Source organism: Granulosicoccus antarcticus IMCC3135 (genome assembly GCF_002215215.1).
GTDB classification, from domain to species: Bacteria; Pseudomonadota; Gammaproteobacteria; order Granulosicoccales; family Granulosicoccaceae; genus Granulosicoccus; species Granulosicoccus antarcticus.
Genome location: NZ_CP018632.1, coordinates 6,552,488 through 6,783,173 on the forward strand (window position 1 = coordinate 6,552,488; position 230,686 = coordinate 6,783,173).

At 53.6% G+C, this 230,686-nt stretch carries 209 protein-coding genes, 1 tRNA gene, 2 other RNA genes and 2 pseudogenes (2 of these 214 cut by a window edge); 94 read left to right on the forward strand and 120 right to left on the reverse strand.

Annotation, left to right across the window (positions count from 1 at the left end):
* From IMCC3135_RS28310 to IMCC3135_RS28320, 3 genes and pseudogenes are all read right to left on the reverse strand, one after another.
* On the reverse strand, positions 1-303 hold the 5' portion of the coding sequence (locus IMCC3135_RS28310; RefSeq protein WP_088915919.1) for a hypothetical protein. The gene continues 138 nt to the left of window position 1, outside the view; only the first 303 of its 441 coding nucleotides appear in the window; its start codon is at positions 301-303; the stop codon falls past the left edge of the window.
* 64 nt (positions 304-367) lie between these two features.
* Positions 368-1,027: a type I restriction-modification system subunit M gene (locus IMCC3135_RS28315; protein ID WP_088920640.1), complete on the reverse strand. Its 660-nt coding sequence runs from the start codon at positions 1,025-1,027 to the stop codon at positions 368-370.
* A 229-nt stretch (positions 1,028-1,256) separates the two neighbouring features.
* Positions 1,257-2,408: pseudogene (locus IMCC3135_RS28320) on the reverse strand (type I restriction-modification system subunit M); the annotation flags it as partial.
* A gap of 370 nt (positions 2,409-2,778) precedes the next feature.
* Here IMCC3135_RS28320 and IMCC3135_RS28325 point away from each other — a divergent pair.
* Positions 2,779-3,720 carry a TRAP transporter substrate-binding protein gene (locus tag IMCC3135_RS28325; protein ID WP_205737762.1) on the forward strand — a complete coding sequence of 314 codons (942 nt, stop codon included), beginning with the start codon at positions 2,779-2,781 and terminating at the stop codon, positions 3,718-3,720.
* Here IMCC3135_RS28325 and IMCC3135_RS28330 read toward each other — a convergent pair.
* Positions 3,717-4,946, reverse strand: coding sequence for a winged helix-turn-helix domain-containing protein (locus IMCC3135_RS28330; RefSeq protein ID WP_205737763.1), 1,230 nt, complete (start codon positions 4,944-4,946; stop codon positions 3,717-3,719). The genes IMCC3135_RS28325 and IMCC3135_RS28330 overlap by 4 nt on opposite strands.
* A 124-nt stretch (positions 4,947-5,070) precedes the next feature.
* Here IMCC3135_RS28330 and IMCC3135_RS28335 point away from each other — a divergent pair, with 124 nt between their 5' ends.
* On the forward strand, positions 5,071-5,574 hold the full coding sequence (locus IMCC3135_RS28335; RefSeq protein ID WP_088920642.1) for a DUF6647 family protein: 504 nt from the start codon (positions 5,071-5,073) through the stop codon (positions 5,572-5,574).
* A gap of 239 nt (positions 5,575-5,813) precedes the next feature.
* On the opposite strand, the gene IMCC3135_RS28340 is transcribed toward IMCC3135_RS28335, so the two are convergent.
* Complete coding sequence (locus tag IMCC3135_RS28340; RefSeq protein WP_205737764.1) at positions 5,814-6,707, reverse strand: LysR substrate-binding domain-containing protein; 894 nt, start codon at positions 6,705-6,707, stop codon at positions 5,814-5,816.
* Between the two features lie 104 nt (positions 6,708-6,811).
* On the opposite strand from IMCC3135_RS28340, the gene IMCC3135_RS28345 reads away from it, so the two are divergent.
* On the forward strand, positions 6,812-7,849 hold the full coding sequence (locus IMCC3135_RS28345) for a DMT family transporter (RefSeq protein ID WP_205737765.1): 1,038 nt from the start codon (positions 6,812-6,814) through the stop codon (positions 7,847-7,849).
* Here IMCC3135_RS28345 and IMCC3135_RS28350 read toward each other — a convergent pair.
* Positions 7,846-8,088 carry a hypothetical protein gene (locus IMCC3135_RS28350; protein ID WP_157736328.1) on the reverse strand — a complete coding sequence of 81 codons (243 nt, stop codon included), beginning with the start codon at positions 8,086-8,088 and terminating at the stop codon, positions 7,846-7,848. The two genes, IMCC3135_RS28345 and IMCC3135_RS28350, sit on opposite strands and share 4 nt — an antisense overlap.
* 323 nt (positions 8,089-8,411) lie before the next feature.
* Here IMCC3135_RS28350 and yjjJ point away from each other — a divergent pair, with 323 nt between their 5' ends.
* The 8 genes from yjjJ (at position 8,412) to IMCC3135_RS28395 (ending at position 16,417) form a co-directional block, all read left to right on the forward strand.
* On the forward strand, positions 8,412-9,737 hold the full coding sequence (yjjJ, locus tag IMCC3135_RS28355; protein WP_088920645.1) for a type II toxin-antitoxin system HipA family toxin YjjJ: 1,326 nt from the start codon (positions 8,412-8,414) through the stop codon (positions 9,735-9,737).
* A 652-nt stretch (positions 9,738-10,389) separates the two neighbouring features.
* Positions 10,390-11,826 (forward strand): Fe-S cluster assembly protein SufB, encoded by a 1,437-nt coding sequence (gene sufB, locus IMCC3135_RS28365; protein ID WP_088920647.1) that lies wholly within the window; start codon positions 10,390-10,392, stop codon positions 11,824-11,826.
* A gap of 2 nt (positions 11,827-11,828) precedes the next feature.
* On the forward strand, positions 11,829-12,590 hold the full coding sequence (sufC, locus tag IMCC3135_RS28370) for a Fe-S cluster assembly ATPase SufC (RefSeq protein WP_088920648.1): 762 nt from the start codon (positions 11,829-11,831) through the stop codon (positions 12,588-12,590).
* Positions 12,587-13,870: a Fe-S cluster assembly protein SufD gene (gene sufD / locus IMCC3135_RS28375; RefSeq protein ID WP_088920649.1), complete on the forward strand. Its 1,284-nt coding sequence runs from the start codon at positions 12,587-12,589 to the stop codon at positions 13,868-13,870. The genes sufC and sufD overlap by 4 nt, the downstream gene beginning before the upstream one ends.
* Complete coding sequence (locus IMCC3135_RS28380) at positions 13,867-15,087, forward strand: aminotransferase class V-fold PLP-dependent enzyme (protein WP_088920650.1); 1,221 nt, start codon at positions 13,867-13,869, stop codon at positions 15,085-15,087. Before sufD ends, IMCC3135_RS28380 begins: the two co-directional genes overlap by 4 nt.
* A gap of 12 nt (positions 15,088-15,099) precedes the next feature.
* Positions 15,100-15,456, forward strand: coding sequence for a HesB/IscA family protein (locus IMCC3135_RS28385; protein ID WP_088920651.1), 357 nt, complete (start codon positions 15,100-15,102; stop codon positions 15,454-15,456).
* Between the two features lie 3 nt (positions 15,457-15,459).
* Positions 15,460-15,999, forward strand: coding sequence for a putative Fe-S cluster assembly protein SufT (sufT, locus tag IMCC3135_RS28390; protein WP_088920652.1), 540 nt, complete (start codon positions 15,460-15,462; stop codon positions 15,997-15,999).
* A gap of 1 nt (position 16,000) precedes the next feature.
* Positions 16,001-16,417: a SufE family protein gene (locus tag IMCC3135_RS28395; protein ID WP_088920653.1), complete on the forward strand. Its 417-nt coding sequence runs from the start codon at positions 16,001-16,003 to the stop codon at positions 16,415-16,417.
* A gap of 24 nt (positions 16,418-16,441) precedes the next feature.
* Here IMCC3135_RS28395 and iscR read toward each other — a convergent pair whose 3' ends face one another.
* A complete protein-coding gene (gene iscR / locus IMCC3135_RS28400; RefSeq protein WP_088922131.1) occupies positions 16,442-16,900 on the reverse strand; it encodes a Fe-S cluster assembly transcriptional regulator IscR in 459 nt (152 codons plus the stop codon).
* Positions 16,901-17,315: 415 nt separating this feature from the next.
* On the opposite strand from iscR, the gene IMCC3135_RS28405 reads away from it, so the two are divergent.
* A complete protein-coding gene (locus IMCC3135_RS28405; RefSeq protein ID WP_088920654.1) occupies positions 17,316-17,768 on the forward strand; it encodes a DUF3291 domain-containing protein in 453 nt (150 codons plus the stop codon).
* Positions 17,769-17,801: 33 nt separating this feature from the next.
* Complete coding sequence (locus IMCC3135_RS28410) at positions 17,802-19,211, forward strand: vWA domain-containing protein (protein WP_088920655.1); 1,410 nt, start codon at positions 17,802-17,804, stop codon at positions 19,209-19,211.
* Between the two features lie 53 nt (positions 19,212-19,264).
* Here IMCC3135_RS28410 and IMCC3135_RS28415 read toward each other — a convergent pair whose 3' ends face one another.
* The 3 genes from IMCC3135_RS28415 to IMCC3135_RS28420 form a co-directional block, all read right to left on the reverse strand.
* The gene (locus IMCC3135_RS28415; protein WP_088920656.1) at positions 19,265-19,660 is read right to left on the reverse strand and encodes a YccF domain-containing protein; all 396 of its coding nucleotides are present in this window, start codon (positions 19,658-19,660) and stop codon (positions 19,265-19,267) included.
* Between the two features lie 65 nt (positions 19,661-19,725).
* Positions 19,726-19,884, reverse strand: a complete 159-nt coding sequence (locus IMCC3135_RS34355; protein ID WP_157736329.1) for a hypothetical protein — start codon at positions 19,882-19,884, stop codon at positions 19,726-19,728.
* A 178-nt stretch (positions 19,885-20,062) separates the two neighbouring features.
* Complete coding sequence (locus IMCC3135_RS28420; protein ID WP_088920657.1) at positions 20,063-20,305, reverse strand: FCD domain-containing protein; 243 nt, start codon at positions 20,303-20,305, stop codon at positions 20,063-20,065.
* Positions 20,306-20,393: 88 nt separating this feature from the next.
* On the opposite strand from IMCC3135_RS28420, the gene IMCC3135_RS28425 reads away from it, so the two are divergent.
* On the forward strand, positions 20,394-20,609 hold the full coding sequence (locus IMCC3135_RS28425; RefSeq protein ID WP_157736330.1) for a hypothetical protein: 216 nt from the start codon (positions 20,394-20,396) through the stop codon (positions 20,607-20,609).
* 178 nt (positions 20,610-20,787) lie between these two features.
* Here the strand turns inward: IMCC3135_RS28425 and nhaA are convergent, their stop codons facing one another.
* From nhaA to IMCC3135_RS28475, 10 genes are all read right to left on the reverse strand, one after another.
* Positions 20,788-22,017, reverse strand: a complete 1,230-nt coding sequence (gene nhaA, locus IMCC3135_RS28430; RefSeq protein ID WP_088920659.1) for a Na+/H+ antiporter NhaA — start codon at positions 22,015-22,017, stop codon at positions 20,788-20,790.
* 192 nt (positions 22,018-22,209) lie between these two features.
* Positions 22,210-22,815, reverse strand: coding sequence for a 2-dehydro-3-deoxy-6-phosphogalactonate aldolase (locus tag IMCC3135_RS28435; RefSeq protein ID WP_088920660.1), 606 nt, complete (start codon positions 22,813-22,815; stop codon positions 22,210-22,212).
* Positions 22,816-22,817: 2 nt separating this feature from the next.
* Positions 22,818-23,768, reverse strand: coding sequence for a 2-dehydro-3-deoxygalactonokinase (locus tag IMCC3135_RS28440; RefSeq protein WP_205737766.1), 951 nt, complete (start codon positions 23,766-23,768; stop codon positions 22,818-22,820).
* Positions 23,765-24,931 (reverse strand): mandelate racemase/muconate lactonizing enzyme family protein, encoded by a 1,167-nt coding sequence (locus tag IMCC3135_RS28445; protein WP_088920661.1) that lies wholly within the window; start codon positions 24,929-24,931, stop codon positions 23,765-23,767. The genes IMCC3135_RS28440 and IMCC3135_RS28445 overlap by 4 nt, the downstream gene beginning before the upstream one ends.
* Positions 24,928-26,379, reverse strand: a complete 1,452-nt coding sequence (locus IMCC3135_RS28450; protein ID WP_088920662.1) for an aldehyde dehydrogenase family protein — start codon at positions 26,377-26,379, stop codon at positions 24,928-24,930. Before IMCC3135_RS28450 ends, IMCC3135_RS28445 begins: the two co-directional genes overlap by 4 nt.
* A gap of 7 nt (positions 26,380-26,386) precedes the next feature.
* Entirely contained in the window at positions 26,387-28,006 is a 1,620-nt protein-coding gene (locus IMCC3135_RS28455) for a GMC family oxidoreductase (RefSeq protein ID WP_088920663.1), read from the reverse strand.
* Positions 28,007-28,027: 21 nt separating this feature from the next.
* Positions 28,028-28,465, reverse strand: coding sequence for a gluconate 2-dehydrogenase subunit 3 family protein (locus IMCC3135_RS28460; RefSeq protein ID WP_088920664.1), 438 nt, complete (start codon positions 28,463-28,465; stop codon positions 28,028-28,030).
* Between the two features lie 11 nt (positions 28,466-28,476).
* Positions 28,477-29,697, reverse strand: coding sequence for a sugar ABC transporter permease (locus IMCC3135_RS28465; protein WP_088920665.1), 1,221 nt, complete (start codon positions 29,695-29,697; stop codon positions 28,477-28,479).
* Entirely contained in the window at positions 29,687-30,502 is an 816-nt protein-coding gene (locus tag IMCC3135_RS28470) for an ATP-binding cassette domain-containing protein (protein ID WP_088920666.1), read from the reverse strand. Before IMCC3135_RS28470 ends, IMCC3135_RS28465 begins: the two co-directional genes overlap by 11 nt.
* Positions 30,503-30,509: 7 nt before the next feature.
* Positions 30,510-31,571: an ABC transporter substrate-binding protein gene (locus tag IMCC3135_RS28475; protein WP_088922133.1), complete on the reverse strand. Its 1,062-nt coding sequence runs from the start codon at positions 31,569-31,571 to the stop codon at positions 30,510-30,512.
* 595 nt (positions 31,572-32,166) lie between these two features.
* Between IMCC3135_RS28475 and IMCC3135_RS28480 the strand changes: the two genes are divergently transcribed.
* The 4 genes from IMCC3135_RS28480 (at position 32,167) to IMCC3135_RS28495 (ending at position 36,839) form a co-directional block, all read left to right on the forward strand.
* Positions 32,167-33,231 carry a sugar ABC transporter substrate-binding protein gene (locus tag IMCC3135_RS28480; RefSeq protein ID WP_088920667.1) on the forward strand — a complete coding sequence of 355 codons (1,065 nt, stop codon included), beginning with the start codon at positions 32,167-32,169 and terminating at the stop codon, positions 33,229-33,231.
* A gap of 82 nt (positions 33,232-33,313) precedes the next feature.
* The gene (locus tag IMCC3135_RS28485; RefSeq protein WP_088920668.1) at positions 33,314-34,336 is read left to right on the forward strand and encodes an ABC transporter permease; all 1,023 of its coding nucleotides are present in this window, start codon (positions 33,314-33,316) and stop codon (positions 34,334-34,336) included.
* Entirely contained in the window at positions 34,333-35,871 is a 1,539-nt protein-coding gene (locus tag IMCC3135_RS28490) for a sugar ABC transporter ATP-binding protein (RefSeq protein ID WP_088920669.1), read from the forward strand. The genes IMCC3135_RS28485 and IMCC3135_RS28490 overlap by 4 nt, the downstream gene beginning before the upstream one ends.
* On the forward strand, positions 35,868-36,839 hold the full coding sequence (locus tag IMCC3135_RS28495; RefSeq protein ID WP_088920670.1) for an ABC transporter permease: 972 nt from the start codon (positions 35,868-35,870) through the stop codon (positions 36,837-36,839). The genes IMCC3135_RS28490 and IMCC3135_RS28495 overlap by 4 nt, the downstream gene beginning before the upstream one ends.
* Before the next feature lie 46 nt (positions 36,840-36,885).
* Here IMCC3135_RS28495 and IMCC3135_RS28500 read toward each other — a convergent pair whose 3' ends face one another.
* Both IMCC3135_RS28500 and IMCC3135_RS28505 read right to left on the reverse strand, forming a co-directional pair.
* Positions 36,886-38,514, reverse strand: a complete 1,629-nt coding sequence (locus tag IMCC3135_RS28500; protein WP_157736331.1) for a hypothetical protein — start codon at positions 38,512-38,514, stop codon at positions 36,886-36,888.
* A gap of 114 nt (positions 38,515-38,628) precedes the next feature.
* Entirely contained in the window at positions 38,629-39,585 is a 957-nt protein-coding gene (locus tag IMCC3135_RS28505; RefSeq protein ID WP_088920672.1) for a DMT family transporter, read from the reverse strand.
* Positions 39,586-39,725: 140 nt separating this feature from the next.
* On the opposite strand from IMCC3135_RS28505, the gene IMCC3135_RS28510 reads away from it, so the two are divergent.
* Entirely contained in the window at positions 39,726-40,655 is a 930-nt protein-coding gene (locus IMCC3135_RS28510; protein ID WP_169727540.1) for a LysR family transcriptional regulator, read from the forward strand.
* A gap of 6 nt (positions 40,656-40,661) precedes the next feature.
* Here the strand turns inward: IMCC3135_RS28510 and IMCC3135_RS28515 are convergent, their stop codons facing one another.
* Positions 40,662-43,841, reverse strand: a complete 3,180-nt coding sequence (locus IMCC3135_RS28515) for a transporter substrate-binding domain-containing protein (protein WP_088920674.1) — start codon at positions 43,839-43,841, stop codon at positions 40,662-40,664.
* A gap of 431 nt (positions 43,842-44,272) precedes the next feature.
* Between IMCC3135_RS28515 and IMCC3135_RS28520 the strand changes: the two genes are divergently transcribed.
* Positions 44,273-44,923 (forward strand): cytochrome b/b6 domain-containing protein, encoded by a 651-nt coding sequence (locus tag IMCC3135_RS28520; protein WP_088920675.1) that lies wholly within the window; start codon positions 44,273-44,275, stop codon positions 44,921-44,923.
* A 255-nt stretch (positions 44,924-45,178) separates the two neighbouring features.
* Entirely contained in the window at positions 45,179-45,868 is a 690-nt protein-coding gene (locus IMCC3135_RS28525) for a DUF2270 domain-containing protein (protein WP_205737767.1), read from the forward strand.
* A gap of 2 nt (positions 45,869-45,870) precedes the next feature.
* Here IMCC3135_RS28525 and IMCC3135_RS28530 read toward each other — a convergent pair whose 3' ends face one another.
* From IMCC3135_RS28530 to IMCC3135_RS28540, 3 genes are all read right to left on the reverse strand, one after another.
* Positions 45,871-46,377 carry a hypothetical protein gene (locus IMCC3135_RS28530; protein WP_157736332.1) on the reverse strand — a complete coding sequence of 169 codons (507 nt, stop codon included), beginning with the start codon at positions 46,375-46,377 and terminating at the stop codon, positions 45,871-45,873.
* Positions 46,374-47,507, reverse strand: coding sequence for a hypothetical protein (locus IMCC3135_RS28535; protein WP_157736333.1), 1,134 nt, complete (start codon positions 47,505-47,507; stop codon positions 46,374-46,376). The genes IMCC3135_RS28530 and IMCC3135_RS28535 overlap by 4 nt, the downstream gene beginning before the upstream one ends.
* A 215-nt stretch (positions 47,508-47,722) precedes the next feature.
* On the reverse strand, positions 47,723-48,583 hold the full coding sequence (locus tag IMCC3135_RS28540; protein WP_088920678.1) for a transglutaminase family protein: 861 nt from the start codon (positions 48,581-48,583) through the stop codon (positions 47,723-47,725).
* Between the two features lie 163 nt (positions 48,584-48,746).
* Here IMCC3135_RS28540 and IMCC3135_RS28545 point away from each other — a divergent pair, with 163 nt between their 5' ends.
* Together IMCC3135_RS28545 and IMCC3135_RS28550 are read left to right on the forward strand one after the other, a co-directional pair.
* The gene (locus tag IMCC3135_RS28545) at positions 48,747-50,549 is read left to right on the forward strand and encodes a hybrid sensor histidine kinase/response regulator (RefSeq protein WP_088920679.1); all 1,803 of its coding nucleotides are present in this window, start codon (positions 48,747-48,749) and stop codon (positions 50,547-50,549) included.
* Between the two features lie 55 nt (positions 50,550-50,604).
* Complete coding sequence (locus tag IMCC3135_RS28550; RefSeq protein ID WP_088920680.1) at positions 50,605-51,138, forward strand: NADPH-dependent FMN reductase; 534 nt, start codon at positions 50,605-50,607, stop codon at positions 51,136-51,138.
* A 29-nt stretch (positions 51,139-51,167) separates the two neighbouring features.
* Here the strand turns inward: IMCC3135_RS28550 and IMCC3135_RS28555 are convergent, their stop codons facing one another.
* Positions 51,168-52,082 carry an EamA family transporter gene (locus IMCC3135_RS28555; protein WP_088920681.1) on the reverse strand — a complete coding sequence of 305 codons (915 nt, stop codon included), beginning with the start codon at positions 52,080-52,082 and terminating at the stop codon, positions 51,168-51,170.
* Positions 52,083-52,164: 82 nt separating this feature from the next.
* Between IMCC3135_RS28555 and IMCC3135_RS28560 the strand changes: the two genes are divergently transcribed.
* Both IMCC3135_RS28560 and IMCC3135_RS28565 read left to right on the forward strand, forming a co-directional pair.
* Positions 52,165-53,085, forward strand: a complete 921-nt coding sequence (locus IMCC3135_RS28560) for a LysR family transcriptional regulator (RefSeq protein ID WP_088920682.1) — start codon at positions 52,165-52,167, stop codon at positions 53,083-53,085.
* Between the two features lie 145 nt (positions 53,086-53,230).
* On the forward strand, positions 53,231-54,889 hold the full coding sequence (locus IMCC3135_RS28565; RefSeq protein WP_157736334.1) for a flagellin hook IN motif-containing protein: 1,659 nt from the start codon (positions 53,231-53,233) through the stop codon (positions 54,887-54,889).
* 11 nt (positions 54,890-54,900) lie between these two features.
* On the opposite strand, the gene IMCC3135_RS28570 is transcribed toward IMCC3135_RS28565, so the two are convergent.
* Positions 54,901-56,097 (reverse strand): hypothetical protein, encoded by a 1,197-nt coding sequence (locus tag IMCC3135_RS28570; RefSeq protein ID WP_157736335.1) that lies wholly within the window; start codon positions 56,095-56,097, stop codon positions 54,901-54,903.
* 276 nt (positions 56,098-56,373) lie between these two features.
* Between IMCC3135_RS28570 and IMCC3135_RS28575 the strand changes: the two genes are divergently transcribed.
* Complete coding sequence (locus tag IMCC3135_RS28575; protein WP_088922135.1) at positions 56,374-56,988, forward strand: LysE family translocator; 615 nt, start codon at positions 56,374-56,376, stop codon at positions 56,986-56,988.
* Positions 56,989-57,199: 211 nt separating this feature from the next.
* Here the strand turns inward: IMCC3135_RS28575 and IMCC3135_RS28580 are convergent, their stop codons facing one another.
* From IMCC3135_RS28580 to IMCC3135_RS28600, 5 genes are all read right to left on the reverse strand, one after another.
* Positions 57,200-59,014: an assimilatory sulfite reductase (NADPH) flavoprotein subunit gene (locus tag IMCC3135_RS28580; RefSeq protein ID WP_088920685.1), complete on the reverse strand. Its 1,815-nt coding sequence runs from the start codon at positions 59,012-59,014 to the stop codon at positions 57,200-57,202.
* Between the two features lie 61 nt (positions 59,015-59,075).
* Positions 59,076-60,791 carry an assimilatory sulfite reductase (NADPH) hemoprotein subunit gene (cysI, locus tag IMCC3135_RS28585; RefSeq protein WP_088920686.1) on the reverse strand — a complete coding sequence of 572 codons (1,716 nt, stop codon included), beginning with the start codon at positions 60,789-60,791 and terminating at the stop codon, positions 59,076-59,078.
* A 75-nt stretch (positions 60,792-60,866) separates the two neighbouring features.
* Positions 60,867-61,517 carry a peroxiredoxin gene (locus IMCC3135_RS28590; RefSeq protein WP_088920687.1) on the reverse strand — a complete coding sequence of 217 codons (651 nt, stop codon included), beginning with the start codon at positions 61,515-61,517 and terminating at the stop codon, positions 60,867-60,869.
* A 485-nt stretch (positions 61,518-62,002) separates the two neighbouring features.
* Entirely contained in the window at positions 62,003-62,353 is a 351-nt protein-coding gene (locus tag IMCC3135_RS28595) for a cupin domain-containing protein (protein ID WP_236994679.1), read from the reverse strand.
* 430 nt (positions 62,354-62,783) lie between these two features.
* A tRNA-Ala gene (locus IMCC3135_RS28600) sits at positions 62,784-62,859 on the reverse strand.
* 166 nt (positions 62,860-63,025) lie between these two features.
* Between IMCC3135_RS28600 and IMCC3135_RS28605 the strand changes: the two genes are divergently transcribed.
* Positions 63,026-65,788: a sialate O-acetylesterase gene (locus IMCC3135_RS28605; protein WP_088920689.1), complete on the forward strand. Its 2,763-nt coding sequence runs from the start codon at positions 63,026-63,028 to the stop codon at positions 65,786-65,788.
* Positions 65,788-66,144, forward strand: coding sequence for a hypothetical protein (locus IMCC3135_RS28610; protein WP_088920690.1), 357 nt, complete (start codon positions 65,788-65,790; stop codon positions 66,142-66,144). The genes IMCC3135_RS28605 and IMCC3135_RS28610 overlap by 1 nt, the downstream gene beginning before the upstream one ends.
* Before the next feature lie 18 nt (positions 66,145-66,162).
* Here the strand turns inward: IMCC3135_RS28610 and IMCC3135_RS28615 are convergent, their stop codons facing one another.
* From IMCC3135_RS28615 to IMCC3135_RS28630, 4 genes are all read right to left on the reverse strand, one after another.
* Positions 66,163-66,591 carry a CBS domain-containing protein gene (locus IMCC3135_RS28615; RefSeq protein ID WP_088920691.1) on the reverse strand — a complete coding sequence of 143 codons (429 nt, stop codon included), beginning with the start codon at positions 66,589-66,591 and terminating at the stop codon, positions 66,163-66,165.
* A gap of 146 nt (positions 66,592-66,737) precedes the next feature.
* Positions 66,738-67,508: a hydroxyacylglutathione hydrolase gene (gene gloB, locus IMCC3135_RS28620; protein ID WP_088920692.1), complete on the reverse strand. Its 771-nt coding sequence runs from the start codon at positions 67,506-67,508 to the stop codon at positions 66,738-66,740.
* Positions 67,509-67,512: 4 nt separating this feature from the next.
* A complete protein-coding gene (locus IMCC3135_RS28625) occupies positions 67,513-68,319 on the reverse strand; it encodes an inositol monophosphatase family protein (RefSeq protein WP_088920693.1) in 807 nt (268 codons plus the stop codon).
* Positions 68,316-68,801 carry a YtoQ family protein gene (locus IMCC3135_RS28630; RefSeq protein WP_088920694.1) on the reverse strand — a complete coding sequence of 162 codons (486 nt, stop codon included), beginning with the start codon at positions 68,799-68,801 and terminating at the stop codon, positions 68,316-68,318. Before IMCC3135_RS28630 ends, IMCC3135_RS28625 begins: the two co-directional genes overlap by 4 nt.
* Positions 68,802-68,874: 73 nt before the next feature.
* Here IMCC3135_RS28630 and IMCC3135_RS28635 point away from each other — a divergent pair, with 73 nt between their 5' ends.
* Entirely contained in the window at positions 68,875-69,639 is a 765-nt protein-coding gene (locus tag IMCC3135_RS28635; protein ID WP_088920695.1) for a sulfite exporter TauE/SafE family protein, read from the forward strand.
* A gap of 33 nt (positions 69,640-69,672) precedes the next feature.
* On the opposite strand, the gene IMCC3135_RS28640 is transcribed toward IMCC3135_RS28635, so the two are convergent.
* A complete protein-coding gene (locus tag IMCC3135_RS28640; RefSeq protein ID WP_088920696.1) occupies positions 69,673-70,446 on the reverse strand; it encodes a sulfite exporter TauE/SafE family protein in 774 nt (257 codons plus the stop codon).
* A gap of 135 nt (positions 70,447-70,581) precedes the next feature.
* On the opposite strand from IMCC3135_RS28640, the gene IMCC3135_RS28645 reads away from it, so the two are divergent.
* From IMCC3135_RS28645 to IMCC3135_RS28655, 3 genes are all read left to right on the forward strand, one after another.
* Positions 70,582-71,202: an FMN-dependent NADH-azoreductase gene (locus tag IMCC3135_RS28645; RefSeq protein ID WP_088920697.1), complete on the forward strand. Its 621-nt coding sequence runs from the start codon at positions 70,582-70,584 to the stop codon at positions 71,200-71,202.
* Positions 71,203-71,267: 65 nt separating this feature from the next.
* Entirely contained in the window at positions 71,268-72,248 is a 981-nt protein-coding gene (locus tag IMCC3135_RS28650; protein WP_088920698.1) for a glutathione S-transferase family protein, read from the forward strand.
* Positions 72,248-73,009, forward strand: coding sequence for an SDR family oxidoreductase (locus IMCC3135_RS28655; RefSeq protein WP_088920699.1), 762 nt, complete (start codon positions 72,248-72,250; stop codon positions 73,007-73,009). Before IMCC3135_RS28650 ends, IMCC3135_RS28655 begins: the two co-directional genes overlap by 1 nt.
* A 17-nt stretch (positions 73,010-73,026) precedes the next feature.
* On the opposite strand, the gene gltX is transcribed toward IMCC3135_RS28655, so the two are convergent.
* Positions 73,027-74,436, reverse strand: a complete 1,410-nt coding sequence (gene gltX / locus IMCC3135_RS28660) for a glutamate--tRNA ligase (RefSeq protein WP_088920700.1) — start codon at positions 74,434-74,436, stop codon at positions 73,027-73,029.
* 148 nt (positions 74,437-74,584) lie between these two features.
* Between gltX and IMCC3135_RS28665 the strand changes: the two genes are divergently transcribed.
* Positions 74,585-75,427: a PP2C family protein-serine/threonine phosphatase gene (locus tag IMCC3135_RS28665; RefSeq protein WP_088920701.1), complete on the forward strand. Its 843-nt coding sequence runs from the start codon at positions 74,585-74,587 to the stop codon at positions 75,425-75,427.
* An 18-nt stretch (positions 75,428-75,445) separates the two neighbouring features.
* Here the strand turns inward: IMCC3135_RS28665 and IMCC3135_RS28670 are convergent, their stop codons facing one another.
* Both IMCC3135_RS28670 and IMCC3135_RS28675 read right to left on the reverse strand, forming a co-directional pair.
* Entirely contained in the window at positions 75,446-76,348 is a 903-nt protein-coding gene (locus tag IMCC3135_RS28670; RefSeq protein ID WP_088920702.1) for a hypothetical protein, read from the reverse strand.
* A gap of 102 nt (positions 76,349-76,450) precedes the next feature.
* A complete protein-coding gene (locus IMCC3135_RS28675) occupies positions 76,451-78,028 on the reverse strand; it encodes a DUF4331 domain-containing protein (RefSeq protein ID WP_088920703.1) in 1,578 nt (525 codons plus the stop codon).
* 442 nt (positions 78,029-78,470) lie between these two features.
* Here IMCC3135_RS28675 and IMCC3135_RS28680 point away from each other — a divergent pair, with 442 nt between their 5' ends.
* Genes IMCC3135_RS28680 through IMCC3135_RS28695 form a run of 4 tightly spaced genes read left to right on the forward strand, consistent with a single transcriptional unit; the run spans position 78,471 to position 81,926 of the window.
* A complete protein-coding gene (locus tag IMCC3135_RS28680; protein ID WP_157736336.1) occupies positions 78,471-79,082 on the forward strand; it encodes a sigma-70 family RNA polymerase sigma factor in 612 nt (203 codons plus the stop codon).
* Entirely contained in the window at positions 79,069-79,875 is an 807-nt protein-coding gene (locus IMCC3135_RS28685; RefSeq protein WP_088920705.1) for an anti-sigma factor, read from the forward strand. Before IMCC3135_RS28680 ends, IMCC3135_RS28685 begins: the two co-directional genes overlap by 14 nt.
* Before the next feature lie 10 nt (positions 79,876-79,885).
* Positions 79,886-80,743 (forward strand): DUF4198 domain-containing protein, encoded by an 858-nt coding sequence (locus IMCC3135_RS28690; RefSeq protein ID WP_157736337.1) that lies wholly within the window; start codon positions 79,886-79,888, stop codon positions 80,741-80,743.
* A gap of 13 nt (positions 80,744-80,756) precedes the next feature.
* Positions 80,757-81,926 carry a HupE/UreJ family protein gene (locus IMCC3135_RS28695; RefSeq protein ID WP_157736338.1) on the forward strand — a complete coding sequence of 390 codons (1,170 nt, stop codon included), beginning with the start codon at positions 80,757-80,759 and terminating at the stop codon, positions 81,924-81,926.
* A gap of 68 nt (positions 81,927-81,994) precedes the next feature.
* Here IMCC3135_RS28695 and clpB read toward each other — a convergent pair whose 3' ends face one another.
* The 3 genes from clpB to IMCC3135_RS28710 all read right to left on the reverse strand — a co-directional run bounded on the left by clpB (position 81,995) and on the right by IMCC3135_RS28710 (position 86,797).
* A complete protein-coding gene (gene clpB / locus IMCC3135_RS28700) occupies positions 81,995-84,598 on the reverse strand; it encodes an ATP-dependent chaperone ClpB (RefSeq protein WP_205738189.1) in 2,604 nt (867 codons plus the stop codon).
* Between the two features lie 242 nt (positions 84,599-84,840).
* Positions 84,841-85,701 carry a peptidoglycan editing factor PgeF gene (gene pgeF, locus IMCC3135_RS28705; RefSeq protein WP_236994680.1) on the reverse strand — a complete coding sequence of 287 codons (861 nt, stop codon included), beginning with the start codon at positions 85,699-85,701 and terminating at the stop codon, positions 84,841-84,843.
* A complete protein-coding gene (locus IMCC3135_RS28710; RefSeq protein ID WP_236994681.1) occupies positions 85,694-86,797 on the reverse strand; it encodes an RluA family pseudouridine synthase in 1,104 nt (367 codons plus the stop codon). Before IMCC3135_RS28710 ends, pgeF begins: the two co-directional genes overlap by 8 nt.
* 102 nt (positions 86,798-86,899) lie before the next feature.
* Here IMCC3135_RS28710 and IMCC3135_RS28715 point away from each other — a divergent pair, with 102 nt between their 5' ends.
* The 14 genes from IMCC3135_RS28715 (at position 86,900) to coaE (ending at position 102,686) form a co-directional block, all read left to right on the forward strand.
* Positions 86,900-87,685 carry an outer membrane protein assembly factor BamD gene (locus IMCC3135_RS28715; protein ID WP_088920710.1) on the forward strand — a complete coding sequence of 262 codons (786 nt, stop codon included), beginning with the start codon at positions 86,900-86,902 and terminating at the stop codon, positions 87,683-87,685.
* A gap of 107 nt (positions 87,686-87,792) precedes the next feature.
* Positions 87,793-89,406, forward strand: a complete 1,614-nt coding sequence (locus IMCC3135_RS28720) for a sensor histidine kinase (RefSeq protein ID WP_088920711.1) — start codon at positions 87,793-87,795, stop codon at positions 89,404-89,406.
* A 2-nt stretch (positions 89,407-89,408) separates the two neighbouring features.
* Positions 89,409-90,938, forward strand: coding sequence for a sigma-54-dependent transcriptional regulator (locus tag IMCC3135_RS34560; protein ID WP_088920712.1), 1,530 nt, complete (start codon positions 89,409-89,411; stop codon positions 90,936-90,938).
* A 72-nt stretch (positions 90,939-91,010) separates the two neighbouring features.
* Positions 91,011-92,942 (forward strand): hypothetical protein, encoded by a 1,932-nt coding sequence (locus IMCC3135_RS28730; protein WP_088920713.1) that lies wholly within the window; start codon positions 91,011-91,013, stop codon positions 92,940-92,942.
* A 9-nt stretch (positions 92,943-92,951) separates the two neighbouring features.
* Positions 92,952-93,824 carry a glycosyltransferase family 2 protein gene (locus IMCC3135_RS28735; protein WP_088920714.1) on the forward strand — a complete coding sequence of 291 codons (873 nt, stop codon included), beginning with the start codon at positions 92,952-92,954 and terminating at the stop codon, positions 93,822-93,824.
* 36 nt (positions 93,825-93,860) lie between these two features.
* Positions 93,861-94,775, forward strand: a complete 915-nt coding sequence (locus IMCC3135_RS28740) for a hypothetical protein (RefSeq protein WP_088920715.1) — start codon at positions 93,861-93,863, stop codon at positions 94,773-94,775.
* Positions 94,772-95,533 carry a methyltransferase domain-containing protein gene (locus tag IMCC3135_RS28745; RefSeq protein WP_088920716.1) on the forward strand — a complete coding sequence of 254 codons (762 nt, stop codon included), beginning with the start codon at positions 94,772-94,774 and terminating at the stop codon, positions 95,531-95,533. The genes IMCC3135_RS28740 and IMCC3135_RS28745 overlap by 4 nt, the downstream gene beginning before the upstream one ends.
* On the forward strand, positions 95,518-96,705 hold the full coding sequence (locus tag IMCC3135_RS28750; protein WP_088920717.1) for a glycosyltransferase family protein: 1,188 nt from the start codon (positions 95,518-95,520) through the stop codon (positions 96,703-96,705). Before IMCC3135_RS28745 ends, IMCC3135_RS28750 begins: the two co-directional genes overlap by 16 nt.
* A gap of 272 nt (positions 96,706-96,977) precedes the next feature.
* On the forward strand, positions 96,978-97,394 hold the full coding sequence (locus IMCC3135_RS35320) for a pilin (RefSeq protein WP_088920718.1): 417 nt from the start codon (positions 96,978-96,980) through the stop codon (positions 97,392-97,394).
* A 76-nt stretch (positions 97,395-97,470) separates the two neighbouring features.
* Positions 97,471-97,893 carry a pilin gene (locus tag IMCC3135_RS35325; RefSeq protein ID WP_088920719.1) on the forward strand — a complete coding sequence of 141 codons (423 nt, stop codon included), beginning with the start codon at positions 97,471-97,473 and terminating at the stop codon, positions 97,891-97,893.
* A gap of 225 nt (positions 97,894-98,118) precedes the next feature.
* Entirely contained in the window at positions 98,119-99,816 is a 1,698-nt protein-coding gene (gene pilB / locus IMCC3135_RS28765; RefSeq protein WP_088920720.1) for a type IV-A pilus assembly ATPase PilB, read from the forward strand.
* A gap of 3 nt (positions 99,817-99,819) precedes the next feature.
* The gene (locus tag IMCC3135_RS28770) at positions 99,820-101,037 is read left to right on the forward strand and encodes a type II secretion system F family protein (protein ID WP_088920721.1); all 1,218 of its coding nucleotides are present in this window, start codon (positions 99,820-99,822) and stop codon (positions 101,035-101,037) included.
* A 70-nt stretch (positions 101,038-101,107) separates the two neighbouring features.
* Positions 101,108-102,031 carry a prepilin peptidase gene (locus IMCC3135_RS28775; protein WP_088920722.1) on the forward strand — a complete coding sequence of 308 codons (924 nt, stop codon included), beginning with the start codon at positions 101,108-101,110 and terminating at the stop codon, positions 102,029-102,031.
* A gap of 46 nt (positions 102,032-102,077) precedes the next feature.
* Positions 102,078-102,686 (forward strand): dephospho-CoA kinase, encoded by a 609-nt coding sequence (coaE, locus tag IMCC3135_RS28780; RefSeq protein ID WP_157736339.1) that lies wholly within the window; start codon positions 102,078-102,080, stop codon positions 102,684-102,686.
* Here coaE and mutT read toward each other — a convergent pair.
* From mutT to IMCC3135_RS28800, 4 genes are all read right to left on the reverse strand, one after another.
* Positions 102,679-103,080, reverse strand: coding sequence for an 8-oxo-dGTP diphosphatase MutT (gene mutT, locus IMCC3135_RS28785; protein WP_088920724.1), 402 nt, complete (start codon positions 103,078-103,080; stop codon positions 102,679-102,681). The genes coaE and mutT overlap by 8 nt on opposite strands.
* 3 nt (positions 103,081-103,083) lie before the next feature.
* On the reverse strand, positions 103,084-104,316 hold the full coding sequence (gene argJ / locus IMCC3135_RS28790) for a bifunctional glutamate N-acetyltransferase/amino-acid acetyltransferase ArgJ (protein ID WP_088922137.1): 1,233 nt from the start codon (positions 104,314-104,316) through the stop codon (positions 103,084-103,086).
* A gap of 153 nt (positions 104,317-104,469) precedes the next feature.
* Complete coding sequence (gene secA, locus IMCC3135_RS28795; RefSeq protein ID WP_088920725.1) at positions 104,470-107,268, reverse strand: preprotein translocase subunit SecA; 2,799 nt, start codon at positions 107,266-107,268, stop codon at positions 104,470-104,472.
* Positions 107,269-107,441: 173 nt separating this feature from the next.
* Positions 107,442-108,431, reverse strand: coding sequence for a M23 family metallopeptidase (locus tag IMCC3135_RS28800; RefSeq protein ID WP_088920726.1), 990 nt, complete (start codon positions 108,429-108,431; stop codon positions 107,442-107,444).
* Here IMCC3135_RS28800 and IMCC3135_RS28805 point away from each other — a divergent pair.
* Complete coding sequence (locus IMCC3135_RS28805) at positions 108,430-108,924, forward strand: DciA family protein (RefSeq protein ID WP_088920727.1); 495 nt, start codon at positions 108,430-108,432, stop codon at positions 108,922-108,924. The two genes, IMCC3135_RS28800 and IMCC3135_RS28805, sit on opposite strands and share 2 nt — an antisense overlap.
* 78 nt (positions 108,925-109,002) lie before the next feature.
* Here the strand turns inward: IMCC3135_RS28805 and lpxC are convergent, their stop codons facing one another.
* The 16 genes from lpxC to mraZ all read right to left on the reverse strand — a co-directional run bounded on the left by lpxC (position 109,003) and on the right by mraZ (position 127,198).
* A complete protein-coding gene (lpxC, locus tag IMCC3135_RS28810; protein ID WP_088922138.1) occupies positions 109,003-109,926 on the reverse strand; it encodes a UDP-3-O-acyl-N-acetylglucosamine deacetylase in 924 nt (307 codons plus the stop codon).
* Between the two features lie 283 nt (positions 109,927-110,209).
* A complete protein-coding gene (gene ftsZ / locus IMCC3135_RS28815) occupies positions 110,210-111,421 on the reverse strand; it encodes a cell division protein FtsZ (protein WP_088920728.1) in 1,212 nt (403 codons plus the stop codon).
* 150 nt (positions 111,422-111,571) lie between these two features.
* Complete coding sequence (gene ftsA / locus IMCC3135_RS28820) at positions 111,572-112,810, reverse strand: cell division protein FtsA (RefSeq protein WP_205738190.1); 1,239 nt, start codon at positions 112,808-112,810, stop codon at positions 111,572-111,574.
* Between the two features lie 13 nt (positions 112,811-112,823).
* A complete protein-coding gene (locus tag IMCC3135_RS28825) occupies positions 112,824-113,687 on the reverse strand; it encodes a cell division protein FtsQ/DivIB (RefSeq protein ID WP_088920729.1) in 864 nt (287 codons plus the stop codon).
* Entirely contained in the window at positions 113,684-114,643 is a 960-nt protein-coding gene (locus IMCC3135_RS28830) for a D-alanine--D-alanine ligase (RefSeq protein ID WP_236994682.1), read from the reverse strand. Before IMCC3135_RS28830 ends, IMCC3135_RS28825 begins: the two co-directional genes overlap by 4 nt.
* Positions 114,636-116,108 (reverse strand): UDP-N-acetylmuramate--L-alanine ligase, encoded by a 1,473-nt coding sequence (murC, locus tag IMCC3135_RS28835; RefSeq protein WP_236994683.1) that lies wholly within the window; start codon positions 116,106-116,108, stop codon positions 114,636-114,638. Before murC ends, IMCC3135_RS28830 begins: the two co-directional genes overlap by 8 nt.
* Positions 116,108-117,196: an undecaprenyldiphospho-muramoylpentapeptide beta-N-acetylglucosaminyltransferase gene (murG, locus tag IMCC3135_RS28840; RefSeq protein WP_088920730.1), complete on the reverse strand. Its 1,089-nt coding sequence runs from the start codon at positions 117,194-117,196 to the stop codon at positions 116,108-116,110. Before murG ends, murC begins: the two co-directional genes overlap by 1 nt.
* The gene (gene ftsW / locus IMCC3135_RS28845; protein WP_205737768.1) at positions 117,193-118,434 is read right to left on the reverse strand and encodes a putative lipid II flippase FtsW; all 1,242 of its coding nucleotides are present in this window, start codon (positions 118,432-118,434) and stop codon (positions 117,193-117,195) included. Before ftsW ends, murG begins: the two co-directional genes overlap by 4 nt.
* Positions 118,431-119,768 (reverse strand): UDP-N-acetylmuramoyl-L-alanine--D-glutamate ligase, encoded by a 1,338-nt coding sequence (gene murD, locus IMCC3135_RS28850; protein WP_088920731.1) that lies wholly within the window; start codon positions 119,766-119,768, stop codon positions 118,431-118,433. Before murD ends, ftsW begins: the two co-directional genes overlap by 4 nt.
* Positions 119,768-120,850, reverse strand: a complete 1,083-nt coding sequence (mraY, locus tag IMCC3135_RS28855; RefSeq protein ID WP_088920732.1) for a phospho-N-acetylmuramoyl-pentapeptide-transferase — start codon at positions 120,848-120,850, stop codon at positions 119,768-119,770. The genes murD and mraY overlap by 1 nt, the downstream gene beginning before the upstream one ends.
* Positions 120,847-122,256, reverse strand: a complete 1,410-nt coding sequence (locus IMCC3135_RS28860; protein ID WP_205737769.1) for a UDP-N-acetylmuramoyl-tripeptide--D-alanyl-D-alanine ligase — start codon at positions 122,254-122,256, stop codon at positions 120,847-120,849. Before IMCC3135_RS28860 ends, mraY begins: the two co-directional genes overlap by 4 nt.
* Complete coding sequence (locus tag IMCC3135_RS28865; RefSeq protein ID WP_088920733.1) at positions 122,253-123,773, reverse strand: UDP-N-acetylmuramoyl-L-alanyl-D-glutamate--2,6-diaminopimelate ligase; 1,521 nt, start codon at positions 123,771-123,773, stop codon at positions 122,253-122,255. Before IMCC3135_RS28865 ends, IMCC3135_RS28860 begins: the two co-directional genes overlap by 4 nt.
* Positions 123,773-125,521, reverse strand: a complete 1,749-nt coding sequence (locus tag IMCC3135_RS28870; RefSeq protein WP_088920734.1) for a peptidoglycan D,D-transpeptidase FtsI family protein — start codon at positions 125,519-125,521, stop codon at positions 123,773-123,775. The genes IMCC3135_RS28865 and IMCC3135_RS28870 overlap by 1 nt, the downstream gene beginning before the upstream one ends.
* Positions 125,518-125,778: a cell division protein FtsL gene (ftsL, locus tag IMCC3135_RS28875; protein ID WP_236994845.1), complete on the reverse strand. Its 261-nt coding sequence runs from the start codon at positions 125,776-125,778 to the stop codon at positions 125,518-125,520. Before ftsL ends, IMCC3135_RS28870 begins: the two co-directional genes overlap by 4 nt.
* 5 nt (positions 125,779-125,783) lie before the next feature.
* Positions 125,784-126,731 (reverse strand): 16S rRNA (cytosine(1402)-N(4))-methyltransferase RsmH, encoded by a 948-nt coding sequence (rsmH, locus tag IMCC3135_RS28880; protein ID WP_088920736.1) that lies wholly within the window; start codon positions 126,729-126,731, stop codon positions 125,784-125,786.
* Positions 126,731-127,198, reverse strand: coding sequence for a division/cell wall cluster transcriptional repressor MraZ (gene mraZ, locus IMCC3135_RS28885; RefSeq protein ID WP_088920737.1), 468 nt, complete (start codon positions 127,196-127,198; stop codon positions 126,731-126,733). The genes rsmH and mraZ overlap by 1 nt, the downstream gene beginning before the upstream one ends.
* A 637-nt stretch (positions 127,199-127,835) precedes the next feature.
* Here mraZ and IMCC3135_RS28895 point away from each other — a divergent pair.
* Positions 127,836-128,516, forward strand: coding sequence for a hypothetical protein (locus IMCC3135_RS28895; RefSeq protein ID WP_157736340.1), 681 nt, complete (start codon positions 127,836-127,838; stop codon positions 128,514-128,516).
* Between the two features lie 43 nt (positions 128,517-128,559).
* Here IMCC3135_RS28895 and rnpB read toward each other — a convergent pair.
* Together rnpB and rsmI are read right to left on the reverse strand one after the other, a co-directional pair.
* Positions 128,560-128,942, reverse strand: an RNA gene (gene rnpB, locus IMCC3135_RS28900) — RNase P RNA component class A.
* A 13-nt stretch (positions 128,943-128,955) separates the two neighbouring features.
* Positions 128,956-129,813: a 16S rRNA (cytidine(1402)-2'-O)-methyltransferase gene (gene rsmI / locus IMCC3135_RS28905; protein ID WP_088920740.1), complete on the reverse strand. Its 858-nt coding sequence runs from the start codon at positions 129,811-129,813 to the stop codon at positions 128,956-128,958.
* Here rsmI and IMCC3135_RS28910 point away from each other — a divergent pair.
* Both IMCC3135_RS28910 and IMCC3135_RS28915 read left to right on the forward strand, forming a co-directional pair.
* Positions 129,812-131,785, forward strand: coding sequence for a penicillin-binding protein activator (locus tag IMCC3135_RS28910; RefSeq protein ID WP_088920741.1), 1,974 nt, complete (start codon positions 129,812-129,814; stop codon positions 131,783-131,785). The genes rsmI and IMCC3135_RS28910 overlap by 2 nt on opposite strands.
* Before the next feature lie 119 nt (positions 131,786-131,904).
* Positions 131,905-132,303 carry a YraN family protein gene (locus IMCC3135_RS28915; protein WP_088920742.1) on the forward strand — a complete coding sequence of 133 codons (399 nt, stop codon included), beginning with the start codon at positions 131,905-131,907 and terminating at the stop codon, positions 132,301-132,303.
* Between the two features lie 66 nt (positions 132,304-132,369).
* On the opposite strand, the gene IMCC3135_RS28920 is transcribed toward IMCC3135_RS28915, so the two are convergent.
* From IMCC3135_RS28920 to petA, 5 genes are read right to left on the reverse strand one after another with little or no spacing between them, the layout of a single operon-like run.
* Positions 132,370-132,798 (reverse strand): ClpXP protease specificity-enhancing factor, encoded by a 429-nt coding sequence (locus IMCC3135_RS28920; protein WP_088920743.1) that lies wholly within the window; start codon positions 132,796-132,798, stop codon positions 132,370-132,372.
* Positions 132,795-133,469, reverse strand: coding sequence for a glutathione S-transferase N-terminal domain-containing protein (locus IMCC3135_RS28925; protein WP_236994684.1), 675 nt, complete (start codon positions 133,467-133,469; stop codon positions 132,795-132,797). Before IMCC3135_RS28925 ends, IMCC3135_RS28920 begins: the two co-directional genes overlap by 4 nt.
* A 60-nt stretch (positions 133,470-133,529) precedes the next feature.
* Positions 133,530-134,411: a cytochrome c1 gene (locus IMCC3135_RS28930; protein WP_236994685.1), complete on the reverse strand. Its 882-nt coding sequence runs from the start codon at positions 134,409-134,411 to the stop codon at positions 133,530-133,532.
* The gene (locus IMCC3135_RS28935) at positions 134,408-135,649 is read right to left on the reverse strand and encodes a cytochrome b (protein ID WP_088920744.1); all 1,242 of its coding nucleotides are present in this window, start codon (positions 135,647-135,649) and stop codon (positions 134,408-134,410) included. The genes IMCC3135_RS28930 and IMCC3135_RS28935 overlap by 4 nt, the downstream gene beginning before the upstream one ends.
* Entirely contained in the window at positions 135,646-136,209 is a 564-nt protein-coding gene (petA, locus tag IMCC3135_RS28940) for a ubiquinol-cytochrome c reductase iron-sulfur subunit (protein WP_236994846.1), read from the reverse strand. The genes IMCC3135_RS28935 and petA overlap by 4 nt, the downstream gene beginning before the upstream one ends.
* Before the next feature lie 450 nt (positions 136,210-136,659).
* On the opposite strand from petA, the gene IMCC3135_RS28945 reads away from it, so the two are divergent.
* On the forward strand, positions 136,660-137,931 hold the full coding sequence (locus IMCC3135_RS28945; RefSeq protein WP_157736341.1) for a S1C family serine protease: 1,272 nt from the start codon (positions 136,660-136,662) through the stop codon (positions 137,929-137,931).
* Positions 137,932-138,440: 509 nt separating this feature from the next.
* Here the strand turns inward: IMCC3135_RS28945 and IMCC3135_RS35355 are convergent.
* The 10 genes and pseudogenes from IMCC3135_RS35355 to IMCC3135_RS28995 all read right to left on the reverse strand — a co-directional run.
* Positions 138,441-140,171 (reverse strand): annotated as a pseudogene (locus IMCC3135_RS35355) (M12 family metallo-peptidase); the annotation flags it as partial.
* Between the two features lie 9 nt (positions 140,172-140,180).
* The gene (locus tag IMCC3135_RS28955; RefSeq protein ID WP_088920748.1) at positions 140,181-140,828 is read right to left on the reverse strand and encodes a methyl-accepting chemotaxis protein; all 648 of its coding nucleotides are present in this window, start codon (positions 140,826-140,828) and stop codon (positions 140,181-140,183) included.
* Between the two features lie 138 nt (positions 140,829-140,966).
* Entirely contained in the window at positions 140,967-142,025 is a 1,059-nt protein-coding gene (locus IMCC3135_RS28960) for a 3-deoxy-7-phosphoheptulonate synthase (protein WP_088920749.1), read from the reverse strand.
* 59 nt (positions 142,026-142,084) lie between these two features.
* Complete coding sequence (hisG, locus tag IMCC3135_RS28965) at positions 142,085-142,741, reverse strand: ATP phosphoribosyltransferase (protein ID WP_088920750.1); 657 nt, start codon at positions 142,739-142,741, stop codon at positions 142,085-142,087.
* Positions 142,738-144,000, reverse strand: coding sequence for a UDP-N-acetylglucosamine 1-carboxyvinyltransferase (gene murA / locus IMCC3135_RS28970; protein ID WP_088920751.1), 1,263 nt, complete (start codon positions 143,998-144,000; stop codon positions 142,738-142,740). Before murA ends, hisG begins: the two co-directional genes overlap by 4 nt.
* Before the next feature lie 203 nt (positions 144,001-144,203).
* Positions 144,204-144,500, reverse strand: a complete 297-nt coding sequence (locus IMCC3135_RS28975; RefSeq protein ID WP_088920752.1) for an STAS domain-containing protein — start codon at positions 144,498-144,500, stop codon at positions 144,204-144,206.
* Positions 144,497-145,099, reverse strand: coding sequence for an MlaC/ttg2D family ABC transporter substrate-binding protein (locus IMCC3135_RS28980; protein WP_088920753.1), 603 nt, complete (start codon positions 145,097-145,099; stop codon positions 144,497-144,499). The genes IMCC3135_RS28975 and IMCC3135_RS28980 overlap by 4 nt, the downstream gene beginning before the upstream one ends.
* A 47-nt stretch (positions 145,100-145,146) precedes the next feature.
* A complete protein-coding gene (mlaD, locus tag IMCC3135_RS28985; protein WP_088920754.1) occupies positions 145,147-145,611 on the reverse strand; it encodes an outer membrane lipid asymmetry maintenance protein MlaD in 465 nt (154 codons plus the stop codon).
* 20 nt (positions 145,612-145,631) lie between these two features.
* Positions 145,632-146,405 carry a lipid asymmetry maintenance ABC transporter permease subunit MlaE gene (mlaE, locus tag IMCC3135_RS28990; RefSeq protein WP_088920755.1) on the reverse strand — a complete coding sequence of 258 codons (774 nt, stop codon included), beginning with the start codon at positions 146,403-146,405 and terminating at the stop codon, positions 145,632-145,634.
* A complete protein-coding gene (locus IMCC3135_RS28995) occupies positions 146,402-147,250 on the reverse strand; it encodes an ATP-binding cassette domain-containing protein (RefSeq protein ID WP_088920756.1) in 849 nt (282 codons plus the stop codon). The genes mlaE and IMCC3135_RS28995 overlap by 4 nt, the downstream gene beginning before the upstream one ends.
* 219 nt (positions 147,251-147,469) lie before the next feature.
* Here IMCC3135_RS28995 and IMCC3135_RS29000 point away from each other — a divergent pair, with 219 nt between their 5' ends.
* The 13 genes from IMCC3135_RS29000 to mgtE all read left to right on the forward strand — a co-directional run bounded on the left by IMCC3135_RS29000 (position 147,470) and on the right by mgtE (position 159,732).
* Positions 147,470-148,474 (forward strand): MlaA family lipoprotein, encoded by a 1,005-nt coding sequence (locus tag IMCC3135_RS29000; protein ID WP_088920757.1) that lies wholly within the window; start codon positions 147,470-147,472, stop codon positions 148,472-148,474.
* Positions 148,475-148,512: 38 nt separating this feature from the next.
* Positions 148,513-149,487 (forward strand): KpsF/GutQ family sugar-phosphate isomerase, encoded by a 975-nt coding sequence (locus IMCC3135_RS29005; RefSeq protein ID WP_088920758.1) that lies wholly within the window; start codon positions 148,513-148,515, stop codon positions 149,485-149,487.
* 7 nt (positions 149,488-149,494) lie between these two features.
* A complete protein-coding gene (gene lptC / locus IMCC3135_RS29010; RefSeq protein ID WP_088920759.1) occupies positions 149,495-150,073 on the forward strand; it encodes an LPS export ABC transporter periplasmic protein LptC in 579 nt (192 codons plus the stop codon).
* 53 nt (positions 150,074-150,126) lie between these two features.
* Complete coding sequence (gene lptA / locus IMCC3135_RS29015) at positions 150,127-150,627, forward strand: lipopolysaccharide transport periplasmic protein LptA (protein WP_088920760.1); 501 nt, start codon at positions 150,127-150,129, stop codon at positions 150,625-150,627.
* 14 nt (positions 150,628-150,641) lie between these two features.
* Entirely contained in the window at positions 150,642-151,385 is a 744-nt protein-coding gene (gene lptB / locus IMCC3135_RS29020) for an LPS export ABC transporter ATP-binding protein (RefSeq protein WP_088922146.1), read from the forward strand.
* Positions 151,386-151,629: 244 nt separating this feature from the next.
* Positions 151,630-153,168 carry an RNA polymerase factor sigma-54 gene (locus IMCC3135_RS29025; RefSeq protein WP_088920761.1) on the forward strand — a complete coding sequence of 513 codons (1,539 nt, stop codon included), beginning with the start codon at positions 151,630-151,632 and terminating at the stop codon, positions 153,166-153,168.
* Between the two features lie 210 nt (positions 153,169-153,378).
* Entirely contained in the window at positions 153,379-153,696 is a 318-nt protein-coding gene (gene hpf, locus IMCC3135_RS29030; RefSeq protein WP_088922147.1) for a ribosome hibernation-promoting factor, HPF/YfiA family, read from the forward strand.
* Positions 153,697-153,822: 126 nt separating this feature from the next.
* Entirely contained in the window at positions 153,823-154,407 is a 585-nt protein-coding gene (locus tag IMCC3135_RS29035; protein ID WP_088920762.1) for a PTS sugar transporter subunit IIA, read from the forward strand.
* Positions 154,407-155,450 carry an HPr(Ser) kinase/phosphatase gene (hprK, locus tag IMCC3135_RS29040; protein WP_088920763.1) on the forward strand — a complete coding sequence of 348 codons (1,044 nt, stop codon included), beginning with the start codon at positions 154,407-154,409 and terminating at the stop codon, positions 155,448-155,450. Before IMCC3135_RS29035 ends, hprK begins: the two co-directional genes overlap by 1 nt.
* Positions 155,447-156,307 carry an RNase adapter RapZ gene (rapZ, locus tag IMCC3135_RS29045; RefSeq protein WP_088920764.1) on the forward strand — a complete coding sequence of 287 codons (861 nt, stop codon included), beginning with the start codon at positions 155,447-155,449 and terminating at the stop codon, positions 156,305-156,307. The genes hprK and rapZ overlap by 4 nt, the downstream gene beginning before the upstream one ends.
* Entirely contained in the window at positions 156,304-156,573 is a 270-nt protein-coding gene (locus tag IMCC3135_RS29050; protein WP_088920765.1) for an HPr family phosphocarrier protein, read from the forward strand. Before rapZ ends, IMCC3135_RS29050 begins: the two co-directional genes overlap by 4 nt.
* 3 nt (positions 156,574-156,576) lie before the next feature.
* On the forward strand, positions 156,577-158,328 hold the full coding sequence (gene ptsP / locus IMCC3135_RS29055) for a phosphoenolpyruvate--protein phosphotransferase (RefSeq protein WP_088920766.1): 1,752 nt from the start codon (positions 156,577-156,579) through the stop codon (positions 158,326-158,328).
* A 60-nt stretch (positions 158,329-158,388) separates the two neighbouring features.
* Positions 158,389-159,732, forward strand: a complete 1,344-nt coding sequence (mgtE, locus tag IMCC3135_RS29060) for a magnesium transporter (RefSeq protein WP_088920767.1) — start codon at positions 158,389-158,391, stop codon at positions 159,730-159,732.
* Between the two features lie 17 nt (positions 159,733-159,749).
* Here the strand turns inward: mgtE and IMCC3135_RS29065 are convergent, their stop codons facing one another.
* Positions 159,750-160,043: a DUF3391 domain-containing protein gene (locus tag IMCC3135_RS29065; RefSeq protein ID WP_088920768.1), complete on the reverse strand. Its 294-nt coding sequence runs from the start codon at positions 160,041-160,043 to the stop codon at positions 159,750-159,752.
* A gap of 697 nt (positions 160,044-160,740) precedes the next feature.
* Between IMCC3135_RS29065 and IMCC3135_RS29070 the strand changes: the two genes are divergently transcribed.
* A complete protein-coding gene (locus tag IMCC3135_RS29070; protein WP_088920769.1) occupies positions 160,741-164,040 on the forward strand; it encodes an LAGLIDADG family homing endonuclease in 3,300 nt (1,099 codons plus the stop codon).
* 11 nt (positions 164,041-164,051) lie between these two features.
* Positions 164,052-164,795, forward strand: coding sequence for a TSCPD domain-containing protein (locus IMCC3135_RS29075; RefSeq protein WP_088920770.1), 744 nt, complete (start codon positions 164,052-164,054; stop codon positions 164,793-164,795).
* A 136-nt stretch (positions 164,796-164,931) separates the two neighbouring features.
* Here IMCC3135_RS29075 and IMCC3135_RS29080 read toward each other — a convergent pair whose 3' ends face one another.
* Entirely contained in the window at positions 164,932-167,895 is a 2,964-nt protein-coding gene (locus tag IMCC3135_RS29080; RefSeq protein ID WP_169727541.1) for an SPOR domain-containing protein, read from the reverse strand.
* A gap of 275 nt (positions 167,896-168,170) precedes the next feature.
* Here IMCC3135_RS29080 and IMCC3135_RS34365 point away from each other — a divergent pair, with 275 nt between their 5' ends.
* The 5 genes from IMCC3135_RS34365 to IMCC3135_RS29100 all read left to right on the forward strand — a co-directional run bounded on the left by IMCC3135_RS34365 (position 168,171) and on the right by IMCC3135_RS29100 (position 172,758).
* Entirely contained in the window at positions 168,171-168,332 is a 162-nt protein-coding gene (locus IMCC3135_RS34365; RefSeq protein WP_157736342.1) for a hypothetical protein, read from the forward strand.
* A 290-nt stretch (positions 168,333-168,622) separates the two neighbouring features.
* Positions 168,623-169,312, forward strand: coding sequence for a hypothetical protein (locus tag IMCC3135_RS29085; RefSeq protein WP_169727542.1), 690 nt, complete (start codon positions 168,623-168,625; stop codon positions 169,310-169,312).
* A gap of 768 nt (positions 169,313-170,080) precedes the next feature.
* Positions 170,081-171,046 carry a DUF4402 domain-containing protein gene (locus IMCC3135_RS29090; RefSeq protein WP_088920773.1) on the forward strand — a complete coding sequence of 322 codons (966 nt, stop codon included), beginning with the start codon at positions 170,081-170,083 and terminating at the stop codon, positions 171,044-171,046.
* Positions 171,047-171,106: 60 nt separating this feature from the next.
* The gene (locus tag IMCC3135_RS29095; protein WP_088920774.1) at positions 171,107-171,940 is read left to right on the forward strand and encodes a fimbrial biogenesis chaperone; all 834 of its coding nucleotides are present in this window, start codon (positions 171,107-171,109) and stop codon (positions 171,938-171,940) included.
* Positions 171,941-172,038: 98 nt separating this feature from the next.
* Entirely contained in the window at positions 172,039-172,758 is a 720-nt protein-coding gene (locus IMCC3135_RS29100) for a hypothetical protein (protein WP_088920775.1), read from the forward strand.
* Between the two features lie 56 nt (positions 172,759-172,814).
* Here IMCC3135_RS29100 and IMCC3135_RS29105 read toward each other — a convergent pair whose 3' ends face one another.
* Positions 172,815-173,786 (reverse strand): flagella assembly protein FlgT middle domain-containing protein, encoded by a 972-nt coding sequence (locus IMCC3135_RS29105; protein ID WP_088920776.1) that lies wholly within the window; start codon positions 173,784-173,786, stop codon positions 172,815-172,817.
* 667 nt (positions 173,787-174,453) lie between these two features.
* Between IMCC3135_RS29105 and IMCC3135_RS29110 the strand changes: the two genes are divergently transcribed.
* The 4 genes from IMCC3135_RS29110 (at position 174,454) to IMCC3135_RS29125 (ending at position 177,542) form a co-directional block, all read left to right on the forward strand.
* Entirely contained in the window at positions 174,454-174,702 is a 249-nt protein-coding gene (locus tag IMCC3135_RS29110) for a hypothetical protein (protein ID WP_157736343.1), read from the forward strand.
* The gene (locus IMCC3135_RS29115; protein WP_088920778.1) at positions 174,699-174,995 is read left to right on the forward strand and encodes a hypothetical protein; all 297 of its coding nucleotides are present in this window, start codon (positions 174,699-174,701) and stop codon (positions 174,993-174,995) included. Before IMCC3135_RS29110 ends, IMCC3135_RS29115 begins: the two co-directional genes overlap by 4 nt.
* Positions 174,992-175,270 (forward strand): peptidylprolyl isomerase, encoded by a 279-nt coding sequence (locus IMCC3135_RS29120; protein WP_088920779.1) that lies wholly within the window; start codon positions 174,992-174,994, stop codon positions 175,268-175,270. The genes IMCC3135_RS29115 and IMCC3135_RS29120 overlap by 4 nt, the downstream gene beginning before the upstream one ends.
* A gap of 409 nt (positions 175,271-175,679) precedes the next feature.
* Positions 175,680-177,542 carry a putative bifunctional diguanylate cyclase/phosphodiesterase gene (locus IMCC3135_RS29125; protein WP_088920780.1) on the forward strand — a complete coding sequence of 621 codons (1,863 nt, stop codon included), beginning with the start codon at positions 175,680-175,682 and terminating at the stop codon, positions 177,540-177,542.
* A 12-nt stretch (positions 177,543-177,554) separates the two neighbouring features.
* Here the strand turns inward: IMCC3135_RS29125 and dinB are convergent, their stop codons facing one another.
* A complete protein-coding gene (gene dinB / locus IMCC3135_RS29130; RefSeq protein ID WP_169727543.1) occupies positions 177,555-178,721 on the reverse strand; it encodes a DNA polymerase IV in 1,167 nt (388 codons plus the stop codon).
* 157 nt (positions 178,722-178,878) lie between these two features.
* On the opposite strand from dinB, the gene minC reads away from it, so the two are divergent.
* From minC to IMCC3135_RS29150, 4 genes are all read left to right on the forward strand, one after another.
* On the forward strand, positions 178,879-179,649 hold the full coding sequence (gene minC / locus IMCC3135_RS29135) for a septum site-determining protein MinC (RefSeq protein ID WP_157736344.1): 771 nt from the start codon (positions 178,879-178,881) through the stop codon (positions 179,647-179,649).
* A 26-nt stretch (positions 179,650-179,675) separates the two neighbouring features.
* Positions 179,676-180,485 (forward strand): septum site-determining protein MinD, encoded by an 810-nt coding sequence (gene minD / locus IMCC3135_RS29140; RefSeq protein WP_088920782.1) that lies wholly within the window; start codon positions 179,676-179,678, stop codon positions 180,483-180,485.
* A gap of 6 nt (positions 180,486-180,491) precedes the next feature.
* The gene (gene minE, locus IMCC3135_RS29145) at positions 180,492-180,833 is read left to right on the forward strand and encodes a cell division topological specificity factor MinE (protein WP_088920783.1); all 342 of its coding nucleotides are present in this window, start codon (positions 180,492-180,494) and stop codon (positions 180,831-180,833) included.
* Positions 180,834-181,636: 803 nt separating this feature from the next.
* A complete protein-coding gene (locus IMCC3135_RS29150) occupies positions 181,637-182,581 on the forward strand; it encodes a porin (RefSeq protein WP_088920784.1) in 945 nt (314 codons plus the stop codon).
* A gap of 108 nt (positions 182,582-182,689) precedes the next feature.
* Here IMCC3135_RS29150 and IMCC3135_RS29155 read toward each other — a convergent pair whose 3' ends face one another.
* The 12 genes from IMCC3135_RS29155 to IMCC3135_RS29210 all read right to left on the reverse strand — a co-directional run bounded on the left by IMCC3135_RS29155 (position 182,690) and on the right by IMCC3135_RS29210 (position 197,841).
* On the reverse strand, positions 182,690-183,022 hold the full coding sequence (locus IMCC3135_RS29155) for a BON domain-containing protein (RefSeq protein WP_157736345.1): 333 nt from the start codon (positions 183,020-183,022) through the stop codon (positions 182,690-182,692).
* A gap of 272 nt (positions 183,023-183,294) precedes the next feature.
* Positions 183,295-184,170: a GNAT family N-acetyltransferase gene (locus tag IMCC3135_RS29160; RefSeq protein WP_088920786.1), complete on the reverse strand. Its 876-nt coding sequence runs from the start codon at positions 184,168-184,170 to the stop codon at positions 183,295-183,297.
* Positions 184,167-184,952: a polysaccharide deacetylase family protein gene (locus tag IMCC3135_RS29165; RefSeq protein ID WP_088920787.1), complete on the reverse strand. Its 786-nt coding sequence runs from the start codon at positions 184,950-184,952 to the stop codon at positions 184,167-184,169. Before IMCC3135_RS29165 ends, IMCC3135_RS29160 begins: the two co-directional genes overlap by 4 nt.
* Positions 184,953-184,982: 30 nt before the next feature.
* Entirely contained in the window at positions 184,983-185,402 is a 420-nt protein-coding gene (locus tag IMCC3135_RS29170; RefSeq protein ID WP_088920788.1) for a cyclic nucleotide-binding domain-containing protein, read from the reverse strand.
* Between the two features lie 13 nt (positions 185,403-185,415).
* Positions 185,416-188,136 carry an ABC transporter transmembrane domain-containing protein gene (locus IMCC3135_RS29175; RefSeq protein WP_088920789.1) on the reverse strand — a complete coding sequence of 907 codons (2,721 nt, stop codon included), beginning with the start codon at positions 188,134-188,136 and terminating at the stop codon, positions 185,416-185,418.
* A 5-nt stretch (positions 188,137-188,141) separates the two neighbouring features.
* Complete coding sequence (locus tag IMCC3135_RS29180) at positions 188,142-189,320, reverse strand: glycosyltransferase family protein (RefSeq protein ID WP_205737770.1); 1,179 nt, start codon at positions 189,318-189,320, stop codon at positions 188,142-188,144.
* Complete coding sequence (locus IMCC3135_RS29185) at positions 189,302-190,555, reverse strand: glycosyltransferase family 4 protein (RefSeq protein ID WP_088920790.1); 1,254 nt, start codon at positions 190,553-190,555, stop codon at positions 189,302-189,304. The genes IMCC3135_RS29180 and IMCC3135_RS29185 overlap by 19 nt, the downstream gene beginning before the upstream one ends.
* Complete coding sequence (locus IMCC3135_RS29190) at positions 190,552-191,763, reverse strand: glycosyltransferase family protein (RefSeq protein ID WP_088920791.1); 1,212 nt, start codon at positions 191,761-191,763, stop codon at positions 190,552-190,554. Before IMCC3135_RS29190 ends, IMCC3135_RS29185 begins: the two co-directional genes overlap by 4 nt.
* Before the next feature lie 75 nt (positions 191,764-191,838).
* On the reverse strand, positions 191,839-193,014 hold the full coding sequence (locus IMCC3135_RS29195) for an ABC transporter permease (protein ID WP_088920792.1): 1,176 nt from the start codon (positions 193,012-193,014) through the stop codon (positions 191,839-191,841).
* Complete coding sequence (locus IMCC3135_RS29200; protein WP_088920793.1) at positions 193,011-194,009, reverse strand: ABC transporter permease; 999 nt, start codon at positions 194,007-194,009, stop codon at positions 193,011-193,013. The genes IMCC3135_RS29195 and IMCC3135_RS29200 overlap by 4 nt, the downstream gene beginning before the upstream one ends.
* 2 nt (positions 194,010-194,011) lie before the next feature.
* Positions 194,012-195,913, reverse strand: a complete 1,902-nt coding sequence (locus tag IMCC3135_RS29205; protein ID WP_088920794.1) for an ABC transporter substrate-binding protein — start codon at positions 195,911-195,913, stop codon at positions 194,012-194,014.
* Complete coding sequence (locus tag IMCC3135_RS29210) at positions 195,910-197,841, reverse strand: dipeptide ABC transporter ATP-binding protein (protein ID WP_205737771.1); 1,932 nt, start codon at positions 197,839-197,841, stop codon at positions 195,910-195,912. Before IMCC3135_RS29210 ends, IMCC3135_RS29205 begins: the two co-directional genes overlap by 4 nt.
* Before the next feature lie 467 nt (positions 197,842-198,308).
* Here IMCC3135_RS29210 and IMCC3135_RS29215 point away from each other — a divergent pair, with 467 nt between their 5' ends.
* The gene (locus IMCC3135_RS29215) at positions 198,309-199,277 is read left to right on the forward strand and encodes a glycosyltransferase family 32 protein (protein WP_088920795.1); all 969 of its coding nucleotides are present in this window, start codon (positions 198,309-198,311) and stop codon (positions 199,275-199,277) included.
* Positions 199,278-199,331: 54 nt separating this feature from the next.
* Here the strand turns inward: IMCC3135_RS29215 and IMCC3135_RS29220 are convergent, their stop codons facing one another.
* A complete protein-coding gene (locus IMCC3135_RS29220; RefSeq protein ID WP_088920796.1) occupies positions 199,332-200,075 on the reverse strand; it encodes a polysaccharide deacetylase family protein in 744 nt (247 codons plus the stop codon).
* Positions 200,072-201,172 (reverse strand): glycosyltransferase family 4 protein, encoded by a 1,101-nt coding sequence (locus IMCC3135_RS29225; RefSeq protein WP_205737772.1) that lies wholly within the window; start codon positions 201,170-201,172, stop codon positions 200,072-200,074. The genes IMCC3135_RS29220 and IMCC3135_RS29225 overlap by 4 nt, the downstream gene beginning before the upstream one ends.
* Positions 201,173-201,470: 298 nt before the next feature.
* Here IMCC3135_RS29225 and IMCC3135_RS29230 point away from each other — a divergent pair, with 298 nt between their 5' ends.
* Positions 201,471-203,246 (forward strand): metallophosphoesterase family protein, encoded by a 1,776-nt coding sequence (locus tag IMCC3135_RS29230; RefSeq protein WP_157736346.1) that lies wholly within the window; start codon positions 201,471-201,473, stop codon positions 203,244-203,246.
* A gap of 116 nt (positions 203,247-203,362) precedes the next feature.
* Here the strand turns inward: IMCC3135_RS29230 and IMCC3135_RS29235 are convergent, their stop codons facing one another.
* The 4 genes from IMCC3135_RS29235 to IMCC3135_RS29250 form a co-directional block, all read right to left on the reverse strand.
* The gene (locus IMCC3135_RS29235; RefSeq protein WP_088920799.1) at positions 203,363-203,692 is read right to left on the reverse strand and encodes a BolA family protein; all 330 of its coding nucleotides are present in this window, start codon (positions 203,690-203,692) and stop codon (positions 203,363-203,365) included.
* Between the two features lie 154 nt (positions 203,693-203,846).
* Positions 203,847-205,523, reverse strand: a complete 1,677-nt coding sequence (locus tag IMCC3135_RS29240; protein ID WP_157736347.1) for a mechanosensitive ion channel domain-containing protein — start codon at positions 205,521-205,523, stop codon at positions 203,847-203,849.
* A gap of 186 nt (positions 205,524-205,709) precedes the next feature.
* On the reverse strand, positions 205,710-206,501 hold the full coding sequence (locus IMCC3135_RS29245; RefSeq protein ID WP_088920801.1) for a M90 family metallopeptidase: 792 nt from the start codon (positions 206,499-206,501) through the stop codon (positions 205,710-205,712).
* A gap of 18 nt (positions 206,502-206,519) precedes the next feature.
* A complete protein-coding gene (locus tag IMCC3135_RS29250; protein ID WP_088920802.1) occupies positions 206,520-208,577 on the reverse strand; it encodes a transglycosylase SLT domain-containing protein in 2,058 nt (685 codons plus the stop codon).
* Between the two features lie 64 nt (positions 208,578-208,641).
* On the opposite strand from IMCC3135_RS29250, the gene trhO reads away from it, so the two are divergent.
* The gene (gene trhO / locus IMCC3135_RS29255) at positions 208,642-209,517 is read left to right on the forward strand and encodes an oxygen-dependent tRNA uridine(34) hydroxylase TrhO (protein WP_088920803.1); all 876 of its coding nucleotides are present in this window, start codon (positions 208,642-208,644) and stop codon (positions 209,515-209,517) included.
* On the opposite strand, the gene IMCC3135_RS29260 is transcribed toward trhO, so the two are convergent.
* Entirely contained in the window at positions 209,484-210,065 is a 582-nt protein-coding gene (locus tag IMCC3135_RS29260; protein ID WP_088920804.1) for a class I SAM-dependent methyltransferase, read from the reverse strand. The two genes, trhO and IMCC3135_RS29260, sit on opposite strands and share 34 nt — an antisense overlap.
* Before the next feature lie 93 nt (positions 210,066-210,158).
* Here IMCC3135_RS29260 and adk point away from each other — a divergent pair, with 93 nt between their 5' ends.
* On the forward strand, positions 210,159-210,833 hold the full coding sequence (gene adk, locus IMCC3135_RS29265; RefSeq protein WP_088920805.1) for an adenylate kinase: 675 nt from the start codon (positions 210,159-210,161) through the stop codon (positions 210,831-210,833).
* A 278-nt stretch (positions 210,834-211,111) separates the two neighbouring features.
* On the opposite strand, the gene IMCC3135_RS29270 is transcribed toward adk, so the two are convergent.
* The 6 genes from IMCC3135_RS29270 to IMCC3135_RS29295 all read right to left on the reverse strand — a co-directional run bounded on the left by IMCC3135_RS29270 (position 211,112) and on the right by IMCC3135_RS29295 (position 218,271).
* The gene (locus IMCC3135_RS29270; RefSeq protein ID WP_088920806.1) at positions 211,112-211,924 is read right to left on the reverse strand and encodes an alpha/beta fold hydrolase; all 813 of its coding nucleotides are present in this window, start codon (positions 211,922-211,924) and stop codon (positions 211,112-211,114) included.
* A complete protein-coding gene (locus IMCC3135_RS29275) occupies positions 211,921-213,267 on the reverse strand; it encodes an O-acetylhomoserine aminocarboxypropyltransferase (protein ID WP_088920807.1) in 1,347 nt (448 codons plus the stop codon). The genes IMCC3135_RS29270 and IMCC3135_RS29275 overlap by 4 nt, the downstream gene beginning before the upstream one ends.
* A 102-nt stretch (positions 213,268-213,369) precedes the next feature.
* A complete protein-coding gene (locus IMCC3135_RS29280) occupies positions 213,370-215,112 on the reverse strand; it encodes a chloride channel protein (RefSeq protein ID WP_088920808.1) in 1,743 nt (580 codons plus the stop codon).
* A 5-nt stretch (positions 215,113-215,117) separates the two neighbouring features.
* A complete protein-coding gene (locus IMCC3135_RS29285) occupies positions 215,118-216,365 on the reverse strand; it encodes an FAD-dependent monooxygenase (protein ID WP_088920809.1) in 1,248 nt (415 codons plus the stop codon).
* Positions 216,365-217,711, reverse strand: a complete 1,347-nt coding sequence (locus IMCC3135_RS29290; RefSeq protein WP_088920810.1) for an aminopeptidase P N-terminal domain-containing protein — start codon at positions 217,709-217,711, stop codon at positions 216,365-216,367. The genes IMCC3135_RS29285 and IMCC3135_RS29290 overlap by 1 nt, the downstream gene beginning before the upstream one ends.
* Positions 217,708-218,271 carry a UPF0149 family protein gene (locus IMCC3135_RS29295; RefSeq protein WP_335589286.1) on the reverse strand — a complete coding sequence of 188 codons (564 nt, stop codon included), beginning with the start codon at positions 218,269-218,271 and terminating at the stop codon, positions 217,708-217,710. The genes IMCC3135_RS29290 and IMCC3135_RS29295 overlap by 4 nt, the downstream gene beginning before the upstream one ends.
* A 42-nt stretch (positions 218,272-218,313) precedes the next feature.
* On the opposite strand from IMCC3135_RS29295, the gene IMCC3135_RS29300 reads away from it, so the two are divergent.
* The 4 genes from IMCC3135_RS29300 to IMCC3135_RS29315 all read left to right on the forward strand — a co-directional run bounded on the left by IMCC3135_RS29300 (position 218,314) and on the right by IMCC3135_RS29315 (position 219,879).
* Entirely contained in the window at positions 218,314-218,568 is a 255-nt protein-coding gene (locus IMCC3135_RS29300; protein WP_418251412.1) for a TIGR02449 family protein, read from the forward strand.
* The gene (locus tag IMCC3135_RS29305; RefSeq protein ID WP_088920812.1) at positions 218,565-218,981 is read left to right on the forward strand and encodes a cell division protein ZapA; all 417 of its coding nucleotides are present in this window, start codon (positions 218,565-218,567) and stop codon (positions 218,979-218,981) included. Before IMCC3135_RS29300 ends, IMCC3135_RS29305 begins: the two co-directional genes overlap by 4 nt.
* A gap of 49 nt (positions 218,982-219,030) precedes the next feature.
* Positions 219,031-219,216: non-coding RNA, 6S RNA (gene ssrS / locus IMCC3135_RS29310), on the forward strand.
* 9 nt (positions 219,217-219,225) lie between these two features.
* On the forward strand, positions 219,226-219,879 hold the full coding sequence (locus IMCC3135_RS29315; protein ID WP_088920813.1) for a 5-formyltetrahydrofolate cyclo-ligase: 654 nt from the start codon (positions 219,226-219,228) through the stop codon (positions 219,877-219,879).
* 10 nt (positions 219,880-219,889) lie between these two features.
* Here IMCC3135_RS29315 and ilvA read toward each other — a convergent pair whose 3' ends face one another.
* Positions 219,890-221,410: a threonine ammonia-lyase, biosynthetic gene (gene ilvA, locus IMCC3135_RS29320; protein WP_088920814.1), complete on the reverse strand. Its 1,521-nt coding sequence runs from the start codon at positions 221,408-221,410 to the stop codon at positions 219,890-219,892.
* Between the two features lie 114 nt (positions 221,411-221,524).
* Here ilvA and rpiA point away from each other — a divergent pair, with 114 nt between their 5' ends.
* A complete protein-coding gene (rpiA, locus tag IMCC3135_RS29325; protein ID WP_088920815.1) occupies positions 221,525-222,187 on the forward strand; it encodes a ribose-5-phosphate isomerase RpiA in 663 nt (220 codons plus the stop codon).
* 100 nt (positions 222,188-222,287) lie between these two features.
* Here rpiA and IMCC3135_RS29330 read toward each other — a convergent pair whose 3' ends face one another.
* From IMCC3135_RS29330 to IMCC3135_RS29355, 6 genes are all read right to left on the reverse strand, one after another.
* Complete coding sequence (locus IMCC3135_RS29330) at positions 222,288-224,861, reverse strand: CHASE2 domain-containing protein (protein WP_088920816.1); 2,574 nt, start codon at positions 224,859-224,861, stop codon at positions 222,288-222,290.
* 30 nt (positions 224,862-224,891) lie between these two features.
* Positions 224,892-225,599: a response regulator transcription factor gene (locus IMCC3135_RS29335; protein ID WP_169727544.1), complete on the reverse strand. Its 708-nt coding sequence runs from the start codon at positions 225,597-225,599 to the stop codon at positions 224,892-224,894.
* Positions 225,600-225,815: 216 nt separating this feature from the next.
* Positions 225,816-226,451 carry a deoxynucleoside kinase gene (locus IMCC3135_RS29340; protein WP_088920818.1) on the reverse strand — a complete coding sequence of 212 codons (636 nt, stop codon included), beginning with the start codon at positions 226,449-226,451 and terminating at the stop codon, positions 225,816-225,818.
* Between the two features lie 60 nt (positions 226,452-226,511).
* Positions 226,512-226,997 carry a 2-amino-4-hydroxy-6-hydroxymethyldihydropteridine diphosphokinase gene (gene folK / locus IMCC3135_RS29345; RefSeq protein ID WP_205737773.1) on the reverse strand — a complete coding sequence of 162 codons (486 nt, stop codon included), beginning with the start codon at positions 226,995-226,997 and terminating at the stop codon, positions 226,512-226,514.
* A 24-nt stretch (positions 226,998-227,021) separates the two neighbouring features.
* The gene (gene pcnB, locus IMCC3135_RS29350) at positions 227,022-228,647 is read right to left on the reverse strand and encodes a polynucleotide adenylyltransferase PcnB (protein ID WP_157736348.1); all 1,626 of its coding nucleotides are present in this window, start codon (positions 228,645-228,647) and stop codon (positions 227,022-227,024) included.
* Positions 228,640-229,068 (reverse strand): RNA-binding S4 domain-containing protein, encoded by a 429-nt coding sequence (locus IMCC3135_RS29355; RefSeq protein WP_236994686.1) that lies wholly within the window; start codon positions 229,066-229,068, stop codon positions 228,640-228,642. The genes pcnB and IMCC3135_RS29355 overlap by 8 nt, the downstream gene beginning before the upstream one ends.
* 30 nt (positions 229,069-229,098) lie before the next feature.
* Between IMCC3135_RS29355 and IMCC3135_RS29360 the strand changes: the two genes are divergently transcribed.
* Positions 229,099-229,398 carry a YcgL domain-containing protein gene (locus IMCC3135_RS29360; RefSeq protein ID WP_088920822.1) on the forward strand — a complete coding sequence of 100 codons (300 nt, stop codon included), beginning with the start codon at positions 229,099-229,101 and terminating at the stop codon, positions 229,396-229,398.
* 126 nt (positions 229,399-229,524) lie between these two features.
* Here the strand turns inward: IMCC3135_RS29360 and IMCC3135_RS29365 are convergent, their stop codons facing one another.
* From IMCC3135_RS29365 to htpG, 3 genes are all read right to left on the reverse strand, one after another.
* The gene (locus IMCC3135_RS29365) at positions 229,525-229,881 is read right to left on the reverse strand and encodes a c-type cytochrome (RefSeq protein ID WP_335589287.1); all 357 of its coding nucleotides are present in this window, start codon (positions 229,879-229,881) and stop codon (positions 229,525-229,527) included.
* On the reverse strand, positions 229,882-230,322 hold the full coding sequence (locus IMCC3135_RS29370) for a c-type cytochrome (protein WP_236994687.1): 441 nt from the start codon (positions 230,320-230,322) through the stop codon (positions 229,882-229,884).
* 238 nt (positions 230,323-230,560) lie between these two features.
* Positions 230,561-230,686 carry the 3' end of a molecular chaperone HtpG gene (gene htpG, locus IMCC3135_RS29375; RefSeq protein ID WP_088922154.1) on the reverse strand. Its footprint extends 1,797 nt past the window's final position, so only the last 126 of its 1,923 coding nucleotides appear in the window; its start codon lies off the right edge, out of view; the stop codon is at positions 230,561-230,563.

A 230,686-nucleotide genomic window follows, 5' to 3' on the forward strand; every position in this document is an offset into this window, starting at 1 on the left:
AACCAAAGCCTTTTCAACGTGGGGTAACCGAACGAAGCCAGCTGGATGCTCGGCATCAACAGGACACTCCGGGGAAGTACTATGGGGTGCAGGCTGCGTACCAGACCATTGTTTGAGTGCATTGGCGTTAATGCGCAATGCCCGACAAACATGGAAGGCACAGTGTTGCTCAAGCAACGCCACCGCACAGTGGCGCAATGCCATCGGTGTCGGTCCACGTCGTGTCCGGCTGCTGCGCCATTGTTCGAAAGCGTGCTGAGCGCTTCTCAGTGAAGGTTTGAAATCAACTACGGCTGCGTTCATCGACTGTCTCCAAAGAATCGGTTGCTGGTGGAGACACAGTGAACCAGACAATCAGGGTGAAATTTTACTGGGCTGCCGGAAGCTCACGATGTTCGTGTATGTATTCGCTGGCACCGACTAAAAAACCTGCGGTGCCACTTGATGGATCGCATATGGTGTCTTCAGCAGTAGGCTGTGTCATTTCTACCATCATTTTAATGATATGACGCGGTGTACGAAACTGACCGTTAGTACCTGCGGTGGCAATTTTTGACAGCAGGTACTCATACAAATCACCTTTAGTGTCCCGATCATCCATTGCAATTTTGTCGATCATTTGAACAACTTGATCGAGCAATCTTGCCGTGGGTATCATGAAGGTCGCGCCCTTCATATATTGCGCAAATGCACCAGCTTTAGAACCAAGCTGCTTCATCAGCTCAAACGCAGTCAGATTATCCATGTCTTTTTGCGGCTGAGTAAATAGCGCATATAACGCCTCAGGATCTTCATCGACAAAACTGTGCCAACGCAGCTTTGTATATTCAGCGCTATAGATCGGATTTTTGAGTTCGCTGCCAATCAAGTTGGCTTTCTTTTCTTCAAGCTGTTGCTTTTCGTCAAGACGACGTAGAAACAGCAGGTAGGTAAATTGCTCGATAACCGTGAGAGGGTTAGAGATACCGCCAGTCCAGAAAGCTGTCCAGATTTTATCGACCTGGCTCTTTATTTCACCGGTAATCATTTTTTATTATTATTGCCTATCTTTTATTGGAGATTGAGCGGAATTTTGCACCAAAATATGGGAATTCGACACCACGTTTTCCCAATATCGTTTTCACTGGCTGACAAAATACTGACATCTAAGCGCTAGCTCGTTCAGTCATCATAGCGCTATGATCAGAATGCTCGCGAATATGCACGTATAGTAGCTTTTCTGCGGAAAAGGCGTTCGCTATGCCGGAAAACGCCTGCAGAGCCACGATGCTTTCAAGAAGATCGGCTTCCAGAATATAGCGGCGTATCTCGGACTCGCCAGAACCGGCACCGCCAGTAAACAATGGTGAGCCATTCAGGATGATGCCGATACGGCCACCGCCCTCCTTGGCATCGCGCAGTTTGCTGATCAGGTGCATCAGGAACAACAGGGAGCCATCGGACTTGCGCGGCAAGCCGGGGCCGAAGCGGCCATCAAAGCCCTTCTCCCGTTGCTCGGTTTCCACATCCTTCTCGATCTTCTTCCAGTCCACGCCAAATGGCGGGTTGGATAGCATGTAGTCGAACTGCATGGCATAGAGCTGATCGTTGGACAGGGTATTGCCCAGCTTGATGTTGTTCACTTCCTGCCCCTTGATGAGCATGTCCGCCTTGCAGATGGCGTAGCTTTCGGGGTTCAGCTCCTGGCCAAAGGCGCGCATCACGGCATTGGGGTTCAGCTCGTGTACGTATTCCATACCCGAGGACAGGAAACCACCGGTACCCGCTGTGGGGTCATAGATGGTGCGGATGATGCCGGGCTTGGTCAGGGCATCATCGTCTTCCATGAACACCAGTGCAGTAGTCAGGCGCACGATATCGCGTGGGGTGAAATGCTCACCGGCCGTCTCGTTGGAGCCTTCTGCAAAACGGCGGATCAGTTCTTCGAAGACCAGCCCCATGTCATGGTTGGAGACCACCTTGGGGTCCAGGTTGATCTGGCGTACCCGCTGCACCACCTGATACAACAGATTGGCATCCCCTAACTGACCAATGAATTCTGCGAAGTTGAAATACTCGAAGATCTCACGGGCATCTCTGGAGAACGCCTGCATGTAGGAGATCAGGTTGGCCTGTATGCCAGACTCCCCCAGCTTCGACAGATCCATCTTCGAGGTATTGACGAAGTTCAGCCCATTGGTGGCCCGAATCAGCAACTGTTCGGCAGCCTCTTCCGGCAGGCCCATAGCCTCCACTTTATCGACCTGAGCCAGCACCGCCTCCTTGCTCTCCTCCAGTACGCATTCCAGCCGACGCAGCAGAGCAAACGGCAGGATGATCCGCCCATACTGACTTTGCTTGAAATCGCCGCGCAACAGATCAGCTATTGCCCAGGAGTCCGAGGCAAGATTGGTGGAGGTTGACGACATTCTTCAGGGCATCCGTATATGAAAATTATCACTCTGGTTTTAGCACAATCGGCAGCTTATTGCCCCTTTTTGGGGCCAGGCCGGTATTCATACCGTCGAGGATTGCCGTAAACCTTAAATTCCACTCTACACGTGTAGAGTCAGTCCCCTGTCCCGATCCATGCATGCGTTTATCAACCCATCCTGACTATATCTTTGGTTAACCCTGGTAGAACGCACAAATACAGTGGTTTTTCCCACATGTGAGCAGGATCTTCGCAGCTCAACGGCGTAGGCTGTTTGCATGTATTACTGGATACGTTTGTCTTTGATATGCCTGTTCGTCGCTTGCTCCTCGCCAGCACTGTTGGCTGAAGGAGTCCAATGGCGCATGAACAGTTTGCTACACCCTCAACTCTTTGGTGAGTCCGCACGAATCTTTGCCGACGAAGTCGACGCGTCGACAAACGGGGTGTTCAACGTTAATGTACATGACCAGCTTGTTATGGATGTTGATGCTTTTGAAGCGCTCCGTTCAGGCTTGGTGGACGCGATCTGGGGGTCACCCGGACATCATCACCGCGAAGATCCGGCACTGACCATTTTCGGCGGTTTTCCGTTCGGGCCGAATCCGGATGAATTTTCCGAATGGATGTTGCAGGGCGGAGGCTCCAAGGCACTCAATAAGATATACGCGCGCCACGGACTGCACAGCTTGTACTGCGGTGTTTTGCCTGAAGAAGGCGGAGGATGGTTCCGGTCTCCTATCGAGACTGTCGAGGACTTGGATGGGCTTGCCATGCGAAGCTTTGGATACGGCGCCCAGACCTTGAGAAATCTTGGGGTCACGACCTACGAGCTCCCAGCGAGCGATATTCGCCCGGCGTTTGAAAGTGGCGTAATCGATGCGGCTGAATTCGCAATGCCATCAATCGACATCCTGCTCGGGTTTCCGGAGTTCGCGCCATATCTCTACTTTCCGGGCTGGCAGCAACCTTCCACCGCGCTTGAACTACTTATCCTTGAAAAGACATGGCTTGCGCTATCCGAAAGCCAGCGTGCTGCCATCATGCACGCATGCGACGAATCTCTTCGCTGGACCCGCGATGTTGCAGCTGCCCGCCAGGATGTTGTGATCGCAGATTTTCGCGCTCAAGGGGTTCAAATTCTTGAGTGGCCCGATCAGCTCCTTGGCAGGCTGAAGCAATCATGGGCACAAGTGATCGAGACTGAAATTACCGCCGACCCTGGCATTGCCGCGACTTGGTTGAGCTACCTGGACTTTAAAGCTGGAAAAGTCGAACCCACGGCCGATGTGGTCGAGCGAGACTAACCCGGCATTCCCGCCAGCCTCAGACCCTCCAGCACCAATTCCAGAATTTTCTGACCGTCCAAGCTGTCAAGCGATACCGCAACACCGTCCAAAGTGCGTTCGGGCCGTGAAATCTGTGCTTGCCGAATCACCGCTGACGCCTCTTCGATCCGGCCCGCATGCGCCAGGCTCGCTGCCAGAAACCATCCTTTGTAGTCGCGCATTCCCGAGAACGTACCGGCGCCGTGAAGGCGTCCAAACTCTTCGACGGCCTTGGCCGGCTCGCCCTCCACGAGATAGATCAGCCCGGCTATTTCCCGGTAGCGGTCCGGAGGCGCTGCGACCGCTGCGATCGCCTGTTCGATAAGTGGAACCGCCTCTTCTGCATAGCCGTTGGCCAGGAGAGCATCGGCAAGGATAGCCAGGCCGTCAGGATCTGTGGGGGCTAACAGGACCGCCGCCTGCGCAGCCGCAAGCGCATCCACCAGTGAGCGCGCATCTTTGAACGGTGCATCGAGCCGCACTTCAGCAAGCACTCGATACGCAACGGCTCCTCCGCCGAGGATAAGTGAACGCTCAAGCGCTCCAAGAGATTGGCCAAGCTCTCGGCGACCACCTCCCCAGGCGCTGTACTTGACTTCCAGCCAGTATGTCTGGCCCAGCTCCGCCCATGCATCAGCATCTTGGGGATCAGACGCAAGGATCTCATTCAGCTTTGCACGCAACTCATCATTGGCATCCCTCTCGCGCCAATCCTGACTCCCTGATGTCGGCAGCCGGACGCCTACACTGGCAACAGAGTCCTCGATTGCCGCACCTGTCGCCTCGTGCTCCGGACTTCCGGAGAGAAACAAGATCGCAAGTGCGGCTGCAGCCATACTCAATACCACCGTCCCCACCCGAATGCCCCATGCTGATGACTCGGGACTGTCGGCGTGAGTTTCCTGCGCTTTGAGAACGTAGCCGCGCCGTGGCACTGTGCGCAGCAGTTTTGCATCCTCTTTGCCAAGAACCCGGCGGATATCACTGATGCATTGCGACAGCGATTCGTCTGTTACCGTCAGATCGTTCCACGCCCCTGCGGCGAGGTCGTCTTTTGACACCAGCGTGCCCCTGCGCTCGATGAGTAATTCAAGCACGCGGTAGGATTTGGGCCGAAGGTGCTGCGCATTGCCCCGGCCATCCTCCAGACACCCGAGACGCCGGTTCAACGTGTACTGACCGATGCTGGTTGTGGACGCGTTCATCTCCGATTACCCCGACATTCAGAAGAAATTCAGCAAAATCTCCAACTTTTTTCAGGCTTCTCTCAAGACTCCACTCTAGCAGTATCCGATTCTTGTGACGACTATTCGTTCTCATGAGGTTCGCATGAAAATTGTAAGGGTTCTCATCTTCTCAACCGTCTGCGTTCTTGGAATCACCTCCTCCATCGCAGCCGCGGAACAGCGCGCCAAGCCGACGTTTCTTGATTTTGTAGTCCTTTGGCTGAACTCGCAGTATCAGCTTGAAGTCCCGGCATCTCATCCCGACATAATCGCAATGCCGCTGGCTGAGCTGGTCGCACGGCGATATGGCCCAGGCGCATCCGCAACGCCCGGCGACGTGGTAGCCCTCTACGACAAAGAGGCGCACGCTATTCTGGTTTCCGACGACTGGACAGGAGGCTCACTCGCCCAGCTTTCCGTTCTCGTTCACGAAATGGTCCATCATTCACAAGACGTGTCTGGCACTATATTCGCTTGCCCGGCAGAGAGGGAAAAGCTAGCCTATCGTGCACAAAACGAATGGCTGAAGCTCTTTGACGAAGACCTTGAAGGTGCTTTTGGTATCGATCCAGCTCTGATCCTTGTTGCCACCGCCTGTGTTCACTGACACCAGATGCCGAGCTTATACGCCATCTGAATGAGGACAATTCAGCTATACCTATCAAGATAGGCTGATACCTCGACGGCCAGACTCTGACTTATGACCTGTTAAGGATATCGGTAAACATTTGGAGCACTGCAGATGCAGCAGACCTGGATCAGTAAACCCTGCAACGACTGCAGGTAATGAACAGTCACTCTACACGTGTAGAGTGAACTGCCCCTCCCTCTCTCCGCTCCAACCGCTCACAATTGCGGATCACTCTGCGACAACAGCCATTGCCGCACGATGTCAACCGCTGGCTGTCGCTCTCCTGCATGGCGTGCGAGCAGGTAGAAGTCGTTGTGCCCCTTTAACATGCCGTCAACGACCTGAACCAGCCGGCCTAATTCAAGATCGCGAGCTACCAGAAATCGACTGACCAGTGCCACACCCTGACCGGCCAGCGCCGCCTCTATGCTCAGGCTGGTCTGGCTGAAGTGAAGATTTCGCTGTTTGTGCGCGTCGGTACCGGCACACCTTAGTCGTAGAAACTCGGGCCAGAGGTTGTGCGTGTCGTGAAGCAACGGAAGCTGGGTGAGGTCGCAATTCGCCAGCGGTAGGGTCTTTCGTCCCACCAGTTCCGGGGCTGCCACGGCAATATTCGATCGTCTGAACAACAGGTCGACATCGAACTGCGCGCCGAACGGTGGCTTGCCTTGCCGAATGGCAAGATCGATGCCGTCACTGTGGAAGCTGAGTACACGTTCGGTAGAGAGTATCCGGAAATCGATGTCCGGATTCTTGCTTGTGAATGCAGGCAGGTTCGGGATCAACCAACGCGAGGTAAACGTCGGCGTAGCGCTGACAGTCACCTTGGAGCTTTCCGGCCTCAACGATCCGGTGGCCTCTCGCAGGCGATCGAACGCATCGCTGACCGCTTGATGATAGCCGCGCCCGGCGGATGTGAACGACACACCTCTGGCACCGCGCTCGAACAGCCGGACTCCCAGCGCAGACTCAAGTCCTCGCACCTGCTGCGCAATCGCCGCCTGCGTGACGCCCAGCTCGTCTGCCGCTACGCGGAAGTTCAAGTGTCTCCCGGCCACCTCAAAGGCACGCAGACCGTTCATGGGTGGGAGTTCGAGTCGATTAGCCAATAGAAATTCTTTCTTCAGGTGATAGCGTATCAGCGTTGTAGGGGGCGCCCAATCGCTTTATATTCTCGGAACTCTACAGCACTTCACTTCTTTGAGAATACATCATGGCTATGGCAAAAGTAGCGCTTGCCACCGCCAGTGGATCGGGAATGGGCGCCGTTGACGTTCATCGTAAACCGCAGATCCTCGATACTGGCAATTTTTTCAGTACGATCGCGCGGCAGCAGGCTGTGTGTTCACTACAGCAATTTTTTCTAATCCAGAGATTTTCAATGAATTGGTTTTTTTACGCACTTTTAGCTGCTTTGTGTTTCGGGTTGCGCGGTATCTTCTATCAATGGACATCGCAAAAAACAACGAATCGCAATTTGATGTTGTGCGGTGTATTTTTCACTGGCTTTCTGGTGAGTATTATTTTTATCCTCTTTCAAAAATCATCATTGAAAATATCGACAAATCATATTTTGGTCGGTAGCAGTATGGGCGTTTTATCATTCTTGGCTAACGCCTCCTTATTCAAGGGTTATGCGGTTGGCAAAGCCTCGCTCGTCACCGTCCTGGCTAGTTTGCCACCATTGATTGTCGTTATCCTGGCTTTTCTAGTGTGGAATGAAACACTCACTGCCATTCAATTGTGGTCTTTCCTGATCATTTTTATCGGCATCTACCTCATTCGCTATTCCAACGACCTCAGTTTCACTGATTTGAAAGGTGCGCAATGGGGTCTGCTTGCGGCGTTGTTTTTCGGTTTAAACGATATCATGGGCAAGCAATCCACCCGTGTTGAATCGGATATGTTCATCACATTGGTGTTGATGTTTGGCGTCGGCAGTTTGCTTTTCATGATTGGGTGGTTGGTGAGCAAAGGTAGCCGCATCCAAAGTACGACAGAACCAACATGGTCTGCCTCTCGAACGTTCACAACTGGAATGCTCGTCGGATTAACCAATATCGGTGGCATGGTGGCTATCTTGACTGCCTTTACGACAGGCCCAACAGGCATGGTCTCTGCGATTTCAGCACTGAACCTGGTAGTCATATTGCTTTATACGCGCTTTTTCTTGCGGGTACCGTTCCGCCGTATTGAGTTATTGGGGATCGGATTTGCCTTGGCTGGCCTGATTCTATTAAGATTATTTTAATCGTCAAGAAGTGGTAGTCCGTAGTCGAATATGCCAATGACAGTTGCCGCCTGTTTGAATCTGAACTCAGTAATGCCTACGATGCGGGTCATTAACTGGACCCGCCCCTGCTCTTGAGCGGCGACTGCCCAGACAAGCGCACTGATTGCGCATCTGGACGGGAAAGCGCTGGAATTCACCAGCATCGATGCCACCACATCGGCAGAGCGACGTGTGAGCTGCCAGGGTTGAGCTTGCAACACAGATCACCTTGAAGAAATATCGGTCATTTTTTGAACAATATTTTACGAGCGTTACCTAACCCCCGTTACATCAATCTATACGCATTCTGCCCACAGGGTTATCCACAGGATTTGTGGATAACCCGGGCCAGCCTCCGGTTTGTGGGTAGCAATGCTGGCGTACTTATTGCCGCAAGTCATGCAGAACAAGTATGATTATCTATGCATTAAACTATGAAATAACTCACCATTAAACAATCTATATTGTTGTTTAAAATACATAATTAGTAAAATATAAGTATTACCAATACTATGCACTTTTCAGATTCAGGAGCAGGTACATGGCCAAAAACGCGCTCGGCGTGGCTCAATGCCTCGAATCTGACATCCTCACCTCCAAACAGCTTCAGCTCGCAACCGGATTAGGCCAGCCTGCGGTCTCTCGCCAGATCGGATCGCTGGGCGATCGGGTCGTCAAACTGCCTAACGGCAGAAGCCCGAAATACGCACTGACCCGCAATGCCTTCGGATCGGGCGACAAGATTCCACTATTTGTCGTCGATGCTGATGGCAACAATACGATAGCGGCTTACATTCGGCCATTGTTGATACGCGGCTTCTTTGTCGAGCTTTGCCCTGGAGGCTCCCCATTGCTGCTGGGTGTCAATGGTTCTGGCGTGTTTGACGATCTGCCCTACTACATACAAGGCTTGAGGCCCCAAGGTTTTCTAGGCCGACAAATAGTGAGCGAACTAGCGGCACGCTCCACAACGTTTCCGAACGACCCTATTCGCTGGCAAACAAGCCATTTAGGCAGATATCTAATAGCCAACGGTGAAGACTTGCCGGGTAACTTTCAATTCGGTGAAGCAGGCTTGGTGCGGACTCGGCGAGCTCCGACAACCTACTGGCGAGATGACTATCCCGCCATTGCCGATGCCGTCCTGTCAGGCGAACTGGCAGGCTCATCCGCAGGCGGCGAACAACCCAAGTTCACGGTCTACTCAGAAGAAAAATCAAGCTATGTGATCGTGAAATTTTCACCTGCAGGACACGAAGCTGATGCAAGTCGCTGGCGTGACATTCTTATCACTGAATACCATGCTACTGAAACCTTGCATGCGGGTTCGGTAGCAGCTGCAAACGTGAAGCTTGTGGAGAAAGATGACAGACTATTTCTGGAGTCTGAACGATTTGATCGCACCGGGCATTACGGGCGATCCTCCATGATATCCCTGCAAATGATCGACGCAGAATTCGTCGGTGATGGTGCTGATTGGCCAACGGTCATGACCCGACTTGCAGACAAGAACCTGATCAGCTCTGAGCATCTCCAGCATGCGCGCCTGCTCTGGGAGTTCGGCTATCTGATCAACAATACAGACATGCATCTGGGAAATATGAGCCTTGGCATGCTCGATGACAAATTCAACCTTCTCCCCTCGTATGACATGTGCTCCATGGGCTTTGCTCCCATGCGTGGTTTGATCAAGCCGTTATCCTTCTCTCCCAAGGGCCATAGCAGGCTTGACTGCTTGAGTGGGAACGTGCCGATGTACGAAAAGGTTCGACTCCTTGCTATGGATTTCTGGGAGCGAGTCGCAAATGACGACAGAATATCGGGTGAGTTTCGGAAGTTTCTCACCCAAGGCAATCCGATCCTTTAGGCTATTTACCTGGGCCGGAAAAAGTCAGCTTGCAGTGTGCTTCTGGACTCTGCCAGTTTTTCGGTAGGCTTTGCCACGACAGGATTCTCTCCAGGTTTTTTGGCCATACTGCTTTTAGGTTAATGTGTCTCGCAGTAATTAGGTTATTGTGTCAATCTCGACTCTCCGGGAGCTTCCCCATCAAGGCTGACACCCTGGACCATTGGATTGCGCTCTCAATATCGACAGTCTTGTGCCACGGACGACCAAATAAGCGGGATTGGACTGGCCACCGGACATTCACCCAAGCTGAACCAGCGCCGCCACACCCAGATGCGCGTTCAAAACGGGTTTCAAGGCATCAGGATCAAGATCCAATGATCGTGTGACTACGTACCGCCCACATATGCCGCGGAATTGACATCGGAAGCCAAAAGGCTGCACAATGGCCTGTTCATCGTCACGGTGCTCCGATCGGCCGGTAATCTTGTCCCGGTAAGGGCAGAAGCCTGGCTCCGGCGACATCCTTTGCTTGGTGAGTGGCAGCCTTCGGTTGAAATGAGTGGCCGCTATCACTACTAAATGCAGAGCGATATCAGATGTACAAGAACTCCAATATTCAGACACCGAGAGATACTCTCAATGAATATTCATTTGTGTAAAGGATCCCGATATGATTGACGAACTTGATCTGGCGCTTGACAGAAAATACGAAGCAGGCTTTGTAACGGATATCCAATCTGAGACGTTTGAACCTGGTTTGGATGAATCTGTCATTCGTCGTTTATCCACGATGAAAGACGAGCCAGAATGGCTACTGGAATGGCGCCTGAAAGCCTACCGTAGCTGGTTGGAAATGGAAGCCCCTGATTGGGCAAATCTTGATCTTGAGCCAATCGATTACCAGTCCATCTCCTACTACTCTGCTCCCAAGAGCATGAAGGACAGGCCTCAATCCCTGGATGAGGTTGATCCGGAGCTGATCCGCACCTACGAGAAACTCGGCATTCCCTTACACGAGCAGCAAATGCTGGCCGGAGTCGCTGTCGATCTTGTCTTTGACTCTGTCTCCGTCGTGACGACTTTTCGTGAAAAGCTCTCTGAAGCGGGCGTGATCTTCTGTCCCATCTCCGAAGCGGTACGAAATCATCCCGAGCTGGTCAAGAAGTACCTGGGCTCGGTGGTCGCAAGGAACGATAACTACTTCTCTGCCTTGAACAGCGCCGTGTTCACCGATGGCTCTTTTGTGTATATCCCAAAAGGCGTCACCTGCCCGATGGAACTATCTACCTATTTCAGGATCAATGAACTCAATACAGGGCAGTTTGAACGCACCTTGATTGTTGCCGATGAAGGCAGTCAACTAAGCTACCTGGAAGGCTGTACCGCACCACAGCGAGATGAGAACCAGTTACACGCAGCCGTCGTAGAACTAGTAGCTCTGGACGATGCCAAGATAAAATACTCAACCGTACAGAACTGGTACCCGGGCGATGAAAATGGCAAGGGCGGCATCTACAACTTCGTCACAAAACGAGGCATAGCTCACACCAATGCGAGAATATCCTGGACGCAAGTAGAGACAGGGTCTGCAATCACGTGGAAGTACCCAAGCTGCATACTCAAAGGTGACAACTCTGTCGGTGAATTCTATTCCGTTGCTCTGACTCGTGGTCGTCAACAGGCAGACACCGGTACCAAGATGATTCACATAGGCAAGAATACCCGCTCCACCATCATCACCAAAGGCATCTCGGCAGGCAGAAGTAGCAACGCTTATCGCGGCTTGGTGAAAATGGGTCCCAGAGCAGACAATGCCCGTAATTTTACCGAATGTGATTCTCTATTGATTGGCGACAAATGTGGAGCACATACGTTTCCCTACATAGAAAGCCGTAACCCGACTGCCATTGTCGAGCACGAAGCGACAACGTCAAAGGTCAGTGATGAACAAATGTTCTTGTGCCAGCAGCGTGGCCTGGATCCGGAAAAAGCGGTTTCCATGATCGTTAACGGCTTCTGCAAGGAAGTATTCAAACAATTACCGATGGAGTTCGCTGTCGAAGCTGGCAAACTTCTCGAAATAAGCCTTGAGGGGTCAGTAGGTTAAGTATGTTATCCATTCAAAATTTACATGCCGGCATAGAAGACAAAAGTATCATCAAGGGGATAGATCTAACGATCAACCCTGGTGAAGTCCACGCCATCATGGGGCCCAATGGCTCAGGAAAAAGCACCTTAGGCTATGTACTGTCTGGTCGCGATGGCTACGAAGTCACCGAAGGGTCAGCCACTCTCAATGGCGAAGATCTACTGGACATGGACATTGAGGAACGTGCTGTAGCAGGCTTTTTCCTCGCCTTTCAGTACCCTGTTGAAATCCCGGGCGTGAGCAACATGGTCTTCATGAAAGAGGCGGTCAACGCTGCACGTGACGCCAAAAAACAAGCGCCTTACACCGCGGGTGAATTTCTCAAATTGGCGAAAGAGGCCTGCAAGCAAGTGCAGCTGCCACTGGATTTTCTCAAACGAGGTGTTAACGAAGGCTTTTCGGGCGGCGAGAAAAAGCGTAATGAGATCATGCAGATGATCCTGTTACAACCAACCATCTGTTTTCTGGATGAGACCGACTCAGGTCTGGACATCGACGCCTTGCAAACTGTTGCCAACGGCGTAAATAGCCAACGTGATGCAAACCGATCGTTTGTGGTCGTGACTCATTACCAGCGTTTGCTGGATTTCATTGAACCCGATTTCGTGCACATACTGGCCGATGGAAAAATCGTGCAAAGTGGTGATGCCTCCCTGGCTCTGAAAGTCGAGAAGGAAGGCTATGGATTTTTGGGCATCAACTATAAAGAGGAAGATGTATGAACCAATGGCTTGAAGGTGTCATTGCTCATGCAGATACCCAGGCGGCTGCTCATGCAGGGGCCACATGGTTTTCCGAACAGCGAGCTTCATCACTGGGCAAGCTGAAGAAGGACAACGCCTGGCCAACACGCAGAACAGAAGCATGGCGAAATACGCCACTCAAGCCAATTGAGTCGCGCCCTGCCCTGCTCTCGCCAATGGCTATATCCACCTGGCAAGAGCCTGCTATTCCTGAGTTTGAAAGCATCGACATATACATGGTTGGTGGTGAGCTGAAAACAGATCTCAGCACACTGAGCTTGCCAACAGGCATCAGCATCTATTCATTGCATGATGAGAAAGCTGCAGCGCTAGCTAGTCAGTTCATGGGCAAGATCAAGCCTGAGAGGCATGTTTTCGGTCTGGTCAATGATGTGATTGCTGATGCCGGTATCATCATTGATGTAGCAGAAGATGCCCTCATCGATACACCGGTGCGAATCATTCATGCAGCCACTGAGGGTGTTGAAAACCACTCCAGATTATTGGTGAATGTTGCGAAGAATGCCAAAGTAACGATTCTGGAACACGGTATTGGCGAGCAGGAAAGCATGAACACCAGTGTCAGTGAGTTCAACATTGCTGACAACGCCACCTTGTATCACTATCGCTTTGCCTTCTTCACGCAAAAAGCATTGCACGTGGGCGGCTGTCATTTTCAGATAGGTGAATCGTCTTATCTCAATAGCACTATTGTTGCTTTTGGCAGCGAGCTGTCCAAATTGAATGTGGATGTCAATTACCTGGGTGAGCATGCCAAAGTCGATATGAACGCCATGTATCTGCTTGCCGAAGGTGAGAATTTCGACCTGCAGAGCGTTATCGAACATGCCGTACCTAATGGTACGACTGATGAGAAAGTGCGAGGCATCATAGGTGATCGAGCTAGCGCCAACTTTGGCGGCCGAATTCATATCCATCCTGATGCACAGAAGACCCTGGCTGAACTGAACAACCGTAACTTGTTGTTATCTCGTCGTTCTCTGGTTAATACCAAGCCTGAACTGGAAATTTACGCTGATGATGTGCGCTGCGCTCATGGTGCAACCATCGCCGAAATTGACGAGACATCATTATATTATCTGCTGACTCGCGGAATTCCTCGTTCTAAAGCACTGGTGATGTTGAATTTCGGTTTTATCCAGGAGTTGATCAATGCTATCGAAGATGAATCAATTCGAAACTGGTTAAACGATATGCTAAGCAATCGCTTCCAGTCCATGGAAGTGCAAGTGTCGTGAGCTTTGATGTTCAGACATTGCGTGCGCAATTTCCAATATTAAGCACGCAGGTCAATGGCAAGCCTCTGATCTACCTGGATAATGCGGCCACCACTCAAAAGCCACAGGTGATGATTGATGCCTTGGTGGGGTTCTATACTCAATGTAACGCCAATGTACATCGAGGTGCCCACGCATTATCTGACGAGGCGACTCGCCGATTCGAGAATGCACGCAATAGCGTCTTGACGTTCATGAACGCGACCCGGCGTGAAGAAGTCATATGGACCAAAGGCACTACCGAGGCTCTTAACCTGGTGGCCAATGGTTTATCGAAAAAACTGGAAAAGAACGACGAAATCGTTGTGACCGAAATGGAGCACCATGCCAATCTGGTCACCTGGCAACAAGCCTGTGAAGCGAGTGGCGCCCTACTGAAAGTGGCAAGAATCAGCGACTCTGGCGAGCTCGACATGGAGCATTTCGAATCATTGTTGAGCGAACGCACCCGTTTTGTTGCCTTTCCACATGCCTCCAATGCACTCGGTACGCTGAACCCCATCACTGCCATGACGGCAATGGTCAAATCCCGTGGTGATGCTCTCGTACTGGTTGATGGCGCACAAGGTATTGCTCATTGCGAAGTTGATGTACAAGCGATCGGCTGTGACTTCTACGCCTTTTCGGGTCACAAGCTGTTTGGCCCTACCGGTATTGGTGTGCTCTGGGGCCGTTACGATGTGCTCGAAACCTGGCCTGTTTGGCAAACGGGTGGCGAAATGATCAGCACTGTTGATTATCAACACGCCACTTGGGGAGAACTGCCCTACAGGCTTGAGGCAGGTACGCCAAATATTGCGGGTGCCATTGGCTTGGGTGCGGCGGTGGAATGGTTCACGAAACAGGATTTTGCCGCGTTAAGACAGCATGAAAGTGAAGTGCTGAAGTACGCGATGGAACTTGGTAGTGAATTTCCAGGAATGACTCTTGTTGGTACTGCCAGGGAAAAAGTCGGAGTGATGAGCTTTCTTGTCGATGGCACACACCCCGGTGATCTGGGATTTATTCTGGACCAGCAAGGTGTTGCCATCCGTACTGGTGATCATTGTGCACAACCTTTGATGAAACGCCTGGGCGTTGGTGGTACCGCACGCGTGTCACTGTCTATCTATAATACTGTTGAAGATATTGACGCATTATTTGTTGCGCTGAAAAAAGCCCAACAAATGCTGACATAAGGAAGAATAGCCATGACTGTAGAAAAATTCGTCCCGAACACCGCGCTGATTACTCTCACGCCACGTGCAATTGCACATTTTGAAAAGCAGCTTGCCGATAAGCCAGGCTCGTTGGTACGTTTGTCTACAAAAGTGAGTGGTTGTACGGGTTTCGCCTACGTCATCGAAATCACCGATAGTGCTGTGGAGAAGGATGAGGTGCTCAAATTTTCTGACGCCTTATCTATCGCCGTGGCCGAACAAGCTCATGACCTTATCCGCAACACAGAAATCGATTACGTGATGGAGGGTGTCAACGGCTTGATCAAGTACAACAACCCTAACGTCGTAAACGCGTGTGGTTGCGGAGAAAGCTTTAGCGTGGGATAGATCATGTTACAGAAAATCGTGGTTACCAAGCGCGAATGTCGCGCGAGGCGTGTTCCCACCGGCGAACCTCAAATAATTCCTGCCAATCAATTTGTCACTATTACCCAGGATCTGGGTGGTAGCTTCACGGTCACCTGGCGTGGCAACATGCTGCGAATAGACGGAATTGATGCCGATGTTCTGGGCCGTGAAATGTTGACGGCGCCGGCTTTCGATGAAGACAATGAAGGAACGGATGTAAGCGAAAAGAACGTCTGGTTGGCGTTGGAAAGCGTATTTGATCCTGAAATCCCTATCAACCTCGTTGAATTGGGCCTTATTTATGATGTGGCGATTGAGCAAACCACCGGCATTGTCACCATTCAAATGACACTGACGGCACCGGGTTGCGGCATGGGCCCTGTTTTAGTGAGTGATGTGGAAGACCGGGTAAGCACTGTACCCAATGTCAAGAAAGTCGTTGTCGAGTTAATCTTTGACCCACCGTGGTCTCGCGAAATGATGTCTGAAGAAGCTCAACTGGAAGCTGGATTATTCTTTTAGCATGGCAAAACTACCTTCAAGTACGGAAATCATTGACGACCTGGCCTTCTTCGATGATTGGGAAGAGCGCTATCAATACATTATCGATCTGAGCAAACAGCTGCCAGTATTGAGCGATGCAGATCGCACTGACGACAGGTTGGTCAAAGGTTGCCAGAGCAGTGTCTGGTTGAAAACCAATACGAACACAAACCAGGACAAACTGCATTTCTCCGCTGACAGCGATGCCATCATTGTCAAAGGCTTGTTGGTGCTGGTATTAGCGGCCTATCAAGACAAAAGCGCTCAGGAAATCCTGGAGTTCGATATGGATGGCTACTTCAAGGAACTGGATCTGGAACGGCATATCACAGTCGCTCGGGGTAACGGATTGCGCTCTATTGTTGGCAAGATCAGACAAGAAGCAACACAAGCCTGAACCCAAGCTCTTTGGACGCTCTCCCTACACAGAGGGTCTTTGTACCAATATTCTGTCCTGACGTAGTGAGGTGCTCTGTACTCTCTGCTGGTCTATCATGTCCTGCAATGAAACACTGCTGAGAAAATCCTCGATCTGCGCACTAAGCCCCTCCCACAAATCGTGAGTAAGGCACCGTCCGTGGCTGTGACAATTCTCCTTGCCTGCGCACTGCGTGGCATCGACCGACTCATTGACTGCGCCAATGATCTCTGAGACGGAAACCAGATGTAAATCCCTGGCGATGCGATAACCACCGCCCGGCCCTCTTGTACTGTTGACCAGCCCTTTACGCCGCAGCTTGGAAAACAACTGTTCAAGATAGGACAGGGAAATCTCCTGACGAGTGGAAATATCCGCCAGAGAAACCGGCCCGGAATCACCATGCAACGACAGATCAAGCATGGCTGTAACGGCGTATCGTCCCTTGGTAGTCAGTTTCATGGTTACTGCATTCTGTAAAAATCCATGGCAGAATTTTCCCATAACCAAGTAAAGCAATCAAGTATTGTGCTTGACTGTACTTTCAGGAAAACCTGATGGACAGCCGCCGAGAACCGGGCATGAAAGCCCAGCCTATCCTGAATCTCTCAGGTGCAACCTACGCACTTATCTGCACGTTTGTACGCGTTGCGGTAATGCCCTATTGCGCCCTTACAACCTATCAACAACGACCCATCAGCTGGCCTTTAGCGGGTCAGAAATATCGGTCATTTTTTGAACAATATTTCACAAACGTTACTTAACCCCCGTCACAGCGATCTATACGCATTCCACCCACAGGGTTATCCACAGTATTTGTGGATAAAGTTCATAGTCATTACCATGCACACTCCGAACATCTGAAAGGCTTGTACAAATGAACTACCAACTGGCTCAACTCAATATCGCCAGATTTCGGGTGCAGCAAAATGATCCTGTAAACAAGGGGTTTGTCGACAATCTGGATCGCATTAATGCCATAGCAGAGAGCCAGCCCGGATTTCTCTGGCGGCTCAAGGGCGATGGCAATAACGCCCTGGATGTTGCAGCGTTTGAGGATCCCAATGTCATTGTCAACTTGTCGGTGTGGACGAATACCGAGTCACTGTTCAATTTCGTCTACAAGAACAGTGAGCACACGGGCATCATGCGCAACCGCAAACAGTGGTTCGACAGGCTGGAGTTCTTCATGGTGCTGTGGTGGGTGGAAGAAGGTCGCAGGCCTGGTGTTGAAGAGGCGAAAATGCGTCTCGATCTCCTGCAGCGAATCGGACCTACTTATTCGGCCTTCACTTTCAAGAAACCATTTGCCGCCCCGTCTGGCGAGTAGGAGGAACTGACGCTATCTCTGGAGCTCCAGTTATTGCTCTGGCCTTGTAGCGATAGTGATGGCGGTGGCAACACGCCAGCTGATGACGATGTGGTCTTTGCAGGCTCCCTCATGGCTCCGGAGATCACAACGGGTGTAGAGAAAATGCTCGATAGTCAGTTGAAAACTCAGCTTCGAATAGCTGACGATTGCCCGGCAATCCCCGCTGGTTATTCACCCTTGGCCGATGCCAGTATCACTTTTGTCGATGAGAACGGTGAGGTGTTGGGCGAGAGCTTCACGGCCGATGAGTGCGGTGCTTTCAGTGCAAGCGCTCCGGCTACCGCTACCGGGATCGTGGCGGAAGCACCGGGTTTCCGGCCGCTGCAGGCAGAGACAGAAGTCTTCATCGGTGAAGGTGCTACCGGGTTGGCATCAACAATCGCCTCCACCTCCAGCTACGAAATTGGAACCTTGCAGATTGTCGATGATGGCACTCTGGCCTTCTCCGTGACTGACAATGAATCACGCAAGGCTGTTCTGGGTATACCAGCATCTGCTTTCTCCTTGCTGCTTGACGATACGGTGCTGACACCTGATTCGGTAATCAATGCCAGCTCGGCTATCAACGACGAGTCGGCTACCGTGGTGCTGACACTGGATGCAAGTGGATCCATGTCCGAAACGGCGTACACCGACGACAACGATGTGGATTACGATCGATACCAACTGGCAGCTATTGCGGCTCATCAGTTTCTGAGTCAGAAGGCCGCAAGCGACGCCGTTGCCCTGTCTGTCTTTTCCTCGAACGTGAATTTTCTGGATCAGGAGACAATTGATCGTGAGCTTCCCATACAAAATCTCGATGGTGATGCACTGAGCTATGTTCTGAGTGACGATGGGTTTACAACCGATGCCGCACGCTTGCGATTTCTCGTTGATGCCTACAACCGCCGATCGCAGTTGTACCGTGGTGAATCAGGCGATGCCCTGCACCCTGATACGCCAACCAATATCGAACTGCAGTACGGCGCTTACCCTTTTGCTGGTTCGACGCATCTCTATGAAGCCGTTCAAGATGCACTTGAACGTCTGGCGCTCAGAGGCAACGGTCGCCCTGTCGTCGTTGCGATGACCGATGGTCAGGACAATGGCCCGGGAGACGAGGATGACGCCATCCAGCTTGCAAAGAGCTACGGCATTCCCATTTACACGGTCGGCATGGATAGTAGCTCTGCATCGGACGAATTACTTCGTGTAGCCGATGAAACAGGTGGCTCCTACTTCAATGTGACATCCACCCAGATTGGTGATGCATTTCAGAGCATTCAGACAGGTATCGTCTTTCAGTATCTTGCCAGCGTGCCTTCAGGCAGCCTGAATACAGCAGTGACGCTGGGTGTGAAGCTTGATTTCAACGGACTGGTCGCGCAGCGCACACTCGCTCCGGCAGAAGACCTGTAATGAGTGAGTAGCAGGGTTTGGGCTCTATCATGCGCCGATGATTGAATCAGAACCTATTTGGAGACTATCGTCTTGCCAATAGGGAATACCGAAATGCCTGCAAGCTTCAGATGCTGAATGCCGAACGGGATGCCAATGATCGTGACAAAACAGCAAACTGCTGCGATCAGGTGTCCAACGGCAAGCCAGACACCAGCGAACACAAACCAGATGACGTTGCCAACAAGCCCCAGGAATCCGGTCCCTACATCACCGGCATTGGATAGCTCTCTTCTGGAAACAGCCTCTTTGCCAAAGGGAAAAAACGAGAACTTGCCGATGACAAAACAGCTTCTTCCCCAGGGAATTCCCACAATGGTGATGAAGGCGAGCAGACCGAAGAAAAACCACGCCAGCCCCATGACCAATCCACCCAGAACAAACCACAGAATATTACCGATTGTACTCATGGTGCTGGCTCATTGACGATGTATCGAGGTGAATGAGTGTACTTGAAGTGTAGCGCCCTCCCACTTCAATGCTGTTTCTTCCCGATGGCTTCGGGCACACCGATATCAAGTACAGATTCTGCGGCGCAGGCTCGTAGCCCGAATACCGGCACCATCATCGAAAAAGGCGCAACCGCACTGAGCGCCGGTAAAGGCCTCTCAGTTTTGAACGGCCCAAATCTCATTTACACTTTCCACTCAATCCCTTCACGTTCCAACATCCTCAAAACAGCGTCCCAAGTGGTGACGACATAGGGCGCTGGACCATCCTCTGGCATAACAGAGAACCGACCAATCGAGGCTAGAGCGGCTGCATCGGGCATTTTCCGTTTGGCACCAGCAGCCATCACATCGACGTAAAGATTAAGTCTGTCCAACCCAAATTTCACAAATAGCCTGTAGCAAGACTGCGTGAGCCGAGATAACATCTACTTCACAAGCTTCGTTCTTGAAAAAAAGATTCCGAATCTGAAATACTTTTTCATGAATCTGAGAAAGCATTTTTATCAGCATGTCATTGCTTGATTTTTCTGCAATCCTCAGATGAAACAGCGCATCTGCCGCATTCACCTTTACCGCATCACCGCGGGCCTGTGCATCAGACATGAGTGTCACAATGTACTTGTGAACCCAGCCGCCTTGATGCGTGGCTTAGCGTCCAAATGGTGGCGTGTTTGGTGAGTACGACAAGAATTTGTTTGCCGTACTAACCAACGATGTCTCTTGCCTGACTCGTGGTGAAACCACCGGAACGTTGCTGGCAGAATATATGGAAGATCACACGAGCGAGCTGCTGTCATTGCAACTGTCGATTCCAGCAGGCCAGCGTCTGCCGCCACGTCCATTCCTTGATGTTGGCTTCTTGTATAAACAAGGCCGTATGAAACTGATCTCGGGTGGTGAATTGTAAGGCTATCTCGATCAAGGCAATGATTGCGACATAACTGAATGGTCAGTCTACACGTATGGTGATTCAGGCCCACCAACTGCTGCGTCTAACCCGAACAATCCCGCTCTTTCCGCTTTGTCAAGAGTACCACTGAGACTTTGGATTTCGTTACTTCTTATAAAAGGATACTGGCGGCTGACTAATACTTTCGCGCATCGGTGGCCTGAGCAGTTACCTTGCGAGTACTTATCCAGAGCACCAGTATGCCGAAGATCAACGACAGCATTGAACCACCCAGAACACCCAGCTTCATCGAATTTGCAAAGCTCTGATCCAGATTCTCATAGGCCAGTGAGCCGATGAAAAAACTCATGGTGAAACCGATACCGGTGACCAGCGCGGTTCCGTACAACATCAGCATGGTGGACTTGTCAGGCATGCTCAGAAGCCTGGCCTTGACGCCCAGCCAGATAGGTATGAATACCCCCACCTGCTTACCCAGAAACAGCCCCACAGCGATGCCCAGGGTCAGCGGATTCATGAGCATCTCCCAGGTGATTCCTTCCAATGAGACGCCAGCGTTGGCAAACGCGAAGAGCGGCAGGATGCCATAGCCTACCCAGGGGTGAAGCGCATGCTCCAGGGATCGCAGCGGTGAGTCCTTTCTCTCGGCGCGCACACCGGCTGTCTGACTTGAAGATTTTGATGTCAGCGGTATGGCCAGTGCGACAATCACTCCGGCAAGCGTTGCATGAATCCCGCTTTTGAGTACCGCAATCCAGATCACCACGCCGATCAGAATGTAGGCGGCTGTCCGAGTGACGTTGAAAACATTCAGTGCGACCAGACCCACGATACCCACAGCGGCAACCCCCAAAGCCACCAGGGACAGGTCACTGGTATAGAACAACGCGATGACGACGATGGCGGCCAGATCATCAATGATGGCCAGTGAGGCAAGAAAGACTTTCACTGACAAGGGAATTCGTGATCCAAACAATGACAAGACGCCCAGTGCGAAAGCAATATCAGTTGCCGAAGGGATGGCCCAGCCTTTCAAAGCGGTGGCATCGCCTAGATTGAATAGCGTAAAGATAAGCGCCGGCACCATGAAGCCTCCCAATGCTCCTACCACCGGCAAGGCCAACTGACTACGATCAGAGAGCTGACCTTCCAGCACCTCTCGCTTGAGCTCCAGGCCTACCAATAGAAAGAACACGGCCATGAGACCATCGTTGATCCATAGCAGAACCGACTTGTCGATAGACAAGGCACCAATGATGACAGCTGCACGCGCATCGAGCACGCCGGACATGAACCCTGCCAACGAGGAATTGGCAACAATCATGGAGGCTGCAGCCGCAAGAAAGAGCAGTATTCCGGCGGCGGCTTCCAGTTTGATAAAACGTTGGAGTGCGTTGATAGGCACGGTATTAAGAATGTCTCCTGTTGGTTTCCCAACAGCTTAACAAGGCCATCAACATCGGATTAGTCGAATTTTCTGATGCGAAAATACGATTTTACCGACCTTTACACGATCAGTTTCAATACGGAAATTCGTGGAACTTTTGTTTGATTATCAACCACATTTTCACAGGCGTTGCAGAACAAATTCTCCGATTCATTGACACGCCAGATCGTAAGCGGCAACACAGGCCTTCGCATGCTGACTCACCTCTGCTGCTGAATAACCAGGCTTGTATATTCCCGAACCGATGCCAAAACCATTGACGCCCGCCGCTATCCACTGGGCAAAATTATCAGGCCCCACGCCACCTACCGCGTAGGTCAATGTCTGCTTTGGCAATATGGCTCTGATGGCTGCGACCCCTTCAGGTCCAACCAGCATGGAGGGAAAGAACTTCAGGCCATCCGCACCGTATCTCAACGCCTCGAAGCACTCGGTGGGTGTCAGCACACCGGGGTAGGACATCATTTTTCGGACCTTGGTCGCCTTGATGACCTCAGGCACGGTATTGGGCGATACGATCAGTTTGCCGCCCACATCGGCTACTTGTTCTACCTGTTCGGCTGACAACACGGTCCCCGCACCAATACTGGCCTGCGTTCCCAACGCCTCTACCATGGCGGCAATACTCGTGAGCGGACTGGGTGAATTCATCGGCACCTCGATCATCGTGATACCAGCCTCAATCAGTACCTGCCCGATATCGACGGCCTCCTCGGGTTTGACGCCACGAAGAATGGCTATGATCTGTCTTGTCATTATCAGGTTTCTCTGAGTTGTGTAAAGGCGGATGTGATACCGCTCAGGGTCATGGCCTCACTGTCGAGAAGATCCACGGCGACGGACTGCGATGCCAGTGCCGTGGCGTAATGACGGCACAGACTTGCCTCACCTATCAGCGCAACCTCACAGTCCTGCCAATACGCCTGGGTGGCGGCAAGCTCGATCCCGATCAGCATGCCGGACAGGCGTGCTCGTGCGGTGGCGGGTGGCAGATCCTCAAGCAGCATCTGGGCTCGCAGGCCAAACAGGGAGTCAGCCAGACTGGCGGGTGCTGACATCATCTGCAGAATTGCTTCCACAAATGCCGCTGCATCCCAGCCCTTGCCGGCAGTTGAGTGCTTGAGAACAGACTGATGGCATAACAAGGAGAATATTTCGCCCGTCATGCAGGTGGTGAAATGTGCGATTTGCCCTTCACTCAATCTGACCCATTTGCTATGGGTACCGGGCAGGCATACAACTCCGTTGAAATCAGGCCGTGCGCTCAGCAGGCCCAGAATCTGGGTCTCCTCGCCACGCATGACATTGCAAGGCTGTGTCTGCATGAATCCTGGCAGAATATGAACTTGCCGTTCGATATCAGGCACACGTACAGCTCCAAGCCCCAACTGCGACAGTGCCATGGGTGCCTGTAGATAAGGCGCTTCGCACCAGCCTTGAGCGGCACCTGCCATACCGCAGATAAGCACCGGCACGTGCCTGTCAACCGACAGACGGTTTAGTTGATCTTCCAGCACCTGAGCAAAGTCTTGCTTTGACAGACTCGCCATGCCGTAGGGTCCATTTGCCCGAGCCAGCACCTGGCCATCAGCCGATAGCGTCCATAACCTGAAACTGGAGGTGCCCCAATCAACAGCCACACGGGCACAGGCTTCGCTATTGTCCGAATGAGCCACGACAAGCTCCGGCTCTGTACTGAGTGTGTTCAAAGCTCGATCTCGTACCGGGCAATGAACTCCGGATCGGGCGTGACTCCAATACCCGGCCCCTGCGGGATACTCACTCTACCGCTCTGCTTTACCTGTCCTTGTATATCCAGTGGCTCAAGCAGCAGCTCATCTCGAAAACGATTCTCCGTGGTATCAAATTCAAGCATCGGCTCCCAGGGATGTAGTCCGCCTGGCATGGGCGGCATGGCAGCCAGCAGCTGAAGATTGGTTGCCACCGCGATGGCCGATCCCCAGACATGATTGATCACGGGTGTAAAGTGTGCATGACACAAGGCCATCACACGCAGGTATTCGGTGACACCACCCAGGGCGCAGACCTCCGGTTGTGCAATATCCAGACCCCGATTCTCCAGAATCGAGCGCCAGCCCCAGCGTGCAAACTCTGCCTCTCCGCCCGAGATATTGACTTTGAGGCCCGCTCGCAGCTCTCGGTAGCCATCAAGATCTTCTGGGGCTACCGGTTCTTCAAACCAGTAGGCTCCCATCTCATCCAGTGCATGACCGACATAAAAGGCATCGCTGGTGGTGTAGCAATGGTTCGCATCCACCATGAACCTGGCATCATCCCCCACACCCTCTGCCACCGCTTCGCACAGCTTTACATCAGCCTTGGGGCCCAAGCCGGTTTTCATCTTCGCCGCTGTAAATCCCATACCGATAATGGCCGCCGCCTCATCCTTGAACCGTGCCACATGATCCTCGACACTTTGCCTTTTCAGCATCATGCCGTAGCCATAGGCCTCCACATCCTGGCGATGCGCTCCACCAATCAGTTTGTGCAGTGGCAGATTACATACCTTGCCGGCGATATCCCATAATGCAATATCAACCCCTGAAAGTGATTGCATGGGCATGCCTTTCTGGCCATGATCGCGCATCAGGTTGTAGACCTTGTGCCAGATGACATCACGATCCAGTGGGTCCATTCCCAGCACCATGGGCTGGATGACTCTTTCCACGATGGTCTTGTTGGCAATGGCAATATTGCCGGGCCCGAAGCATTCCCCCCAACCCGTGATTCCCTCATCGGTAATGACTTCTACGAGATGGGCGGTGCGTTTTGCATAGTACTGCTGTGAATATCCCAGCTCTTCAGGCATGTCACACTGCAGTACATGGCTTTTTATCTGAACAATTTTCATGCGGCATCCAGGGCTCTGGTTATACGCTTGATGACAAGGTAGTCGTTCAGCGCAAGCCGAGAGCAATCGTGGCCTATCCCGGATTGGCCGATTCCTCCGTGGGGCAGATCGATAGCATATTTGACGCCGTTGATCTGTACCTCGCCGTAGCGAAGTTGTGACGCCCATTGTTCTGCCCGCGCCAGGTTGCGAGTAAACACATAAGCTGTCAGGCCGCCTTCATCGCAATCATTGGCCATTGTGTTCAGATCCGTGCTGTCATCAAAGGCGACGATGCTGACGATAGGGCCGAAATTTTCCTGTTGGTAGACATCCATCGTTTCAGTGACGTTAGCCAGTACCGTGGGTGCCATGAAATGGCCCTTTGCCAGATTTTGTGCCAGAGCTTCTGGCCGATTACCGCCAGCCAGGAGTTCTGCCCCTTTGCTCACAGCATCATCAACAAGCGCCTTGAGCCGCTGCCATGCTCGACCATCGATCACCGGCCCGGTGAGGATATCGGCGTCTCTGTCCCAACCCACGCCAGCTGCCGCAGCGCGCTCTACAGCACGCCGGGTGAATTGTTCCAGCACCGTGCGATGCACGAATACCCGGTTCGGGGATACGCAAATCTGACCTGCATTACTGAACTTCACACCACAGACAATATCGGCCGCCAGATCCAGATCCGCATCCTCGAAAATCAGCACCGGTGCGTTACCACCCAGTTCCATGGAGTAGCGCTTGATAGTGGTCGCTCCGGTGCGCATGATGTGCTTGCCGGTCCGGGTCGAACCGATCAGGGTGATGAGCGAGGGAATGGCTGAGGCTGACAGATGATCTGCCACATCGTAGCCATCTGTACTCAGAATCTGCACCACCCCTGCTGGCAGGCCAATCTGCTGGCAGAGTTCCCCCACGGCATAGGCCGAGATGGGGGTTGCCTCCGAGGGTCTGATGATGATCGGGCAACCCGCCGCCATGGCCGGCCCAATCTTGAAAGCCAGATTCAACAGCGGGAAGTTCCAGGCCAGAAAAGCCAGTGCCACACCCGCAGATTCATGTACCAGCCGGTGCGTATGAGTGCCGGCTCGATCAGCAATGCTGGTGTCATGCACACGAGCGATCTCTTCGGCATAGAACTGCAGCGAGTTCTTCAGACTGTCGACATCCTCCTGAGTCCCCGCCCAGGGCTTGCCCATCTCGTAGTGAATGCATTCACGCAAGTGTTCTTCGTTGTCGATGACCGCCTGGCGTAGTTTCAACATCCAGCCCTGCCGCTCGGCAATACTGGTGCTCGACCAGGAAGCAAAGGCATCGCGCGCCGCTGCCAGCGCCCGATCAGCATCAGCCATTCCCGCGGTGGGTACGGTGGCCACCCGATCATCAGTGGCCGGATTGACCACCTCCACCGTCCCCTGACCATCCACCAGTTCGCCGGCGATGTACATCTTCTTGTCAAATTTCATGGAGTTCTCAATCAAACAGGTTTGCGATGTTTTTCTTGATGCTGTCGCCGATGTACAGGGCCAGAGCCTGAATGGTCGAGGTCGGATTGACAGCACCTGCCGTGACGAAAATCGAACCATCCACAATGAACAGATTCTTCACGTCGTGACATCTGCCCCAGCCGTTGACCACAGAGCTATTCGGATCCTCGCCCATCCGGCAGGTGCCCATCTGATGCCACCCGGCCCGCCACCACACCTCGTCAGAATTCTTTGCCAGTACACGCTTTGCGCCCGCCGCGTACAGTACTTCGCTCGCCCGTTGGGTGCCATGCTTGAGCATCGCTTTCGTATTCTCACCCAGACGGTACTCGACCTTGGGGGCTGCCATGCCATCGCTGTCGACAAGGCTTGCATCGAGCGTCACACGGTTATGGGCTTCGGGCAGATCCTCGGCCACCACGGTCAGGCCGGCAAGGTAGGGATAAACCGTGTCCATGATTTCGCGATGGGCAGCGCCCCAGGCAATCGGCTGATCAACCCCGAAACCACCCAGAGCAAAGGTCATCGGTGTCGTCGAACGCCCGGAGTGAAGTCCGTAGCCACGCACAAAATTTCGCTCAGTATCGCTTTCGTAGAATTGCTGGCTCAATATCGAACAGGCCATGGGGCCTTCATGCCCCATCATGGGCTCATCAAAAACACCCGATACACCCGTCAAGGGGTGAAACATGAGATTGCGCCCAACCTGATCCGAACGATTCGCCAGACCTTCGGGAAACAGCCTGGAGGTTGAATTCAACAGCAGTCGCGGTGTTCCTATGCCATTGCAGGCGATGATGACAAGCTCAGCTTTCTGTTCGTGCAGTTGACCATCACTACCGTGATAAAGCACACCGGTGGCAAGACCGGTGTTCTCATCGACAAGAATCTTGCGCACACGACTTTCGCATCTGAGCTCCACCCCGGCATTCTCCAGCATCGGCCAATAGGTAAAATTGGTGCCGCCCTTGGCGCCTGCTGCACAGCCCAGATCACAGGTACCCGCGTTCACACATTTCTGCCGACCGTCGCGATCCTCACTGAGAATGGCAGCATCCGAGGGCCACCAATGCCAGCCCATCGTGTTGAACCCCCGCGCCAGTGTTTGTCCCAGCTTGCCCATGGGGATGGGCGGCAAGCCGGGGGCATAATCCGGATAGGCCGGATTGCCCGCCAGTCCTGAGACACCGGTAATCTGGTCGTTCATGGCATAGAACGGCTCAAGCGTGGCGTAATCCACAGGCCAGTCACTGGCAACACCATCGAGTGTTGCAGTACGAAAGTCTGATGGCTTCATACGCGGCCAATGGCCCAGAAAGTTGATCGTCGAGCCGCCCACCGCGTTGTAGTTCACAGGCGTAATACAACTTTTCTCGACGTTGATCGGATAGTCGTATTTCAGCTTTCGTACATTCGGATCACAGGAAAACTCGGCATAGCGTGCCAGTTCGTAGTCCTCACGCCGGCTGGGAAACTGACTGTCCGGCACATGAGGGCCCTGCTCCAGACACAGGATCTGCATACGGGTTTCCAGCAAAGACCAGGCAATGGCCGCGCCTGATGCGCCAGCGCCAATGATCAGTACATCCACGGGTTCCTTGTTCATGATGGCATTCTCATTTTGCTATCAAGCCTGGCGGTAGACAGAGCCGCGAGCCCGTACAGGCAAGGTCAGCTCATCCAGCAATTCCTGGCTTTCACGGGCAACTTCATAACCTTTGGGGTGCACTGGATGCGCAGCTACCCCGACATGTGCCCGATTCTCGGGCCGACTGTAGTAGCCCATATAGGTCAGCCTCAACAGCAATTGAAAGGACTCGGGCCGGGTCAGTTCCAACTCACTCACCCGGTCGGGTGTCATCTCAGCATCCAGCAACAGTGCAAAACTCAGCACCTCATCGACAGCGGTGGCAATCGATACGTTGTCGGCTCGTTGGTTCTCGATGAAATCACCGACCCCCGCGGCACCAGCAGCAGGGATGGCACGTTCCGGGTTTGCAGGGATCAACTGATCAAGAATGGCGTCCAGCTGTGCCCTTTGGGTAGCACTCAATGGCTCTGTCATGATCAACGCTCCTAGCGCCCACTGTTCTCGGAGCGCGAAACAGCATCGATCGCGACAGCCAGCAGCAAGATAGCCCCGGAGAACATCAGCTTGTCTGCCGCACTGGCACCCGACAGATCCAGGCCATTGCCCAGTGATCCTATAACCAGAGCCCCGAGGATGGCGTTCCAGACTGACCCGCGTCCACCAAACAGAGAAGTGCCGCCGATAACCGCAGCGCCGATACTCTCCAGCAGCAAAGAGCCGCCTGCGAATGCCGTATAGGACACCGAGCCAAAGCGTGAGGCACCGAATATGCCGCCGATGGCCGCCAGCAACCCGACAATGGCAAAGGCGATGACACGGATGCGCTTGACGTCCATGCCGACGCGCCGCGCACTCTCGGCATTACCACCCACGGCAAAGATGGAACGACCAAACGGTGTCGAGGTGGTTACCCATCCGACCAGGGCCGTCAGGCTGATCAACAGCACAATCAACAGGGGCACGGAGCGATAGGCATTCATCGTTACCACCGCAGCGCTTACCAGTATGGCGAAAAAGACAAGCTGTCCCCACAAGGTAGCTGTCGAGTCCAGTTCCAGACCAAGCGCTCTACGCTGCGATTGTCGACGAAATAGTGAAAAAGCGACCAGCAGAATCAAGACTGCCGCCAGAACGAGTCCCAACGTATCGGGCAACAGAATACGGGCAATACCTTTGATGAAGGGGTCGCCGATATTCAGATTTCCCGTCGGTAGTATCTTTTGCATCAAACCCTGGAAACCCAGCAAGCCTGCCAGGGTGACAACAAAGGAGGGTATGCCTACATAGGCAATCAGCATCCCCTGCGCAGCCCCCATGATCGCACCCACCCCCATGACGATGATGCAGGCCAGCCAGCCAGGCACACCGGCCAGCATCAGCACACCCAGCAAAGCGGCACAGACACCCGCCGTTGCAGCCGCCGACAGATCGATGTCGCCCAGTAGCAGCACGACGGTGATACCCACCGCCAGAGTTGCAATAACGGCAGACTGCATGAATAGATTATAAATATTGCGTGGGCTCAGGAAGATGAACCGCACCCCTTCAGAACTCGGGTCTGACAGATGCTCCCACACAGGTACCGCCAGACCAAAGTAAAGCCAGATGGCGGCCAGTGCCAACAGGACCGGTACAAAGGCACCTAGCCGGGTTTCTCGCATCATGCGCAAGCGGCCGACGAAGGAGAGTTTCATTTCAGGCTGCATGAGGGGCCCCATCATCAAGTCCTCGTGTCATGGCAACGACAATCTCATCGGTTGTCGTCTCGCATGCATTCCACGTTGCCACATTGGCGCCATGGCGAAGCACACAGATCCGGTCTGAGACTTCGAAGATGTCGCGCATATTGTGCGAGATATAAATGACCGCATGGCCGGTATCGCGAAGACGCTTGACCACATCCAGCACCTGTCGCGTCTGTGCAACTCCCAATGCCGCCGTGGGCTCGTCAAGCATGACAACAGAGCTGTCGGCACCCACGGCGCGTGCGATGGCAATGGCTTGTCGTTGACCACCTGACAGCCCCCCGACCTTGGCTCGCACTGAACTCAAGGTGCGCACCTGCAGACGATCAATGGCTTTTTGCGCCTTCAGCTCCATCGCCAGATCATCAATAGGGCGCAGCGGGCGTGGCAAAAAGCCCCACCCCGGCTTCACCGGTTCAGCACCCAGGGACAGATTGGCTGCCACATCCAGGTTTTCACACAGAGCCAGATCCTGATAGACGATCTGGATACCCTGGGCTGTCGCATCCTGCGGACTGTTGATCGAGACCGGCAGCTCGTCAATGAAGAACTGCCCTTCATCGGCCGCATAGGCACCGGCCAGCACTTTCATCAAGGTTGACTTGCCGGCCCCATTGTCACCAACAAGCGCCATGACCTCGCCACGGGCCACCTCGAAATCGATACCGCGCAGTGCATGCACGCCTCCGAATCGCTTATGGATACCGCTGACACGCAGATGCGCAGGTGGGGCTCCGCGCCCCACGATTTGCTTTCCAGTTGACATGCTGTTTCTACTTGCAGAAATCCAGTGCCAAGACTTCGCCTGCACACACCATTTCCTGGGCAATGGATGGATCGTGTTCGATCACATAGGCAACCCCTTCAGCACCGACCGCCGAATAGCTGTCAACCGGTACAAATGCAACATCAGCTCCCACGCCGTTCTGTACCACTTCAGTGGCAAGATCGCCATACTCGTCACCGTTGAGCAATCGTACCGTTACCTCAGCGGCTGCCGCAGCCATTTCATGCAGTGGACGCCATCCACACTGGGTCTGCTTGCCAAGCAACATCAGCTGTTGAGCCTGCACGGTGCAATCCAGACCGGAGACCGGCACCTTGCCTGCCATCCCCTGCTCCTCCATTGCCGCAATGGCAGCCCCGGCATTGCCATCGTTGGAAGACACCACACCTTGAACATTGTTATCAAGCTGCGTCAGAGCCTGATCCATCGAACGGCGAGCTATGGCCGGATCCCAACCTGGCGTCCAGTTCTCGTAGCCCATCTTGCGCTCGCCTGAGGCGAACAAGGGTTCGAGCACCGACATCTGTCCATTGGCAATGACCGCAGCGTTCGGATCTGTCGGAGAACCTTTCAACAATACCAGTGTGTCCCCAGACTTGGTGTTATCAACAACGTGCTGGGCCTGTGCGGCACCGGTGGCAAACATGTCCGCCTGTACCCAGAACTTTGTGTTTTCAGAATTGATCATTCGATCGTAGGCAATCGTCGGTACACCCTCCTCGGCCGCGGTGTCCGCGATGATGGCAGAGCTCTCGCCGTCGATGGGGATGACAACCAGTACCTTGGCCCCTTGTGTCAGTGCCTGTTCCGCCTGACGTTGTTGCACCGAGGTATCGTTGTTGGCGTTGAATACTTCAACCTTCACATCCGGTGCAATGCTGGACATCCTCTCGACAAAGGCGGCAGCGTCCTGTTGCTCCCAACGGGGATTGACGTTCTCCGGCAGCAGTAGAGCCACCGTATCACCGGCCAGGGCAACGCCCATGTTCATCAGAGCTGCCGTAGCCACGGAGGTGGCGAGCAGGCTTTTTTTCAATTTCGAATGCATGTTTTTTTCCTCTTCCAGATAAGTCATGCGCACGAGTGAAGTTGCGCACATAGGTAGCAAGACTTGGTGCAAGCCTGCCTGTTTGCCAAAGCATCGCTTTCAAAGGTCCGACCGCAGTCGATCACTCATCGCTCGATAACTGACCGAACCATTCGCAAAGTGCCTCGTCCGGCTGATTCCTGATTCAGTTGTGCCAAATAGTTAAACATCGGATGTTTAGCTTGTCCAGATCTTTTGTAACTATTTTTTGATCAGACAGATTGATTAATCAGTTTTTCAGACCGCAGACAGGCTGTGAATTCGCCGGAAATGGGCGGGTGCTCTGGTTCAGATCATTCCGGGCAAGCACTCGAGGCTGTACAGCCGATCAATTTATATTATCAAATGATCTGGACAAAACAAACATCTGATGTTTAACTATCTGGCAGATTCGTGAATGAACGACGTTTCGATCCGGTATTTAGTCCGCATCGCAATGCTGGTCAACCACCCGGCTAGCAGGTACGTCTGATTCTCGATTCCGTTGTCCTTTCCTGACGAGCGCTTTTGTCAGGGAAATCTGTCAACCGCCCTGGTCTCCCGGAGGAGTCATCACATGCTTGAATCATTGTTTAAAACACCAGTCAATCTGGTCCTTGGTGCTGTGCTCGGCGCCTCGGTCCTGGGTAACGCAGCCGTTGCCGAAGATCGCATGGCTCTGTACGAGCCGTTTGGACAAATACCCGTACCCAGCAAGGAATACCGAATCGGCGTCATCCTCAAAACCTTCAACAACGACTATTTCATCGACCTGCGTAATGGTTTTCAGGATGCTGCAGATAAATACGGCGTCAAGGTTGAGTTCTTTGCCGCCCCAGGTGAGACCGATCTGCTGGTGCAGAAGCAGCTCATGGAAGACATGCTGGTTCGCCAGTTCGACCTGATTGCCGTGAATCCCAGCTCCACCTCCAACCTGCTTGAGCCAGCATCACGTGCCACCAAAATGGGCATCCCGCTGATCAACGTGAATGATGCGTATATATCCAAAGAGGATCAGGAAAAGCACAACATCGACATCATCTCCTTCATCTCTACCGATTGGGCCGAGCAGATGCGTAATCATGTGCGCTACTGCGCCGAGAAACTCGGACCGGACGGTGGCAAGATTGCCCACATCATGGGCTTCCCGGGATCCACGGCGGCCACGGCCCGACTCGCCGGGTATGAGGAGGAGTTGAAGAAGTACCCGCAACTGGAAAATGTTGCGGTGCTACCCGCTGACTGGGATCGCAAGAAGGCCATGGATGTTGGTGCCGACATGATTCAGGCCAACCCTGATCTGAACTGTCTGTCAGCTTCCAACGACAACATGGCACTGGGTGCCATCCAGGCGTTGAAGAATGCGGACAAGCTGGACGATGTGATCGTCATGGGCTGTGATGGTATTCCCGATGCAGTCAAGGCAATCGAGAGTGGCGAACTCTCTGCCACAGTCGCCTTCATGCAGTATGAGAATGGCTACAACACCATCGAGGCAGCCATTCTCTACCTGGAAGGCATGGGCGAGAAAATTCCCGAGACCATCTTTGCCAGTCAGGAAATCTGGGATGCCTCGAATATCGAGGACAAGATCGCCAACTACGGACAGTACTATTCAGGTATGGCCAAACTGAAAAACTGATCTGCAAGCGGCCAGGTCGAGAGCATGGCAAAGCTCTCGGCCTGCCGATTCCTGACTCACCCACAGATGCCATGGCCACCTCATGAATAGCCCTCCGCACAGCCCTGCAAACCAGAGCAGCCCTCAGTTGGCATCCAGCACCGGCAAGGCGCTGTTAGATCACAGTCTCTTTGCGCTAGTCCGGCAAACCGTACGACAGAGCTGGGGCTTGATCGCCGCTCTGTTGCTGTTGGTGCTGATCTTCAGCCTGGCCTCACCCTACTTCTTCAACACCCTGGTATTGGAACGCGTACTGACCAACGCCTCCTTCACCCTGATCATGGCTACCGGCATGACACTGGTTATCGCCACCGGAGGCATCGATGTATCGGTGGGTGCCATTCTGGCCTTGACCTCCATGGTAACGGCCACTCTGATGATCTCAGGCATGCCGGTCTTGCCCGCCGTGGCCATCGGCCTGATGCTGGGCGCGCTGATCGGTGCCATCAATGGCACTGTCATATCCTTTCTCAAGATCCAGCCCTTCATTGCAACTCTGGCTATGCTGAGTCTTGCCCGCGGCCTGACACTCATCATATCCGACGGCGCACCGGCCTCCAATCTTCCAGAGAGCTTTGCCAGCTTGTTCAAAGGCGAGAGCGTTGTTTATCTAGGTGTCGGCGTATTGATTCTGACCATGCTGGTCATGCATACAACCAGGCTGGGCATTCAGATTCGTGCCGTTGGCGGTAATGAGACCACCTGCTTTATCTGCGGGGTACGGGTCAATGCCCTCAGAATCGGGGCCTATGTCTTCCAAGGCCTGTTGGCCGTACTGGCAGGGTTCACCCTGACAGCCTCTTTTGATTCGGCAGAGCCGACCGCGGGTCTATCCACCGAGTGGCTGGAAGCGATCGCCGCACCGATCATTGGCGGCAACACCATGGCTGGCGGACGTGCTCGCCTGTTTGGCACCTTGATGGGCTGCCTGATTCTGGCCACGATGCGTTCGGGCTTGAATATCTCCGGAGTCCCCACTGCCTGGCAACAGGTCGCCATTGGCGGCATCATCGTCGGTGCTGTTGCGCTCGATGTTCTGTCTCAACGCAAGCGGGGTCAGCGATGAACGATGCCATTGTATCGGTTGTGAATATCACCCGGCAGTACGCTGGCACACTGGCACTTGATGCCGTGGATTTTGACATCATGCCCGGCGAAATTGTTGGTCTGATAGGCGAGAACGGCGCTGGCAAATCAACGCTCATGCGAATCGTCAGTGGCATCGAACAGCCCAGCAGTGGCCAGATTCAAGTGCGCGGACGCCCGGTTCAGTTCACCTCGCCGCAGGCGGCACAAGCCCATGGTATCGCCATGATCCCGCAGGAGGTCCTGCTGATTGATGAGCTGACTGTGGTGGAGAACATGTTTCTGGGCCACGAGCTCTCAACAGCCTTCGGGGGGCTCTCTCGCGCTCAGATGCGCAGTCAGGCACAGCGCATACTCGACGAACTCGGCTGCCACGAGGTTCAACCGGACCAAGCGGCCAGCACCCTGGCAAAAGGGGCGCAACAGATGGTGGCCATAGCCAGACGGGTGATGCAAGGCGGGTCGGTATTCATCATGGATGAACCCACCGCATCACTGACCGGCGAGCAAACCCAGGCTCTGTTCGGCATGATGCGTCGCCTCAAATCAGAAGGCAAATCCAGTGTCTTCATCTCTCACCGACTCGAGGAAATGCTGGACATCTGTGATCGCATTGTGGTCTTGCGTGATGGGCAACGGGTCGGCAACTACACCTGTGACGCTACACTGAGCAAGGATCGATTGGTGAGCGCCATGATTGGCACAACGGTTGCCAATGAATTCTCACGCACCATCTCCAACACCGGCGAACTCATTCTTGAGCTCAAGGCGCTTGAACTCAGCACCTTTCAAGGTCGCCGGACACCGCCCATAACGCTCTCCTCTCATGCCGGCGAGCTCATCGGTATAACAGGACTGGCAGGCGTGGGCAAAACCGAGCTGGCTCATGTACTGGCAGGTTTGCGTGCCCCGCTGGCCGGTGAGATGCACCTCAAAGGCAAACCTCTGACGCTCAAGTCACCGGTGAGTGCCTTGCGTCACCGCATCGGACTGGTGTCCGAGGACAGACGGGCAGAAGGCCTGGTTCTGAACCTGACATCTCTTGCAAACATGACCTTGACCAGCCTTCGCAAGCTGGCACGTCTGGGCAGAATCGATCGAGCAGCCGAACAATCGCTGGGCGAGAGCATGCAGAAGAAGCTGAACATGAAAGCTGAATACCTGCAAAGAGAAGCCAACCTGCTATCGGGTGGCAACCAGCAGAAAGTGGTGATTATCCGGCAATTGTGCGCTGATACCGAACTGCTGTTACTGGATGAGCCTACCAAGGGTATCGATATCGGTGCCAAGGCTGAAGTCTATCGGCTCATCGGTGATCTGGCAGCCGACAACAAGGCTGCCATTCTGTTTTCATCCGAGCCGCAAGAAGTGCTGGGCGTCTGCGACAAGATCTACGTACTGACACCGACTGAATTTCACGGTCCCTACCTGCGCGGGGAACTGGACTATGCCGCGCTGATGGCACTGGAATTCGGGACCACCAACACTGTGCCTGAAGAGGTAGCACTGCCATGACCCCCGCATTCAAGCTCACAAGTTTCCTACGTAACCATCATCTTCAGTTGCTGCCCATCATCGTGTTACTGGTGCTGGCCATGACGGTGCTCTCGGACAGTTTCATGAACACCCAGAACATGATCAACCTGGCCAACCGCATCTCCATCAATCTGATCATTGCCGCAGGAATGACCTTGCTGATTACCTCCGGCGGTATAGATCTTTCCGTCGGCTCCACCGTCGGCCTGTCAGCCATTGCGGCAGCCCTGTATTTTCAGAACGGCTATGATGCCATCGCCGGCCCCTATGGGGCTATTGCCCTGGGATTGGGAGTGGGCGCCATGGTTGGCTTGTTGAACGGTTTTCTGGTCGCCATACTGGGCATCCCGGCCTTTATCGCCACACTGGGATTGATGCTGGCTGTTCGCGGCGTCGTATTCATCATCTCCAGTGGCCGTACCATCATGGGCTTTGGCCAATCCTATATCGACACGTTCTCAGGCTTCACTCTGGGTATCCCGCGGGCTGCCATCGTGGCTGTTATCACAGCCCTGCTTGCAAGCTTTGTACTCAACAGGACAACCACCGGACGACTGTTGCAAGGCCTGGGAGGCAATGAGCGCTGTCTGTACACCGCCGGCATTCGTGTCAAACGCTTGAAGATGGGCGCCTACGTCATGATGGGAATACTGGCAGGTCTGGCAGGATTGACCCTGTCGGCCTCCATGTCGGCCGCCGAACCCTTTGCCGGCACCTGGTATGAACTGGATGCCATTGCCGTGGTAGTCATGGGTGGCACCGCCTTAGCCGGTGGCAAAGGCACATTGATGGGTACCACTCTGGGCGCCACTCTGCTCGGCCTGGTCGCCAACTCCATCAATCTGTTGGGTATCAGTGCCTATTACCAGACCTTCCTGGTAGGCGTCATGATCATGACCGCGATTGTCATCGGCAGTCCTGTGTTGACAGGTGCCAGAGCCAGGTAGTGGATGCAATGGGCAATTTCAGTGTCTGCTACCGCCAATGCCATCGCTAATTGACATACCTGACAAAATCTATCGCGACATCATTACCCGTTGCACCTGCATAGCGTGTGAATTCGATCTGCCTGGGGCTGGATCCGTAACGCAGATAAACATCCTTCTTGCTGCCATCCTTGTAGCTGGTAACCGTTCTTGCGTATTTATGAACTCCAGCCTTGCCAAACTTCAGAGGGGTGGCGCTGATGATCGTGCCCTGCTCTTTCATCTTCTTGATCCAGTCTTTCATCAGCTTTTCTGCATCATTCACACGATTCGTCAAGGGACGTACCCGAGCAAGGTAGGAGCCGTCCACACTGCGGTAGAGCGTATCGTTATCACGATCCTTACGCTCCCAGCCTTCAGGGGAAGAGGCAAAATAGCGTTTCCCATCCAGATCAAAAAGATAGTAGCCATCGGTCCGGAATTCATGGGTCGTTATCTCACCACTGGCATGACGTAGTTCAATCTTGTTATCTGAAATATAGTAAACACCGTATTTTTTGGGATCAAGCCCTTCACGTTTGGTTAACGCCATGGAGCGTGTACCCGGACCACCTGGGTTGGTATCGCCTGAAACACTACCCACCGATCCGTGTTTATCACCGGTAGTTATCACAGCAGTCACACCGCCAGAACCACCTGTGACCGCGAAATGACTTTTCTCGAATTGACCATCTTTCATCAACTTCAAGTGAAGCTTGCGAGTCGATGTCATACTGCTATTGGTCCAGTAGTTGGTCGTGAACATCTCCATTCGATAACCATCGGGGACTGAATTCAGCATTTTTCCTCGTCTCAATTTTACGCGAGGTCCGGGCATTTCTCGAAGCTCAGGTGCCTTGCCAGACTGCGATACCGGCGCTTTGGTTTTCGAAGGCTTCGAGACTTTCTCAGGTGCAGGAGCCTGGGCGATCTGCCTGCCTTTTTCTGGTTTGGCAGCCACCTCTCCACTATCACGGTCATCCGCCTCTGGATACATCAGAGGTTTGGTCATCACCTCGATCATGCTCTCCAACGGAAGCACAGCAGCGCTGCTATTGATTGGCAAGCGTGCGCTGTAGGCAATCTTGTCTGCCAATATCTTCTCCGCATCACTAGCCTTGTCATCTAGCAAGGCCAACAAGCTGACTTGTACCGGCTCTCCAGTACGGATGATCGTGCGTACCCGTATCCTCAGATCATCATCGTCTGGCCGACTGACCAGAACCGCGTGAGTCGACATATCCAGGCCGGGCGCGGAGGTATTCAACTTACCCGCGAACAAGCCTTCCTTCATCTCCGTCTCATCGAGAATGGAAATCTTGTGACCTGCCTCCTGATCTGGCTTCAGCATGCTGTTAATGAAAGCAACAGACCAATCCCTGGCACTTTCATTAGTCTTTGGAAACGCTATCAAAACGAGCGCCATGGAATCACTTTGTGTTCGATATTCGTCAATGTTGAAACCGTTGAGCCCTGTATCGCGAACCCATAATGAGACGGTCAGATCTTTCATTGCCGCGGTGTCGGCAACGGCAGTTGCAACCAGCAATTGTGGTTGCCAGCTCAGCGCCACAAACACAGTGGCAGCCATGAGCAGTTTTCTTGCAAGACAACGTTGGTACGGGACACGCACTCCTTGCTGAGCAGATTTATCCATGATGTTCATCCCTGTTGATTAATCGAATAGTCCTTTCGTCAATTTACCAGCATACGAGGCACTGCGCGAACTGCGCACCGGTGCACAGCGCTGCGCAGCCTCAGCACAGCTTGATCAACAGCGGTGACCAAGCGCCAGCCGCTTCGAGCCTTTGCCTGCCAGCATTGCCGCACCGCCAAGCACTACCACGCAACCGATAGCCCCCGCCAGACTCAGTGCCTCGCCGAACGCAAACCAGGCAAAGAAGGCTGTGAACACAATACCCAGATAGCGTACCGGCCCCACTACGCCCGCCTCGGCAAGCTGGAAGGCGCGAATGTTGGCTGTCTGAGCCAGCAAGGTCAATGGACCCAGTGCAACGAACGCTACCACCAGCACAGGTGAAATCGACTGCCATTGCGTGATACCGGGCACGATGAACATCAGCACACCGACCAGATTCACCCACAACAACATCGTCAGTGTTTTCTCGGAACGTCCCAGGGACTTTATCAATAGCGTCTCGATGGCCACTAGTGCGGCACCTGCCAGAGCAATCACCGCCGGCAACGCATTGGCTCCTTGTAGCCCACCGCCACCGGCTCCCCCACTGAAAGACACCAAGGCCGCGCCCCCCAGGCACAGTGCCATTGCGCCGGCTCGGACCAGCGACAATCGCTCACGGAAAATCATGGCTCCCAGCAGCACAATGAGTACCCCGTCAAGCAACCCGATAGCCGATGCACTGGCCGCGGGCAGATGAGTGGCGGCATAGATAGCCGCGAAACCACCCGCACCACTGCACATTGATCGAACCAGATGAGCACCAGGGCGTTGGGTTGCAAGCGTTGAGCGAAGCTTGCGCTGCTTCAGGCATAGCAAGAGCAGAACGAACGAGCCACCCAGATAACGTAGCAGAGCTATCTGAAATACCGAGGCCACATCGCCAGACAGCTTGCCGGCCATATAGGCGAATGCAAAAATGCCCGTGCCCAGCATCGCCCAACCAACGCCACGCAGGGCATCCGTTTCGGGCATGGAAATTGTTGTCGTTACGTCGGACTTGACGTTAGCGCGTATCGTTCCGTACATCGTTCTGTCGTGCCTCGACACCTGGCCACAGCACTCTCGTCTGGCAACCTTGTTGGTGTAGGCGGAGCATGGCGACAATGCCGCGGTGCTACCAATGCTGTTTTCACGACTGGGTATGCGAAAACGGTATAGTCTCAATCATGCGAATAGAAACACGTGCACTTGAGGCCTTTGCCTCAGTCATGAAACTGGGTACCGTGACGGCTGCGGCCGGTGTGCTGGCTCGCTCACAACCTGCTGTCACCCGCTCATTGCAGCAGCTTGAAGAGCGCACCGGCCTTGCGCTGTTCGAGCGTCGAAGTGGACGTCTGGTCCCTACCCCCGAGGCGCACGAACTCTATGAGACGGTGCGCGAGACCTTCGAGGTCGCAGGCAAAGTGGAGCGTCGCGCAGAGGAAATCCGGCGACGGCTGCGAGGTGAACTACGGGTTGCCTGTGTACCGGCATTCTCGCAGCGCTTCATCGCGCAGGCCGTCTTTGACTTCTCGCAGCTGTATCCGGATGTTGTTGTGCAAGTGTCGACACGCTTCTCCGCCGTGCTTGCCGAAGATCTTCGCGCCCGTGAGGTGGACGTCGGTATTGTCACCTATCACCTGCTTGACGAGACACTGAGCTGCTCGACATTCACCACCTGCAACGAGGTGCTGGCGATGCCGCGTGAGCATCCATTGGCTACCCGCCGGAATGTCGGATTGCGTGATCTGGCAGGTGAGCGCCTGGTGGTACTGGGCGATAAAGACCCTTACCGTCACCGGCTGGAACAAGCTCTGGCAGCCGCAGAGATTGTTCCGGGCACATTGACCGTCACAGACTCTTCCACGACCGCCTGTTCGCTTGCACTGTGCGGTCTGGGCATAGCCGTCATCAACCCGATCTCGGCACTGGAACTTGTCGGTGCCGGCCTGGTGATGCGTGCCTTGCCCGAACTGGATGCGCCCTACGTAACCACACTCGTTCATCGGCATGATGTACACCCGACAGGATTCGTCAGACGCTTTCTGGAGGTGGTGCAAAAGGTGCGTGACAGAGAACTTGCTCGCGCAAATGAGCTATGCAAGTCCATGCCCTGACAAGTTTTACTCCTGCACTTTCTCCTGAGGGAAAAACTTGTCAGAGGCTCTTCTTGAGCGCTGTGAAATGGCCTTGTTCATGGCAGCCAGAAGGTCTACCCGTTGAACCGGCTTTACCAAGTGGATGCCTTCGGCAAGTAGACTACTGCCATGTTCGATCTCCTCATCGGCATAGCCCGACATGAAGACCACGGGCAGTGTAGGCCGGAGCGCACGCAGCGCTTCAGCAAGATCTGTCCCTTGCAGCTCTCCGGGCATGACAATATCAGTCAGCAGCAGATCAAATGTCGGATCGGCTTTGAAACGCACAAAAGCCTCATCACCGCTGGCTACAGCCTCCACCCGGTAACCGGCCCATTCCAGCAGGCTTGCGAGCACCTCGCGAACCGCCTCCTCGTCTTCGGCAAGCAGAATCCGGTGATCAACCCCGGCGGCGATGGCAGGCTGCCGCTTTCGCCGTTCTGGCAGTTCGAGTTCCTCTGTTGCCGGAAAATACAGCGTGAATGTCGTACCCCTGCCCTGCTCAGATGCCACCCGAACAGTACCGCCACTTTGTTGCATGAACCCCATGACCATGGACAGTCCAAGTCCGGTTCCTTGCCCAACCGCCTTGGTGGTATAGAAGGGTACGAATATCTGTTCCAGACTGTCGCTCGGTACCCCATGGCCGGTGTCGCTGATGGACAGCATGACATACCGACCAGGAGCAAGTTGTTCATCACCGCTGTCAGAGAATGTCTCGTCTATGCGGCAGTTTGCCGTTTCAAGCCTCAGGCAGCCACGCCCGTTCATGGCATCGCGCGCATTCACGATCAGATTCAGCAAGGCACTTTCGGTCGAGTTGCGATCAGCGGACACTTTCCACAGATTGGCTTGCAAGGTGGATTCGACTGACACGGTCTCACGCAAGATTCGACCAATCCAGCTCTTCGTCTCCACTACAACCTTGTTCAAGTCAATCACCTCCGGCGAGAGCCGCGACTTGCGCGCAAAGGCCAGCATATTGCGGGTCAGATCAGCCCCGCGAAGGCTTGCCTTGATAGCCTGATCTGCCAGCCGATCAATCTCCTTCTTCTCCGTTGCGTACTTGATGAGCTCAAGATTCCCCAAGGTAACGGCAAGCAGATTGTTGAAATCATGAGCGATGCCACCGGTCAGCTGACCGATAGCCACCAGCTTGCTGGAGTGCTCGGCCTGTTCACGATGAAGTTCCTCATCGGTCACATCATCGAGCACCAGCACAACTCTGATCTGGGTAGATCTGTGCGCATCGATCACCGAACTGGACAGCCTGACATGCAACTGCTCGCCTCCCCCCACATTACTCATGCGGACAAGCTCGCCCTGCAATTCCTTACCTGGTACGAATTGCTGACCTTCCCCGCCACCCAGTATCAGCACCCTCTCACCCGACTCATCGAAAAAACGCACGGACTCGGGCCAGAAACAGGGCAGCACCATGTCTGATTTTCCCAGCATGCGACGGGCACTGGGGTTGGCAAAGGCAATCTGACCAATGGCATTGAATCCGACAATACCGCTACGTGCAGCACTCATGACCGCACTCAAGCGCTCGGAAACATCCAGCGTCTGGGCGGTCAGCGCCTCCGCTTGTCGTCGTGCGCGCAGATTCATGATCAGCACCACGCTCATGACAAGAAGTGCGACAGCCGATAACGCGCAGGCCCCCAGGGCAAACCATAGTCTGGGTCGTGTCCAGAAGACCTTCTCCCCTTCCAGCTCATGCCGCCGCTCGGCAAATTCATCCGACAGCAGGTAACCGGGGATGGCAGCGTTGAGGCGTTCCCGAACCTCACCGAGGCCAAAACGCAGCGCCACGGCGCCCTTGGCAATGTACACAGGAATATCCGCCGCTTTTATATCATCGGACAGCTTCACTGCCGCAAGCCGATACTCGAAGCTTTTTTTTCCCGTCACAATGGCATCAACCTGGCCATCAAGCAAAAGCCCGAGCAGCTCCTGTTGCGAGTCGACGAGGACAAGTTCCAGACCTTGCTGCGCTTCGGCAAAGATACGTCCCACGCTCTTCCTGATAACACCAACCTTGTGACCGACCAAATCTTCCAAACTCCCAAACTTGCCCACATTCTGATTTGTCGTAAAAATTGAATGTGATACATCGTTGATTGGCAGGGTGAAATCTGCCATTTCACGGCGATTTTCCAGATTACCCAGCAGTGGAAGCACGTCGTAACGGCTCCAGTCCAGCCCCTTTCGAAGTTGCTGAATAGAGATTTCTCGCATCTGGATTTTCAAGCCGGTGCGCTCAGCCAGATCCTGGATCACATCGACGGAGAAGCCACTGAGGCTACCATCTTCACCCACGTATTGATAAGGTGGGTAGTCGGCAATGCCGACAATCAGCACCTCCGGCGCCGGTGCATAGAGTTGCAGATGATAACGTTGCCGCAATGCACCAAGCTCACCACTTTTCTCCAACCGCTCAATGGCCTCATTGATTGGCCCTAGCAGCTCGGGACGCGACTCGTGAATACCGACAACCCGGACATCATCTGCGTATGGCGCGCCAAACGGCACGAACATATGATCAATCCCGGCTCGGTAGGCCCAGCCCAATGATCCCTCCTCTGGAGCGAACCATAAGTCGATTTCTTTCGCCAGCAGTGCAATGAGACCTTCATCAGGCGCTTCGTACGCCTTCAGGATCAGTTGAGGAGGCAGGGCTTTTCGTGCCAGCTGCTCACCGGTAGAGACATAGCCCACCGTCGGCGGTGGTACCGAATCGAGGCTGATACGCTCTTGCTGGTCGGCGCGAACAATCAGGCGCTTGCGCGATTCTCCTACCGCTCTGGACGCAATACCGGTTGTTCCACCGGCGAACGGTCGACTCGGCACTCCGGCAATGAAATCAACGTCACCGTTCCTGAATTTCTGAACGCTCTCGGAAAGCGAGGCGCTGGGATTGAATTCCAGAGGCCTATCCAGTTCTCTGGCCAGCAGTCTGGACAGGTCTGCACCAAATCCGGAAAGCTCACCGTTCGCTCCATACTCGAACAAGGGCGGTGACTCATACCAACCCGATACCAGTGGCCCTACTTCCTGTGCAACAGACGATTGCGCCCACACGCTCGGTACGGCGAGCTGTAGAAAAATAATGCCGATAACAGAGATTTGTACCTGGCGAATAATCAGTTGCAGCTCCATGCCCACACCTTATTTTCATCAACGTGACAACCGTGAGCACCTCTTACCAAAAAAAACATGCAAGTCATTTCATCATTTATGACGATCATACCGCGTGAAGTTGCCGTCGATACGGTTAGACTCCATATCCTTGCACAAACGCCGTTTTTTCCGAGAAAAAATAGGTAACAATATTGAAGCAAGACTTATTGATTGTTTTTCCATCACACAAATATATCTTACGCCAACCTTCCTCAGGGTTACTCACAGATTCGGCACTCCATCCTGAGCAACTCGTGGTTGAACGTCTGAACATGCCTCTCTCCGGGATATATCACAGCTGCCAGAAAGTATCGGGAAATAATCCCCCGCCTTCAGTGTCTTGTCAGGAAGCATGAGTATTCTGACATTGTCCGCTCATCAGCGGTATTTACTTACCTGAGTGACCTGTCATGTCTGCCAACAACCCTTCTTTAACAAGCTCCAGCACTACAAGTCTGGAAACAAACATCGAAACACATAACCGAGCGACTCGCCTGCTACATGCGATTCTGGCAATTTCAATCGTCACACAGCTAGGATCGAGTTTGCTGATGGTGGCCCCCCTCAGGAACCATACACCTGATTTGTTCTTCGAGATTCATGAGTATTCCGGACTCGCGGCCCTGGCACTGTCCATCGCTTTCTGGATAACGATTCTGATCAGACGAAGCGGAACACCTGTGGCGAAAATCCTGCCCTGGTTTTCGCCGCTTACCCGGCAATTGCTCTGGCAGGATGCCCGTCAACACTTTCAGACTCTTCGTGGCAAACGATTGCCCTCCTACCAGAGCGATGCGCCACTGGCCTGCGCCATCCATGGTCTGGGCCTGCTGCTGATTCTCGCCATGGCCATTACCGGGGGGCTGTTTTATCTGGCCCTGTTACTGGGAACACCGGATGCAGCCTGGGCGGGTCTGGATCTGGACATGCATAAACTGCTTGCCTCAATGGCCTGGACATACCTCATCGCTCATGCCGGTGTCGCGGTGCTCTACCGCTATGTGGGTCAGCTGGATCTAGGCTGCATGTGGTCGTTCAAAGGCGATACCGACTCAAAATGAAACCCGCACCCGCGACGCGAATTCTTGCTGCCTTCAACAGGCCGTGCTCGGGGATATTTCGGTGCCAAAGCTGCACTGATGAACGACACAGCAGTGATCGGGACCTTGCCCCCTGACTATGGCAATGGCTCTGGCTACTACCCTGTTTGTCGGTGCGCATGCAGCCGCAAATTGTGGTTATCGACCACGACCTCTACCATTACCACTTGCGCGTTTGATCTTCGGTATGCGACCCTGAGGCCGGAGGACAACTTGATGCCTGATGGAAAAAATGTGGAGGCCAGGAAACTTGATGCGGCCGAAATGAGTGCGATAGCGCATCTTTACCGAGGAGAGGTTTACAGGTCCACTATCTGGCGAACCCGTCTCGATACAACAACCAACTGGTCTGTCGTGACTTTGGGAGTTGCACTTTCGATTGCGTTCTCGTCTCCGGAAGCCTCGCCATTACCCTTGATTCTGGTAGGGGTTCTAATCAGTTTCTTCTTGATGCTGGAAGCTCGAAGATACCGTTACTTCAATGTCTGGCGTGCACGTTGCCGGTGGATGGAAGTACACTTTTATGCCCCTATGCTGCATGACGGGGACCTTCATTTGGAAGATGGCTGGCAACGAACACTTGCCGATGATTATCTGGCGCCAAAATATCACGTGCCCATGCCAGTGGCGATTGGCCGGCGAATGCGACGCAACTATATCTGGATCCTGCTAATCCAGAGCACAGCCTATATAGGCAAGATTGTCGTCCACCCTACTCCGCTGACGAGTCTGTCCCAATTAAATGAGCGCGCCACCATCGGTCCAATAAGTGGACACTATGTGCTGGGCTTCGGGGCCGCCTACTGCCTGCTTTGGGGCATCGTTGCGTTCTGGAGCTGGCGAGACGACTCACAACGTGCGAATCATCGACAGCCCGGTACGGATGCCAGTACTGGAATGGGTTGAAACTAACCCAATACCTGCGCCAGGATAACGTAAGAAGACAGACCTTCTGGAACCCTGATTAATGCATTCGGATGAAATCCTGGAACATTCTTGTATTCTTTTACCGGAATGAGATCACCCTCGCCTGCTGCAAGATTACCGAGCAATTCCGGATACCAGCTTGCACCGCTAACCTGTTCCGATTTGCCATCCACTGTTTTCAGCATCTGGGCGACGACCTCAGCACTTCCGTAGTCGATCACGGCTCTTAAAAAGATATCGGTAGGCCCCGGTACTCGATCATTGCCAGGAGTTCCCATTGCCTCACCCGCCCACCAGACGGCTTTCACGTCACCAGGAATGGAAGTAATGGACTGAAGTTTGGTGATGTCGGTTTTAGCTATCACTGTTGTTTCTGCTGCAGAGGCTTCAGTCGCGGTACGAGACGTATTTTCATGCTTTTCTTCGTTCTTGCATGAATGCAGCATAAGCGCTGTCAATACAAGAATAACTCGACTAAACAGTTTCAACGTGACGATCCGTTAGAAGGCGCAACGTATGCTTCGTCTGGGCTACCAATGATCCATTGTGTCTCTAATTGCGCCTGTCCGACCTGATCAAACTGTTGAGCAAGACCGGTTTGTTCCAGAACACCGCGCTCTGAGTCAGGAGCCCCAGTGGCGATGTCTTGTTGCCCTGGATTAAAATTATATCGATCTTCGAAATTGACCTCGATGGCGGCGCTTGCCAACAGAGTGCCATTTTCCAGCCGAGTCACGGTGACTTCACTGCGGGTGTAAACCTGGTGAGCACCAATCGCTTTTTGCCAGTTCTCTGATTCAGGGTAGGGAAAACGTTGAGAGTTGGGGTTATCCGGAGCGCCGCCTCCCACCGCAATAGCATCACCTGAGACGGTGAAAACAATACGTTCACCCACTGCAATATCATCCAGCTTGATAGCTCCGTCAGCAACCTCGTTTGCAAAAAGTTGATCACCGGCTGCTTGTATATCCTGAACGATACTATCGTTGGTGGTTCTTCCGTTTACATCGTCTGTCAGATAGTTGCCATAGTCAACATCGTAGGTTTCGCCGCCACCAGTCAGAAAGTGCGAGTACGCATCTATTGCTTCGTCCAGATCAGCTTTGCTGGTGAAGATGCCCGCGCCGGGAATGGCCGAGACGATATTACCGCCTTTTGCCAGTGCAACCTCTTTTAGATAGTAAGCGCGCTCGCTACCGGTCGGTGGCCTCGTTGAAATGGGCACCGGATCTGATGCATCAGCAGGATTTTGTAGAAATCCATTGTCGTGATTGATATCTGGTGGTGGCATTGCACCAATCTGATAGTCGTTTCCGTTAACAGAAACAGCCTGTGCATTTGCAGGAATAACAGGCGTTGACTCACCTTGCTCACCACGTATAGCTTTCAATACGCTTTGTAATGTCTGCGCCACGAAGCCACCCGATGCACCCAGCTCCATAGTTGTGGCGTTCAACGAGCCTGCATCACTCTGCAAGTCAGCAAGCTCATCGTTACTTGCCGAATATTCTCTGTTCGTCAGCTCATTTAAAGTTGTCGGGTGATTGTCTTCACCTAGTAGAGTTTGCGCAGTCGTAGACCCGTTTCTAAGATTGTCCAGAGCGGTGTTCGAGTTCAACAAATTCTCGGTACTGGTATTAGAGGCGCCGTCATCCCCAGCTGTACCCGCTGAACTGCTCTTAAGAGATGAGCCATTGTTGAAATTTGAACTGACACCTGTATTCATCATGCATTCTTTGTTCGGCAGCCGACATTTCGCAGCGTAGCAAAGCAGGCAACAGGCTGTCTATTAGGGCAAACCCTAGTAGTCCAATTCCGGCGAATTAATGGCTTTCAGGAAAGTAGCGACACTCTGACGTCGACGAACATCTGTGGGTTTGCGTTACCGGTGCCGACAAAGGAGCCCGCCACGGGGGGAATGGACTCGGGATGGCGATGCACGGCAACCGCAATATGATCAGAGCCTGCCAGCAATCCGCTGGTAGGGTCAAAACCGCGCCAGCCAGAACCGGGAAGAAAGACTTCTGACCAGGCATGGGTGGAGCCGATTTGTTGAGGCACAGCGTCGCCAAGAACATAACCACTGATAAAACGCATGGCCAAGCCCAGATGTCGGCAGATCTCAATGAACAGTGTGGCAAAGTCACGGCATGAACCGCTGCCCAGTCGCAGAGTTTCAGCAGGTGACTGCACACCGGGTTCCTCACGCATTTCGTAGCGCAGCTGATTGGCGATTTTCTGGTTGATGCACGTCAGCAAAAATATCGTTTCCATCTTGTTGTCATGCTGATACACATCGCTGATCCATTCACGAATCACAACTTCGTCCTGTGGATAGATCAGACTCTTGTAGGGGTGCAGATCGATAGCGTCCTTCGGGTCGTATCGGAATGGGAAGCGTTGTGCATAGTCTTCCAGTGCAAATTTCGGTAGCGCCTCGCTGTAATGCTCGATGATGATTTCGCTGTCGATAATCAGCTCGGAGGAGCGTTGCGAAATATCAGCTGTTGCAACAGAGTTACCGTAGACATCGCGTTTCCAGCGAACCTCGGCAGTGGGCGTTATATCGAGTCTCGACGAGACAACCCGGATATCAAAACCGTCCCGTGGCCTCAAGTGAAGGCTATGGGGCTGCAATGTCACGGTTTCCGCAAAGCGGTACTCAGTGAGATGATTGATTTTTATGCGTCGCACGTTATCTAGTAGTAGCCAAAGCAGAAATCCAGCATTGCAATCGTTATGATAGATTCAGTGTAGCAACAACGGCACGACAGGGTTCACACATTCTCTGCGTAATTGCCTCAGTCTCGTTCCAGACGGGTGCGAACCTCGCTCTTCTCTTAATTGGCAACGCCTGATGCACAACACCCTGAAAACAGTGATCACCCAAAGGCATATTGAGCCCAGAGTGGCCGTAGAGGCGATTGATTTCGTCTATGCAAACCTGATTGACGTCAGCCGGCTACAAGTATTGTTTCCGCTAATCATTGCCGTACTTTACTGGCCACTGGTGTCGCATAGCCTCATTGTTGTCTGGTGTATCGCCTCCATCAGCATATATTTGGCACGAATCTTTCTGGCACTGGCTTACAAACGCAAAGACCCCGATAACTATTCGCCCTATCGCTGGGGACTGTATTTCACTGCCACCTGCCTTGTCTCCGGGCTGCTCTGGGGCACTTCAGGTTGGCTGTTCTTTGTCCCTGACGCTGAAAGTCAGCAAACAATCCTGTATGTGTTGATTGTCGGTACGGCCGCAGGCGCCATCATCATTTCTTCCTACTGGATGATTGGCTACCTCGCTTATGCCATACCTGCGATCAGCCTGCTTTCCCTGAATCTGTTTTTCAGAGGTGATGTCGACGATGCAATATTGGGAGGCATATTGTTTTTGTATCTGGGCATGGTCATTGGCGTTGCTCGCAAGGTCAGAGTACAGGCCTATTCGGGTATCAATCTAAGATTCGACAATCTGGACCTTGTTGAACAGCTACGCGAACAGAAGCTGGAAGCGGAACGAAGCAACAGGGCAAAAACACAATTTCTGGCAGCGGCTAATCACGATCTCAGGCAACCCGTCCATGCACTGTCTCTGCTGTCGTATTCGATCAAGTCAGAACTTGACTCTGACAGAGGCAAGTCGCTCTACATACATCTGAGTCAGGCCATTGATAATTTGAGCAGCTTGTTATCTTCGTTACTGGACCTTTCTCAACTGGATGCGGGAGCCATGAAAGTCCAGCTGAGTGAATTCTCTGTCGCCTCAATTGCTGCTTCAGTACAGTCCGAGTATCAGTCTCTGGCCGAGGCCAGGAATATCACATTGAAAGTCATTGCCTGTCGTGGCGGCGTGAGCACCGATTTTGTTCTTCTGCGCAGGCTGATCGGCAATCTGGTCAGTAATGCAATTCGTCATACCCATGCAGGCGGGGTGCTTGTCGCATTTCGCCATCGAGGCGAAAAAGTTCTGGTACAGGTCTGGGATACCGGAATCGGAATACCGGAAAGCGAGCACAAGGAAATATTCCGGGAGTTTTATCAAGTCGCCAATCCTCAGCGCAACAGCGAAAACGGACTGGGTTTGGGATTGGCTATCTGCACACGTATAGCGAACTTGCTGCACACCACCCTGACCCTGAAGTCTCAGGTGGACAAGGGGACACTATTGTCTTTCTGCCTTCCTTCAGCATTAACAACCATCGACCGTGCAGACGAGGTTATTCACTTCGATACCGACATACTGACGCACAAAACTGTTCTTTTGATAGACGATGACTTGACGGGATTAAATGCCCTATCCAGTGTGCTGACTCAACACGGTATGCGAGTGACACAATCAGAAAGCTACGAGCGTGCAGAGGAGCTGGTATTCGATGTTGGCCTGCATCCAGACATCATCGTCAGCGATTTTCGTCTGGCCCAGCAAACCAATGGCATTGAGCTAATCAATCGCCTCCGACAACATCCTGCCTTGGTTAATACCCCGGCGATTCTGATTACCGGCGACACAGCCGTGGAAGTATTACGCCAACTCCAGAACAGTGAAATTCCGGTCATCAACAAACCGGTATCAGCCAATACCCTGCTCCCCCGGATTCATGACTTGCTGATAGATTCCAACAATCTTGCCGACGAACAATCAGGTTTGCGCATTCGGTAGCGCCACTGTGATCGCTACGCCGGTGAACCCTGACTACTTGATCCTGTAATAACTGATGAAAATACTAGCCATCTCCGGAAGCCTGAGAGAAGTATCCTCCAATAGCCTTCTGCTCAGAATCCTGGGTAATCACACACCAGAGAACTGGAGTTTTTCTCTATACGAAGACTTGGGAAGCCTACCCATATTCAACCCTGACCTTGAAGATGAACTCACACCAGAAGCCGTCCAGAGCTTCTGCCACGAGGTTGCGCAGGCAGACGCTGTCATTATTTCATGCCCCGAATATGTGCGGGCAATCCCGGGAGGCCTCAAAAACTCGATTGACTGGCTCGTCTCCAGAGACGAGATCATTTCCAAACCCATCGCACTCGTTCACGCCTCTCACCGTGGTGACGATATGCTGGCCTCACTGAGAATGGTATTGGCGACCGTATCAGAGCGGTTCGCAACAGATATTTTCCTGCGAATCCCTTTGAATTCGATGTCACTCGAGCAAGCTGAATCCGAGTTAGCGCAGCAAGAGAACATCGCCAGAATGATTGAGTTTCTGTGGCGGTTGGAAGCATTTTCTCAAGCTGGCAGTTGAACCGCTCGACGCGTGGAACCAGGCTATTTTCAGCGAGCCTGCCCCTCGGCCGCAGGAACAACCGCGACCGGTGCAAACTTGACAGCCTTGATAGAAAAAGAGGCGACTACCACGCCCAGCAGGATCATCAGACAACCGGCAAACTCAATGGCGTTGATTCTCTCACCCAGCACCACGGCTGCCGAACCCAGCCCGAAGACTGGCACCATCATCGAAAACGGGGCAACCGCACTGGCAGGGTAACGAGATAACAGCCAGGTCCAGATACCACTGCCCGCCACGGTTGCTATCACACAGGTATAGACCAGGCCCGCAATTGCCCAAGGCGCATCAAATGTTGTCAACAGGCTTTGACCAATACGATCCGTGCCTTCCCACATGGCCGCCAAAACCAGCATGGGTAGTGGCGGTACAACACTCATCCATAGTGTGAATTGCAGAGGATTGGCAGGCTTTGCCGCTCGGGACGCCAGATTGCCAAAGGCCCAGCCAAGTCCACCAAGGATGACTAGCGTGAAGGGCCAGAGCTCATCGACTCCGGCACGCTGACTGCCGACAACTGTGAGTCCGGCAACCGCAAGTGCAAGACCAACAACCCGCGTCCTGCCAAGCAACTCCCCGGTGAACAGCGCAGCCAGTATGACCGTGAACGGCGCCGAACATTGCAGCACCAGCGATGCCAGTCCCGGAGGCATGCCAGCTGCCATCCCCCAGTACAGAAAGAAGAACTGCAGCACACCAAAACCAATGCCGTAACCCAGTAGATAACGGACAGGTACTTGCGGGCGTGGAATGAACAGCAGTGTCGGTATCGCAATGAGTGTCCAGCGCAAAGCGGCCAGAAAGAATGGAGGGTACTGCTCCAGGGAGGCGTGAATAGCAAGAAAATTCACGCCCCAGATGGCAGCAACGAGAAGAGCAAGTAGGCGATGTGTATTTGGCATGGCGTGAGAATGCACCTGTCAAATCATTAGAACAACTGAATTGTTTTTCATCTATGATTAAATTTTTCTTAACATTCACGTCATGGCTATCACTCTCGATCCACGCCATCTTGTCTTGCTACGGGAATTATCCGCACGCGGCAGCATCACAGCGGTAGCTGCTGCCACCCACCGCACCCCATCAGCTATTTCGCAACAGCTGCGCGCAGCGTCACTTGATGTGGGCACCGCCCTGGTTGAGCGCAAAGGCCGAGGCATTCAGCTGACCGAAGCTGGACAACTGATGGCAGAAGCTGCCATTGAGGTTGATATCGCGCTTGAACGGGCACGCACACGGGTAGAAGCCCTGATGCACTCCCCCATGGGTGTTGTACAGATCGCGGCATTGCCCAGTGCCGCCGAGTACCTGTTAGCGCCAACCATTGTCGAGCTGAGCAATGAGTCTATAGATGTTGTGCTTCAGGATGAGGACGTTGATGAACGTTCTTTCGCCGAGCTGGCCCGTGACAACGATATTGTCATTGGCCATAGCATGGTGAGCTCGATACCGACCGGCGCAGAGAACCTTAGCTGTGCCGTGATCTGCCGGGAACCCGTTGACATTGCCATGCCAGACACACACCGACTGGCAAATTCCGCCACCATTTGTCCCCAGGACCTGATCGGCGAGTCGTGGATCAGTGTTCCCATAGGCTTCCCCTTCCACACCGTGCTGCAAACCATCGAGCAGGTGACGGATAGCTCTGCCACCATCGTGCAGCGGGTACGCGATAACCGAGTGGTGGAAAGTCTGGTTGTTGCAGGCCTCGGCATTGCGCTGCTGCCCCGGTTCACAACCCGTCAGCGAGATGGCTTGGTACTGCGTCCGCTAGTGGACATTGCAGCACAGCGCTGGGTAGTTGCCATGTCAAGACAGGATCGGGCCGAACGTGCAGTGGTTCGCCGAGTGCTGGATGTGCTGCACGACGTGGGAGCACATATAGCGTGTGACACTACTCATTGAGGACCGGAATCAGTCTCGCACATGCTGGAAATGTGCACTCTTGCAGCTCCATGTAAGAAGTTGGCCTGGCGCGCGTTCGATAACATCAGTACAACAATAACAAGTTTGCACGTAGGACAAAACGGAGCAAACGTGGTGTTACCGCATGCCTATGAGTATAAATGTCGCGACCAGTCGAATGGCCGCGTACCCCGCGTACACGTATCCACAGAATAATTCGGCCGTTCAGCAAAGTTCTAGCGGCTCGTATCTGACCAGCCGAGAGGCCTTGCTTGGACTCACGCGCCTGATAAAGACGATTGAAGAACTTGAAAACAATATCTCGTTCTCCAAGAGTAAAGAGCCAGGGGTCTCTGAACTCATTTCCAATCAGGACCTTGGCTTGTATACCGGTGCCACTACCGCAACAACGCTAAGCTCTACAGAAGACATCAACAACTATTTCACCAGCTACTCTCCAGAGCAGCCCGCCTGGCAAAGTTTTACTTCTTCTGATTTAACTCTCCATGGGACCTACGATGGCACCAACGGTTCGGGGACGGCTGAATTTACTGTCAGCCAAGGTGGTTTCAGGAGTGTGAGTGCTATATCAATCGATGTATCGCTGCCCAATGGAGGTGGAACAGAGACGATTACCACCAGCGCCCTGGACCCGGCATCCACCATTTATACACTGTCCAACGGACTGGGTATCTCCCTTTCTGCCGGGTATCTTGCCGATGACGACGTCGCCTCAACAACGATAAGCTTATCGACCACCGAGTCCATCAACCCTGACAATCCATTCAATGGAGTTGATAGCAACGGACCGCATTTCGAGAATGAACAGTTTGTATCCTCAGGCTCGTTCCAAGTCAATGGTGCAGTCATTACTGTCACAGACACTGACAGTGTCAACTCCATATTGTCGAAAATCAACGCATCCTCGGCGGGCGTTACCGCAACCTTCGACGCTGAAAGCGAAATCATTCACTTGACTCACAATACGTCAGGTTCCGCGAATGAGATAATTCTTTCAAACGATACTTCTGGCTTTCTCGAAGCCACCAAGTTAGCCAATGCCACCCAGGTAAGAGGATTGGATCATGAGCCAGATATGCCATTCTCATCGGTATCAGTCTTTAATCAAGTCAGCTCTGGAACACTGGCCGTTAACGGCTCGAACATAGCTCTGGACGTTAACAGTGACACCTTGAACAGTGTGCTGAGTGAACTTAACAACGCTCCCGGCAATGTCTCGGCAGAGCTCACCAACGCATCGCAACGGGTTTCAATAGCGGTGCTCATTGAACCCTATACCCTGTCGCTTTCCAGTGGCAGTACTCAGCTTTTCCCATCCTTGAAAATTGCAGATGGTGACTATCTGTTCAAGCAGACAGAGACGATTTCCTCCGCCAGCAGAAAACGCTCTTACCGAGCCGCCAATGAATTGAAAAATTTTCAAGCCGAATTTGCCGATGCAGCCGTTCTGCTCAGACAATCTGCAGTCGAGCGAACCAATGATTTCGAAGAGGAGCTCTATGCTATTCAGGAAGACTATACGAAACGCTACGGTGCAGCTGCGCTCCAGTCATTCGGGATTAAATGGCGTGATTTTGATCAAGGCTTGATTGACTATTCCGAGGCTACTCGTAAGAAATTCACCAAAGCGCTGCAACGCAATGACAAACTCGAACACATACTGGTAGGCAAAAATGATGCAGATGCTGGTTTGCTAGAGCAGATAAGCACGACTATCGAAGCCTTTGTCATAAAACAAGCCCGTGCTGGTGGTCACGGGCAAATAGTCAGTCTCTACGCTTAAGAGTCAATCATTCAGGGCAACTCGACAACTCCGCAGTCGCTCAAGATGCCGCTCAAAAAACACCCTCTTTTAAAGCTGCCTGCAATAATGTCAATCAGCGGAATCGCATCACCCGTGACAGACTCACCATCGGGCCGCAGAGCAACAAAGTCCACCAGCAAGTCACCAGCTTCGATGCTTATCTGCGATGTTGGATTCGCACTGAGAATCAGCTCGCCGCCATCACTGGCAACCATTCTGATCTGACCGTTGAACGCTTCGGCGTTGCCCTGCGCATCCACTCGACTACCCGAGAGTATTGGATCGGTATTGATCGTTACCGTCTCGCCTTGTGTTGCCAGAGTCACAACCGCACCATCCGCATCAAGTTGGTAGCTCGAATCGTCACTACCATTGGGAATTGTCCTGACCAGCGACAGATGCACATCTTCCAACGACTCAGCCGTTTGCGCATTCTCTGACTTGCTATAAGTCGCCAGTTCAACGGTACGTGTATCCCCGCTACCGAAATTGGCAGCCGAGTAGGCACTGACTTCGACGCTACCTGATAGCTCGTAAGCCAGATCTCCGGGAACACTCATCGCAAAGCCGCCCCAGCTGTTCAAGTGACCTGAACGGCCGCCTCGGCTGGCGCTGTAATCAGAGGCATCCATAACAAGAGTGCCGTCCAGTTGATAGTCACCGGCAGCGAATACACCACTTGCTTCCGAGTGCCGGCACGCATCGAATGTGTAGGAGTCATGATCGGCAGCCAGGCTGCGCTCACTACCCAGACCGTCGCGTAACTGACCCGATGCATGGATCATTTGTCCACCCGCATTACAGCTATAAGCTGTGACTTGCGTTGGCGTGACAACGACTTCAGGTCCAAAACCATCCAGCGTCTCGAAGGTGGAATCTGGTTGTGGCATTGCCTCTGCGGCTGTAGCGATTTCTACCGCCAACTCGCGCACGTACAGGGATAGCCGATCAGCCTGAAAACCTGCCAGAGAAACAAGCAGATTCTGACCGACGAGTTCGAGTGCGACAGGTTCGTTATCCACGCTTCCACCATCAGTACCGGGGATGTCGCCTGTGCCGTTCGAATCGGGGTTCGGGTTATTGTCACTGCCTGCAGGCACATTGACCACAGGATCAGAACTGTTGTCGGAACTGCTGCAAGCTGCCATTACAAGGGCAATTGCAATAACAAGAATTCGGGGTTTCATCGGTATCAGAGTAGCTCGTCAATCACCGCCTCAGTGGGGTGAGTCGCGCGAATATACGCTATTCCTTCAGGGACGCAAGGGCCTTATGACATTTTCTCAATGTTGTTGAAAAAGTCGCTGGTAGCAGCCTGTTTACAGTGCGAACACCAATGATACGGGACTCTAAATCAAGGCTACACAAGTCGACACAAGCGCATCGTTCAGCATACTATGCTCTGTTTTCGGCTGGATAAATCTACCAAGGTCGAAGCCCGCAAACGAAAGAGTCAATTTTCCATGACATTAACCGTCTGGTTGTCACTGTTCACCATCTGCCTTCTGGGCGCAATGTCACCTGGCCCCAGCTTGGCCATTGTTGCCAGACACGCCCTTGCAGGCGGCCGCAAGAATGGTTTGGCAACCGCATGGGCGCATGCCTTCGGCATCGGTATCTATGCTTTTATCACCCTGATAGGACTTGCGGTTCTGCTGCAGCAAAGCCCGCTACTGTTCAAGTACATCAGCCTGGCAGGTGCAGCCTACCTGGCCTATCTGGGATTCAACGCCTTGCGCTCGAAAGGCGGGATTGCCGCAAAACTGGAAGCCGGAGAAGACACAACGATTTTACAGTCAGCTCGCGAAGGTTTTCTGATCTCCATATTCAGCCCCAAAATCGCCCTGTTCTTCATCGCCCTGTTCAGTCAGTTCGTGGCCCTGGGCAACGAGCTGAGCAATCAGGTGATCATCGTGGCAACGCCCTTCGTGATCGACGGCCTGTGGTACACCTTCATCACTCTGGTTCTGTCCCACTCGCTGGTGGTTGATCGCATTCGTTCAAAGGCCGTGCTGATCGATCGCTTGTCGGGCGTTGTACTGATTCTGCTGGCTATTCGTGTGGCGATGATGGCCTAAGGGATCGTGAAACAATTAACTATCATTTTCAGTCGTCCCTGCATCCTGCCCTGCGGCGTTGTTCGGCGGTTGAATAGCAAGCTATTCGCCCTTCTCACGCCTTGCCGGGCAGGCGCTGGAACACCTGAAAATTGATACTTAATTATTTCACGATCCCTAAGAGGCCGTGAACTCGCTTCAACTGCCGGCCCTGAGGCCGGCGTCAGCAAGATCAATAAACATCCTTCTGATAACGCTTATCGTCACGTAGTGCTTCCACATACGCTTCGGCCTCTTCTGCCGAGCGTCCACCGTGTGTTTCAACGACGGAAAGCAGTGCTTGATGTACATCCTTGGCCATATGGTTGCCATCACCGCAGATATACAGATGAGCGCCCTTTTCCAGCCACTCGAACAGTTCGGCACCGTTCTCGACGATACGATCCTGCACATAGATCTTCTGTGCCTGGTCACGACTGAAGGCAACACTCAGCTTGCTCAGAACACCTGACTTCAGATAGGACTGCAATTCGACCTGATACAGGAAATCCTGTGTGAAATGCGGATTGCCAAAGAACAGCCAGCTGTTGCCCTCGACGCCATCGGCCTCACGATCTTGCAGGAATGAGCGAAACGGTGCGATACCGGTGCCCGGACCGATCATGATAACCGGAGCCTCAGGGTTCTCTGGCAGTCGGAAGCTATCGTTGTGTTCAACGTAGACGCGAACCTTGTCACCGTCCTCGACACGACGCCCGAGAAAGCCGGAGCATCCACCCAGGTGATTGTTCTCGTGCGTGTCGTATTCGACCACGGCGATCGTCAAGTGAACTTCCTCTTCCACTTCCTTCTGGCTGGAGGCAATCGAGTACAGGCGCGGCTGCTGCTTGCGCAGGCTCTCGATGAGCGCCTGAGCTGTCAGCTCACCCGGGTTCTGACGAATCACATCATAGATCTGTCGATCGCTCAAATAGTCGCGCAATCCAGCCTTGTCGCTAGCGATTTCCGCCAGCTCTGTGTTGCCAGTGGCGGCTGCATACTTCTCAACGAATCCCGGATAGGATTGCGTCAGCTCGAAGTCTTCGATCAGTGCATCACGAACGCTCTTGCTGTCATCCCCGATACGCACAGCCTCGTCTGCATCAATCTTCAACAGCGCCAGCACTTCATCCACAACCAGACTGTCATTGAGGAAATAAACACCGAGGGAATCGCCCGACTGGTATTGCAAGCCTGAACCTTCCAGGGATATTTCAACGTGTCGAACATCCTTGAGTGAATCACGACCGGTGATCTTCTGCACTTCACCGACTTCAGCGGTAAACGGGTTTTTCTTGTTGTAAATGGATTCCGCTACCTGCGGTGCTCCGGAAAAACCAGCAAGACCGTTCACTGCCGGACTGGCCGCGCCATTAAGAGCCTTCAGTTCCGGTTCGAACAGATCGACCGCACCGTCAACCCACGCAGCAGCTGCCTCATCATAGTCAACATCCAGCAGTGCACGCTCTGTAATGACAGTGGCGCCCAGCGCACTCAGGCGCTCTTCAAAATCGGATGCCGTCTTGCAGAAGAACTCGTAGCTGCTGTCGCCCAAACCAATGACCGCTACCTGCACGCCATCAAGTTTCGGTGCCTTCTTCGAACTCAGGAAGTTGTACAACTTCTCGGCTTGCTCCGGTGGCTCGCCTTCACCATAGGTGGATATGACAATAGTCAGGAATTTTTCATTCTTCAACTGGTTCGGCTTGTAATCCGCCATGTTGGCCAACTTGACATCCAGCCCACGAGCCTTGGCCTTGCTAGCCATCTCTTCAGCGATGCCTTTGGCATTACCAGTCTGGGAGCCATAAAGAATGGTCAGCGGCGATGCATCGACACTCACCGTCTCCTGCAGGGCGATCGGCGTAGCTGCATTGGCAGCCGCTGCCATATAACCACTGATCCAGGCTTGCTGTATGGGTGTCATGCTACCCAACAGATCCTTTACCTGATGGATTTGCGTGGGTGTCAGTGGGCTAAGCCCTTGGGGAATGTCGGACAGGATCATGGTCTTACCAGTTAGGTTCTGTTCGTTGAATGCTGAAGTTTGTTCTTGCTATCCAGGTGTATCAGGCGTGGAAGTCGGTTACCGAAACCTTGACTTCCTTGACCACACCCTGGCGGATGACAAAGTCACCGAATCCTTCGCCTTCATTGCGCTCTGTTGCCCAGCGAGCGATCAGAGAATCCAGCTCGCCCAGGATGACCTCTTCACCAATGTTCTCGCGGTAGAGCTTGGGAATACGAGTACCCACCCGGTTGCCGCCCAGATAGAGGTTGTACTTGCCAGGCCCCTTACCTACGAGCCCGACTTCGGCCAGCATCGCGCGGCCACAACCATTCGGACATCCGACAACACGCAGAATCAGATGATCCTGAGCAATACCATGCTTCTCAAGCAAGCCTTCTACCTTTTCGATCAATGTCGGCAGGTAGCGCTCGGCTTCGGCCATGGCCAGTGGGCAGGTCGGCAACGAGACACAGGCCATCGAGTTGAGCTTCAGAGGCGAGGTGTTATCGTCTAACAGGCCATGCTCACGAGCGATGCGCTCGATCTCATCTTTCTGCTTAGGTGGCACGCCGGCGATGACCAGGTTCTGGTTGGCCGTAATGCGAAAATCTCCCGGATGAATCTCGGCAATCTTGCGCAAGCCTGTTTTCAGAGGTCGACCCGGGTAATCCAGGATACGGCCATTCATGATGAACAGCGTCAGATGCTGATTGCCATCAATGCCATCGACCCAACCAAAACGGTCGCCGCGTGACGTGAACTCGTAAGGGCGGCTATCCTGGAACGTCACACCGGCACGAAGCTCTACCTCAGCCTTGAACACATCGATGCCAACACGATCCAGCGTGTATTTGGTCTTGGCATTCTTTCGATCTGAACGATTGCCCCAGTCACGCTGTACCGACACGACATGCTCGGCCACGGCCAGTGTGTGCTCCAGCGCGATGAAGCCGAAGTCATCAGCCTTTCGAGGGTAGGTGCCTGTTTCGCCATGCGTCATGGCCAGACCACCGCCCACCAATACGTTAAAACCGACCAGCTTGCCCTTTTCAGCGATGGCAATGAAGTTCAAGTCGTTGGCATGAATATCCACTTCATTGTTCGGCGGAACAGTGACAGTTGTCTTGAACTTGCGCGGCAGGTAGGTTGACCCGAGAATTGGCTCCTCAGTCGTCTTCTCCTTCTTGCCATCGAGCCAGATTTCCATATAGGCTTTCGTCTTTGGCAACAGGTGCTCGCTGATCTTCTTTGCCCATTCGTAGGCTTCCTGATGCAGCTCGGACTCCACCGGGTTGGTGCTGCACAGCACGTTGCGATTGACATCACCGGCTGTGGCGATCGAGTCGATACCCGCACCATTCAGCACCTGGTGCATTTCCTTGATATTCGGTTTCAGAACGCCGTGATACTGGAACGTCTGGCGGTTCGTCAAACGGATGGAACCATACAGCGTCTTATCAGCGGCAAAGCGGTCAATGGCCAACCACTGCTCGGGCTTAATGATGCCTCCGGGCAGCCTGGCACGCAGCATGACGTTGTGCAGCGGCTCGAGCTTCTGCTGGCTTCGTTCTGATCGGATGTCACGATCATCCTGCTGATACATGCCATGAAAACGGATCAGCTGGAAGTTGTCTGCCGTAAAGCCTCCCGTGATGGGATCTTTCAGATCTTCGGCAATAGTGCCACGCAGGAAATTACTTTCCCGTTTCAGGCGCTCGTTGTCCGTCAGTGGAAGTGATTCCAGTTCCGGTGAGTTTTCGACTTTGTCCAGCATGGCTTGGGTGCTACGTCTTGTAAGGTTGGTTCAAGCCGGGTGGCAGTCTTGCGACTGCCGCCCGGCGTCTGTCGATCAGACCGGTGCTTTGGTCTTGCGCAGGTAAGGGAAAACGGTTTCGAACTCACCGAATTTCGCTGTTGCGTCTTCATTACTCACCGATGGTGGAATGATCACGTCCTGACCGACTTCCCAGTTGGCTGGTGTAGCAACACCCTTGGTTGACATTTGCAGGCCATCCAGTGCGCGCAGAATCTCGGCAAAGTTGCGACCTACTGTCATTGGGTAAGTCATGGACAGTTTCAGCTGCTTGTCGGGACCAATGATGAAGACCGAACGAACAGTCGCACTGTCAGCCGGCGTACGTCCATCAGGCAGATAAGCTTCGGCAGGCAGCATGTCGAACTGCTTGGAAACTTCCAGACCCACGTCTGCGATGATCGGAAAGCTCGCCTTGGCGCCACCGTAAGATTCGATGTCGTTCTTCCACTTCTTGTGATCTTCAACACCATCAACGGATACACCGATGACCTTGGTATTACGCTTCTCCCACTCGGCAGACAGCTGCGCTACGGCGCTGAATTCGGTGGTGCAAACCGGTGTGAAGTCCTTGGGATGGCTGAAAAGGATCGCCCAGCTGTCACCGATCCAGTCGTGGAAAGTGATCGTTCCCTGGTCGGTCTCGGCTGTAAAGTTCGGAACCGTGTCGTTGATACGAAGAGACATGAATACTTCCTGTTGATTATTCTGTAGTTGGGAAACGTATTTTGCCAGACGAACAGGCAAAACGACGTTTCTTGCTGGTATCTGTAAGAGCGCCCACTATGAGCGTTCTACCGAAACCATAGACGCTCACAAGTACCCTTAGCGCCCAATCTGCGGCCATTTTAAAGGGCAAGCAAGGCGAGCATTTAGATCTATTTGTTATCAGGTTATGCCGTTTTTGACAGAGGGCTTTGCTGCCTTGCTATCCGGAGAACAGAGACTGTCTAAGTGATTGAAAATGCTCTGTTAAATCTGGAGAACGGTGGATTCGAATGAACGGAAACGTCATTGCTCTTGGAGCGGGCCCCGAATGGTGTGGATTTCTTGTCTGAATTGGGGTGTGAGACACGGATTAGGGGTGGGTAGTAAGGGTGTTTAGGTCGTATTCCGCTATACACGTGTAGAGCGCCCCGCCCCTACATCATGAAACGAAACCGACTCAGCAGCTAAATTGCCTGATGACTAGCAGCGGTTGCCGCATCACCCGTATTCGGAGTTCCCGCTGGCTCAATCAGCAACAGCTCAGCCTCCTCCTCTGCTACCGGACAATGCTCAACCCCTTTAGGGACAATGTACATTTCGCCCTGGTTGAGATGCACATCCCCATCGCGCATTTGTATGGTGATTCTGCCTTTGACGACAAAGAAAAAGTCATCGGTATCCGGGTGAGAATGCCAGTTGAACTCGCCTTTCACCTTGACGACCATCACGTCATGACCGTTGAACTTCGCAACCGTCTTGGGTGACCAATGTTCCGAGAAACTGGCCAGCTTTTCACTTAGGTTTATTGACTTCACAAATTTCCCGGTCGGTTGGCTGCGCAGCATTGTACAACGGGGGGGGCCGGGGCTAAATTAGTTGGTCGGCACGCTTTTCATTGATGGGGATGAGGATGCTATACACGTGTAGACCGCTGGACCCTATACATGTAGAGCAGCCGAACACTTGCAGCCGCTCACAGCAAAACGACGCAAGCATCTGCAATTCAGGATCTATGGGATTGTATAGTCTCGATCACTGAAAAATCATACTCGCTAACTCAGAGTAGTGACCTTCAGGAGAGAAACAGGCTGCTGGTGCCTGCTTACAGAAGATCTGGAGTGATCTTCCAAGAAATAATTGGTGGAGCTACGCGGGATCGAATGGGCTCGCCCAGCGCGCGGACTCGTCCGCGGTTCGCAGCAGGGATCTGCGACAGAGAATCGAAAATGATGCTCTGGGAAAAAATGGTGGAGCTACGCGGGATCGAACCGCGGACCTCTTGCATGCCATGCAAGCGCTCTCCCAGCTGAGCTATAGCCCCACAACGGGAGCGCAGAATACGACGGGGAGAATTCAATGTCAAGCATGAATGCCAAAATAATTTACTCATCACCTGCGAAACCTGACCAATATAGTCGTTGACTTGCGCGCAGGACTGGGCAAACTACGCGATTCTGCCGCGCCCAGCCATTATCCGGAGTTTTTCCATGCCCTCTTTCTCTCTCGCCAGATTTTCTCTGCTGCTGAGTCTGATCTCATCGCTGTGGCTGATGCCGGCACTCTCGCTACAGGCAGCCGGACTCGCACCCGCGGCACCTGGCAACCTGATTGGCGATATCGATGCTGGCGTGGCCTCCCTTTCCTGGGATGTGCCCAGCGATGATGATGTCATCGAAGGCTATAACATCTATATCAACGATCGTTATACCAATACGGTCTTCAGCAACAGCTATTCGACAGCGGTGCAGCCAGACACCCTCTACTCATTCAAGGTTGTGGCTTTTGATACAGCGCCACGCCGCTTTTCTCCGGCCTCCGCCTCCCTGACGCTCCCCGCCTCCCTGGTCCCTGATGACCTGACCATTCCGCCCTCGGTCCCCACGGATCTGACCGGCGATGTGACGGGTACAACCGTATCGATCGCCTGGCAGCCCTCAACCGACGATGAGGCGGTTCTGGGCTACAACGTCTATCGGGATAACAAATACCTGACAACCGTGCGCACACCCGCCTATAGCGGCGACAATGCGGCGGGCGAGTCGCATTCCTGGTATGTCGTGGCGTTTGATATTCGTACCAATTTCTCGGCACGCTCTGGCCGTATAACGCTGCCAGATCCTGGTCCTGTGGATACTACGATTGCTCCCAGCGTCCCGACCGATCTGACCGGCAGCATGGCAAGTGGCAATCCCAGTGACACGGTCACAGTGAACTGGCAGGCAGCCACCGATGATCAGGCTGTGGCGGGTTACAACATCTATCGCAACCGGCAATACATCGCTACCCGCTTTGGCACCGAGTATATCGGCACCGTAGACACGGGCAGCAGCAATAACTTTACCGTGGTGGCCTTCGATTTCGACGGCAATTTTTCCGCCTCCTCCAAGGCCATCACGCTACCTTTGGGAACCGCAGAGACCAACCCCGGCAAGCCGCCGTCTGTTCCCACAGATTTAGCCGGAGAAACAAGCAACAGCAACGGTCAGACACAGGTGCAGCTAAGCTGGACGGCTTCCACCAGCACGGTCAAGGTGGCTGGCTACAACATCTACCGCAATAATGATTACCGCACCACCGTTTTCACCAATGCTTATACCGATACGGTGCCAGCAGGCTCAGCCTTCTCCTACAAGGTCGTCGCCTTCGACTCGTTTGGTAATTTTTCAGCCAAGTCCGCTCCTTTGAGTCTGCTCGGTGATGCCAACCAACCACCGTTCTTCAGCGACCTGGATGACCAGAATCTGACCGTCGGCGAAGACTGGGAACTGGTGCTGCGTCCGGTGGATGTGGATGGTGGTGCGGCGGGCATTCTGATCAGCAGTCCACCTGCTGGCGTGCAGTTTATCGACAACCGTAACGGCAGCCGCTCCCTGACATGGACACCCGGCCCTGATGATGTAGGCAGCCATGACATCACCATCACAGCCTTCGACCTTCAGGAGACGGACCTGCGCACCAGCCAGACCATCACCCTGACCGTCACCGACGATGCACAACCTGTCGATGCGCCTTTCTCCGTCTCCATTGCACAAGCGGCCTACAATCTGCAGGAAGGCAATGCCAGTGGCGTCAATATTCCGGTCTCACTGACACGTGATGCAGGCTTCGAGGGCCCCGTCACTTTGACACTAAGCGCCAGCAACTCTGATGATGAACAGGGATTGACCAGCACATTCACACTGGACACTCTGCAAGCAGGGGACACTCAAAGCACGCTGAATCTGGCACTTGCCGTGGATGTCCTGCCCATCCTCTCGCAGCAGCGTCGTTACAGCATCGTGGCCAGTGATGGCACCTTTACAGCCACCTCCAGCGTCACCGTTGCCGTCACACCCGTGGCACTGGATGATGTCTACCTGATCATGGGACAAAGCAATGCGGTTGGCTTCAGTGAAGACGATGCCAAGCAAGCCGGCGCCGGTGGTCTTGACCAGATCAATCTGCGCATACGCCAGGCCAATGTCCAGAGCAATGACAGCAAGTTATATGTGTCGCCAGCCAGCTACACCGATTCCAGCTTCAACTTCCGCACACCGGCCTTTGTCAGCGCAGAAGACCCTCTGCACGAGCCGGTAGACCCCAGCACGCTGGCCAAGGAAGGCACACGGATCGGCATGGGCTTAAGCTTTGCCAAGTCTGCGCTGCCGAATACGAGCCGTAACATCATTCTCGTACCAGCCGCCTGGGCAGGCTCAGCCTTCTGCAACACAGAGCTACCCGCCGCACACTGGAATGCCTTGCAAGGCACGCAACCAGAACTGGGTAATACCCTGCTGTTTGACCGCGCCCTGGCTCGTGTCAACGAGACATTGCGTGCCAGTGGTGGCATTCTGCGCGGCATTCTCTGGCACCAGGGGGAGTCTGATTCGACGGCGGAATGTGCACCACTCTATGAAGACAATCTGGTCACGCTGGTCTCACAGTTACGCTCACGTATAGCAGTCGATGCACGGGGTGAGGATGCTCGTGGTCCGGATGCCAATATACCGTTCGTGCTGGGCACCATGTCCAAAGGGAACGATGCGCGCGGGGACTTGTCTGACTTCACCCCGGAGAAACAGATCGTCGATTCCGTGCACAGAAATATAGCAAGCCTGGTACCCCATGCCGATGTCGTTCTGACCGACGACCTGACACCGTCGAACAGCTACCCTTGCGGTGAAGCCTCCTGCATCCACTTTGGTGCCGATGCCCTGCGTGAAATGGGTGTTCGCAGCTTTGACGCACTGGTTCGTGCAGGTAGCCAATAATGTTTATTCCGATGGGTACCGTCGTTGCGGTCTGCATGCTTGTCACACTGGTGTTTGCCAACCGCTTCCCGGGCATGAGCCTGAATCGGGTTACACCACCGATCCTGTTACGCATTATCGGTGTGGTGACAGGTGCTGCGGGTCTGTGGAATGTACTCTGGTACGCGCTGCGTCACCTGACCGAACTCTGGGGGCTGATGGCATTGGGCTCAGGCATTCTGATGACCTTGTTGAGCGCGCTGCTCATTCTGGCACCCGAAAAACAACCGCCAATACTCAATACCTTGCGCCCCTTCGCCGTCGTCGCTCTGGCAGGCTTTACTTTCGTTTATGCCTTGACGCTCTACCGCTTGTAGGCATTCATCGGTGCCTTGTCAGGCACCGATATAACGAGTCAGCTCATCAATGGTTTGCTCTTGCTCGGCGATGGTGCTCTTTACCAGATCACCAATGGACACAATACCAATCAGCTGTCCATCGCCGACAACGGGCAAGTGTCGAACAAATCGATCGGTCATCAGCGCCATGCACTCATCCACCGACTGGCTCGGCTCTACCGTATAAAGCTCGGTTGACATGACATCGCGTACTGCCGTGTCAACAGAGCTGCGCCCTTCGAGGATGACTTTACGGGCGTAATGACGCTCGGTAAATATTCCCATCAGATCACGGCCCTCCACCACCAGCACCGCACCAATGTTTCGCTCCGCCATAAGTCGGAGTGCATCGAGTACGCTCGCACTCGGATCAACAGTGGCAAGACCACCGGAAGATTTCGTCAACAACTGTCCTACTGTTTGCATTTTAACCTCACCCAATCAGTTTCGAGGTGCCGCGCCAGTCACTACTGGCGCGACCTGCCTTTAAAACTACCCACTTTGAGCACTAAATGCCAACAAAATTACGGTCAGTTGCTGAGTTGGGATGGTTACCCTTCCACAGAACCAACTTAATACTGGTTACGACGCTCACGCAGTTCGGCAAAGACAGCCACTTCATCGGCATCCGGCATACCCAGCGCCTGACGCAACTCGCTATTGTCGATACGCAAGAAAGGATTGGTTTCCAGCTCCAGCTGCAACTTAGTCGGCACCGTCGCCAGCCCCTGATCGCGTAACTTTGTGACCTCTGCTGCACGGGCCTGGAGTGCGGCATTACTCGGATCAACATCCAGTGCAAAGCGGGCATTGGTCGCGGTGTACTCATGAGCGCAATAAACCAATGTCTCTGGTGGCAAGACCTTCAGCTTGGCCACACTCTCCAGCATCATGGCTGCATCACCTTCGAACAATCGGCCACAACCCATCGAGAACAAGGTATCGCCTGTGAAGACCAGTTCATCATCGGCAAAGTAGTAGTTGATCATGTCCTTCGTATGACCCGGCGTATGAATAGCCTTGACGGCTCTGCCGGCGAATTCAAACTCGGATCCCTGACTGACGAACTGGTCAAGACCTGCGATGGCCGTCGATACAGGCTCAGGCCCTGTTACCTGGCAGCCGGTGGCTGATTTGATAGCAGCCAGTCCCGCGGTATGATCACCATGATGATGGGTGATCAGCAGATGCGTCAGGCTCCAGCCCTGCTTGTCCAGAGCATCCAGTGCCGCCTGGGCATGGCCAGCATCGATACAGGCCGTCTGCCCCGTATCGGCATCGTGTACCAGCACACCGTAGTTATCCCCGCCATAAGGAAATTGAAAACACTCAAGCTTGCTCATGATTTCATTGTTCCGTTGATTTGGGGCCGTAGGCTGTCTCTACCATACTGGCCACCTCGTTATAGATACCCGGACCAGCGGTGATCACGCGACCGCCTTTTTCCAGCATATGCTGCATATTGAACGCCTCCACTTTACCGCCTGCCTCTTCGATGAATAACAGCGAGGCCAGACAATCCCAGGCGTTCATGTGCGGCTCGACATAACCGATCAATCTGCCTGCAGCGACATAAGCCAAGTCCAGTGCACCTGAACCGCCACGTCTGAACAACCCCTGGCGATTCAGCAACTGAGTCAGCAGTGTCAGGGTCGGCTCCGGGGGAATGCGAGAGTTGTGCCCCACCCCCAGAGTGCCATCACTAAGACTATTTGCCGCGTGGGCCTGCAGTCGACGTCCATTGAGAAATGCTCCCTGGCCGCGCTGGCCGGTGTAGTTCTCATTACTAACCGGATCGCAGATAACCGCGCAGACCGTCTGATCATTCTGTACACAGGCTAGTACGACGCACCAGCCCGGTGTGCCATTGACAAAATTGGTGGTGCCATCAATCGGATCAATAACCCAGGTAAAGCCCGAGCTGCCGGTGACGTTGTCATGTTCTTCACCGACGATGGAATCGTCCGGAAAAGAATCACCGATGGCAGCACGAATCTGGTCTTCCACTGATTTGTCAGCATTGGAAACCCAATCCTGCAGACCTTTGACTTCGATATCCAGGTTATCGCGATCATGGAATAGTGTCAGCGCACTCTGCGCGGCTTCTGCAACGATGCCTTTGGCAAATTCCAGCCGCGCGGCAACCGCACTCATGTACTCGTTCCTGCAGCAACACAGCCTGCCGCATCAGGAGTACCCGTGACATAGCGCAACACTTCAACAACTTGCTCAGGCGTTTGCGCCCAACCCATGGCCGATGCATCAACTTCCTTGAGCGGATGAATGATATCGGCATCGTGTAACGTGATATACGGCTTTCCCAGCGCAGCACAGAATCCTGCATCAAAAGCTGCATTCCATTGCTTGTATTGGCTACCAAAGCGGATAACCGCCACGTCGCAGCCCTGAATCTGCGTACGAGTTCGGATACAATTGACTTTCGAGGACTGGTGATCGCGCCAGAAACCGGCCTCGGCCTGTCCCAGAACGTCACCAGCCGCATCGCTTGCTTCGTGATTGGTGACGGGAGAATGAAACGTCATCGGCAAACCTGCGCTCTGGGCAGCTTGCATGATTCGTTCTCGCCAATCAGTATGAATTTCACCGGATAAATAGATCGACCAGATCTTCTGCATGTTCAAACTCCGCTTTTGTGGATGATGGCGTGATTATCAAAACACCCGCTATCTTGCCTTAAGCGCTCTACTCATGCTTGCCAATCTGCAAAATCTGCTGTCTCTCACCACCAGTGAGCTAATCATCTGCCTGGCCGTTGTGCTGCTGGCCGGCATTGTTCGCGGGTTTTCAGGGTTTGCCCTGTCGGCTCTGACGATGGCCGCACTGGCGCTGATTATCCCGCCCCTCGCCCTCATCCCTATCTGTTTCCTGCTCGAATGCGTGGCTAGTGCCTTGATGATGCGCGGCGGCTTCCGCCTGGCAGATCGCAAGATCTCCTGGGGCCTGGCCATCGGTACGATCGTCGGCACCCCCATCGGCTTGATGGCCACCATGAATGTGGAAGCCGACACCTCCCGCACCATTGCACTGTGCCTGATTCTGGTGCTGGCCCTGCTCCAGCTATTCAAGAAATCACCCGCGTTCCTGGCCACAACGAAAGGTCTGTATGTCACGGGGATCACCGCAGGTATTGCCACAGGCCTTGCCAGCGTCGGTGGCATGGTGGTCGCGCTCTACATTCTCGCCCAGCGCGCGCCCGCCGCCCGCATGCGTGCCTCATTGGTCATGTACCTGTTCCTGATCATGTTCTCCTCAGCCTTCTGGCTGTCAGTATCAGGCGTTCTGGATATGCTGGCAGTCAAACGGGCACTGGCATTTGCGCCACTGGTTGTTATCGGTGTCTTGATGGGCTCCTTGCTGTTCAGGCCCTCACTCGAACAATTCTACAAACGCTTCTGCCTGATACTGCTCATGTCACTGGCCTTGAGCGGCCTGGTCAGAATGGTTCTGGCTTAGGGGCTGAAAGAGGCTGGGAACAGAACGAAGGCCTTAGCTCAGAACGGTCTCAAGCCCGCTGACGAACAGCTTGATAGAAACCAGGAACAGGACGATCTGCACGCCCAGAAAGAACCATTTCTCGGACAGAGCATGCACCATGTGCTTGCCTGCCAGCGTTCCGACTGCCGCAATCGGCAAGAGCACTACCGAGAGCCACAGCGTAGATGCTGTGTACGGGTGCAACAAGGAGTACGGAACAACCTTCGCCAGATTCACGCAGGCAAACAGAATCGTGGTGGTACCCGCGAAGACCAGTTTTGGCATCTGCTGCGGCAAGGTGTATATCTGATACGGCGGTGCGCCGGCATGCGATACGAAGCTGGTGAACCCGGACACGGTGCCCCAGAACAAGCCGCGGCGTAGCTCGACAGGACGCTTTTCCAACGTGGCGCCCTTGCGCAACCAGCGCGACAGACAAAACGAGATGCCCAGTACGCCGATCAGAAAAGAGACCACCTCATCTGAGACATAGGCCGCCGTCCCCCATCCCAGCAAAACTCCCGCAATACCCGCTGGAATCAATATGCGCAGATTCTCGCCACTATAGTCTCGTCGGTACAGCCAGACACCCACCGCATCCGACAATATATAGATCGGCAACAGCAGCACCGCTGCCAGTACCGGTGATATCAGCAATGACAAGATAGGCACGGCCAGCATGCCGATTCCCGGCAGACCGCCCTTGGACATGCCCACCAGCAGGGAGGCCAGCAGCAACAGCCACAACAAGGGTTCGGCAAAAGACAGGGAGGCAAGAGTTGGCATCCCCCGATTCTGACAGGTAACAGGGGCTTTTGCGTAAATCAGAAGTCTGTTTTGCGCCCTCGTGTGCTAGTGCATAGGGGTGACTACCGCTATTGTCTGCCCCATCAGATAAACAACCTCGGCAGCCAGAAAATCATGAATGACAAGAAAACGAATAATGTTCTCCTTCTGAACAGCTCCGCCAAACTGACAGGTTCCATCTCCCGCAAGCTCGCCGCCCAGGTCGTCGCAAATCTTGAAAAGCATGGCAAGGCTGACAGCGTTGTAGAAAGGGACCTGGCCGCTGGACTGCCCTTTGTTGATGAAAACTGGGTCAATGCCAATTTCACCCCGGCAGATCAACGCAGCGATGTACAAAAACAGACCCTGAGCCTGTCCGACTCTCTGGTGGATGAACTGATGCAAGCCGATACCCTGGTACTGGGCGTGCCTATCTACAACTTTGGCGTACCGGCAACGTTCAAGGCCTGGGTCGACATGATTGCACGCGCTGGCAAGACCTTCCAGTACACAGCCACCGGCCCTGAAGGCCTGATCGCTGACAAGAAAGTGTATCTGGTGATTGCCTCCGGCGGCACTCCGATTGGCAGTGGCTACGACTTTGCTAGTGGCTACGTCAAGCATGCATTGAGCTTTGTCGGAATTACCGACGTGACTATCATCGATGCCGCTGAAGTAGCCTCCAAAGGTATCGAGGCTGTTCTGCAATCAGCCGAACAACAGATCAGCGAAATTGACTACGCACTAAGCGCCTGATTCAACTTGCGTTAAAGGCCTGCCGATGATCGGCAGGCAATCACACTAAAGTAAAAGGAACTGACATGGGTTTACTGGTCAACGGTCAATGGCAAGACCAGTGGTATGACACCGATGCTACCGGCGGACGATTTGAACGCTCGGAGGCGGTGTTTCGTCACTGGATAACCGCTGATGGTAATGGTGACGGTGAATTCAAAGCCGAAGCAGGCCGCTACCACCTGTATGCCAGTTATGCCTGCCCCTGGGTGCATCGTGTCTTGATCTATCGTGCCCTGAAAGGCCTGGAATCGATGATTGAGGTCTCATTCGTGCACTGGTTGATGGGAGAGAACGGCTGGAGCTTCCAGAGCGACGAGGACAACATTGTCGGCGACAAGCTCTTCGACAGTCGCTTCATGTATGAGATCTATCAGAAGGCTGATCCGCAATTCACGGGTCGTGTGACGGTTCCCGTGCTCTGGGATAAACAGCAAAAGACCATTGTCTCGAATGAATCTGCTGAAATCATTCGTATGCTCAATTCAGCCTTTGATGACCTGGGCGCAACGGCCGGTGACTATTACCCAGAAGCCCAGCGACAGGCGATCGACAGCATCAACGATCGTGTTTACAACACGCTGAACAACGGTGTCTACAAATGTGGCTTTGCCACCACTCAAAAAGCCTACGATGAGGCGGTGGTGCCGTTGTTCGACACCCTTGAATGGCTGGAATCTCAACTGGATAATCAGCGATTCCTGTGTGGCGACCAGCCTCTGGAAGCCGACTGGCGTCTGCTGCCCACCTTGCTTCGATTTGACCTGGTCTATCACGGTCATTTCAAATGCAATCTGAAACGACTGGTGGACTATCCCAATCTGTGGGCCTATACCCGCGATCTGTACCAGTGGCCCGGTATCAGCACTACCTGTAATTTCGAGCACGCCAAGCTTCATTATCTGAAAAGCCACGAGACAGTCAATCCGCACCGTATCGTCCCGATCGGACCTGCGATAGACTTTGATGAGCCGCATGGCCGAGAGCAACTGACAAACGGGGCGTAATGAAAGAACTCAACGGAAAAACAGCACTGATCACAGGAGCCAGTCGCGGCATAGGCGCGGCAACTGCTCGCCTGATGGCAAGCAAAGGCATGAAAGTGGTTCTGGCCGCCAGGTCACTCAGTGATTGCGAGCAGGTAGTCGCACAGATCAAGCAGGCCGGTGGCGAGGCCATCGCAGTCGAATGCGATGTGGCCAAATACGCCTCGGTCGAGGCGGCCGTCAAACTGGCCGTGGACAATTTTGGCCAGCTGGATATTCTGGTCAACAATGCCGGCATCATTGATCCCATTGCACGTATTGCCGACTCCGATCCGGATAGCTGGGATGCGGTGGTGGATATCAATCTGAAGGGCGTTTATCACGGCCTCAAAGCGGTGCTTCCCGCGATGGAAAAACGCGGTTCAGGCACCATCATCAATATCAGCTCAGGCGCTGCCACCAATGCCCTGGAAGGCTGGAGTCATTACTGTGCCACCAAGGCGGCGGTGCTGTCCCTGACTCAATGTGTCCACAAGGAATACGCCGAACACGGTATCCGCTGCATTGGCATGAGCCCGGGCACTGTTGCCACTGACATGCAGGTCGCCATCAAGAATTCAGGCATCAATCCGGTCAGTCAGATGGATTTCAGTGCCCATATTCCGCCCGAGTGGCCGGCACAGGCCATCACATGGCTCTGTACCGAAGCGGCGGCCGAATGGTCGGGCACCGATTTTTCACTCAAGACGGAAAAGGGCCGCAGACTCTGCGGCATTATCTAGATTGAGCTGACAGGCTCTTACGCTACCGCTTGACGGCAGATTTCGATCGCCTTGAGCAATCGGGCTTCGATCTCTGCCCGGTCGATCAGTGCGACCGTGTCGTTCATTGCCGGTGACTGGGTACCCCCGGTCACCGCCAGTCGCAGTGGTTGCCCCAATTTGCCAAAGCCAATTTCCAAGGCCTCGACACAGGCTTCCATGGCGCTCTGAATACTGGCAGCATCCCACGACTCCAACGCCTTGAAGCGTGTGCTCATATCGAGCAATACATCAGCGCTTGCCTGCTTGAACTGCTTGGCTTCAGCCTTGCTGTCATAGCTTTGTGGTGCTTCATAAAAATAGCGGGCTGATTCTGCCATCTCCACCAATGTTTTCGCACGATCGCGCAGGATGTTTGCAACCTCTGACAAGGGTGCTCCCTTGCTGGTATCAATGCTCAGCTTCTCCATATAGGGCTGTAACGCGGCCCCCAGATGGCTTGCTTCAGCCTTGTGGAAATACTGCTGATTGACCCACTCAAGCTTCTTGTCATCAAACACGGAACCTGAACGATTGCACGCCTCCAGAGTGAACAGATCACGCATCTCTTCACTGGTGAAGATCTCCTGGTCCTGGTGTGACCAGCCCAGACGCACCAGATAATTGAGCAAGGCTTCCGGCAGAAAACCATCGTCCTTGTACTGCATGACACTCACGGCACCGTGGCGCTTGGACATGCGCTTGCCATCTTCACCCAGGATCATGGGCAAATGGGCATAGACCGGACGCTCACCGCCCAGAGCTTCAAGGATATTGATCTGTCTGGGCGTATTGTTGATGTGATCATCACCGCGAATGACATGGGTTATTTCCATATCCATGTCGTCCACCACAACCGTCAAATTGTAGGTGGGTGTGCCATCAGAACGCATGATGACCAGGTCATCCAGCTCTTTGTTGTCGATAACGATCGGTCCCTTGACGCCATCTTCGATGGTGACCTTGCCTTCCAGCGGGTTGGCAAAACGCACAACAGGCTTGATACCTGCAGGCGGGGTATCCGTGCGACCACGCCAGTAACCGTTGTAACGAGGCTTCTCCTTCTTGGCCATCGCCTCCTCGCGCATGGCATTCAGCTCTTCTGGCGTGCAATAGCAATAATAGGCATGACCGGCGTCCATCAGCTGTTTGACAGCCTCACGATAACGATCAAAGCGCTTGGTCTGATAGAACGGACCTTCGTCATATTCCAGCCCCAGCCATTCCATTGAATCCAGAATGGCCTGAACCGACTCATCCGAGGAGCGCTCCAGGTCGGTGTCCTCGATGCGCAACACAAACTCGCCACCGTGTTTACGCGCGAACAAATAGCTGAACAACGCCGTCCTGGCTCCGCCAATATGCAGATAACCTGTTGGACTTGGTGCAAATCTTGTACGGACCTTCATTCGGTATTTCACTGGGGCTAGATGGCAGGTGTGGAGTTTAACAAACCGAAAGCACAAAAAATTCCCGATCAATAGCGGTATTGCTGCCACTTCATCATGACTCGGGGGAGCTGTATACTGCCATTCAGACCAAGGTTGTAAGATTCCAATGCCCAATCCACCGCTACCCATCCCTCCTGCACCGATCAGCTCTGATCGAGTAGCCAGGCGACGCCATCCCGAGAACGGCTCAGTCGACAATAGTGTGAACAATTCTGCTTCTGGATCACGCCCAACGAATGCACCCAAATGGTTCTCCTGTGCCGCCTCGGAACTGGGTCACGTTCGCAAAGTCAATGAAGACTCTTTTCTGGATGCTCGCGAAGAGGCACTGTGGGTGGTTGCCGATGGCATGGGAGGCCACAGCCGCGGAGACCGAGCCAGCCAGGTCATCATCGAGACCATGAGCTCGTTCAAATCGCAGGAAAACGCACTGCAGAGTGTCGATGATCTGCTTGATCGCCTGAACAAGGCCAACGACACCTGCCGACAGGTTGCACAAGGCAAGGTCATGGGCAGTACGGTCGCAACGCTCTATCTGAACAAGGACAGTGCCTATATTCTGTGGGCTGGCGATAGCCGAATCTACCGCCATCGTCATGGTGAATTCTCACAACTGACGGATGATCACAGCCTGGTGCAGGAACTGTGCAGACTCGGGGAGCTGACGCCAGAGGAGGCCGAAAACCACCCCTCCTCCAATGTCATAACCCGTGCAATTGGTGTCTCTGATGAAATCGACATCCAGGTCAGACAGGTCGACCTGCAGCCCGGCGATCGCTTTCTGCTGTGCAGCGACGGATTGTTCAAGGATGTCAAACCGGCGGAAGTGGCGAACAATCTTGCCCTGCCCTCGCCGCGCCAGGCTCTTGATGAGCTGGTGAAACTGGCGCTGCGACGAGGCGGTACGGACAACGTCACAGCGATTGTCGTGCAGATGGCAATTGCCTGATTTGAGTCAGGGCACCATTTACATGAAGCTTTCGCGAATCACGTAAAGCAGAGTCGAATCAACCTGCACCGGGTTGACCACGATACGAGACATCAGGGGTGCGCTGCCGCTAAAGTCAGCGCCCAGTTGCGCTCGAGTGTCTGCCGGAAAGTTGAATGAGCCAGTATCAGGCGTCACACAGGTCACGGTCACACCGTCCTCCAGAAAGAAACCACCCGCGGTCGTCGCAAAAATCCGGATCAGGGCCGTAGGGTCAGACGAAGGCTCCCAGGTGAACTGGGTATTGGCAGAAATCGTGTTACCAGAGCCAAAAGCGGCACCGCTCAAGGTTGTGATAGTGGGGACTTCGGCGGCAACAAATGCCGGTATTTCAGCGCTGCCGGGAACATCAACGGTCAGCCCCTCTGGAACCGGGCCGTCCATCAACATCGACATATTGGGCAGATCATAAAACAGGAAGCCTGCCGTAGGTTGTTCTTCCAAGGTGGCGTAAGTGCCTGCAGGACTGCTCAGAACAATCGCCTCTCCGGCACTGACAGCCGTTTTGCCGACACCTGGAACCGTGGGTACAAAGCCTGCGCTGATTTCCTCGAAATCAATGACGCCATCATCCTGCACCTGGCACATGGCCGACTCACCTGAAAGCATGGAACTCAGGAAACTGGCTGAGACTCCACTATCGAGGCGGTAGAAACTGGCGACCAGATCAGATGCCACTCCGGCATCATCATCAATAGTGACCGCACCGTAGTGCGTAATGTCGCCTTCTGGCGCCACTGGCACATCGATCAAACCGGGTTGACTGACTTCACCATCATCCGGTGCATTGTTATTGTTGTCCGAATCGCCGCCGCTGGAGCAGGCAGTTTGCAAAGCGATCATGGAGAGCAACAGGGTTGTTCTGGTTCTTGTGAGTTTCATCTGTTTCCCGGCTTGATTTTTATAATGTAGAAGATCGTGCGCTGTCATGGCGAAGAGCTGCAGAGAGGACTTTTACAAGCCCCCTCGCCTCTTCAACTCAGATCAAGAACCAGTCACGGGTGTGGTGAGGTAAGGAAATGCGTTGTCAAACTGACCAGCATTCTGTGGCGCACCATCAGTGAAAGGCGCTGCACCGACTGGTGCATCTTCTGGTGTGCACAAGCCAAGGTTGTCACCACTGTCGCCAGCGGTACCGCTGCTATCCAGGTCTACACCAATGGGATGACACAAGGCACCCATCATGACTCGCAAGGCAATATCGGTAACATCATCACCCGGTCGACGACCATTTGGAAAACCGGCCAGATCGCCACCGGCAACACCCAGGTTGATTTGACTATCCATCGGCGTTGCAGCAATGCCGGTATTGAGTCGGATCATTTCTGAAGGTGTGACCGTAGACATCTGATTGACACCAGGAAAGCCTGTCAAGAACGCTGTTACAAGATCCGTTCTTGGCAGATTGGACGGCGCAATGTTGGAGGTTGCACCTACTGCATCACGAAACAGAATATCCAGAATGGCTGGCAGAGTTGGTGATGTCACATAGGTAGCAAACTGACCATCATCCATCGGCTCGCTGACATTGAATCGATCCTTGTCACGCAAACCGATAACCAGTTCGTTCACCAGAGGATTACTCAGGCGAGACAGCTGACGGTATTCACCCGTGTAATCAACGGGACGGCGATAGGTAGGATCCAGACTGATGGTCTGTGTACTGCGAGCACTAGCCGTGGTCCAACCACCGATAACACCATTGCCATCACCCGTCAGACAGTCGGCATTGATTTCCAGTGCCAGTGTCGTGATGTTCTTGTTGGCAAGATCGTTACGAGCCGGATCATCTGGCAAGGCGCTTGCCAGAGGTGCAAAGTTCACCAGGTCGAAGACTTCAGCCAGCGCAACCGAGAAGCTCTCTTGACGCTGTCCAACGAATACGCGTGCATCCTGAGCACCCGCCGGGCATTGCTCGAACTGCACATCGTAATACACTTCACCCGTGTTGCTCAGGCTGCGCACATAGTTGTCATAGCCCTGTGGGAATGTCTTGCTACCGACATTATCGTACGGCTTTGAAAACAGACGCAGGCCAGAATCGGGACGCACACCCCAGGCCGGAGACGCTGATCGGCGATCACCTTCTATCATGCCGACAAAGTAGGTCTCATTGACGTTCAAGACCGACTGGTTATCACCATTACCCAGACTGCCGATGTTCTTCAATGCGACGGGAACAGAATTTTCGCCTATCTGAAGTTCAAAACCCTGGTCGCCATTAGCAAGACCATTATCGAAATCAAACAGAAACGTGATGTCTTCCTGAGCGTCACCATCATTATCAATATGAATTTCGTAGATGGCTTCCGGGTCCATGGAAAAGTAGTTGGGGCCGCCGTAAACATCCTGCAAAGGCTGGTAGTTGGCGATCAGTGTGACGTAGCCCTCTCTTCCCGGCTCATAGCTGGAGAACATGTAAAAGTCGGTTCCATCCAGCTTGGGACGAGACTTGATGAAGGGTGCTTCGGCATGTGATGAGGCAATTGCCTGCCCACAGAGAATGGCACTGATCCCGGCAGACAGTGTCAGTACGTTGAAAATTCTGGATCTTACAGTCATGAAGAGATTCCTTGTTTGGCTACCTGATGGTGCGAAGCTGCACCGGCAATGCAGAATGCTGAATTGGTTTTTGAAGTAACTGGCGCTATCAGAGAACTGACGGGCCCGACTCATTCACTATTTCTGCCTCTCACAAAGATCTACGTAGCGGCATGGAGAAAAAGATGCAGCCCGGGAAAATAAATTTGAAAGAGCCTGAATAAAAGCTCGCATGCCCGGCAACTCACTTGGCAAACTCTTGTAAAAACACGAGGCCAGTCCATAGCTACCCCCTCCTGTATCGTGAGAGGATCAGGTATGACAGAGTGGGAAGGGTTCCTACCCAGCAATAACTACAATCACACTTCAAGTGCTGCCCATTGAAGGCGACAATACGAAGGCTTTGCAAAAAACATCAGTTCCGACTGCCTCTTTTTCCGCCACGACTGCGTACCTATCCAACATGACTCACGGAAATACGACTGAGCAAGTTCCTGAACGTCACCGAATGCAACCGCTGGATGTCAATGATCAGCGCCTGAATGGTTTGATCGGAGCCTGTGCCACAGGTACCGAGAGTGCCTTCGAGCAACTGTACAAACTGACCTCTTCACAATTGTTCGGTGTCCTCAGACGCATTCTCAAAACTGACGCACTGGCTGAAGAGGCCCTGCAGGATACCTATGTCAAGATCTGGAATAACGCAGAGCGATATCAGTCCGACAAGAGCGCACCCAGGACCTGGCTGGTCAGCATTGCCCGTAATCACGCCATTGATGTCCTGCGCAAGCGTCGTAGCAGAGAGGATGTGGAATTGAATATGGACAGCGCCAGTATCGATACCATGCCCGACCGTGAGCAGCCAATGGATCAGCAGCTAGAGTCGTCACAACTTTTGAACTTGTGTCTGCAACAACTTTCCAGACCGGCCAGAGAGTGCGTCATACGCGCCTACTGCGAAGGCTTCTCGCAAGAGGAGTTGAGCCAGCGTTTGCAACGCCCGATCGGCACGGTCAAGAGTTGGATCCGTCGAAGTCTTGTTTCACTAAAGGACTGTCTTGATGACCACGCCTGATGAACAATGGTGGGAAGCCCAAGCGGGCGAGTATGTACTGGGCACCTTGCGCGGAGCCGAACGAGATGTCTTCGAAAAGATACTCGCAGTCGATGAGGAAGTACGGGGCAGAGTTGAACGCTGGCAGCAACGCCTGAGCGATCTGGACGTACTGACGCTCCCGATACAGCCTCCCGACTACCTGCTGCCGGCTATAATGTCGCGCATAAGCGAGATCAACAATACAAGTTCTGGCAAGCAACAGAGTCTGACTTCTACCGAGCAACAGCACCGAGAAGAATCTGCTCGTCCAGAACCGTCTAAAAGTACGACTGGCCAACGTCTACGCAGTCTCTCAAACCGACGCTCCAATACGATCTGGAAGAGTGTCGCGGGGCTTGCAACAGCGGCAACGATTGCCATGGCAGCCTTTGTTTTACAGACTGTCAATCGTGACGTCGAATCTCTGAGTCCGATATTACAGACCGTCAGTGTCGTACAGAACGAACAAAAAGAAGCTATCTGGCTGCTGAGCACCCAATCGGGTACCAACCAGCTGCAAGTGGTAGCTCTGACAGCACCGCCTGTCGAGGCCGATAAATCCTATCAACTATGGATGATCAAGCCGGACAATGCAGGCGTCAGCTCCGTCGGTTTGCTATCGCAGACTGAAGGCGAATCGCAAGCACTGACACTGCCGATCGGAACTGATCAGGCCCAGCTGTTCGCGGTCAGCCTGGAACCCAAAGGCGGCTCACCAGAGGCAGGCCCTACCGGACCTGTATTATTCCAAGGCACTATCATCAACTTGTGAGCAAACTCTCTTGAGTCTTTTGCAAAACATCAAGGCAATACCAGTGCCTGCGCTGGTATTGTCCGCCCTTCTGGCCAGTCACTCAGGCATTGTGACGGCCCATGAATACTGGCTGGACCCGGTTGATGCCCAGTGGCAGGTGGGTGATGAGCTACAGGCTGATATCCGCAACGGACAGGATTTCACGGGTACCGCCTACCCCTTTGATCCACAGGGCCTCTCCAGAGCCGGCCTGATCTCCGACACTAAAAGAGTGCCACTGAGCGGCAGGCTGGGTGACTACCCGGCCATCAACATTCCACTCAGTGAAGCAGGTCTTAACCTGCTGCTGCTGGAAACCACGCAACGGGAACTCAAGTACAAGGACTTGGAAGCCTTCGAGACGTTTCTCGACTATCACGCACTGGACGACATCAAGCAGAAGCACAAAGATCGAGGCATGCCCACTAACGACATCATCGAACACTATTATCGCTACTGCAAGACACTGGTCATGGTCGACGCCAAGGATTATGTCAGTTCAGATTCAGAAACTGGCGCACAGATAAATCCTGTCGCCGCACTGCAACTACAAGATCAACGCTTTGAGCTGCTCGCTCTGGACAGTCCTTTCAATGCCGACTCTCTGAGCCTGCAACTGCTTTTTGAAGACAAACCCGTCCAACAACGCCAGATCGAACTCTTTCACCGCGACAGTAGCGATGCCGTGGTCAGGATCACCGCGCTCACTGATAGCCGGGGTATGGTTGATTTCGATGTATCCTCTGCGGGTGACTACCTGGTTAACAGTGTGCTGGTACTCGAATCTGAAACAACGCAGGCTCAATGGGTCACCCTATGGGCCTCACTATCCTTCCAACAAGAATAAGACTCGTACAACAATGATTGCCAGATCGATGCCTTTATGGGCTGCCAGAGCCTGTCTGCTCCTTGTCAGCCTGTTGATGCTGTCCTCAACTGTCACGGCCCACGAACTACGTCCGACTGTTGCAGATATTACGGCAACGCCTGACACCATAGAAGTATCAATGCGGATCAATCTGGAGGCATTGATTACTGAGATTGGTGCGGAGCACAGTGACTCTGACGATGCACCACAGGCAACTCGCTACAATCAACTGCGCGAGTTACAGCCAGAGGCTTTGCAGCTTGAGTTGCAGAGTTACCTGCCCGTGCTTCTGGGGCAGATCACCATCAAGGACAACAACGATACGACCCTGGCCTTGACATTGAAATCCCTGGTCGTATCCGATGTCGGCGATATCCGTCTGCCCCGCGATTCGACACTCATTCTGGAATCTGCGCGTGAACAAAGCACAGCCTCTATCGCCTGGCAGTGGGGTGCCAAATATGGCGCCATCATTCTCAGAGCCCAACCGCTGGAGTCCACCGACAAGCAACAACCCGACGAAGGGTTCAGCCAGTACCTGCAAGCGGGTGAAAGCAGCGACCAGATCGCTCTGGACTCAGGTGGCAAACAAGCCTCAGGCAGTAGCTTTGTGGACTACATCGTTATTGGCTACGAGCATATAACCCCCAAAGGTCTGGACCACATTCTGTTTGTCATCGGCCTGTTTCTGCTGGCGCCAAAGTTCAAACCGATTGCCTGGCAGGTCAGCATGTTCACCATCGCCCATACCGTCACACTGGCATTGGGCATTACCGGCATCATTCTCTTGCCGGCCAGCATCGTCGAACCTTTGATTGCCCTGTCCATTACCGTCATCTGCATCGAGAACCTGCTGGGCAATGCTTATGGCAAGGCCAGACTGGCTATAGTCTTCGCATTCGGCCTGCTGCATGGACTGGGATTTGCCGGCGTATTGAGCGAGATCGGACTGGTCTCCGGGCGCTTTGCCAGCTCCTTGATAGCGTTCAACATCGGTGTGGAACTAGGCCAGCTCAGTGTGGTCTTCCTGTGCTTTCTGCTGGTTGGCTGGTGGTTCGGCAAAAAATCCTGGTACAGAAATATGGTCACCATTCCCGCCTCACTGATCATTGGCGCTATTGGTCTTTTCTGGTTTTTACAACGAGTCGGTCTGATCAGTTAAAACGAAAATGGCCCCGGAAAACTCCCCGGGGCCATCGTTTCAATCGAACCTGCTACGCCTTCTGATGATCAGTGCACTAACGCCACATTGGGCTTGGACTCACGGTTGCTGAATACCAGCTCCTCACCCGCTACATCCACGAATACCGTATCACCAGGCAAGTAATCACCGCTCAGAATAGATTGAGCCAGTGGATTTTCAACCCGCTGCTGAATGACCCGACGCAGTGGTCGTGCTCCATAGACCGGGTCGAATCCCACCTTGCCGATCAGATCCAGTGCATCATCCGTGATGGAAAAATCCAGTTGGCGTTCTTGCAAGCGTTTGGCCAGCAGTTCTATCTGCAAACCGGCAATCATGCGAATGTTGCCACTGGACAAGGGCTTGAATACCACAGCTTCATCAACCCGGTTGATGAATTCAGGCCTGAAGTGCTGCCCGACAATGTCCATGACGGCACTTTTCATGGCCTCATAGTTTTCATCACCTGCCAGTTCCTGAATGACATGGCTGCCCAAGTTCGAGGTCATGACAATCACCGTGTTGCGAAAATCAACCGTTCGCCCCTGACCATCAGTCAGACGGCCATCATCCAGCACTTGCAGCAAGACATTGAAAACATCGCTGTGTGCCTTCTCGACCTCGTCCAGCAAGATGACTGAATACGGCTTGCGACGCACAGCTTCGGTCAGGTATCCACCTTCCTCATAACCCACATAGCCGGGAGGTGCACCAATCAGTCTGGCAACCGAATGCTTCTCCATGAATTCAGACATATCGATTCGCACCATGGCGTCATCGGCATCGAACATGAAACCTGCCAGAGCCTTGGTCAATTCTGTCTTGCCCACACCCGTTGGCCCAAGAAACAGGAATGATCCAATAGGACGATTGGGATCAGACAGACCCGCCCGTGATCGACGAATGGCATCAGCTACCGCGCCAACCGCTTCCAGCTGACCCACCACGCGCTTGCCCAGCTCTTCTTCCATACGCAGCAGCTTTTCCTTCTCACCTTCCATCATCTTGCTGACCGGAATACCGGTCCACTTGGCGACGACTTCGGCAATTTCATCGGCTGTCACATTGGTACGCAGCAAGGTCATCTCCTTGCCATTGGTATTCTCGATCGCCTCAGCCAATTCCTTTTCCAGCGCAGGAATCTGGCCATACTGCAGCTCTGACATCCGAGCCAGATCATTAGCACGACGAGCCGTCTCCATTTCCAGGCGCACACGCTCCAGATCCTCTTTCAGACCGGTGGCGTTCTGCACCATGGCTTTCTCGGAGTTCCAGATCTCCTCCAGATCAGCAAACTCCTTTTCCAACTCACCGCAATCCTCATCCAGTGTCGCCAGACGCTGAATGGAGGCATCGTCCGATTCCTTGACCAGAGCTTCTCTTTCGATCTTCAGCTGAATGATGCGACGTTCCAGACGATCCAGAGCTTCTGGCTTGGAATCGATCTCAAGACGAATATGAGAGGCCGCCTCATCAATCAGATCGATAGCCTTGTCTGGCAACTGTCGATCACTGATATACCGATGCGACAGAGTCGCCGCCGCCACGATGGCAGGATCGGTAATGTCCACACCGTGGTGTATCTCATAACGCTCTTTCAAGCCACGCAATATGGCGATGGTGTCTTCGACCGAAGGCTCATCGACGATGATCTTCTGGAAACGACGCTCCAATGCGGCATCCTTTTCCACATACTGGCGGTACTCATTAAGCGTTGTAGCACCAATGCAATGCAGCTCACCACGCGCCAGAGCCGGTTTGAGCATATTGCCTGCATCCATGGCTCCCTCGGCCTTGCCGGCACCGACCATGGTGTGGATCTCGTCAATAAACAGAATGACCTGACCGTCCTGCTTGGAAAGATCGCTCAGCACCGCTTTGAGTCGCTCCTCGAATTCACCGCGGAATTTTGCCCCTGCTATCAGAGCGCCCATGTCCAGAGAGAGTACGCGTTTGTTACGAATACCATCGGGTACCTGACCATCAACGATGCGCTGCGCAAGCCCTTCTACCAGAGCTGTCTTGCCCACGCCTGGCTCACCAATAAAGACCGGATTATTCTTGGTACGGCGTTGCAGCACCTGAATGGCACGACGAATTTCATCGTCACGACCAATGACAGGGTCAATCTTGCCTTGTTCTGCACGTTCGGTCAGATCGATAGTGTATTTTTCCAGTGCCTTGCGATTGTCCTCGGCATTGGGATCATTCACAGGCCCGCCCTGCACTTCCTTGACCGTCTTCTTGACAGCTTCAAGGTTGGCACCGTGGCTCAGCAGAACTTCTGCCAGGCTGTTCTTCTTGTCTTCGATGGCCGCGACCACAAACACCTCTGAAGAGATGTACTGATCTCCGCGCTTCTGGGCGGCCTTGTCAGTCAGGTTAAGCAATCGTCCCAGCTCATTGGAGACATGCAGCTGACCGCCACCGCCTTCAACCTGAGCCATTCGATCCAGTGTCTGGTCCAGGCCAACGCGAAGCCCGTTAACGTTTACGCCGGACTGCGCCAGTAACGGACTGACACCACTACCATCCTGATCCAGCATGGCCAACATCAGGTGGGCGGGTTCGATAAATTGATGATCACGGCCCAGGGCCAATGATTGCGCATCCTGCAGTGCCAGCTGAAATTTGCTGGTCAGTTTGTCCATTCTCATACGAAAATCCCTCAAGATAATCACTTAATTCAGATAACAATAATCTATAGCTAGGCTGAATCAATTCAACATCTTTTGTAGGGATATTCATTTTTATTTTCCCTCTCAGCACGACGTGACACTGACACTGGAGGAAAGAACTCAAGCTACTGCTTGCGTGGATTCCGCCGCCCATTGTCCCCACAATGCAGGAAAAAACAGGCAGACGTACTGACCTGGATCAACAGGCTCCTTCTCTACTCTGGCAATGCTCCGATCCAGGCCACGGTTGCCATTCGACCGCTACGCAGACCATCACGACGATGCGAATGAAACCACTGGGGTTGTGTGACCGTGCAATAGTCTCCACCAGTTACAGTGACTGAACGACTTTGCTGCAGCTCTGCGCGCGCCAGAGAATACAGATCGGCCCAGTATTTCTGCTTGTCAGGCGAGCCGGATCCAACAGCGGACATTCCCGCCTCGAAACAGGTTTCATGTGCTGGATTGCGTTCGATGAATGCCTGCCGTACTTCTGCTCCCACCTCGAAGGCATCCGGGCCGATGGCCGGACCCAACCAGGCATGAAGCTCAGCCTGCTCACTGAATCTTGCCAATGCGTTTTCCAGAATACCTGCCGCCAGGCCTCGCCAGCCGGCATGCACCACAGCCAGCTCGGTGCCCAGCTTGTCGCAGATCACAACGGGCAGGCAATCTGCCGTGAGTACCGCCAGCACCGTATCCGGCTTATTGGTCCATGACCCATCCGCGCAGATAGCCTCATCGATAGAACCTGACTCGATGGCATACACATCAGTACCGTGTGTCTGCTTCATCCAGTGGGGGGATTCTGGCAGCGCAAACGACTCCTGCAAGCGACGACGGTTCTCTCGAACAGCCGGCTCGTCGTCCCCGACATGCAATCCCAGGTTCAACGCATCATAAGGGGCCTGACTGATGCCCCCCAGACGAGTCGTGGAAAAAGCGGTAACGCGGGAAGCCACACCCCAGACCGGCGTCATGCAGGTCAACAGGCCGAAGTCTTCGCCGCGCCCGTCGGCCCGAGTAATACGAGATGCATCTCTGTGCTCAGAGCTTGAGGTGCTGGAACTAACCACGGGACTTGCCTTCAGCTTCCCGTACAGCGTCTGCGGCCGTTATTTTCAGTGCATCGCACAGATGCTCCATATCTTCTGGCATGTCAGCCTCGAAGCTTATGGGCTCCTCAGTGCCTGGATGAATCAGTGACAAACGGGTGGCATGCAAAGCCTGGCGCTTGAAGTCTGCGACCGCAGGCACCTCGGCGATTCGCCTTGGTAACACTGCCAGACGTCGACCATAAGCCGGATCACCGATCAGTGCATGACCGATATGCGTCATATGCACACGAATCTGATGCGTTCTGCCGGTCTCCAGTTTTACCATGACCCGCGCACACCCCAGGTAGCGCTCGACACACTCAAAATGGGTGACGGCGGGCTTGCCACTGTCCGTGACCGCCATACGCTTGCGATCACGTGCATGGCGCCCGATAGGCGCATCGATAGTGCCGTTGATGGGTACTTCACCCACCACCACTGCCGTATAGATACGTCCCATTTCACGAGCCTGCAACTGACGCACCAGATGGGTATGCGCCTCCAGGGTGCGTGCCACGACACACAGACCGGAGGTGTCCTTGTCCAGACGATGCACGATGCCCGCTCTGGGAACGCCTGCCTGCGCCGCAGAATAGTGCAGCAGACCGTTGAGCAAGGTTCCGCGCCGATTACCCGGTGCCGGATGCATGACCAGGCCCGCAGGCTTGTTGATGATCAGGATGTGCTCATCAGCATGCACGATGTTCAGATCCATGGCTTGTGGCACGAAGCTGGATTCGCCATCGCCATCGGCCTCGGTGAGCATGTCGGCCAACAAGTCAGGCGGAAGCTGCAGAGAAATCGTCTCGCCCCCTACAATCTTGTCCTTACTACGCCGAACTTCGCCGTTCACAGTCAGATAGCCTTCAGCTATCCAGCTCTGCAACCGATTACGCGAATAGGTGTCAAACAATATGGCTGCTACTGCATCCAGCCGTTTTCCGGCCCATTCGGGATCGATCCGATAGGTTAAAGGCTCGTCAGCAACATCTGCTGCGGCGGGGTTATCATTCTGACCGGTAATAGGAAGTCTCCTTAAATTGATGTGCGCCCGGAATATCATGTCTGATGCCAATCGTCGACGAGTTTGCCGACCGGCAATTCAACCTGTTTCCCCAAGCCTTGCGGGGTACACAGGCAAGATTCTCATTACCCGTACCTACGCTATACTTTGCTGATGATACTCAAGTTCACACGCTTCGCCGCCCTCGCCGTCCTCGGAATGAGCCTTTCTGGTGGAATTCTGACTGGTTGCGCCACTCAGACACCCACTGAGGTTGGTAGCGGGACCGCCGAAGAGCTCTACCGAACCGCAAAACGATCGCTCAACCAGGGCGATTTTCTCACGGCAATCAGTACTTTCGAGACATTAGGGGCACGTTACCCCTTTGGCAGCTACACCCAGCAGGCGCAACTGGATATCGCCTACGCCTATCTGAAACAGGATGAGTTCGACAATGCCATCAATGCGGCTGATCGGTTCATCAAGCTGTATCCCAGAAGCGAGAATATCGATTACGCGTTTTATATCAAGGGTGTAAGCCACTTTTCACGCGGCGGCTCGGTCATGGAGCGCATATTTCCGCGGGATATGGCCAAGGTCAACCAACAGTGGCTACGCAACGCCTTTACCGAATTTGACACCCTGGTGCGCCGCTTCCCGGATAGCAAATATGCCCAGGATTCACTGGTCCGAATGGCCTATCTCAGAGACGAGATGGCACGACATGAGCTGATTACCGCAAAATTCTATTACCAGCGGGGCGCCATGGTCGCCGTTATCAATCGCATGAGTTACTTGCTGGAGCATTTTGACGGCTCACGCCATGTACCTAACGCTCTGGCGCTGATGGCCAGTGCCTATGAGTCACTCGGCCAGACAGACAGACAGCAAGACACACTGCGAGTGCTGGCAGCGACCTCTCCGGAACACCCCGCACTGGAAAAGCTGACGAAGGGTTAGGGATCGCTCGCTGATGATGCTGTGAACCAGATCGCGCTGAATGAAGTGCGGATGGTCTGGATATTGCGTTTTGCTCTGACAATCATGAGCCAATATTCCCCACAACTGTGAGCGAGCGTCCCTCTGCCGAGGGTTACAGAGCCGCCACCGATTCGGTACATATCCCCGACTGGCATGTGCTGCGCCTGTTTAACCAGTACCGTCTGCTGGTTTTGCTGGTGCTTGGATCTGTCTATTTCCTCTCAGAAAACCAACTGACCCTTGGCACCCGCAACGGTGGGCTCTTCATAGCTGCGTTAGTGGGCTATGTCATCGCCACCCTGGTGTTCGTATTGACGATCCATTTGCGAAAGCCTACCGTCAATACACAGTTCTTTCTGCAGAACTACATCGACATTCTGCTGATCAGCGTCCTGATGTATGCCAGTGGCGGCATTCAGAGCGGCCTGGGGCCTCTGTTGCTGATCAATCTGGCCTTGTTCAGTCAGGTTTCCAGCGCTCGCCATGCCTTTCTGTTTGCGGCTATCGGCAGTCTTGTAGTCCTTGTCGAAGAACTGCTGTCGAATATCATCATCGGCACCTATGCCTCAGATTTTGAAGCCACAGCGGTGCTCGGTGCATTGCTGTTCGCCATCGCCTGGGTCATGACGGTACCCGTTCGGCGGGCAATGAACCGGCAACTGGTGAACGCCTCTCACTCCCGGGTCGGGCTCAATGTCGAACAGATTGCACAGCTGAACGAGGAAATCATTCGAGAGCTGGACTCTGGTGTGGTGGTGATCGACAAGGCCGGCAATGTTCAGCTGATCAATGACACTGCCCGCGGTCTGCTGGCGGCAGAATTCATGCCCATGCCTTTTCACCTGCGTCAGCTTTGTGAGGAGTTACTGAACAATGTCAATGCCTCCGAGCTGTCACCCAACCGGGAAATACGCCCCTTTACCGTTGAGAGCACGGGACAATCCGTGTTGCCCCAGTTCATCCCGCTCTCCCAGAGCGGCATGCTGATCAAGCTGGACGATCACACGCATATTCTGCAACAGTTCCAGCAATTGAAGCTAGCCTCACTGGGACGCATGTCGGCCAGTATGGCGCATGAGATCCGCAACCCATTAGGCGCGATATCACACGCCGTACAGCTGATAGAAGAGTCTCCGGGACTAGCGGCCAATGACGCCAACCTGTTACAGATAGCCAAACGGCACACCCAGCGTATCAACCGGATTATCGAGGACGTTCTGCAGCTTTCCAACCGTCAGCAGGTCAGAACCAGTGTGGTGAGTGTCGATACCTTGCTGAGTGACTTCGCTCAGCGCTTCTGCTCGGAGCACAACCTCTCAGCCGACAAGCTGACGGTACGCACAGAACCCTGCAGTGCCATTGTCGACCCCGGTCATCTGGATCAGATTCTATGGAACCTGTGTACCAACGCTCAGCTACACAATGACTCCGACAACGTTGTCATTGATATTCACTGCTGGCAATCCGAGCGTGCAGCCACCGTCATCGAGATCGTTGACAATGGCAAGGGCATCTCGGATATGGAGCGCGCCAACCTGTTCGAGCCGTTCTACTCGACCCATCATGCCGGTACCGGTCTGGGCCTGTTCATCATTCGCGAGCTTTGCGAACTGAACAAGGCACACATCGAGTGCCTGCCCAGTGAATCCGGTGCCCGCTTTCGCATAACGTTGGCGCACGCTCAGGATATGGCAGCCTGAGCATGACTCACACGGCTTTGATTATTGATGATGAAGCGGACATTCGCGAGCTCATCGCCCTGTCCCTGGATCGCATCGGACTTACCACCCATACTGCCGCCAATCTGGAAGAGGCCAGAAATCTGCTGCAGACCTATCAATTCGATGTCTGCCTGACCGATATGCGCCTGCCTGATGGCAACGGCGTCGAGTTCGTAAAACACATACTTGCCGTACAGCCAGACTTGCCAGTAGCCGTGATTACCGCACATGGGAATATGGACGCCGCTGTGGTGGCCATGAAGAATGGGGCTTTTGATTTTGTCTCTAAACCGGTGGATATGCATCTGCTGCGCAAGCTGGTTACACAGGCTATCAAGGCTAATGAAGGTGCGGGACACGTTGCGTCACCCTCTATACAGCCCCCACCTCCTCAGCCGCCATTCGTGAAACCCATAGCGGTGCCCGGAGCGTCAGAAAATGACGTCTCCGACAGTCAGGAGAATTCAGCGAGCGCTGCAGATAGTGCCGGAAGCTTGCAGCACCTCTCCGGCCGTCGTCCCTCACTGTCTGCCACGGCTCTGGATAGCATTGGCGCTGGCAAGCTGATTGGTCGATCCGAACCGATGCAGGCGCTGCGCAAGATGATCTCTAAAGTGGCACGGACCAATGCACCGGTCTGGATAACCGGTGAATCGGGAACCGGAAAGGAATTGATCGCACGCCTGGTACATGAACACGGACCTCGCTGCGACGCACCCTTCGTGGCCATCAACTGCGGCGCCATCCCCACAGAACTGATGGAAAGCGAGATGTTCGGCCATCGAAAAGGCAGCTTTACCGGTGCCCATTCGGATCACGACGGTCTGTTCAAAAAGGCTGAAGGCGGCACCCTGTTCCTCGATGAAGTGGCCGAGTTACCTCTGCATATGCAAGTGAAGTTGTTGCGCGCCATTCAGGAACGCAGCATACGCCCGGTTGGCAGCTCCGAAGAACTCATGACCGACGTCCGGATTCTGAGCGCCAGTCACAAGGATCTGGCCGCCGAGGTGGAAGCCGGCAGTTTCCGGCACGATCTCTACTATCGATTGAATGTCATCTGTATCGAGTCTCCCAGTCTGCGCCAGCGATCTGCCGATGTTGCTGATATTGCCCGACATATACTCAGACTCATATCAACCAAGGAAGGTCTGAGTACCTGCATTGCATTGTCCCCAGCGGCAGAAAACGTACTGACAGACTATGCGTTTCCCGGCAATGTGCGAGAACTGGAAAACATTCTCGAACGAGCGGTGGCACTTACCGATGGACATTCGATTGACGTGGATGATTTGAGTATCGATTTGACTACAACATCATCACTTTCGCAAACTTCATTATCGGATACGAGTGCATCAAACGACGAGACATCCGAGCGTCAGGTTATTCTCGGCATGCTGGCCCAGACTCGCTGGAATCGAAAGCTGGCTGCCCAGCGCTTAGGTCTGACGTATCGACAGCTCAGGTACCGAATACAGATTCTGGATATTGATCAGAAAGATACCGGCACTTGACGGCGACGGCGCTACCCGCTGATTGGCATACGCCTTGCGTTTGCTCAGCTGATAACGTCGAAAGCAAACTCTATGAACGAAAGCATCAGGACAGGCAATCGCAGTGCTGTGTTCAATGCAGTAGCAGCATGCGGTCTGTTTGTCGTGTTGCTGCTCTGCTATTACCAGGGTTTTAACGGCCCTTTCCTGCTGGATGATGTCAGCAGTGTCATACCTGCACAGATTGATGCTCTCAGTATCAGTGAGCTTACCAGGGTGGCTAACGGTGATAAAAGCAGCTTTTTCGGTCGAGCCATACCGGTCATGTCGTTCGCCTTGAACAACTACCTGGGTGATGGAAGCCCTTATGGTTTCAAGGTCAGCAATTTTCTGTTGCATGCCATTACAGGGGTCGCAATATACGCGGTACTGCTGCAGATTTTCACCAGACTGAATGAATACCAGAAGTTTTTCTCTACTTCAGAGATAAACAAGCTGGCGTTGTTTTGTACAGCAGCATGGGCCCTGCACCCTTTGCAGATCAGCACTGTGTTGTACGTTGTACAACGAATGGCCATGCTCTCTGCGCTGTTCAGCATTCTGGCGCTGTGGCTGTTCCTCATCCTTCGAACCACGGCGCTGACAAAACCAAAACGCGCCCTTGTGATAGTTCTGATGGGCACATCGATTCTGGCCGCCTGCCTGTCCAAAGAGAATGGCGTCCTCGCTTTTGTCTATATCGGCTTTGTCGAACTGGTGGTTCTGCGTTTTCGAAAATACGATGGGCAACTACTCACTTTTTACCGCCGTATATTCTTTGCGATAGTGGCTTTAACAGTACTCAGCGCCGCCTTCTTGCTTAGCACTCAATATCCACAGCTGTTGGCAGGTTACGAAGTACGCGACTACGGCATCTGGGAACGCCTGATGACGGAACCTGGTGTTCTGCTTTTTTACCTGAAGCTGATCGCATTACCGAATGTTGCTGATATGTCCCTGTATCACGATGCCTACCCTGTCGTACGCTCGTTCGGATTAGCCGTCATGATCCCCGCAGCGGTATTACTGATGTTGATCACCGCCAGTCTGCTGTTATATCGCAAACTCCCCATACTGCTATTCGGGGTCGGCTTCTTTCTGATATCCCACTCGCTGGAGTCCACTTTTCTACCTCTGGAGCTCGTCTTTGAGCATCGCAATTATCTGGCACTGATCGGCGTACTTGCCCCCATCACCTGGCTTGCTGCTCTGGCTGTCAAATCACTGGAAATACGCCTGCCGATGAAACTGCTGGCAACCGCCGCACTCGCCTTGCTCAGTTTCCAGACATTCACAAGGTCGATCGAATGGAGCGATACGGTATTGCTGCATCGCCAGGCTTTAATCGAACACCCCAATTCCTTACGGGCATTGAATGAGTGGACAATTCATCTGTCCGCACAAGGCTTGAATAATAAAACCATGGCGCATTTGGAATACAGCCATCAGATTCGACCAGATTCTCCTCATTTTCTAATACAGCTTCTCATGTATTCCGGTGCCATCAACGGACCAAACGAACAGCTTTTTACATATGTGCGCGAACAAATGGCGAGCAACCCGCTGAAGGCCGAGGAGATTGCAACCCTTCGAGACATCTACGATTACTTCCACCAAGAACGTTTTGAATGGCCTGACCTGACGGTTGTCACAGGCCTTTACCAGGTAGCCACTACACATTCGAACAAACTTTTGAAGGCGCCCGTAGAGTCACTACTGTTCCAGCAGTACTCCGTACTTTTGTCCGAGTCCGGCCTGACGGAAAAAGCGCTTGTTGCAGCCAAACGTGCAACGCAACTTGATCCAGTGGCACCTGAACCACTTTTACAGCTAGCGCAAATGCAAATTGATCTAGAGCGGGCAGCTGACGCCACCAATACTCTTAGACAACTGGATACAGTTGACCGGCATGGCAAATTCACTGCACAACGCAAAACCATCACAAATAAACTTCTGCAACTTTCAATCGCAGAATTGGAAAACTAGTTGACGCTCATGCCGGATACGCTATCTATAGTACTGCCTGCCAAGAACGAAGCCATCGGGCTTCGGCAGACACTGCCGCTTATCCGCAGCCTGTATCCGGATGCAGAGCTCATCGTTGTCGATGACGGCTCAACGGACGAGACGAGTGATGTCGTGGCCAGCGTTCAAGGTGCAATTTGTGTGAAACATCCTGTCAGCATCGGTAACGGCGGAGCGATAAAATCAGGCGCGCGTCGGGCAACCGGCGACATCATCGTTTTCATGGACGCCGATGGTCAACATGATCCACATGACATCAGCCGATTACTATCATTGTTTGACGAGGGATATGACCTGGTTGTTGGTGCCCGTTCGAGAAAAACACAGGCATCTGTGCTGCGATCAATTGCCAACAATTTCTACAACTGGTTGGCATCGATGATGACGGGCTTCCAGATACTCGATCTCACTTCGGGCTTCAGAGCTGTGAGGCGCAAGAAATTCATGAGAATCCTCTACCTGCTACCCAACAAGTTCTCCTACCCGACTACCAGCACGATGGCCTTCTTCAAATCAGGTTACTTTGTTGGCTATGTACCCATTGAAGCCAGACAACGTGAAGGAAAAAGCCACATCAGCCTGCTCCGAGATGGCTTGCGGTTTTTAATCATAATCCTGAAGATCGGTGCACTGTACTCCCCAATGCGCCTATTCCTGCCCATCAGCTGTGCTCTGTTCTACATAGCCTCTCTCTATTATTTGTATACGTTCTCATCCGCTGGACGCTTCACTAACATGGGAATGCTGTTGTACCTGTCATCGTTGCTGACGTTTCTTATTGGGATCGTATCAGAACAAGTATCAAGCCTGCATTATAAAGGCACTCATGATGCTGAGCTATAGCCCATCCGCATCTGCTCGTTGGGAATAACCGAGTACATGCCTAAATCGTACAAAAAGTATTTATGGGCTTTTTGCTTATCGCTGCTAATCACGACTCTATGCCTGATACTGATTTATCAGCTGGATAAAAACAGCACCGTTGAACACAAGTCACTGCCAGTCAATACCTATGCCCTGTTTTTTTTGTCCGTGGCACTCATTTATGGACTCTCCACGATACTCTGGAAATATTTCTATTCCCTGTTCGGCAGGCAGAGAAGCTCACAAGATGCGTTTCTTGATATGGGGCTTATCGCCATTGGAAAGTATCTACCCGGAAAAATCTGGGGAATAGCTCTGCGAGGTTCGTTCGATCAGAATCAATTGAAACTGGATAAGGGACGCATACTGGTATCAGGATTGGAACAGGCCTTTTCCCTTGTCATGGGGATACTGATTGTGAGCGCTCTTGCGCTCTCTACCCGTTGGACGTTCGGCTGGATTTTCGGTTCCATCTGTGTCATCAGTGCCTATTTTTTGGCCCTGCTGTTATTGCCCTTTTTGAAATTCATATTAAGTCGAATAAAGCGCATCCAGACCGACCTGACTATGCCCTCCGTCGGGTGCAGAATGCTGCTGGGCATTGGCTACACCCTGCTTTGGCTAATCAGCGCAGCGCCCATCGTGATCTTGATGCAGTCCTCCCTGACGCTCTCGACGACAGAACTCATCTCTATTGCTGCCGCTTTTCTGGGTAGCATGATTGCCGGCTGGCTAGCCTTGTTTGCACCCGGAGGCATTGGCGTGCGCGAATCAGTTTTTGTCATCCTTGCACCTGACTTCCTCAGCTGGGACGAGGGTTTGTACTGGATCGCCCTGCACCGCGGACTCTTCACCCTATTCGATGCATTCTTCGGACTTCTGGTACTAAGCTTGATCGCAGCGCGAGCACGTACAGTGAGCTTACGATGAAACAGCATATATCGGCCCCTGCTCCACGAATGCTGTTGCGATTGATTCAGCTTATGGCGACGCTGGAACAACAGAACCTCATGCACACCAGTCAGGCCCGGTTTTGCGAGATCGGCCCTGGACTGGGTGATGCCAGCAGCCTGGCACTGGATTGTTTCGACATTCAGGAAGCTCACCTGTATGAAGATGCGGCTGCAGCCCGATCGCTGCTCGAGAAGAGATTCACTGATCAGGAAAGAGTGCTCATTCTGGACTCATTCCGTGCAAAACCTGATTATTATAATCTTGTGATGTGCTTCGAAGTCATCGAACATATCGAGCACGACCAGACGTTTATCGATTCCATTTTCACCTCGATGCAAACTGATGGGCACTTTCTGGGCTCAGTACCCGCCTATATGAGCAAGTGGCAGGATGTGGATGAGCTCGCCGGGCACTTTCGGCGCTACGAACGGCAAGAGTTACAGGACAAGCTCGAAGCCGCCGGCTTCACCGACGTTCATCTCTACCCTTATGGGTTTCCACTAATCAACTTGCTCTATCCCTTGCGTAAACTCTATTACAGCGGCCTGCTGAGAAAGCGCCAGCAAACTGATATGGCCACGGCAACCGCAAAGAGCGGGATTTCACGTGGGTTGGCCAAATCCTTCAATACCTCATTTGTCTTGTGCATAGTCCGGTTTTTTTCCTTGTTCCAGTCAATACCCTATCTGTCGAGGCTTGGTGATGGATTTGTATTCACATGTCGAAAACCATAGAAAAGCGGCAGATACTGGTTGCAGGCACCTACACGCAATCGGATGCCTATCCAAATGTTCGGTATCGCATAAAGGCACTGAAGCAACACCCTGCTCTTGAAATCATGGAGGTACAGGCCAGTTCCAGCACCCGACTGGAATACGCATCGGGACGCTCCAGACTGTTATCTCTGCTGGCGATGGCTTTCAGTCAGATAAAGAAAAGTGTTGCGTGTATTTTCGCTATCGTCCGCAACCGGCATGTTGATGCCTTATACATACCCTACCCTGCAGTACCCATTCTCTTTTTCCTCAGCTTCATTCCACAAAAGTTACTGCCACAGAGAATCGTTGCCGATGTCTTCATTTCCCTGTACGACACTATCGTCGTTGACAGACAGCTGATAGCTATTGGAAGCATATTCGCCCGTTGCCTTCGTCAAGTTGAAAGGCGTGCACTGTCTACCGCAACCGTTGCACTGACCGACACACCCGAGAACTCCGATTACCTGGCAGTACTGCTAGGCCTTCCTGGATCGTTATTCCAGGATTTACCATTGTCCATCAATGAAGAGGTTTTCAGGCAAAACTCTATTCCAGACATTTCTCTGGCTTCGAACAATCTTCCCTTCAAAGTGCTGTTCGTGGGAACCCTTGTTCCCCTGCATCGAGTAGACCTGATTCTTGATGCGATCATGTTACTCAAACCGGAAACGAACATAGAGATAACATTCATCGGTGATGGACAACAATCGTATTTACTCGAATCGTTCCTGAATCAGGCCGCCTACGACACTTCAAAAATTACTGTGCTCTGGATAAGAGCATGGCAGAGCTCAAGTGATATTCAGCGTTATGTTCGAGAAACTCATCTCTGCCTGGGCATTATGGGTAATGAGGGAAAAAGTAGCCGCGTGTGGCCATTCAAGAACTATCTGTACATGGCTAGTGGTAAAGCCCTGATCACTGCTGAGACTCAGGTGTCAGCCCGACTGCGTGATCTGGTTGACTACCCCGTGTTTATTACGGTTGACACAACAGAGCCGGATAAACTCGCACAATGTCTTCTTGCCTGTGCCGACGATCCGGGCTTTCCAGGTGAGCTAGCGTCTAATGCCGCACAGTTTTTCAACAAAACACTGAGCCAACAGGCCACACACGACCGTCTGTTCAGAGTGGTTACAGGCACTTGATAACAATTAGCTTCGATTTGTCACTCGAATGACAAAAAGACTGTCACCTGTTGACAATAATGTCATCTAAAACTGCCAACTGATTCAAATCAGAACCAATTCACAAACAATACAACTCGTTGATATAGTTACATATAACAGAGGCCCCGGGAAATAGCTGCGGCTGGCATACACAATGCACTTAACCATTTGTCCTCAAGGACGATACATCGTTCGTAGGCTTGGCTTGACAGCGACCTACACCAAATACAATCTCTGGAGATAGACCACAAATGGTTAAGGTACAAAAAGGTTTTACACTGATCGAACTCATGATCGTTATTGCGATCATCGGCATTCTGGCAGCGGTTGCTGTGCCTCAGTATGGTCAGTACACAAAGCGCGCCAAATTCGTCGGTGAAGTTGTCAACCAGGCTGCCCCTTACAAAGCGGCTGTCAGCTTGTGTATTCAGGATCAGAACAGTACAACTGGCTGCATTGCTGGCGACCATAACATCCCACCCGCAAAGGGTGCTGAAGGTGCATTGACATCACTGGATGTCGGAGCTTTGGGCGTAATCACCGCTACAGGCAATACTGAAGTTGATGGCGACACTTATATCCTGACTCCGGGATATGTAGCTGCCAGCAACAAACTGACTTGGTCGGTAGGTGGTACTTGTCTGACTAACGGCCTTTGCCGCGAATAACGTTAGTGCCTGAATAACCTTCCACACCCTATGAAGGGCTCCCTTCTGGGAGCTCTTCATGCTTTGAGGAATTCAGATGCTGGAACGCTATACAACACACAAAGGCTTCACTCTCATCGAATTGATGATTGTAATCGCCATTATCGGCATTCTGGCAGCTGCCGCCGTTCCACAATACGCGGCATACACTAAAAAGGCGAAGTTCTCTGAAGTCGTTGTTCTGACAGCCGAATACAAGTCCTCTGTGCATCTATGCGTACAGGACCGGAACGAACTCGATCCCTGCGACAGTGGACAGAACGGGGTTCCTCCAGCGGTTTCCACGCCTCGAGGCTACCTCAAGTCACTGACCGTGGTGAATGGCACAATAACGTCTACAGCCACAGACCTGCTCGACGAGATGCAATACATCTTGACGGCGTCCTATACACCGTCCACGAACATTGTCAGATGGGCCGTCAGCGGTTCTTGTTTGTCCGCTAACCTTTGCAGCAAATAGGCTGTTTCGAACTGCTGAGGACAACACTCGGTAAATACCATTGAGAAAACTGTCGCGCTTAATCAGCTCGACGAAGTATTTGCCTTGTTCTCGCCTAGCCAGTTTATATACCAAGTAGCAACTGGCAATCCAAACTTCCCCTAAAGCGTCCCCTCATACTGCCGATTCATTATCAAGTGAACACTCCGTCTGCGCGCTTGCGCTGCAAATATTCAGGACAGCTCCATGACAACCAGCAGTACGTTGAACGGCATTGCCAGGCAACTCGTTAATCAGGGACTCGTTAACGAAGAAACTGCCATCAAGGCAATTGAGCACTGCAAGAAATCCAAAACGGCATTTCTAAGCAGCCTGGTGTTGAACGACTCGGTCAATTCGAAGGACATAGCCCACTATGTGGCCTCGGATTTTGGACTGCCGTTATTTGATTTGGCAACTCTGGCACCAGAGAGCATTCCCAAGGACTTGATCAAGGAAGAACTGATCAACTCACAGAATGCGGTGCCGATTGCGCAGCGAGGATCACGCCTCTTCATTGCCATCTCAGACCCAACAAACAACGAGCCGCTGGAAAAATACAAGTTTTCATCCGGTTTGAGTGTTGAAGCGGTGGTGGTGGACGAAACTGCCCTTGCAGAGCTTCGATCACGTGTACTGGATCAAAGCTCGGATCTGGATGAAGGTCTGGACGAGAGTTTCGACCTGGAAGTCGACAATGGTGACATGGGAGATCTGGATGCAGATGATTCCGGGATTGATGAGACACCGGTCGTACGCTTCGTCAACAAGGTGCTTCTGGATGCTATCAAGAAGGGCGCATCGGATATTCATATAGAGCCTTATGAGAAAATTTTTCGTATCCGCTTTCGCGTCGATGGTGTGCTCGAAGAAGTCGTACACCCGCCATTGGCTATGGCAGGTCGTCTGACCGCACGCATCAAGGTCATGTCACGGATGGATATCTCCGAGCGGCGTGTGCCACAAGATGGTCGCATCAAGCTGAAGATCTCCAAGACCAAGGCGATCGATTTTCGAGTCAATACCTGCCCTACTCTGTTCGGCGAAAAAACGGTATTGCGTATTCTCGATCCTAGTAGTGCGCAGCTAGGCATCGATGCACTGGGTTATGAGCCTGAACAGAAAAAGCTCTACATGGATGCGCTGGCCAATCCCTACGGCATGATTCTGGTAACCGGTCCTACCGGTAGTGGTAAAACGGTCTCTTTGTATACCGGGCTGAATATTCTTAATGAACCTGGCACCAACATCTCCACCGCGGAGGATCCAGCGGAGATCAACCTTGCTGGTATCAACCAGGTCAATGTCAATGTCAAAGCAGGCCTGACTTTCGCAGAAGCTCTGAAGTCCTTCCTGCGACAGGATCCGGACGTCATCATGGTTGGTGAGATTCGTGATCTGGAGACAGCAAGTATTGCGGTCAAAGCGGCGCAAACAGGTCATCTGGTCTTGTCCACACTACATACCAATGATGCGCCACAGACTCTGTCTCGCCTCATTAACATGGGCGTGCCGCCCTTCAATATTGCAACTGCAGTATCACTGATCATCGCCCAGCGTCTGGCACGTCGATTATGTGAGCACTGCAAGGTGCCAGATACGGATCTTCCTCGTGAGCTGCTTCTACAAGAAGGTTTCAAGGAAGAGACGGTCGACGAACTCAATATATTCAAGGCCGTTGGCTGCAAAAAATGCAATAACGGCTACAAGGGTCGAGTCGGTATTTACCAGGTCATGAAGATCAGTGAAGAGATCAGCAAGATCATCATGGCAGGCGGTAATGCAATCGATATCGCCTCACAAGCCAAGGCAGAAGAAATTCCCGACCTGCGTGAGTCAGCCCTGAAAAAGGTTGCTCAAGGCGTCATGAGTCTTGAAGAAGCCAACCGAGTGACAAAGGACTAGATCATGGCAAAGTCTGCAGCCAAAGCGGCCATCATGTTCGAATGGGAAGGTAAAAGCACCTCCGGACATAAACAGAAAGGTGTAATTTCCAGCCCGAATGCCGACTTGGTCAAGGCCAAGCTGCGCCGACAAGGCATTATTCCTTCAAAGATCAGAAAGAAACGCCGAGAGTTCGGTGGCAAACAAAAAATCGAGGCCAGTGACATTGCGCTGTTCGCTCGCCAGCTGACGACCATGATGGGCGCCGGTGTGCCCATGGTGCAGTCTTTCGAAATCGTTGCCAATGGCCTGGACAACAAGTCCATGCGCGATATGATCAACGGTATCAAGTCAGAGGTTGAATCGGGCAGTAATCTGACCAACGCCTTGCGCAAATATCCGGATCAATTCGATGAATTGTTCTGTAGCCTGACCGAAGCCGGTGAACAGTCAGGTACGCTGGAGACGCTGCTCGGCGAGATAGCCACGTACAAGGAAAAATCAGAGACTCTGAAAAAGAAGATCAAGAAAGCACTGTTCTATCCGGTTGCCGTTTTGATCATTGCCTTTATCGTAACCGCCATCCTACTGGTATTCGTTGTACCACAGTTCGAGGATCTGTTCGTCGGCATGGGGGGAGATCTTCCGGCCTTTACCAAAATGATTGTTACCGCCTCAGAATTCATGCAGAGCTGGTGGTACGTTCTGTTCGGTGGCGCAGGTGCCGCGGTCTGGTTCTTTGCTCAGGCAAAAAAGCGTTCCAAACCGTTTGCCGAAGCACTCGACAGGCTTGCACTCAAAGCCCCCGTCTTTGGCGACATTGTCGTCAAGGCCGCCACTGCACGATTCGCCAGAACCCTGGCCACCATGTCGAAAGCGGGTGTACCTCTGGTTGAAGCCATGGAATCTGTCGCAGGGGTTGCAGGTAACTCGGTATTCGAGAAAGCCATCCTCACCATGAAGGATGAGGCAGCGACCGGTCAACGCTTGACCACCTCGATCGAGAGTTCAGGTCTGTTCTCCAATATGGTGGTACAGATGGTCGCCATCGGTGAGGAGTCAGGTTCTATCGATGACATGCTGGCCAAGGTGGCAGACTACTATGAAGAAGAAGTCGACAATGCAGTCGACGCCATGACCTCTCTGATGGAACCCATGATCATGGCATTCCTGGGTGTTGTCATCGGTGGCCTGGTCGTCGGCATGTACCTGCCGATCTTCAAGATGGGTGATGCGTTCTAGATTCTCTGTATCACGCTTACGCATTGATAAGTCTTTTGCGTGATCGCTTCATTCCATCCATAATCTGACTATGACACTTCTAGATCTCCTCCAGCAAAGCCCGACGACCTTCTACGGGCTTGTTGCTTTAGTCAGCCTGTTAGTCGGCAGTTTCCTGAACGTCGTCATTCACCGGCTGCCCATCATGATGGAGCGTGCCTGGCGCGAAGGCTTGGAGGAGTTTGCCGAAACCGAAACTAGCGATGGCGATGGCGATGGCGATGGCGAGAGAGTTTCAGCTGAGCCATCAACAGCTCCGGAAAAACCTGAGAAATTCAATCTGGCTGTGCCGCGTTCGCGCTGCCCCTCCTGTAACAAGGAGATAACAGCCTGGCAGAACATACCAGTCCTCAGCTATCTGATGCTGGCCGGTACCTGCCCCAACTGCAAGACAGCCATCTCGAAACGATATCCCATCGTCGAGCTGGTTACGATGATCCTGTCTCTGATCGTGGCCTGGCAGCTAGGCCCCACCCCTCAAGCCTTTCTCGGCATTGTGGTGACCTGGTTCTTTGTCGCCATGACCATGATCGATGTCGATCATCAGCTACTGCCAGATTCGCTGACTCTGCCCTTGATGTGGATCGGGTTATTGGTCGCACTCATACCTGTCTTTACCGATCTGCAGTCTGCTGTGGTCGGGGCTGCGGCCGGCTATATGGTCCTGTGGCTGGTGTACCAGTTATTCAAACTCATTACCGGCAAAGAGGGCATGGGCTACGGCGATTTCAAATTGCTGGCAGCCATCGGTGCCTTGCTGGGCTGGCAAGCACTGCCTGTCGTTATCCTGTTGTCATCGCTTGTCGGCGCGGTCGTCGGCATCGCTCTGATCGCCGTGACAGGACGGGACAAGAACATTCCAATCCCCTTCGGTCCTTACCTGGCGGCAGCGGGCTGGATCGCCATGCTCTGGGGCGATGACCTGAGTAGCTGGTATTACGGATTTCTGAGCTGAAAGCGGTACCATAAGTACCAACCACTCCACGCGACAACAACCTACCGTGCTACTTGTTGGACTGACCGGCGGCATCGCCAGCGGCAAGACCCTGGTGACAGACTATTTCAAATCACTCGGGGCCTGGATCATCGATGCAGACGTGCTGGCGCGAGAGGTGGTTGAGCCCGGCAGCCCGGGACTGAATGCACTGGTCGCACATTTCAGCCCTGATATTCTGAATGCCGATGGCACGCTGAATCGGACAGCGCTACGTCATATCGTATTCGCCACCCCTTCAGAGCGCGAGTTTCTGGATCAGACGCTGCATCCGCTTATCAGGCAGTTGTCGGGCGAGCGTATTGCGGCAGCTCGGCAGATAGGCCATCCCTATACCATCTACGCCGTGCCTCTCTTGGTGGAAACCGGGCAACAGGAACGCTTTGATCGCATTGTGGTTATCGATGTGCCAAAGGCCTTGCAACTGCAACGTCTGCTGGTCAGAGATGACTCAACGGAGGTAGAGGCAAACGCCATCCTGGCCTCACAGGCAAGCCGTGAACAGAGACTGGCCATTGCCAACGATATTATCGACAATGCCGGATCAAAAGCTGACACCCGATTGCAAGTAACGGCACTACACGATCAATATAGTCAGTACCAGACGACTACTTGATGGCTGCTGCCAGCAGCTCATTGACAATCGCCTGATTGGCTTCCGGAAATTCCAGAGCACCCAGCTCGGCCAACGCCAGCCAGCGCAGCGTCTGCCCTTCGCACCCCGCAGGTTCACCTTCGAACGCAGTCACGTCCCAGAAATGTAGCCTGACCTGCTTGTCGGGATAACTATGCTCGATGATGGTTCTGGGCTGGCACTGGGTGACAACAATACCGATTTCCTCCTGCAGCTCCCGCACCAGGCCGTCTTGCAGCGCCTCGCCGGCTTCCAGCTTGCCGCCGGGAAACTCCCAGCGATTGCCCTGATGTTGCTCGGGCTTGCGCAAGGCAAGCAAAACCTTGTCGCCAGAGCCGTTGAAGATGACTCCGGCGACGACATCAATAGTTTTCATACTTCAGGAACGGTAGTCTGCGTTGATGCTGACGTAGTCATGCGACAGATCGCAGGTGTAGATACTGGCCGCGGCATCGCCTCGTGCCAGATCAACGATCACATCAATTTCGGCTTTCGCCAAAACCGCAGCACCACGCTCCTCGGTATAGCCTTCGGCAATACCCGCATTGCTGAATGCCACCACATCACCCAGTGATACCGTCACCTTAGAGGCATCCAGAGCGTCGACACCCGCCTTGCCAATGGCCATCAGCAAACGCCCCACATTCGCATCACTGGCAAACATGGCTGTCTTGACCAGAGGAGAGTTGGCAATGGAATAGCCGACCTGCTTGCACTCAACCGTATTCTTGCCGCCTGTCACCTTGACCGTGATGAACTTGGTCGCACCTTCGGCATCACGGATAATGGCCTGCGCCAGATCCATGCAAACCCGGCGCAGCGCGTGCATGAAGTCTGGCCATTGCGCATGTGAGACGTCCAGTGCCTCACCCACACCGGTAGCCACCAGTACGCAGGCATCGTTGGTCGATGTGTCACTGTCGACGGTGATGGCATTGAACGAGACATCAACCGCGTCATGCAAGGCGGTGTTCAGATCAGCAACATCAATAGTGGCATCGGTGAACACATAGCTCAGCATGGTCGCCATATTGGGCTGAATCATGCCAGCGCCTTTGGACATGCCGGTAATGGTCACGCTCTGGCCGTTGATCAAGACCGTTTGCGAGGTGAGCTTGGGTTGTGTGTCAGTCGTCATGATGCCTCGAGAAGCATCGGTCCACTGGGAGATTTCAGATTCAGGTGCACTGGCGATTGTCTGTGCAGCTTTTTCTATGCCATTACGCATGATGGCGTCTGGCAACAGTTGGCCGATAACACCGGTAGAGAACGGCAGTACGGATTCTTCTGGAATTTCGAGTGCCGCGGCCAGGGCCTGACAGTGGCCGCGCGCCATGTCGATACCCGGCTGTCCGGTACCGGCGTTGGCATTACCCGAATTGATCAGCAAGGCTCGCACGTGTCCCTTGTTGGCCAGCAAGTGCTCCTTGCCGATGGTCACGGGTGCTGCGCAGAAGGCGTTTTGCGTGAAGACCGCTGCGGTACGGGCAGTTTCTGCCAGTTGGGCGACCACCATATCGGCAGTACCGCTGGATTTCAGGCCAGCGACCAGAGTAGTAAGGACAGCGCCTCGTACAGGCATTGCAGACGGCAGGTTCAGATTGACAGGCATGTCTATGAAGTTCCAAGAGGTATTCTCGGGCGACATTTAAGCATGCTTTGCAGCAACAGTCTTGTCTGATGGATACTGGTAGATCAACCTCGTGATCAACGTGCCGTTATTTGGCGGATTGCGAGCCTCTACAGGCCCGCAATCCGCCCATCATCAAGCTAGCTTGCCGTGGCAGTTCTTGTATTTCTTGCCAGAACCGCACGGGCACGGCTCGTTACGTCCAACCTTCGGCTCATCTCGACGAACAGGTTGTGCCGGTACTGCCTCATCTTCTTCAGCAGCGTCGACGGCCGCATCCCGCGCTGCGGCCGCAGCAGCGATTGCCGCAGCTTCTGCCTCACCGGACAGTGCACTGGCAACTTCCCGGTGCTCATAACTGACCTGGGTTGACTGGGCAGGCGCCTGACGGGCCTCCTCGGCCTGTGCCTGAGCTTCTTCGACTTGCTCAGGGTTGCGTACCTGCACCTTGCTGAGCACGGTCACCACCTGAGCCTTGTATTCGCCCAGCATGGTGGTGAACAGCTCGAACGCTTCACGCTTGTATTCCTGCTTCGGGTTTTTCTGTGCGTAACCGCGCAAGCCGACGCTCTGACGCAGGTAATCCATACCGGCCAGATGTTCTTTCCAGCTGTCATCCAGAGCCTGCAAAGAGACATATCGTTCAAAGTTGCGCAGACCTTCAGCCCCGGCAGTCGACTCCTTGTTGTCGTAGTCTTCTACCAATCCTGCCATGATACGAACCGTGATGTCCTCATCTGGCAAATTAGGCTCTTCCACCAGCCAGGCTTTCACATCAAAGTCCTGATTGGTCATGCTCTTGAGCTCAGCTTGCAGACCGTCCAGATCCCAGACCTCTTCCAGCGAGTTGGGTGGAATATAGCGTGTGATGATGTCAGGAACAATTTCCTCACGCAGCTCATCAATCAGATCACGCATGTTCTCGGTTTCCATGAGCTCATTGCGCTGCTCATAAACCACTTTACGTTGATCGTTGGCCACATCATCGTATTCGAGCAAGTTCTTGCGCATATCGAAGTTATGCCCTTCAACCTTGCGCTGAGCATTCTCGATCGCCTTGGTGACCCAGGGATGCTCGATGGCCTCACCCTCTTCCATACCCAGTTTCTGCATCAGGTTACTGACGCGCTCACTGGCGAAGATGCGCATCAGGCTATCTTCCAGCGACAGATAGAAACGAGTGGAACCCGGATCGCCCTGACGGCCTGATCGACCACGTAACTGATTATCGATACGACGCGATTCGTGCCGCTCTGTACCAATGATATGCAGCCCGCCAGATGTCAGGACCTCATCGTGCCGTTTTTGCCATTCACCCTTGATCGATGAAGAGCTCTCTGCGGCAGTCGCTGCATCACCGGCCGCGGTAATCAGTGCCGACAATTCAGCTTCCAGACTGCCACCCAGCACGATGTCAGTACCACGACCTGCCATGTTGGTAGCGATGGTCACAGCACCGGGTCGTCCCGCATTTTCAATGATGTTGGCTTCACGTTCGTGCTGCTTGGCATTCAGCACTTCATGCTTGATGTCTTTCTGCTTGAGCAAACCGGACAGATATTCAGACGTTTCGATGGAGGTAGTACCCACCAGTACCGGCTGCTGCCGCTTGGCGCAATCTTCGATATCTTCGATAATGGCGTCGTACTTTTCACGTTGAGTCAGGAAGACAAGGTCAGCCTTGTCGTTACGCACCATGGGACGGTGAGTAGGTATGACGACAACCTCCAGACCGTAGATGGACTGGAATTCAAACGCTTCTGTATCAGCCGTACCGGTCATGCCAGCCAGCTTCTCGTACAGACGGAAATAATTCTGGAAAGTAATGGATGCCAGCGTTTGATTTTCGCGCTGTATCGTCACTTTCTCCTTGGATTCAATGGCCTGGTGCAGACCTTCCGACCAACGACGTCCGGGCATCGTACGACCGGTGAACTCGTCAACGATGACGATCTGGTCGTTACTGACAATATAGTCAATGTCCTTCCGGTAAATGGAGTGCGCTCGCAGGGCCGCATTCAGATGGTGCAGAACCGCGATATTGGTGGAGTCGTACAGACTGCTGTTCTCGGCCAGAATTTCCTGTTCTGTCAGGATCTCTTCGACTCGCTCCATGCCTGATTCGGTCAGGTGAACCTGCTTGCCTTTTTCATCGACAGAATAGTCACCCTCACTTTCCTCATCGGCTGCACGTACCAGAATGGGCACCACTGCATCCAGCTTGTCGTAGAGCGCGCTATCGCCGTCTGCAGGACCCGAGATGATCAGCGGTGTACGTGCCTCATCGATAAGAATGGAATCCACTTCATCGATGATGGCGTAGTTGAGACCGCGCTGTACACGCTGATCGGGGCTATGCGCCATGTTGTCGCGCAGGTAGTCAAAACCGAATTCGTTGTTAGTGCCGTAAGTGATGTCACAGGCATAGGCGGCTCGCCGCGCATCAGTGGCCAGACCACCAACGATGATGCCAACGCTCAGGCCCAGAAAGCCATATAGCTTGGTCATCCACTCGGCATCACGTTGCGCCAGGTAGTCGTTGACGGTGATGACATGAACGCCCTTGCCTGCCAGTGCATTCAGATAAACCGCCGAGGTGGCTACCAGCGTCTTGCCTTCACCGGTTCGCATCTCGGCGATCTTGTTGTTGTTGAGAACCATGCCACCAATAAGCTGAACATCGAAATGGCGCATGCCCAGAGCACGCTTGCCCGCTTCCCGAGCGACCGCAAAGGCCTCAGGCAGCAAGGACTCCAGAGTGGCGCCTGCGGCGATCCTCTCTCTGAATTCGACAGTCTTGGCGGCCAGATCTTCATCGGTCAGAGACTGCATACCAGCCTCATGAGCGTTGATCGCATCGACGTTCTTCGTGAGACGCTTAACGGTGCGATCGTTACTGCTGCCGACGATTTTCTTGACCAGATTAGCTAACATGAATACGGACCTTGATGGCAGCCTGTGGCTGCGGTTGTGCATCTGCGCTGGGTGCGGATGCTAAATACACGTCATGCCACCTGCGGCATGACTCCTTATTATGGCACTTAGGACTCACGAAACAATTAATTATCATTTTCAGTCGTCTCTGCATTCCGTGCAGCTCGCCATTTTCAGCGAATGTATAGCTGTGGATCAACAGTAAGACCGTTGTGCCTGACCTCCACATGTACGTGCGTTCCGGTCGATCGACCGGTTGAGCCCATGGTTGCAATGGACTGACCCTTCTTCACCAGACCTCCCAGCGGCACCAGCAACTGGCTATTGTGGGCGTACCGTGTCCGGAACCCATCAGCGTGTTCTAACTCCACCAGATTGCCATATCCACCATTCTTTCCCGAGTAGGTAACGATCCCGTCTGCCAGTGCCATGATCTTGCTGCCCGGGCGACTGGCCAGGTCCAAACCTGCATGCAATTGGCGACGTCCGGATAAAGGATCCACACGATAGCCGTAGCGCGAACTAACCCGCCCGTTGACAACAGGTAATCCCGAAACCCGGATATCAAAGGACTCACGCCTTTCACGAAAAACACTCAGCATCCTCGCTGACTGTTCCGAAATATGGACTAGCGCTTGTTTTACAAGCGGCAGGGCCTCGCTGATCACAGGTTCCTCAGCTCTGGCCAGCAAACTGGCCTGCCCCGGGAACAGCCTGTCACGCATTTCATTCGAAGACTCACGCTCCTCCTGATCATCCAATGCGGGCTTGAACATCATGTCCAGATCGAACTCACCATCATTCAACTCGGCAAGCTCTGCCAGACGCAAGAACATGACCCGCAAGCGCATCACTTCAGCCTGCAGCTTGCCCAGTTCCGCAGCCATAACTCTTTGCTGTATGGACTCCATTGCGTTGCCAGAGTCCATGGCAGACGCCAGCCTGGGTGTTGTCGCAACCGTCGCTACAGGCGAGGCTTGCCAGTTCGCCTGATTTGCTGCCATATAGCCCACGGCTGCACTGCCGCCAACCAGACAGACAAGCAAAATAGTTTGAGTCGTCGCCCTACCGTGTTTTAATCGCCATAGAGCAAACCTTGCCAACCTCAGACGCAGCTTGAATGGCATCCGACCGACACCAAATAGCGGTGAGTTTTTTTTCATGAAATCATTCAGCAACCTGATCGATAGGGCGACTCGAACTGCGATGCAGCAAGATCGTCACATTAGGGAGGTGATTTCACGGATTGTGCCAGCGACTACCCTGGCTCATATTCAGTTCTTCCGCATAGAAGGCGGCAGAATGAGGGTTACGGTGGATAATGCCGGCTGGATAACCAAATTACGCTTCAGCGAACGGCAGATACTTGACGCGATGCGTGATCAAAAGCTGGATGTGATCACGATGAGCTTCCATGTGATGCCGGCTGAAATACCGGTGGCCCGCACCACACACAGAACGGCTAATCCTACGTCCAGTAACGCAGCGCGTTGCATCGCCTTGCTGGCGGCCAGTGCGGATGATCAGATGGGGGAGCCAGCGGCACCTGCTTATAGAGCGAACTTGTCGCCCAGAAAATCAATCGTTCGACAAGGCGATGATCGACTTCGACAGGAGTTGCTGAAACTGGCAGCTCGTCTGAAAGAGGAAAAATGATTCCCTCTTCGATACAAGCCACCCAGCAGTTTATCCGCAGCAGATCAGTTTGATCCCGGGCGGACTTCAGACAGTCTGCTAGCCAGTCGCTTCGGACGGCTGCATGTAGGAAATGGGAGAGATGTTGGTGTTTTCACCTTCGAAAACCACTTCTTCCCACGACTGAGGCTGATTGAGAAGCTCACGTACCAGCAGGTTATTAAGTGCATGACCCGCTTTATAGCCTTCGAATGAACCAATCAGGCTACGACCCAACAGATACAGGTCGCCGATAGCATCCAGAATCTTGTGCCGTACGAATTCGTTCTTGTAACGCAGGCCACCTTCATTCAGTACACGGTAGTCATCGAGGACGATGGCGTTTTCCATGCTGCCACCCAGAACCAGATCACGTTTGCGCAGCTCTTCAATGTCGCGCATGAAACCAAAGGTGCGAGCACGGCTGATTTCCTTGACGAATGAGGTTGTGGAAAAATCCACTTCAGTCGTACGACTGTCGCTTCGAAATGCTGGATGATCAAAATCGATGGTGAACTTGACCTTGAAGCCGTTGAAAGGCTCAAAGCGGGCCCATTTGTCATCGACGCGAATTTCTATTGGCTTCTTGATGCGAATGAAACGCTTGGGAGCACTCTGCTCCTGAATGCCTGCAGACTGCACCAGAAAAACGAAAGGCGCGGCGCTACCATCCATGATGGGGATTTCATCGGCACTGACGTCGACATTGCAGTTGTCCACACCCAGACCCGCCAGAGCGGCCATCAGATGCTCGATGGTGGATACGCGGATGCCGTCGCTGTTGTACAGCGAAGTTGCCAGTTCAGTAGTTCTGACACCCAGAGCATCATTTTTGATAACTGCAGCGGGTGAAAGATCGGTACGACGGAACACGATGCCCGCATTGACAGGTGCCGGACTCAAGGTCAGGTAGATTTTCTTACCCGTGTGTAGACCAACGCCTGTTGCACGAATCGAATTCTTTAAGGTTCTTTGTCGTATCACGATGTAATCCTGCTGCAACCGGGAAAGCTTGCCTGCTCTTGTATATAGCACTTCCAGCCAACTTTACAGGGCTAAAAGAGACAATAACGACATTGGCAATCAAAACCGCTCGCTATCTACAATGCCTGTCGGTCACGAATGACAAACTGAGTAGGTAGCGTCCATTGTCGAGGCGAGTTTAAAACGCTCTCGGGAGTACCTGGATGGGTACCCCCTTGAACCTCGAGAATGTTACTGGATAAACCGACGTCCTGCGCGAACCTTAAGGACGTGTAATGCCTGTTTAGTCGGCTTGTCGGCGTAAAAATGCTGGAATATCGAGGTACTCCACATCATGGCCACTATTACCAGAGCCTGTTCCCTGACCAGCGCCACGTGGATTCTTGCGAATCACAGAAGGCTTGTCATAACTGGCATAAGGAGACTGTCCCGCGCCCGCAGTGTTACCACCACCAGCCTGACCGTAGTTACCGCCACTACCGACAGTTGAACGTTGCTGTACAGCTTGCTGAACAGAACGCAACTGATGATTCTGGGAGTGCTGACCAAGGCCAGTTGCCACGACAGTTACGCGCAGCTCACCTTCAAGCGACTCGTCAATGGCGGTACCGACAACAACAGTTGCATCGTCTGCGGCAAAAGAACGAACCACGTTACCTACTTCTTCGAATTCACCAATAGCCATGTCAAGACCGGCTGTAATGTTAACCAGGATACCGCGTGCACCGGCCAGGTCAATATCTTCAAGAAGAGGACTGGAGATAGCCATTTCTGCGGCTTCAGTGGCGCGATCATCACCGCGTCCAACACCAGAACCCATCATTGCCAGACCCATTTCACTCATGACAGTACGAACGTCCGCGAAATCGACGTTGATCAGGCCAGGGTTGGTGATCAGTTCGGCAATACCTTGCACTGCTCCGCGCAGAACATCGTTGGCCGCTTTGAATGCATCCAGCAGGCTGATGTTCTTGCCCAATACAGACAGCAGCTTCTCGTTCGGGATAGTGATCAGAGAATCAACGTGGCCGCGCAGCTCTTCAATACCCTGCTCAGCGGTACGCATGCGCTTGTTGCCTTCGAAAGGAAAAGGCTTGGTGACAACAGCCACTGTAAGAACACCCATTTCACGCGCAATCTGTGCAACTACAGGAATCGCACCAGTACCTGTACCGCCACCCATGCCGGCCGTGATGAACAACATGTCAGTACCTTCGATGAGGTCCTGGATGCGGTCACGATCTTCCATTGCTGCCTGACGACCGATTTCCGGATTGGCGCCAGCACCCAAACCTTTAGTGATGCTCTGGCCAATGTGCAGGACTGTCTGGGCATGCATGCCCTTCAGCGCTTGTGCATCTGTATTGGCGCAAATAAAATCAACACCTTCGATACCGGACAGCACCATGTGCTGAACTGCATTGCTACCGCCGCCGCCGACACCGATCAGCTTGATAACGGGGGAGTCATTGATAGAGTCAACAAGTTCAAACATTTCTAAATTCTCCTAATCTTAAGTTATATATAAGTTGTTACGTTCTCATTGCGATCGGAATCTTTGTTCCGTTTTCGCTCCCGAATACTACAAAACTGCCAAACATTGAAAAACTGATCGAACTGCAATTCTTTACTGAAAACCTGTCTGCTAGAAACTTCGTCGTATCCAACCGATAAATTGCTTGAGCAATCCTTCATGACTGCTTTTTTCTATCGGTTTGTTACGCGGTGTCTTGCGACTGAGCTGGCCATACAACAGTAGCCCTATCCCGGTTGCATGTATCGGGTTACGAGTTACCTCGGACAGTCCATTGACATGCTGCGGTACTCCTATCCTGACTGGCATGTGAAAAATCTCTTCAGCCAGCTCCACAACACCTTCCATTTTTGAAGTCCCTCCGGTCAATACAACACCAGCAGCACAGGCATCTTCAAAGCCGCTGCGCCTGAGTTCATTCTGAACCAGTCCCAGCAGTTCCTCGTATCGCGGCTCTACGACTTCCGCAAGTGTCTGTCTTGCCAGGCGGCGCGCATTGCGATCGCCAACACCTGGCACTTCGATCATGTCGTCCGGGCTTGCCAGTTGGCGCAGCGCACAGGCGTACTTGACCTTGATCTCTTCAGCAAATTGCGTGGGTGTACGAAAAGCCACGGCAATGTCGTTAGTCACTTGATCACCGGCGACGGGGATAACCGCCGTATGGCGAATAGCGCCTTCGGTAAAAATGGCAATGTCGGTTGTACCACCACCCATGTCTACCAGCAATACACCCAGATCACGTTCATCATCGGTCAATACCGCGTGGCTGGATGCCAATTGTTCAAGGATGACATCTTCCACTTCCAGATTACAGCGCTGAATGCACTTGGCAATATTCTGCGACGCACTGATGGAACCTGTGACCAGATGCACCTTGGCTTCCAGCCGTACACCGGACATACCGACAGGCTGGTGAATACCGTCCTGATTATCAATGATGAACTCCTGCGGCAATACATGCAGAATTCTCTGGTCTGCAGGGATGGCTACGGCTCTGGCAGCATCGACCACTCGATCCACATCGTCTTGCTCGACTTCAGAGTTCTTGATAGCAACAATGCCGTGCGAGTTGAGACTCTTTATATGGGAGCCTGCAATGCCTGCAAACACTGAGCGTATCTCGACGCCAGCCATGCGCTCGGCTTCTTCCACAGCCTTGCCAATCGCATTGACAGTGCTCTCGATATTGATGACCACGCCCTTCTTGAGGCCCTGCGACGGGTGCGAGCCGATCGCGATCAATTCGATCTCGTCGTTTTCATCGATCTCCGCAACGAGTGCGACGATCTTCGACGTGCCGATATCCAGTCCGACGATCATCTGTTTGTCTGGTGTTGTAGCAACCATCACGATTTATTTTTCATTGCAAAGGCCCTTGTGGTACACCCGATGACTGATCACTCAGTTCACCGCTTGTACCGGTTTCTACACCGCCAAGGGCAAAACCGTTGCTATACCGCATATCAAAGATTGCGGTAGAGATAGCGGCGTGCCGTTCGATCTTCGCCTGCATTCGCTTGTAGACATCCAGAAAGCGCTGCATTCGAAGTTCCTGTTCTTCATATCCGAGTCGTACTGTGACTTGGTTGGACAGTACAAGGAGTTGAGATCCTCGTTCGTCTTCATCCAGTTTCTCCAACGTAAGTCCAAACTGGGCAAGATCATGCTGATACTGACGAAAAGCATCAAACAATTCACTCTGCCGTCCTTCTGCTCCGCGTATCTCCGGAAGTTTGGCGAACACTTCACGCCACTGGTTATAACGCGGATCATCCAGCTGCAATTGCGGTGGTGCAAATACTTCCAGATGTTTACTGAGCAATTGATCATCATTCCAACGGGCACTGGGCTCGTGCTCTTCTACACGAACTTCCAACCGACTTGGCCAGATACGACTGACGCGTACTTGGGCCACCCATGGAAGAATTTCAATTGATTCTCGAACCTCATCGATATCCAAGCCGTAAAAACCTTTACCGATATGTTGGCCTACTGATTCTTTCAAACTATTTCGATCCACATAGTCTACCGTTCCAAGTATATCTACATTACTGACCGGAAAACGCTCTGGATTTTTGGCAAAGTTACTTACTGCAACGCTGACACCGACGAGTATCACAAAACCCAGTGCTCCGATTGACCAGCGAGTCATTGAAGAGGGGCGACCGGCACGCCGTGGCAGCACAGGCCCACTACCCAGAAGTTGTGCTACCGGCTCACTCATGCGATCGACTCTTCCATGTCCAGGGTGTCGCTCAGGATCTGCAAACACAGTGTCGGGAAGTCCATACCTGCCTGGCGTGCGGCAATGGGCACCAGTGAATGACTGGTCATTCCAGGTGCTGTATTGCACTCGATGAAGTGGGCAACGCCTGCTTCATCAAGCATGAAATCCACACGCCCCCAGCCACGACAGCCCAATACCCGAAAAATATCCAATGCTGTTTCCTGAATGGAAGTCGCTACTGATTCAGGCAAATCAACCGGGCATTGGTAGACCGTGTTATCGGCAATATACTTGGCTTTATAGTCGTAGAACTCGTCTGCACCTTTCATGCTTACCAGTGGCAATGCCTCCTGCCCCAGTATGCCGGCTGTCACTTCAATGCCCAGCATGCGCTTTTCAACCAGCACCGGACCATACCGGCGAGCCTCAAGAAAAGCCGGTTCGAGCTGTTGCGGCTGATTGACCATGGCCACGCCAATACTCGAACCTTCAAGTGTGGGCTTGATCACAACCGGAAAGCCGATTTGCGATGCAGCCTGTTCAGCCTCCTCCAGTGTAAAAACCTCGAAGGCCTCCGGAGTGGCAATGCCCTTGAGAGAAACCAGTCCCTTCGCGCGCCACTTATCCATGCTCAAAGCTGATGCCAGAACACCACTACCGGTGTAGGGAATGCCTGCAAGCTCCAGCGCGCCCTGCACCATGCCATCTTCACCACCGCGCCCATGCAGTATGAGAAAGGCTCGGTCAAAGCCGCCATCACTCAGTACCGCAGCGATATCACGTCCCGCATCAACCGCATGTGCATCAACGCCAGCAGATGTCAGCGAATCGAAAATCTGCTGACCGCTCATCAACGACACTTCCCGCTCGGCCGACCAGCCCCCCATGACCACAGCCACCTTGCCATAACGCTCTGGCAGGACATCGCTAGTCATATAAGTCGTTTCAACCATGTCCAGCATCCTCGCTTTCAGACTTGGGCTTGCCATCGAAGTGCTTTGGCAGACTCAGGGCCAGACCACCAACATTACCAGCCCCCAGAGTGAGAACGATATCTCCATCCTGAATGATTCGCTCCAGTGCAAGCGGGGCATCGTTGATGTTCTCGACAAAAATAGGCTCTACCGCACCGCGATTGCGAATAGCACGAGCCAGAGCCCGACCATCAGCACCCGTGATGTGCTCTTCACCGGCGGCATACACTTCGCTGAGTATCAGTACGTCAGTCAACGACAAGCTTTCCGCAAAATCTTCAAACAGATCACGTGTACGGGTATAACGATGTGGCTGGAAGATCACCACCATGCGTCGTTCCGGCCAGCCACCACGAATAGCTTTCAAGGTTGCAGCCACCTCTGTTGGATGATGCCCATAATCATCCAGCAACTCAGCAGAACCTCCTTCAAAGTGCAACAAGCCGTGCGACTGTGCACGTCTGCCCACACCTGCAAATCGTGCCAGGGCGCGCTTGCTGGACTTGACTGAGACACCCACTTCCAGGGCCACAGTAATGGCAGCCAGAGCATTCAGAACATTGTGCCTGCCCGGCATGTTGAGAACGATGTCCCGAATTTCACTACTGACATCCCCGCCATCATCGATACGCACATCGAAGTACATTCGCATGCCTTCCTGACGTACGTTGGTCGCCTGTACATTGGCCGAGTCATCAAAGCCGTAGGTTCGCACGGGCCGACCGACGCGTGGCAGTACATCGCGGATGTGTTCATCGTCAATGCAGACGATGGCCAGACCATAGAAAGGCAGGTGACGCAGGAAGTCCACAAATGTCTGCTTGAGCTTTTCGAAATCGCCATCGTAAGTCGACAGATGGTCTGCATCGATATTCGTTACGATCGAAATCACAGGTTGCAGATAGAGAAAAGAGGCGTCGCTCTCATCCGCTTCTGCCACCAGCCATTCGGACTGTCCCAGGTAGGCATTGGCCGAAGAACTGTTGAGCCTGCCACCAATGACATAGGTCGGATCCAGACCACCCTCGGTCAGCAAGCTGGCAACCAGACTGGTGGTCGTTGTCTTGCCATGAGTACCGGCAACAGCGATGCCTTGCTGGAATCGCATCAGCTCTGCCAGCATTTCTGCACGACGTACAACGGGTATGCGCATCTCGCGCGCCTTGACCAATTCAGGGTTGTCTTGCGGGACAGCCGTCGAGATGACAACGACATCCGCATCCTCGACATGCTGGGCAAGATGTCCCTGCTTGACCTCAATACCCAGGCCCTGTAATCGTTGAGTCAAGGCATTGCTGCCCAGATCAGAGCCACTCACGTGAAAACCCAGATGGTGCATGACTTCGGCAATACCGCCCATGCCCACGCCACCGATACCGATGAAATGCATGGTTCGAACTCGCCGCATCTGGCTTTTTACAACTGGTGCGATATCCACAACCATTAACGTGACACCTCTAGGAGTGCTTCAGCGACCACTTCAGCGGCCTTTGGTACGAAACAGCGCCGGGCAGCTTCGCTCATTGACTTCAGACGCTTGCGATCATCAGCCAGCTGTACCAGTTCGGCCGCCAGAGAATCTGCATTCAGCGAATTTTGCGGCATCAGTACGGCCGCACCGGATTCTGCCAGTTGTTCGGCATTGCGTGTTTGATGATCATCAACGGCAAACGGAAACGGGACCAGAATAGAAGGGACACCCAAGGCACCCAGCTCGGTCACGGTCATGGCGCCACTGCGGCAGATCACAACATCGGCATGCTGATAAGCAGCAGCCATGTCATCGATGAATTCGCATACTTCATAGTGTGACAAGTCATTTTCAGGTTGGATAGCCTGATAGCGCTGTCGCACCAGATCCCCTTCCACAGAGCCTGACTGATGGACGATCTGCACAGACATTTCCAGCTGTGCCGCCGCCGCTGGCACCACCTCATTCAAGGCGCGAGCACCGCGACTGCCGCCGACCACCAGAATGCGTAATGGCCGCGAAGGGTCGAGCTCGACAATACGTGGACTGGCTGCCAGCAAGGCAATATCTGCACGCACCGGATTACCGACCACTTTCAATCGAGTCGAGGATTTGAACGTATCAGGCCATGCCGCAAAGACACGCCGTGCCCGGGAACTGAGCCAGCGATTGGTCATGCCAGCAACCGCATTCTGTTCATGCAGCACCAGTGGCTTGCCCAGCAACAATGCGGCAATACCCACAGGACCAGAAACAAAGCCGCCCATGCCCAGCACCGCACGCGGCTTCAGGGAATGCATCAGTCGAATACATTGCAGGCAGGCCCGCAGAAGCTTCAAAGGTCCTACCAGAGTCTGCAGTAAATTCTTGCCTCGCAAGCCGGCAACATTGATCCAGCGGATCTCGATACCGGCAGCTGGCACCAGTCGAGCTTCAAGGCCAGCATGAGTACCCAACCAGATGACCGGAACATCACCCTGCCTCAACACTTCAGCAACTGCCAGCGCAGGAATCACATGACCCCCCGTGCCTCCCGCTGCAACCAATACCGGTCGTGTCACGAAACACCTCCGGAGGGAGATCGCTGGTGACCGCGTAGCGTCAGATTGGCATTCTGCCGAAGCTCCCACTCGACTCGTAGCAACAGACCAAAAGCGACGATGAAGACCACCGCACTACTGCCGCCGTAACTCATCAATGGCAAGGTAATCCCCTTGGTAGGCAAAAGCCCCAGGTTGACACCAATATTGATGAACGACTGCAATCCGATCCACGAACCGATACCCAGAGCCAGAAAGCCTGCAAAACGATTACCCTGCTCATCGGCGATCTTCGCCAGGCGAAAACAACGCCAGACAATGAAGCAGTAGAGCAGAATCAGGCCAAGTGCTCCCAACAAACCCAGCTCTTCGCTCAAAACGGCAAACAGAAAATCGGTGTGCGGCTCGGGCAGATAATCCAGCTTCTGAATACTGTTGCCAAAGCCGACGCCGGTCAAACCGCCGGTGCCGATGGCAATCAGGGATTGGCTCAACTGATAGCCAGAGCCATAAACCATTTCCGGCGAGAATGGCTCTGTAAAACTGAGGAAACGCGCCAGACGATAAGGGGAGCTCAGAATCAGCATGGAGGCCACACCAGCCAAGGCTGCAATGATGGCAAGAAACTGGCTGAACCGTACACCGGCTACCAGAATCATGATGATGGAGGTTGAAACAATGACAACCGATGCGCCAAAATCCGGCTCAAGCAATAACAGGCCACTGGCAAAACAGATCAGCAGCAAGGGTCGGAAAAAACCGCCAAAAGTTGTTTGTACCAGATAGCCACGCCTGACCAGATAGCCGGCCAGATAAACAATCACGAATAGCTTCACTGTCTCGGATACCTGCACAGTGAACACACCCAGATCAATCCAGCGACGGGCCCCGTTGACCTGCTTGCCAATGCCCGGCACCAGTACCAGCACCAGACAGCATAAGGAAAGAATAATCAGGTGCGGCCCATAGCGCTCCCATACAACCAGAGGCAGACGAAACACCAGGACACCGGCAACACAGCCGACACCCAGAAACAGCAGCTGACGGATGACAAAGTAGAACGGCGTGCCATAGTCCTCTTCTGCCAACGGCATTGAGGCAGAAGCAATCATCAGAGCGCCGAACATACCCAGGGCGAAGATGGCAATCAGCAGAGCATGATCAGCAATGCGGAAGTGATCAGCTTGCCGAGGTGGCTCAGTCATCGGCCCACCCGCCAGGACCCGGCCTGTTGCTCTGCGTGAAACCAGCGAACTCATGCGGCCAGCACCTGCTCGAGCGCCTGTGCGAACTGCACACCACGATCCTCGAAGTTACGAAACATGTCAAAACTGGAACAGGCTGGTGACAACAGAACCACATCGCCTGCCTGGGCATGCTCCCGAGCCAGCGTGACTGCCTCGAACAGAGTCTCGGCCTCTACCGTCGGCGCAGCCCCTGAGAGCTGCTCCATGATTCTGCCGCGATCACGACCAATCAGAACCAGGGCCCGTACATGTTCCTGCACAACAGCACGCAGTGGCGTGAAATCGGCATCTTTTGAAATACCACCAGCGATCAGAATCACAGGACCAGGCATGGCCTTGATGGCCGTGATACAGGCATCGACATTGGTGCCTTTGGAATCGTTGTACCAGCGCACACCGTTGTCTTCACTCAGAAACTCTGTGCGATGTGGCAAGCCTGCAAAACCTGAAAGACCTGCCTGCAATGCCGGAAACGGAATCGCCAGAGGCTCGATCAGCGCCAGCACTGCCAGTGCATTAGCCGCGTTGTGATCACCCGGCACCGACAACTCGCCTTGTAGCATCAAGGCATACTGATCATCACACAGCCAGCTAAGCTGCTGTTTGAGGGTGCGATGCCAGCGCGATGATCCGGCTGATTCCATCGACAATGTGAAGTAATCACAGGGAGCGTCCGTTGCCTCGGGCCAGGTTCGCTTATCGTCGTGATTGGCGACACAATGCGAGGCGCCATTGAAAATGGTGCGCTTCACTGATGCGTAATGCTCAATGTCATCGTAACGATCAAGATGGTCATCACTGATATTGAGTACCGTTGCCGATAGTGGTTTCAGAGAACGGGTCGATTCCAGCTGATAACTGGAGAGCTCCAGCACGATGACGTCAGGCTTGGCATCAAGGCTATCCAGTGCCGGTTTGCCGATATTGCCGCAGGCAACCGCATCAATGCCCACACTTTTCAAAACATGGGCAACCCAACTGACGACACTGCTCTTGCCGTTTGAGCCGGTGACCGCAATGACAGGAATGTCGACCACTCCGGCAAACAATTCGATATCACCGATTACATCGACACCGGCGGCCAATGCCGCCTGCACGGCCGGATGTGCGCGCGGCACTCCGGGGCTGAGAATCAGCAGTTCATATTCTGCGAACACCGATACGTCGAAATGCGTATGTACCCGGCAGCCCAGACTGATCCCCAGGGTTGTTGCCGTCGTCTCATCACATTGATCAGCGACATCGAAAGTCACTTTATAGCGTGCCAGAAAGCGGGCAACAGAGGCACCTGTCACGCCGTAACCGACTATCAGAATTCGCTTGCCCAGTAAGTTGTGCGGATGCATCAGCGTATCTTCAAGGTCGACAGACCCACCAGCACAAGAATGACGGTGATGATCCAGAAACGCACGATGATGCGCGGCTCGGGCCAGCCTTTGAGTTCAAAATGGTGATGAATGGGCGCCATGCGAAAGATGCGCTTGCCGGTCATCTTGTATGAACCCACTTGCAGGATTACAGACACCGCTTCCATGACAAAAATGCCGCCCATGATGAACAACAAGAACTCCTGACGCACCATGATGGCAACGACACCCAGTGCTGCACCAATACTCAGAGCACCGACATCGCCCATGAAAACCTGCGCAGGATAGGTGTTGAACCACAGAAAACCAAGCCCGGCACCCACCAGAGAACTGCAGAATACGGTCAGTTCACCAGCGCCCTTTATATTGGGTATGCCCAGATAATCGGCAAAGACAGCGTGCCCGGTCAGATAGGCAATCAGGCCCAGACCCGCCGCCACCATGACCGAAGGCAGAATAGCCAGTCCATCCAGACCATCCGTCAGATTGACCGCGTTGCTGCTACCGACGATGACCAGAAAACCGAAAGGTATGAACAACCATCCAAGGTAGAAAGCCACGTCCTTGAAAAACGGAAAGGTCAGTTCGAATTCAACACGTTCAACAGCACTAAAATAAAGAATCAGGATCGCCAGACCTGCCACAACGGTCTGCCACAGAAGCTTCTCGCGAGCGGTGAGGCCCTTCGAGTTGGACAACACCACCTTGCGATAATCATCTACCCAGCCAATGGCACCGAATCCGATCGTCACGAACAAGACAACCCAGACCTGTCGCACAGCCAGATCTGACCATAACAAGGTACTCAAGGTAACCGCCATGATGATCATGGCTCCACCCATGGTCGGGGTGCCCGCCTTGATCAAATGTGTCTGCGGACCATCACTGCGAACTGATTGCCCAATTTTGGCAGCAGCCAGCCAGCGTATCAAACCGGGACCGACAAGCAGGCAAATGACCAGAGCCGTCAATGCTGAAAATACGGCACGCAGGGTAATGTACTGGATGACGTCGAAACCGGGATCCAGAGCGGAGAGCCATTCTCCGATAAGCAGCATCATGCTGATACTTCCCCGACGGTTGTACTGGATGAGCGCGTCGGCAACATCAGAGCTTTAACTACTCGCTCCATGCGTGCGCTGCGTGATCCCTTGACCAGCACCGTCATATCGGCAGTCATCTGATCCTTGATGGCCGCTATCAGCTCTTCCTGATCGGTGAAGTGATGAACCTCGGCAGCGCTCTTGTCATTGAATGCCTTCTGTGCAAATGAAGAAAGAGGACCCACTGTCCACAACTCATCCACACCACACTGCCGGGCATACTCACCCAGCTTGGTGTGCAGGGCTTCCGCGTCCACGCCCAGCTCAGCCATATCACCCAACACCAGATGACGAGTGCCTTCGTAGCGCGCCAACACATCCACAGCCTGTCGAGCCGAGTCCGGGTTTGCGTTATAGCTGTCATCAATCAGCTTGGCACCGTTCAAGCCGGGCTTCTTCTCCAGCCGACCGGGAACGGCTCGAACATTCTCCAGACCAAGAATAATGCTGTCCATCTGCACATCCAGACATTGAACGGCAGCAACTGCCGCCAGCGCGTTCATCTGATTGTGCTCACCACTGAGCTGGAAATGAGGTGCGATGACCTGCCCCATGGTCTTGATTTTGAGTCCCGCTCCAGGCACCCCTTGCACATCGGCACCCGGGTTTTGCCCAAAGTCACGAACGTGGCAATGAGAGGCTGCCTTGAACATCTGATCGGCAAACTGATCATCGGCATTGATAACGGCATAGCCGTGCTCTGACAATCCTGCGTAAATCTCTGACTTTGCGTTGGCAATGCCCTCGATGCTACCAAAGCCTTCCAGATGCGCCTCACCAATCTTGGTGATAACCGCCACATCCGGTTGAGCGATATTGACCAGTCGTGCAATCTCTCCAGCATGGTTGGCACCCATTTCGATAACCGCGTAGTCGTGCTCTTCACGCATTTCGAGCAATGTCAGCGGCACGCCGATTTCATTGTTCAGATTTCCGTGCGTCGCCAATACTGGACCAATCTGACGCAAGATGGTGGCGATGATTTCCTTTACGGTCGTTTTACCATTACTGCCGGTCACGGCAACCAGAGGAATTTCGAAAGCCTGTGCCCAGTAGCGTGCCAGCTGACCCAGAGCCACCTGTGTATTGACAACCCGAAGCTGAGGCACTGAGGTTTGAACATCTTCATGCACCAGAACAGCAGCGGCGCCAGCTTTTATGGCAGCAGAAATGAACTCATGGCCATTGAAGCGCGTGCCCTGAATAGCGATATACAGATCACCGGCTTTAAGGGTTCGGGTATCAATGCTGACACCGGTAAATTCAACATCCGCTGGCGCAGCTTGCGACTCACCGGTGGTTGCTGCCAGCAACGTTGCTTGTAAAGGATGGACACACTCGCCCACTGTCAGTAAAAAACTCAAGACACTCGCTCCAGTGCAGCCTGCACTTCAACTCTGTCACTGAAGGGATACCGGGTTGTGCCGATGATCTGATAATCCTCGTGCCCTTTACCGGCGACCAGAACCAGATCGTCAGCAGCCGCCTGACTAATGGCATATTCAATTGCTTTTGCACGCTCGGCAATCACGCTCACCGCTGCCGGTTGCCTGAAACCCAGTAGCGCATCGCTGATGATGTCCGCCGAACGTTCGGTGCGAGGATTGTCATCCGTCAGCACCACATGATCGGCGGCCTCTGCTGCTGCGGCCATCGGCGCACGCTTACCCGGATCACGATCACCACCACAACCAAACACGACCCAAAGCTGTCCTTTGCAATGAACACGTGCCGCATCAATGGCAATGCTCAGCGCTTGTGGCGTATGCGAAAAATCCACAACAACCGTCGTTGCACCCGGCTTTCCGAAACGCTCCATTCGCCCGGCAACCGGCTGGACGACGCTCAGACTGTGACGGGCCTGATTAGCAGCCACCCCACAGGCTCGCAGACTGCCGTAACAAGCCAGCAGGTTATCCACGTTGAAACGACCCAGCAAAGGTGAACTGACTACACCACTCTCGTTACCTTCTCGCAAACAAAACTGCAAGCCGTTATCGTTGGCAATAACATCATCAGCCAGTATTCGGACCAGCTCTGTCGATGCATCGTCATCGCTGGTGGCCGTTGGAAAATAGGCAAACTGCTGCACACCTGACACACTCGTCAACAACTGCTGCCCCATGGCATCGCAGCCATTTACAACCATGGCAGATAGTCCCGGCCATGCAAACAGCTGTGCTTTTGCCTGGCGATAGGCATCAATCGTCTTGTGATAATCCAGATGATCACGACCCAGATTTGTCAGCACGGCAACATCCAGAGACAAACCGTCCAGTCGACCCTCTGCCAGACCATGAGAGGAGGCTTCAAGGGCAACGGTGGTTGCACCCTCGTCGCGCAGCCTGGCCAATATACGGCGCAGAGTCACGGCATCAGGTGTTGTCAATTCTGTCGAGTGCAAGCTGTCTCCCAACCCCCACCCCAGAGTCCCGATATAGCCACAAGCCTGGCCCGTACTGGTCAGTGCCTGGGCTATGAAACGGCAGACCGATGTCTTGCCATCAGTACCGGTCACGGCAATCAGAGTCAGACTCTGATCTGGTGATTCGTAGAAACGCGCGGCGATCAATGCGCAGCGATTATCCAGGTCCTGAATACCAAGCACGGGAATGTTCGCTTCACGCAGCGTATTGACGATGTCGGTATATGCCTCGATCGCCTCAGGCGAACAGGCAACGCCCATCGCACCCGCAGCGATTGCCGCTTGCGCAAACTGCATACCGTGCGTACTGGCACCACCAACGGCAAGATACAGATCGCCACTTTCAATCAATCGACTATCCAGACAGACACCAGACACCGTCTGTGTCGACAAGACGTCGTCAGTCAGGCCTTCAAGCAACGTTGCCAGCGTCCAGTTTTCGGAGGCAATTGACATCAGGAGCGTTCGCCCTGCTGTATGACCTGCACGGAAACCTGCTCTCTTTGTCCATCAAGATCATCGGGCTCGATACCACCCAGACGCATACCGTGTGACATCACATCGGCAAAAACCGGTGCCGCGACGGTACCGCCAAAATGCGTACCTGCCTTGGGATCATGCACGACCACCACCGCTGCAAAGCGAGGATCGGATACCGGTGCAAAGCCTGCAAAGACGGATACGTAGCGATCTTCTGCATAGCCGCCTTCTTGTGATTTGTGCGAGGTGCCGGTTTTTCCGGCAACGCGATAGCCTGGTATATGAGCCTGCTTGCCCGATCCGTCCTCAACGACAGCCTCAAGCATGCGAACCACATCGTTGGCAATGGTCTCATCGATGACACGCTGCCCCTGAGGCACTTCAGTCTGAGCCAGGAACGATACCGGTTGCATGACGCCACCATTAGCCAGCGTGGCATAGGCGCGCACCAGCTGCAGAGCAGTCACTGAAATGCCATACCCGAAAGAAATACTGGCCTGCTCGATGTGATGCCACAACGAAGGATGATTGAAGTATCCAGCGACTTCACCCGGAAATTCACTACCAGGTGAACGGCCAAAGCCGAATGAATCCAGAACAGACCACATTTGCTCAGGCTCCAGCTGCCTGGCAACTCTGCTGATTCCCACGTTGCTGGACTTGGTGACAATACCTGTCAGGTCCAGCCAGCCGTTGTCCTTGCCATCGTCGCTGATCACGTACTTGCCGATCTGGTAGCGACCCGGTGATGTATTGATAATATCGTCAGGTTTGAACTTGCCCGAATCCAGTGCCGCAGCAATGGTAAAAGGCTTCATGGTTGAACCTGGCTCAAACACATCCGTCAACGAACGATTACGCTGCCTGCCACCTACTCTGTCAGCCAGATCGTTCGGGTTGTATGTCGGGTAGTTGGCCATGGCCATGATTTCGCCAGTCTTCACATCCATGATCACCACAGAACCGGACTCTGCATCGTTCTTGGACACTGCTTCCTGCAGGGCGCGATTGGCAAAATATTGCAACTGCCGGTCAATGCTCAGACGTAGATCCTTGCCTGCAACGGACGGCTTGATGACATCCATGCCAGCGATCTCGCGACCATTGCGATCCTTGATGATACGGCGCTGGCCGGTTTCACCCGACAACCAGTTGTCGTAAGCCATCTCCAGACCTTCACGGCCATTCTCGTCGATACCGGTAAAACCGATAACGTGTGAGGCCGCTCCGGCACTGGGATAATAGCGCCGGTATTCAGACATGACCTCGACGCCTTTCACGTCCAGCGCCAGCACCTTGTCTACCACTTCAGGGTCTACCTGACGCTTCAGATAGGTAAACACTCGCCCACGATCGGCATCAGTAGCAATACGCTTGACCAGCTTGGCCGCGTCCACACCCAACAACTCTGCAACCTCACGAATCCGCTCGGGCTGAGTTGCCATGTCCTTCGGATTGCCAAACAGGGAAGGAATGGGCGCACTGATGGCCAGCGGGTCGCCGTTCCTGTCCACCAGGTCACCACGACTAGCCGGGATTTCGACAGTCCGAATCTGGCGTTGCTGCCCTTGATTCAGGTAGAAGTCTTCATGAATCACCTGCACATAGACAGCGCGTGAAATCAGCGCGATGGCCAGACAGGCAAAGCCTCCCAGTACAAGGCCTCTGCGTCGTGACCAATCTGATGTCTGCGCTTTTTCCATGACTCGGTATCCGGTTGTCATCGAACGATCATGACCGTGCCATCAAGGGCCGGAAATGCCATGTCCAGACGATCCCGAGCGGCTCTTTCAACTCGCCCATACTCGGAAAAGGTGCTTTCTTCAATCTGCAGCTGACTCCACTGGACATCCAGCGCATCAATGGTTTTCTGACTTTCGCTCACCTGTATATAGGCCTGGAGGCTCAGGTATTTCGAATACAGCAACGCCATGGCCGAGCAGAAACACAGAGCTGCAATCACCACGAATGTGAAAGACATCTTGTTCACAGCACTCGCTCCGCCACCCGCAATGTCGCACTGCGTGCTCTGGGGTTGACTTCAAGCTCTGCGGCACTGGCTTTGGTGGCCTTGCCAATCAGTTTCCACGAGTGTGCTTCAAGGGCAGGCTGTGGCAGATGTCGTGGAATGCGCGAATCAGGAACAGGCTGTCGCAGGGCGCGCTTGACCAGTCGATCCTCTAGTGAATGAAAACTGATGACCGCCATGCGCCCGCCAACCTTGAGCACATCGACAGCACAGCTCAACGCCTCGGTGATGGCATCGAGTTCACCATTGATCTTGATCCGGATTGCCTGAAAACTGCGAGTGGCCGGATGGTGATGACGTTCCCAGCGAGGGTGTGCCACCTTGACGATTTCTGCCAGCTGGCCCGTACGCAATATGGGTTCGACAGCACGCGCAGCGATAATCGCACCGGCAATACGCTTCGCGTATCGCTCTTCGCCGTACTCTCTCAGAACCTGCACCAGCTCGCCTTCACTCACAACAGCCAGCCATTGCGCTGCCGACACGCCACTGGTGGGATCCATACGCATGTCCAGATCACCATCGCGAGAAAAGCCGAAGCCGCGCTCGGCAACATCCAGCTGCGGAGAAGAAACCCCCAGATCCAGCAACAAGCCATCGACCTCACCCAACCAGCCGTTCGCCTGCAAGACTTCACGCATATCTGCAAAGTTCGACTGCTGAATGGAAAAACGAGGTTCTTCGGCAAATCGCTTGTTCGCATCAGCGATGGCATCCGGATCTCTGTCCAGAGCCAGCAACTGACTTGCCTCGCCCAGCCGGGACAACAGATACCCACTATGTCCACCGCGACCGTAGGTAGCATCGACATAGCGTCCATTTTGAACAAGTGCCAAATTTTCGACAGCCTCATGCATCAGCACAGGGACGTGGCTAGACTCTTGTTGCGTTTGTATAGCGTTCATCAAAATGAAATATTCAGTAGTTCGGCCGGAGCATCGCCCGCGCCGTGGTCAGGTCCTTCCTGCTTCCATTTTTCGCACTCGAGATCCCACGCATTTTCATCCCACAACTCAAATTTCTTACCCTGACCAATGAGATAGGCCTTGCGCCCTATCCCTGCATAATCTCTAAGCTCTGCCGGGAGCAACATACGCCCCGTAGCATCCAGTTCCAATTCAGTCGCATGACCGATGATCAGTCTCTGAGTTTTCCGTGCTTCCGCCGAATGGTTCGGCAATTCCATGAGCTGACGCTCCAGCTCTTCGTAAATCGGCATAGGATAGACAAGCAGGCAAGCTGCCGAACGACTATCCACGGTAACCACAAGTTCCTTGATTTGATTTTTCTCCAGGTTGTCACGATGATTTTTAGGCATGGCAAGGCGACCTTTGGCGTCGACACTCAGTTTTGTGATGCCTCTAAACCGCATGATTTTCTGTTGAAAAAACCCACTATTCACCACCAAATGGCACTAAGCCCCACTATACGACCCTCACACTGCACGGTCAATGAAAAACAGCCGCTAAGTCCATGTTTTTCCTTGCAAAGAGGTAGGTTTATGTTAGTTCAAGGGCTTGTCTACTAATCAATCACTTACAGCAGCTTCATAGAACTCATGTGAACAAAAGTGTGAATTTGAGCACTAAACACTCGTTTACACTCCCAAGTGTGTGGAAAGTTTGCATTTCAGTTTTTTTGGCTGACTGTGCACTGCAGCACAACCCGCCCCCTCACTGCCAAGCGTATCGACGCTGAACGACAAACTGACAATAAGCAACCGGATCGACAAGCAGAAAACTCCAAACGAGAGCCCAGATCAGAAGCCCTCTGCGGCAAGTTCGAACCCATATTTACGGACGCCGTAGCCAGCGCGCATCAACAACGAACCTGTTTCATTTACTTTCAGGATTCTGGTTCGTGGCCGTACTTTAAAGGACAGCACTAACAAATCAGGCAGGGCGCATGTGAAACAAATCAACCTGGAGAATGTGAAACGGTGGATCCCCGCGGGCAACACCAATATGTCGCACCCTGTGTCGATAAGCACGGTCTGCCCGAGATGTGTATTGAGTGTTGTCTTCGCCACGCGACGCCGGCACTACGATCAATTGCGCGACACACTGGCCTGCTCTGCCGAATGTCCATCCTGCGGCGTCGAGGTACATTTCTGGATGACCAACATGATGAGCCTGACAGACACCAAGGAGGACGACCAGCCGAGCTTGTATATGATGCCCTCTATCGAAGCACGTATGGATCTAGCCAAATTAGGTGACTTGCTACCAGACAGCGTACTGCAGTACTGCAAATCAACTCAGGATGTCTACGAATCGGGCAACCTGACAGCCACTCGGGTCATGGTTCAGTCAGCACTGAGCGCTGTGTTTTCAAATTTTCTGCCACACGGCAACAGCTCGTCCTCTTTGTCGAAGACAGTCCAGGACTCACTCCCCTCAATCGACATAGACCTGCCCTTGAGCAATCTGGCATCCTCCCTCAGGAAGGGTGAACATCTGGATGCTCTGCTCAACAGTCCAGAATCGGCATCCCGCGAAACAGCTGATGTCTTGATGTTGCTGGTTGAAAAGCTGGTCAGCTTCCTGTTTGTCATTCCTACCGAGTTTGAGGAATTGAATCAGCGACTGATCGAGCTGAGCCGGGAACTACCAGCCAACGAACCAAACGTGGAATCTGACGTTGACGTTGACGCAGTGCCGGATGTGGCCCCGGACTCGAAAGCGGCGTAGAGACCAGCACAAACCTGAGGAATTCGACTCAGGTTCATTAAAAAAAAGGAGTTGGCCATAAGCCGGGTTCTGTCGTGGATCATCATTCATCTAGGCGTTATGTCACCATAACGCTCAAGCGACCTACCCGGGGACAGCGTGGGCCACGCCTAATGTCCCTCTATTTGGTCTTGCTCCAGACGGGGTTTACCATGCCATCGAATGTTGCCACCGACGCGGTGCGCTCTTACCGCACCCTTTCACCCTTACCGGCAACCGATAATTATACCAATTAGCGGTCACGTAGGCGGTTTACTCTCTGCTGCACTTTCCGTAGGCTCACGCCCCCCAGGGATTACCTGGCGCCTTGCCCTATGGAGCCCGGACTTTCCTCCACTTGCCAACTCACTTGCGTGAGAGACAGGCAGCGATGACCTGGCCAACTCCAGCGCGGATAGTATCACCGTCCTTGCAACTTTAGGGCGCGATCGTAAGCTTGTTTTTTCGTAATGGAGCACAACTCTGCTGCACACTTGGCAGCAGTCTTCGGCGGCAGGTGCAACAACAGCACCGAAAGTGTTTTATCCAGGTCCACGATCACCTGCGCAGCCGCCTCATCACCATCCGCTGGCTGCAGACCGGCAACCACCAGTACAAATTCGCCTTTCTGCTGATTGGCATCCGCCTCGACGGCCGCCAACACCTCTCCCAGTGGCGCGTGAATAAGTGTTTCGAAGCGCTTCGTCAGCTCTCGAGCCAGGGTTATCAGACGCTGCTCCCCAAACTGCCCGATCATATCCTTGAGACTATCGATAATGCGGTGTGGGGACTCATAGATAACCAGCGTATGTGTCAGCTGCGCTAATGGCTGCAGCCAGGACTGGCGCGCCGAACTTTTAGCTGGCGGAAAACCGACGAACTGAAAACGGTCTGTGGGCAGGCCCGATACACAGAGTGCGGCTGTAACGGCACAGGCTCCCGGCACCGGAGATACCTTGATACCCGCCGCCTGACAGGCCCTCACCAACTTGAACCCGGGGTCGCTGATCAGCGGCGTTCCCGCATCGGTGATCAGCGCAGCAGATGCGCCAGTCTGCAAATGCGTGATAATTTCTGTGGACCGTGCCTCTTCATTGTGTTCATGCAGCGTCCAGAGACGTGTTTCGATGCCATGATGTCTCAGCAGGGGTAAACTATGCCGAGTATCTTCCGCGTAGATTCGATCAACCTGCTGTAACGTCTGAATCGCCCGGGCCGACATATCGTCACGATTCCCGATGGGCGTGGCCACAATGTAAAGAGTATTCTCCGACGACATGATTGAATTGACTCGCCTGCGACACCCCAAGCGACGCCGTGTACGACTTAGGCTGGTGCTGTTGTTAAGTAGCGTTATTGCCAGTACGCTGGCTGGCTGCGTGACACCGTCAGCAGCACCGCTGTCTGACAACCCGATGAACGCGAGAATAACAGACCCCGCAGCACGAAGGCAGCTGCAACTAGGCAATCCTGTCGCAGCAGCGGATATCTATAGTGAGCGAGCGGCTCGCAGTAACGATCCCGCGCAACAGCAGGATTACCTGATTCTGGCAGCAGAAATTCTGTTTGATCGCAATATGGGCATCGATGGACAGGCGCGCATGGCTCGAGTCCCGGAAAAACTGGCAAACACCGAGCTAACGCATCGGCGTGACATCGTACTGGCGAAGAGCCATATATTCGATCGCGATGCTGAAGCCGCACTGGCTGCCCTGCCCAACCCGAAGTATGTTGAGAATGCCTTTCACCGTGCTCGACTGTACGAAACCCGCGCTCAGGCCTACAAAATTCTCAAGGACCCGGACAACGAACTGATTGCACGGATCGAGCTGGAAAACCAGGTTAACGACAAAGGCATCATTCAACGCGGCCATGAGCAGATATGGCAGCTGTTGACGAATCAGTCACAATCCACACTGCGTGGCATGACCACCAACGTGCGTGGCGATGTCTACCAGGGCTGGATAGAATTGGCACTAGCCCATGCCAATGCTGGCGCTGACCCTGCAAAACAACGATCCAGCATTTCCTTGTGGCAGGACAGATTCCCCACTCATCCCGCCAATGCAGAGTTTATCTCGGCGCTTTATACGCCTGTTGGCTTTGAAATGAACGTTGATGGCAAACCTATCAACCAGATTGCCGTGCTTTTACCACTGTCGGCCAGCAGCACTTCCACTGTCGCAGCTGCCATTCGCGACGGCATCATGGCCGCTTACGAACAGGCCGGCGACCGGGGTCAGACACCTGTATTACGGCTCTACGATGTGGGTGACAATCCGGGCTATGTCCGCAATGCCTACGCCAACGCCATCAGCGATGGTGCCAATGCCGTTATCGGCCCATTGCGCAAGGAAGCTGTGGCCGCAATCGTTTCCCAGCGCGAGGTCCCGGTACCCACCATCACACTCAACACTGTTGAGTCAGCAGGACTGGGCGGCAACACCAGCAACATCATTCAGTTCGGCCTTGCACCTGAAGACGAAGCACGGGCAGCAGCATCACGCGCTGCAGGTCTGGGACTGAAAAACGCCATCGTTCTGCAATCCGAGGATTCACGTGGTGACCGCGAGACACAAGCCTTTCGGGATGCCATGTTCCAGTACGGCGGTGATGTGGTGCATGTTGCGATTCTGCCAAGTGATACCTACGACTACTCTGCCCAGATAAGGGAGGCGCTATCCATCGACAAGAGCGATGCACGCTTCAGAACACTGAGCAGCACCATTGGAGAAAAGTTGTTTTTCGAACCCTCCATCAGAAACGATGTGGATGTGGTCTTTCTTGCCATCACCTCTGAACAGGCTCGCTCGGTGCGCCCGCAACTGGACTTTTTTCATGCGCGTGACCTGCCCAGGCTCGGCACTTCACGGGTTGCATCACTTGATGATGATGAGAAAAACAACAAGGATCTGAACTCCATTTTCTACCCCGATGCCCCTTGGGTTCTGCGTGAATCGATGCAAGATGATCCACTAAGACAAAGCATTCTGGCCAACTTCCCGTCTGCCAACGGTGCTTACGCCAAGCTCTATGCCCTGGGTGCAGATGCCTATCAGCTAGTAACCAATCTTGATGCTCTGACGCGTGGCGAACGACTGCAGGGCTATACCGGTGAGCTGGAGCTCGGCTCGGACGGACGTATCAGACGCTATCTTGACTGGGCCCAGTATATTGAGGGTGTCAGCACGCCGGTCGAGAGTGTCGACGCACCAGCCTTGCCATCGATTCAATCCAACGGTATCAATTGATATTGTCGCAGTGAAGCTGTCGCAGTGAAACTGTCGCAGTGAAACTGTCGCAGTGATGCTCGCGCCCCGTGGCGTGAGCAATATACTTCCACAAAAAACATGGCACGGAGGCCTTGTTGATGTCGAGAATCCAGAAACGTGATCAGGGAAACCAGGCAGAGGCGCTGGCATTGTCATGGCTTGAACACCATGGCTTTGAGCTGATCGAATCAAACTACAACCGGCGCATCGGAGAAATCGATCTCATTGTCAAACAGCCTGACAATGACACCATCGTTTTCGTTGAAGTTCGCTATCGCTCCGGGCAACAACAGGGCAGCGCACTTGAGAGTGTCGATCGTCGCAAACAGCGAAAGCTTGTGCGGACAGCCAATGCCTGGCTACAGCAGCGAGCCGATAGCCTGACTCCTGCGCGCATTGATGTCATTGCATTGAGTCCCGCATCCCCGCAGACACCCGCGGACAGACTCTGGCACTCCCACGAGTTGGTTTGGGTAATCAGCGCGATAGAGGATTAGAGCTATCTGCCACCAACGTGACAGATAACCCAGACCGGATAAGAAAAACCGGCCACTCGCTACAGACTATTTGACGATTTTCAGGCTAGGCCGTTTGACTTCAGGCGGCGCCTTGGGTGCCTTCTGAATATCCATCTTGCCAGGACCGCCGGGGCCACCAGAACCTGGATCCGGTGGCGTGGTGTCATCCTGATCGCCGAACATCATGCCTTGACCATTTTCCCGTGCGTAAATTGCCAACACACTCACTACCGGCACATAGACATCCATGGCTGTGCCACTGAAACGCGCATTGAACGTAACAGCCTCATTGCCCAGCACCAGACTGTGCGTGGCTTCCGGGCTTATATTGAGAATAATGCGGCCGTTTTCAACAAACGCCCTTGGTACCTCGACCATATCCAGAGAGGTGTCAACCAGCATATACGGTGTAAATCCGTTATCCACGATCCACTCATAGAGCGCTCGAATAAGGTACGGTCTGCTGGAAGTCATGAGTGCTCCATTTCGCGTTCTACGTCGCTCAAACTGGCCTGAAACGCCGGGCGTGCAAACATGCGCCTGGCATACTGCAGCACAGGCGCGGCTGCTGATGGCAATACGATGCCATATGACGGCAAACGCCACAACAATGGCGCCAGCGTAACATCAAGTATTGAATAATCTTCACTGAAAAAATACGGCATGGCCGCAAACACATCACTGGCTGCCGTCAGCGATTCACTCAACTGCCTGGCGGCCTGCGCAGGGTCCGATTGAAATCCGGAATCGGGACGCAAGGTATACCAATCAGCCTCAATGCGATAGAGCGCCAAACGAGTTCTGGCCCGCGACACCGGATCGATAGGCATCAATGGCGGGTGCGGATATCGCTCGTCAAGATACTCGATGATGACTCTGGCATCGTACAAGGCTAGCTCACGATCCTGCAGAGTTGGCAAAGTACCCTGAGAATTGAGTTCGAGCAGCTCTGCACTAGCCTCACCCGGCACTACCGTGCAGATTTCTGACTGAATGCCCTTATCCGCTAGGACCAGGCGGACCCGATGACTGTGAATGCTCGACGCGTCCGAATACAACGCGATGGTGGAATGTCGACTACCGATCGCGGTCAAAATACTTCCCCTGAATGAGATACCAGACAGGCCATCCTTTAGATGGCCCACCAATCTCGCTCAGCCGTCTGATGCTTCAGACGGCTGTCGATCTTTTGCTGTCGTAATACTTTAGACGACGTCTTTCCAGTATTCCTTCTTCAGGAGATACGTAACACCGAGAAGACCAAACAGGAACAGCATGACCCACATTCCAACCCTGTGACGAGTCTCCTTGATCGGATCACTCACGTAAGCCATGAAGTTGGTGATGTCAGCAACCAGATCATCGTACTCATCAGGACTCATGGAACCTTCCTGAGTCAGCTCAAGACCAGTGATTGGCCGAGAGCCGTGAGCTTCCTCGCCGTACACAGGACTTTGCAGACCTTGCAGATCCCACAATACGTGTGGCATGGCCGTATCTGGATAAACCAGATTGTTCACGCCGGTGGTCGCCTTTTCGGGATCCACGTAGTACGACTTCAGGTATGTGTAAATCCAGTCAACACCACGCGAACGTGCCGTCAGCGACAGGTTGGGAGGAACAACACCAAAAGCCTGCTTACCGTAATCGGTAGTCATGTTGTTGGTCATCAGAGAACCCACCTTGGTCGGCTCACCCAACTTGTCTGTCGTGAAGATCAGGTTCTTTTCGACATCCTCTTCACTCAGACCAACATCCTGAGCCAATCGGCTGTAACGCTGATAGCCAGCAGTATGGCAAGCCATGCAGTAATTGACGAACGCTGCAGCACCGCGCTGCAGAGACTTGTCATTACTCTGATCAATACGCGGAGATTCCAGATGCACACCTGCACCTGCCGCACGAGATTCAGTCACATACAGCAATGAGCCAGCGACAAGCACTGCCGCAGCGGTCAGAACCAGCAGACGCTGAATCTTTCCGGGTTCGTCGGTTTTGCTCAACACCTTCACACGTCCTCCCTGTGCCTGCATTCGGATAGCCTGTTCATGCGCACGCTGTCGTCGCGAAATATGGTGATCATTCACGATGTAACCCTCTCAGGTAGAGGCTTTGTCTTCTCGTACTTACTGACGAAGAACAGACCAATGAAAAAACCGAAGTAGATCAATGAGCAAATACGTGAAATCAGAGTGCCGACTGGTGTCGGAGACTGCATGCCCATGTATCCCAGGATGACGAAAGCGGTGACAAAGGTGAACAGCAGTACCTTGTACGCCAGTGACCGATAACGGATAGAACGAACCGGATTACGGTCCAGCCAAGGCACGAGAAACAACACGACGATTGCGCCACCCATGGCAATAACACCACCAAGCTTGTCCGGAACTGCGCGCAAGATGGCGTAGAACGGTGTGAAATACCAGACGGGAGCAATATGCTCAGGCGTCTTGAACTGATCCGCCGGAACAAAGTTGGCATGTTCAAGAAAGTAGCCGCCCATCTCAGGTGCGAAGAAGACGATTGCAAAGAAGACGATCAGGAATACGACCGTACCCATCAGATCCTTGACAGTGTAGTAAGGATGGAACGGTATACCGTCCTTCGGAACACCCTCAGCATTCTTGTTCTTCTTGATGTCGATACCGTCTGGATTATTGGAACCGACTTCATGCAGAGCCATGATGTGAGCAATAACCAGAAACACCAGTACCAATGGCACTGCAATGACATGTAATGCAAAGAAACGGTTGAGAGTGGCATCCGAGACGATGTAGTCACCCTTCAGCCAGATTGTCAGTGCATCACCGATACCAAAAGGAATGGCACCGAACAGAGAGATGATGACCTGCGCACCCCAGTAACTCATCTGACCCCAAGGCAGCAAATAGCCCATGAACGCTTCGGCCATCAGTGCAACATAAATCAGCATTCCGAAGACCCACAGCAACTCACGTGGTTTCTTGTAGGAGCCGTACATCAGTCCCCGGAACATATGCAGATAGACCACGACAAAGAACATCGATGCGCCGGTTGAATGCATATAGCGGATCAGCCAACCGAAGTTGACATCGCGCATGATGTATTCAACAGAAGAGAACGCCAGATTGCCGTCAGGCTTGTAATTCATGGTCAGGAAGATACCCGTGACCAGCTGTATGACCAGTACCAGCATGGCCAGAGAGCCAAAGTAGTACCAAAAGTTGAAGTTCTTGGGTGCGTAGTACTTGGTGATGTGCTCTTCGAGCATCTTGGTGAGCGGGAAACGCTCATCAATCCAGCCGATCAGGGCATTGCCACCTTGCTTGTCGGTATTAGTGCTCATGCCGCCACTCCTGAATCTTCACCCACAATGATGGTGTTGTCGTCCACATAGCGGTATGGCGGAACTTCAAGGTTGGTTGGTGCTGGAACACCTTTGTAGACGCGACCTGACAGATCGAACTTCGAACCATGACAAGGACAGAAAAAACCACCATCCCAGTCTGCGCCCAGATCTGCCGGGGCGATATCAGGACGATAACTGGGCGAACAGCCCAAGTGCGTACAGATACCAATGACAACAAGAGTTTCCGGCTTGATGGAGCGAGGAGTGTTCTTGGCATACTCAGGCTGCTGCGACTCTACGTCCGAAGCTGGATCAGACAGACGTTCAGTATCCTCATCCAGATGCTTCAAGGTCTCCTCGGTTCGCTTCACGACCCAGACAGGTTTGCCGCGCCATTCGACGGTCAGCAGCTGGCCAGTAACGAGCTTGCTCAGATCAGCCTGCACGGGGGCGCCAGCGGCCTTGGCTCTCGCACTAGGCAACATGGACCCCAGCAGAGGCACAACCAATGAGACTGCACCTAAGCCACCAATAACAGAAGCCCCGCCTACCAGCATGCGCCGGCGCTTGGGATCAGCGACATGATCGGCTACAGATGACTCTACTGCAGCCGGATTGCTTTTAGAAGAGCCATCTGCCGACGCATGCTGGTCAGTGGTCTTCCGGTCATTCGCACTCATGCGATATCTCCAGGTAAATCGAATTCGTGGCAGCCTGCAATGCTGGGCGGGCGGGCATGCAGCTGTTTATCAATAATCAATGGCTAACGCAACAATAAGCCGGCAAGGAGCATTTTACGGGCCACTGACAACCCCTGATTTTATCACAAGGATGTGATTGTGCTGGCGAGTTACTCGACTTCAGGGTACGAATGGCAGTCGAAAACTGCGATTCATCGAAGCTGGCATGCCTTTGAAGGCAGTAATCAGAAGATTTTGCCGTTAACATGACGTTTGTATTTGTCCCGTTTCCGGCCAGTTGGCTGTCTGCTGCAGGAGCCCGTACCCTTGACTCGCAGAGTCCCTTTCTTTTTGTTGTGCATCTGTGCAGGCATCCTTGTAGGCGGATGGTTGTCCTCTGGAAAATCCCTGCCAGAGCTGAGACAGAGCCTTTCCGCAACAACGTCGAAGTTCTATTCGGATCATGTCAAAGCCGCCGCCTCTGTTACGCCGCCGGCAAAGACTGTTGTCGATAAGCTGAATAACACTCCACCTCCGCAAGCTGCTGGCTCGACACCGGTAAGCCCGGACGATACTGGCATTCTGCCATATTCGGGCATGCCTACGACCGGAGTCATCAGCTATCACGAAGGAATCATGAAAGTTGCACCTTCGGTAGTCAGTCTTTACGCCAGCTCGTCGACCCTGGACCAAAATTCTCAAGAAGCGGAACGCACCGCCGGCAGTCAAGGTTCGGGGGTCATCGTGGACGCCGACGGCGTGGTTCTGACCAACCTGCATCTGGTGGAAGGGCTGGACCGCATTACTGTTGTACTCAGCGATGGCCGCAGGTATCCGGCCATCCTGATCGGCAGTGACAGAGAAACCGATCTGGCGGTGGTCAGAATCGCTGCAACCAACCTGCCCTTCGTTGCTCTGGATGACGCACCACCGCTGCGAGTTGGCGATGTTGTTCTGGCCATCGGCAACCCTTTTGGTGTTGGCCAGACTGTTACACAAGGCATTGTCAGCGCAACCCGACGACGTATAGCCGGCGGTAGCGTCTGGCAGCACTTCGTCCAGATTGATGCTGCTATCAACCCCGGCAACTCCGGTGGCGCTTTGATCAATCCCTACGGACAACTGGTTGGCGTCAACACGGCCGTATTTCGCGGTGACAGCGGAGCTGTAGGTATCGGCTTCTCGATTCCGGCAGACCTGCTCGCACAAGTCGTCCCGCAGATTATCGAATATGGCTCTGTTGCACGCGGCTGGCTGGGCATTGGGGTCGAAGATCTGAGCATGTTTCCAGCCTTGGCCAGCAAGATTGAGCGAGGCGCGGTTGTCATCGGCGTGCTTGACGACAGCCCGGCCAGCCGGGTAGGTCTGCACCCTCTGGATGTGGTGACAGCCATCAATGGTGTGCCAATCAGCAGTGCAACTCAATTGCTGCTGGCCATATCACGGGAACCTCCGGGCACCCCTGTCGTATTGACCGTGCTACGCAACCCTGATGAGGACAGCATGGGCAATGCAACGGACAAGGGCGATCTTGAAAATCTAGAGATGACGCCTGAACTGGGCACACGCCCGGATCTTGGAACCAGCAAACCTCGATAGACTAACGCACACCCCAGGCTTGCCAACCACCACCAACTGGTACCACCCCCACCCTCTTTCGCCGCACTCGGGCTGCTCACTGCAGAGTCCTCAGTCGAGGTATCTGATGTCTGGCTTTCTGCCAAGGGTTCAGCGACGACAGACAGATGAGTCAACGAGCTGCCACCTGTTGGCGAAGCGGTTGCAATATTGTCCGATGACTGGAGCTCAAGCAGACCCAGTGGCACCAGCTGGGCGGTGACCGGCGCGTCACTGCTCTGAAAGGCATCACTGACTTCAAAACCCAGAGAACGACGCTCAAGAGGCAATAATTCACTGATGTAACACAAAGAGCTGGTCGGTGTCTGCGCCTGACAGCCTGCCGGCCAGATCAGTTGATCTGGCGCGCTGGTTTCAACCAGCAGCTGCGCATCCAGCGTCAGCGAACCATCCGGGTTGAACATTTCAAACACCAGACTGGAACCGGCTGATGCTGCCGACAGACTCAGGTTGACGCTATTCTCCAGACAACTTTTGGCGCGAGATTGCAGCACACTGGTTTTGCTGCATTGGGAAAATTCGATTTCTGTGCGACTCGAGATATTGGGCCACATCAGTGAGCGCGAATTATCATCGCATTCGGTATCCGTATCATGCTTGGCACCCAATGAGTGCCCCAACTCATGCGTGAGCAGCACATCGCCAAACGTGCTCGGTGTGGTAACCCCCACATCGTAACCATCCAGACGACAGGCGGTGTCTATCCATGCCAATCCAAGGGTCACATCGCTTTTAGGGTTACCAGTAAATAGATAGGTCAGAGCACTATCGGCAAACAGCGTGCTGTATTCAAGCCGATAATCGCGAAATGAGCGCAGAATACTTTCCAGTGTGACGGTTCCCAGATTCATGGGATCCGACGCTTCTGCAAAAGTCAGCGCCTCATCCAGCGTCAGAGCCAGCCCCAACTCCCGGTAAACACCATCGGCAATATTGAGACTGTTGAGGGCAGCCGCCATACCGCCACCTGCGTAATAACGGTCAAATTGACTATCCACCACAATTGACACCGCTACAGCCCGTATATCAGTGGTTACATCCCGCGCGCGCGTTTGCAGGCCTGACACAGGCGTGGCAGCCGGAGCCACCAGTGCATCCAGCCCCTGTACGGAATCGGCCAGATCGGAGTGCATACCATTCAGAGGATCAATTTTTTTCGACACTGGCTGATAATAATCGAGCGTGCCGATAAGATTGGCAGGCTGCAAACGATGCTGCTGGCCGTCTATATTGACAACACCTGTCATCGAGTCCTTTTCCAGTATCAGGCGGACCCAGCTATTGGGCATACCCTCCACCACTCCATCAAAAATACCGATTGCCGGTGGTAGCTGGCTAGCCAGGCTGCTATCCAGCCACTGTGTCTTGCCGGTCAGAGGGCTGGGCACCAACAGCAACTGCATATCAACACCATCCACATTGACCGCGAGCCGCAATTTTCCATCCGATTGTTCCTCAACAGAACCCAGCTGACTGGCGCTCGCCAATCGCTGATCGACAATCGCCAGCCGTCGATCGGCCCGATCAAACCAGTATCTGGAAAGCACGCTACCACGTGGCCAGCGAAAGTTCATAGGCAGATCCAGCGCCGTATGACGGGCTCTGAGTTCCACCAGTTTCTCTCTGGCTTGCTGGGTTTCACCCAATTGTTCCAGTGCGATGGCATCCAGGTAATAGGCTGAGTCAGAATATGCAGAATCCGGAAACCGCTGTTCCAGAATAGCCAGAACGCTGCGAGCTGACTTGAAGTCATAGCGATCCATCACCTGCAGATAGGCGGAGATATACAAGGCATCATCAGTCAAGGTGCCAGCAGGATCCGCCGAGGCAATGGTATCCAGTGCCTGCAATGCCGCTTCCATATCGCCTGCATCACGCAAGGATAACGCCCGTAGAAAAACCGGCAGTGATTGGCCAGCGTCAGAGGATTCCTGCAATACGGCAATTCGCGTCTGCACCGACGCCATCTCGGTAAATGCCGGGTAGCGCCTTTGCAATTGACGCAAACTGGCTAATGCAGCGCTGTACTCCTGTTGTTCAATCTGTTCCAGCGCAGCCTCATAGGCCAGCGCAGCCTGCCCGTCATCGTTGGCTGCCTGTACGCCAGAACCAGGCATGATCAGCATGATTCCCACTATCGAGGCAAACAGATTCCCCTTGCAGCCAACAGCGAAGTCTTTTAATGGCGCGTAACAATCCATGATCACAGCCTACCGTTGCTGTTGGCCGGACTGATCATCACGAACGGACTCTTCATTCCTTGCCACAGGCCCGTCAAAGTAACTCAATACATCACGGCACTCGACCATGGCCTGGTGGACTTGTGCAGCATCCGGCGGCGGCTGATTTTCCAGCGTGTCGATCACTCTGGTCAGTGCCCGCGCCTCTCCGATCTTGCCTTGCACCTGCTCCATGGCACGATTCAGAGCTTCACATAACTCACTGAATTCTTTTGCATCGTTACTGCGCAGGCGAACATCCAGATTACCATCACCAACCTCGTTCAAGGCTCGGCGAATGGCCAGGATCGGACTACCCAGACGCCGCAGTATGTACACAGCGATGGCTGTCGTGACCAAGCCATTGATCAGCAACATCACCAGAACCCACTTACCCAGCACATTACCCATATCGGGTACTGAATCTGCCATGGCTCGCATATCTTCCGATGCGAACAGCAGAGGCGCATTACCTGCGACCAGATTGCCGAGAAAGGTGTAATAGAACACACCGAGCACCAGAGTCGACTGCACGATGAAGAACAGGCTCAACAGGAAAACCCTGCGGATCTGACGCATCTGGAAATTCTTGTCGCGAATCAGCGACATTGGAAACCGAGCGTCAGAAGAACGTGCCATGGAACTACCCCTGTAAAACTCAGTGCATTGAGCGATACAGGGCAGAGCGGCTTTACGAGCGCTTACTTGACAGCTCGAAAGCTCTGGCAGACGCTTTCGAGCGACCTGCTCTTCGGGAGTGTGGAAGGCTTAACAGAATCAGCTTTGAGTGCGACGCTTCTGCACCGCTTCTGCCAACTGCTCCAGCAATGGCACTGTGTCATCCCAGCCCAGGCAGGCATCAGTCACGCTCTGCCCACGAACCAGCGGCTTGCTGTCCGGGTTCTGACTACCTTCGACCAGGTTGCTCTCGATCATGACGCCCATGATGCGATTATCGCCTGCGCTGACCTGAGCACAGATATCGCGACACACATAGCTTTGACGCTGAGGTAATTTGCGCGAATTGGCATGACTGCAATCAATCATGACGCGCTCTGGTAAACCTGCCTTGGCCAGCATCGCACCCGCATCATCGACACTTGCGGCGTCATAATTGGTGTGGGATTTACCGCCGCGCAGAATCAGATGGCAATCGTTATTGCCCGTCGTCTGAACAATGGCAGAGTTGCCCTCTTTGGTGACTGAAAGAAAGTTGTGGGCACCTCGAGCAGCGCCAATAGCGTCAACAGCGATCTGCATGCTGCCAGCCGTGCCGTTCTTGAAACCTACCGGGCAAGACAAACCCGAGGCCAGCTCACGATGTCCCTGGCTTTCCGTGGTCCGAGCGCCAATAGCGCCCCAACCAACAAGATCAGCAATGTATTGTGGACTGATCAGGTCGAGATACTCGACACCCGCTGGCAGACCCATCTCATTGATACCGCTCAACAGACGGCGTGCGATTTCCAGCCCTTCATTGATCTTGAAGGTGTTGTCCATGGTTGGATCGTTGATCAGCCCCTTCCAACCCACTGTGGTTCGGGGTTTTTCGAAATAGACTCGCATGACGATGCTCAGATCAGCAGCTAGCGAACGCTGAATAACGGCCAGCTTTTCAGCATATTCAAGAGCGGCTTCAGGATCGTGTATCGAGCAAGGCCCGACAACAACGACCATACGATCGTCACTACCCTTCAATATATCGCGAACATCGCTGCGGCAACGCGTGACAGTCTGCGCAGCTGTGTCACTCACGGGAAGCAGGTTGATCAGCTCCATCGGAGCACGCAGTTCACGCATTCCGGAGATGCGCAGATCGTCTGTATTAGTAGTCATGGGATATTACCTGAATAGAAATCGTTTCAAATGCCGTGGAACTGCCAAAGGGTCGTGACCTAGACCGGGACAGGCTTGATGGCACTCGCTATACGCTCGATTATCTCATTGATGCGAGCATGCCGTATTTTCATCGAAGCACGGTTGACGATCAGTCGCGAGGTGATGTCACAGATGTGTTCGAGAGGCACCAGACCATTGGCCCGCAAGGTGGAACCCGTATCCACCACATCGACAATCAATTCACTCAAGCCAACCAAAGGCGCCAGCTCCATCGAACCATATAGCTTGATGATTTCTACCTGACGTCCCTTGCCGGCGAAATGACGACGCGCGCAATCGGTGAACTTCGTGGCCACCCGGAAGCGACGATTCGAGTCCAGATCGGTGTCCGGAAAGCCTGCGACCATCAGCTTGCAACGGGCTATCTGCAGATCCAGTGGTTCAAGCACACCCTCTGCCCCGTGCTCCATGAGTACATCCTTGCCCACCACGCCCAGGTCAGCACCACCGTGCTGCACATAGGTCGGCACATCACTGGCGCGCACGATGAGAAACTCAACGTCAGGCTCGCTGCTGGGCAATATCAGCTTGCGCGATTTTTCCGGATCTTCAGAAGGCCGGATACCGGCAGCTTCGAATAGCGGCATGGTTTCATCGAAGATGCGACCCTTGGACAGAGCTATACGTAATCGGCGATTCGAATCGGTTTTCATTTGTCTGGTACTCGCCGGATTTCGGCCCCCAATTGGAGAAATTTCTCTTCGATGCGCTCGTAGCCACGATCAATATGATAGACGCGCCGTACCGTGGTTTCGCCATCGGCCACTAGTGCTGCCAGTATGAGACTGGCCGAGGCTCGTAAATCGGTTGCCATGACCGGTGCCCCACGCAGACGCTCAACACCGCGAATGGTCACTGAGCGGCCATCAACAGTCATGTCCGCTCCCATACGTTGCAGTTCGTTGATATGCATGAAACGGTTTTCAAAGACTGTTTCGGTCACCTTGGCTGTACCCTCTGCAAGCGCATTGAGCACGCAGAACTGGGCCTGCATATCAGTGGGAAAATCTGGATAAGGTGCGGTCGTTATGCTCACAGAGCGCGGTCGCTTGCCATGCATGTCAAGTTCGATCCAGTCATCACCGGTAGTAATGTCTGCTCCACATTCGGTGAGCTTATCCAGCACCGCTGTCAGAATGCCCGGGACTGTGTTCAGCACACGAATCTTGCCGCGAGTCACTGCGGCCCCCACCAGAAAGGTACCGGTCTCGATCCGGTCGGGAACCACGCTGTACTCACAACCCTGCAATTCTTCAACACCTTCAATCGTGATGGTGCTGGTGCCAGCTCCGCTGATTTTTGCGCCCATGGCAATAAGATAATTGGCCAGATCGACTACTTCGGGTTCACGTGCCGCATTTTCGAGCACTGTCGTACCTTGCGCCAGGGTCGCCGCCATCAGCAGGTTCTCAGTGCCGGTGACTGTCACGACCTCAAAGGCGATTGTCGCCCCCTTCAATCGGCTGGCTTTCGCTGTGATATAGCCCCCATCAATGGAGATCTCAGCACCCAGTGCACGCAAGCCATCTATATGCAGATTGACCGGACGAGCGCCGATAGCGCAGCCCCCGGGCAATGAGACAACAGCCTCGCCATAACGGGCCACCAGCGGCCCCAGCACCAGGATGGAGGCACGCATGGTGCTCACCAGCTCGTAGGCTGCGGTGTAATTGTTGATGGGGCGAGGATCGACATCAACCCGCATATTGTCACCCATCGTGATCTCACACCCCATCCGTGCCAGCAGGGACATGGTCGTGGTGACATCGTTCAGATGCGGCACATTACTGAGACTGGAAGTCGTGCTTCCCAACAGTGTCGCGGCCAATATGGGCAAAACTGCATTCTTGGCGCCGGAAATACGTACTTCACCCGACAACGGCGGGCTGCTTTCTATCAGTAGTTTGTCCATCAATCTTCATCAGTGCCGGAAGGAGACTTTCCTGCACGATGACAGGACTGGCTAGATGTTGATTATATCAGGACCACGCTTGCGGAAATGCCTGCTGGAAAGACAAAGCCTGTAACGATCATGATGAATCATGACCGTTTTGACCTGTTCTGGCATTTCCCAAGGCAGTGAATTCGGGCATATAGCCCAAATCACACGCCAGATCAGGCGATTATTTCTTCAACCTGACAGACCCTGGCTAACTGCTGGATTCCTTCGGGCACCTGATTGAAAGTTACCTGGTGTCCCGCGCGTCGGGCGAGCCCCTTGAGCTCGACCATCAATGCCAAAGCAGCACTATTACAACTCGCCACGTTCTCGAAACTGATTTGCAGTTGCTCGCTGGCGCCCACCATGGCTCCCAATCGATCCAGAGCTTCTTTGGCAGTAGTAAAATCCAGATCGCCCGAAACCTTGCAGAGCTCGTCGGTCTGCTCTACCGCAAAAGCAACCTTCTTCACTTTGCGTTCCGATCCTTGAGCGTCTTTATGAGCCCATCAATTCCACCTTTGCCGATCTCGCTCGTGAAAGCTGTTCGGTAGTTCGTTACCAGACTGATGTTATTGACTTCGATGTCATAGATCGTCCAACCACCCTTTTCACGCAATTTATAGACAACCGGCACATCGCTACCGCCGGATTGAGTGAAGGTTGAGCGAACCACAGCACGATCTTCTCGTTCTTCTGGTCGGAAAGGATCAAAAGTGATGGTTTCACCGCTGTATTGGGTCAAGGCACCGGTATAGGTATTCAGCAGCAAAGTTTCGAATTCTTCAACCAATTCAACTTGCTGTGACTCATCGGCCCTGCGCCAGAATTTACCGACAGCCAGTTTGGTCATGGTATCGAAATCCAGGTGAGGAACGATCAGCTCGTCTACCTTGCTTTGCAGATAGTCCGGATCGGACTCGATCTTGTCGCCATCGTTCTTCAAAACATCAAGCATGGAGGTAATGGAGGATTCCACCATTTCCTGAGCAGGATGGTCCGCCGCAAACGTGGCCATGCTGGCAACACTCAGAATGAGTGACGTCAGTACCACTTGAATCTTTTTAAACATGCCTGGGTTCTTCCTTAAATTTTGAGTAATGGCGGTGTCTTTCCAGACTAGCTTCCACCAGAACGGCTGAACAGCACCTGACCGATAAGCCTTTCCAAGACAATTGCCGATTGTGTGAGCGTAATTTCATCGGTGTTTTGCAACATGTCAATTTCTGCGCCCGGATCCAGCCCGATGTACTGCTCGCCCAGCAAACCTGCTGTATAGATGCTAGCGGTCGTATCGGTCGGAAAAGTGTCGCTGAATTTCTCGTCTATGCTCAGACTCACACTAGCTTCGAAGGTTTCAGCGTCATAAGTGATTTTCGTCACCTCTCCGACCTTCACACCACTGGCGGCAACGGAAGCCCTGGGCTTGAGCCCACCGACGTTCTCGAATTTGGCGACCAGTGTGTAGCCTTCACTACTGGAAAAACTGGTGAGGTTACTTATTTTGGTGGCCAGTACGAAAATGGCTCCAAAAAACAGGAGCATGAATACCCCTACCATTACCTCGATTGCACGTGAATTCATTGAAAATCTCTTGAATTTGACTAGAACATGACTGCTGTGAGCAGGAAGTCCAGGCCGAGAATAGCCAGGGACGAATAAACTACCGTTCGGGTAGTTGCACTACTGACGCCCTCGGAGGTCGGAATGCAATCCGCGCCTTCGAAGATGGCTATCCAGGACACTACAAAACCGAAAACCAGACCTTTTATCAGGCCGTTACCGACATCACTGGTAAAACTGGTCGCAGATTGCATCTGTGACCAGAAGGCACTGGCATCAATACCCAGTACTTCCACGCCCACCAGATGCCCACCCATGACGCCTACGGCACTGAACATGGCGGCCAGCATGGGCAATGCAATGAAGCCTGCCAGAAAGCGAGGAGCAAAAACACGCTTGTAAGGATCAACCGCCATCATTTCCAGCCCGGAGAGCTGTTCGGTTGCCTTCATCAATCCGATTTCGGCGGTCATCGCAGAGCCTGCCCTACCGGCGAACAGCAAACCTGTTACAACCGGACCGAGCTCACGTACCAGAGTCAGTGCAACCAACGTACCTACGCGGTTCTCCTGGCCAAAATCAATGAGTGTGTTGTAGGCCTGAAGTGCCAGCACCATGCCAACGAAAAGACCTGACACGAGCACGATAGACAGGGTCATCACCCCATTGGCATGCAGTTGCTTGACCAGTAGCGAGGGGCGTTTGAGAAGAGAAAACAGCGCACCCAGCATGTGCACCAGGAACACGGTTGCGCGTCCCAGCCGCTCGACTTTGTTGATCCAGCCGCGCCCGAATCGTTGCAGAAAATCGATCATCGCGCCGCCTCAGCCTGCGGTTTTGCAGCTGTTGCCGGCAATTCCCCCAGAAGTTCACTTGCATAATCGGGCGCCGGCGCCTGGAACGGGACAGGCCCGTCTGGCTTGCCGTGTAAAAACTGCTGGACCCACTCTGACTCGGAAGATTCCAGCTGAGCCGGAGAGCCGGCTTCCACCACCACACCGTCGGAGATAATGACCGCGTAGTCGGAAATGGACAAAGCCTCTTTCAAATCGTGCGAGACCATGAGACTGGTCAAGCCCAGTGCTGAATTGACTGTTTTGATGAGTTCCAGCAATACGCCCATGGATATGGGGTCCTGCCCGGTAAACGGCTCGTCATACATGATCATCATAGGGTCAAAAACCAGCGCTCTTGCCAATGCAGCGCGCCGTGCCATACCACCTGACAATTCGGCTGGCGACAGATCTTTCGCACCACGCAGACCAACCGCATGCAAACGCATGAGCACCAGATGTGAAATCAGGGATTCTGGCAGATCGGTATGTTCTCGCAACGGATAAGCCACGTTTTCAAAAACACTCAGATCAGTCAGCAAGGCGCCTGACTGGAACAGCATGCCAAGCCGCTTGCGCAACTCGTACAGCTCGGAGCGCTTGAGCTTTCCGACATTGAGCCCGTCAACCGTGATTGAGCCTTGTTCGGCTTTCAACTGGCCACCGATCATCTTCAGAAGCGTGGTCTTGCCTGTGCCGCTCGGTCCCAGAATAGTGGTTACCTTGCCGCGCGGCACATCCAGGTTCAAACCACGGAAGATATGCTTGCTACCTCGGGAGAAGTGCAAGTCACGAATCTGGACAAGCGTCGGTCCATCGTCAGACATGTTGATTGAGGTACTCAAGTGCAATCGAATCGGGGGGAGTGTACCAGCTTGCCTGTCATACCCTGTCGGACATAACCATGTACGAATAGCAACAAATGGGCAGTCTCTCGCCAGCTGACCTCGTTACCTTGTCCGTTCATTCGTTACCTCGTCCGTTCATCCAGTGTCAGCTACAATGATCATGGAATCCCCGTCACTGATGTCAAACACTACAGTCCAATGGCAAAGCCAATACCCAGAAAGTTATTCCTGCTTGTCACGTTACTCGCACTGTATTTGACAGGTTGTGCCAGTAACCCGCCCACTGGGCCCGTTTACGACCCGTTCGAGAACGCAAACCGCAAGATTTATGCGTTCAATACTGCTGTCGATAATGCAGTTCTCAAGCCAGTCGCCAAAGGCTACCGATTCATATTGCCCGACTTCGTAGAGGTGGGGGTCAATAACTTCTTTAGCAACCTTGACGATATCAATGTCATTGTTAACGGCCTCTTGCAAGGCAAATTCAAACAGGCAGGCAGCGATACCGGCCGGTTTCTCTACAATAGTACAGCAGGCATCTTGGGGCTCATCGATTTCAGCACCCGTGCCGGCATGGTCAAGCACAACGAGTCATTCGGCCAGACCCTGGGCGTCTGGGGTATTGGTGAAGGCCCCTATCTGATGCTGCCATTCCTGGGCCCTGCCAACGGCCGCTCCAGCACGGGCCTGGTTGTCGAAACGTTTACAACCAATGTCGATCCGTACCTGACGGATAACTCAGATGCCCTGATCGGGTTGACAGCACTGGAACTTATTGCTCTGCGTGCACGCCTGCTGGCGGCCGGCCAGTTTCTCGATAATGCCATTGACCCTTATCAGACGCTGCGAGATTTCTGGGTCCAGCAACATCGTTCAGCAACCTGGGAAGGCACGCGCGAAGTACGTATCGGCAGCGCATATGACAACGATGATTTCGACGATCTGGATCAATTGGACGAACTCGATGAGCTGGATGAACTGGACCGGCTCGATGCTCCGGGCGGTAGCGATGAGCTGGACGAACTTGACGAGCTGGATCGACTCGATGCACTGGACAATGCCACCAAGCCGGACGAACTGGACGAACTGGATCGACTCGATGCACTGGACAATGCCACCAAACCAGACGAGCTTGATGAGCTGGACCGACTGGATGCGCTGGATAAACAGAGCCAGCCCGATGAACTGGATGCCGTAGACTAGAAGAGTCATATTGCGCCCCCGATAACTCAGACTAGCCGATGCCCACCAACCCTGATTCCCTACTCAGCCTCGGCCGCTCCGTCATCCGTGTCGAAGCGGCGGCTATTGCACAACTAGAATCACGAATCGACCAGAATTTTGTGCGTGCCTGCGAATTACTGATCGCCTGCAAAGGACGAATCGTGGTCTGCGGCATTGGCAAGTCAGGGCATATAGGTGCCAAGCTGGCAGCCACTCTGGCCAGCACAGGCAGTCCGGCATTTTTCGTTCATGCAGCAGAAGCCAGTCATGGCGATCTGGGCATGTTTCGCAGTGATGATGTTGTCATTGCCATCTCCTATTCAGGAGGCTCATCAGAATTATTGATACTGACACCGGGTATCAGACGCATGGGTATTCCCCTGATCAGTCTCTGTGGAGAACCTGATTCACCGCTGGCACAGGCTTCAGATATTGTCCTGAATACGCACGTGGAGCGCGAAGCTTGCCCCTTGGGCCTGACACCCACCGCCAGCACCACAGCCTCACTGGCTTTCGGTGACGCTCTGGCCATCGCACTACTCGGTGCACGCGGATTTACCGAGGAAGACTTTGCACGCTCACACCCCGGCGGACGACTGGGACGTCGCTTGTTGATTCAGGTAGCCGACGTGATGACACAAGGCGCAGCCTGCCCGCGCAGTCTTGATACAGCCTCATTGCGGGATGCTGTGGCAGAAATCACATCAAAGGGGCTGGGAATGGTGGCTTTGACCAATGATAACGATGAGCTCACGGGGGTTTTTACCGATGGAGATTTGCGTCGCACTTTTGATCGGGATGTCGATATCCGCAACCTGACTGTCAGCTCCATCATGACCCACAATCCGGCCACCATCACCCGCGAAGAAATGGCTTTCAATGCGGTGACACGCATGCAGGAACTACGCATCACATCATTACCCGTGGTTACCGACAACAAGCTTGAAGGTGTCGTGACCATGCACGCCCTACTGGCTGCCGGGGTCGTCTGAATCACACATGTTCTCCACTCTGCTTTCACGTTACTGGCTGCTGATCCCAATATTGATACTGGTCGTCGTGGTTGTCGATCTTATCGAGGAAGCGCCCGAAATCTTCAATGTCGAAGAAACCATCAACATGCGCGAGACCCGCTCGGACTACTACATGGCCGACTTTCGCTCGCGCAAATATGACAAACAGGGACAGATCGAATATACGATTCGGGGTGAGACACTGGCGCACTACCCGGATAATGATCGATCCGAAATAACGGCGCCGCGAGTCGAGCTGAATCGTGAAGGTGCTCAGTGGCAGATTCAATCCGATAGCGGCACTTTTGACACCTCCCCAGACCTGTTCACCCTGCACGGCGATGTTATTGTCAAACGATCTGCAGCGGACTACGACCCGATCACCATACGTACCAGCACCTTGACGGTAGCCACCGAGTCCAATGAGGTCAGCACCGATGCCGTCATCGAAATCAGTGCGCCGGCCTGGCGTCTGCAGGCGACGGGCCTGAAATCAGCCATTGATCAAGGTAAGCTCTCCCTGCTTTCCGAAGTCACCGGACGCTACGAGGTACCTGGCCCGTGAAACCTGAACATGAAAACCAAAAACAGACTTCCTCGCAATCAAGGTCATCTTTCATGAGCAGGCTGCTCCTGAGCACGCTGCTATGCATCTACGCAGCGCTACTCAATCCGGCTCTGGCACGCGAAAATGATCTTGCCCAGCCAATCGAAGTACAGGCAGACAAGTCTGAATTCGACGAAGTGGCCGGCACCCAGACTCTCACTGGAAATGTCGAAATTACTCAGGGAAGCATGCGTATAACCGCTGACCACATTGCCATTTTATTGAAAAACAATGCCTTGAGCACGATTACCGGCAACGGCTCACCCATCCGCTTCGAACAAGAGAACGAGGCCGGCGAACTGATGAGTGGCCAGGCAGAGCGTATTTCCTACGATGCTCTGGCAGGTGTACTGACACTCGAAGGCAGTGCAACCTTGAGCCAGCCGAAACAGGAACTGGTCAGCGAACGCATCACCTTTAACGCCAGAACACAGAAGGTCAGCGCAGAGGGTGGCCCCAAATCGGGCCGCGTCAGCATTCAGATTCAGCCACCCACGAGCGCTGACGAGTGACACTTCCAACTGACATGACAGAGACGCCGGTGCGACGCACACTGGCTGCCAATGAGCTCTTCAAAGCCTACAAGAAGCGCCGCATCCTTGAAGGGGTGTCCCTGTCGGTCAACAGTGGCGACGTTGTCGGCCTGCTCGGCCCCAATGGTGCCGGCAAGACCACCTGCTTCTACATGGTTGTGGGACTGGTCAAACCGGACCAGGGAAGCATTATTCTGGATGGTGAGGACATCACCGAATTTCCGATGCACGCCAGAGCCCGCAAGGGTGTGGGTTATCTGCCACAGGAAGCTTCGGTTTTCCGCCAACTGACCGTCAGTCAGAACATCCTGGCAATACTTGAAACCCGCAAGGAGCTCAACCGGGAAGATCGGCAGGATCGCCTTGAAGCACTGCTCGAAGAACTGCAGATCTCACACATCAGGGACAGCCTGGGAATCAGCCTGTCTGGCGGCGAACGACGTCGCGTGGAAATAGCCCGGGCACTTTCAGCCGATCCCGGATTCATATTGCTGGACGAACCCTTTGCCGGTGTCGACCCCATCTCGATTCTCGACATTCAACGCATTATTACGCACCTCAAGGAGCGCAACATCGGCGTACTTATTACCGATCATAATGTCCGCGAAACTCTGGGTATCTGTGACCGCGCCTATATCCTGAGCCACGGCAAGCTGATTGCCGAAGGCAGTCCGGCGGATGTTCTCGCCAATGAAGAAGTACGTACCGTCTATCTGGGTGACAACTTCAAAATCTGATAACGCTGTTGAACCTGCTGGTGGTAATAACCAATGCAGCCCTCAAAAATCAGGCAACAGTTGCCTGATGTAACCGCCGATATCCAGCTGTAATTGTGATTGAATTTACTGTGAAAATAATTATTTCCAGTTTGTAACTAAAGTTTTTAACGCAATGGTCGAATGCGGCGGGATTATTGCGTCTATCCAAGGCTCGGTGGCAGTTTTATATCTGTCAAAGACCGCAATCAACCGGACACCCACGATGAAACAGTCACTGCAAATCAAGATGGGCCAGTCGTTGGCCATGACGCCACAACTGCAGCAGGCAATCAAGCTCCTGCAATTGTCGACACTTGAACTGCAGACTGAAATTCAGACCGCTCTCGACAGCAATCCCATGCTCGAGATGCAAGATGACGAAGGCGCTGAGCCCCGCGAGGCCGACCTGGCCAACGAATCACGCGAAACGCGCGAAGCCAATCGAGAAGCTGAAACGGCGGCGGCCGAGCAGAAGCAATCAGCCACAGAGGTTGAACTGGCAGGTGAAAGCTCACAGGGCCAGGACGACACCATCATGCCCGAAGACCTGCCCGTTGATAGTGTCTGGGATGATGTTTATGACTCAGCCTCCCCCTCCAGCACAGGCACCTCTGGCAGCGACGGTGAATCGCGCGACTTCACCGAATTCCACAATGCCGGAATTGCCAGCATTCAGGACCACCTCAACGAACAGATCCGCTTCGCCCCACTATCCGAAAGAGATCAGGAAATTGCCGAGACCATTATCGATGCTATCGATAATAACGGTTACCTGATAGACGATGTCGACATCCTGATTGACGGTTTGAACCGCGACATCATTGATGAAGACCTGATGTTCATCGCAGATGAGTTTGAAACCGTGTTGCATCTTGTGCAGCACCTGGACCCACCCGGTTGCGGTGCTCGTGATGCCAGTGAGTGCATGACCATCCAACTGATGCAACTGCCTGAATCCATTATCAGAACCAATGCTCTGGGCATTGTCAAAGACCATCTGGAGCTATTGGCAGCACACGATTTTGCACGCCTGCGCCGCCTGTTCAAGGTAAACGAGGAGCAACTGCAAGAGGCCATCGCCCTGATTCGCAGCCTCAACCCTCGCCCCGGCCGGCAGCTGGTCAATGATCACGATCAATATATCGTGCCTGATGTTTTCGTCAAGAAAGTCAAAGGCGTCTGGCGTGTTGAACTAAATCCTGACATTGCCCCCAAACTGGGTATCAACGCCCTCTATGCCGGTATGGTCAAACGTGCTGATAAAAGTGACGATAACAACTTCATGCGGAACCATCTGCAGGAAGCGCGCTGGTTCATCAAGAGCCTGCAAAGCCGCAACGAGACGCTGATTCGTGTGGCCACCGCTATCGTCGAGCGTCAGCGCAGCTTTCTGGAATACGGCGACGAGGCCATGAAACCGCTGGTCTTGCGCGATATTGCCGAACAACTGAGCCTGCACGAGTCCACCATCTCACGCGTTACCACCCACAAATACATTCATACACCACGCGGTATTTTTGAATTCAAGTATTTTTTCTCAAGTCACGTCTCCACCGCCAACGGCGGCGAATGCTCGGCAACCGCCATACGCGCCATGATCAAGAAGTTCATCGCCGCGGAGGACGCTACGAAACCGTTATCTGACAGTAAGATTGCCAGTACGTTAGTCGCAGAGGGAATACAGGTTGCGCGTCGCACCGTTGCCAAGTATCGTGAATCCATGGCAATTCCGCCATCAAATGAGCGTAAACGTTTGAACTGAAAGATTTTATGACTCTACAGCACCCTTTGCCAAAAAGCCTTTCAAACACCACTCCGAAGCAAGTCGACCCGGGGTTAAGTGGGGCATTGGGGTTGCCGACATCTGTCTATATGTTCGTATGGGGCCGGCAACGGTCCTGACATTCCGCGAGGTCCTTGCGGACTCTCGCATTCCAAAGTTGAACCCTTTGTTGAACACCAGGAGATGCCCATGAACTTAACCGTAACCGGTCACCACGTTGATGTCACCAGCTCGATGCGCAACTATGTGAATGACAAGATGGAACGCCTCCAGCGCCACTCTGACAACCTCTTCGGGGTCCACGTGATTCTTACCGTGGAGAAGAGCCGACAGAAAGCTGAGGCCACCATCAAGGTTTCTGGCACCCAGCTGTACGCAGATACCACCGAGCCGGATATGTACGCAGCTATTGATCTGTTGACGGACAAACTGGACAGACAGCTGATTCGGCACAAGGAAAAAATGAAGACTCACCGACGCACGGGTGACACCGCAATCCCTGAATAATCCATCCGACGCTTTTAATCCGATCTGCGAGAGCGCACAATAGCGCTTTCGCAATCACTCAAAGCTCCTGTAACAGTGCAAACTGCAGGATCTCTGAGACAAAAAGTGTGGCCAAACTTTTACACCATGGATTTATCCGATCTGCTCGAACCCGAGCGTATACGTTGTCAGTGCGAGATCCAGAGCAAAAAGCGCACTTTGCAGACACTGGCAGAGCTGTTGGGCGAATCACTCAGAGCAAAGAGCGCGAGTGATGCCGAAGCCCTAGCCGACAACGACACCAACGAAAGCAAATCTGGCACCCGCAAGGTCAGGTTGTCACGCAAACAAAGCAGCAAAAACGAGGGTGAACCAGAAACCCTCAGTGACATGCAGATACTCGACGCACTGATCAGCCGCGAACGGCTTGGCAGTACCGGTCTGGGCCACGGCGTTGCCCTCCCCCACAGCCGACTCAGCAATATTCAGGAACCTATAGCCGCGCTTGTGACCCTCAACCAGGGCGTTGACTATGAGTCCGCTGATGGTCAGCCTGTCGATCTGGTACTGGGCCTGCTGGTCCCTGAACACTGCAACGATGAACACTTGAAGATTCTGGCTCAACTGGCGCGCCGCTTCAGCGATGAGGCACTACGCACCTCTCTGCGCGGGTTTGTCGAGCCAAATAACCTCTACGCACACCTGGCCTCTCTGCCACCTACAACAGACTGATGTCATCACGACAACTGACCGTTGGTGAAGCGGTACAGGCACTTGGCAAGGATCTGGATCTGAGCTGGGCGGCCGGTCACGATGCAAGCTCGCGCATGCTGACACGCGACCTGGCCCCCGGAGAACGTCCGCGACTGCTCGGGCCGCTGAATTTCAACAGTCCCAACCGAATCCAGCTTCTGGGCGCGGCTGAAGTGCGGCTGTTCAACGAAACCTCGGTGCTGGATACCTCACGCTTCGAGTATTCCTTGCCCAATACCTGCGACATGATCGTGATTTCCGATTCTCTGCCTGCGCCGCCGAGCATCATTGAGCTGGCTGAGCGCGAACGCATCGCCTTGATACGCTCGACAGCGGATTACAGTCAATTACACAGCCGCATGCGGTTTTTGCTGACGCAACTGCTGGCTGAGCGCGAAATCATTCATGGCGTGATGATGGACGTTCATGGCACCGGGGTCCTTATCACCGGAAATGCCAGCGTCGGCAAAAGTGAACTGGCTCTGGAGCTCATCAGCCGTGGCCATATACTGGTCGCCGACGATGCCCCTGAATTCACCCGTATAGCACCCGGCACTCTGGAATGCCAATGTCCGCCACTGCTGCAGGATTTTCTGGAAGTGCGCGGTCTTGGCGTCCTCAACATTGCCCTGATGTACGGTGATGCACACACTCGGGCCCGGAAGATCCTGCGATGCATCGTGCATCTGCAACCGGTCAGTGGCGAGGATTTCAACAAGGATCTGGCGGCCATCGCCGGAGATCGCATTGGAGAACCGACCGGAACTCGTCTGGTACTGGGCGTCAAGGTCCCCAAACGCACTATTCCAGTGGCACCGGGACGTAACATGGCGGTCCTGGTCGAAGCTGCGATCCGAGATCAGATTCTGCGTGCAGGCGGTTATAGTGCATCCAGAGACTTGGTCAGCAAGCAGGAGCGGGCACTCGCCCTGGCCTCCCGGCAATACAGACTGCGCCCCAGCGCACCACTTCCCCCAAAATCAGGTACCGACGTTACCTCTGACAAGGAGACACCTCAATGACGCGTCTGACGATAGTCACAGGCCTGTCGGGCTCAGGAAAAAGCGTCGCACTCCATACTCTGGAGGATGAAGGTTTTTTCTGTATCGACAATCTACCGTCCTTTTTACTGACCGAATTCATCGACAAGCTGCTGGCCAGTGGCTCTGAGCTTTACTCCAAACTGGCTATTGGCGTCGACATGCGCAGTGAGCGCGCATCAGCCGACAACCTGCTGAAGCTGCTCAAGGAGCTGCGTGCCAGGCAAGATGCCGAAGTTGAAGTCCTGTTTCTGGATACCGATCGCACTCGTCTGGTCACCCGTTTTTCTGAAACTCGCCGCAAGCACCCACTGAGCAGTCAGGATTTACCACTGATCAGCGCGATTGACGAAGAGGCACGCCTGCTGGAACCGGTCAAGGACGATGCTGAGCTCGTCATCGACACCTCAGCTCTGAATTTGCATGAGCTGCGCAATCTCATCCGCACCTATATATTGGGCAAGACCCAAGTCGGCCTGGCCCTGACTTTCCAATCCTTCGGGTTCAAACATGGCACGCCAGCCAGCACCGACTTCATGTTTGATGTGCGTTGCCTGCCCAATCCTCACTGGGAACCGGACTTGCGCCGTTTCACTGGCCGTGAGAAACCCATCATCAAGTTTCTTCAGGAACAACCAGATGTAGAGGATATGTTCACTGAAATTCGCAACTATCTGCAACGCTGGTTGCCACTGTTTGAAGCAGAAAACCGTGCCTATCTGACCGTTTCGGTCGGATGTACCGGTGGTCGCCACCGCTCGGTCTATCTGGTTGATCGACTGGCCGATCATTTTGCACAGGAACGCAACAACGTCTCCAGACGGCACCGGGAATTATGATTCAGCAAGAACTCGAGATCGTCAACAAACTGGGCCTGCATGCGCGAGCGGCAGCCAAGCTGGTCAAACTATCATCATCTTTCTCTGCCAGCATAGACATCGAAAAAGAAGGCCAGCGCGTCAATAGCAAAAGCATCATGGGCGTCATGATGCTGGCCGCCAGTTTTGGCTCTAATGTAACCGTCTCCGCCGACGGCGACGATGAACAGGAGGCATTGGCGGCTGTCGTCGATTTGATCAATCGTCGCTTTGACGAAGAGGAGTAGCCCATGAGTCTGATGTTCAACGGCATTGGCGTCTCCCGTGGCACTGCCATCGGACAAGCTTATCTGCTGCGTCGAAATCAGATTGATGTAGCGTCCCGCACCCTGCAGAAAGATACCATTCCGGCGGAAGTGCGACGATTCAAACGCGCCGTCAAGATGGCACGCGCACAGTTGCTGACAGCTCGCGACAATATTCCCAAGGATGCTCCCAGCGACGTCAGCTCGTTTCTGGAGACACATATACTCATGCTGGACGACGCGGTGTTGTCGCAGCGCCCCGTCGAGATCATCAAGACGGAAATGATCAACGCCGAAGCGGCATTGCAGCAACAACGCGAAGAGCTCATCAAAGTGTTTGGCTCAATGGATGACAGCTACCTGGCGACTCGTATCGATGATGTCAACCATGTCATCGACTCTGTTCTGCGTGCCCTGGATGGCGGCACCGAACACGTTCTGGGCTCCGAGCAGTGGAAAGGCCAGATCATCGTCGCTGATGACCTGACGCCTGCCGACACTGTGACGATGCAGCATCATGGCGTTGCCGGCTTTGTCACTGAAACCGGAGGGCAACTGTCTCATACCGCCATTCTTGCCCGTAGTCTTGGCATTCCGGCGATTGTTGGCGTACCCAACATCCGCCGCTATATCAAGACCGGCGAGGTAATAACTCTGGATGGGCGCCTGGGCATGGTACTGGCCGAGCCTACCGAGGAGATGTTGACAGACTTTCGCCGTCAGCAGAAAGACAATCGTCTGCGGTTGCGCGAGCTGGCAAAATTGCTCGATACCGAGGCGATTACTACGGATGGCGTCAAGATCAGGCTCTCCGCCAATATCGAAATAGAAGAAGATCTGAAGGCTCTGAAACGCGTCAATGCTGACGGCGTCGGTCTGTACAGAACCGAGTTTCTGTACATGAATCGGGAAACCGTACCGAGTGAGCAGGATCATTTCAAGGTTTACACCAAGGTTGTTCGAGCGCTGAAAGGTGCCCCGCTGACCATCCGCACGGCTGATCTGGGTGCTGACAAACAGGCGACCGGTCAACTGGCCAGTCGCACCCGGCCACAGGCGCACAACCCCGCCATGGGTCTGCGAGGAATCCGTCTTTGCCTCAGCGACACCTCGCTGTTCATTCCGCAATTGCGCGCCATTCTCCGAGCATCGGCACGCGGTCCCATCAAGATGCTGCTACCGATGTTGACGACGGTGGCTGAAATCAAGCAATGCCTGAAGCTGGTCGAGCAGGTCAAACAGTCGCTGCGTGAAGAAAACATCGAATTTGACGAAAAGATGCCTATTGGCGGCATGATAGAAGTCCCGGCAGCGGCTATAGAGGCCGAACGATTTGCCAAGCACCTGGACTTTCTGTCCATTGGCACCAACGATCTGATTCAGTACACGCTCGCCATCGATCGTATCGATGATCAGGTCGATTATCTCTATGACCCTCTGCATCCGGCCGTACTGACGCTGATAAAAATGACCATTGATGCGGGGCTGAAAAGCGGCATTCCCGTGGCCATGTGTGGCGAGATGGCTGGAGATGCCAGATTCGTGCGTTTACTGCTGGGCCTGGGCCTGACCGAATTCAGCATGCCGCCCAATCTGATTCTGGAAACCAAGCGTAACCTCATCACCTGCCGTCGTGCCACACTGAAGAAACAGGTCTCAACTATGCTTGCGGCACATACCTGTGAAGAACGTCAGGTCCTGCTGGACAAAATCAACGCCTCGGCACCCGAAAACTGATCGGCGACCCTCTCTCGCTTTCGCTTACCTAATGCCCTTTATGGGCAAGACTGACGCCTGATGGAACCTGAAGTCGAACAGAAACAATCCAGAACACTGGCAGAGAGCATCAGCGAGGGCTCAGTGTCAGCCGCCCGCAAGATCATGCTGGCCATGCATCCAGCAGAGATAGCTGATGCGCTGGAATCATTGCCCCCCGTACAACGCCGTGTACTCTGGAATATCAGCGATCCGGAAATCGATGGCGAAATCCTCATGGAAGTGGGCGATGAGGTTCGAGAGAGCCTGGTTCGCGACATGGACCTGGAGGAACTGGTCGCAGCCACCGAGCAGCTGGACCTGGATGATCTGGCCGATTTCGTCCAGTCCCTGCCCGAGCAACTCACCGCCGAAGTGCTCGCCGGTATGGGCCGACAGGATCGCGAACGCCTCGAACAAGTACTGGCGTTTCCGGAGGACAGTGCCGGCGGCCTGATGAACATGGATGTCATCACTGTGCGTGGCGATGTGACGCTGGACGTCGTACTCAGATACCTGCGCCGTCGTGGCGAGATGCCCAAACAGACTGACCGGCTCTGGGTCGTCGACCGCTACGGCCGCTATCTGGGTGAATTGTCACTGCGCCTGTTATTGACTCACAGCACCGATACACTGGTCAGCGATATTTCCCTGCGCAGAATCGAACCCCTACTTGCCCACACCACCCAGCGAGAAGTTGCACGAACGTTCGAAGATTTTGACCTGGTGTCTGCACCCGTTGTCGATGACAACAATCGCCTGATTGGTCGTATCACCATCGATGATGTGGTCGACGTCATCCGGGAAGAGGCGGAACAGTCGGTCATGAGCATGGCCGGTCTGAACAAGGAGGACGATATATTCGCGCCTATCTTCAAAAGCAGTCGCAAACGCGCCCTGTGGCTTGGTGTAAACCTTCTGACGGCCCTGCTGGCCTCGTGGGTCATTGCCCAGTTCGAAGGCACACTGGAGCGAGTTGTCACACTCGCCGTGCTGATGAGCGTGGTTCCCAGCATGGGAGGCATCGCTGGCAGTCAGACGCTGACACTGGTCATACGTGGCCAGGCACTCAACCAGATAAACAAGAACAACCTGCGTGATCTACTGACACGTGAGGTCGCCATCGGCCTGCTCAACGGCGTGCTGTGGGCCGTGATCATGGCAGCACTGGTGTGGCTCTGGTTTGGCGACAAGCAGATTGGCATGATTATCGGTGCAGCCCTGATCGTGAATCTGGTCACAGCGGCCTACGCCGGAGCCATGCTACCCATGATCATGAAGCGGCTCGGAATTGATCCGGCACTGGCTGGCGGTGTTGCCCTGACAACGATAACGGACGTTGTCGGACTGGTGGCATTCCTGGGGCTGGCTACCTTGATTCTCTAGCCAGCCACGCAGTTTTATTAATGGTTGCGTACAACCTTCAACCCACTCAGACCACTACCACTGGCTATTTTCGCAAGCTTTTGTGTCTGTACATTGACGTACTCACTGGAGTCTTGCACCTGACGCAACAGATCGTAGGAATCGATCTTGAAACCCTGAAACATGAAGCTGGTTTCTTCCCAGGGACGATCCAGTTGATTGACATACATACCCAGCTCTAGCTGGTTGTGATGAATCCAGCGAGATTCGGTTACAACGCGAGTAGATACCGTGTCTGCATGGCGTAAAACACTTTGTCGATTCAGTTTCATCTTGCTGCTCCCGTGTCAGGCTAAGGCCTGATCTCGTGGTGGGGAAACCGGTGCTCACCGGCGCTGATTGGAAAGATAATCCGATCAGACTTGCTACGCCACTGCATTGACAGCATTCCGTGCAGCATCTCTCGTTCCATCATTCACTCTTGAACAAGATGTGACGCATCCATCGTTCCACTGAGGAGATGCGTTATTTGATTGACTCGGGAAGATGACAATACAGACTGATGACTACCGTGACCTAACCTCTCCAGGCGATCAATTGACCGACAAGTGTTAGCTGCCAATTACTTGACGAAACAACGGTCAAACAATAAATATATGCACTATATTTACTTATTTCACAAAAGTGACTGACGTTTGAAAAGTTGTCCACAGCTTGTACACCGAGTTTTCCCCAGAACTCGCTCGCAAACCACAAGATATAGTATCAAAACACTTATCCAGCCCAATATATAGTGGTTTTTGACGTTGACCGGGCACGATACCAGCGATACACTTCGCGACCGCTCTGGGTTGTCTGCGATTCATATTGCGGTAGCAATTCACGATGCATTTTCTACACTATATGTTGCGCATGGAAGCGCATCAGCACACACTATGTTGTGTTCACAAGGAATTTGAGTGCCAACTGAATTTACTTGCATGGCCTACCGATAGGGGGTCTGCAGACACTAGGAGACTCCCTACGAACATGAGCAATGTTGACGTTCTGTCGATCAAAGACACCCCTGCCAAGACAGCTTTGGCCAGATTGCCTCTGCAGGAAACCTCACTGGACATCTGGGACAAGAAATACCGTCTCAAGACCAAGGAAGGCGAGAATGTCGATCAGACCATCAATGACACCTTCGTGCGTGTTGCTCGCGCTCTGGCCGATGTAGAAACCAACGAAGAAGATCGCGAACTCTGGTACGAGGAGTTCATCTGGGCCTTGGAACAGGGCGCCATTCCTGCTGGTCGCATCACCTCCAATGCAGGTGCTCTGGCTCATAAGCCAGCCACCTCCACCATCAACTGCACCGTCAGTGGCACGATTGTCGACTCAATGGACGACATTCTGGGCAAGGTGCACGAGGCAGGCCTGACACTCAAGGCTGGCTGTGGCATCGGCTACGATTTCTCGACTCTGCGCCCACGTGGTGCCTATGTCTCAGGTGCCGGCGCGTATACATCCGGCCCGCTGTCGTTCATGGATATATTCGACAAGATGTGTTTCACGGTCTCCTCCGCGGGTGGTCGACGTGGCGCACAGATGGGCACCTTCGATGTTCGTCACCCGGACGTGCTCGAATTCATCAAAGCCAAGCGTGAAGACGGCCGTCTGCGTCAGTTCAACCTGTCCCTGTTGATTACAGAAGATTTCATCCAGGCGGTGAAGGCTGACGAGCAGTGGCAACTGGCTTTCCCGATTCGCCAGAAAGAGCTTGATGATGGTGATATCCAGCTCGACGACCCGGATCAGATCGTCTGGCGCGACTGGCCATCCCATGTGAATGTAGTGGCTAATGAGGAAGGTCTTGTGGCCTGCCGCATCTACAAGCAGATGCCAGCCCGACGCCTGTGGGATCTGATCATGGCGTCTACCTACGATTTCGCAGAGCCCGGCTTCATCCTGATCGACAAGGTCAACGAGATGAACAACAACTGGTTTGACGAATCCATCCGTGCTACAAATCCATGTGTTACCGCTTCAACCTGGGTTCAGACCAGCAATGGCGCACGCCAGGTCAGCGAACTGATCGGCCAGCCATTCACGGCAATAGTCGATGGTCAGGCGCATGCGAGCGGCGAGGAAGGCTTTTTCAAGACGGCTCACAAAGACATTGTGACGTTGGCAACCTCTGAAGGACATAGCCTGAATCTGACAGCCGATCATCGCCTCAGACGGGTCAGCTCGTTCACACGCGACACAACAAAAACCGAGTGGTGTGCAGCTGGGGATCTGATTCCCGGTGACCGTGTATTACTCAATGACCACCGCTCTAATGCACAGTGGGATGGCGCCTTGAGTGAGTCGGAAGGTTATCTTCTGGGACTACTGATTGGTGATGGCACACTCAAGAGCGACAAGGCGGTGCTCTCGGTGTGGGAACAACAGGCTCAGGTGAACGGCCCGGCGGCAGGACTTACCGCTGGTGTATGTGCAGTCATGGAACAGGCTGAAGCCGCGGCTCGCACTCTGCCGCATCGAGCCGATTTTGCCGGTTGGCAGAAGATCGCTGGCCGTGGTGAATATCGACTGGCTACGAGCGCATTGAAAACTCTGGCTCATGCGACGGGCATGCAGGTGGGCGACAAGGCTGTCAGTTCGTCAATGGAGAAATCCTCTTCCGCTGCCTATGTCGGATTCCTGCGCGGCTTTTTCGACGCCGATGGTTCGGTACAGGGCACTCAGGCGAAAGGCGTCAGTGTGCGACTGGCCCAATCAGATTTGCCACGCCTTGAAGCGGTCCAACGCATGCTACTCAGGCTGGGCATTGCTTCATCCATCTATCAGAATCGACGCACTGCCGGCAGCGCGTTACTACCTGACGGACGCGGTGGCAGCCAGCACTACACAACCAAAGCGCAACACGAACTGGTGATATCCGGTGAAAACCTGGCTCGATTCAGCTCGACCATCGGTTTCGCAGACACGGATAAACAGTCCTCGCTGGAGTCACTGCTCAGCAACTACAGTCGTTCACTCAACCGCGAGCGGTTCGTTGCTCGTGTGGCATCAGTCACTGCGGCTGGCCAAGAGGACGTCTATGATGTTCAAGTTCCGGGCATCAACACCTTCGATGCCAACGGTCTGCATGCGCATAATTGTGGCGAGCAGCCCCTGCCCCCTTATGGCGCCTGCCTGCTTGGTTCCATCAATCTGACCCGCTTTGTGCTGGACCCCTTTACTGACAAGGCTCGTTTCGACTGGGAGCGTTTTACCCGCACCGTCGAGATCTTTACCCGCATGCTCGACAACGTTGTTGAAATCAATGGCCTGCCATTGGAACAGCAACGCCGTGAAATCGTACGCAAGCGTCGCCATGGCATGGGCTATCTGGGCCTGGGTTCGTGCATGACGCTGATGGGCATGAAATACGGCAGCAAGGAATCACTGGCGTTCACCGATGAAGTTACACGTGAGTTGGCCGTTACAGGCTGGCGTGCAGCACTGGCGCTATCGAAAGAGAAAGGTCCCGCTCCGATCATGGATGAGACTTTCACCGTAACTGGTGAGATGTTACGCAAGCGACCGGAAATGAAAAAAGACGGCTATTCAATTGGCGATGAGGTGCAGGGACGTGTATTGCATGCTCGCTACAGCCGCTATATGCAACGCATTGCCGAAGTCGATCCCAAGCTGGTAAAAGAGCTGGCCGAGCATGGTGCACGCTTTACTCACCACAGCTCAATCGCCCCGACAGGCACCATCTCATTGTCTCTGGCCAACAACGCCAGTAATGGCATCGAGCCCAGCTTTGCCCATCACTACGCGCGCAACGTGATTCGTGAAGGTCGCAAGACCAAGGAAAAAGTCGATGTATTCTCCTTCGAACTGCTGGCCTATCAAGCACTGATAAATGACAAGGCCCTGCCCTACAGCGATGACCCTGCCTGCCAGCTGCCTGACTACTTCATGTCGGCCGATGACATCACACCCAAGGATCATGTCTCTGTCCAGGCAGCCTCCCAGCGTTGGATCGACTCATCGATTTCCAAGACTGCCAATGTCCCGACAAACTTTCCGTTTGCCGATTTCAAGGACATCTATATGTTCGCCTATGATCAGGGCCTGAAAGGCTGCACGACATTCCGCTTCAACCCGGAGAACTTTCAAGGCGTGCTGGTCAAAGAGGCAGATCTTGAGAATACCGAATACAACTTCACACTCGAGGATGGCTCTGTCGTCAGCGTCAAAGGTAATGAGCAGATCGAATATGACGGAGAGATGCACACCGCCGCCAACCTGTACGATGCCTTGAAAGAAGGTTACTACGGAAAGTTTTGAGGAAGCCCATCATGAAAATTGCAAAGAAAATCGTTGGCTACTCGGTAACAAAACCGACAGACGCCAACAGCGACGGCACCGCGTTGACAGATAGTAAATCTGATGACGCGTCAAAGACAGAAGGCCAGTCGGCCGATGTCATCCATATGCACGAGACTCTTGCCCGCCCGCAGAAGCTGATCGGTTCAACCTACAAGTTGAAAACACCCGACCATGTTTCATCACATGCCATGTACATCACGATCAACGACATCGTGCTGAACGAGGGCACCGAGCACGAATTGCGACGCCCGTTCGAGGTCTTCATCAACTCGAAGAACCTGGAGCATTACCAGTGGATTGTGGCACTCACGTTGATCATGTCAGCCGTATTCCGCAAAGGTGGCGATGTCACCTTCCTGGTTGAAGAACTGCGATCGGTGTTCGATCCGCGCGGTGGCTATTGGAACAAGGGCAAGTACATGCCTTCGATCATTGCAGAGATTGGTGATGTGATTGAGCACCACCTGATTGATATCGGCATGCTGAAAAGCAACGAGCCCGATGAAGTTCAGGCAAAACTGATCGCTGACAAGAAAGCCGAGCTGCGAGCCGAGCACAGTGCTGCGCAAGCAGATTCATCGCAGAGCACCGAAGCTGCTGATGAGCCGTGGATGGCTACTGCCACGCTTTGCAACAAATGCAATACCAAAGCGGTTGTACTGCGCGATGGTTGCCAGACGTGTATGAATTGTGGCGATTCGAAGTGTGGTTGATGCCACGTTTGCCGGGTTGAACCAGGTTTTATCGTTGATTTGAATGTCCTTGCCATTGCGAAGGATCGCAATGGCAATCGATGGTTATTCATTAGTCGTTTAAATCATGGATTAATATCAGTGCCAACACCCGGCACTAATCCATACTCCGAACAAGGCACTCCAGACTGTCCGCTTGCAACTGCTGACAAAGCTGATTGGCAGCATCTCTGCCTTGACCGGGACCCACGAGCAGACGAGTCATATTCTGATATTGCTCAAAGCGCGGTGTTTTCCCCTCAAACGCCTGTGCGCCCTGGCTTACTCGATTCCAGAAAGCCTGGGCCAAGTCACGAGTTCCGTACGCACCGAGTTGTACAAACCAGCTCCCCTCCTCTACCGGCGACTCCGGCACAGCTTCTACTTCGGGCTCTGCACTGGCAAGAACCGGGACAACGGGGGCGATGATGGGCTGGGGCTGTGATTCCTCTTTTTGCGCGAAGGTACCCAGCGTTACTGCTTTTTCCTCGATTGCGCGCAGGGTGAAATCCAGTCCTCTGATTACACCATTACTGCTGAGCACCGTTAAATTGTCAGGTCGATCCAGTACGCGACCATCGAGCGCATCCTCAAGAGATAACTGATAATCACCGGGCTCAATTCCGTCAAAAAGAAAAAAGCCATCGAAAGCGGAGCGTCGTTGAGCAACGACCGCACCGTCGAGTGTTTTCAGCGAAACCAATGCACGACTGACGGGCATTTCTTCATCACCATCAGCAGTGACAACATGGCCCTCGAGCTCAACAGTACGAATTATCGGAAAATCGACTACCGCGTAACTACCCGGCCGCGGAATGACTGAAACCCCGGGATTCCTCGACCTCAATTCAGTATCGGCAAGTGTTGCCTCCTCAAGCTGAATATCTACCTGTCGATGGGCTGGCATACGAGATAGATAAGCCAACCCGCGTTCATCAGTCGTTGCGCGTCGCCAAGCCTGTACTCCCTTTATATCAACTCCGGCATACGGCTGACCCACGGCTCCATTCTCATCCTCAAACACCCGTACCTCGACGGCCCCTGCGCCGACAGATGCAAGGCTATCGAACCTTGGCATCAGCGTCCCAGGCTGTGGCGCCAGGGTGGTCGATAGATTGATCAGACCTACCCAACGCTCATCACTGTCATAGCCAACACGGGCATTGATGACTACATGATCGAGCACCCAATTGATTCCCGCCGCATAGTAGGTAGTATCTATCCGCGGATCATGTCTGATATCCAGGTCCAGACTCAGATTCCTGTCGATGCTCAAACTACCAGTGGCACTCAGATCGATCAATTCGGTCTCCGGCTCGAAATCGTAACTGGTTGACAAGCGGAATGACCACGGCTTGATAACGGTGCGGAAATTAGACTGACCCCCTGTCAGCGATGTTCGTGTCGTGATGCCATTCAGACGCTCATCTGCAGATGAATACCAAAGCGAGGAGGAGAACTGTCCCATACCTGCCAAAGTGGTTGTTGTACCAATGACTGCGTTGTAGGCCGTACTGTTCTCCTGTTCCCGGGTCTCGGCCTTGAATTTTACGGGAAAGTCAAAAACAGACGATGTGATACCAATACTGGTCTGCCATTTTTGCGGGGAGCTGGCCAGCTCAGGTTCGTCAAAGTACTGCGTGTAACCCAGATTGAGACTGGTGATGCCCAGTCGGGTACTCAGGGAGGTACTCACCGAGCTCTGAGCACCGGGCGTGTTGACATAATTGACATTACCGTAGAATCGCGAGGTGCTGATACCTAAACGTGCATTGCTGGATTCCAGCCGCTCACCAGCGACCTCTCGGCTGGTAACACCCGCGCCGACAGTCAGGTTGCGCGACAGACCAAAATTGAAACCTCCTGAAAACAATCCATTGCCCGATTCTCCCTCGCCATCATTCAAACCAAACACTGTTCGTCCACTCTCTACCGCTGACATCTCATAGCTGATACCGCCGGGAGCAAGCATGCCCAAGCCCAGGAAGTAGACTTCTTCACGGGATTCAGTTTCACCGAACGGTCCAAAGAACTTGAGCTCAAAACGGTTTTCACCAAACTGCAGGGGTAAATCCTCAAACACATAACGTCCATCTTGCCCGGTCGTCTGTATCGTGATCAGCTGACCGTTCTGATAGAGCTCGACATCCCAGTCTGGCAATTGGCTGCCTTCGAGAGTGATGACCTCAAGGTCAAAGCGCCCACTCTGCTCATTGCGGCCACCTCCACCGCGTAGCAGCAAACCACGCCCCCCCCCTGCACTGACATCGCCTACTTCAACATGGTTCAGTCCCAAAGGACCGTCAAAGGCTGTTCGCTCCAGTTTCAGACGTGCTCCGGTCAATGACTCCTCAGACTGCCCAGAGAGCGAGATCGTGGATGTCATCCATCCAAGATCTCCCCTCGACAACAAGGCATAGTTGGAGCCATAGTCTGCACGGCTGTCAGGAGTTTGGCGAACAGATGAAAAACCCAGACGAAGCTTTGTAGTATGGGGTCCAAGTAATCGATAAGGCGTTTCCTGCAATGGGAATTGCGCTTCCCGATTACTGGAAGTGCCACCGATCGGATGTTTTCGACGTTGAGTGCGCTTTTGTATCGGTAGTAATTCGTCAGCCTCTATATTCAGATACAACTCGCGTATGACCGCTGACAGACGCAACGGAAACCACTTCTCCAAAGCCTTTGTCTCTACATACAGCTCTCCTTCAAACATCACCGCTTCACCTTCGGAGATCGGCCACTGTTGGCCATCACTGACTACCACGGCGTTCTGCAGGTCCAGCGAGAAAAAGCGATCCTCAGAAATATACCAACCTTCGGCCAAGCCTTGTTCCGCGTCTACCGCAATAAGGAAACCCAGACCATTGGCCAGCTCGTTGAGTGAGACTAGAAACTCTTCACCACGCTGGTAGCCCAACACATCCAAGTCAAGACGCTCACCGTCAAGGCGCAATTCAAGCAGTAATTCATTTTCCAGCTGCAGCTGAGCAGGTGCTGTAAAAGCTTGTGTTCCGAAGGTGATGCAGAGAAAAGCGAGAACGAGTCTCCAACCACGAATATATGCACCATCGGTCAACATAACTTTTCCCAGGATATATCTGCTCATCACCCCGGCGTTAGCCAAAGCGTTCGTGATAGATGAGCAAAGATAAGGCCCGATCAACTACCAAGGGGTGTCCTGAAGCCGTATCACGGCTCTAGAAAACAGAATAAAACACCGACGACGAGTCTCTGTATTCAGGCGCTCATGCACACAGCCTTTGAAGGCCCGCTTGCACACAGCCTTTTGGGTGGGCCTTGAGCAGTCGGTGTCTCTGTTCACTTACCACGCGACAATGTCGGGTGGAAAACCACGTGACTGATCATGAGCTAGCGGTTCCCATTGGTCAGGACTGGATCTACAAGATCGTTGCCACCTTGCACATTGATTACGCAAAACCAACGTCTGTCACCTCATTGAGGCCCTCATACCGATTACCCAATCAAGCTCTATATCTGTCCAAAACTCACTATTGACCCACGAGATAAATCGGTAGCAGTACGCAGAAAAATGTCCTGAACCAGCAGATTTTGAGCCTCAGTTACGGTTTTCTGGTACAGACGATGATTACTGACTCAGTTTTTTTCCATTCTACCGTTACTTATCTCAAGGTAACCTTTTCAGGTCAACGGCGGACTACTCTGAACCAGACCTTTTGGTGCTTACAAGCTAGTACGTAGACCGCTGAAGGTACACGTGCAACAAAAGAAATAACTTTTAACTTCAGGACCTTATGATGATGATGATGAATATACGTAAACAACATTTGGCAGTTGCCGTAGCCGGTACGCTCAGCCTGATGGCCTCCACTGCTCAGGCTGCCGAGTTCACAGCAAGCACTACTTTGCAAAACACGCTGGCAGTTACTGCCATATCCCCATTGGACATTGGTACGGTCTTTGCTGCAAGCACCGGCGCAGATATCGGTGACGGCGTGGGAGTCATGAATATTGCCGGGGATGGGACCGTAGACTACACGAACTCGTCGACTACAATAAAGCTGATGAGCTTGGGAACTCCCGTGCCGGCGCAAGGATCTGTTGATTCGGCATCCGACTTTAAACTGATCCTGCCGGACACGAATCTTTTCCTTGCAACTACATTTGCCGACGGTAGTGGAACCCTTGAGGCCGCTTTCAGTGACGCCAACTTAGGGAATGCCGGCTATGAAGCAGTCGAACTCAGGGTCTCAGCCGATGATACTATCCCTGCTCTCTATCTTGTACATTTCAAGGTTGGAGACGTTAGTGGTGGCGCAGCATCGGAAGACGGAACCGCAAATGATGGAATATGGGACGTAGACATGGACTTCGGTGAGACGACCTATGTTTTCAATATCGGTGCGACCGTCGTCACACAACCTGGAATCGAGTCCGCAACGGGTGCGGCGGATGGTGATCTAGCATACGAAGAAGGTACCTACTCCGGCACATTCGAGGTTACTGCATCCTACTAGAACGGACTAGGCCATGCTGAGAAAGAAAGGGGGCGTTAAAAGCGCCCCTTTTTCTTCAACTGTTGCGCTCAGAGCTATCAACCTCATCCCAAGTCAATGCTCAGAAAGACATTATATAAGCTTATCAGGCCTGCTGCTAAATCAACACGAGCAGTCAATGCTCTGGATGCCTTCTACCGGTCAGCACAGAATGGTACCTTTCAAAACTCCTAGCCAGTCTTGACTATTGGGCCTTCTCGGCAGTGGATTGTCTCTCGTAGAAATTCATATCAATACAACTCGAAGACTTAAAGTAAAAGCTCTATAGCTGCTTCTCTTCCCGCTTCTAGAGCTGTTATAAACTTGCAAAGTCATTAGTGACACCAATGCTGTCGAGAGAAATTCTCCAGCGGCTCCTGCATGAAGCACGCCAACCGTGGATGTCACCTCTCCACCATACGAACGATTACGCTGTCTACTGAACAGCGTGCAGCGCTGATTACCTATCAAGGACAGCACGTGTATTCTGGCACTCAATTTGCTCGATCCAATAGCAAAGGTCGGGCAACTTTCCCTTTCCGATTTCTGGCTTACTCGCATTTTCGTAGCCAATGCCACCACAGCACCTGAAATTGGCGAGTCTACTCGGGTTTCACCCCAGTGCAACTCTCCAAACAGGAATCAAACGTCCAGAGCATCCCTATCGAAAGAGTGTCTACTCCCGTGCATTCAGAATCAGCTTCTCTCACCCAATGTCGGCAGGCAATATCCAACAAGGGAACAAGATTCATGACTCACCTCTTTTTGGCGATTCTACTCTGGGCGACAATGACAAGTTCTGCACTAGCGCAACCACTCATTGAAGAACTGCAGAACTTGCGTTTCGGCAAGCTTGCGATTTCTGCCAATGACACTGTATCGCAATTCACCTTTTCGCGAACCGGCAACAACATCAATATAGAAGGCCAGTTCGTGTTGATTGAGAAGGGCTTGCCAGGACTCTTCCAGTTCAGCGGGTTCCCGCCCACCACAAGACTAAACGTCAGCCTAGATAGCACAACACTCACCGCTGAAACCATCGGAATCACCGAGCCGTTGAGTGTGGACAACTACGACTTCCCACAGGTCACGACGGACTCTGAGGGAAACGCTGAATTATCATTGGGCGCACGCCTTGGCACAACAGGGAATGGTGGTACCTACGAAGACTACCTCTACAGCGGCACTACATCATTACGCGTTGACTACTGGCAACCTGATGCCGATGCCTTCGTATCCAGCAGCAAGGTCATTTTTCTGGAGACAGAGCTGAGTTCGACACTGACGATTGATCAAGAGCAGCAGTTGCATTTTGGCACCCTGTTTGCCCGTACCAGCATTACAAGTCAGGCTTCCATGACACTTTCGCCCGCAGGCACTTACAAAATCAGCGAACCGGAAAATTCACGCCTGGTTTCCATTGTAAAACCTGAAGAAGGGGTTCTGAGAGTGAGTGGAGCGGCAGCTAACTACACGTTATCTGTAACCCCGCAAGTGGCCGACGTATTGCTAGAACATACGGAAAACCCCGCTAGTGCCCCGCATTTGATTCTAAGTGATCTGCTGACATCACCGGACGGGATAGGAAGAACCGATGCCAACGGTGAGATGCTGATAACAATCGGCGGTACATTGAAAACGGAAATCACTTCTTCGCCACAGATCTACCCTAGCGGACGGTATGAGGGAACGTATGAAATCACGGTGTCTTATTGATATGGTGGATGGTACTGCGATGGAATTAACCAATTTTGCACACGATTCAAGAGTAATTTGATGAAAATCAGACAGTCACTAGTGAAGTACATTCTATTCGGCCTGACGCTCTGTCTAAGCTTTGCAGTCCACGCAGATATGCTGATCAGCCCTACCCGGGTTCTCATGGATCATGAAAACAAAAGCACTACCATGGTATTGCGAAATAACAGCAATGGCTCACGTACCTACCGTCTGAGTTGGGAGGATAAACGCGCGACGGAAGACGGTGGCTACAACATGGTGTCAGAAAGTGAGGAATGGCCTTCTGCCAAAGACATGATTCGTGTTTCTCCACGTCAAATCACAGTGGGGCCCAATGAAAACCAGACAGTACGTTTCAACTGGCGCCCCCCTGCTGATTTGCCATCCGGGGAGTATCGCTCGCATTTACTGCTACAGGTCATTCCGGATATTTCTGAACCCACTTCTACCTTGGGAGCAGAGACCTCTCAGGAAGGAGTCGGCATTCAAGTCTTCATGCAGATGTCATTCTCTATCCCTGTTGTAGTGCGACATGATACCGAAGCACCACAAATCACAATGGAATCCATCAAGGCCGTACCGACCAAGAACTCACAGCGCATGGGCCTGGAGATGGTGTTCAACCGTACCGGTAATGCCAGCAGTTTTGGCAAGATATCAGTGGAAATGCAGCGCGATGCCAATAGCCCCGTTGAGGTTATCAGTCAGTCCAAGGAACTCTCCATCTATCCGGAGATTGATAAACGCACGTTCACCATCCCCTTGAGCGAAGCGAGTATTCCCGAAGGTGCCTTCGTACGCGTCGCCTACGAAGGTGCCAAGGAATATGAAGGCATACTGTGGGCTGAACAAGTTTTTCAAGCCGAGTAACTCACTCGCCGAAGCCGACTAAAGGATTCAGCATGAAAAAAAGGGAATACCGCCGCTATACAGTCATTTGCGTCGTCACCATAGCCAACACTTTACTTATGACTTCCAGCCTACACGCACAAGAACGCACCCCTTTCGCAGAAGCTCTCACTGAAACAACCAAAGAATTTCTATCGGATCGCGGCCGCACTGGCAGCTTGATAGGCAGCATCATTGCCGGTGCAGCGGTGGCGAATCCGCTCGCGCCGCTGTTGGGTAGTGTGGCTGGCTTCATGATTGGCAAAAGCTCGGCCTTCTCCGATAAAGATAACAACGCCTCTCGAAGGCAAGCCTATAACAACCGCAGTTTGATTCCTGACGGTGGTGGTGTTCAGGTGACCGGCCTGACAGGACTCACAGGCAACCAGTCGCAAGCCTCTGAACAATCGATCCTCATGGCCGTCCCTGTGGATACGGGGATGGAAGATCCATCCGAGCAACCCGTGGTTCTGGGAGCGGCCAATGAAGCCGTGTTTGGCAATCAGCCAGAACAGATTGAACAAACAACACTTCTGGACTCAACTGGGCAAAGCAGGATGGGGAGTCAGTCAGGATCGCGACAAATCGAACAAACAGTCGCTCTGGGATTCCCCGGGGAAACAGGTGCGCAGAATCAGTTCGAAGATGAGGTAGAAGAACCCATTGATCAAACAGTCGCCATGGGCTTACCTGAGAACATACAGGCCAGAATCAATCTGCAAAAACAGCTGGCTTACGCCTGCAGTAATGTTGAAGTCTCGCAGCCGCTCTCATCGAATTGTTATTACTATTCCCAATAGGAACATGATCGGGCGTTTTGCCTGATCAGTGCGATGAGCAGGCTTCAAACCAAAACCTACCAAGCCCGCACAACATCACTGATTTCCAGACGACGGCGATTCTGCGTGCCTTGAGCGACGCTAGCGATGCTGTGATTCGGGAATACGGTATGCACTGTAATCCAGCCTTCGTCGTCCCCCTGCTTCTGAATTTCATCAGGCACTAGGACATCGCTGCGTCGATAGATCCGCAGGGCCTCTCCCGTTCGGATGCCGTGAAGAAAGCCGGCATTGATATGAATGTCCTTGCCTTTTATGGCCGTCACCTCAGCAGAGAAAGGCACGCAGGCAAGCTTCTGATTGATCTGCAGGCTTATGGCTTTCAGTATTTCGTCAACCACTTCGCCCAGATCAGTGCTGAACCAGGGTGTTGCCACGGTTCGGCCATTTCCTGGAAAACCGACAACGTCGCCTTCGACCGTGCGCTGATATCGCTGCGAATAAAACAGAGAACCGTATTCAACGTCATAGATAAACAACTTGATCAGCACATTGCGCTCATCGCTTGCGCCAAGCAATTTGTCAAACCAGTTGCCACCAGGGGTCATGGTCATATCCTCGAGTTCGAGTTTCACTACGAACTGGGATGCGTTATCGCGACCTAACTGCCTGACTCGCACCGCAGTAGTCGGGGCGATGCTTTCAAAACTGGAATCATGTGTTGCGAATACATTGAAACGCCCCAAGGCATCAAGATGCGTCTGCAGACGCCGGGAGGTCAAATCAGCAAGACCGGGAAGATCCCTGGCAAGATCAGGCACGCCGATGGTGCCAGCCACAAGAATGGCTTTGCGATAAGAGAAAGGTGATCCTGGCTCCGGTGAACACAACTTTTGCGAGTCGGTTTTATCCGCTTTGGCTTGCTCTTCACTTTGCTGCTGCTGGGCCTCCCATTGCTCAGCAACCGATGGCTCACCTTTCAACGAACAACCGGCAAGCAGTACCATGACTGCTGCAACGATCGAAAGTTTGTGAAAAGTGACAGTCATGTAGCCTCTACTTAGTCTTCCAGAACACCAGATTGCATGAACCCCCTACCGCTGAGCACCGAAAGACACGAGGCAACATTTGTGCATAGCAAACCTGTTACATAACACATAGGGGGATTTTGTCTCAGCTTTGAGAACAGAAAGCATAGACCACTCACGGTCGCAACGCGATTCTATCGCAACCGGCACGTATTGGTGAGGAATACCAGACGACTGTTACTCTCGCCTGGCCTGATTGCATTCACCCTGGCAGGACCACCTCAAGGCCGTGAGGCTGCAGTCCGCTTGCGGATCGTGAAATCCATAATTGTCTATTTCACGACCTTCTGGCATCGGAGTCGATGAGTACTCGCTCACAACGCATCGATTGTGCCAGTTCCCATAAAATTCAAGGATCTGCGCAGAAACAACAATGGCTGCTGATCAGCCTGCTTCTTCGTCATCTTTCCACTGAGCCAGATTGAGCAATTGAGCGGTTGAAAACCGCCATTTCATTTATATGTCCTCGTTTACTATGGGTTACGTCTTTCTGAGCAATACCTCAATTCTACCCTCAGGTGAGGGTGTTTCTTGAGGTACAATGAGGCCGGTTTTTTTCCGAAATTCTCCTCAGTGGGTCTTAGCGGATGGAAGCTGTTTTTTCCCCCGACGTTTGCGGAAGTAATCAATGTCAACAGTGAAATGCAGAAGTTGCCACACACCGATGGTTGTAGATCGTTGTGAATCCAGTGGCTATGCCACCACTCGCTGGCATCAATGCCCGCTATGCAAGCAGGTCCGCATGACGAGTGATCCGGTGTCTGCAACCGCGGAATCTGCCAGCAAGGCATACTTGTACGACGATGGCGAGTATCCGAACTATGCGGATGCTGGCCAATCCGAGCCACTTTACAATCCTGCCGATCTGATTTCATGAGCGAATTACAACTTTCCGCCAAACTGGTTGGCGACATCCAGGCCATGCTGCAAGAACACGATTCTGCGGCTACGGACCCCGGCGTAACGTCACAGTATCTTTGCGCGGTAGTCGGCTTTCTGCTAGGCCAGCAGGACATGCCAGCATCACAGAAAGAAGATGTGCTGAATCAGCTGGCTGCTTTCATGAAGCATGTAGCTGATGATGTCGACACCCAGAAACAAGAGGCGGCTCCGCCTCCGCCTTCCCCTCCATCACAAGAAGCCTTCGGCATCTGGAAACCATCTAAATGACACAAGCAACAGCACGCCATATCCTCGTTGACAGCGAAGAGAAATGCCAGACTCTCATTGATGAGATCAAAGGCGGAGCGGATTTCGCAGCAGTAGCCAAGCAGAACTCCAGCTGCCCATCAAAGAACGACGGTGGCAATCTGGGTACCTTCGGCAAAGGCCAGATGGTTCCTGAATTCGAAACTGCCTGCTTTGAAGGCGAAGTCGGTGACGTTCAAGGCCCTATCAAGACGCAATTCGGCTATCACGCAGTAGAAGTCACTGCCCGTAGCTAGAGTTTTATCAAGGTGTGGTCGCCAGCGCCAATACAGCCTAGCGTCCCAGCCTTGAAATAGTACGTCCGTCGGGTGCCAGAGGCACCCGGCGCAGCCAGTCAGCTGGCTTGAGCTCTCTTCGCGAGACTGTCCGGAAAGCCTTGTTATCAGGCTCCGTCGACCTCCAGAAAGTCGGAAAACCTCCGAACTTCTAACTGTAACCAAACACGCTATACGACAGACATTTGGTTCGCAGGCGGAACTTTCTGATACTTTACGTGAAGCAGTTCTTTATTTCCCAGCCTGATAGGTAATATTTACTGATCCGCAATGAAAGACGGTGTGTCACGCAATGACCCCAACGTCTCTGTTGCCGGAAACGTAATGGCAAGACAGGCCGTTACCTCCTGAGAGCAGATCGTCAAATTCAATGATTTTCCGCACCTTCCCCATCGTCATCTCGGTGGACTGGCCTTCACTCTGGCAGTGGTCTGATGACAGCATCATCGGCTCCCTGTGGTTGGCTACCAACGAGATACTCAGCGACACAACAAACGGCCTGCTGGTCATCTGGCATGACTCACCGTGGTTGTCCGCCCTGGTGATTCTGGGTGGACTCAGCGCCCTGCTCACCAATGTACATACAAGGCGTCATTCCTGGAGGCAAAACAAGGCGGTGCAATCTGCTCTGGATGCCTTGCCGGAAGCCGTCGCGCTGTTCGACCCCAACGGCCGGCTGGCTGCAGTCAATGAGAAACTAGCCAGCCTCATGCCCCTGAGTATTGAGCCCACACTGTATCCCGACATGAATGCCGAGGATCTCTACTCACAGATTTCTCCCGACACAGACGCTATCGTGCAAGCTCGCAAACGAGCACGCGAGAGTGCCAGCAGCCAGGACGCAACGCTCAGCTTCGAACTACCCAGCTACGGCAAGCAGCCACTTCTGGTCAAGGAACGCAGGACTGACAATGGCGGCACAAGCATCTCCGTCTATGGAGCCGACCATCTGGCCAACTTGCGATTCAGCGACCCATTAACGGCTCTGGCAAGTCGCAAGCGCCTGGTTCATGAGCTGGCGCAGCGCTGCAGCAGAACAAGGGGCGAGCTGGCTCTGATTATCGTTGATCTGAAAAGCTTCAGACAAATCAATGACAGCTACGGCCGTGCCGTAGGGGATGAACTGCTGAAACAGACCGGACTCTGCCTGCGTCGTGCCGTTCCTGAGAACGCCTTGATCGCCCGCACAGGCGGTGATGAGTTTGCAATTCTGATGGAATCTGATCATAACCGTGAGGCTATCGAATCCATGGTAGTGAATTTACTGCAGACCTTTCGCCGCGGTCTTAACGTTGAAGCCATGAACGTGCCGGTCAGAGCCAGCATTGGAATTGCCTACGCACCGGAGCACGGCAATACAGTGTCAGCCCTGTTGAGATCAGCCGACAGTGCTTGCGCACATGCCAAACATGTCGGCGACAACTCTCTGGTTGTCTACAACTGCGATCAGCAAAAGCAGGCCAAGCACCGCCACCAGCTTGAAATCGGCCTGCAGCAAGCTATCGAAAAGAACGAACTCTCCCTGCAGTATCAACCACAGATCGATATCCGCAGCAAAATGACCTGTGGCATGGAAGCACTCATCCGCTGGCACAGCAGTGAATTCGGGCGGGTTGCACCGGCAGATTTCATTCCTGTTGCAGAAGAGACCGGCATCATCAACCGGCTGGGTGACTGGGTTCTCACACGGGCTGTGGAGGATTACCAGCGACTCGCAAAATTCGGGACCTCGCCTACGATGCTATCGGTGAACCTGTCCCGTAAACAATTCGAAGGTGGCCAGATCGTGACCGATGTCGACAGACTACTATCCCGCACAGGTTTTGATCCGAACAAGCTCTGCCTGGAAATCACGGAGACCGCACTGTCCAGCAATTCCAAAAAACTGCAACGCCAGCTACTGGAATTGACCTCACTGGGTGTTCGACTGTCCATCGACGATTTTGGTGTGGGCTACTCTTCACTGCTCGAACTTCGCGACTACCCCTTCACCGAAGTCAAGATAGACAGAGCCTTCATCACCAACGTTGCAACGGATCAGCATAGTCAGGACATCATTGGTGCCGTCGTCGACATTTCCCGCAGCATCGGCGCGGAAGTGGTCGCTGAGGGTATCGAGAATCAAGAACAGTTTGACCAGGTTGCCCTGCTCGGCTGCGATCGGGCACAGGGATACTTTCTGTGCGAGCCCATGCCGGCCACCACCTTTCCAGACGTAGTCCTGGTTAAATAATAAATACTCGGACTACCAACGCATCTCCAGCTGAATGGGAGAATCCTCCCCCAGAGGCGCCAGGCCACTGAAGGCCACCCCAAGCAGACGCACACCGGAACGCCTGCCCACGCGACCATGACGTTGCATGCCAGACTCCTGCCCCAGACTCAAGGCTCGATCCAGCAGGAATGGCAAAGCTCTGTGAGCCGAGCCCTTATCAAGCAAACCCTTGTGTTGCGTGTGTGCACGCGTAAAGGTTGAGAAATCGGCAAACCTGACCTTGACAGTGACGGTCTTGCTGCTGAGTGATTTAGCCGCCAATTGATCGATCAGATCGTCAAGCAGGGTGACTAGAATATCCAGCATCTCGGTTCGCTCATGCAAATTGTCACCAAAAGTGCGTTCAGAGCCCATCGATTTTCGAATACGACTGACTCGGACCGGTCGATCATCGATACCTCGCGCAACCTGATAGTAATAACGACTGCTTTTACCGAATTCGTGAGCCAGCTCAGCCTCACTCCATTGCCGCAGATCGCCACCCGTAAGAATGCCCAGATCATGCATGCGGGCCTCAGTGACTTTACCTACGCCATGAAAGCGGCCAATTTCCAGGCTCGCTACAAAAGTCTCACCCTCAGCTGGCAAAATACAGAACAGACCATCCGGCTTTTTGTAATCGGAGGCAATCTTCGCCAGAAACTTGTTGTAGCTCACCCCTGCCGAGGCCACCAAGCCAGTGCGCTCATGAATCAAGGTTTTTATTTCCCTGGCGAGCCGATAGGCGGAGCCTGCAAATAACGTGTTACTCGTAACGTCCAGATAGGCTTCATCCAGCGATAAAGGCTCGATTTGATCGGTAAATTCTCGAAATACCGTGTGAATCTGTTGCGACACCTGTTTGTAGACTTCAAATCTGGGCTTTACAAACATGGCATGTGGACACCGTCGTCCCGCCTCCGCACTGGGCATGGCCGAATGGATGCCAAATTTGCGCGCCTCATAGCTGCAAGCCGCAACCACTCCTCGCCCATTGGGTTGTCCGCCCACGATCACCGGCAGGCCCCGCAGAGAAATATCATCGCGCTGTTCCACGGAGGCGTAGAAGGCGTCCATGTCCACGTGGATGATCTTGCGAAGTGACTGCACATCACTTACCGGATCGGTTTTCGATGTCGAATTGGACGACATACTCATGTCATACGTGTAATTGCTTTAGAATCAAGGGGAAATTGGACTCGAACCCTTAGCAGAGCACACCTGCAGCCTATGCACGGTTGCAAATCATGCAGGGAAAAACCGAGTTTTTCAACCTGCTGTCTTGCGCAGCCTTTACACATCATGGAGCTGTATCGTGTCGAGCACTATAGGAGTCGAGCTGAAGGGAGGTATGTATACCTTCATGTCACTCAAGCTCCACACCAGTGACATGAAGATCATTGATGAAAAGCTGGCTGACAAGGTGCAACAAGCACCCGGCTTTTTCAAGGATACCCCTGTTGTCCTCGATCTCACCGTCCTTGAAGAACAGGACCTGGAGATTGACACAATCGCGCTACTCGATTGCATCAGACGCCATCATCTAGTACCTATCGTCGTCAGTATTGGTAACAAATCTTCACGGTTGGTTCAGTCAATCGCGATACCATTGATTGAAAGTGGCGCCCGTAGAAATGACTCAGCAAAAGATGGATCCCGTCAAGGTTCCGAGAGCTCAACGACCAAACTGGTAGACAGCTCCACACTTACGTTACCTGATGTAGACCTTTCGGTATCGAGAGAGGTAGAGTACGTCGTCAAGGCACCACTGCTGATAGATAAGCCAGTGCGATCTGGTCAGCAAGTCTATGCCAGAGACACTGATCTGATCGTCATGGGTCAGGTAGGTCCTGGTGCCGAGATCATTGCAGATAACAATATCCACATTTATGGCCCGCTGCGGGGTCGCGCGTTGTGTGGTGTGTCAGGAAACGTGTCTGCACGTATCTTCTGTCAATCGCTAGAAGCGGAACTGGTTTCGGTTGCGGGTAACTACCGCATGCTGGAAACCATTCCGGAAGAGTTGCGCGGCAAACCCGCACAAATTTGGCTCGATAAAGACAGGCTCACTATAGAGCCGCTCTAAGCATAGAAATTTTTGGGAGTGGGAGCTTGACCAAGACAATCGTCGTAACTTCAGGCAAGGGTGGTGTCGGTAAGACAACTACCAGTGCATCCATAGCCACAGGCCTAGCCAAACGTGGTTTCAAAACAGTCGTCATCGATTTTGATGTCGGACTGCGTAACCTTGATCTAGTGATGGGCTGCGAGCGACGCGTGGTCTATGACCTGGTGAACCTCGTTAATCAGGAATCCAGCCTTCACCAGACGCTCATAAAGGACAAGCGGATAGAGAACCTCTATATCCTGCCTGCCTCGCAAACACGTGACAAGGACGCACTGACCATCGAGGGCGTCGCCCGGGTCATACACAAGCTCAAGAAGAGCGATTTTGACTACATCATCTGCGACTCGCCGGCCGGTATCGAAAAAGGTGCCAAGATGGCTTTGTATTTCGCCGATGAAGCCATCATCACAACCAACCCGGAAGTATCGTCAGTCAGAGACTCTGATCGTATCCTCGGCATTTTGCAAAGCGAATCCAAACGCTCCAAGATGAACGAAGAACCGGTCAAGGAACACCTGCTGATTACTCGGTACAACCCTACCCGTGTCAAGGACGGGCAAATGCTCAGCGTCGATGACATCGTCGATTTGCTGGCCATTCCCTTGCTCGGCATTATCCCTGAATCTCCATCTGTACTGGATTGTTCAAACGCAGGGAAGCCCGTCATCCTCGACGAAGAAAGTGAAGCGGGACAGGCTTATTCAGATGCCATTGATCGCTTGCTCGGCGAGACCAAGCCACATCGTTTCATGGAAGCCCCCAAAAAAGGCTTTCTGGCGCGCTTATTCGGGTAGATTGACATGGGCTTCTTCAAATTTTTCAAAACAGCTAAAGAGGACCAATCAGCCAAGGTTGCCAAAGACCGTTTGCAGGTTCTGATTGCGCACGAACGAACTGGCCGTGATGGCCCAGACTACCTGCCCATGCTGAAGCAGGACATTCTGGACGTCATCAAGAAGTATGTCGCTGTTGGCGACGATGCCGTCTCGGTACAGCTTGAGTCTCAGGACAATTGCGATGTACTCGAGTTGAACATCACCCTGCCCGAGCTTGATGAGTCGGAAGATGATGTAGTGCCCTCCAGTGCCGCCAAGCGACGTGCAATGGAACGTCGTCAGGCTGCAGCTCAAGAAGAGAGTTGAGTTCACCCTGACGGAGTGAATCCAGGCCAAGACAGTTTTTAAACAGTCTTTCCAGGCCCCTGGTTAACCCAGGGGCCCGGGATCCTGTCCGAGTAGCTCTCTTCATCGCCTGATGATGCAAAGACGCGATCTCGCTACCGATAAGCCTGCCTATCGGATTGAAACACACAGCCCCTGCAATTTCGGCTCATGTGATTTCCCGGCTCTGAAGTTCGGCCCAGAACCAACCAGCACCAGTGAGCCACTCACTCGTGTGTTTCTCCCCCTCTATCAGACCTGTACTTGCCTTACTGGCAATCTTCATCTTGAGAGGGAAATACTCTTCAGCTGAGTATTTTCGAGACAACTGCCCTGCCCCACACATCCAGAGTCACAGCCGGAGTGGCAAGTACACCTCTACTGCGTAACAGTTTTAATCTGTTCGGCTTTATTTCCGTTGCGTGGATAAATCATTGCAATTCAGAAAGTCGACACGCCATTTCCAGGACCTCACTGAGGCTGAACCTCAGTTCACGGGTCCGTTATGCGCAAATAGGTGACAACTCCCTGACATTTCGACGCGAATCATTGTTGCAAAAAAACCACTAGAATTAATTTCTCGGTTATTCTTGGGTTTCTGACTAGCTTACTGTTGTTTCTGTTCTACACTAATGGTCATGCGGCGCCGCTCGTTTTGTCACTGTCATGCAAAAACGCAATATTTTGTTGCATTATTCAGACACGCTGACTAAAGTTGCATCGCTGAAACAGAAATTTTTTGTTCTACACAGCTTTTACAGCAAATATCTGATTGGAGAAAACATATGAAATTCACTAAGACAGCTGTCGCGGTAGCAATCGCAGGTATTGCTGCTGCAGCACCCATGATTGTTTCCGCTGACACAACTTTGTCCGGTGTTGTTGAACTCACACTGCAAGGCAGTGATGTAGACGCAACTGACGAAGATCCTCTTGCAGGTGACCTGCGAGTCGGTACTGGCGACGTACTGTTCGGCATCGTTGCAGAACATGAACTGAATAGCGGCCTGACTGGCTACGGTAGCTTGCGTGTTGACTTGGATCGACTCTCAAATGCTGGCGCTGTTGACATCGAGAATGGTCCGGGCGAAGACGATGACGTCACAGTCGGTAGTGTTGGTACATCTGACGCCGTTTACGCTGGTATCAAAGGCGGCTTCGGTGACATCCGAATCGGTGAAATCCCATTGTCTGTTGAGTACGGCCAGGTTGCTAACGACATCTATGACGTCGGTTCTGAAATCAACGGTGGTCTGAGCTACGTGGGCAACTTCGGTCCTGTCGGCCTGATCGCTAACTACTCTCCAGAGCCAAACTCTGATGCAGTAGGCCTTGGTGCCAAGTTTGCACTCGGTGGCTTCAGCATTGGCCTTGGCGCAGAAGATCGTGCTGAGCAACAGAACATTGCTGGTGGTATTTCTTTCGCATTCGCAGGCGCTTCAATCGCTGCTCACTTCTGGAGCAAGGAAGAAGCAGAAGGCGGCACTAATGGCGACCTGGAATCCATGTCTGTCAAGGTTGGTTATGGTTTCGGTGGCGTAACTGCTGACCTGACTGTCTCTACTCTGGAAGATGACGGAGCTACAGATGAGAATGCTATTCGTCTTGACCTGGGCTACGCTCTGGGCGGCGGAACACTGCTTAGCTCACGTATCACTCAGTTCAACAATGACAACGACGACAGCGCAGAATTCCTGGAATACCGCGTAATGCTGGCTAAATCTTTCTAAGACAGCTTTAACGATCTGAAAAAGCCCTTCTTCGGAAGGGCTTTTTTTTGCCTGAAATTCGAGAACTAATCCTGGCAGCAGTACAACGCAACGCTGCCTCTCGAAAAACTAACGACGCACGTTCAACGAATTCACAACAAATCGAACACCAGGTACCTGACCGGCGACACGCTCGGCCTCATAAAGCGTGGCATCATCCAGCACATAACCAGACAGCTTGACACTATCGTCGCTGACGGTTGTCACCATGATGTTGTTGACAGCCGTTTGAGGGGCTCTCTTCAACGCCTGCTTCACTTTTACAGACAGTTCGGTGGTGTCGTCTACGGTTGTATATAAATCTTCCTTGATCAATGGTTCACCATCAAAGGCACAACCACCCACCAAAAGTGCGCCGCTGACCATCAAAGATGCGACGGGTAACTTTCCAAAAATTTTCAAAACTCTCTCCACCAGTAAAAAAGAAGGTCGGACCCTCGTAGGTCCTTGATACTTCGGAAAAATGTCGACTAAAGATGGCATTTTTCTTCGTTAAATACAGCTTTTTCCTGGAAAATGCATCAGGAAACGCCTCAATTTGGCAGGTATGATCGAAAATGTTGACGCTCAAACACGACAGCGACAATTTTCGTGGACACGGGGTATTCTGCCAGTAATACGAAATAGACGTAACGCGCCAGCTACAAGCCCTTCTAATCCAGCTACAAGCCCTTCTAATCCAGCTTCAAGTCCAGTAATTGCAACTCGCTGTATAGAAAATCAATTTCATGCGGGCACACGGTATTACTCAAATAATGACGCGCAACCGGTAAACGCTCACGAATCGTATCCTCTGGCGGCAACTTGACCAAGCGACTATCCGTTGCCAGTACAGCAGTCGCATCCGGCAACAAGCAGTTCGCCAGCTGTTGCGCACAATCGGTGAACAGCTCGGGATCACTGGTATGCAGCAGATCGAACCAGAGCACATTCTCGCCTTTGGATTTGACTGAAAAAATCAGCAGCGCCTGCCGGCCATCGGCTTCCAGCCAAATGGGGACGACTGGCATGCTGCACATGTCATCCAGCAATTGACGCTGAATGTCCGTGGCACGCAAGCTAATGGCATCAACATCTTTCGTCAGCACAATGCCTGATGAATCTGCCCCTGACTTGTGCCAGTGATAACGCTCATCGTCGAGCACCTGATATCCCAAGGCCTTGACGATGCCGATGGGCTTGCTGGAATTGGTGAATATCGTAAAGGTTTGCGCAGAATTTTCCATGGTTGCCAGCAAAAGCCCTTTGCCAAGCCCCCTACCCCGCAGAGATTTGTCCAGATACCAGGAACTCATACTGGCAAAACGCTCCTTTCTGAAGCCATCAACTGAATTACCTATCATGCGATCGCTATAAATCAGCCCCACATAGCCCAGAATTTCGCCCTCTGACTCGACAACCTGTCCATAATCCGGCTTATCCAGCATCCACGGATAACTCATGAGCCCGCTCCAACGCTCTGCCGAGAATCTGGAGTTCATCTTTGTGTGCAACAAGTTGCAGATAGGCTCGATATCACGAGATTCTGCGGCTCGAATGAAGGTGCTCATAGGCCTCTGCCAAAGACTTCTGCGGTAGGCAACCAGCTTGCTCCCGGATGAGCACAGATCGAAGCTGCCAGTTTTTCGCTAAACGCCCAGCCTTCGGCATCCAGATCGATATGATGCGTGACAAAACCGGTCGGTTCATCGGCATCCACCTGAGCGCAGCGGCGCTGTTGAAGATGCTCGACCAGCTGTTTGATGATTTTGAGCTCGCCTGCGAATCGAGCACCGGTTTTCCAGCGAATCGGATCACAATGCCCATTGACGCAGCGTAGTCCGGGCACCAAATCCGCGCCAGCTCTCGGCCCAAAAGTAGAGACAGCGGAATAGCCGCGTGCAGCAATGGGCTCAAAAAGTGCCGGATCGATATGGTTCCAGGGAGGAACCACCACCGGTAGAAACCGCTCTCCGAATGCCTGCTCCAGACGTTCCCGCCCGACATCAAGCTCCTGCAGTACAGCCTGTTCGCCGCGGTGCAGTCCCAATTCCCAAGCCCCCAAGCCCATTCCCCGAGGGGCATGGTTCACATGAGCATATCCGTGCTGGGCCACACGTACAGCCGTAGTTCCTGCCAGAGAATCAATCAGCGAATCTTGCAGCGGCGCCGGAATAACGGCCAGCAATAACCCGGTGTCGGCACAGGTCTCAAGCAGCCGATCGAGCGAAGGTCCAGCGGCTACCGCATCGTCATCACGCCACCACAAGGTGGCGCAACGCCCAGCGGCATGCCAGGCATTGAGTTCTTCGTCCAATAACGACCAGGGATCTTGCTGACAATCAGTTTTCACAGCACTCGCACAGCGTCAGGATTTCGAAAATCAGCTGGTCTCGCTCATCTGCTTGCCCAGCCCGTTCAGTATGTTGGACATGGTACACGGACAGCCAGACATGAGCTTTTGAAAGCTGTCTTTGGTTATCAGCAGAGCTTCGATGGTTGAGCTGGCTATCACCGTCGTTTTTCTGGGTTTGTCGCATAACAGAGACACTTCACCGATCACGGTATTTACAGCGGCCTCACCGATTTTCTCCTGCCCTTCATCGATATCATGATAGATATCTGCCGAGCCGGAAAGAATGACATATGCCGTGCTGGCCTGATCACCCTGTCGAAAAAGCTCTTGCCCAGGCTGGAAAATCATGCGATCAGACGCAAATGCAAGCAACTTGAGTGGCGCTGGATCAACTCCGGAAAACAACGGAATGTCGCGTAGCACGTTCAGTTCATCATCGAGATTCATTACGATTTCACCTTCATTCAACCATTCTGCCCAAAGCAGGACCGTCAAGCTTGTCTACAACCAGACTATCAGGCACGAACTCAAATGTCTCAAGCAATCTGTCATCCACGATAGCCTTGTCATCAAATGCAATGCAACGATCAAAGTAGCGTGCATTCACCTGCGAAGCCAGCACCCAGACAATGCCGGGATTCTCCCCCTGTTTTGAAAGAAAATAAAGGGTATTACGCAATATTTGCTCTTGCTGCTTCTGATCGACGCCGGTAATCGGTCGATTGAAAATGTAATAGTCGGAACGTCGCAGCAAGGCTCTGGCGAAATTGAATTTCTGTCGCTGCGCCGCTGTCAGTCGACGCCCACCACCCCCGACGTTGAAGGTCAGGCCAACAGCAAAAATCCGGTCAAACAGCGCCGGTTGTCGATCTAGTAAATGTTCGATGATGCTGCGTACCTGGCGTTCGGCATCCTTGAAGCGATGATCCACCTTGCCAAACACGATATTGTCGATAAGATTGGCAGAAATCTGAAATTGTTCCGGATCATAGACATCAATCAACACCCTGAGCCGTTCCGGTGCATTCTCCAACAGCATTTTGCGGGTTTCGATGACTTTACTGATCACCTTGTCATCCAGTAGTCCGAACCGGTAGCGGGATTCTGTATAACGAAAGCTGAGCTCTATCCAGGCATAACGATCCTCTTCATTGATACTCTGGAAATCAAAGCTCTTGGTTCTTTGATACAAAGCCCGGTAATGAGGTATCTCACTGGGATCCATGAAATCAAGCCGGTCGAAGAAGGGGTGATCCGGCGGCAGGTTATCGAACAGATCGCGCACCGTTTCAGCAATCTTCATCCCCATGTTGTACAACAGCTCATCAAGCCCGGTCTCTGCCATGGTGCTGCGCAGATACTCAGTGCCTTCCACTGTGCGCCCGTTACCACGCGTGTTGGTCAGAATGCCGAACAGAATATTGTCCAACAGTTGCGCCTGGTCGTTATAACTCTCCATCTCGAACGGAATGATCAGATCTGTCAGGCCCCTCGACTCGAGCTCTTCACGCACACGCTTGCGTAGCGTCACGATTTGTCTGCTCAGATCACCATGCTCGTGCGCCCTGATAATGGTATGCAGTGCGAAGTCGAAGACATCATCATATAGATGCGTCACAGCGAGCACCTGCTTGAGAGATTCCAGTAAACCCCTGGAACCATCAGGGCCATTCACCGACACAAAATCGATCCAGTTGCTTTTCAGATCGAAAAAAGGATTACCGGTGCGGTTGGCTTCCTGTCGTTCCCACTTGCGACGTACCGCTTCCTGATCTGCGTAGTGAACCTCCTCCAACGGACTATGCTTCAGGCCGTACAGCAGATTGTCTTCCAGAGAGCCCGAAAAGAAATACGTGTCGGCGGAGGCATAGGTCATGCGTCGTCCGGTAATCGACTCTGGCAATGCCGCCAGATTCTGCGTGCCTGCCGTAATCCTGCCCCTGGCCGGTCTGACGATTCCGCCCAAGGCTTCAGCAAGCACATTCGCGCCACTATAGGCATCACCGACCAGTGCAATACTCTGTCCTGCCTCAACGGTGACAGAAACGTTATCCAGCGCGACCGCCCCGCCTTCATCCTCGATAGTCAGATTAATCGCGCTGAGCGGCTTGTCCAGTGTTTGCTCACCAAGAGTATCCACTGCCTGTACTGACGCTGGCAGCATCTCGTCGGCATCAAATTGTTCGATGATCTGCTCGTACTTGACCTGCACATCCTGCTTTGCAAGATCCCAGTCGATCAACTCCTTCAATGGACCAGGCAGCTCCTTGTAGGCGGCGATAACCGCCACCAGCTGACCGACATCCAGTCGCCCGGTAATGGCCAGAAAACCACCGACCAGATAGAACAGAAAGGGTGTGAGCTGGGCAAGAAAATTGTTCAGGAATTTTATCTTGAACTTTCGCAGATATATTTCATAGCGAATCTTGAACAGGACACCCAACCGGCTTGAGACATCAGCACGCTCATAATTGGAGGTATCGTAAGTGTGGATAGTATCGATACCCTCAACAATCTCGACCACTCGTCCAGCGAGCTGACGCGATTTGATCTGCCGCTCACGGCCCAGCACCAACAAACGTCGTCGCAATCGTGGAATGACGAGCATCTGGACAGAGGCCATGAACAATGCAACCAGCCCCAACCAGAAATGTTGCACAAAAATGAATGCCAAAGCCGTCAGCGCCTGCCCACCCAGCAATACCGGCTGTACAAACGCTTCGGCCGTGAAGCCGCCCAATGGCTCCACTTCGTCCTTGATCATGCTGGAGATCTCGCCCCCCTTGATGCGTTTGAATTCACCAGGCTGAAAGCGCAGGATACGATCGACTAGATCAAACCGAATGCGCCGCAGAAGGCGCTCGCCGAGTAGTCCCTTGAAGGTATTGATGTAGTACTTGAAAATGCCGTTGATAATAACCAGGGCAAGAAAGCCCAGGCTCAGAACCATCAGTGCCTGCGTTCGATTCAGCTCAAAACCTGCGAACAGATAATCCGCAAGGTAGGTCTGCGTAGACTCGGCTGTCTGGAAGCCCTCACCCTGGATAGGCCCATTGATGATCATCTTGGGCAGATCAAACGCCAGATAGTATGGAATCATGGAGAACATGACCACACTCAGTATCCATATCTGTTGGCGCGATGTGTGCGTCCAGATATAGCGCGTAAAACTAGGTTCCATTGAATTCAGGGTTGGTGCCGATCCGAGATCAGAGCTTGCACTATTTCTGCCGTTTGCACGGCGCCTTGTGTATCAAGAGTTGAGCTTGTGACGGGTGAATCCTGTAATAAAAGCTTTTCCACCTGTGTTGCCAGCGATGCTCCGGACAAACTGTTCTCACTGATGGGCTGTGCCAGCCCCATCTCTTGCAGCCGAACAGCCCTGTCTGTCTGTTCGGTTTCGCCACTGGCACTGTAGGGCACCAGTATCGAACGACATTTGGCCTGCAGTATATCGCCCACGGTGTTGTAACCTGCCTGTGAAATGGACAGTCTTGCACTACAGAGTAAAGCCGGAAAATCCGGGCGAAACCGTTGTAGCGTGATATTGCCAGTTTTCTGGCTGGCGATTGCCGCATATTCATCATCCGGCATATTAGGTCCGGCAATGATGCACCATGAATATTTCTGTGACAGCTTCAAGGCCGCATCCAGCGAAGCGTGCACCAGCCTGGCCCCCACGGCTCCGCCGCCAGCGGACACCACGACATCAAAATGTTCTTTCGAGGGCTGCGGTCGCGGTGCACAGACCAGCCCTGTATAAACAAGCTTGTCAGCAATCTGCTTAGCGCACGAAAAGCTTTCATCCAGAGTTGCAAAATTCGGATCACCATGGACCAGCACCTTGTCAAAATGCTGTCTGATCATGCGTGCCGTCTCCTCATCGCGCTCAGGTTTGAGACGCTTTTGCAGGATGTCTCGCAATGAGCTCAGCAGTATCGGTTTAGGTTCAGTGGCTTCAATGGCCTCTATCAACGGCAGTAATTCAAAGCGTACCTGACGTCTGCCAAACGGAAACGCTTCGATAATCACGCATTCCGGTTGCAGCTGTCTGAACACTTGCAGTAATTGTTCGCAACGCCGAGCCCGATACTCATCATCAACCAGCTTGCCATCAGCATCCACCAGCTCGGCGAAATTGCCATTGCTCACCGCAATCGGTGGCAAGTTGACCTGTCGTACTCCGGGCAGCTCGAACCCACTGACGGGCAAGCCACCGGTGACCAGCGTTACATCCGAACCATTTTCCTGAAGTGCCATGGCAATTCTGCCCGCTCGCATCAGATGACCGATGCCAAGCAGGTGCTGCACATAGAATAATACCGGTGATCCTTGCCCTGTCGGCCTCACAGCGTCTTGTTCCACTGCTCTTCGAACAGGCCGACCAATTGCCGGATGCTGACATGATAATCCAGTGTACTTCTGACCTTCTCTTGCGCTGCCTGCCCTAGCCGGTCACGCAAGTCGGGAGCGCTGAAAACCCGTGCCAGCGCTGCGCTCAAGGCCTGCGCATCATCGGGTTCAACCAGCAAGGCGTTCTGTTCATCGGTAAACAATTCGGGAATGGCCGACACCCGCGTAGACACACACGGCAGGCCCTGACTGGCAGCCTCTACCAGCACATTCGGCAACCCGTCACGATCGCCGTCGTCAGCGATCCTACAGGCCAGAACAAACAGATCAGCTGATTGATAATTGGCAAGCACCTCACTCTGGTTGATAGCCCCAAGCCAGCTGATACGTTGATCGATGCCCAAGCTGCGTGCCTGTGCCTGAAGATTGACCAGCTCGGTACCCGCACCGATATGCACGAAACGCCAGTGCAGCTGCGCCGGCAGTCCGGCCAATGCATCCAGCAACGTATCGAAACCTTTTTTGCCAACGGCTCGTCCCACGCTGAGGATGACCACAGGCTCATCGGCTTTGCTTGCATCACGCAGTGAGGGTTGACGGTGGTACGACGGGAACCGATCCAGATCGATACCGTGGTAGCTCAGATGAACCGTCGCAGGATTCGGTGCCAGGCTCTGCAAATGGCGATGACCGATTTCTGTACAGGTGACAACCCAGCGGGCACTGGCCAACTTGTCAGCCAATTCTCGATCCGATGAGGTCCAGATGTCTTTTGCATGCGCCGAGACACTCCAGGGGATGCCCAGTATCTGACTGGCATAGGCGCCTACCGAGGCCGGAGTATGAATGAAATGTGCATGCAACCATTGCGTATCGGCAGGCCATTCAGCCGCTAATACAACTCCCTGACCAAATCTGCGGATACGATTGCGAGTTCGGTCATGCAGTAGGTCCGAGGCAAATTTTCTCAAGCTCGGGAAGAAGCCAAATTGGGTCATCACCTTGAAAAAACTGCGCAAGACCCGTCCGGGCTCTTGATGAAGATATTCAGGCAGATAGTTTACCGGTGCGCGAATCTCATCATGAACCGCATGCCGGGCATTGTCGGTAGGGTGGCGCAACGAGACAAGCTGCAACTCGATGCCTGCCTGCTCCAGCCCCAGGAGTTCCTGGGCGATAAACGTTTCAGACAAACGCGGGTAGCCTTTGAGCACCACCACCAGTTTGCGCGGTATCTGATTGATCATGCCTTGCTGACCCGTCCAATCTGCTCGATGCGATCGGACTGAAAATACTCTTCCACGATATCCGATATGCTGGTCAGGCCATCCATTTCGATGACGTTCAGCATTCGCTCTGATGGCCGCTGTCGTTGCGGCAGTGCTTTCAGGGCACGAGCCATCTGCACAGGATCATCAGCCTCCTCAGGCAGCAACATGTCCACCATATCCAGTTCGGCGGCCCGTTGCGTACGAATCAGCTGCTCCTCTCGTGGAACGGTACGAGGCACGATCAAGGCAGGCTTGTCAAAGGACAGAATCTCGCAGAAGGTATTGTAACCGCCCATGGAAACTACAGCCGTGGCACTGGCAATGAGCTCTTCCATTCTCGAATCAAAATTGATGATCTCGACAGATGCAAGAGCATTACCACGTGCAACGAATTCATCGCGTTCCTTACCCGGCATATAGGGACCCAGCACAATCAGGGTCTTGAAGGTCAGACTGGCATCGTGCTCGTAGGCGGCCATCACACCACGAATCAGCTCAACACCATCACCACCACCACCGGTAGTCACCAGTATGTAATCACCCTGCTGCTTGTTGTCCGACAGCTCGGCATGCAGGGCTTGTCGCTCCAGAAAACCGACAAAGCGGATCCTGTCGCGCAAGGACTGAGGTATATCCATGCCGATCATCGGATCGTAGAAATTCTCGGGACCGTAGACCCAGATCTGATCATAGAGAGCATCTATTTTTGGAATCAGTTCCTTGCGTTCCCATTCAGCAGCCAACAGAGCGGGTGAGTCCATGACATCACGTAAACCCAATACCAGCTGCGTATTACAGGTCTTCAAATAGGCCAGTGTCTCTGCCACCTCACCTTGTAAACCCATGGGCTCCTTGTCCACCAGAAATATATCCGGCCTGAACGTTTCTGCCGTATGACGAATGATGGATTCACGCATCCGGACCGTCTCACTCAGATCAATATGCTGGTCAAGTGATGTGTACTCGCCATTACGCAGCTTGATAACACTGGGGATTTTCACAAAATCAACGCGGGCACGAAAATCAAACGCACCGGCAATGGCAGAGCCCGAGATGATCAGCACACTGAGTCCACTGAAATTCTCGACCAGCGAATGTGCGATGGTTCGACAACGCCGCAGATGTCCCAGCCCGAAAGTATCGTGGCTGTACATGAGAATCCGCGCATCGTTCAACTGAGTCATGTTGCCGGCCCCGCCGTCAGACCGGTTTCAGATGTTTTCCTGCTGGTTATCATCATTGACACTCTAATCAAACCACTATTTATAGGGATCAGCGGCATCACGTAATCCATCACCCAGAAAATTGAACGCAAGGATAACCAGAACCACAGGCAACACCGGGTACAACAGCCATGGATACAAGGCGATGATGTTGATGCTGCGTGCTTCGGTCAAAAGTATGCCCCAACTGGTAATGGGTGGTCGTAATCCGATTCCCAGAAAACTCAGTGCCGTCTCACCCAGAATCATCCCTGGAATGATAAGCGTTGCACTGGCTATCAGGTGTGACATGAAACCCGGGATCAAGTGCCGTCCAATAATGCGTTTACTGCTGGCTCCCAGCAATTGTGCCGCAACAACATAGTCCTCTTCACGTAGCGACAGTAATTTTGAGCGTACGGCTCGAGCCAGCCCCGTCCAGTCCAGCAAGCCGAGGATGACCGTAATGCCGACATACACCAGAATCGGACTCCAGGTCAGCGGAATGATGGTGGCCAGCGCCATCCACAAGGGAATGCTGGGGATCGACTGCAGGACTTCCGTGATGCGCTGCACCAGCATGTCGAACAGGCCGCCACGATAGCCTGCGATGCCACCAATAATGATTCCCAGAATGAAACTCATCGTGACGCCGAAAATACCGATAGTCAGTGAAATTCTTGCCCCATAGATGGTTCGCGACAAGACATCTCGCCCGAGACGATCAGTACCCAGTAAAAACAACTGCCCACCCTCTGATGGACACACCAGATGCAGGTTCGCATCAAACAGGTTCCAGAATTTGTAAGAATCGCCTTGACAGAAAAACTGCAGTGGCTGCACATCGTCCTTGATGTCCGAGTAGTTACGCCGCAGGGTATTCATGTCCAGAGTCATCTGCTGCCCGTAGACATAGGGACCGACGAAACTGCCCTCGTGAAACCAATTCACCGACACCGGCGGTGCATAGATAAACTCGGTATGACGACTGTGCAGATTGTAAGGTGCCAGAAACTCGACAATCAGTATCGACAAATAGATGAACAGCAGGAAGATGCCCGACGCCAGTGCCAGTCGGTGCTGCCGGAAATACCACCACATCAAACGCAGCTGTGATGCATGGGCAACCGGACTTGCCTCCTGGTTGGCCCGATCAATGGAATCCGGATCGTAGGGTGCCTCGGAGACGAAGTGTTCCAGTGGTGCACCTGATTCTGGCAATGGTGACTTCATCGGTGACGCCCCGCACCAAAGCGAATACGCGGATCGAGCAAGGCCAGAGCGATATCGGATACCAGCACGCCAATCACGGTCAGAAATGCCAGAAACATGAGAAAGGAGCCGGCCAGATACATGTCCTGACTCTGCAAGGCTTTGATCAGCATGGGCCCTGTGGTTTCCAGCGACAGGACGATAGCTGTCACTTCAGCCCCAGAGATAACGGCTGGCAGAATCGAACCGATATCCGAGATGAAAAAATTCAAGGCCATGCGCAGTGGGTATCTGAGTAGAACTTTCAGCGGATGCAAGCCTTTTGCTTTGGCCGTCACCACATACTGCTTCTTGAGCTCATCCAGCAGGTTGGCACGTAGCCGACGCACCATACCGGCGGTACCTGCCGTGCCGATAATCAGCACCGGAATCCACAGGTGCTCGAGAATGGATACGAACTTGTCCCAGGACATGGGTTGATTGAGATAGGCGCGGTCCATCAGATGCCCGATGGATGTTCCAAACCAGATATTGGCCAGGTACATCATGACCAGAGCCAATATGAAATTAGGCACGGCAATGCCAATCATGCCGACAAACGTCAGTCCATAGTCCCCCCAGCTGTATTGATGGGTGGCCGAATAGATGCCGATGGGGAAGGCCAGCAACCAGGTGAAAACGATGGTTACAACCGAGACCAGTATCGTCAGCCAGAGCCGATCACCAACCACCTCGTTGACCGGCAAACGGTATTCGAAGGAGTATCCGAAATCCCCCACGAGCATGCCACTGACCCAATGGAAGTATCTGACTACCAGGGGCTGATCGAATCCATAGCGTTCCTTGAGCATTTCGATCTCGGCCAGATCGGCAGCCTCGCCCATGGCTCTGAGCTCGGACACATAGCTTTCAAAATAGTCGCCGGGGGGCAGCTCGATGATGATGAACACCAGAGCTGATATCAATACAAGTGTGGGGATCATGGTGATGATCCGCCAGAAGATGTAGCGAAGCATGCTCAGCTCTCCTTGTCCAGCCAGAAGGTATCGGGCATATAGGCACCGAAGTAACTGGTTGGCGCAAAGCCGAACAGACCTTTTTCCGGAAGATTATGCAGTCTTGCTGAACGTACAACCGGCTGCAGTGAACCATTGATGGTACCGATGCTGAATACCTGATCCGCATGAATCTTCAGCATATCCTCCCAGATCTGTGTGCGCTGCTCTGTGGAAGTTGTCAGCATCCAGTCATCCAGCAATTTTCCAAGTAACTGTACGTGATGCAATCGGGATGCGTGTCCCTGTGAATGTCCGGACATATGATACAAACCCCAGGCTGGCCATTGCAGTTGATCATCCGAGGTCGGTGCCAGCTCGCTGGGCGGCATGTCAGCTGAAGGCAGGCCATTGTCAAGGCCCTGAAAAACAGACATCATCACATCACCACCCATGATGCGGCTGCGAAAGATATCGCGCTGCGATGTTCTCACGAACAGCGCAATACCGATGTCTCGAAAATGATCAGTGATCAGCTCCAGCACATCGGTCTCCAGGGTGCTTTCCCCCGATGACTCGATCGTGATGTTGGCAGGCCGTCCATCAGGCAGCAGACGGATACCATTATCGCCGCGCTCTGTCAGGCCAATATAATCGAGCAGGCGGTTGGCATGTTTCGGCTCGTAAGTCGACCAGGCGGAAGCGTACTCAGGCTTGAACAGTGGACTCTCCGGCAGAATTGTATTGGCACTCTCATGCGCCAGGCCGTAGTAGATGACCTGATTGATTTCGCGTCGATTGATGGCCAGCGATAATGCGCGACGCATTCTGACATCACGAAACAGTGATCGCCAGGCACGGTCCCTGCAATTGAGGTTCGGGAACAAGGCCACACTCGAGCCGCGTGTGCGTTTCCACAATGACACCTTGAGAGGGAACCGCTGTTCAGCTTCCTTGATCAGGGTGTAGTCCGGCAAATCGATCCCGGCAGCCTGCAAGTCGGCTTCGCCGGTCGCACTCTTGGCGGCAATGATATCCGAGGTACTGACGTTCATGACCATACGGTCAACATAGGGCAGCTGGGTACCCTGCTCATCTACTCGATGAAAAAACGGATTACGTTCAAATACGAACTGCTCGGCCGGCGGCTGAGTCGTCGGTCGCCAGGCCTCCAGTGTTGGCAGCTCAGGATTATCAGGCCGGTTCTGACGTGACATCTTGCGATGCAAGCCCACCCAATCGTCTACGCGTTTCAGCTTAACCAAGGCCTTCAGCTTTTCGGCGCTCTGAAAGTTTGCATGAAACTGCTGCATATAGGCGGAAGGCAAGGCCAGCGTCAGAGGTATGGGCGCGGCCAGCTCGTGCAGGAACTGCGGCATGGGTAGGTCCCAGCTATAACGTACTGTTTGCGGATCCAGCACTTCGAACTTGGCCACGTTGCCATTGACCTTCAGGTTGACCGGTGGCCCGCCTCTGAGCAGCTCCTTGTTGAGCACGACATGGTTCCAGTAGTAACTGAAATCCTCTGCCGTGTAGTCACTACCGTCCGACCACTTGTGACCTTTGCGCAGATGCAGGGTAAAGACACGACCATTGTCGACCGTGAAGGACTCCAGAATATCGGGCGACAGGTTCAGATGTTCATCATAGCCCACCAGTCTGGAATAGCTGTTGATGGGCAGGTAGCGTATATCTCTTTGTCCGCCAATCAGCATCCGTAAAGTTCCGCCCTGCTGACCGAGCGTTCGGCCCTTGGCTTGCAGGTCGATGACACGAGGGTTGAGCGGCAAACGCCCCATCAACTCTGGTAGTTCACCCGCATCAATGCGCTTTTGCAGAAAGGCTGAATCCCTGGACGCAGCTTGCAGCCGAGTTGGCAGTGCGGCTGCTACCAGCATGCCCAGAACAGTACGCCGAGTGATCATGGCTTCAACTCCGAACGCTCAGCCGTTGAACGTGCCAATACGAAATGTTCGTTCCCCAGATCAATCGAGGACAAAGCGTGTTGCCCACCATCTGACTGGAATATCTCCGGCCACCATTGTTGGGATTCGGTACTACTGACTCCGGCAGCTGAAAAATCCAGCGGCCTCGCAAGGTCAGGGTATGGCACTGCGCTCATCAGCGCCTTGGTGTAAGGGTGTACCGGTGAATTCATGATGACATCTCGCGGTGCCATTTCGACAATCTTGCCCGCCCACATCACCGCCACCCTGTCAGCCATATAATCGATCACGGCCAGGTTGTGGGAAATAAACAAATAGGTCAGACCCATATCCTTTTGCAAGTCCTTCAGCAGATTGAGAATCTGCGCCTGCACGGACACATCCAGAGCCGATACCGGTTCGTCACAGATGATCAGGCTCGGTGCCACTGCCAGCGCCCGTGAAATTCCTACTCTCTGTCGCTGACCACCGGAGAAGCTGTGTGGATAGCGTTGCAGGGCGTCAACTCCTAGACCTACGGCATCCAGAAGCGCCATAGTTGCAATATTGCGCTGTTCCTTGTTGCCCCGCCCATGAATCTCGAAGGGTTCGCGCAATATGTTGCCTACCGTCATGCGCGGTGAAAGTGAAGAGATGGGATCCTGAAAAATCAGCTGGACCTTGGTCCGCAATTCCTGCAACTGTTCACCAGCTGCCTGCAAGACATTCACCGGACCACTGCCATCATCGAACATGACACTGCCCGTATCAGGCGAGATTGCGTGCATGAGAATCTTGCTCAAGGTTGACTTGCCACAACCACTCTCCCCCACCAGTCCAAGACACTCACCACGTCGGATATCAAAACTGACACCATCCACCGCCGGCACTGGCTTGTCCGAACCGCCCACTTGCCAGTCCTGTTTTTTGGTGATGAACGTCTTGCTGAGATTTTTCACAGACAGGATGACGTCAGGCGCTGCCTCAATCGGATTCTTTGGAGGGGCGACAAGTTTGTCAATCAGGTGCTCGGCATGAGTTTCAATCTCACGTAGCGGCTTCAAACGAGTATCGCGCGGCATTCCAAAATGGGGAATGGCCGACATCAATCCCTTCAGGTACGGATGCCGTGGTGAATTGAACAGAGGCTCAAGGGGACCGGCTTCCATGATCTCACCGTGGTAGATCACAGAGACCTCATCCGCCATATTGGCAACCACGCCCAGATCATGCGTAATCAACAGAATAGCCATGCCCAGGCGTGACTGGAGTTCACGCAGGAGTTTGAGTATCTGCGCCTGAATGGTGACATCCAGCGCCGTTGTCGGTTCGTCCGCAATCAGCAAGGCAGGCTCACAAACCAGGGCCATGGCGATCATGGTTCGCTGCCTCATACCGCCCGACAGTTCGAATGAATACATGTCGAACACGCTGGCCGGATTGTCGAACCCCACCAGACTGAGCATCTCTTCACAGCGCTGGCGCTGCTCTTTGACGGACAGATTAGTATGAATGCGAAGTACTTCACAAATCTGATCACCCACCGTATGCAGGGGTGAGAATGAGGTCATTGGTTCCTGAAAAATCATGCCAATGCGACGCCCACGTATGGAGCGAATCATTCGGCCATCACGAGGTAATTGCACCAGATCCAGATCCTCGCCCGAGCCTTCGGGGTCATTGAACAGCACCCGCCCTGTCACATTCGCCTGTTCGGGAGCCAGTCCCATGATGACCTGGCTGATAACGGATTTTCCAGAGCCGGACTCACCAACCAGTGCCGTCACCTTGCCTGGCAGTACACGCAGGCTGGCGCCTTTGACCGCTCTTACATTACCACCGGGTATCGGAATCGACACATGCAGGTCTTCGATACGCAGCAAGTCTTTACCGGAAGTCGGCTGATGCGACATATTTTTATTGGTCATTCATCAAACTGAGTACGTGATCCGAGCCAAGTTGCAAGACACGGCTTGGAAGACATGAAATCGGCAACGCTAACTGAAAATGAAACGATCAGATCTGTTTCGGGTTCCCATCGCTGTGCCTTACCGGTAAACGTGACGGCTACGAACATCTCGATGACAAGACGGACGGAGCACTGCCGACGCTGGGCTCACGATAACCCATATGCAGTGCTTCACGATAGTGAACACATAAAGAACGTCAGGTTCAGAGCGAAGTTGGCTGACCTCGTGACAGAGTGCTGGCAAGACCCTGAAGGGTTCATGCACCTCAAAGTGGCAGAAATATATTGCACTCTCGACAGGGCTGAGAGTGGATCTTGAAGCTGTGCGTGGATCTTCAGGAAACCGACCGCACTGAGTAATGTCCCATACTGCGAACAGACAACATTCGACAATCCGTGTCGGGGTAACTATGCCAGTGTGGGCCAATGATTGATTTAACCGAATTGAAAAGCCGCCTGAAAACGGCAGCCTCGCTGCGCGGCTCCGGACAGTACGAACAAGCCCGACAAATACTGGATACGCTGGCCGCTGATCCGACAATCAAACAATTGGGTCAGCAGACATCACTGGGCATGCCCAGACAATTGCAATCCGCTCTGTTGAAGCTGGCCAAGGCTGAAAAGGATGCCGTGCACAAAGCGGCCTATCAATACCATCTCGTGCCACCACCCGAGCTGTTGAACAAATATGCACAGTTCAGCAGCAGTGAGCGTCGCCATATTGCACAACTGGCTCGCGAACCCATTCCGCGCAACATTCATCAGATCTGGATTGGCTCAATGCCTCCCCCGGAGGGCTCTCGTGCCTGGGAACGACATGCCAGCCAGCACGACTATGCCTACAAGCTGTGGCGTGAGGAGGATTTGCGCGCTATCGGGGTGGAAGATAATCCGGTCTATCAGAAGCTGATCAGGATCGGCAATCTACCCGGTGCTGTCGATATTGCGCGATACATGATTCTGGAAAAACTCGGAGGTATCTACCTGGATTGCGATTGGTACCCTGCCCGCAACGATTTGAGCTTTGATGATCTGCTACCGATGAACGGGCTAACGGCGATGCCAGAAGATATTCCAAGAAATACCGGCAAAGGTGGCTTGCTGCTAGCCAATTCCATGTTGCTGGCACCCGCAGGACACCCGGTGTTCACACGCTTGCTCAAGGCTCTGAATGATGTCTGGAACGAACTGCCCGAAGCGCCTGTCTGGTGGACTACTGGTCCACTGATATTCACCCTCATGAGCCGCGGTGGTGCTGTGACACTGGCCGATGCCGCCTTTGTGGCAGGCTCACTGCCGCAGGAAACCCCACTGAACGAGGTTGATCACTGGTGTCAACAAGCACAACAGGACGATCTGGGCCTGCTATTGCTGTGGAAATCCTGGATCTGGTAGAGGCCGATTCTTCCCCAATCTGCCACGACCCGAGTTGCAGAACTTTTGATCTTGTTATGGGGAGCTTTCAAGCAGTTCGCTGGCCGCGATCCAGCGCACTGCAGGGTCATGGCTGGTAGCGACAAACAACTGCTCCAGAAACTGCCAGGCTTGCTCGTCGTGTACCAGATGATGGGTCAGCAAGCCAATCGGATTCTGCGGGTAACGCAACTGTGCAATGATCTCTGACACCAGTTCGCCCGTCGCACGTCCCCCACGAGTCTTTTTCCAGTCGATGATGTCGACCTGGGTATTGATCATGGGTATTGAGCTGTATTCCTGTTCAGCGAAGGTCGACAGCGCCTGAAAACCGATGTCGCCCAAGGCCGGAACCAGCTCACTGGAAATTCGATTCCAGGGCGGCACCAGCACCGGCAGAAACTGCTCACCATAATCGCCCGACAGTTGCTTGAATCCACGTCTGAGCTCCGCAAGCACTTCGGACGAGGACCTGTGCGACCCCAGCTCCTGTTTCTTCTCATTGGCCGGCGCATGATTGTGATGCGACCAACCATGCACCGCAACGCTGACTTGCCTGGCAGATTCCAGCCTTAGCCGCAACTCTGCAGTTGCCATGGCCGGAATCACCGCCAGACTCAACGGTATGGCGTGCGCCTCAGCCAATGCCAGAAGACGATCCAGCGCCTCACCGGGCTCCACCGCATCGTCGTCACGTAACCAGAAACGTACCGGTTTGCTTGACTCCGGCAACTGCTGCAATGCTTCGGACAGTCGTTCCATGTTTGTATTGCTGCTCATGACAGGTTTCCAACAGTATGTTGCAGAATATCGTTCAAGCTCACACTGGCCAGCTCTTCTGTGTGCTCGCGCTGAACGTAGGCGGCGGCGGAATCAGCCATCGTGAGACGTAGCTTTTCATCCGACAGCAACTGTTCAATGGCCGCCGCATAGGCCTGATCATCGCCTGCCGGTGTCAGAAATCCACTGACACCCTCATCAATCACTTCGGGTACGCCGGCGGTCTTGAATGCCACCACCGGTAGAGCGGCGGCCTGAGCTTCCAGGTAGGCCAGTCCATAAGCTTCGCCACAGCCGGGCCAGACATACAGTGAACTACGGGCGAATAACGCCGCAATATCAGTACGCCCGAGCAAGCCATGCCAGGTGATTCGCTCATCGGGGATGGCGTTGAACAGCTCCCGCACGGCTTGCTGCAGATTGCCATCACCCACGATGGATAACGTCCAGGGCAGATGTAACAAGGACTCAAGCGCGGCGGCCAGCCTGGCGTAGCTGTCAAACTTGTCGCCGGCTCGCATCATGGCCACCGTTACCAGATGCCCCGGCTCGGCCGCCGGTGTCTGACGAGTGAAATCGCTGGCATCGATAAAGGGTCGCATGCTGGCTAGTCGAACCCTGGATGAGGCCGCCTCCAGCCCCAGCCGATCTCTTTGTGTGAAGCAGATATTCACGGCAGCACGTTCCAGCGAACTCAGCACATACGCCTGTGTATCGGCCCATATGCCCTTCGATCGGCGCGGAGAATGAGCGGCCTCAGCTGTCACGTAGGCAACATTGAAAGTCTGGCACAACTCGGGGCCTATCAGATCAGGTGACTTGAAATAGGGGTGATAGCAGAACCAGACATCCGGTGCACCTTCTTGCTTCCAGATCTCTGACAAGCGGTGTACTTCCGATTGTGCCTGCTCCTGCAATTGTATTTTGTCAGACTCATTATCAGCATCGCGCAAAAAGGCTCGCAATGTTGATGCGGTATCCACCTGATGCCCCATGCGACTCAGACAGTTCATCAGCAATCGAGCCATCAGCCGGTCGCCTGAAGGCACAGGGTGTGTCGCAGGTTTCAAGGGAGAATAGAAGGCGATCTTGTACACGTGGACTCCAGGTCTTCTGATCGATTCTTTAGGAACTGTCGAATGTCGGGGTTCGTGAATTACTCGATCAGCACTCGACTATTCATGAAACAGTCCAGGCCAACAGGCAGGTTAGGGATTGTGAAATGATAGGTAATTGTTTCACGATCCCTTAACGCTTCATGCCGATTCTACAGAACGATTGACGTTAAACTGATTCATTGCGTACTGTCCTGCAGCCTGTCGCCCATGAAGCTAACACACGCCTTTCCCCTGACCTGCCACACAGGCAGTAGTTCCGCCCATGGAGACATCCGTCATGCCCCCGTGTGAACTGCCCGGGGTTGCCGTCATCGCTGATGCGCATTTTCATGCTATTGACAGCGATTATGATCTGCCAGCGACTGTATTCAATGGCCAGTCTGCCACCTTGCGAAGCTGGATCGATACCCGTCGCTCATCCCGGGTTTTCAATGAAAGTGGTGCCGCACTGAAAGCTGCGCTGAAAGACATCGCAGATCGAGGCATTCGTCACATTGTGCTGTTAGGCGATTACACCGATGACGGACAGCTAGAAGCCACCCAGCGACTGGTGCAGCTGCTGCAGTTGTATCAAGATCGATACAGCATGCAGTTCTACGCTATCCCCGGCAACCATGATTGCTACGGACCGGTGGGCAAACACCAGTCAACCCGATTTACCAGCACACCGGGCAACACGGTTCTGGTGACCAGTGATCCGGAGGTCGCAGCGAGCGAAAGCGACACATCGGTTCTGACGCGCAAGATGTACTGTGACGGTGCCCCTGCAGGCTTGTTGCCGATGCGCGAATTCGGGTTGTGCAGACAAGATGGATACCTGCATTGGGAAAGCCCTTTCGGACTCGATGACAGCTTCGCCTCGCGACGCTACGAGGCTCATTCTGCCGACGGTGGAACAGTCCGCTCACTGATAGATGCCTCCTATCTGGTCGAACCCGAACCAGGCCTGTGGCTGTTGATGATCGATGCCAATGTTTTCGAGCCCCGTAATGGACAACGGGAAATCACTCGAAAAAAAGCCTTTTTCGACAGCAGTGATGCCGGCTGGAATGCAGTCCTGCGTTGCAAGCCACATTTGATTACCTGGATCAGCGATGTCAGCAAACGTGCGCGCCAACTCGGCAAAGCCCTGCTGAGTTTCTCCCACTATCCGGCCATGGATGCTTTTGATGATTGGAGTCTGAGCGAAAGCAGACTCTTCGGCCAGACAGAAACCTTGCGTCGACGCCCAGACAAGCAAGTCGCCGAGACTTTACTGGAGGTGGGGCTCAGATTGCACCTGGGTGGTCATCTGCATATCAATGGTAAATCGACCTGCAATATCGGCAATCAACAGTTTACCGATATTGCAGTGCCTTCCCTGGCGGCTTTCCCACCGGCCTACAAGAGCCTTCACGCCACAGCTGAGCGATGCAGAGTCGAGACCATTTCGCTCAATTCACTCGCCCTCGATCCGTGGCTGCTGGGTTGTTACCGAGCTGAAAACGATGCCTTGAAGCGTTCACAGGATCGTGCGCTGGATGCATTGAACTACGGTGATTTTCTGTACAAAAGGATGTATTCGCGTGTCGCGCAAAGCTATCTACCTAAAGAATGGCCGACAGACATTGCCGGCGAACTGGAGGGCCGGAACGTGGCTGATCTGGCGAGCTTTCTGATCGCCCAACGCCGCGGCGCCCGACGCAACGGCGCCCGACAACTCGGCGCTCAACATGACGGCATTCCAGCTATCGATACCCAGTACGCCGCCGAGCTCAAATCCTTAAGTATCGCCCACTCGCTGGACATCGACGTATTTCAGGATTGCTCGATAATGGATCTGATTGTCGACTGGTACTGCCTGCGTCACGCAGGTCATCAGGCAGCCAGCTTTTCCCCTCTGCAGCGATTGAATCTCTATCGGTTTCTGGCACAGGAATTCGGCGATCTGCAATCAGTGGAAAATAATCCCACCGCTGCTTTCTTTCATGTTTTTCTAGGCGTCCTGCAGCAGTCCCTGCAGCGGCTTGAACCTGCAGGCTCGATGACTGATTTCATCGAACTGCGCCCTTGAAGTCCTGCGTGGCTAGTAGTCCAACCATTGTGTTTCGCAAGTCTTCAGGGGATGCCAAGAGATAACCCGGACTAAGGGATCGTGAAATAATCCCTAAAGAACGACACCAGCATGTATCAGTCACTATCAGCTTCATGTGCCTTGCCGCCCATGCAGGGAGGTGACTCAGGGACATCTCCGCCCCGCTCGCTCCATTCTGCAGAGGTATAGGTATGCATGGACAGTGCATGGATATCATTCTTCAACTGCTCTGCCAACAGTTTATTGATGGTGCGATGACGACCGATCAGATTCTTGCCATCAAACTCATTACTCACAACCACCAGCTTGAAGTGACTTTCAGAGCCGGCAGGCACATTGTGCATATGGCTTTCGTTGATAACGTCCAGCACGGTAGGTGCTAGAGCCTCCACCAGAATGTCATTGATTACGGTTGCTACTTTCATTCGACAGATTCCTCATTTTATCTGCCCATGATAACGCCTGACTTCAATCAGCGGTGCATGAGCGATAGGGTATGCAAAGCCTGCTCATGATGATTGCCGAAAATTACCTGACCCTCAAACATGCAACCAGATTCCAGGCCTCAGACAGCCATTATCAGATGGCAGGTGGAGGTGGAGCAGGAGGAGCACTCGCGGGCAACTGCTGAACAGTCATATGCGGGAACGGGATACCCCAGTTTTCCTCGGTACACACCTTCACACACGCCTGCTGAATCATCCGCTCTATCTTGAACAAGCCGGTGACGGCAGAGCTCTGCATAGTCACGTAAATCCAGAAATCCAGTGACGAGGCACCCGCCGCCTTGAACTCGACCTGAACCTGTTTGAGCGACTGCTTGTAGTCACTGTGCATAATGGCGTATTCGATAGCCTCTCGTAAACGCGGGGCAACCGTGCTCAGGCTGATGTCCTGCAATTGATAGTCGATACCAAATACTGCAGGTATGGCATAAGTCTCCCCTCGGGACAGGTTTTCAAAGGTCCAGCGATAGAACTCATTCGAGGGTACGGAGGTGATGCTACCGCCGCCACTTTGCAATTCAATCACCTCGGGCGTCAAACGCACGACCTGTCGAAACAAGCCGTTATCAAGCAGGAGATAGTCGTTCTTGCTGGCAGGAAACCATGGCTCCTTGCCTGCGGGTCGTGATACCAGCTCCCCCATCTGTTTGAGCGGTAGCCTTACGACGCCGGTAAGTTCTGGGTTACGCAGCACCGAATGCACATTGAGCGATACGACCTGCCAGGGCAGACCGTTGTACATGACGCGCTCATTCTCTCTGATACTGCCCAGATCCAGCAGTAATCGCGCCTCATGATAGAAACGCGGAACAGCCTGACGCAGGCCAAGAGCCAGCCCCACCACGGCAATGATGGCAAGTCCCAACAGCAGCATGTCGCCACGCACGTAGAACACTGCCACCACCACCACTAGCACAATCATGAAGGAGACGGCACGAAACACATATTGAGCCAGGCGTTTGCGAGTCCTGAAATCCGGGTGGTCGGCAAAGGCGCGCTTGGTCAGGATCAGGTTGAACAGGCCTCTGAGTCCATGCCAGACAACGACGGCAAAACAGAATGCCAGAAACAGTGTCAGCCCGCGTCCCTTGATGAACTCAAGCAGGCCACTCTTCGCACTATTCCACCATTTCGTATCCGAATTTTGCAGCTCGTTAAGTTGTAGCTTGGCAAGCTTGGTTTTCTGATCGTTATCCGATAGTCGACGCTTCCATGATTTTCTGATCGAGCCAAGTGATGCCTGCAAATCGGGCTGCCCAATTGCCTCAAGCTCTGCATCAATATTCTCCATGGCCATCACGATTGCCTCTCGCTGCTTTGACAAGCGTTCAACCGAGGTCAGCAAACTACTGATCCGGCGAGGCTTTTCGGTCAGTGCCTTGAGATTGTCGACGATGGGCATGAGAATTTGCGACAACTCTACTTGCCAGTCAAATCCGGCTTCCTCTTCGTTGAACACAGAGGTGTCCACAGAACCGATGGCTGATTGCTCTAATGATTTGCGTAACTGCTTCAAATCAGCTGTCAGCTCATCCAGCTGTTGCTGGACACCACTCAGCGAGGAGGCATCAGCACTCTTGAACTCATTGCGAAGTTCCTGCTGGGCATCAAGGTTCGCCTGAATCAGTGCCTGGATGGTCTCAAGGCTACTAATTGCTTCCGGTGAAGCCACCAGAGGTGAATCAATACTGGGGGCCTCCTCTGCTGCGGCTAACACCGGTGGTGGCGCTTCGACAGCCTGGGAGAACACGACTGGGGACCACAGCTGGCAAAGCAGAAAAACAAGGCAGACAACCCAGGCAGGTCGAGTATTTCCTGTGTGCTGTCGACTCGATAACGGTGAACCCGCCGAAGTTACAATCGTCATCATTTTTGCCAAATACAATAAGACACAGACATTAGCATCACCTTCGGTTTTTCTTGTCGACTCATCATTTCATGAATGCAGCCGCCATGCCGGCGCACTACCGGCGGAGTGATGCCGTAGAGTACGTTGCCCGAAGAATTGCTCCAGCTGCTCGTACACTTCAGGAAATACAGCATGAAGCTGGCCAGGAGCCTCAAAGAAGTACTCACTACAGACTGCAAAGAATTCCGCAGGACTTGTCGCGGCATAGGCATCAATGGCCGCAGGCAATCCCCTGTCAAGTTGCCAGTTCAAGGTATCGAAGGCACTCTGAAGATCTAGAGACCATTGCCGTGACGACAAGTTCGGCGGCATCGGCGGAAAGCCATTGACAACGCCATTCACGCCATCAAGTTTATGTGCGAATTCGTGCAGGATGACATTACCGCCGGGCCGTGGTTGCAGCACATCTGACCACGCCAGAACCACAGGGCCGTTCAACCAGGCCTCACCGGCCAGAGTTCGCCCACCAGCATGAACGACACCAGCCTGATCAATATGCCGATGCGGCGAGAGAAAGGCATCCGGGTACACGATAATCGAATGCAACGCCCGGTAATCCAGATGCGGCAGATCAAGCGTCAGCAGACAGGCATGCAAGGCAATCTGCAAACGTATGCCATCATCCAGCACCATGCCCCGTGCCGCCTCAAATGATTTGGTCTGCAAAAAACGCTCGGCGGCCAGCTTCAGCCTTGCCAGCGCATCTCGGTCCAGATGGAGCACTGCCGGACTGCGCGCCACTATCTGTTGCCAAAGCTGCTCCGTGACCGGAGGATCAACTACCCGACGGCCCCTGAAAAGATCTTTGTACCACGGCATCTACTACACGACTCTGGATCAGACCCCGGATGCAGCTGCCGGTATGGGGCGTAGCTTTTCACTCAGGCGCTGGGCCGTCCCCCTCAGGTGGTAATCATAGATGGCAGCGTAGGCCAGCACTGCACGCACATAGCGCCTTGTTTCGGTAAACGGAATCGTGTCTATCCAGATATCCGCCTCGATACTGCTGTCCCGTAACCACTGATCAACTCGACTGGGTCCGGCGTTGTAACTGGCGGTCGCCAGCACCTGATGATCATTGAACTTGTTCATCACATGTCGCAGATAGTAGGTACCAAATCCGATATTGGTAGCGGAGTCAGTCAAATCGCCTTTCCAGTTTCTCTTGCCTTGCAGGCCGGCCACATATTTGGCCGTTGCCGGCATCAGCTGCATCAGCCCCACCGCACCAGCACCGGAACGTACATCCCGGATGTAGGCACTCTCACGACGCATTACACCGAATATCCAGGCAGGTTCGATACTGTGTTCCATTGATGCCCTGGCAACATCACTGCGATAGAGCACCGGAAAGCGCAGTGCAATGGCTCGCGGGCTGTCACTCAAGCCGGCCGCATAGATTGCCCGATCATGCATACCCCAGCTACTCGCCAGAACGGCAGCCGTCGCCAGTTCCTCGCTGGTCTTGCCACGTAGCCAGTTATTCCATTCGCGACGACTTTCATTGGTCAGATCAACATGATGAAATTCTCGTGCACGTACCAAAGCGGGCTCTGCCGACAAACGAGCCAGCAAAGAGACACCCGGAATTATCGGTTCGTCATAGATCGAGTATTCAAGCTGCATTTTGTCCGCTGACAGAAAACCGTAGTACGACTGCAGATCAGCCAGTTTGGTATAGATGGCTTGCGCCTCTGAAACACGATCCAGTTGCCCTAAAGCACGGGCTTCCCAATAGGCCCAGTGATCCTCCTGGCGCTCCTCGGGAGGTAGCAATGCAATGCTGGCAAGTACAGCTGGCCAGTCCTGCGCAAGCAAAGAGGTTCGAATGCGCCATTCCATCAACTCAAGATCGTCTTCGCGAACCTCGAAGCTGCGCAACCAGGCAGCAGCCTCTGGCATACGTCGGTAGGCCGCCCGCATGGCCAGCGCACGATGGGTTTCGTAATAACCATCCGCTGTAAACGCGTATTTGTCCCGAATCTTCAACCAGTGCGTCATGGCAGCCAGCGTATCCTCGCGCGACCAGTCGACCAGTAGATCCAGCAAGATGATCCGGTTAAGCAGTGTGTCCTGATCCAGATCGCCGCTGAGCACGAAGGCCTGCGGCTTTTTGCCCGATTTGATCCAGCGCTCTACCTGTTTTCGATCAGTGGTGGCCAGATAGCCCAACATCGGTTTGGCAAACTCGGGCTTGTTGGCCTCCATGGCCTGGTAGATCTTCTCCCAGATGGCAGCCACCGGCGGTGTGTTCGCCGCCTGCAGTTTGTCCAGTATTTCCTGGCAGTCTTTGTCGTGCTTGCGCGGTTTGACCCACAGCTCGATCACATCATCATCAAAGCCATCCAGAGCCCCTGTCGCCTGCCTGGCCTGCAGCATCTCGCAACTCATGGCAGCCGCCAGCCGTGAATGGCTGAGTGCAAGAAAAGTGCGCCATTGTTCAGTGTCTGCAAAGCGCTTTTGCAGCGTGTGCGTCAGACGACGCGTCAAGGAGGCATCCCCCGTACGCTGCTCGAAATCATTGAGCTGATCGATTTGTACCGCCCCCGGCGTCTCATCCCGCCAGTCTCTCTTCAACCGCTCGTATTCCAGATATTCCCGCAAGGGGTAGTCTGCCAGGGCCACCTCCAACGCATCGAAACGAGACCGTTGTCCGGATTTCAGGGCATCGAGCGCCTGAGTGAACTGCTCGCGCTCAGCCGCATAAACGGCATCAACAGCCTCGACCGAGCCGGCAGTCTGAGCTGTCGCCTCACCACTTGCGGCAAGACTCACGGAAGCCAGCGCCAGCAGGCAGGCTGCCAGTCGCTGGGAAGTTACCGGCCTGAAGGCCATTTGTCGCTTGAAATCAAACATCATCACCACACCCGGATACGCTCTTGCCAACCGATTCATTACAGGTACGACCAAAGAAAGTTAGAATCGTCGTTTGAACCCGATAGTTGTACAAGGCTTAACCATGCAAGCGAGCGACCAATTCACAGCAGACACCTCACCCGATACTACCGTCGGAACTGAGTACATTAACCTGTCAGGCTACCGATTCCTACCGTTGGATTACCTGCCGCTTCTGCAGGCTGATTTACACGCCTCTTTGGCTGAAACAGGTGTACTTGGCACGATTCTGTTAGCTGATGAAGGCATCAATGTCGCCCTGGCAGGCACAGCTGCGCAATGTCAGGCCGCCAGAACAGTATTCGACAATGATGAACGCTTCCGCGAGCTGTGGCTCAAGGAAAGTGTCTCAGAGCTTATTCCCTTCTCCAAACTGAAAGTACGCATTCGCCACGAAATCATCGCCTTTGATGGGCCCGAGGCCCGCACTCGACAGCTTGAGCGGCCTACAGCGCCCGCTCTGCCCCCTGAAGAGCTTGCCCAGTGGCTGGACTCAGGCAAGGATTTCACGTTGCTGGACACACGTAACACCTACGAGGTCGAATCCGGCACCTTCCAGCAGGCTGAACACCTGGATATAGCGCATTTTCGAGATTACCAGAAAGCCATAAAAACAGCGCTGGAGAGCGGCACGCTGGACCCCAAGAAGCCGATTGTCACCTTCTGTACCGGTGGTATACGCTGCGAGAAGGCGGCCCCCTGGATGATTGAACAGGGGTTCAAGGAGGTCTACCAGATTGAAGGGGGCGTTCTCAACTACTTTGAAAAAACCGGCGGCAAGCACTGGGAAGGCGACTGTTTCGTCTTCGATGACCGGGTCGAAGTCGACAAGGCATTACAACCTACCGGCGCCACCTGGTGTACCGAGTGCCAGCTGACCATCAGCCCCGGCAAGCAATGCAGTTGTCAGTCTTCACGCACAGCCATGGAAATGGTGTAGCTCTTGCCCTGCTTGATCTTCTTGTAATTACCGAAGGTCTCGTTGAACGATCGCTTGATGAAATCACGCAGGCCGTTGATGGTGACCACTACGATACGGGCGCCCGGAACCATGCGTTCACGGGCGTCGTGAAACATGATCTGGAAGAACTCGTTACCGACCTTGGCGGGAAGATTGGACACCACCAGAGTCAGCGGCAAATCGGCAGGAACATGACTGAAGCCATTGCTCAGGTAGCTTTGGGCGTTAGTCAGACCATTGCGCTGTGCATTGGCTTGTGTGTATTCGATGGCCAGAAAATCCTTGTCCACCAGATGCACCTGCCCATTGCGTGAGCGCTGAGCGATGGACAAACCCACGGGTCCGTAACCACAGCCCATGTCAAGTGTTACATCATCGTCGCGAACGTCGAGATATTCCAGTAACAGTAACGTCCCTTCATCAATCGCGCGAGGCGAAAACAGGCCCCAAGTGGTGTGAAAGCACAAGGGCTGCCCCACCAGATTGGCGTTGATGATGAGATCTTTTCTTAGATGATCGATAGACATGTGTCTAAGTATGGCACTCAGTGATCAGTTTTCGTGCATTTTCATGTCTAATTCGCTACCCTGAACTGCGCAATAGTCATGAGGGGCACTTAAATGCGGTTGATCTTGTTGGGCGGACCGGGAGCCGGTAAAGGTACTCAAGCCGGTTATCTCACTGAGCGTTACGGAATTCCACAGATTTCCACGGGCGATATGCTCCGGGCGGCCGTCAAGGCTGCTACACCTTTAGGCATTGAAGCCAAAAAAGTGATGGATGCTGGTGATCTGGTTTCCGATGACATCATCATAGGGTTGGTCAAAGAGCGTATCAAGGAGGCGGATTGTGAAAAAGGCTTTCTCTTTGATGGATTTCCGCGCACTCTGACTCAAGCCGATGCGATGAAGCAAGCCAATGTTCAGTTGGATGCTGTCGTTGAAATTGATGTTGATAATGAAGAAATCATTAAACGCATGGGTGGCAGACGCATCCATGAAGCTTCAGGACGAAGCTACCACGTCGAATATAATCCGCCAAAAGTGGCAGAAACCGATGACGTCACCGGTGAACCACTGATTCAGCGTAAAGACGACAAGGAAGAAACGGTACGCTACCGTCTGGAAGTGTATGAGGAGCAAACAGCACCACTCAAGGCCTACTACCAAACATGGGCAGACTCAGGTGCTGATACAGCTCCTGGTTATGTACATATTCAAGGTGTAGGTACGGTGGACGAGATCAGGCAACGAATTTTCGACGCACTGGACTCAGCTACGACTGCTACGGCCTGATTGATCTTTGCTGACCGGGAGCTGCTGTCTTGATGGACAAAACAGCGCAAGTACTTCCCGGTCAGCAGTTCTTAGGGATCGTGAAATAATTAAGTATCAGTTTTCAGTTGGTCCTGCGCCTGTCCGGCAAGGCGTGAGAAGGGCGAATAGCTTGCTATTCAACCGCCGAACAACGCTGCAGGGCAGGATGCAGGGACGACTGAAAATGATAATTAATTGTTTCACGATCCCTTACTCTACGATTGAGTTTGTCGAACCTGACGATTGAGCCTGCTCACTCACGCCTGTAACGCGTGCTTGATGGCCTGCAGCGTCTGTTCTGGCTGCTCACTCATGATCATATGCCCACAGGTATCCAGAACAATCAGCTCGGCACCCAGACCATCCACCAGGTTCCGGCTCATACGCATGGGCGTCATGCGATCAGCATCTCCGACTACCACCGTGGTCTTGCCTTTCGGGAAGACAGATGCCACCTGGTCCAGACCCGCATAGGCATTACACGCGAACAGATCCGCATGCAGAACACCCGGAGCACAACGTTCCAGCAAGGCTTTAGCACTGTTGAACGCACTGATTCCTGCAACCGGATTGTGGCCCAGCTGTGATTCATGGCAATGACTGTAAATGGCAATCATGTCGACCGCTGATTGCTGATTGGCATTAGCCGCATCCAGTAGTGGCTGAGCAACAGGCATTGGATAACCCGCTCCGACCAGCAGCAAATGTTCAACTTTATCGGCCCGTTGGCCGGCGGCCTCTGCAACAACCAGCGACCCCATGCTATGACCACCAAGAATCACCGGGGTGTCCGGCAAGCCGTGTTCGGCCTGCAGATGATCCAGCAGTCGCCAGATGAAACTCGCCTGTGCATCAATGGAGCTCAGCGCCTCACCACCTGATGCACCGTGCCCTGGTAAATCCGGAGTGACGACATTGAACCCGTGGCGGGCAAAATAACGAGCCAGCAGCACCCAGACGGTTCTGTCCATGCCCGCACCATGCTGTAACAGCAGGGTTCGCCGATTCTGCAGCCACTCAACACCACCCTGCCCGACAAAAACCGTTTCGCCATCCAGTTGCACTTTCATGATGCTGACCCCGCGTTAGCCTGGGAAGTCTTGGCAGCGTGATTGGCGGCGGCTTTCTCAGCTCGTCGCAGTGCCTGGGCCAGATCAGCCAGCAAGTCATCCAGATCTTCCAGGCCCACTGACAATCGCACCAGTCCTGGAGAGATGCCCGCAGCAATCAGATCAGCATCGTCCATGCGCGAATGCGTGGTACTGGCAGGATGGATCACCAGTGACTTGGCATCACCGACATTCGCCAGGTGTGAGAACAACTGCAGACTCTCGATGAATGCACTGCCCGCCGGCCGTCCGCCTGCGAGTTCAAAACTGAAGACCGCACCTGCGCCCTTGGGAAGCAGCGTCTTGGCCAGCTCATGATCGGCATGCTCCGGCCTGTCCGGATGATGGACGATGGACACCGCAGCCTGCTCGGCCAGATATTTAACGATGGCTGAGGTATTGCTCACATGCCGATCCATGCGCATGGGCAGCGTTTCCAGTCCCTGCAGCAAGTGAAAAGCATTGCCTGGTGACAGGCTGGCCCCGAAGTCTCGCAATCCTTCCTTACGAGCGCGCATGATGTAGGCTGCAGGCCCGAACTCTTCAACGAAATCCATGCCATGGAAACCGGCGTAAGGCTCACTCAGCTCGGGAAAGCGTCCGGATGCTTCCCAATCGAAGCGCCCGCCGTCCACCAGCACCCCACCCAGAGCAACACCGTGTCCACCCATGAATTTGGTCAGGGAATGCATGACGATATCAGCCCCCAGACGTAACACCTGCATCAGATAAGGTGTGGTCAGAGTAGCGTCAATCATCAGCGGCACACCGGCGGCATGCGCGATGGCCGAGACCTTGGGAATATCCAGCACCTCACAACGCGGATTAGCGACGGTCTCTGCAAAAATCACACGCGTTTCCGGGCGTATGGCAGCGGCAAAGGCTTCAGGATCCTGCGGATCAACAAAAGTTGTCTCGATACCGAACCTGGGCAGGGTATAACTCAACAGATTATGCGTACCGCCGTAGAGCGCGCGCGAAGCCACAATGTGTCCGCCGGCGCCGGTGATGGTCGTCAGTCCCAGATGAATGGCTGCCATGCCACTGGCCGTACAAACCGCGCCGACACCACCCTCCAAAGCGGCAACACGTTCTTCGAGCACAGCAACGGTCGGATTCGAGATACGTGAATAGACATGTCCGGCACGCGCGACATCGAACAGCGACGAGGCCTTGTCACTGTCATCAAACACGAAGGAGGTGGTTTGGTAGATTGGCGTTGCCCGGGCACCGGTCTCACGGTCCGGTTGCTGGCCAGCATGCAGGGCCAGGGTATCAAAGCCCAGAAACTTGGGACCGCTCATTGTTTTGCCTCAAAGACACTTGGAAGCACCAGTGTACTGGATGCCATGCGCTTGCGTGAATGCTTGAAAGCGACCCGTTCGCATGCCCTGCCCGGGCAAATGTCAGGTGATACCGAACTCCTCCTCACGAGCGCGCTTGATCACATCATAGTGTTCAGTCAGCAGATCGTTCTTGGTAACCACACCCAGCAGCATCGGAGCCTTCGGATTGTCGCGATTGACGACGGGCAGATAATCCTGATTCTGCTCTGCCATGCTCTGCACCGCGGTGACGATATTGGTCAAGGAGTTGATGGTGTAGTCGGCATCCAGAGCGCCTTCAATAGCCAGTGAATCCATCCCTTTTTCGATACCGTGAGTAATCAGCAAGGACAGGCTTGTACTACCTTTGAAGACGCCGTCTGCATCCACGAAGATGGCGATCAGCTGACGCTCCTGCCCCATCTTTGATGACAACTGACCGGTCGTCACCTCGGGGGTGATCGACAGGAAATTCTTGTGTATCAGATCTTCCACGCGATGCGTCATGAGCAGGCTGATATCCCGGTCACCGGACAGATTGATGTTGCGCCGAATTAGCTGCCAGCGGAAAAAAGATCCATGTTTCCCGGTTTGCATGACGGTACTGGCTATGGCAGCCGTGGTCATGACCCCCAGAGTGACACCGTAGTCGCGTGTCAGCTCGAATACGATCAACACAGTGGAGATAGGGGCACCTAACAAGGCTGAACCCATGGCTGCCAGGCCGATGGTGGCATAGACGCTTTGCTGGCTCAATGGCAAGCCCGTCATACTCAGCACAACCCAGAAAAGGCTGCCCAGCATGGTTCCCATGAAAACGGCGGGGCCGAATATTCCTCCGGCAAAGCCGGTACTGATTGCCAGACAGACGATCAGAAATTTGGCAGCCAGCAACGACAGAATAAGATCGCTTTCCAGCGCACCGCGCAGAGCCAGCAATGATCCTTCATAACCCAAGCCCATTACCTGTGGCAAAAACAGAGCGATGACACCCATGATCGCTCCTGCCATTGCCGGCTGGGACCAGCGAGGAATACCCGATCGTTTCCAGAGCTGTTCAAATTGTCCAATGGTGGCCAGCATTGCCTTGGCCAATAGCGCACCGAGAACGCCCAGAAGGGCGAACAGCAGCAGCTCCCAGTTGGACTCGATGGCATTAGGTAACACCGGAAAAGCAGGTTGACTGCCTAGGAAATACTCACGTACCAGCATCGCCAGCATGGCGGCAATGACGATAGGTGCGAAGACGCGCAAGGTGAAATAACCAACAATGACCTCCAGCGCAAAAATGACAGCGGCTATCGGGGTACTGAATGAGACGGCGACGGCTGCCGCTGCGCCACAACCGAGCAAGGCCAGTGACTGCTTGTGTGGCAAGCCCAGCTTTTCTGCCAACCAGGCGCTGATAGAGGCCCCGATATGGACGGCAGGTCCTTCACGCCCCAGAGGTGCTCCGACTCCCAACGAGACCGCAGCGGCAAGCCCGGCACCCACCCCTGAACGCACTGGCATGCGTGCGCTGTTCAGGGCGCAGGCTTCCATGACATCAGCGATACCGTGATATCGCCTACCAGGTAGAAACCTCATGACGATACCCAGCAACAGCCCACCAGCGGCCGGTACCAGAATGACCTGCCAGGCGGGACGTGCGGCAAGGATCTGGGTGTAGCGTATCTCGGAGGCTTCGCCGTAACCCAACCACTGGAACATCAGCACCAGCTTGAGAAATGCAAGTGTGGATAGCCCGACAACGACTCCGATCAGGGCCGCCAGAAGGTAGAACACCAGACGTTGACCCAGCGGCGAGTCCAGCTGTTTACGCAAAAAACTCAGCGGCCCAATCCCATGGTGCGACGAGCAAAGGTCTTGCGCAAGGGCGTGATCGCGTCCAGCCCCAGCAAGGCGGCAGAGCGTATATGGCCAGCCACCGCCGAATGGCCGCGAAAGCTGCGCGCCAGCGTATCGGTGAAACGCACAACCTGACGCTGGTCGGACTGACGGGCAGCAACAAACTCCGACAACAGTTGTGCATCACCCGGATCAGCATCGGACGACGCCTGCTTGTGCCCGGTAATCTTGTTGACGAGCCGTTCAGCGAGCTCTTCCACATCGCGCATGGCCAGGTTATAGCCCTGCCCCCCGACAGGATGCAACAGCCGTGCAGAATTACCCAGCAGTACCGTACGTGCAGCAACCTGGCTAGTGGCCTCGATACGCACCAGTGGCACGATCAGGCGTGGTCCGACCTCCGTGAAACGTCCGGCCCGAAAACCGAATCGGCTCTGCAGGCGTGCCAGATAAGCAGCATCATCCAGCTCACCCACCGCCGCCTGCTCCGAAGGCTCGATGCAATCAACCACATTCATGCAGGACCCCGTGCGTGGCAACAAAGCCAGCGGTCCACTGTCGGTGAATCTTTCATAGGCCACATTTTGATGGTGCTGCGCCAGACGCACCATCGTCAGCACAGCGGCCTGGTCATAGTCCACTTGCGTAGTGCCGATACCCAGCGACTCCCGAACGACCGAACCCACACCATCGGCGGCAATCAGCAAGCGTGCCCGAACAGAGCTGCCATCAGCCACAGCGACCTCGACATGATCTTGATGGTGTGCCACCGATACCACTCTTGCCCCTCGGCGATGATCTACCGTTGTCGTGGCCAATCGCGCCAGAATGCCATTGGCCAGGTGGGTATTATTCACCACATAACCAACCGCATCAGCGTTCAATTCATGCGCATGCAGTCGAGTCGCACCGAAGTATCCCTTGTGCGATACAGAGACCTGGAAAATAGGTGCCGCATCACCCGCTATCGCCGACCATAAACCGTGTCGATCGAACCAGCGCTGCGTCCCCAGACTCAATGCGGTACATCGCTGCTGCAGAGCCGAGGCATCGTCCCACTGTTCCGCCATTTCCAATTCTGCACCCGAAGGAACAGGGGCAATCTCACCGGTCTCCGCGTCGAGCAGAACGACCTGCCAACCTTGGGATGCCAGGACCAGCGCCAGAGGAGCCCCCACCAGGCTGGCACCCACAATGACAATATCTGCAACTGGAGCGGAATCGTTCATCAATCGTGGCTGCACATGAAGGCTTCGATATCGGCCACTGTCTTAGGCACCCCGCCGGTCAGTACTTCATGGCCATCCTGGGTAACAGCGATATCATCCTCAATACGGATTCCGATATTGCGATAGGCCTTGGGTATCTTGCGTGCATCGCCAAGATACAAGCCTGGCTCCACCGTGAGCACCATGCCGGGCTCCAGTTCACGCCAGTCCCCATTGATCTTGTATTCACCGACATCATGCACATCCATGCCCAGCCAATGACCGGTGCGATGCATATAGTACGGCTTGTAGGCTTCCTCCTTGATCAGCGTGGGCAGCTTGCCCTTGAGAACACCAATGTCACGCAGTCCTCGGGTCAGCACCTTGACGGCAGCCTCGTGCGGCTCGTTCCAGTGGTTGCCCGGCTTGATGGCATCGATGGCCGCCAATTGCGCTTCCAGAACGATGTTGTAAACCGTTTTCTGAGCTTCGGTAAAGACGCCATTGACAGGAAAGGTCCGGGTTATATCACCCGCATAGCCTGCCAGTTCCGCACCTGAATCAATCAGAACCAGCTCGTCATTTTCCAGCACATCCTTGTTTTCGGTGTAATGCAGAATGCAGCCGTTCTCACCGCCACCAACGATCGGCAGGAAAGAATGATCGGCATGGTGCGCCCGATACTCGGCAATCAGCTCCGCTTCCAACTGATACTCATACATGCCAGGCTTGGCAGCCCGCATGGCCCTTGCATGTGCGGATGCACTGAGTTTGGCCGCTGCTCGCAAGCTGGTCAGTTCGGTGCGACTCTTGATGACGCGCATCTCGTCCAGATGAAAGTCCAGCGAAATGAACGAATCGGGATCACCGCCTGCGCGACGACGACTGGAACGAGCCTGATTCAACCAGCCCAACAACTGCGCATCGAAGGCCAGATCTTTACCCAGGGTATGAAAGACGGACGCCTTGTTCTCCAATAGTCCGGGCAGGATGTCGTCCAGATCGGTAATCGGAAAGGCATCATCGGCACCCAGAGCTTCAGGGGCATCCTCGACACCGAGAAGACGCCCGTGCCAGGTTTCCTTTTCCGCATCCCGCTCACGACAGAACATCAGATACTGTCCGGCACGCCGACCGGGGATCAGCACCATCAGCGCATCCGGCTCGTCAAAACCACTCAGATACAGCATATTGCTGTCTGCACGATAGGGATACTCAGTATCGCGACTACGTGTGCAGCTGCGCGCAGCGGGAATCACTGCAATCGAATTTTCCCCCATGATGCGCATCAGTGCGCGACGACGACGTTTGAGTTCGGCGCCCTGTGACTTGGTAAAGCGCTGTGTTCGACTGAGGCCTTTTTTCATGATGGTTTTAGTTGAGTAACAGGCGTTATGGGACGTAGTTCTTCCAGAATCAGCAACACACCGACCCGCACATATTCGAGCAATTCGGTAAAAACCACCTCGTCGGTAGAGGAATCATCGACATCAGCGGCTTCGATCGCCTGGAAGTCTTCAATGATTTCACGGGTATCCGCTGGTAATGGCTTGTGGCCGCGCTGACTCAGGGCAATACCGATGCCGTAGGTATAACCACCACAGAAATCACCCAGTGCCCGCGTGCGCACCTGCACCGAAACATCGTCATCTGGCAAGGCGGGTGAGAAATCCATATCGGCATCATTCAGCGTGCCCAGCGTCTGGCCGAACCATTCATCCAGAGTTTTCAATTCCCCCGCTTTCGAGGCTACCGCCTCAGGAGACAGAGAAGCGGCATCCAGAAGCTCGGTAAACCAGCGTGTCTTGGCTGCGGTACTCGACATGGAGCACAACAAGCCGCAACACAAGCCGTGAACTTCAGCCAGAGGCAGTGGCATGTCTAGCCGCTCAAGAGCGTTCGATACAGTCTGATTGGTCAAAGTCACAAGTAACTAGGCATTCCCAGCAAAACAATCTTCAAGTATACAATGAGCGTCAATCAACCTGACGAGGCCGTAGGTATGAGTCGCTCCATAGTAGATGTGCAATTTGACGCGCTCGAAGCGCGCATGACCACATTAATCACACTTTGCACCCGGCTAAAGCAGGAAAATCAATCTCTCAGGGAGCAGCAGCACTCACTGGTTGAAGAGCGTGCACGTCTGATCGAAAAAAACGAGACAGCGCGCAGCAAGGTGGAACAGATGATCGTACGGTTAAAGTCACTGGAACTCAACCAATGAACAACAGACACAAAGATCGCAAAGCGGATCCCGGTGGCAATCGTCCAGCCAAACTACGCATTCTGGACAAGGAAGTACAGATTGCCTGTAAACCGGGCGAAGAAGATGACCTGCTGCAGGCGGCCGCTTACATCGACAAGTCCATGCGTGAGCTACGAAACCGTAATACGACCTCCAGCATTGAAAAAATTGCCATCGTGACGGCCATCAACACGGCAAACGCCCTACTCAAGTCACGTTCTCTGGAAAGCAGCCATGCACGTGAACAGGCAGGCACCGCAGACGAGGCGGATATCACAGAGCGTCTGTCTGTACTCAATAGCAAGCTGGATGAACTACTCGAGATCGATGTCGACACTCAGGATGCCGACACTCAAGACGATGTCGCAAATCAGACAAAGGAGCCAGAGTAACCAAGCATTGATTTCACGTCCTTACAAGTTCGTGCTAGTCTGTAAGTCGTATCTTCTGCGGTGTTTGTTATTCGGCTGGGTATATCCCTTGAGCCTAATTTCTCACCCCGGGGATGGTTCGGTCACTGTTGTTGTGCATGTCCGCTACGGCGGAAAGCCTGATACGGTTCCGGCCGTCCCCACCTGAACCGCTTGGTTCAAGGTAGCACACCAAAAACGGCACCGTGGTTGATACACTTTTCCAATGACACCCGACAACACTGCGCCACCGGCCACTGCCGACAAGAATTCTGAACGCGATGACACGCGTCAGCAGCTGCAGCAACTGCGAAAACTGATGGATCCGGCCATGATAGCCGTGCACTCCAGCACCATCGCCGCCAACATCCTCACTCTGTCGGGCAATGCCTTGAAAATCGGTGCCTATCTGGCATTCGGCCACGAGGTGAACGTCGATGAATTCATGGCGCAATGCCGAGATCAGGGCCAATCCACTTATGTGCCGCTCATCCAGAGCGATAACACACTGATATTTGCCTCACTCACCGATGACACACCCATCATTCTGAACAAATATGCCATTCGCGAACCGGTGACAGATCAGAAAACCTGCCTGCCTGCGACATCTCTGGATATCGTGATCGTGCCGTTACTCGGCTTCGACGCTCAGTGTCAACGCATGGGCATGGGCGGTGGCTACTACGACCGGACTTTCGCCTATAAACGTCAGGCATTACAAGACAACTCGATAAACCCGGCCCCCTTGCTGATTGGCGTTGCCTTCGAATCGCAATGTGTCGACAGCGTCTTTCCAGACTGGTGGGATGTGACGCTGGATCACGTCGTGACCGAGAAGAATATCTATTCTCGCAACGGACCGGTCACACCGATCCGCTGATCAGAAGCTCCTAGCGCAGAAACAGAGAGTAGGCCTCGTTATCTGATTCATCTTCGGCCTTGTAGCCCAGCTCATCAATGAACTGTTTCAGGCTTTCCTCATCCCCTTCCGGCAATGCCAGACCCACCAGCACCCGTCCGTAAGCTGCACCGTGATTGCGATAATGAAACAGCGTGATGTTCCAACGCTCGCCCATGGCAGTCAGAAAATGCAACAAAGCCCCCGGACGCTCTGGAAAGACGAACCGGAAAAGCTTTTCGGAAGCAATATCGGCATGCCCACCGATCATGTGCCGCAAATGTAGCTTGGCAGTATCGTTACGACTCATATCAAGCACATCGTAATCGCTCTGTCGCAACGTCTGCATGAGACTTTCGCGCTCCTCAGAACCACCCGGTAGCTCGACACCAGCAAAGACATGCGCTGTTCCGGCATCAGCATACCGGTAGTTGAACTCGGTAATGCCACGTTTGCCCAGCGCTTTGCAGAAGGCCAGAAAACTACCCGGCTTTTCAGGAATGGTCACCGCCAGCAGAGCTTCACGACTGTCGCCCAGCTCGACGCGCTCCGCCACGTGCCGGATACGGTCAAAGTTGATATTGGCACCACTGTTGATGGCAATCAGGGTCTGACCGCTGACATTACGCTCCTTCACGTATCGCTTCATGCCGGCGACTGCAAGCGCACCTGCAGGCTCTGTCAGGGTTCGTGTTTCGTTGAAGATATCCTTGATGGCTGCAGCCATCTCGTCGACTGTGACCAGAATGACTTCGTCCAGAAATTCGCGACAAACCTCAAAACAGTGCTCTCCGACCTGCTTGACGGCGACGCCATCGGCAAACAGGCCAACCTGAGGAAGAGTGATGCGTTCGTCGGCCGCCAGCGAATCGTGCATAGAGGCCGCATCGACAGGCTCCACACCAATGATGCGAACTTCAGGTCGCAAATATTTCATGTACACACTGATGCCTGCTGCCAGACCGCCGCCACCGATCGGGACAAACACGGCATCCAGTGATTCGGGATGTTGCCGACACAGTTCCACCGCCACGGTGCCCTGCCCTGCAATGGTGTTCGGGTCATCAAAGGGATGGATGAACGGAAAGCCTCGTTCTTCACCCAGCTTCAGGGCAAAACTCAGTGCAGTATCAAAATCATCACCGTGCAGAATGGCTTCAGCCCCCAGGGCGCGAACGGCGTCAACCTTGATGCCAGGCGTTGTCTGCGGCATGACGATGACCGCATCGATGCCCAGCTTTTGAGCTGCCAGTGCCACACCTTGAGCATGGTTGCCTGCTGAGGCCGCAATCACACCACTGGCCGGAGTTTGCTCAAGCAATTTGAAGATCCGGTTGAAAGCACCGCGGCACTTGAAGGAGAACACCGGTTGCTCGTCTTCTCGCTTCAACAAGACCTGATTGTTCAAGCGACGCGACAGCTGTGGTGCCTCATGCAAACGAGTCTGTGTCGAGACATCATAGACACGGGCGGACAGGATGCGTTTGATATACTCGTCTTGTAGCTGCGTCATCAACGGGCCGTGTTCGGCTGGGTTCGAATGAACCCACGAATGTACTCGGTTTCAACGTGATGAACCAGCACCACCGGCTTATTCCACACACTTATACCTCAGGTTTTACAATCCATGGCGCACCCCGGAAAACAGGCAGCGGCACTTGCAGCGCTCGAATACGTCGAAAACGATGCCCTGCTGGGCGTGGGAACTGGCTCGACCGTCAATGTCTTCATCGATGCACTGGCAGCCTCAGGGCGTCGCATCTCGGGTGCTGTGGCCAGCTCCGAAGCCACGGCCGAGCGCCTGAAGTCCCATGGCATCGAAGTCCTGGACCTGAACATCACGGGTCAACTGGAGCTTTATATCGATGGCGCCGACGAATCAAATCCTGCCCTGCAACTCATCAAGGGCGGCGGTGGCGCACTAACCCGCGAGAAAATCATCGCATCAGCCAGCCGTCAGTTCATCTGCATTGTTGACCAGAGCAAGCGGGTCGACATTCTGGGCGAATTCCCCCTACCGATTGAAGTCCTGCCAATGGCACGCAGCTTTGTGGCCCGTGAAATTGTCCGTATGGGTGCTGATCCGGAATTCCGTGAAGCAGCCCGCACTGACAACGGCAACATCATTCTCGATTGTTACGGCTTTTCGATTACCGATCCTATCGCGCTGGAAGCGGCCATCAATGCCATCCCTGGTGTTCTCACCAATGGTCTGTTCGCTGCCCGTGCTGCCGACCTGCTCCTGGTAGGACATGATGATGGGCAAGTCGACACCGTCAAGCCTGCCTGATGATAATCACGCCATCCTGAAGCGACTCGGACCCGCCAGCTGATAACCGTTGGCGGGGCTACCTGACAAGCCAGCCTGGCCGTCAGTGATATTGCATACGCTATTCTGCTTCAGGCGCTTCGACTTCCAGCGGTAGTTCAAGCGTAATACGAGTGCCTTCATCGGTATTGCTGGCGGCAACCTTGCCGTTGTGCAGAGACACCACACGGGTAACCAGCGCCAGACCCAGACCGATGCCTTTGAACTGAGTGGCGATCTTGGCATCTCGCCGAAATCGGGTAAACAACTGTCCCAGCATGTCAGGGTCTATCCCGACGCCCTGATCCTCGATGATCAACACCGCCTGCTCACCCTCCTGGAACAGACGTACACGCACCGTTGTGTCCTCCGGAGAGTATTTGATGGCATTGCTCAGGATGTTTGCAATGGCACGCTCGAGTGAAGCAGCATCCCCCTTCACCCACAGATCCACTTCTTCATCGGACTCTATATCGAACTGAATCCGTTTATTGAGTGCCTGCGGCAACATCTGATCCAGCGAATTATCCAGCACTCCGTTGAAGTACACCGATGTGAATTTAACCTCTGAGAGGCTATCGGCACGAGCAACATGTAGCAGATCGTCCATCATGGCCAGACTGGTCTTGATGTTCTGTTCGACTCGCGGATCACTGTTTGGCTCCAGCAAGTAGAGTGCAGAGATCAACGGCGAACGCAGATCGTGCGACAGGTAATCCACCATCTCCGAGCGTGCGCGTTCGGCCGAGCGGATATCCGTCACATCCAGCACGCTGACACAAATCAGGCGATCCGCCAGTGTGTCTCCCACCGCACTGAAATTGATGACCAGCTCCCGCTCATCGGCGCTGTAGATGATCTGCCAGGGTTCGCGCTCCAGTATCAATTTATCGAACCGTTCGCGACCTTCTCTGGAGGTCAGCGGTTCACCGATACAGGCAAGAAAATCAACAAATTGCGCGCGCTCCTGAAAAGCCGGAACACTGCTATACAGTAGCCGGCTGGAACGCAGGCATTCACCTGCGGCACTCCAGACTGCAAATCCGACAGGGCTGCCGTCCAGCACCGTATCGGCAAATATCTTGACGCTACGCAACCACTCCATCTGTTCGCTCAATTTCAGAGCATTGGACTGCAGGCGCTCAATCGAACCGCTGAGGCGGGTGACATCACCTCGAGCTCGAACACGTGCCAGGTTATTCACAAATTGCATGATGCCGTGGCGGTACTGTGAATCGTTGAACACGATTTCGATGTTCAATGAACGCTTACCGGGATACTGACGTGAATGCACGCCATCCACTGCATTCCAGCGCCCCTGCATCCCGACTATACGAGTGTCAGGCAAGCCGGTGCCGCCCATGAACATCTGCCCACCCGCGCTGATTCTCCAACCCTGTATCGGTAGATGGCGCTCCGCTGAACGAAAAAAACTGGCCAGTGGCTCGTTGTTCTCGGCATTGACCGCGGGCATGAAAGGCTCCAGCTTGCCACGCTCCCGTGCAAGAAAACGATTGACATACTCAAGCCGGTGCCAACTCCACAGCAGGTAGCTTCCCAACAATGGCAAGGCTGCCGATAGTGGTGCATACCAAAGTCGTGCATAGACATATAAAAGGAAACTGAGCAGGATCGGCAGCCCTACGCCCATCACGGCCCCTAGCAATGCCCAGCGTGGTGTTGCCCGGGAATACGAATACAGTAAAGCCGGCAGAAGGATCAGCGCCACCAGCATATTGAGGTAGCCATTGATCTGAACCACGGTGCTCTCATCACGCAAGGCGGCAAAAACGTTAGCGTGAATTTCTACACCCGGCATGGACTGATTCAGTGCCGATACCGGAGTTGGAACGACATCGCCGAGTCCCGTGGTGGTCATGCCGACAAACACCACCTTGTCCTTCAGTTGACCGTTGGGCAAGTTGCCTTCGATCAGATCGACGGCAGAAACGCGCCGAAATGTACCGTTGGGACCATAAAAGGGAATCAGAATTTCATTGTTCTCCACCCACTCCCCTTCAATGCCCTGCGCCTCCCTGAGCAGTCCGGGCAAGGGCTCCGGCGCTTCGCCAAGAGCACCCAGTGCCGCCAGCGACAAGGAGGGCCAATGCGAATGGTTGATACCGGCCTTGAGGTACTGACGACGAACAATGCCATCGTCATCAATGGGTAGAAACACATGCCCCAAGTCCGTGACATGGCGAAGGATGGAGGGCGTGGGTACCAGCTCACTCGCGGCAGAACCTCGCCCACCTTCCGTAAGCACGGGCAAAATCGATACAGGCAGGGAGGCAATTGCGCGCGCCAGTCGTGCGTCTTGCTCGGGCAGATCAGAGGGTTCTACATAGAGCAGATCCAGCACACCAGCTTTCACGCCCTGCAGCTGTAATTGCTCCACCAGGCGGGCCTGCAGTTCGCGCGACCAGGGCCAGCGGCCCAATTTTGCCAGACTACGTGAATCAATCGCCACGATGACGACATCCTCAGGCACGGCACGCTGGGAGGCACGCACCCAGTTGTCGTGCAGCAATCTGTCAACCTTGCGGGTAGCATCAGACCACTGCAGCACCCACACCATGGCCAGCATCGTGCACAGAAACATCACCAGCCCAGTCAGGGTAATCCTGCGCTGCGCTGCAATGACGACTCTCTTCATGTCTTGGCACGATGCACGCGACGCGGCATCCTACAGACTGCCGGTATGCTCTTCCAGACGGTAGCCATGCTGATAGATAGAGGTCAGCTTCCAACGCTCGGAGGCCAGCAATTTCAGCTTCTTGCGCAGACGGCTTGCATGGGTGTCAACGGTCCGTGTATTCAGTTCTGCCGAGGTTCCCCAGACGGAGGTCAGCAAATGCTGCCGGGACAGTACTCGTCCGCGGTTACGAAACATGAACAGTGCCAGCTCGTATTCCTTTTCGGTCAGCTTGATAACTTCATCGTTAAGTCTGACCTGGCGGTTGGACGTATCGAATATATAGGGTGGACATTCGAGTATTTCGACTTCCGGCTGGGCGCGACGCGCCAACGCATACAGACGAGCCAACAGCTCATGCTGACGGACCGGCTTTGCCAGGTAGTCATCGGCTCCTGCACGCAGGGCTGTGACAATGTCCTCCTCAGCCTGACGCGCAGTTGCGAATATCACCGGGATATCGCTGGTAAGCGTCTTTCTGATCCAGTGCAGCACTTCCAGCCCGGAACTGCCACTTTGCAGAGTCCAGTCAAGAACAACCACATCGTATGAGGTTTTACGGAATGCGCGCTGGAAAGCCTCAGCAGTGTTGTACACACCACAGTAGTAACCTTTGCTTTCTATCCACCCACTTACACGGGCGGCCTGCTCGCTGTTGTCCTCCAATAGGGCAATACGCAAGTTCTGCCTGTCACTCATGACATTTCTCGTCCTTTCAATAGTGAGAATTTTCACCCAATATGCAATCAACTGCAAACATTGCGGTGTGTGCCGATACCGGAGCATACTCGGGTTACGACAATTTGACCGTGTCAGTGCACGGTTAGTGTCCATTCGCTGGCCAGAATGGGGCTCGGATAACGGTTTGAACCCGTCCATCCGCCTCCTGACCTGCCCTCTTGACGCCTGAAAAACCTAGCTCAGGGCAAGTGGGTTAAAAAAGTGTCGTCCCCCTTCGAATTCGCGAATTCGACTGACAAGACGGCTCACCTCGCCTGGCTCATCGGCCAGATTGATCTCAGCTGTATTGACAATCAATAGCGGCGTTTCGGTGTAATCAAGAAAGAAACGTTCGTAAAGCGCACTCAATTGTCGCAGATAATTGCTATCGATGCGCTGCTCATGAGCACTACCCCGACGTTCAATACGCTCAATCAGCTTCTCTAGCGGTGCTTGCAGATAGATCACCAGGTCAGGTCGCGGCACTGCATTGACCTGTTGATCATAAAGGTGTGAATACATCCACCATTCAGTATGGTCCAGCGTCAACTCGGCAAACAGCCGGTCCTTGTCCAGCATGAAATCCGCAACGATGGGCTGTGCCGGATTGACCACCGCCGGGTTTCTCAGGACATCCAGTCGAGACAACAGGAAATGTACCTGGGCGTGAAACGCAACCGTTTTCGGATCTTTATAGAAATCCTTCAGATAAGGATTGATGGTATCTACATCAGACAGCAAACTGGCTTTGAAGTGCTGGGCCAATTGCCTGGCAAGCGTGGACTTGCCGACTCCGATGGGACCTTCGATGGCTATGAACTGATATTTCATATAGTAATTGTAGCCGCAGAACCCTCGACCGTGACACGACAATCCGCAATGTTCAGGTAATTACCCCTGCTCATGACGTTTGATGCCAAATTGCTGACACCCCTGCTGCAAATCCTGCACAGATCCCATACCCGGCACCACAAGTGTCGGAGCCAACTCCATCAGCGGCCATAGAACAAAGGATCGCTCAGGCAGTCCGATATGCGGAATGATCAGGTCAACATCATCAATCCGCTCTTCTCCGAAAAGCAGAATATCCAGATCCAGCGGGCGTGCCCCCCAGCGCTGACCACCATATTGCCGGCCATGCTGACGTTCAATCTCTTGCAGTTGCGCCATCAGCAAGCGCGCCTGGCCATCGTAATCAAAGCCGCAGACAGCATTCAGATAATCGGGCTGATCCTGCGGCCCCATCGGCTCTGTTTCATACAACGAAGAAGCCTGCGGAGCACTGACACCGGGCAAATCTGCGATGCCATCAAAAGCTGCCTGAATGTGCAGTTCACGCTGCCCCAGGTTACTACCCAGTGCAACGTAAACCTTCACCTGCGACGACTGACTCAGCATTGCTCAGCTAGCAGGTGGTGAAGATGACCCTGCCGAACCCTTGTCACCACCTGGCTTGCGACGACGACGACGTCGCTTGCGGGGTGGCTTCTTTGCCGCATTTCCAGCAGCATCCTTGCTTGTTGCAGCCGCCTCTATCGATTTGCCCGGCGTGCCGCCGTCAATTTCAAGATCCTCGTCAGCATCTTCGGCCGAACGCGCTCCCTGACCCCGTTTATCGGGCCAGATTCCGTCAGCCACAGGGCGATTGGCCGCCGCATCGATCCGCTGCTCTTCGCTCAGCGTCTGTACCCGGGTCCACCATTTGGCACTGGCCTTGAGACGCTCATCGACGTTCGAACGCAGACACAAGAAGTCATAGGCGGCCCGAAAGCGACGATCTTCCATCAATTTCAGGGCACGTCCACCGGTCAGTCTCTCCAACCGGGGCTGCATTTGCCAGATCTCCTTCATGGGACCTGAAAATCGCCTTGGAATGGAGATCACACGCAGTTGCGTGGACAACACAGAATCTGCAGCAGTGAACAAAGCATCATTGATACGCATACCCGCTTCGCAATCACGCCCTGCCTGTTCTTGCACATCCGGCCAGAGCATGAAGGCCAACAGATAGGCCGGTGTAATAGGCTTACCCTGCGCGACACGACGATCAGTATTGGTCAGTGCTGCATCCAGCATGCTGACCAGGTTCTCATCGCCCGCCTTGAGACGTTCATCCAGCATCGGAAACAGATAGCGCAGTAAATCGTGCTCTCGAACCGAATGAAAACTGCGCAAGGCATAGCCGCCCTGGAACAGCTTCAGAACTTCTTCGAACAGGCGCGGAGGCGGTGTTGATTTCAGCTCGGTCCGAACCTGCTTCATTGCCGCCAGAGTGGGCTCGTCAATTGAGAATTTCAGTTTGGCGGCCAGACGTACGGCACGCAGCACTCTGACAGGATCTTCCTTGCAACGCGTTACCGGCTCACCAATCAGTTTGAAGACACCCGCCTTCAGATCAGCCAGACCACCGACGTAATCCACAACAGAGCCATCTGCGATGTTGTAGTAGAGAGCATTGACAGAAAAATCACGCCGGTAGGCATCCTCTTCAATCGAGCCGAACACATTGTCACGCACGATGCGACCTGCCTTGCCTATCTCACCACCATCGCCCTTGCTGTGAGCAGCCCGGAAGGTGGCCACTTCGATGATTTCACGCCCGTACACCACATGCACCAGGCGAAAACGCCGACCGATGATCCGCGAGTTACGAAACAAGGCCCGGATGGTCTCAGGACTGGCATCGGTAGCGATATCGAAGTCTTTCGGCTTCAACCCTACCAAGGCATCACGCACACCTCCACCGACCAGATAGGCCGAGTGGCCTGCCTCGTGCAGCTTGTCCAGCACCTTCAGTGCCGAGCGTCCGATGGATTTACGGGTAACAGAATGCTCGCCAGCGGGCACGATCAAAGGGCCGCTGTGCTTGCCTGAACGCGCCTTACCCCGCTTGCGTGGTTTGCTAGCCGGTTCTGCGGCTATTGCCGAGCTAGCCTCAGCTTGCGCTGCTGGCTGTGGCTGTGCTCCGAGTAACTCGCGAGTCTTGTTCAATGCCGAGCGTGATAGCCCGGTCAGTCGTTTAAGCAATCGTTTCTCCGTCTGCGTCTGCATCCGAGTCTTGATCGGATGTATCATTCTGGTTCTGGAACCGAATTATCTGACGCCGTTGTTTTTTGGATGGCCGGCCTTCTCCAGCCAATCCCCTGTGCGCCATTCGATCACTCTTCAGGCGTTCTCCAAGGGTCTGTCTGGCCAGCAGGCTTTCTGCCGTTTCTTCGTACAGCGCCTGCGCCTCTGTGGCGGGTCGTCGCTGATCATTCAATGCCAACACCGTCACGACGAACTCGTAAGGTATCTTTTCTATCTGAATTACATCACCCACAAGTACCTGGCGAGATGCCTTGATACGCTGACCGCCAATACGCACGCGGTTACGGGAAATTGCTTCGCTTGCCAGGCTACGCGTCTTGAAGAAGCGCGCAGCCCACAACCATTTGTCTATTCGCACCCGATCTACCATTGAACCAAGGTTAACCTCATGCAGTGCTACATTTATCGCAGCTCGATCAAGGATGGCTTGTACGTCTATCTAGCCGACGAAGACGGACTCGAACGCTTGCCAGAACCTCTCAGAAAACAACTGGGAATACCAGAGCTCTCTATGACTCTGGATCTGCAGCCTGACCGTAAATTGGGCCAGGAGAATACGCAGCTCGTTCTGGAGAATCTCGAATCCCAGGGCTTTCACGTACAAATGCCTCGAGATGTCGAACAACTACTGGAACAGATCGCCCGGAATGCTCAAAACAAGCATCAGGGCAACACTGGAAAAGACTGAATTCGGACAAACCCGTGTTTGCCCGTCTCAACTACTGCCAATCTGAAAAACCGTCACACTGACAGTATGGCCTTTTATGTTGAGCAGCTGTCTTCATGAACAGCTGCTCATCATGCAAGTAGATCTTTAAGGACGATCTGCGGTGCGCAGTGGCCCTGGAAGAGATGAAAAGTATGCAGCCAGATCAGCGATATCCTGATCGGACAATGCACCTGCAAAGCCTGCCATGATGGCATTCTCACGAGTACCGTCACGATAGCTCTGCAGCGCATGTACCAGGTAGCTGGAATACTGCCCAGCCAGAATCGGATAAGTGACTATTTCGGATATTCCGTTAGCACCGTGGCAGGCTGCACACGTGGTCGCCTTTTCGGCACCCGCAGCAGCATCACCGGCCGCTTGCGCAGCCCCAGCGAACACGCCAGCAATCAGCAACGTTGCTGCAGCGATACGGAGGCTCTTGATGAATTTGAGCATGATCATTTATTTAGCACCCTGAGCGGAAAACCAGGCTGCGATATCCTCGATGTCCTGATCTGAAAGCGCACTTGCGTTTGCCTGCATGGTTGGATGGGATCTTGTCTTGCCACGATACGCTTGCAGTGCGGCGATCAGGTATTCCTGATTCTGGCCAGCAATTCTTGGCACATGGTAAGTGGGGTAAGTATTAACGTAATGCTTGACGCCATGACAACCGAGGCAGGTATAGGCTTTTTCCAGGCCCAGAGCCGGATCACCTTCTGCCAGAGCTGCAGCACCGGGGAACAAAACGCTTGCTGCGAGTGTCAACAATGCTGCTCGGCACAGACGACTGCTACCTTGAAAAGCTTTCAGAGCCATGCCCCGCATCGTTAATACTCCAGTAGGAAGCTGGGCCATAGACTGACCGATGCTCGCCCAGGCTGTGTCACACGTGGATTTCATTGATCGATTCACACCTGGTTCTTGAATAATTAGTGGCTAGCCTCCCGCTTGGGAAGACCTCAGACACCCAATTCTAGCCGTTGATGCGCTTAGCGCCAACTCCAGATTGAGATATTTTACAAGACAACGCCTTTTCGGGCATTTCCATGCCCCTTATCGAGACTGACTGTGCCCGGACAAAGCTTGCCCGGGCACAGCATACGCCATATAGCGCGGTCGACAAAGTACCGCAGTTGGCTCAAGCCTTCAAGGCAAGAAACATATCATTCATGCGTTTGACAAAACCCGCACTGTCTTCCAACTGCCCGCCATCTGCCAACAGAGCCTGATCCAGCAACAAATGGGACCAGTCCTTGAAACGCTC

Coding starts and splice junctions, on each gene's coding strand:
- IMCC3135_RS28315 (WP_088920640.1), bottom strand. CDS start 1,027: ATGATTACCGGTGAAATAAAGAGCCAGGTCGATAAAATCTGGACAGCT.
- IMCC3135_RS28325 (WP_205737762.1), top strand. CDS start 2,779: ATGAACAGTTTGCTACACCCTCAACTCTTTGGTGAGTCCGCACGAATC.
- IMCC3135_RS28330 (WP_205737763.1), bottom strand. CDS start 4,946: ATGAACGCGTCCACAACCAGCATCGGTCAGTACACGTTGAACCGGCGT.
- IMCC3135_RS28335 (WP_088920642.1), top strand. CDS start 5,071: ATGAAAATTGTAAGGGTTCTCATCTTCTCAACCGTCTGCGTTCTTGGA.
- IMCC3135_RS28345 (WP_205737765.1), top strand. CDS start 6,812: ATGGCTATGGCAAAAGTAGCGCTTGCCACCGCCAGTGGATCGGGAATG.
- yjjJ (WP_088920645.1), top strand. CDS start 8,412: ATGGCCAAAAACGCGCTCGGCGTGGCTCAATGCCTCGAATCTGACATC.
- sufB (WP_088920647.1), top strand. CDS start 10,390: ATGATTGACGAACTTGATCTGGCGCTTGACAGAAAATACGAAGCAGGC.
- sufC (WP_088920648.1), top strand. CDS start 11,829: ATGTTATCCATTCAAAATTTACATGCCGGCATAGAAGACAAAAGTATC.
- sufD (WP_088920649.1), top strand. CDS start 12,587: ATGAACCAATGGCTTGAAGGTGTCATTGCTCATGCAGATACCCAGGCG.
- IMCC3135_RS28385 (WP_088920651.1), top strand. CDS start 15,100: ATGACTGTAGAAAAATTCGTCCCGAACACCGCGCTGATTACTCTCACG.
- sufT (WP_088920652.1), top strand. CDS start 15,460: ATGTTACAGAAAATCGTGGTTACCAAGCGCGAATGTCGCGCGAGGCGT.
- IMCC3135_RS28395 (WP_088920653.1), top strand. CDS start 16,001: ATGGCAAAACTACCTTCAAGTACGGAAATCATTGACGACCTGGCCTTC.
- iscR (WP_088922131.1), bottom strand. CDS start 16,900: ATGAAACTGACTACCAAGGGACGATACGCCGTTACAGCCATGCTTGAT.
- IMCC3135_RS28405 (WP_088920654.1), top strand. CDS start 17,316: ATGAACTACCAACTGGCTCAACTCAATATCGCCAGATTTCGGGTGCAG.
- IMCC3135_RS28415 (WP_088920656.1), bottom strand. CDS start 19,660: ATGAGTACAATCGGTAATATTCTGTGGTTTGTTCTGGGTGGATTGGTC.
- IMCC3135_RS34355 (WP_157736329.1), bottom strand. CDS start 19,884: ATGAGATTTGGGCCGTTCAAAACTGAGAGGCCTTTACCGGCGCTCAGT.
- IMCC3135_RS28420 (WP_088920657.1), bottom strand. CDS start 20,305: ATGTCTGATGCACAGGCCCGCGGTGATGCGGTAAAGGTGAATGCGGCA.
- IMCC3135_RS28435 (WP_088920660.1), bottom strand. CDS start 22,815: ATGACAAGACAGATCATAGCCATTCTTCGTGGCGTCAAACCCGAGGAG.
- IMCC3135_RS28445 (WP_088920661.1), bottom strand. CDS start 24,931: ATGAAAATTGTTCAGATAAAAAGCCATGTACTGCAGTGTGACATGCCT.
- IMCC3135_RS28450 (WP_088920662.1), bottom strand. CDS start 26,379: ATGAAATTTGACAAGAAGATGTACATCGCCGGCGAACTGGTGGATGGT.
- IMCC3135_RS28455 (WP_088920663.1), bottom strand. CDS start 28,006: ATGAACAAGGAACCCGTGGATGTACTGATCATTGGCGCTGGCGCATCA.
- IMCC3135_RS28460 (WP_088920664.1), bottom strand. CDS start 28,465: ATGACAGAGCCATTGAGTGCTACCCAAAGGGCACAGCTGGACGCCATT.
- IMCC3135_RS28465 (WP_088920665.1), bottom strand. CDS start 29,697: ATGCAGCCTGAAATGAAACTCTCCTTCGTCGGCCGCTTGCGCATGATG.
- IMCC3135_RS28470 (WP_088920666.1), bottom strand. CDS start 30,502: ATGTCAACTGGAAAGCAAATCGTGGGGCGCGGAGCCCCACCTGCGCAT.
- IMCC3135_RS28475 (WP_088922133.1), bottom strand. CDS start 31,571: ATGCATTCGAAATTGAAAAAAAGCCTGCTCGCCACCTCCGTGGCTACG.
- IMCC3135_RS28480 (WP_088920667.1), top strand. CDS start 32,167: ATGCTTGAATCATTGTTTAAAACACCAGTCAATCTGGTCCTTGGTGCT.
- IMCC3135_RS28485 (WP_088920668.1), top strand. CDS start 33,314: ATGAATAGCCCTCCGCACAGCCCTGCAAACCAGAGCAGCCCTCAGTTG.
- IMCC3135_RS28490 (WP_088920669.1), top strand. CDS start 34,333: ATGAACGATGCCATTGTATCGGTTGTGAATATCACCCGGCAGTACGCT.
- IMCC3135_RS28495 (WP_088920670.1), top strand. CDS start 35,868: ATGACCCCCGCATTCAAGCTCACAAGTTTCCTACGTAACCATCATCTT.
- IMCC3135_RS28500 (WP_157736331.1), bottom strand. CDS start 38,514: ATGGATAAATCTGCTCAGCAAGGAGTGCGTGTCCCGTACCAACGTTGT.
- IMCC3135_RS28505 (WP_088920672.1), bottom strand. CDS start 39,585: ATGTACGGAACGATACGCGCTAACGTCAAGTCCGACGTAACGACAACA.
- IMCC3135_RS28510 (WP_169727540.1), top strand. CDS start 39,726: ATGCGAATAGAAACACGTGCACTTGAGGCCTTTGCCTCAGTCATGAAA.
- IMCC3135_RS28515 (WP_088920674.1), bottom strand. CDS start 43,841: ATGGAGCTGCAACTGATTATTCGCCAGGTACAAATCTCTGTTATCGGC.
- IMCC3135_RS28520 (WP_088920675.1), top strand. CDS start 44,273: ATGTCTGCCAACAACCCTTCTTTAACAAGCTCCAGCACTACAAGTCTG.
- IMCC3135_RS28525 (WP_205737767.1), top strand. CDS start 45,179: ATGCCTGATGGAAAAAATGTGGAGGCCAGGAAACTTGATGCGGCCGAA.
- IMCC3135_RS28545 (WP_088920679.1), top strand. CDS start 48,747: ATGCACAACACCCTGAAAACAGTGATCACCCAAAGGCATATTGAGCCC.
- IMCC3135_RS28550 (WP_088920680.1), top strand. CDS start 50,605: ATGAAAATACTAGCCATCTCCGGAAGCCTGAGAGAAGTATCCTCCAAT.
- IMCC3135_RS28555 (WP_088920681.1), bottom strand. CDS start 52,082: ATGCCAAATACACATCGCCTACTTGCTCTTCTCGTTGCTGCCATCTGG.
- IMCC3135_RS28560 (WP_088920682.1), top strand. CDS start 52,165: ATGGCTATCACTCTCGATCCACGCCATCTTGTCTTGCTACGGGAATTA.
- IMCC3135_RS28565 (WP_157736334.1), top strand. CDS start 53,231: ATGCCTATGAGTATAAATGTCGCGACCAGTCGAATGGCCGCGTACCCC.
- IMCC3135_RS28570 (WP_157736335.1), bottom strand. CDS start 56,097: ATGAAACCCCGAATTCTTGTTATTGCAATTGCCCTTGTAATGGCAGCT.
- IMCC3135_RS28575 (WP_088922135.1), top strand. CDS start 56,374: ATGACATTAACCGTCTGGTTGTCACTGTTCACCATCTGCCTTCTGGGC.
- IMCC3135_RS28580 (WP_088920685.1), bottom strand. CDS start 59,014: ATGATCCTGTCCGACATTCCCCAAGGGCTTAGCCCACTGACACCCACG.
- cysI (WP_088920686.1), bottom strand. CDS start 60,791: ATGCTGGACAAAGTCGAAAACTCACCGGAACTGGAATCACTTCCACTG.
- IMCC3135_RS28590 (WP_088920687.1), bottom strand. CDS start 61,517: ATGTCTCTTCGTATCAACGACACGGTTCCGAACTTTACAGCCGAGACC.
- IMCC3135_RS28605 (WP_088920689.1), top strand. CDS start 63,026: ATGCCCTCTTTCTCTCTCGCCAGATTTTCTCTGCTGCTGAGTCTGATC.
- IMCC3135_RS28610 (WP_088920690.1), top strand. CDS start 65,788: ATGTTTATTCCGATGGGTACCGTCGTTGCGGTCTGCATGCTTGTCACA.
- IMCC3135_RS28615 (WP_088920691.1), bottom strand. CDS start 66,591: ATGCAAACAGTAGGACAGTTGTTGACGAAATCTTCCGGTGGTCTTGCC.
- gloB (WP_088920692.1), bottom strand. CDS start 67,508: ATGAGCAAGCTTGAGTGTTTTCAATTTCCTTATGGCGGGGATAACTAC.
- IMCC3135_RS28625 (WP_088920693.1), bottom strand. CDS start 68,319: ATGAGTGCGGTTGCCGCGCGGCTGGAATTTGCCAAAGGCATCGTTGCA.
- IMCC3135_RS28630 (WP_088920694.1), bottom strand. CDS start 68,801: ATGCAGAAGATCTGGTCGATCTATTTATCCGGTGAAATTCATACTGAT.
- IMCC3135_RS28635 (WP_088920695.1), top strand. CDS start 68,875: ATGCTTGCCAATCTGCAAAATCTGCTGTCTCTCACCACCAGTGAGCTA.
- IMCC3135_RS28640 (WP_088920696.1), bottom strand. CDS start 70,446: ATGCCAACTCTTGCCTCCCTGTCTTTTGCCGAACCCTTGTTGTGGCTG.
- IMCC3135_RS28645 (WP_088920697.1), top strand. CDS start 70,582: ATGAATGACAAGAAAACGAATAATGTTCTCCTTCTGAACAGCTCCGCC.
- IMCC3135_RS28650 (WP_088920698.1), top strand. CDS start 71,268: ATGGGTTTACTGGTCAACGGTCAATGGCAAGACCAGTGGTATGACACC.
- IMCC3135_RS28655 (WP_088920699.1), top strand. CDS start 72,248: ATGAAAGAACTCAACGGAAAAACAGCACTGATCACAGGAGCCAGTCGC.
- gltX (WP_088920700.1), bottom strand. CDS start 74,436: ATGAAGGTCCGTACAAGATTTGCACCAAGTCCAACAGGTTATCTGCAT.
- IMCC3135_RS28665 (WP_088920701.1), top strand. CDS start 74,585: ATGCCCAATCCACCGCTACCCATCCCTCCTGCACCGATCAGCTCTGAT.
- IMCC3135_RS28670 (WP_088920702.1), bottom strand. CDS start 76,348: ATGAAACTCACAAGAACCAGAACAACCCTGTTGCTCTCCATGATCGCT.
- IMCC3135_RS28675 (WP_088920703.1), bottom strand. CDS start 78,028: ATGACTGTAAGATCCAGAATTTTCAACGTACTGACACTGTCTGCCGGG.
- IMCC3135_RS28680 (WP_157736336.1), top strand. CDS start 78,471: ATGACTCACGGAAATACGACTGAGCAAGTTCCTGAACGTCACCGAATG.
- IMCC3135_RS28685 (WP_088920705.1), top strand. CDS start 79,069: ATGACCACGCCTGATGAACAATGGTGGGAAGCCCAAGCGGGCGAGTAT.
- IMCC3135_RS28695 (WP_157736338.1), top strand. CDS start 80,757: ATGATTGCCAGATCGATGCCTTTATGGGCTGCCAGAGCCTGTCTGCTC.
- clpB (WP_205738189.1), bottom strand. CDS start 84,598: ATGGACAAACTGACCAGCAAATTTCAGCTGGCACTGCAGGATGCGCAA.
- IMCC3135_RS28715 (WP_088920710.1), top strand. CDS start 86,900: ATGATACTCAAGTTCACACGCTTCGCCGCCCTCGCCGTCCTCGGAATG.
- IMCC3135_RS34560 (WP_088920712.1), top strand. CDS start 89,409: ATGACTCACACGGCTTTGATTATTGATGATGAAGCGGACATTCGCGAG.
- IMCC3135_RS28730 (WP_088920713.1), top strand. CDS start 91,011: ATGAACGAAAGCATCAGGACAGGCAATCGCAGTGCTGTGTTCAATGCA.
- IMCC3135_RS28735 (WP_088920714.1), top strand. CDS start 92,952: ATGCCGGATACGCTATCTATAGTACTGCCTGCCAAGAACGAAGCCATC.
- IMCC3135_RS28740 (WP_088920715.1), top strand. CDS start 93,861: ATGCCTAAATCGTACAAAAAGTATTTATGGGCTTTTTGCTTATCGCTG.
- IMCC3135_RS28745 (WP_088920716.1), top strand. CDS start 94,772: ATGAAACAGCATATATCGGCCCCTGCTCCACGAATGCTGTTGCGATTG.
- IMCC3135_RS28750 (WP_088920717.1), top strand. CDS start 95,518: ATGTCGAAAACCATAGAAAAGCGGCAGATACTGGTTGCAGGCACCTAC.
- IMCC3135_RS35320 (WP_088920718.1), top strand. CDS start 96,978: ATGGTTAAGGTACAAAAAGGTTTTACACTGATCGAACTCATGATCGTT.
- IMCC3135_RS35325 (WP_088920719.1), top strand. CDS start 97,471: ATGCTGGAACGCTATACAACACACAAAGGCTTCACTCTCATCGAATTG.
- pilB (WP_088920720.1), top strand. CDS start 98,119: ATGACAACCAGCAGTACGTTGAACGGCATTGCCAGGCAACTCGTTAAT.
- IMCC3135_RS28770 (WP_088920721.1), top strand. CDS start 99,820: ATGGCAAAGTCTGCAGCCAAAGCGGCCATCATGTTCGAATGGGAAGGT.
- IMCC3135_RS28775 (WP_088920722.1), top strand. CDS start 101,108: ATGACACTTCTAGATCTCCTCCAGCAAAGCCCGACGACCTTCTACGGG.
- mutT (WP_088920724.1), bottom strand. CDS start 103,080: ATGAAAACTATTGATGTCGTCGCCGGAGTCATCTTCAACGGCTCTGGC.
- argJ (WP_088922137.1), bottom strand. CDS start 104,316: ATGCCTGTCAATCTGAACCTGCCGTCTGCAATGCCTGTACGAGGCGCT.
- secA (WP_088920725.1), bottom strand. CDS start 107,268: ATGTTAGCTAATCTGGTCAAGAAAATCGTCGGCAGCAGTAACGATCGC.
- IMCC3135_RS28805 (WP_088920727.1), top strand. CDS start 108,430: ATGAAATCATTCAGCAACCTGATCGATAGGGCGACTCGAACTGCGATG.
- IMCC3135_RS28800 (WP_088920726.1), bottom strand. CDS start 108,431: ATGAAAAAAAACTCACCGCTATTTGGTGTCGGTCGGATGCCATTCAAG.
- ftsZ (WP_088920728.1), bottom strand. CDS start 111,421: ATGTTTGAACTTGTTGACTCTATCAATGACTCCCCCGTTATCAAGCTG.
- ftsA (WP_205738190.1), bottom strand. CDS start 112,810: ATGGTTGCTACAACACCAGACAAACAGATGATCGTCGGACTGGATATC.
- IMCC3135_RS28825 (WP_088920729.1), bottom strand. CDS start 113,687: ATGAGTGAGCCGGTAGCACAACTTCTGGGTAGTGGGCCTGTGCTGCCA.
- IMCC3135_RS28830 (WP_236994682.1), bottom strand. CDS start 114,643: ATGGTTGAAACGACTTATATGACTAGCGATGTCCTGCCAGAGCGTTAT.
- murC (WP_236994683.1), bottom strand. CDS start 116,108: ATGGTTGTGGATATCGCACCAGTTGTAAAAAGCCAGATGCGGCGAGTT.
- ftsW (WP_205737768.1), bottom strand. CDS start 118,434: ATGAGTTCGCTGGTTTCACGCAGAGCAACAGGCCGGGTCCTGGCGGGT.
- murD (WP_088920731.1), bottom strand. CDS start 119,768: ATGCATCCGCACAACTTACTGGGCAAGCGAATTCTGATAGTCGGTTAC.
- mraY (WP_088920732.1), bottom strand. CDS start 120,850: ATGATGCTGCTTATCGGAGAATGGCTCTCCGCTCTGGATCCCGGTTTC.
- IMCC3135_RS28865 (WP_088920733.1), bottom strand. CDS start 123,773: ATGTCAATTGCCTCCGAAAACTGGACGCTGGCAACGTTGCTTGAAGGC.
- IMCC3135_RS28870 (WP_088920734.1), bottom strand. CDS start 125,521: ATGACAACCGGATACCGAGTCATGGAAAAAGCGCAGACATCAGATTGG.
- ftsL (WP_236994845.1), bottom strand. CDS start 125,778: ATGTCTTTCACATTCGTGGTGATTGCAGCTCTGTGTTTCTGCTCGGCC.
- rsmH (WP_088920736.1), bottom strand. CDS start 126,731: ATGAACGCTATACAAACGCAACAAGAGTCTAGCCACGTCCCTGTGCTG.
- mraZ (WP_088920737.1), bottom strand. CDS start 127,198: ATGCGGTTTAGAGGCATCACAAAACTGAGTGTCGACGCCAAAGGTCGC.
- IMCC3135_RS28910 (WP_088920741.1), top strand. CDS start 129,812: ATGATTGAATTGACTCGCCTGCGACACCCCAAGCGACGCCGTGTACGA.
- rsmI (WP_088920740.1), bottom strand. CDS start 129,813: ATGTCGTCGGAGAATACTCTTTACATTGTGGCCACGCCCATCGGGAAT.
- IMCC3135_RS28915 (WP_088920742.1), top strand. CDS start 131,905: ATGTCGAGAATCCAGAAACGTGATCAGGGAAACCAGGCAGAGGCGCTG.
- IMCC3135_RS28920 (WP_088920743.1), bottom strand. CDS start 132,798: ATGACTTCCAGCAGACCGTACCTTATTCGAGCGCTCTATGAGTGGATC.
- IMCC3135_RS28935 (WP_088920744.1), bottom strand. CDS start 135,649: ATGAGCACTAATACCGACAAGCAAGGTGGCAATGCCCTGATCGGCTGG.
- petA (WP_236994846.1), bottom strand. CDS start 136,209: ATGCTGGTAGGCGGGGCTTCTGTTATTGGTGGCTTAGGTGCAGTCTCA.
- IMCC3135_RS28955 (WP_088920748.1), bottom strand. CDS start 140,828: ATGGCACGTTCTTCTGACGCTCGGTTTCCAATGTCGCTGATTCGCGAC.
- IMCC3135_RS28960 (WP_088920749.1), bottom strand. CDS start 142,025: ATGACTACTAATACAGACGATCTGCGCATCTCCGGAATGCGTGAACTG.
- hisG (WP_088920750.1), bottom strand. CDS start 142,741: ATGAAAACCGATTCGAATCGCCGATTACGTATAGCTCTGTCCAAGGGT.
- murA (WP_088920751.1), bottom strand. CDS start 144,000: ATGGACAAACTACTGATAGAAAGCAGCCCGCCGTTGTCGGGTGAAGTA.
- IMCC3135_RS28980 (WP_088920753.1), bottom strand. CDS start 145,099: ATGTTTAAAAAGATTCAAGTGGTACTGACGTCACTCATTCTGAGTGTT.
- mlaD (WP_088920754.1), bottom strand. CDS start 145,611: ATGAATTCACGTGCAATCGAGGTAATGGTAGGGGTATTCATGCTCCTG.
- mlaE (WP_088920755.1), bottom strand. CDS start 146,405: ATGATCGATTTTCTGCAACGATTCGGGCGCGGCTGGATCAACAAAGTC.
- IMCC3135_RS28995 (WP_088920756.1), bottom strand. CDS start 147,250: ATGTCTGACGATGGACCGACGCTTGTCCAGATTCGTGACTTGCACTTC.
- IMCC3135_RS29000 (WP_088920757.1), top strand. CDS start 147,470: ATGGCAAAGCCAATACCCAGAAAGTTATTCCTGCTTGTCACGTTACTC.
- IMCC3135_RS29005 (WP_088920758.1), top strand. CDS start 148,513: ATGCCCACCAACCCTGATTCCCTACTCAGCCTCGGCCGCTCCGTCATC.
- lptC (WP_088920759.1), top strand. CDS start 149,495: ATGTTCTCCACTCTGCTTTCACGTTACTGGCTGCTGATCCCAATATTG.
- lptA (WP_088920760.1), top strand. CDS start 150,127: ATGAGCAGGCTGCTCCTGAGCACGCTGCTATGCATCTACGCAGCGCTA.
- lptB (WP_088922146.1), top strand. CDS start 150,642: ATGACAGAGACGCCGGTGCGACGCACACTGGCTGCCAATGAGCTCTTC.
- IMCC3135_RS29025 (WP_088920761.1), top strand. CDS start 151,630: ATGAAACAGTCACTGCAAATCAAGATGGGCCAGTCGTTGGCCATGACG.
- hpf (WP_088922147.1), top strand. CDS start 153,379: ATGAACTTAACCGTAACCGGTCACCACGTTGATGTCACCAGCTCGATG.
- IMCC3135_RS29035 (WP_088920762.1), top strand. CDS start 153,823: ATGGATTTATCCGATCTGCTCGAACCCGAGCGTATACGTTGTCAGTGC.
- hprK (WP_088920763.1), top strand. CDS start 154,407: ATGTCATCACGACAACTGACCGTTGGTGAAGCGGTACAGGCACTTGGC.
- rapZ (WP_088920764.1), top strand. CDS start 155,447: ATGACGCGTCTGACGATAGTCACAGGCCTGTCGGGCTCAGGAAAAAGC.
- IMCC3135_RS29050 (WP_088920765.1), top strand. CDS start 156,304: ATGATTCAGCAAGAACTCGAGATCGTCAACAAACTGGGCCTGCATGCG.
- ptsP (WP_088920766.1), top strand. CDS start 156,577: ATGAGTCTGATGTTCAACGGCATTGGCGTCTCCCGTGGCACTGCCATC.
- mgtE (WP_088920767.1), top strand. CDS start 158,389: ATGGAACCTGAAGTCGAACAGAAACAATCCAGAACACTGGCAGAGAGC.
- IMCC3135_RS29065 (WP_088920768.1), bottom strand. CDS start 160,043: ATGAAACTGAATCGACAAAGTGTTTTACGCCATGCAGACACGGTATCT.
- IMCC3135_RS29070 (WP_088920769.1), top strand. CDS start 160,741: ATGAGCAATGTTGACGTTCTGTCGATCAAAGACACCCCTGCCAAGACA.
- IMCC3135_RS29075 (WP_088920770.1), top strand. CDS start 164,052: ATGAAAATTGCAAAGAAAATCGTTGGCTACTCGGTAACAAAACCGACA.
- IMCC3135_RS29080 (WP_169727541.1), bottom strand. CDS start 167,895: ATGTTGACCGATGGTGCATATATTCGTGGTTGGAGACTCGTTCTCGCT.
- IMCC3135_RS29090 (WP_088920773.1), top strand. CDS start 170,081: ATGACTCACCTCTTTTTGGCGATTCTACTCTGGGCGACAATGACAAGT.
- IMCC3135_RS29095 (WP_088920774.1), top strand. CDS start 171,107: ATGAAAATCAGACAGTCACTAGTGAAGTACATTCTATTCGGCCTGACG.
- IMCC3135_RS29100 (WP_088920775.1), top strand. CDS start 172,039: ATGACTTCCAGCCTACACGCACAAGAACGCACCCCTTTCGCAGAAGCT.
- IMCC3135_RS29105 (WP_088920776.1), bottom strand. CDS start 173,786: ATGACTGTCACTTTTCACAAACTTTCGATCGTTGCAGCAGTCATGGTA.
- IMCC3135_RS29110 (WP_157736343.1), top strand. CDS start 174,454: ATGTCAACAGTGAAATGCAGAAGTTGCCACACACCGATGGTTGTAGAT.
- IMCC3135_RS29115 (WP_088920778.1), top strand. CDS start 174,699: ATGAGCGAATTACAACTTTCCGCCAAACTGGTTGGCGACATCCAGGCC.
- IMCC3135_RS29120 (WP_088920779.1), top strand. CDS start 174,992: ATGACACAAGCAACAGCACGCCATATCCTCGTTGACAGCGAAGAGAAA.
- IMCC3135_RS29125 (WP_088920780.1), top strand. CDS start 175,680: ATGATTTTCCGCACCTTCCCCATCGTCATCTCGGTGGACTGGCCTTCA.
- dinB (WP_169727543.1), bottom strand. CDS start 178,721: ATGAGTATGTCGTCCAATTCGACATCGAAAACCGATCCGGTAAGTGAT.
- minE (WP_088920783.1), top strand. CDS start 180,492: ATGGGCTTCTTCAAATTTTTCAAAACAGCTAAAGAGGACCAATCAGCC.
- IMCC3135_RS29150 (WP_088920784.1), top strand. CDS start 181,637: ATGAAATTCACTAAGACAGCTGTCGCGGTAGCAATCGCAGGTATTGCT.
- IMCC3135_RS29160 (WP_088920786.1), bottom strand. CDS start 184,170: ATGAGCACCTTCATTCGAGCCGCAGAATCTCGTGATATCGAGCCTATC.
- IMCC3135_RS29170 (WP_088920788.1), bottom strand. CDS start 185,402: ATGAATCTCGATGATGAACTGAACGTGCTACGCGACATTCCGTTGTTT.
- IMCC3135_RS29175 (WP_088920789.1), bottom strand. CDS start 188,136: ATGGAACCTAGTTTTACGCGCTATATCTGGACGCACACATCGCGCCAA.
- IMCC3135_RS29185 (WP_088920790.1), bottom strand. CDS start 190,555: ATGATCAATCAGATACCGCGCAAACTGGTGGTGGTGCTCAAAGGCTAC.
- IMCC3135_RS29190 (WP_088920791.1), bottom strand. CDS start 191,763: ATGACTCAGTTGAACGATGCGCGGATTCTCATGTACAGCCACGATACT.
- IMCC3135_RS29195 (WP_088920792.1), bottom strand. CDS start 193,014: ATGAAGTCACCATTGCCAGAATCAGGTGCACCACTGGAACACTTCGTC.
- IMCC3135_RS29200 (WP_088920793.1), bottom strand. CDS start 194,009: ATGCTTCGCTACATCTTCTGGCGGATCATCACCATGATCCCCACACTT.
- IMCC3135_RS29205 (WP_088920794.1), bottom strand. CDS start 195,913: ATGATCACTCGGCGTACTGTTCTGGGCATGCTGGTAGCAGCCGCACTG.
- IMCC3135_RS29210 (WP_205737771.1), bottom strand. CDS start 197,841: ATGACCAATAAAAATATGTCGCATCAGCCGACTTCCGGTAAAGACTTG.
- IMCC3135_RS29215 (WP_088920795.1), top strand. CDS start 198,309: ATGATTGATTTAACCGAATTGAAAAGCCGCCTGAAAACGGCAGCCTCG.
- IMCC3135_RS29220 (WP_088920796.1), bottom strand. CDS start 200,075: ATGAGCAGCAATACAAACATGGAACGACTGTCCGAAGCATTGCAGCAG.
- IMCC3135_RS29230 (WP_157736346.1), top strand. CDS start 201,471: ATGCCCCCGTGTGAACTGCCCGGGGTTGCCGTCATCGCTGATGCGCAT.
- IMCC3135_RS29235 (WP_088920799.1), bottom strand. CDS start 203,692: ATGAAAGTAGCAACCGTAATCAATGACATTCTGGTGGAGGCTCTAGCA.
- IMCC3135_RS29245 (WP_088920801.1), bottom strand. CDS start 206,501: ATGCCGTGGTACAAAGATCTTTTCAGGGGCCGTCGGGTAGTTGATCCT.
- IMCC3135_RS29250 (WP_088920802.1), bottom strand. CDS start 208,577: ATGAATCGGTTGGCAAGAGCGTATCCGGGTGTGGTGATGATGTTTGAT.
- trhO (WP_088920803.1), top strand. CDS start 208,642: ATGCAAGCGAGCGACCAATTCACAGCAGACACCTCACCCGATACTACC.
- IMCC3135_RS29260 (WP_088920804.1), bottom strand. CDS start 210,065: ATGTCTATCGATCATCTAAGAAAAGATCTCATCATCAACGCCAATCTG.
- adk (WP_088920805.1), top strand. CDS start 210,159: ATGCGGTTGATCTTGTTGGGCGGACCGGGAGCCGGTAAAGGTACTCAA.
- IMCC3135_RS29270 (WP_088920806.1), bottom strand. CDS start 211,924: ATGAAAGTGCAACTGGATGGCGAAACGGTTTTTGTCGGGCAGGGTGGT.
- IMCC3135_RS29275 (WP_088920807.1), bottom strand. CDS start 213,267: ATGAGCGGTCCCAAGTTTCTGGGCTTTGATACCCTGGCCCTGCATGCT.
- IMCC3135_RS29285 (WP_088920809.1), bottom strand. CDS start 216,365: ATGAACGATTCCGCTCCAGTTGCAGATATTGTCATTGTGGGTGCCAGC.
- IMCC3135_RS29290 (WP_088920810.1), bottom strand. CDS start 217,711: ATGAAAAAAGGCCTCAGTCGAACACAGCGCTTTACCAAGTCACAGGGC.
- IMCC3135_RS29300 (WP_418251412.1), top strand. CDS start 218,314: ATGAGCGTCAATCAACCTGACGAGGCCGTAGGTATGAGTCGCTCCATA.
- IMCC3135_RS29305 (WP_088920812.1), top strand. CDS start 218,565: ATGAACAACAGACACAAAGATCGCAAAGCGGATCCCGGTGGCAATCGT.
- IMCC3135_RS29315 (WP_088920813.1), top strand. CDS start 219,226: ATGACACCCGACAACACTGCGCCACCGGCCACTGCCGACAAGAATTCT.
- ilvA (WP_088920814.1), bottom strand. CDS start 221,410: ATGACGCAGCTACAAGACGAGTATATCAAACGCATCCTGTCCGCCCGT.
- rpiA (WP_088920815.1), top strand. CDS start 221,525: ATGGCGCACCCCGGAAAACAGGCAGCGGCACTTGCAGCGCTCGAATAC.
- IMCC3135_RS29330 (WP_088920816.1), bottom strand. CDS start 224,861: ATGAAGAGAGTCGTCATTGCAGCGCAGCGCAGGATTACCCTGACTGGG.
- IMCC3135_RS29335 (WP_169727544.1), bottom strand. CDS start 225,599: ATGAGTGACAGGCAGAACTTGCGTATTGCCCTATTGGAGGACAACAGC.
- IMCC3135_RS29340 (WP_088920818.1), bottom strand. CDS start 226,451: ATGAAATATCAGTTCATAGCCATCGAAGGTCCCATCGGAGTCGGCAAG.
- IMCC3135_RS29360 (WP_088920822.1), top strand. CDS start 229,099: ATGCAGTGCTACATTTATCGCAGCTCGATCAAGGATGGCTTGTACGTC.
- IMCC3135_RS29365 (WP_335589287.1), bottom strand. CDS start 229,881: ATGATCATGCTCAAATTCATCAAGAGCCTCCGTATCGCTGCAGCAACG.
- IMCC3135_RS29370 (WP_236994687.1), bottom strand. CDS start 230,322: ATGAAATCCACGTGTGACACAGCCTGGGCGAGCATCGGTCAGTCTATG.